The organism is Gammaproteobacteria bacterium (assembly GCA_041395445.1).
In the GTDB taxonomy this organism is placed as follows: domain Bacteria; phylum Pseudomonadota; class Gammaproteobacteria; order Xanthomonadales; family Marinicellaceae; genus NORP309.
On the sequence record JAWLAO010000002.1, the window covers coordinates 115,344 to 346,029 of the forward strand.

Sequence of the window (230,686 nt, forward strand, 5' to 3'; positions counted from 1 at the left end):
AGACATAAAACTCCGACAGCATTCAGAACCACTCCTCAATGGTTTATCAGCATGGATAAAAAATCCTTGCGTCAAAAAGCCTTAGAAGAAATCCGCAATGTCCGATGGGTGCCCGGCTGGGGTGAGCAAAGAATCTATTCCATGATTGAAAACCGTCCGGAATGGTGTATTTCTCGTCAAAGAACTTGGGGAGTTCCGATAACATTATTCACTCATAAAGAAACCGGAGAGCTGCATCCTGATACACTCAATATCATGGAAAAAGTGGCAAAACTGATGGAAAAATCAGGAATTGATGCTTGGTTTGATACCGACGCTCATGATTTAATTGATGATGCGGATGATTACGATAAAACCATGGATGTTCTTGATGTCTGGTTTGATTCCGGAGTGAGTCACTTTGCTGTTTTATCAGCTCGTGATAATTTGTCTGAACCGGCTGATTTGTATTTGGAAGGTTCAGACCAGCACCGTGGTTGGTTTCACTCCTCACTATTAACCGGAGTGGCTATAAATGAGCATTCTCCATATAGACAAGTTCTCACTCATGGCTATGTTGTGGATAAAGATGGTCGTAAAATGTCTAAATCGTTGGGTAATTTTATTTCGCTCAAACAGATTGTCGATAATTATGGTGCAGATATTTTACGTTTATGGTGTGCTTCTTCCGACTATACCAAAGAAATTAGTATATCCGATGAAATTATGAAGCGAGTTTCGGATGGCTATCGTCGAATCAGAAATACAGCCCGATTTTTAATGGGAAATCTACATGGATTTGATGAAAAAACGGATATGTTAGAAGTGAATGAATTAACTCTTTTAGATCAATGGGCAGTCAATCAGGCTGTGCAACTTCAGAAAGAAGTGATACAAGATTATGAGAATTATCAGTTCCATCAAATTTATCAAAAGGTTCATCATTTCTGTTCGCAGGAAATGGGGGCGTTTTATCTGGATGTGTTAAAAGATCGACTTTATACCGCGAAATCGGACTCAAAAGCTCGAAAATCAGCTCAAACTGCCATGCATCATATTTTGCAGGCAATGATTCGCTGGATTACGCCAATTATTACTTACACTGCTGATGAAATCTGGACATTGTTGGGTCACGAGAAAAGCGTGTTATTTGAACAGTGGTATGAACTTCCTGAGGTGAAATCAAGTTCACAATGGGATGATAACAATTGGCAGTTGATTCAACAAATTAAAGATGCAAACTCTAAACTCTTAGAACAAATGCGAACTAAAAGTGAAATCGGTTCATCGTTGGATGCTTCGGTTAAAATTTACCTGAAAGATGAAATGATGAGCAAACTTTCATCCATCAATAAAGAGTTGAGATTTGTTTTAATCACATCAGCAGCTGAATTTTTGCCTGAAGCTGAAAAAGCCGATTCAGCTGTAGAGTGCAAACTGGAAACCGGAGTAGTATATATTCTTGCAGAGACGGCTAATGGTGAAAAATGTATTCGTTGTTGGCATAAACGTGAAGATGTCGGAAGCCATTCAGAACACCCTGAGCTTTGTGGACGCTGCATTGAAAATATCGAAGGTGATGGCGAGCAAAGATATTATGTCTGATAATCATTTACAGAAATCAGGTTTGTGGTGGCTTGGTCTGAGCGCGATTGTTTTTGCTCTGGATCAATGGACAAAATCAATTGCTACACAATCTTTAAAATTATACGAAGCTGTAGTTGTAAATGATTATTTCAACTGGACCTTGATGCACAATAAAGGCATGGCATTCAGTTTGTTAGCCAATCAATCCGGCTGGCAACGCTGGGCGATTGGATTGATAGCTATTGTGATTGTTTGTATCTTGTTGGTTTGGCTGAAAAAAAACAAGATAAGTCAGAAACTACTCAATCTTGGTTTGGTAATGGTCATAGGTGGTGCGTTAGGTAATATTTATGATCGAATGGTTTTAGGTTATGTGATTGATTTTATAGAAGTTCATTATAATGATTATTTCTGGCCGTCATTTAATGTCGCCGATACCGCAATCAGTCTTGGTGCATTCTTTTTAATTCTCGATTTAATAATCAATAAAGACGATGAAAGTCAATCTGGCAAATCCTAGAGGTTTCTGTGCCGGTGTGGATCGTGCCATAGAAATTGTTAATCGAGCCATCGAATTATTTGGTGCTCCAATCTATGTCAAACACGAAGTGGTGCATAATCGTTTTGTAGTGAATAATCTTAAAGCGAAAGGGGCGATATTTGTTGAAGAATTAGACGAGATACCGGATGACAATATCGTGATATTTTCGGCTCATGGTGTTTCACAGCAAGTTCGTAGAACTGCGAAAAGACGTGGATTGCAGGTTTTTGATGCGACCTGCCCATTAGTAACGAAAGTCCACATGGAAGTTATACGCTATTGTAAAAATGGTTTCAATTTAATTCTCATCGGTCATGAAGGTCATCCGGAAGTGGAAGGAACAGTCGGACAATGGAACAAGGATTTAAGTTCAGGGGATGTTTTTATTGTGGAATCGGTTGAAGATGTCGAAAACTTGAAGCTCGATGAAACTCAAAAACTTGCCTATGTTTCTCAAACCACACTTTCACTAGATGATACGGCTGATGTTATTTTTGCCTTAAAAAACCGTTTTCCGCATATCCAAGGACCGAAACACGATGATATTTGCTATGCAACGCAAAACCGTCAGTTAGCAGTTAAAGAGTTAGCCAATGATTGTGATTTAGTTTTGGTTGTTGGTAGTGTCAACAGTTCAAACTCTAATCGTTTGCATGAACTGGCTGAAAGACAAGGAGTTAAAGCCTACTTAATTGATGATGCGCAATGCATAGATAAATCCTGGCTTGAAGGCGTTGAAACTATCGGTATTACCGCAGGAGCCTCAGCTCCTGAGAAACTGGTACAAGATGTGGTGGCTTTTTTAGTCAACAATAGCGAGAAAATAGTTATCAATGAACTACACGGTGAACCCGAAAACATGGAGTTTGCTTTACCAAAAGGGCTGAGATTAGATATTAAGAGCCATTAATTACCGCTCATCTGTTGTTATCGACCATTCGTCAATTCTCTTTGATTTCCAAATTGTTATTTACTTTTTGATATGCATAATCAAGAATATGTTTGTGTAACAAACTTATTTAAATATTATGAAATACAAATCAAATCATTCGTATCGGTATTGTAGAAAAAGATTTATCAGTAGCAAGAATAAAGGTTTTACTTTGTTTGAAATGGCGATTGCTCTTCTTATCGTCGGTATCTTATTGTCTTATGCAATTCCATCATATAGAGAATTTGGTTTGAGGCAAAAAGTTACTAATGAGGCTAATGAGTTGCTAGGCGACTTGATGTATGCCCGCGTGACAGCTGTCAAGGAAGGACAAAGTGTTTCAGTTGTGTCAACGAATGGAAACGATTGGTCGGATGGGTGGACAATAACTTTAATGGCAAATAATTTAGTATTGAGGCAGAAACAGTCTATAAGTAGATCTATTAATGTCGCAGGAGTCGGAGACTCTGTCGTGTTCAGTAGTTTAGGTTCCGCTTCAACGACAAATAATATAGTGGTATCTCATGCAGATGTTACTCAATCTGTGGCCTTAAATGTTGCTGCATCTGGAATGGTGGTTTCCCGTGAACTTTAATATGTATAATAGAAAAAGACAAAAAGGCTTTACATTGATTGAAGCTATGATTGCAGTAGTTGTGTTTTCATTTGGATTGCTGGGTGTGGCAGGAGTGATGACGGTTTCTATAAAGAACAATCATAATGGTTATATGCGTTCTCAAGCAGCATTTCTATCAACGTCTATGTTGGATATGATGAGACGCAACCAAATTCCTTTATGGTCAGATGGTTACAATGGAACGTATTCCGGCTATGAGAATATAACTTCTGATTGCAACTCGGTAGCTAATAAATGCGGACCTAATCAACTGGCTCAAAGAGATGTTAAGCAATGGTCGAATATGATTACTCAGCTTTTGCCAAACTCTTCTGGAACAATAAATTGTGCATCAACCGGAGCTCCGATATCTGCGATACCAGTTATGATACCCGACCCGGCAGAACCTTTACAACCCACTGAGCCAGGTTATCCTTCATTGCCCTTGATACCTTGTTATAATTGTGCAATTGAACCATTCAACGGATATTGTACGATTTCAGTTTCTTGGACTGAGTCCAATGAGAGATCTGCGAGTTCAATTCAAACTTATACATTGGTGGGTAAACCATGAGATTAACTAAATATCAAAGTAAAGGATTCTCAATCGTAGAGTTAATGATTGCGTTGACCGTTGGTCTCATTCTTATGGCGGGGTTGGTTACCGTATTTGATACAGTTTCGAATATGAATCGTATGCAAAATGGATTGGCTAGGTTGCAAGAGAATGGCAGGTTTGCAGTTACCTCTATAAAACAAAATCTTGAACAAGCAGGATATCAATATTGTATTGGTTCGTCCTTGAATGATACAAAAATTAATGACCCGGTTTATCCTCAACCATGGGTGGTTTATACATCAAGTTTGTCACCCGGTATGCCAACGCGATCTGATGTAAGTCAATCACCGGCACCCACTTCATTGACACCTTATTTAGTGGATACCGCATATTTTGTGCATGGGCATGAATGTGATGTTGCAGGTTGTAACCCAGCTTTGAACTCTTTGGGATCAAATACGTCTTTTGCGATTCCTGATATTGGAACCGGAGATGGAGACAGAATAGCAGATACTGATGTGCTTACGTTTCGTTATATTTCCGGCGAGGGACTTCCAGTAGAAAGAGTGAACACAAACTCTTCAACAGGTATTGTTACCATAACCTTCCCAAATGGAACTGTTATACCCTCAAATACAACTGCGACACCGAGAGTTGTTATTCCCAATTGTAAGGGTGCAGCAGCCGTTTTGGATGTTGTCAGCTATAATACTTCAGCAAATCCTCCAACAGCATCTGCACTGATACCTGCTGATCCAAATCGTGTAATTAACATCAATACCGATAGTTTGCCCAGGTTGTTTAATCTAAATGCTTCAACAAGCACTATCAGCTATTATGTTGCAAACGATGTGTTGGATGGAAGGGATATTCCAACATTGTATTCTGTTGAGAATGGTGTTGCAAATCCAATTGTACAGGGAGTTGATCGGTTCGATGTATTGTATGGGGTGAGAACGAGAGATGGTTCTGTTTTGGTTCTTGATGCAAATGGAGTTCAAAGTATGCCAACATCACAATGTGTTCCAACTAACAGAGTTGTAGGTATTGATTTAATAAATACAGCAGGCTGTGGTTGGCGTTCGGTAGTATCAATTGAAGTTCATCTATTGCTAAATACCATATATGATAGTAGTCGTAGTGCAACTGAGCAGTATGTTTATAGCATTGAAGGCACAGGGTTGCAAACCCCTCAACGTCTACTTCGGAGATTAATCACTACAGAATGCATCGTAGAGAATTTGTAACAACGGTTACGCTTAAGAATTATTAGATTATTATGAAAAATATAAACTTAAAAACAAGACAAAGTGGTGTTGCCTTAGTTGTAGGAATGATACTTCTACTCATTATTGCAATTATTGGAATTACTTCGATGAAGTCAGCTTTGTTGCAGGAAAAGATGGCAGCAGGCTTGAAGAATAGAGAGTTGGCTGATGCTGCGGCATTGAGTCAGTTGGTTGAGGCTGAAAAGTATATATACACGTTATATCAAACTTCAAATGCAGTTGATATCGGTGCAGGGAGTCTGTATATGGTTGCTCCTAGAACTGAATTTTCTGAACAATTTAGAACAACACGAAATTTGGATCCAACTGCGAGTATAGTTGGATTTAGTGGTATTAATGGCGAAAGTATAAACGACAAATTTGGAAATATTTTAGCTGAAGAACCACAATTTATTATTGAAGCGATTGATGATGTTGCGAATGAGGCTACCGGTACAACTCCTTACGGTACAACTGAAGGAGAGGCTGATGGAAATGCGGCTGGTGATGCATCAGGTGGAGGTTCCGGTCAAGAATCAAAACTTTTAACATATAGAATTATTAGTAAGGCTACCGATACAACCGGTCATATTTTTCAGCTTTTGAATCTGTTATGACGGTTAAAACAAGGTAAGGAGATTAAGATGAAAATCACGAAATCAAATATAAAAATCTGCTTGTTAGTAATAACTTTAGTATTATTAACTTTGCCGGCTCATTCGGCACCGTTGGAATTGACACATGAGCCTTTATTTTTGAATCAAAAAGTGCCACCGGCACTGGCTGTTACTTTTGATGATTCCGGTAGTATGTCATGGTCATATATGCCTGACTCTAGAAGTTTTTCAAAAGTAAGCATAGTTATGCTTCTCCTGATTATAATATGATTTATTATAATCCAAATATTAGATACAGGCCACCTGTCAAAGCGGATGGAACATCTATGCCTAACTCTGTTTTTAATAATGCTATGCGTGATGGTTATGCACCCAATGGGATGATTTCGAAAGTAGACTTGAGAAATTCTTATAGACCATTTTATAACTACTATCCTTATTATGCCAGCAATAATTATTCAATAAGCTATTCATCAGCTGGTCGATCCAGTACTTATAATAGAGCTTATTATTATAAATGGGTTGGTCCATCAGATGCCAGTCTTACTGATATGAGAAATGAGGACTCAAACTATCAGTTGGTTGAAATAAACGGTACTGCTGAAGAGCAAAATTTCGCAAACTGGTACTCTTATTATAATACTCGATCTAAATTAGCTAAGGCAGCTGTTAGTTTCGCGTTTGTTAACTTTGGTCCAGATTTTAAAATTGATTGGCAACAGTTGAATAACAATAAGTTTAACAGTAGTACGCCTCGCATGAAAACATTTGATGGTAATCACAGAGTGGATTTTTATGACTGGCTGTTTCATGTTCCTGGTTCTGGAAATACTCCATTGAGGCGAGCGACAAAGTATGCCGGAGAATTGTTTAGTGATAGTTATGGTGGTCAGAGTGTTTATTATGATGCCAACTATGGTGGAGAATTAACATGTCAACAAAACTTCCATATAGCAATTTCTGATGGCTCATGGAATTCTTATGAAGGGGTATCTGGGAATTATGATGATGGTTCGATTCAGGTTCCAGCCGAAGAAATAGGAGTACCTTACACTACGACTATTGCTAATAATTACTTATACAAAGACAATAATTCAAGCACCTTGGCTGATACAGCATTCTATTACTGGATTAAAGATTTAAAACCTGGGCTGGAAAATCATGTCCCTAGATTTATTGATGATTATACTGATAAGTATGGAAATAACGTTATAGTTTCTACCGGAGACAACTGGTGGGAAGAGGAGGAGCTGTTTTGGAATCCTCAAAATGATCCGGCAAATTGGCAACATATGGTAAACTTTAATATTGGTTTGGGAATTGAGGGTAGCTTTAATAGAGATACTGACTTATTAGGTATAAAATCGGGAGCTTTAAATTGGCCTAAAACCTATAATGATACATGTTTTAAGAGAGATTTGGCTGGGAATGAGGTATTTACAAGTTGTGCTAATCATGTTTGTTATGATGGGTTAGATACAAGTACTGCAGATATTGTTGATTGTGCAGGTGAAGAATTTCCTGTGGGAGATATTCAGCTATGTGTTAACACAAACTATAATACCCCTTTTAACTGTGAAGATCGAATCGTCAGAAGGGTAAATGAATCTCAAGCCCGTGTTGATGATGTATGGCACGCATCTCTTAATAGTAGGGGAGATTATTTTAGTGCAAGAAACCCTCAAGAATTATCTGAGGCACTTTACAAGGTTGTAGCAAACATTATTAAGAGAAAGGGACGAGCGAGTGCCGGTAGTGTATCTTCAAACATTATATCAAATGAGTCTTTAGCTTATAAGACCGGCTATGATACATCTGATTGGACTGGTTTTGTCATCGCTAACGAAATTAATGAAGATGGAACATTAGGAGATGTTAAGTGGGATGCTGCTTGCAAGTTGACCGGGGGAGAATGTCCTTCTATTCCGGGAAACCCAACTGTAACTCAGACAAGGGATCATGCATCAAGAAAAATTTTTACTTATGATAGGGAATCAAAGACTACACATCCTTTTCATACGGTGAATATGTCAACTAATGAAATAGATGCTATTTTAGATTCTGATTTTATGAGAGCACAAGAACCTCCTGTTACAGATAAGGAAGCTGCAGCGGACGGTATTATTCACTATGTCAGAGGAGATCGGTTGTATGAGCAACAAAATGGTGGTGAATATAGAAACAGACGTAATTTATTAGGAGATGTTATTAACTCTTCAGCGAAAATTATCCGTGGACCTGCTGAACCATATAATGATCAGTTTTGGTCTGCAGGGACTCCTGAGAGAAATGCTGCAGATGCGGGAAATGGTTATGTTAAATTTAAAGCAGATAATCAAAGTAGAAATAACGTTATATTAGTTGGAGCTAATGATGGTATGCTTCACGCATTTGATGCAGGGATTAATTCAAATAATGGAGGCGATGAACTTTGGGCTTATATACCTTCTGAATCACTTGATGGCATATCAGAATATGCAAATCCAAACTATAAACATACATCTTACGTCGATGCAGCTCCGTTTGTAAAAGATGTCTTTATCAATGGACAATGGAAAACAGTAGCCCTAGGAGGAATGAGACACGGTGGTAAACTGTTTTATGCACTAGATTTAGGTGAAAACCCTGAGGATGAACCAACTGTGTTATGGGAGTTTACAGATCAGGATGATAATGATTTAGGGTTTACTTATTCAGGTGGCATAGTGGGACGTATTGCTTACCCTAGTAGTAGTACCACTGTTGAAAGCAAATGGGTCGCATTTTTACCAAATGGGTATAACAGTAATAGTCATGAGTCTGCAATGTTTGTAGTTGACTTAGAAACAGGGTATGTTTTGCACAAATGGGAAACTGGGCTTGGCGACATTAATAACCCAAATGGTATGAGTTCTCCTGTTGCGGCGGATTATGTTGTTTATGACGAAACAGATACAACCAATACATTCTATGGGTCAGATCAAGGTATTGACTTTGTGTATGCAGGAGATCTGCACGGAAATGTTTATAAGTTTAATGTGAAAGATATATTTACCGGTAGTAATACAATGGAGATTTTATATAACGGCTCTCCTGACCGACCAATAACGTCTGCTCCGAGGATTTTTACACCGAGTGATGGTAGTGAAAATGTGATTGTTACATTTGGTACAGGTAAATATCTCGAATTGCCAGACAGAGGTGTTGCAGGCCTTCCCAAACAATATATGTTTGGATTAAAAGATTCTAAATTACCAATTACAACCCCTTATACGATTAACGACTCAAGAATAGTAGAGCAAACTATTAGTGAGAGCGCTGGTTATCGGGAAGTTTCAGACAACAATGTTGGCGTTGCAAATAGCTGGAAAATAAAACTGCCAGAAGATGGTGAGAGAATTGTGAATAGTTTTGGAAGGAATAATCAGTCTAAAATTTTAATTGCAGCATCTATTATTCCGAATGGAGATAATCCATGTTTACCTGGAGGAAAAAGTTGGATTATGATTTTGGATGCTAGAACAGGGTCAACTCCGGTATCAGGGCGTTTACTTAATAATGGTAATAGCGATGGAATACTGATAGCTGACATAGTAGTTGGAAATCCTGAAGTTCTGACTACACCCGGTGGAAATCAGTCATTCTTAATAATTGACGGTATAGATGATGATAATGCAATTCCACCTATTGTTTTGAACTCCGGTGAGAAATGGCGTAGAAGAAGCTGGCATAGAATTAATTTTTACTAGAGAGGTAAAGAAATGTTTATTAAAGAAGCAATACTATTGCTGTTAGTTTGTTCGGTCTCAATGGCACAAACTGATGGTTTTTATAGAACTGATAATTTCACCGCATGGAAAGTGGTAAAAGCAAATAAAAAGGAACAGTACCTTGAGCTTGTATCTGTAGATGACTTGGAACCTCGTTTTTTTAGCCCGATTTGTATGAAGGATAATAGGATGATTTTCAAATATGAATTATTAGGACATGATGATTCCTTTTACGATAAGGATGCCAAAGTTAAAGATATTGATTTCTTAAACAGGAGTATATACTCAAACGTAGTGTTTGCATTAAAAATTGATATCGAAGAGGGTAACGATTTTAATGGAAACCCTGAGGAAGAGTATAATAGAATTTGTAAAGAGAATAATTCACAAAGATTTACTACGGAATACCGTTCAAAACGAGGCATGGCATACCATGGAGTAATTAAATATGTAGGTGATTCCTCTATCCAACCTCAATATTAAGATAGTGCAAAATATGAAAAAGCATAATAAAGGTTTTACTTTGATTGAGTTAATGATTGTCGTTGTTATCATAGGTTTAATTATGGCTTATGCTATACCATCATATCAAAGACAGGTTATTGTCTCGAAACGTACAGAAGCACAGAATGCCATTATGCAGATCGCTGCTGCCGAAGAAAAACATAATGGTGTATGCAATGTATATACGACGACAATTGCCGGCTCAGGAAATGATTGTAATAGCTTGGGGCTGGGAGGGGCGCAGTTTATGACCTCCACTAATTATACATTCAGTGTTGCTGTGGATGCCGCTGTCGGATATACCATTAGTGGAGTGGCTAGAGCCGGTAGTACTCAGGTCAATGATAATTTTGGTGTGAACTGTACAACATTGCAACTCAATGCACTAGGACAAAAATTACCATTAGACTGCTGGCAATAAAGCTGGACATTATAAACTGAAAATTTTTATCTCCTCGCTCTAAGAGTGTGGTTTTAATTTTTTGATTCTGCACTCTTTTTTTCTTAGTTATCGACCTGAGTTTTTAAGCAACCTTTGCTTATCTCGTCCCCAGTCACGGTCTTTTTCAGTCATGCGTTTGTCGTGAACATTTTTACCTTTAGCTAATGAAATCTGCACTTTAATCTTTCCTGATTTCCAGTAAAGTTTGCGAGGAACAATCGTCAATCCTTTTTGTTCAACCGCTCCAATCAAACGAGCAATTTCCTTTTTGTGCAATAAAAGTTTTCTGGCACGCATGGGTTCTGCAACAATATGGGTTGAAGTGCTGGATAAAGGAGTGATTAGAGTTCCAACCAATTGTGCTTCATGATTGCGGATAAAGACATAAGACTCATTAAATTGAACCTTTCCCTGACGCAAACTTTTGACTTCCCAGCCTTGAAGTGAAATTCCGGCTTCTAAATCTTCCAGAAAAGTATATTCAAAACCGGCTTTTTTATTGACGGCGATGACATTGGACGGTGTTTGTTTTTTTTTCTTTCCCATGAGGAGAATTCTACAAAAATAACTAATAAATTGCACATCTATTGTGTAGAATAAAACACTTTCATCAAGCAGTTATCCTGCAAAATGCACACAGTAAACCGACAAGCAATCGTTCGACACAATGCTGAAAAAATGTTTCATCTGGTCAATGATATAATGTCCTATCCGCAATTTCTCAAGTGGTGCCATGACTCGCACTTGTTGGAGCATTCAGAAAATCATATGCTTGCCGGTATGACGGTGAGTCTTGCAGGGATTAAACAAAACTTCACCACACAGAATATTTTTTCTCGTGATGGTGACAATTTGAGGATTGATTTGAGTTTGTATAAAGGTCCGTTTGATAAACTTTCGGGCTATTGGTTTTTTACCCATTTGAATGATGAAGCCAGCAAAATTGAACTGCACATGGACTTTCATTTCAAATCCGGGTTTTTAAATTCGGCTTTTAAACGAGCCTTTGGTAAAATTGCACAACAACTCGTTTCAGACTTCGTAAATCAGGCAAATAAGGTGTATCTATGATCAATGTTGAGGTTGCTTATGCACTTCCAGAGAAACAGGAAATTGTTAAACTGCAAGTAAACAAGAAAACAACAATCGAACAAGCGATTAAGCAATCAGGGTTGCTTGAGGTGTATTCTGATATTGACTTGTTCTCTGAAGATTCTACAAATAAGGTTGGAATTTTCAGTCAAATTAAATCGCTGGATCAAATCGTTAATGACGGAGATCGTATTGAAATTTATCGTCCTTTAATCGCAGATCCGAAAGAAGTCAGAAAAAAACGAGCCGAACAACAAAGAGAACAAGGAATTGTAAAGTAACTTAAGATGCTGAAATTAATTCAGCATTAGGTTAGAATTCTATTAGAGCACCTTCACAAAAGAGTTTTTCAACAACTTCAAGGTCTATTTTATTCAGTTTGGATACCATTTCAGAAGAAATAGTTTGTTCATTACAAATCAGTTTAGCAAAATTTAAACTGCAATCAAATTCTATTCCATTAACGAATAATATTGCATTATCACCTTGAGCGAAATAGCAAGTTTTGCTGAATGGTGATGTTTTTAAATCCAATCGTTGGTTGAACTCTTCCTGTTCTTTGTATTCATTGAATTCATAAAAAAGACTTCTGTATTCGGTAAGGTATTTTCCAAACCAAGAGATTAAATTCATGTTTTCAAAAGATAAATTGTCCAATAGGATATTTTTCACAGCTGATAAATCGTCTTGAGTTATTTCCCCTTTTAAAGGTTGAGACTGAAATTGAGGCTCAACAAAACGATTATTATCTGACAAAGTTTGAGCCAAACTATCAACAAAGGAAACACTTAGTTCAGATGCTGATGGAGTTCTCATGCCGATGGAACAGGTTACACAATCATCTGAGCTGATGATTCCATAATGAGCGTATTCCGGTGGTAAATACAAAATATCTCCCGGGTTGAGATTGTATTCGGTGTCGTATTGAAAGTCGGACATAAGTTTCAGTGCTTGGTCAGGAAGTAAATCCGGATTTAGAATTTTGCTGTTTGAAAACTTCCAAAGTCTTTGTCCTTCAACCTGTAACAAAAACACATCATAATGATCGGTATGTGGTCCGACAGTTCCGCCAACAGAACCACAACTCAGCATAATGTCATCGAATATCCAGTTGCGGATAAAATCAAAATGTTGCAGAATTTTCCGGCTCAGTGGATGCCATTTGTCGATGTCGGAAACTAAAAGATTCCAGGTTTCATCCTCAAGTTCATTAAAGTCTTCATGCGAGAAAGGACCATATTCAACATCATAATTTGTTTCTGAGTTTTTGAATACAATTCTCGATTGAATATCATCATCACAACTCAGTTTAATCAGTTGTTGTTTGTCAGGAAAGCAGGAAACAAAATCACCAATATCAACTGCATTTTTAATCAATAAGGGCTTTTGATGCCAATAATCGCGTAGGAATTCTTCCTTGCTGACTGAGCAATCTCTAAATAAGTTCAGTTTGTTCAATGGCGTAACCCAAATATGTTGCAGGAGTGAGTTTTAACAATTCGTCTTTGGCTTCATCGGGAAGTGTCAATCCGGTAATAAATGCGTGAATGCTTTGTTGATTGACCTTTGTTCCACGAGTCAACTCTTTGAGTTTTTCATAAGCATTTTCAACTCCATAGCGACGCATCACTGTTTGAATTGGTTCTGCCAAAAGTTCCCAATTGTTATCTAAATCAGCTAACATGGCATCTGGATTGAGTTCCAGTTTACTCAGACCTTTGCTGAGCGAAGACCATGCAATCATGCAATGTCCAATGGCTGTTCCGATGGAACGAAGAACAGTTGAGTCTGTTAAGTCACGTTGAAAGCGCGAAATCGGTAATTTTTCAGCCAAATGTTGCATCAAAGCATTTGCCAATCCGAGGTTGCCTTCCGCATTTTCAAAATCAATCGGATTTACTTTATGCGGCATGGTTGATGAACCAACTTCGCCTTTGATGACTTTTTGTTTGAAATAATTGATTGAAATATATCCCCAAATATCTCTGCATAAATCAATCAATATCACATTGATACGAATCAGTGCGTGAAAATATTCAGCTATATAATCATGTGGTTCAATTTGTGTGGTGTACGGGTTGAAGCTCAGATGTAACTCTTCCACAAACTCCTGAGCCAACTTCATCCAATCCACATCAGGATAGGCTACACGATGAGCATTATAATTGCCAACGGCACCATTGATTTTTCCAAAAATATCAATGTTTTCCAATTGCAACAATTGTCTTTGCAAACGATAAACAACATTCGCCAACTCTTTACCCATAGTGGTTGGAGTTGCCGGTTGTCCATGAGTTCGTGACATCATTGGCTGTTGCGCATATTGCTGGGACATTGTTGATAAATCATCAGTCACTTGATAAAGCGTTGGTAATATCAACATGTCACGACCTTGAGATAGCATCAAAGCGTATGATAAATTATTAATATCCTCGGATGTGCAGGCAAAATGCGTGAATTCTGACGATTCTGCCAATTGACTGTTTTTAGCTAATTCTTCCTTGATGTAGTATTCAACCGCTTTGACATCGTGGTTGGTAATGCTTTCAATGGCTTTGACTCTTTCCGCCTGAGTTTCATCGAAGTGATCGTGAATGCTCAATAGCCAGTCAATATCATCGTTTGAAAATTCTTTTAATTCGGTGATATTTTCTTCATGCGATAGTTTGATTAACCATCTTAATTCAACGAAAAGTCTGTTTTTTATGAGTCCGTATTCGCTGAAAATTTCCTGAAGATTTTCAGTTTTGCTCTGATAGCGACCGTCAACCGGCGTCACTGCGGTGATTGTTGATTTAGCCATGATTTTATTTTTTTTCAGAAGTCGCAATTATACTTTAATTGCGCTGATTTTTGGAACATTATTCAAACTCCAGTGTTGAATCGCATGGTTCCAGAATTGTTCCAGCGTCTTTGGTTTTTCGATAAAAGGTTGCTGCTTTAAGTGATTATGGACAAACAACAATGTTTCAATAGGGTTTTCATTTTCAATGGTTTGAGCAAATGTTTGTTTGCTGAGTTTTTGTCCTTGGTTATTTACAAAAACAGGGATGTGAGAGTATTGAAGTTGAGGAAATCCTAATAATTCATTCAAATAAATTTGCCACGGTGTTGAGTCGAGTAAATCAATTCCACGAACAACATGTGTGACACCTTGATAAAAATCATCAACCACCACGGCGAGTTGATAAGAATAGAATCCTTCTTTGCGTTTTAGCACAACATCACCACAATCATTGAGTAAATGTTTGCAAATTTGTCCCTGAATCATATCTTCAAAACAAATGATTTCATCAGTTGCCTTTAGCTTGACACTAAATTCAATTTCAGGTTGTTTGGATTGAAACCGGCAGGGATGTTCTAATATTTCAACTCCTTTAAGTTCGGTTCTGGAACAGGAACAATTGTACACAGCAAATTTTTTTTCGAGGATTTCGAGTGCTTCTTGATAAGCACTCTGTCTATCATTTTGGCTCTGGAAAATGATGTTTTCGTCAAATTGAAAACCATACTTCTTTAAAGTTTTTATAATTGATAAACTGGCACCGGGTTGTTCGCGAGGCGGGTCTAAATCTTCAATTCTGACTAACCATTGTCCGTTGTTATGCATGGCGTCACAATAGCTCGCATAAGCCGCCATAATTGAACCTAAATGTAATGGACCGGTTGGTGAAGGAGCAAATCGTCCGATATATTCCGATGATTTGTCGGAACGAGGAATCATTAATTGTTTAAGATTCTTGAGTCATCACTTCGGAAGCCGGAGCGATGAAATTACCTTGAACAAAGTTAGTAGAATATTTCCACAAAATACTCATTGTTGCTGCATCTTGTACAAATTCGCAAATAACCAACTTGCTTTGTGCGTGAGCTAAATCAATGATTTCTTTGACTTTCTTCTGATTTTCATCATTGGATGCAAATTCGCTCATAAATGCTGAATCAATCTTGATGTAGTCCGTTGGATAGTGCTTGAGTAAAGTGAATGAATTTAATCCGGAACCGAATTTCTCAATGGCAAATTTGCAGTTAAGAGCACGAATGGCTTGAATCACCGGTTTCACAGTTTTAGAGTGAGTAATCAACTCACTTTCAGGTGTTTCAAAAATAATACGGCTTCCCGGAATTCCAGCAAGTTTTAATTCTTGAGCTAACCATTTAGGGAAAGAAGAATTCGATAATGTATCAGTGGACATTTTAACGAATAACGCCACTTTTTTACTGGATTCTTTGATAGACTTAATGGCATTGCGAATCACTTTTCGGTCGATATCTAGTATGAGTCCGTATTTTTTGGCGACAGGAATGAAGTCAGCGGGCATAATGATTTTATCATCGTCTTTTAATCGAACCAAAGCTTCATAGTGCTCTGTTTCTTCGCCTTGAAGGCTAATCACGGGTTGGTAATGCAATACGAATTTGTCTCCATGAACACCGTCAGTGATTAAATCAATCCACTTTTGGTTAGCTGTGCGAGCTTTTTTCTCTTCTTCAGCCGGATCGAATATTGCAACCTGAGCCCCACCATTTTCTCTAGCAACATCAATTTCCTGATGCAGAACTTTCATAATCTCAGAACCGGATTCTGTCTTTTCGATGATCTGTGTCACACCGATACTAATTGTACAAGCCAGTGTTCTTTCACCGGCACTGAACAAATGATCATTTATTTTTGAAACCAGATGCTTGGATATTTGCTCCGCTTCCTCGATTTGTCGATCCATAACTACTATGAAGACCGAATCGTCATAACGATAATAGCTGAATTTTTCTCCAACGACTTCTTTAATAAACGGCGCCATATCTGACATCAATAAATCCAAATTACCTTTGCCAAGTTCTTTTTCCAGATTCTTATCATCATCAATTTGAATAAACAATACTGAGTAGCCTTTGGACTTTCCGGAGCGAACACTATTTATTTTGGCAACAATGTCTTTGGTGAAGTAGTTTCGATTGAAGAAACCAGTGAGTAAATCTTTATTTTTGATATTTTGAAGTTCAAGTTCAGCTTCCTTATTAACTTTTGGAGGTCTCACTAGAAACTGTACACAAGGTTCACCATCAACTGTTGCCTTGTTGAGACTGACGACTGCTTTTAGTTCATCGCCTTTTTCGGTTTTTAAAACCATATTGATATCGCCGTCAGGAATTTTATCCGCAGCAATATCTTTTAATAGTTTCTTAGCATTGGCAACTTCGTCTTTGCCAACCAAATTTAAAAATGGTGTGACTTCGAGTTCCTCTGCATCTTCGTATTTGAAAAATTCCAGATAAGCATTATTGGCATAAACATGCATTCCATCATGAATATAAGCGATTGCATCTTTTGAACTGTCTAAAAGCGATGCGCAACGTCTCTCTGCATCATTCAGCTCGGCCTCAACTCGTCTCAGTTGCCGTCTTTTATTCAGGCTGTTAAATACATTAGTCACTTCTTTACAGAGTTGCTCAGGAATACTGTCAGTGCAGAAATATTTCATTCCGGCTTCATAGGCTTCGGAAATTGTATCGTTGTTGAGATTATCCAATAAAGCGATTAAAGGGATATCCTTTCCGACTTTTTTGACACAAGCATGAACGGTATCCATTGGCAGTTCGGTTTGCATGGACTGAATTAGGATAATGTCGATTTTTTTGGTGGAAAGCAACTCAAGTAACGAGTCTTCATCAATGCAACGGCTAGGGCGAACCGGAATTTGGGCGTTTCTGAGAATAGATAAAATTCGTTCGGCTTCTTCTTCCAATTTATGGACAATCAATAATCGAATGGTTTTATCTTGTGCCAACTGTTATCTCAGAAATATTTAAAGTAGGAATTTTATCAGAATTTTGAGGTTATGTGCATTAAATTATTGGAGTTTTATTCGATTTGCCGGCGATTTCCTGAACTAATTTGGGGACTAAATAGCCGGGTAATTGACTCATCATTTCTTTATAAATCAATTTAGCGTGATTATCTGATACTTGAAAATGGCTTGCACCGGAGACCTTGTCCAGTTGATGCAAATAATACGGTAGAACGCCTAAATCAAACAATTTATGCGAAAGTTCGCAAAGTGTTTCGGCATTGTCATTGATTTTTTTGAGTAGAACACTTTGATTGAGTAGGTGAGTATTTGTGTTTTTAATTCTTGAGAAAACTTCTCTGTGGCTTTCAGTCAGTTCGTTGGGGTGGTTTGAATGAATAACAATCACTTTATTTAATTCAATTTCATTCAACCAATTGAGAAAGTTGGTTGTGATTCTTTCCGGTGAAACTACCGGCATGCGAGTATGAATTCGTAAGGTTTTAATGTGTTTAAGATTGACTAATTGTTCGGTGAATTTCTGCAATACGGATGTAGAAAGCATCAACGGATCGCCACCACTGAGAATCACCTCATGGAGACTGGTTTCAGCAGAAATGTATTCGATAGCGTGCTTCCAGTTTTTTGCGCTGGCATTATTTTCAGTGTAAGGAAAATTTCTTCTAAAACAATAGCGGCAATTAATCGCACAAGCACCGGTTGCAATCAACAAAACACGTCCGTGATATTTATGAATCACTCCTTTAGTTTTGCGTGATTTTAAGTCTCCGACAGGGTCACTTTTGTAGTTTTCATCCTTTTGTGACTCCAGTTTATGCGGTAAGATTTGTAAGAGCAAAGGATCATTTTTATCGGCAAAGTTAATACTTTGTAAATAACTATGGGGAACTTGCAAACTAAACAATTTCTCACTCTCCTCGGCATAGTTTTCCAACTTAAATAGTTCGTTACTATCAAGTTGATTTCTGCATTGATGGCGCCAATTGCTATTGTTCATTCACGAAAGAATCAAAAAAGTGCTAGTATACAGGATTTAGGGTCATAACTGCATTGATAATCTTTATCTCAAGGTCGTCTGTATGGTATTATTCGCCGCAAATTTTATATTCGGAGCAAATATGGCAGTTTTAGGTATTAATGATTTCAAAACAGGGTTAAAAATTCTTATCAATGATGAGCCCTGGAACATCACTGAAGTTGATATGGTGAAGCCCGGTAAAGGACAAGCATTCACTCGTATTAAAGCTAAACACCTGCGTACGGGAAGAGTCGTTGAGAAAACCATTAAGTCAACAGATAAAGTGGAATCAGCCGAAGTTATGGAAACTGATTATCAGTATTTGTACACAGACGGCGAGTATTTTTATTTCATGCACCCTGAAACTTTTGAGCAAATTGAAGCGGATAAAAATGCCGTTGGCGATAACGATAAATGGTTAGTTGAAGAGTCACTTTGCACAATCACACTTTGGAATAACTCTCCTTATGTTGTCGTTCCGCCAAATTTTGTTGAGATGAAAATTGTTGAAACCGATCCCGGTTTGCGTGGTGATACTTCCGGCGGTGGTGGAAAACCTGCAAAACTGGAATACGGTGCAGTAGTCAATATTCCTTTGTTTGTTCAGGAAGGCGAAATCATTAAAGTTGATACTCGTAGTGGCGAATACGTTTCTCGTGTTAAAGAATAATCACTATCACTTTTAAAATAATGCCTCGAAATTGGGAATCCAAATGCTCGTTGCCAGTGCTAAAGCAACGGGCATTTTTAATGCGTCAAATTCGTGAATTTTTCCACGAAAAAAATGTATTGGAGGTTGAAACGCCCATTCTTTCATCAGCAGGAAACACTGAAATTAATATCGAGAGTTTTACCTCTGAATCTATCAATCAGGATTTTCCTAGAAGCTATCTGCGCACTTCTCCTGAATTTCCGTTAAAACGCTTGCTTTGCTCTGGCTCGGGAGATATTTTCGAGTTGGGGAAAGTTTTTCGTAAAGGCGAAACCAGCAAAACTCACAATGTTGAATTTACAATGCTGGAATGGTATCGGCTTGGGTTTAACTATTTGCAGTTGATTGAAGAAGTGAACGAATTGCTGATTTCTTTGATGCAAGATTTTGGTTTGTCAGAACCTCAAATTCAAAATTTGACGTTTAATCAATGTTTTGAAGATTATTTAGAGATTAACTTATCTGAAACCTCTACCACACAGCTCAATCAAATTTGTCAGCAGCATAATTATGATGGCAGTGAATTGAACCGGGATGAAGCTCTGGATTTTCTATTTTCAATGCAAATTCAACCTCGGTTTCCCAGAGGAAAGATTATCAATGTCACGCAGTTTCCTGCATCCCAGGCGGCTTTGTCGATGATAAACCCTGAAGACAATAGCACATCACTGCGCTTTGAGACTTATTTCAATGGTTACGAGTTGGCAAACGGTTATCAGGAATTAACCGATGCGGTTGAACAGAAAAAACGATTTGATCAAGATAATGTGAAGCGTAAAAAAGTTGGGTTAAACGAAATTGCAATTGATGAAAATCTGTTAACAGCTATGCAACACGGAATGTCGGATTGCTCCGGAGTAGCCCTAGGTGTTGATCGTTTGTCAATGTTGCTGTTGGATAGAAAACAAATTGATGAAGTTCTATCTTTCCATAGTAAAAACGCATAAAAAAAGCTCCGATAGCGGAGCTTTTTGAAATATTAATTTTAGAGACCTTTGCTCAATTCGTACGACATGAAAAACATGACTCTAAAACAGCATCTTTGCGTTATAAATCTTGCCAATAACGCGTTATTGACTGCAATTCAAGCCTTAATCTGCAATTTTATAGCCAGGTTTTATCAAAGCCATAGAATCGAGCAAAGGTCTCTTTTACGAATTATTTTTGGCTTGCAAAATAAGCCGCTAAATTGTCGATATCAGCATCAGTTAAACCTGCTACCATAGGTGACATTGATGGATCTTTTCTTTCGCCATCACGGAAAGCCTTGATTTGTTTTGCAAGATACATTTCTTGTTGTCCTGCAAGATTAGGCCACAAAGGGTTTACCGAATGACCTGTCGCGCCATGACATGCTGCACAAACGACAGATTTTGCTTTTCCGGCTTCTGCATCGCCAGCGAAAGAGTTTGAAACAGCTAATGTTCCAGTCAGAGCCAAGCCTAAAATTAATGCTTTTTTCATATCAATATCTCTTGTTAAATTAGAAAGCGCTAATATAGCACAATAAAACTGAATTGCAAATGAATCAAGCAAAGTTATAAAAAATTAGAACTCAGTGCCACCAACAGTTAATTCATCCACTTTTAGCGTTGGTTGACCGATTCCGACTGCCAATGATTGTCCGTCTTTACCACAAACACCCATGCCTTGATCGAATTCCAGATTGTTTCCCACCATTGAAACTTTGGTTAAAACAGTTGGGCCGTCACCAATTAAAGTTACACCTTTAACCGGTTTGGTGATTTTGCCGTTTTCAATTAAAAAAGCATCACTGGCTGAAAACACAAATTTACCGTTGGTAATATCAACTTGTCCGCCTCTGAAATTTTCTGCATAAATTCCTTTTTTAACCGAAGAAATGATTTCATCGTGTTCGTATTTACCGTTCTTCATGTATGTATTGGTCATTCTCGGAATCGGTAAATGAGCAAATGACTCACGACGACCATTTCCGGTCGATTTTGTCCCCATCAAACGAGCATTGAGTTTATCCTGCATATAGCCTTTGAGAATGCCATTCTCAATCAGAACGGTTTCTTGCGATGGCGTTCCTTCATCATCAATGTTGATAGACCCTCTGCGATTCGCAAGATTGCCAGAATCAACAATCGTGCATTGCTCACTAGCGACTTTCTTGCCGATTTTCCCTGAAAATGCAGAAGTGCCTTTGCGGTTGAAATCACCTTCCAGTCCATGCCCGATAGCTTCATGTAAAAGCACTCCCGGCCAACCCGGACCTAGAACAACCGGCATCACTCCGGCAGGAGCAGCAACCGCATCCAGATTGGTTAAAGCTGATTGAACCGCTTGATTAACAAATTGCTCATTGACGCTTTGTTTGAGTAACTCTTGCAAAGTCATTCTTCCGCCACCACCGGAAAAACCAACTTCCATTCGACCTTTGCCATCATTGGCAATCACCTGAACGCTCAACTTGACCAACGGACGAATATCCGCCGCAAAAGTACCATCTGTCGCAGCAACCAAAACATAATCTTGCGAAGCAGCCAAAGAACAAATCACCTTTGCAATACGAGGGTCCGCTTTACGAGCCAGAGTATCCATCTGATTCAACAGAGCAATAATCTCGCGATTATCCACAGCACTTAAAACATCATTCTGTGTGTAATAATTGGCATAACCTTTTGCTTGAACTTTTTGTGCACGATGCGATTGTGACGCAGCAGCAATTGAACGAGCCGTTTCGACAGCATCTGACAAACCGTCATTAGTTAAAATATCTGTATAGGCGAAGCCGGTTTTTTCTTGATGATTCACTCTGACACCGACACCCCGATCAATACTGTGAGTTCCGGTTTTGACTTTTTGATCTTCTAAAACCCAGCTTTCAATTCTGGAAGATTGAAAATACAAATCAGCAAAATCTCCACCGGTTGCCAAACAATTTGACAATGCAGTGTTAATTCTGTTTTCGTCCAAATCGCCCGAACTCCAAAGATGGTCTTTAACGCTCTCTAACATAATTGCCTGTAACTACAAATAAGCCCGATATTATCTTTGATTTACCACTGATAAACCATAAAATACCTGCAATTAATCCAGAATCAATTCATGAGAACCATAAACTGTATCAAATACGGAGAAAATCAACAAGGACTCGATTACGTCCCTTATCCGGGTGAACTCGGACAGAAAATCCACAACCAAGTATCATTAAAATTCTGGCAGGAATGGCTTCAATATCAAATCATGTTTATCAACGAAAACAGACTCTCTCCAATCAATCCAAGCGACAGAAAGAAAATTGAACAGCAAATGGAGAAATTCTTTTTTCAAGGTGGTGCAGACAAGATTGAAGGTTATCAACCGGAATAGAAATTATTTGGAAATAAAGTTTGACACTGTGTTTCAAGCTAAATATAATGCTCGCTCAATTTGGGTCAGCATCTGACCTCACCGAATGCCCAGTTAGCTCAGTCGGTAGAGCAGGGGATTGAAAATCCCCGTGTCCGTGGTTCGATTCCGCGACTGGGCACCATTTTCGGGTGATATCACTTCATAAATTGCACATCTTGAAATCAAAAAATCACTCACTTATTCCAACATAAGCTCGTATTTTTTAATTCCAACCTGTATCAATTTCTAAAGCAATTTAGACTCCAAAAACTTAAAAATAAACTCGCTTTTTATTGACTCGACCTTGAAAGTTTCTCAATATTATTGCGATAATGTTGCATAGTCATCTAATAAATACTGAAATGGCACGATTATCAAGATTGAATTTACCAAATATTACTCAATATATTATACAAAGAGGTAGTAATCGAAGGAAATTCACTTTGGCCTCATTCTTGATTCCATTGATTCCTGTCCTGATGTTTATCGGCGAAGTACATTCAGCTACCATAACGGTCGATGGCTCAGATGGCGCTGTTGCTATGGATGGCTTTTGTTCTATTTCTGAGGCAATACAGGCAGCTAATTCCGATTCAGCAGTCAATGAATGTGCAGCAGGCAGTGGCACAGATACCATCAACTTGAGTACAAATATTACTTTAACCGCTGCATTTGATGAAGATGCAACTTATGGCAGCACAGGAACCCCGGCTATCAGCAGCAGCCTCTTCATTAATGGTATGGGATTTTCTATAGAACGGCAGTCATCATTAATCTGTAATTATGATTTTAATAACGACGCCGATGAGTTTCGCCTTTTGCGCACCACTCCATCAGCCAACTTAATCATAAGTCACCTCACTTTAAAAAAAGGTTGTGCAGATGGCGGTCTTACTGACGGTAGTGGAGCCGGGATTCACAATCTGGGTCATTTATCGATTGAAACAACTGTTATTGCTCTCAACACATCTATTGCAAGAGGTGCTGGAATTTTTAACCTAGGAACCATAAGCACTATTAAAAACAGCACATTATTAACCAATTCAGCAGGCTATGCAGGAGGTGGAATTTATAATGAGGGAACCATAGGTACCATCCTCAATAGTACCATCTCAGATAATTATGTAGATGATGGTTCTGGTGGTGGAATATTAAATAACGGAACCGTTGCTGCCATTCAAAACAGCATCTTCTCGCTTAATGTTGCTAATGAAGGAGGAGGGATTTTAAATGCCGGAATCACAACAACCACGATTCAAAACACCACATTTTCAGGAAATTCTGCTGTAAATGGAGGCGGGATTTCTAATCATTCAACCATTGGTGCTATCGAAAACAGCACATTCTCAGGCAATTCAGCAACTTCTATAGGGAAAACCATTCGAAATATTGGTATCATTGAAAACCTCAGAAATTCTCTATTTCACAATAACACAACCTCAGGTGGTGCAAATGAGTGTGAAAATAATGGTAGTGCTATAATTACTAACAGCAATAACAATATATCTGATGATGCATTCAGCAACTGCCCTGGTGCTTCCACAACACTAACCAGTGCCACAGTAGGTTCACTGGCTGATAACGGCGGTCCAACCATGACTCATGCACTTTCAGCTGGTAGCGAAGCGATTGATGCTAGTGGCGTGGGTGCAACAACTACCGATCAACGCGGGTTTTCTGCGTTTAATGCACGAGATATGGGTGCTTTTGAATACTTAGGTATAGACAATGATCTGATTTTTGAAAATGGTTTTGAAGCTGTCACAATAAATATTATTGATTAATATTAATGACCAATGGGGTCTGACCATAAACTGACCCTAAAAAACAGTCACTTGGACCAAAAGGGTCAGAGTCAATTGATATAGAGACCGAATCAAAGGGGGCGAACTCAATTGATAAAAATAATTGAAAACGAGAATGGCTAATTTTATCTATCCTTTTCCAATATCAACTTTTCATTATCTATTGAAATGTTCATATTGATTATGAAGTTTGAGTTATTGCCTCAGGTTTTCAACACACCTATTCTTTACCCATTCATTGATACTCACATCTTCCGCCTTTGCAGCGAGTGCAATCATGTGGTGCAATTCCGGGTCAACACGAAGATTGAATTTACCTGAATAGGTTTTTTCCGGTTGAATACCTTTTTCCTGACAAACATCAAGAAATACTTTTAAAGAGGTCTCTGCTTCTTTTTTCAAGCTATCAATGTCTTTAGCGTAAAAATCAGCTCCACCGTTTAAACCGATAAACTCACCTCTGAACATATCAATTTCAGGGTCATAGCTTATGTGCGCTTTGTATTTGCCAATTTCTAAAATGTTATTCATATCAATACCCGTTATTCTCTAACCAGTTTCTAATTGAGGACGCAGCACCTTTATCTGTATCAGGACTTGGGTGCGGTCTGTGAAAGACTCTGACCTCATCAAACAAGTACACAGCAATCCTGGATCCTTCTCGTTCTGTTATCTCCGCTCCCAGTTCCAGAAATAAAGCCTCAATCCTTGACCACTTGATATTCCCACTCACTGGTCTGGATTTGATTAACTTTAAAGTCTTCCTGTATTAATAGTACCATATAATAGTACCGAATAAAGTTATTTCAATAGAATGATGTGAAGAAATTCACTTAGTGATTAAAAAATAGAAATCTATTTGATAATGACTTATTAGTGCAAAATTAATAAGATTTTACTAAATAGAGTCCTGAATAAACTCTAACACCGATTGCAGGAATTCAGAGTTAGAATCAGTTGAATTGATTTGTCCGGAGATGTCGCGGGTTTCGATTTCTTTGTTGGCAATGGGTTGATTGGTTGTTAAATCACGCAGTGTGAGGATAACGGTGATTCGGTCTTTGCCCCAAGTCATTTTAGAGATAACCTTAAATTTACTGCTTTTTTTGTAATCGGATATTAGCAATGAAAGTCGGTAAGGTTGTGAATAATTAACACATTCGTTTTGTATTTTGGCAAAATGCGAATTGATTGACTTATCTTTTCCAAGTTGCTTAACTAAATATTGACGAATGTCTTCAAGCAGTGTATCCGGAGCTTCATTATCTTTTTTTCTTATCTTATCGGAGTCTTGTTCTAAAACAGAGAGGTGAGCAATTTCGAGACATTTTCCTGTAATGATTGAGTTTTCATCATCTGTCTTAGCGCTCAAATCATTATTTTGGTCATTTGTTTGCTCATCAATTTGGGTCTTTGATGCATTTTTATCTTTTTCTCCAATATTATTTTCAGCAATAAATTCGGTTAATGGATCGATTTCCTTTTCAGAAGAGCTGTTGCGGGTGTAATTGTACGCCAATGTTGAAATAGTTATTATCGCAACGGCGAATATGGCCAATGAAATTTTCTTTTTTCGTTTCCCGATTTGTGTGGGTTGACTGATTTGTGTGAGCTGATAGCTGATTTTTGAAGTTTTTTCAGCGATTGGATTAATTCTGGAGCGATGTAAAATCGACTCAAGGTCGCTGTTTTTTTCAACTTTACCGAGTTCGTCCAGAATTTCCTGACAACTTTGACAACGATTCTCAGGATTTTTATCAATCATTTTCAGCAAAATAGCTGCTGTTTTGTCATCGACTTTAGGGTTGACTTCCTGAATGTTTGCGATATCAGATTCGACGATATCTTTGAGCAAACGGTAAGGTGTTGTGGTGTCAAAAGGAACATCACCGGCAAGCATTTGATAAAGAACAATGCCCAATGAATAAATATCCGAGCGTTTATCAACGATTTGTCCGGTGCAGATTTCCGGAGAAAGATATCCGGGTGTCCCTATGACTTCACCTGTTTGCGTGAGATTGCTATCAAAAGTTTTGGACTGAGCAATACCAAAGTCCATGAGTTTGAGAAAACCATTGTTGGAAATCAGAATGTTTCCGGGTTTGATATCTCTGTGTATCAGACCGGACTCATGAGCGGCTTGTAAGCCTTCACAGGCTTGATGCAAAATGTTTTTCGCATGTTCGACATCCAAGGCTCTGTTATCACGCAAGATTTGTGACAGTGATTGACCTTCTATGTATTCCATAGCGAAAAAAGGCAAACCATTCTCTTCACCAATAAAATGGACGTTGATCACATTTGGATGACTTACCGCTGCCATAGACTTGGCTTCGCGGAAAAATCGTTCTTTGATGTCATTGTCCGTAGCCAACTGTGGAGATAAAACTTTTATCGCAACAAAGCGGTGCAGGGCTTCTTCCCAGCATTTATAAACAATAGCCATTCCTCCTCTACCGAGTTCGGAGCGGACTTCGTAATGACCAAATTGTTCAGGTAACGCCATGCTGAGAATTCTATTTCAAATCGTGGGTTAATTCTATAATTCCTCTCCAAGAAAGTCGGAATAAGTTGATTGGTTTAATGCTGGAGAGCGATTGATAATTAATTACAAAGCCATTTATATCATCAGAATAAGATGTCTGATTAAATATAAAAAAAAACCCGCATTGGAGCGGGTTTTTGTTGTTTTTGCAAAGAATATAAATTATTTGATTTTGTATTCTTTGTAAATCACATGCTTACGAACAACCGGATCGTATTTCATGAACTCCAATTTGTCCGGAGTCGTGTTTTTTTTTTTTTTTTTTTTTTTAAAATTAACCCATTTTATTACCCGCAAAATTTCGGATGCTCGGCTGTTGATACTAATTTAATTTTGTCACGCATAACTTACACCTTTAAACCATTTTTACGCAAATCAGCAAGAACTGCATCAATGCCTTTTTTATCAATAATACGCATACCTTTTGATGATAAACGCAGTTTAACCCAACGGTTTTCACTTTCAACCCAAAACTTGTGTTCGTGCAAGTTTGGCAAGAAGCGACGTCTTGTTCTTCTTAATGAGTGAGAAACATTGTTACCCGTGATTGGTTTTTTTCCTGTTACTTGACATACTCTTGACATGATTATGCTCCCTTTTTCTTGCTTGTTAGTTTTTCTTTAATTCTAGCAGCACGTCCTTCCAATCCACGTAGATAGTATAGTTTAGCACGTCTAACGTCACCACGTCTGACAACATTAATACTTTCAATTAATGGACTATAAGTTTGGAATACACGCTCAACTCCTTCACCGTAAGAAATTTTACGAACGGTAAATGCAGAATTCAAGCCTCTGTTTTTCTTAGCAATAACCACGCCTTCAAAAGCCTGAACACGTTCTCTTTTGCCTTCGATAACTTTAACACCAACAATCACGGTGTCACCCGGGCCGAACGAAGGGATTTCTTTGCCCATTTGTTCAGCTTCTAGCTGTTTAATAATATCACTCATTGCGATTTCCTGATTTTCTTGATGGTTATCGTTTCTGCGATAATCATTCAAGGTTAAACATCTCAGAACGTACATTCTACAAACTTGTTTTCACAAGCGATTAATCAGAGGTTCTGCCATTTTAAATTATTTGAACTTAAGTTCATTTTTATTCTGATTCACCATCCAGTAAATCAGGTCTTTTAGTCTTTGTTACAGAAATTGACCGTTGCTGTCTCCACTTTTCAATTTCTGCATGGTTACCGGATAATAATACTTCCGGAACTCCTTCTTGTTTCAATTCATCCGATCGCGTGTACTGCGGAGTTCCTAACAGGTTGTTCATGAAAGAATCAGTCTTTGCAGATTCTTCATCTCCCAACACTTCGGGAATCTGTCTGCTAACAGCATCAATAATGACCGCCGCCGCCAACTCGCCTCCGCTGATAACATAATCCCCAATAGAGATTTCATCATCAATAAATTCATCCAAAAATCTTTGGTCTATCCCTTCGTACCTTCCGCATAACAAAACAATGTGTTGTTGTTGTGCCATTTGGTTAATGGAATCTTGTTTGAGTTGTTTTCCGTGGGGTGAAAGATAACTCAATTTAATTGATCCATCCTGTTTTCGCAGATGTCTGACGGTTTCTGCCAGTGGGTCATACATCATAACCATGCCGGCTCCGCCTCCAAAAGGTCGATCATCGACTCTTTGGTGTTTATCTTTACTGAAGTCTCTTGGATTAAGTACTTGCAGTTCGATAATGTCTTTTTCCAGAGCTTTTCCAATCACTCCGTATGACATAACATCCTTGACCATTTGCGGGAAGATTGTGATGACAGTGAATTTTATTTTTGCCACTTTTAATCATCCTCGTGCCAGTCCACCAGCATAGTTTTATTTTCTAAATCCACATTCAAAACTGTCTCTGGAATCAGAAAAGGAATCAATCGTTCTCTATTTCCTTTTACTATCAGAACATCATTAACGCCGGTTTCCATCAAGTTGACAATTTCTCCGAATGAAATGCCATTTGTGTTACTGACGTCTAATCCTATTAAATCATTCCAATAGTATTCATCGTTTTTTAGTTTTGGAAGTTGCTGCTCTGTAATCTCGATTTTTTGCCCAATAAACATTTGAGCTTCTTCGATACTGTCAACATCTTTCAACTTGGCAACAATGTTCTTACCATGTTTTTTTGATTGAACCGATTTGAATAAAGTTCCATCAATCAGCCAATCTTTGTAGGTGCATATATTTTCCCTCGGATTGCTATAGGAAAAAACTTTCACCCAACCTTTTATACCAAAACAGCCCGATATTTTTCCAATTAATATCCGGCCGTTATCAGTCATTTTTTTTACAGATTAATTAAGCAGCAGCTTTTTTTGCTTCTTTAATTAAATCTCTTACACGATCAGTCACTTGAGCTCCTTTAGCAACCCAGCTATCAACCTTAGCCAAGTCCAATCTAAGTCTTTCTTCCTGACCACGTGCAACAGGATTGAAAAATCCAACTTTTTCCAAGTTACGTCCATCACGAGGAGAACGCTTGTCAGCAGCTACTATGTAATAGAAAGGTGCTCTTTTTGCACCGTGTCTTGATAATCTTATTGTTACCATGTTTTCCTCTAAATTTATTTATTTACAGACCAGAAAATATTAGTCCGCTTCAACGAGCCGGCGATTTTAACTTATTGATAGGCTTGGAAACAAGTTTAAGATTGTTTTTTTCTTCAAAAAAGGAGTTTTTTGATGTAGTTCGGCGTGTACTGTGTCTTTTTACCAGCCGCCTCCACCGCCTCCGCCTCCGCCGCCACCGGAAAATCCACCGCCACTAAAGCCGCCACCTGAACTGGATGGCGGCGTGGATGCGGCAACAGCTGCACTCGCCAATCCGGAGCCTATTGAGCTGGCTGTTGTTGAAAAATTCGAATGTGAGAAATTATCACCAATATACCATGAGGGGTGATAGGTTGTTGGCTCTTTACCTTGAACTTTCATAGCGGTATTAAATTGCTCCGACCATTTGTTTTCTACACCCAAGGCAAGAGCATAAGGCAGGTATTTTTCAAAAAGTTCCGGTGTCATTTCCGGTGGATGCATAATTTCCAGTCGATCTTGCTCCGCCGTTTGCAAATACATTTTAAACCCTTCAATTTTATCGAGTAGTTTTCTACCAAAAACTGTTGGAGCCTGAATCAAATAATAAAAAACACCATTGCAGACAACAACAAATAGTATAATCGCCAAATAAGCCACAAAAATATTATCCCTTTGTGAATAAGAAGCAAATCCCAGAATAATTGCAGGAATAATAACAGCTAAAACTTTTTGATAAGTTTTATTGCTTAGCAAAACAAAAGCCGCTGAAGCAAATGTAACAACTATGGGGAATATTAAGAATGGCAAGGCTTGTGAGGAAAAGTTAAAAAAGTGCATCCAGTTTAAAAGAATGACCACAGCGCCAATCGCAACACCGAATAACCATGACTTGACATTATCTTTGTAACATTTATTTTTGAATTCTCCGGTGACGGTCAAAGAAAGCATATTGTCTGCAGTTTTGACTTTGCTGTTGTATTTTTTACCAATTTTGATACTGTTACTGCTTCTGAACAGATAATGATAAATTTTGCTTTCACCTTTAGACATTGTCGAATCAGTAATTGAGTTTGACTTTGTCAACAAGTACTCTTTTTTTGAAAGTTGTTCAATGGTTATGAATTTTTTCACAGCCAGATTCATAATAGCTACTGAAAAGCCCTTTGTGTCGTGATGTTTTTCCCAAACAAATCGCATAGCAGCCGGTGAAATATCATCAGGAGGTGCAAAAATCGGATAAATAGGTCCTTTTGGCGGGTCTATGCCAACTTCATTCCAAGTTTTTAAATAGTAGATAGGATATAACAATAACAATAATATTGAGAACATCCATAAAACATTATTTTTAATGAAATGCCATGTTTTGTTTTTGGGATTTGTGATTAATCCTTTTTTCCAGGTCGCTTGAATGGTTAACCCCTGATGTTTATTGAGGCGTTTTGTTGTTTCAAAGCGGATATGTGTTGGAAATATTTTTGCCGTGTAGTTTTGCTCGGTGCTTCCTTGATATCCCGTCCAACCTTCATATTTCTGAATACTAATGTCATTATCAGTTGGTAAATAAACATCGGCACTTGCAGAATAAATCGGAAACTGCCAGTTGTTGCCAGTGACATTCCAGTAAATGCCATCGTTATCCTCCAAATCAACAACCTGTTGTTCTGAAACATACTCAATTTGGTAGGTGTGGATTCCTCGACTCACATAACTGTCTTTAGAACCCAGATAAATGCGGATGCCATTCGTCAGGTTTTCGGTGTGATAATCAACAGTTCTATTATCCAGCTTGGTGCTGATAATATGAATATCCGAATTTCTGTGAGAAAAAAATACTCCAAAATAAATTGTCGGAGCATTTCTGTATATTCCATGACGAATTTGTTGATTTTCAACGTTAACGGTTATGGTTTCAGTAACATGTATATCGCCGTCGTCCAGAACATTGATGCGGGAGTGAAAATTTTGAATATACTCTTCAGCATGAATGTTCATGCTGAAAAGCACAATAATAGAGAGAATAATTCTAATCAAAGTCAACTTTTGGAACTTCTCTGGCTTTGTCATTATCATCCAGTTCAAAAAATTCGGCTTCGTTAAATCCGAACCTTTGCGCGATTAACATCGCCGGAAAAGATTGAATCAGTGTGTTGTATTCACGAACCGCTCCGTTAAAGTAACGTCTGGCATATTGGATTTCGGTTTCAATGTCAGATAACTGCTTTTGCAAATCACGGAAGTTAGCATCGGCTTTCAATTCCGGATAGGCTTCAACCTGAACCATTAAACCGCTTAAAGCTTTGCCAAGAAGTTGTTCCCGGTTGGCAGAGGGTTCTCCATGAGTTGATGAAATATTGCGAAGTTTGGTGACTGACTCCATTACTTCTTTTTCATGAGAAGCGTATTTCTTCACGACATTGACTAGGTTTGGAATAAGGTTATGTCTCCGTTTAAGCTGAACACCAATTCCGCTCCAGCCATCCTCGACATGGTTGCGCCGTTTGACCATTTTGTTGTAGAGAGAAATCAACCAGATTCCCACAACAGCACAGCCTATCAGCAACACCCAAAACAACATTGTTAGTCTCATTGTTTGATCTCAATTTTTAACAGTATTAGTGTATCACACTCAGAATTATTGCCATAGAAAAAACCATAATTACCGGAATTACCAGCGATACCATGGCGATATCTTTGTAGGATTGCTTGTGTGAAAGTCCGCAAATTGTCAGAAGTGTAATCACTGCTCCGTTATGCGGCAGACTGTCAAAACCACCGGATGCCATAGATGCTAAACGATGCATCCACTCTAAGGGAATTCCAGCAGTTTGAGCCATTTGATTGTAAGTTTCTCCCAATGCACTGAGAGCAATGGTTAATCCGCCCGATGCCGAACCGGTAATACCTGCTAAAACATTGATGGCAACTACTTCTGAAATCATCGGATTACCCGGAGCAATGTTGATAACGGCTTCCTTAACAATGGCGAATGCTGCCAAAGCTGCGATGGTAGCACCGTAGCCAACTTCCGAACCGGTATTAAATGTTGGCAATAATGAACCAAGTGTTCCGTCGGTCAGTGTTTTATTTAGGTTCTTGAATTTTTTAAAAAATAAAGCAATCACAACCAGATTGGCAGCTAATAGGGAGATAATCATTGCCCAAATGCTTGAAACCTTATTGAGCGGAACTGAACCAAATTTTGAATCAGATAAATATTCCACATTCCATGACGGAATTAAATATTTTGTGAACAGGTAATTGGATAAAATGACTACGACTATCGGAAGTATGGCTAAATAAAAAATCGGTAAACTTTTTTCGGAATGAATTTCCGGTTCATTGGTGTGATTCTCTCCATAGCCTTTGGCTTTATCTTTGTTGATTCGATAATTGACCCACAAGACTCCCAAAATCATGATAATTGCTCCTGAGATGATTCCAACCACTGGAGCGGCATAAATATCAGTTCCGAAAAAAGACGAGGGGATAATGTTATGAATTTGATTGGTTCCCGGCAAACAAGTCATGGTAAAAGTGAAAGCTCCTAATGCAATGGTTGCCGGAATGTATTTTTTCGGTAAATTGGCTTCTTTAAACAAAGCAGCAGCCAAAGGATAAACCGCAAAAGCAACTACAAAAGCCGAAATACCACCGTAAGTCAATAAACCACATGAAAGCACAATTGCCAAAGCCGAACGTTTCTCACCAACTGCCTTTATGATGCTACGAGCTATGGATTTGGCAGAGCCAGAATCTTGCATGAGCTTGCCAAATAATGCTCCAAGCAAAAAGATAGGGAAATATTTTGCGATAAAACCAACAGCCTTCACCATGAAAACTTGAGTGTAATATCCCATGATGTGCGAGGATTCTCCCGAAAATACCACCGCAAACATCGCGAGAAGAGGTGCTAAAATAATAACGGAAACACCTCGATAGGCAAAATACATTAATAAAACCAGTGAGACAACTATCGCTGTGACACCCATAGATTTTCCCCTGAAAAATTCAATTGCAGAGGATTATACGATATTTGAAGGGTTAGTTTGAAATAAAAATTATATGCTGAAATCTACAGACGTTTAAACCTCTTATTTATAAGTATCTTTTTTTTTACATTATCCTGCTATAATCAATGTTAAATTTCTAATAAAGGGGAGAAATAATGAAAGAGAATCAAGTTGATGTGCCTTTGGTTGGTTCTGATAAAAATTTAGCTGAGTTGACAATAAAGGCATTGGTACTCGGAGCTTTGTTGTCAATGGTTTTAGCTGCTGCCAATGCTTATATTGGATTGTTGGTTGGTTTAACTGTATCGGCTTCAATTCCGGCAGCCGCTGTTTCGATGGGAGTGTTGAGATTATTTAAAAGGTCAACAATTCTTGAAAATAATATGGTGCAAACTTCCGCATCAGCCGGTGAGTCACTTGTTGCCGGTATTATTTTCACCATACCGGCACTGGTCATGATGAAAGCATGGTCAGGTTATGATTATGGTCCAATGGTGGCTATTGCTATTATTGGCGGTGTTTTAGGAGTGGCATTTACTATTCCATTAAGAAAAGCACTCATTGTTGATGCCAAGTTGATGTTTCCAGAGGGAGTGGCAACAGCCGAAGTGTTAAAAACCGGTGGTATTGAAACAGATAAGTCTCATAAAAGCCATTCAGAAAATGCAACATCCGGATTGGCAACTCTTATGAAAGGAGCGTTGATTGGAGGAGTTGTCAAAATATTGGAATCCGGTGTGGGTTTGTTGTCTGCCGGAGTAGCGACTGTTAAACCTCTTTTTGCAGGCAAGCTCCTGTTTATGGGTAATATCACTCTTAGCCCGTCATTGTTGGGTGTTGGTTATATCGTTGGTTTAAATATTGCTTTCCTTATTTTTCTGGGTGGAGCTATCGGTACTTTGCTTGGCGTACCTCTCAATTGGGCATTTAATTCCGATGCAATCATGCTGGCAACCGGAATTGACTCAACAAAATCTTTGAGCGACTTAACGTCCGGTGAGTGGGGTCAGATTGCTAATCAGTCGTGGCAGAATTGCCGCAGAATTGGTGTAGGAGCCATGATGATTGGTGGTTTGTGGTCATTGATTAGTTTGGCTAAACCATTGTGGCAAGGGATTAAATCGAGTATTTCAGCGTATAAATCCAGCTCTGATCATCAAGGTTCAATTCCAAGAACTGAGTTTGATACGCCAATTCATTTTGTTGGTATTGTAATTTTAATTGCAATAGTGCCTGTTTTTCTGGTTTTCAAAAATGCTTTGGGCGATTATCCTAATGCCAATATGATTTCAGTGATTATGACTGTTTTGATGCTTGTTTTTGGCTTTGTCTTTTCTTCTGTTGCCGGATATATGGCAGGTTTGGTTGGTTCTTCGAACAATCCGATTTCAGGAGTGACGATTGCAACAGTTATTGTCTCTGCCTTGATTTTATTGCAGTTAATGGGGAATGAGGGATTAGCTGCAACATTGGGTCCGATTGCTGTTATTTTCCTTGCTGGCTTGATTTGTTCGGCAGCCGCTATTGCCGGTGATAACATGCAAGATTTGAAGTGCGGACATGTCTTGGGTGCGACGCCCTGGAGACAACAAGTGTTTCAGGTTGTTGGTGTAGCTGCTGCGGCTTTGGTCATTCCTTTTGTTTTGAACATTCTTGATCAGGGCTATGGAATTGGGAGAGTATCTCCACTAAATTCTGATGCTACACCATTGGCTGCACCGCAGGCTGGTCTCATGCAGGCATTGGCAAGTGGAATCTTTGGTGCGGGAATCGAATGGAACTTTATATATATGGGTTTTGCATTAGCTGTCGTTTTGATTGTGCTGGATAAGATTCAAGAAAAAAGAGGTTCAGATTTTCGTTTTCCTGTTTTAGCGGTTGCCGTTGGCGTTTATTTGCCTCTGGGATTGTCCGTTTTGATATTTGTTGGCGGTATTCTGGCTCATATTCTTAATAAAAAATCCAAATCTAAATCCAAACACAATTCCACAGGTCTGTTATTGGCTTCGGGTTTGATTACTGGTGAGGCATTGATGGGTGTGCTCGTTGCTGTTGCTGCGGTGAGTTTTCAGGGGATGGTTCCTATGATGGGGTCATTTGCTGCTGCCGGTTGGCTCGGTGTGCTTGTCACACTAGCGGTTATTTATTATGTTTACAATAAAGTTAGAAAGAATTAATTAACTTTTTTATCCCGAAAAGAAGCACCGCTTTGAGCGGTGTTTTTTTTTGAAAAAAATTTGACCCGGTTTTGTATGTTATTTCGATGGTGTGAATAAGTCATAATTTTATTGAGGACTATTATGAAATTTAAAAACATAAAAACTAACAACAAACTCCTAATCGCCATTGGTTTGCTCGTTCCAATCAGCGTTTTAGCGGATTATCAAATCAGAAAGTTTTCTGTTAATAGTGCATCAGGTTCGAGTTACTCAACACGATTTGATGTCTCCGGCAGTGTCGCTCAGGTCGATGATAGCAGTATTTTAACAGGAGGAAATTTTCAAATAAATGGTGCCGGTTTCTGGCATCAAAATAACGATTTAATTTTTAAGAATGATTTGGAGTAGGGGTTAAAAGATGAAAAAAATTATTTATATATTGATGATGGTTTGTGTGACAGCAAATGCAGTTGAAGTTGGCAGTGGTTTTAGTTATCAAGGTGAGTTGTTGGATAATGGTTCGCCGGCAAATGATGACTATGACTTTTTGTTCAGAGCTTATGATGCCAGTGAAGGTGGTACTGCCGGAGCTGTTGAACCGACAGTTGATCAGGTATCTGTAACCAACGGGTTGTTTTATATAGAGTCAATTGATTTTGGAGATATGCATTTTACCGGTGAAGCGGTGTGGCTGGAAATTAATGTCAGAAAGACATCTGAAGGAGGTGCTTATACAACGCTTACTACCAGACAAAGAATCAGTGCGGTTCCTTATTCTGTGCAAGCAGAATTTGCCGTAGACGCACTATCTGCGGCAAATGCAGATAATGCCACGAATGCAAATAATGCAACAAATGCTACAAACGCACAAAATGCTGTTGTAGCTCAATCATTAGCTGCGGGAGCTGCGAACTCAGGAGACTATCTGAAATTCAATGGTGTAAACTGGGTTCCTGAAGCCTTATCAATCACACCTTCGCCTTGGAGCGAGAATGGTAATGATGTCTATATTACCGGCAAAGATATAGGAATTGGCACTGCTTCACCATCTGTTCCACTCCATGTAGATTCCAACAATGGTTTCGAACTGGCGCGATTTGATGGCGGCAACCAAATGTTTAATACTTTTTATGAAAATGGCGTTTATCGGGGATATATCGGAAGTTATCAGGATGGAACAATTCCCGGGACTTCATCTAATGATTTTGAAGTGGGTACAGGTTCCAGTTCAACAGGTTCGATGCATGTTGTGACAAAAGCCACTCCCAGAATAACGGTTAAAGATGATGGGAAAGTTGGAATTGGGCAAACATTGCCATCAGCTCGCTTACAGGTTGACGGCGCAAACGGAGAAACAGCAATGCAAGTCAGATCAAATGGAAATACAAGTTTTTCAGTTGAGTCAGACGGTTCAGTGAATTCCATAGCAGATTTTTATGCTTATCAGGATGCAAATGTTACGGGAAATATTACCGTATATCAGGAAATTAACGCCAAGGGAGATACCAGACAGGACTATGGTAACAACGGTATGATTAAATTTTTGGTAAAAGCACGTTGTCGTACGGATAATAACGGAAATCCAAATCCGATATGGCAGATTATCAGCCAATACAATGCAACGAATACAGCTGGGACAGTAACGATTACAGATTCGACAGAAGGATATCATTGCCAGTTAAGTTTTCCGGTAAATGTCAAAGATCGTTATTGGACTGTGAGTCTGGACGATCCGTGGGGTGTAAGAAGTGTTAGTTGTGGAAGTGATCCAGACCCGCTAAAAACAAACATTCTGCATTGTTCTGCTTATACGAATTTTGAAGACTTATCAGCAGAAATAACTGATTTCAGAATAAATGTGATTGTGTATTAAGTTTACACAATGGTGTGGTGAGAAAGCTCTGATATAAAATCTTTTATCAGAACTTTCTATCTAGCTCTGAAGAGTATTTGGTTGGTTACGAAATCTTTAAATAGCTTTGCTACTGCCGGAAGGTGATAGGATTTTCGATTGACAATATACCATTCCTTAATAAGCGGAAAATGCTCGACATCCAATTGGACTAAAGATTGGTTTTTCAGGTTTTCTCTAACAGTATGAATTGAAACCACGCCCAGCCCAAGCCCGGCTTCAACACAAAGTTTAATCGACTCATTATTATTGATAGTCATATATTCCTTTAAGTCCAAACCATGTGAGTTGAGCAGATTTTTAAAAGCCATTCGTGTTCCTGAGCCTTTTTCGCGGATAACGAAAGTCTCTTTGCTGAGTTCTTTGAGTTTGATATTTCTCTTTTGAGCCAGAGTATGATTTTTAGGGGCAATGACAATCAAAGGGTTCTCCTTAATGACATGGAATTCTAAATCCTGATCTAGAGGTGGTTTGCCCATCAGTACAATGTCGGTTGATGAGTTTTTTAAGTTGTTGAGCAAGGTGTCTCGGTTGGTGACTTCAAGCCGAATGGTGATTTTTGGATATTTGGTCTTGAATTTTTTTATGGTTTGAACAGCAAAGTGGCTTAAGGTACTGGCAACTGAAATGTTGAGAGTCCCACGCTTTAAACCTTTGAACTCTTGCATCAGTTCTGAGGCTTCCAATAAATCATTTTTAATTTTTATACAATATTTTAAGAACTCCTCTCCCGCTTGTGTTAGGGTAATTTTTTTGCCGGTGTGGTGTAAAAGCGGAATATCCACCATGTCTTCTAATTGTTTGATTTGCATCGAGACCGCTGGTTGTGTTAAAAATAGTTTTTGGGCGGCTTTAGTGATACTGAGATGTTTTGCAACTTCGATAAAAATATTGATTTGTCGGAGAGTTATATTCATAAAAATATCTTATGTTGTTTATAAAATAACGTTACTTTTATTTATTATATGTTTCATTTACACTATGTGCAACTAAAAAATTTCTATAAATAACTGAGGTATTCACTATGGATCAATCAAATCGTTATGCTGATTTATCTTTGAAAGAAGAAGACTTAATCAAAGGGCAAAATCATATTCTGGTCGCTTATAAAATGCGCCCGGTCGATGGTTACGGTTATCTTGAGGTTGCGGCACACATTGCTGCTGAATCATCAACCGGAACCAATGTTGCTGTTTCTACAACTGATGACTTCACCAAAGGTGTGGATGCTTTGGTTTATGAGATTGATGAAGTTGAAGGATTGATGAAAGTTGCTTACCCATTTGATCTGTTCGACAGAAATGTGACAGATGGGAAGGCGATGGTGGTTTCTTTTTTAACATTGGCAATTGGCAACAACCAAGGTATGGGTGATGTTAAGTATCTGAAAATGCTGGATTTCTGGGTTCCTGAAACAAAATTGCATTTGTATGATGGGCCTTCTGTTGATATATCAAATTTATGGAGACTCTTGGGTCGTCCGCGTGAAAATGGCGGATATATTGCAGGTACAATTATTAAGCCAAAACTGGGTTTGCGTCCTGAACCCTTTGCAGAAGCTGCTTATCAATTCTGGTTGGGTGGTGATTTTATTAAAAATGATGAGCCTCAGGGCAATCAGGTTTTTTGTCCGATGAAAAAAGTGATGCCTCTGGTTGCTGATGCTATGAAAAGAGCGATGGATGATACCGGTGAGGCGAAGTTGTTTTCAGCCAATATTACAGCGGATGACTATCATGAAATGATACACCGAGCGGATTATATTCTGGAAACTTTTGGTGAGAATGCTCCTTATGTTGCTTTGTTGGTTGATGGTTATGTTGGTGGACCGGGAATGGTGACAACTGCCAGAAGACAATATCCATCTCAATATTTGCATTATCATCGAGCCGGTCATGGTGCTGTAACATCACCTTCCTCAAACAGAGGTTATACTGCATTTGTACTGGCCAAACTATCTCGTTTAATGGGAGCATCCGGTATTCATGTCGGCACCATGGGCTTTGGTAAATTGGAAGGTGAAAATGATGATAAAATCATTGCTTACATGATTGAAAGAGATGAGTGTCAAGGTCCGTTTTTTTATCAGAAATGGAATGGCATGAAGCCAACGACTCCAATTATTTCCGGTGGAATGAACGCATTGAGATTGCCTGGCTTCTTTGAGAATCTGGGACACGGTAACTTAATTAACACTTCCGGTGGTGGTTCTTACGGACATATTGACTCTCCGGCTGCCGGAGCAACTTCACTCCGTCAGGCGTATGAATGCTGGAAGCAAGGTGCTGATCCGATTGAATTCGCTAAAGAGCATAAAGAATTTGCACGCGCCTTTGAGTCTTTCCCTCATGATGCGGATAAATTGTATCCGGGTTGGAGAGAAAAACTCGGTGTTCATAAATAACAAAAATAAATATCAACAACTCCCGGTCATCCTGCCGGGAGTTTGCTTTGGGGGAAATAGTGGATATCTCACAATATAAAATCAATCAAGAACCCTATTATAAACAAGTCAATAAAGAAGTTGATTTGTATGAAGCGGCTTATGGTGTCAAACTTCCTGTGATGCTGAAAGGTCCTACCGGATGCGGAAAGTCGCGCTTTGTGGAGTATATGGCATGGAAATTGGACAAACCAATTATTACAGTTTCTTGTAATGAAGACATCACCGCATCTGATTTGGTTGGTCGTTATTTGCTTGATGCTAACGGCACCAAATGGGTTGACGGTCCATTAACAATGGCTGCCCGATATGGAGCGATTTGCTATCTCGATGAGATTGTCGAAGCTCGTCAAGATACAATGGTTGTGATTCATGCTTTAACCGATCACCGCAGAGAGCTTTCTTTGGATAAAAAAGGCGAACTTGTTAAAGCACATCCGGATTTTCAACTGGTGATTTCCTACAATCCGGGTTATCAGTCTTTGATGAAAGATTTAAAACAATCGACTAAACAACGATTTTGTGCAATGGACTTTGATTACGCTGATGAACAAACCGAGGTTGAAATCGTGATGAAAGAAGGTCAGGTTAAGCAGTCAACGGCAGAAAAGCTCGTACAAATTGCACAAGCAGCCAGAAATTTAAAAGGTCACGGTTTGGAAGAGGGGATTTCAACTCGTCTGATGGTTTATGCGGCGAAGCTGATTGAACAGGGAATTGAACCACATGAAGCTGCAAAAATGTCAATGGTTAGACCAATTACCGATGATGCGGATATCAGAGAAACATTGGATAATGCCATTGATATGATATTTGGCTGAAAAAATTATGAGCCCTGAAGATTTCTCAGAATACAGGCAAAAATTCACTTGTAAATTTCCACAAGCGATTGATTTTTTTGACGAAAATATCGAAAAAATTACAACAAGATTGACCCAAGAGCAAATTGAACAATATTTCCAAGCAGCTAATTTTTTGTGTTCTTTAGGGCAGGGAGTTGAACCTGTTCTAGCGTTTTTGAAATACTCGCCTGATTTGATTGAAAAGTTGGGAGTGGATGTCGCTCAAATACTAAAGGATTTTGGTTATAAACTGGCAAGAAGTCCTGATAAGAATGCTTTAGTTCCATTTTTTGAAGCGATGCAAAAAATCTCTTCACATTTGCAAAAACCGGATGATTTGCAAGAAATCATCGGAATTATGGAAAATTTCATAGAGTCAACACGAACTGTCATTCATGCTCATCAACTGATTCACTCCAGCGAAGGTTTGATTCCGCTATTGAAAAATTTGGCTGAAATCATGTCCAAACTGGATATCGAAGGTCTGAAAAATTTTATTGAATACGGAACCAGAAATTATCGGGATACGCCTGAACAATTAGTGGAATATTTCAGTTTAAAATCACATGATGCCAAAAGCATTATTCTCAGAGAGAGAAAGGGTACAACTTTCCGGTCTGTGGAAAATAAATTGTATTTGTTTTTGCATAGTCATTGGAATAGCGAATTTGCATTATCAGCTTTTAGTACCGGAATTCATTCAATTATTAATCCTGAACCGTATTTGGATGAAGAAATGATGGCATTACCTGATGTGTATGATGATACGAGAGGCGAGAATGGTGAATTAATCAGCGGAATTATGCAGTATTATGCAACCTTATCTCACTTGGCTGCCCATAGCCTTTGGTCTGAGAAATTAATGGCAGATAACTATGCGCCGCAACTTAGATTGTTTGTTTCTGTATTTGAAGATGCCAGAGTTGATACGTTGGCAATCAGGAAGTTTCCGGGATTGAAAAAAATCTTTCTCGCATTGCATCCTTTCCCTGAAAAAAATGCTTGTGATGATTTAAAAGTTTCGACTTTAAGATTCAAAGCCGCTCGATTATCCCGTGCATTGCTGGATAATGACTTTAATCCGGAAGATGAATTGATGAGTGAATTTCGTAATCAGTTCAAAGCATTATTATCTGATAACAAACAATCATCAACTGCGGAAATGTCAAAACTGGCAACTGATTACTTCGTCAAATCACGATTGAAATCCGATAGTTTACCTGATGTCTATTTTGAAAATACCAAAGTCCATTATCGGGATGATAACCGCCATATTTGGTATCACTATGAAGAGTATGACGAAGCAGATGAAGTTCCGGCTAATGAATATAAAAACGATTCTGAAATTTTGGATAACGATAGCTTGCCACCTCGATATTATCACGAGTGGGATTATGTGTCTGAAAGTTATCGACCGGACTGGAATACCGTTTACGAGCGACTTCATCCATCAGGTGATTCTTCGGTTGTCGAAAGTTTGATGACTAAACATAGTGATTTGGCAAAGAGACTTAAACGATTGATTGAAATCATGCGACCACAGAACAAAACACGAATTCGCTTTCAGGAAGACGGTGAGGAGTTGGATTTGGATATAGCATTGAGGTCTTTTATAGATTTGAAATCAGGTCAAATTCCTGATTTGAGAATAAACAATAGCTATAAACCATTTAACAGAAGTATCGCTGTGATGCTGTTAGTCGATTGCTCGGAATCATTGAATGATACAAATCAGGAAACCGGGCAAATTCTTCTGGAATTATCCCAGGAAGCACTGGCAATTACTGCCTGGACAATGGATCAACTTGGAGATAATTTTGCAATCGCAGGATTTAGCTCAAACACTCGAAATGAAGTCAGATATCAACACATTAAAGGATTCTCAGAGAATTATGATGAGGTGGTGAAAGCCAGAATCTCATGCATGGAAGCCGGATATTCAACCCGTATGGGAGCTGCAATGCGACATGCGGCTCATTATTTAAAGAATCAACAAGCAGAAAAAAAACTACTGTTGGTTTTAACTGATGGTGAGCCTGCCGATGTTGATGCTAAAAATCCGCAGACATTGATTAAAGACGCCAAGAAAACTGTTGAAGAATTGAGAAATGATGGAATTTACTCTTATTGCATAACTCTTGATAAAAGAGCTGATGACTATGTTCATGAAATTTTTGAAAATCATTTTACAGTGATTGATAAGGTTGAGAAACTTCCGGAGACATTGCCTCGTGTCTTTTTAGAACTGACAAGTTAAGGTTTTTTGTAGGAGATTTTCAAAGCAATGGGCTAATTGGCTGTATCAAATGATGATTTTAATTGTTTGTAGTTGAATTTGTTTCTGAGCTTGGTAAAATCAATCACAGGTAGAGTTGGTTTTTTGTGACGTATTTTATAATTTTATGAATAAAATTCGTTTCTTCACAATTTTTAGCTATAAAAAATAAATATCATTTTCCCCGAGATGAGATAAAAGTTATGAGAATTGTATTATTAGTTTTAAGTGTTTTCTTTTTTAGTAGTGTTTTTTCACAAGACAATGACAAGCCGTCTTGGTATCAACAGGTTCCGGAAAAAAATGATGCGCCTGATATGGATATTGATAGTGATATGGACATGGATCTTGATTTAGATTTGGGAATTGAAAGAAACAATATGACCAATCAAGACGAAGAAAACAAGAAGCAACAAGAGGCTGAACAAAGGCGTTTGGCTGAAGAGGCGGAAAAAGAAAGGTTGGCAAAAGAAGCTGAAGAAAAACGCCTTGCAGATGAGGCTGAACAAAAAAGACTAGCGGAAGAGGCCGAAAAACAAAGATTGGCTCAAGAAGCCGAAGAAAAAAGAATTGCTGAAGAAGCTGCCCGCCAGGCAGAACTTGAGAAAATAGCGGAAGAAAAAAGGCGTGCCGAGGAGCAAGCGGAAGAAGATGTGACTGATTCAGACCCTGAAATCACAGCTGAACCCGAAATACAGGCAACTGCAGATTATTCATGGCAAAAAATCAAAAATGTATTACCAAGATATCCATCCCGTGCTGTCAGATCTCAAATCGAAGGATGGGTTGATGTTTCACTCACAATCAATGCTGATGGCGATGTTATTAGTACTGAATCTGTAGGAACCTTACGAAACCAGAAAATATTCATAAAGTCTGCGTTAGATGCGGTCAACCAGTGGAAATTTGAACCGCCCAGGAATTACGGTATCACAGATACATTAACTACAGAAGTAAGAATTGTATTTGAATTGTAACTGACTCTATCAGCTTAAGTTAGGCTGTGTTAGAATCTTGAATTAACAGTAAATTTTACTAGCGATATGAGATACTACGCAGCTTCCATTCAAACAGATTTTCCTGCTCCAAAGAGTCGAAAAGAAATTCCTCAGCGAGTTCGTTCAATGTGTATGATGATTGAACAAACACTGCTGGGTTATGAGCCATTTTTTGATGTTCGTCTGTTCGTTCTACCTGAGTTTGGTCATCAAGTACCAATTTATCAAACGGCTAAAGAGCTTCATAAGGAACTGGCTGTTGAATTGCCCAACGAATACACTGATTCTTATCACAAACTCTGTAAAAAATACGGAATTTATATTCAAACAGCCAGTTTTCTGGAGAAAGACAAAAAGTATCCCGGGCATGTTTTTAACACCACGTTACTTATTGGACCGCAAGGTATTTTGTCCAAATATCGCAAGATTAATCCGTGGATTCCTTGGGAAGTTCACACATCGCCGGCCGATTTACCGGATTATGATTTGCCGTTATTTCCTGTTGTAGAAACTGAGATTGGAAACCTGGGAGTTGCAATCTGTTACGACTGGCTTTTTCCGGAATGCATTCGGCAAATTACAGCCAATGGTGCTGATGTCATCAATCGGGTTTCAGCTTACATGGATCCTTGGGGAGCGGAATCTCCGATGGAATGGTGGACCTTGGTTAATCGCACTCGTGCGTTGGAAAACATGGTTTATGTGGTTGCTGCCAATCAAGGAGCTCAATTTGCCAATTATCCGCCATTCAGTTGGCCCGGTGGCTCTATGATTGTTGATTTTGATGGCAGAATCTTAGCAAGTACCGGTTCTAATTCGGGAGAGAAAATAGTAGTTGCACCGATTGATATCGGCGCATTGCGAGAGGAACGCAAAAGGCGAAAAGGCCACGACATGCAGTCACACTTTAGAAAAAATGCTTATAATTACCAAAATGAAATCGGCTTTAACCCGATTGCGAAAATCCCGACTATCGAATCATTAAACAAACGAATTCAAAATGCTAAAAAGAACTCATAGTTTTTTCCAAATAATTTTAATCGGGTTATTGTTGGGGTTGGCAGGTTGCTCATCGGACAATCAGGAAACAACAATCTCAGCAGCGCCCACAGAAAAGTTTCAGCCATCAGACTCACAAATCAGCCTGAACAATCAGGGAGTTGGTGAAATGGGTTATTTTGACTATGATAAAGCCAGTCAAACTTTTCAAGAACTGGTGAATTCAGCTCCCGATTGGGATTTGGCAAAACAAAATCTCGCAATCGCTTTGTTAAACAGACAAAAAACCGGTGATGAAGAAAAATCCATAGAAATTTCACAACAACTGATTGCAGAAAACCCGGATAATATTGTCGCACACTACATAGTAGGAATTCTTAAATTCAATCAGGGTGATTGCGAAACGACCTTACAAAGTTTGCAGATTGTCGTTCAAAAAGATTCTCAGGACGCTTATGCGCTTTATTTTATGGGGCAATGTTATTTGCAAAATGCTGATTCACAAACGGCGTTGGACTATTATCAAAAGGCGATTTCGGCGAACTCTTACCTCAGAAGTGCTTATTATGGTGCTTTTATGGCTTCGCAAAGATTGGAACAGACAGAACAAGCAACCGAATATTTGGAAGCCTATAAAAAGTTAGATAACAATCCCAAAGCTGTTTTGGCAGAAATCAAATACACTCGCATGGGTACAAAGGCAAATGCACAACCTTATCCCGATGATAATGGAAAAAAATCTGAACTCTCTGAATTTATCCCACCATTCTTTTTAGAAAAAAACGAACTGAATATCGACTCATCAAAAACGATTCAAACCTTTGGTTTAGTGAATCTCAACCGAGATGCCAAAACTCAGTTGTATGTGGTTTCGGATAACACTCTTAAAATTTATGACGATTTCATAACTAATCCCAAAGAATTAGCGACTTTGACAACTAATCTTCAGACAAATGCTGAAAATTTGGCTTGGGGTGATATCAACAACGATAATAAAATTGATTTTTATGCAACCGGATTAACGGATCAGTTATATCTACAAACTGACTCCGGCTTTGAGAAAGTTGATATGAATGGTGCTAAAATGCCGGATTTGCAGTCAAAAGCGGTGAGATTCATTGATGCTGATCATGATGGTGATTTGGATATTTTATTGCTCAATACCGAGGGTCGATTTGAAATATGGAATAACAATCTCAACGGTACTTATACGGCTTTATCAAGCCAAACCAATTTAGCAAATGATTCGGGTTATCTACAAATTTATGCTCATGATATAGATAATGACCGGGATACTGATATTGTTTTGCTGGCAGAGAATAATATATCCATACTTTTAAATGACAGAATGTGGGATTACCAATATATTGAGTCTGAGATATTTTCAAACTCACTCAAAGGACTCACTTTTGCTGATAATGATGTTGATGGAGTCTTGGAAATATCTGTTTCGGGTGAAGCGGGTAAAACTTATGTTTTACAATTTGATCAGAGAAAAATTAAAAGAACCGGTGAATTTGATACGAAACTCAAGTCGCAAATGATTTTGTCTGCTGATGTGAACGGTAATTCACAAAAAGAATTTTTGCTGGCAGATAATCAATCCATCAATATAATCAATCAAGCAGGAAAAACCATTGAACAAATCTCGGTTGATAATATTTCCGACTTCAAAATTTTTAACACTATCAACGGGGCTGATATTATTGCTTTAACTAACAATCAGTTATGGCATGTTCCTGCCAGCAAAAATCGAGGAAAATTTATGTTACTCAATTTTTCCGGCAAAGAAGATCAGGCTAATTCGGTTCGTTCCAATTATTCAGGTATCGGGACTTCATTCACGCTCAGAAGTGGTTCGTTTTATGCTGCTGGAGATGTTTTTTTTAATCAAAGCGGAACGAGTCAGGATTATCAACCGATTTCGATCGCCGGCGGAATGAAACCAACCATTGATTATCTGGATATGGAATGGTCGGATGGTGTTTATCAGTCTGAAATTGGGCTTGAAGTCGGAAAATTTCATGCCATTACCGAAACTCAAAGACAATTATCAAGTTGCCCGGTTATATTTGTAAAGAACAAAGGGAAGTATGAGTTTGTCAGTGATGTTTTAGGGGTTGGAGGAATAGGTTTTGCACTTGGCAGGCATGAATACGGTGAACCAAGACCTTGGGAGAATTATTTGTTGAATGACGGACAAATCAGTTCTGAAAACGGTTATTTCAAAATTCAATTTACCGAACCAATGGAAGAGTCGGCGTATCTGGATTCCATGAAACTTGAAGTGATAGATGTTCCTGAAAGTTATTCGGTAGTTTTGGATGAAAGAATGGTTATCTCAGAACCCAAAGCAAGCGGAGTTCCTTTGTTTTACAACGATTTGATACGTCCAAAACGAGCCTTTAACAAACATGGAGAGGAAATAACATCAAGTATTCATTCAACTGATAAGGTTGCTGCTGAAATTATTAACGATGATCATCGCTTTTTAGGTTTGGTGGATGAACAAATAGTAACATTGGAATTTCCAGAAGAATTGTTTGGAGACTATCATTTGCTGATGAGTGGTTGGGTGGAATATGGTTATTCACAAACGATGTTTGCTGCGTGGCAAGCCGGAAAAGTGGCACAAGCTCCGACAATTGAGTATTTCCATGATGGTCAATGGAAAACAATCCTTTCACAATTCGGCTATCCGGCAGGAATGCCAAGGGTTGCTTCAGTTCCTTTGAATATTCCTGAGAAAACTAACAAAATTAGAATCCGAACAAACATGGAAATCTATTTTGATGAGTTGGCAGTGTTTCAATCAAAACAAGCAAATGATGTTGTTTCTCACAAACTTTGGCTTACAGATGCTCGATTGTTTCAGTTAGGTTATCCGAAACGTACTGATAATGAACAACGTGTTCCAAGTTATGACATGAATAATGTGCAACCGTTTTGGGACACTCGATATATGAAAGGAGCATACACTCGTTTGGGAGATGTTAGCGAATTGGTTCAGAACAAAGACAATGCTTTGGCGATTATAGGAGCCGGAGAAAGTATTGAACTGAGCTTTAAAGATGACTTGCCTGAATTGCAGGAAGGTTTTAAGCGATATTTTCTATTAAAATTTCACGGTTGGGCGAAAGATATGGATATTTTAACTCATAACGGTGAAACTCTTGAACCGATACCAAGTTCCGGAAATGTTTCAGCAAAATCCAAAAAATTGAATCAAAAATACAATACAAGATATCAATCAGGGCGTTAAATATGAATCAACCAGTAAAAAGAAGAGCCAGACCGGCAGTCGGTCCCAAATTAAAAATTTTATTGAAAATATTATTTGTTGCATTTGCAATACTGGTAATCAATTCAATTTATCTTTCATTAATTACATTGACAGAATGGTTGAGTGGCAGAATTTTGCAAGACCAGATTTATTTATACATGTTTTTGTTGCATCTGGTTTTGGGTTTGCTGATTGTGATACCGGTCATTGTCTATGGCTGGATTCACATCAACAACACCTTTGATCGCCCTAATAGAAGAGCGGTTAAGGCAGGATACGCACTTTTTGTTTTTGCCATTATTTTGTTGATTACCGGATTATTACTTACACGAGGACTACCGTTTTTTGAAGTTAAAAACATACAGGTAAGAAAAATCTTATACTGGCTGCATGCGATTGTTCCTTTATTAGTCATTTGGCTGTTTATCATGCATCGGTTGGCAGGTCGTAGTATTTCGTGGAAACCAGTCAAATTAACATTTGCTTTAACGATAATTATTTTTATCGGATTTTATTTTTTACAAAAAAATACTTTTTTCCCGAAGGAAATTGAACATCAGGAAATGAATCCCTTGTTTGCACCTTCATTTGCACAAACATCTGATAATCAGCTAATTCCACCAAATCACCTCGATAACAATCAATACTGTAAAGATTGTCATGCTGATGTTCACGAAGGCTGGATGAACAGCGTGCATAAAGTTTCCAGTTTCAATAATCCGTCTTATTCTTTTGCAGTAAATAAAACCAGAGAGTTTTTGCAAAATCGTGATGGCAATAATAAAGCATCGCGACTTTGTGCCGTTTGCCATGATCCAGTGATTCTTTTCAGTGGTGAATTTGATAAGGATAAGGATTTTACCGGGACTGATATAGGAAATTCAGGCATCACCTGCACAACCTGCCATGCAATATCTGATATTAACTCTATTAAAGGAAATGGAGCATATACCTTAACAATCCCGGAGCAATATCCTTTTACTTATTCTGAAGAACCTTTTTTGAAATGGGTTAACGCGACTTTAATCAAAGCAAAGCCTGATTTCCATAAAGTTTCCTATTTGAAGCCCTTACATAAAACTCCGGAATTTTGCAGTGTTTGTCATAAAGTTGGACTCATTGAGGAATTGAATGGTTATAAATGGTTGCGAGGACAGAATCATTATGATTCCTACTTTTTATCAGGGGTTTCCGGTCATTCGGTCACTAGCTTCTATTATCCGAAAAAAGCCGTTGAAAATTGTTCTCAATGCCATATGCCTTTACAACCATCCGAAGATTTTGGAGCGATTACTGAGTCATTTAATGGAAATTCCTATGTTCATAGTCATTACTTTGAAGCAGCAAATTCGGCGATTCGATACCTGAATCAATTAAAACCCGATGCAAATAATGCAATGTTAACAGATGCCTTATCTGTGGACATATTTGGTGTGAGGAATGATGGTGAATTGAATGGAGACCTGATTGCTCCTCTGAACGAAAAGCTGAATCTTCAATCAGGTAAAAAATACCTTTTGGAAACTGTGGTCAGAACTTTGAAGCTCGGACATCCATTCACTCAGGGAACTGCGGATTCCAATCAAATTTGGGTGGAGCTGAATGTTTTTAAAGGAGATGAGTTGATTGCATCAAGTGGAGGAATTGATAAACAGGGGAAAGTGGATGACTGGTCATATTTTATCAATGCTTATGTTTTGGACAGAAACGGAAATCGTGTTGACAGACGCAATGCAGAGGATATTTTCACGATGCTATACAATCATCAGATACCACCCGGAGCAGCCACAGTCATCCATTATGGAGTGGATTTTCCGGTAGAATTCGAGGGAGATTTTACAATCGAAGCCAAAGTTTTTTATCGAAAATTTGATACAACATATTATCGGTACTTCACAGGTGACCAGGATAAATTTAATGATTTGCCAATAGTGATGTTAGCTCATGACATACAGGAAATATCATTATCCCCCGAAACAGATGATTCTCAACAAGTTTCACAAGATGAAAAATGGCAAAGATGGAACGATTATGGTATTGGCTTGTTTCGTTCGGGCGCTTTAAAACAGGCAGAACAGGCATTTTCAATGGTTGCTCAACAGAGAGGAGCAGAAGGCTGGGTTAATTTAACTCGTACATACCTGCAACAGGGCTTATTAGATAAAGCACAAGATGCTTTGAATAAAGCCGCTGAATATGATGAATTTCGATACAAATGGCAATTGTCTTATTTTGCAGGGTTAATCAATTTACAAAATGGTTTTCTCGAAAAAGCGATGGAAAATTTTGAAGCGGTTTATCGTTCTGAGTTTAAAGAAGCAGTTGAATCCGGATTTGATTTTTCCAAAGAGTACAATTTTTTAGTCCTTTATGCTCAAACAGCATTTCAAAACAGCAAATTGTTCGAAGGTGAGAAACAACAAAATTTGATGCAAAAGTCGCTGAAATTGTATAAGGAAGCCCTTGAACTCAATCCCGAATTGGCAAATGCTCATTTTGGTTTGTATCAATTATATTCAGCAATGGGCGAAACGGACAATTTGACTCTTGCAGACAAACATAAAAAGCTCCATGAAAAATATAAAACTGATGATAATGCTCATGATGTAGCGATAGTAAAAGCGCGTGCTGCAAACAAGGCTGCCGACCATGCTGCAGAAAACATTGCAGTCTACCAACTCAAACAACCAGTTGACTTTAGTTCTGTAAGAGATTTTATCAGCCAAAATAATATTTCAGAACAATAACAAACCGGAGAGTCCAATGGCGCAGAAACTAAATAAAAAACAAGGAAATGATCAGATAATAGCGGACTTCTTTAAGAAATCAATCTGGTTTGTATTGATAATTACGATGATTATTATTGCCATCGTTTACTTTTACCAATCCAGAGAAAACACCTTAGAAATAGTAGAAAAGGAATATCAACCGCCGGAAAAGTTAAAAATAGAAATTTCACCACCGGAAATTTTATTTTCAGAAGAAACCGAAAAAAGAGGGATAAACTTCAGTCAACAAAATGGAGCAACCGGAGAAAGGTTATTGCCTGAAACGATGGGTTCGGGAGTAGCTTTTATTGATTTTGATAATGATAACGATGAAGATTTAATTTTTGTGAATAGCACTTCTTGGGTATGGGATTCTCCACAAAGTACTTCGACGCAGGAGGTTTATGAAAATGATGGCTCCGGAAACTTCAAAAATGTAACTATCGAAAAAGGATTGGATGATGTGTTTTATGGCACAGGAATTGCGGTGGGTGATGTAAATAATGACGGCTATGATGATTTGGTAATTACTGCAGTAGGAGAAAATAGACTTTACATCAATAACGCTGGAAATAATTTTACGCGTGATAAGACTGTGTTGGATTGTACAGCAGATGCCTGGAGTACCAGTGCCGGATTTTTCGATTATGACAATGATGGTGATTTGGATTTAATGATTCTGAATTATGTTCAATGGTCGAAAGAACTGGATTTGGCAGCAGATTACCGAATTGATGGAATTGGTCGTGCTTATGGGCCACCTGCCAATTTCCCCGGAACTCATAGTTGTTTGTTTGAAAATGTTGATGGGCAATTAGTTGATGTCACTGAAAAATCGGGGATTATTGTCAGAAATCCGGCAATGAACTCTTTGGAGGGGAAATCTTTGGCATTGACCTTTACGGATATAAATTCCGATGGTTTTGAAGATGTAATCGTTGCCAACGACACGACCCGAAATTTTGTTTTTGTGAATCAAGGCAATAAAACATTTAAAGAGCAAGGTGTTGAATTTGGACTGGCTTATGATGCCGGTGGTAAAGCAACCGGAGCGATGGGACTAGATGTTGCTAATTATAAAAACGATGCGGATGTCGCTGTTGCTGTTGGGAATTTCGCCAATGAAATGACTTCATTTTATGTCAATCGTGCCAGTTTGGGATTTTTTACAGATGAGTCGGTCATTACAGGAGTTGGTCCGCAAAGTCGTTTGGCATTGACTTTCGGTTTGTTCTTTTTCGATTACGATTTAGACGGTAGGCAAGATTTTTTCCAAACCAATGGACATGTTGAAAATGAAATTAATAAAGTACAAAGTGCCCAACACTATGCGCAAAAAAGTCAGCTTTTTTGGAACTGTGGTGATGACTGTGAGCGAACTTATATTGCTGTTGAGAATGCAGGAGATTTAAACTCACTGGATTTGGTTGGTCGTGCAGCTGCCTATGGGGATGTTGATAATGATGGGGATTTGGATATTGTCATCACTCAAGTTGCAGATTCTGCAAAATTATTTATCAATCAATCTGAGAAAAGAAATTGGATTGGCATCAAACTTTCATCACAAACTCAATCACCTATTGGAGCGACTATCGAAGTTCATGCTTCCTCAAATATTCAGAAGTTTAAGTATTCTCAAACGAAAAGTTACCTTTCACAAACGCAAAAAGGAATTATTGCAGGGTTAGGTGATGACAAACTTGAGAAAATTGTGATAAGTTATAGGGATGGGGTTAAATCAATAACTGATTTTAAAATAAATAATTGGAATTTAATTTCTCTTGAGTAAGAAAGAGTTATTTCTGTACTTTATAAACAATCTGCTGATTGCTGCGACTTTCTTTTGTTTGAGTATTGCAGTCGAACCATTAATAGTTCCTCCCACATTTATAACACCTGTTTGGCCGGTTGCGGGATTCGCCGTTTGTGTTGTATTATTGTGGGGCTATCGTTATTTGCCGGCAATAGCACTGGGAGAGCTGTTGATTTGTTTCAGATATTATCATGTTACTGAAACAATGGGATATATGGAGCTATCTCTCCTTTACATTTTATTGATTCTGATTACATTATTTAGAAGTGCTGCCGGTGCCTTTCTCGTTCATCGTTTTTTGGGTAAAACCAATAAATACCTTACATACCAGTCTGTTTTAAAACTGTATCTTCTTGCTGGTGTAATTCCGACATTTCTTTCTTCATTTCTTTTTGTTCAGGTTTTACTTTTTGCAGGATATTTAGAAATCAATTATTGGGTATTTGAGTATTTAAGCTGGTGGTTTGCTGATAGTGTGGGTGTATTTATAAGTTTGCCGGTTTTATTAACTTTATTTGCTCTTCCCAGAGAGGATTGGAAGCCTCGTATCTTAAAGGTTATTTTACCCTTGATTGTAACGACTTTCTTGATGATATTTATTTCCATCAGCTTCAAAAATTTTGAACAGGTTCGGCTGATTAATAATTTGGAGAAAAACACGGATTTAGTTTTTAATGAAACCCTAAAGAAGTTTGCAGACAGCCAAACAATGGATAATTGGGTTCCTAAAGGACAGGTCGCAGCAGAATTTAATGAATTGATTAAAAACTATACCGATGTTGTTGTGCTTGCAAATAGCTTGAAAAATATTAATTTTACCATTGAGTTTAATGATAATGGAAAATATCAGCAACTTTATAAATCTAAAATAAAGGCCAATGAAAACTCGATCTGGAAAGTTTCCAAGTCATATAACTACGCCGGAAATGATTGGAAATTGACGGGAATTGCCACGCCAGGTTATCTTGGTGAAAATGCTTTCTTCATAATATGGTGGCTAATGGCGACCGGCTTCCTGTTTATTTCAATTTTGGGAGCCACATTACTGGTTATCACAGGAAATGATATCCGTAGTCGAAATTTAGTCAAAACCAGAACTGAGGAAATTCAAAAACTGAATGAATTCCTGCGCGAAAGCGAGAGTAGGTATAAAAAACTGATTGAGGTACAGCCGGTTATATTTTGGAAGCATATACGAGGAGAACCGGTACTTGATTTTGTCAGTAGTGAAGGGAGTACCTTGTTAGGATATTCACGAAGCGAGCTGGTGAGTCTGGATATACTGTGGAATAAAATCATTCATCCAGAAGATAAGGTACGAGTTCTCACTGAATATCATGGCAACGTATCCTCAGGAAAAAGGTTTACCTTGAAATACAGAGCTGTGACTAAAAATGGAGACGTTTTATGGTTTCAAGATTATATTTCCACTCGTATTGTTGATGGTAAAACAGAGGTTGTTGGTCTGAAAATAGACATCACATCCGACCAAAAAAGAGATCAGGAAATCGAGAAACTGGCTTACTTTGATGTTTTGACACAGTTACCAAACCGGATTAAATTCACCGATTCATTAACACAATCGTTGGAAGAGTCAGTTAGAGAAAACACTAATGGTGCGATTCTGTACATTGATATTGACCGTTTTAAATTTTTTAATGATTCAATGGGTCAGTATTTTGGCGATCGTCTGTTGGTGAAAATTTCTGAAAGAATTCAGGAAAAACTATGTAGTGAATGTATTATTTCTCGTGTTTCAGGTGATGAGTTTGCTATTTTAATTTCTCAAAAACATGAGGATATCGGTGAAATAAAGAAAGAGTGTTTACAGGTTTCGCAACTCATTCACGACTCTTTCAAAAAGCCGGTTGTGGTTAAAGGGCATAGTTTTTTTATTTCTTTAAGTATAGGGATTTGTATCTTTCCGAATCATACGGATAATGTCGAAAAAATAATTCAGTATGCCGGAATCGCTATGTATCACGCTAAATTACAAGGGAAAAACCAGGTTTGCATATTTGAAAAAAATATGTTGAGAGAAGTTAATGAAAAACTGGATATAGAAAAATCTCTCAAACTGGCATTAATGGAGGAGCAAATGGAGGTGTATTACCAGCCTATTTTTAATGATGAAAAGGAAGTCATTAAACTGGAATCATTAATCCGTTGGAATCATCCCAAAAGAGGATTGCTGTTGCCTTCTGTTTTTATATCTGTGGCTGAGCAAACCGGGATGATTGTGGAACTAACCGAGTGGATTATTGATGCCGTGTTTAAACAGATAAAAACCTGGCAATCTTCTGACTTAACAACACTTCCGGTTTCAATAAATATTAGTCTTTTCCAATTTAAATATTCCGGTTTATTGGAAATGTTAGAGAGATATGCCGAAAAACACCAAATTGATCCACAAGTTGTCACTCTGGAAATCACTGAATCCATAGGCGTGGAAGATTTTGATTTTACTCTTGAAAAACTTCTAAGAATCAAAAAGTTAGGATTTAAATTAGCAATAGATGATTTCGGAACCGGTTATTCCTCACTTAATTATCTGACGCAAATGCCAATTGATACTTTGAAACTGGATATGAGTTTTGTGGAAAACATCGGAGTTGTGACTACGGCTGATACATTAGTCGAAATTATTTTACTGATGGCACGCAAGCTCGGTTTTGAAGTTATTGTTGAGGGAATTGAAAACCGAACCCAGTTTGAATTATTAAAAAAACTCGGTTGCAAAGAATTTCAGGGTTTTTTAGTCAGTGAAGCATTGAACGTTAGTGAAATAGAGAAAAGATATTTAAACATTTGAACATAAAACAATAACTCTCAAGTTCATAACAATTTCAAACTAGCTAACTCCAAGACTCACAAAATAATAAAACTACTAAAAAAGGCTAAATAATTCCCCTTTGAGATGTTTCAGTCACATTTCTCATATAAAATCAGTCGCATGAAAATTTTAAAATTCGCTCTGTTTATTATTTTACTTATGCCATTGATATATTTGGTTTATTTATATCAAATTCAGGATTTAACTGCTGACCCAATCGAATATATTTTGCATTACACCGGAATTTGGACCATACGGGTATTATTACTTTCATTGGCATTGACACCCTTAAGAAACCTATTTAAGCAGGTCTTCTTTTTAAGAGTTCGCCGAATGGTTGGGCTATTTGTTTTCTTCTATGCAACTTTGCATTTATTGGTCTATCTGGGTTTGGATCTGGGTTTTCGTTTTGGACATTTGTGGGAAGATATTGTGAAAAGACCTTATATTACCGTTGGCTTTTTAGCATGGCTATTATTAGTCCCAATGGCAATCACTTCGACTAATGGAATGTTAAGACGTTTGGGTAAAAAATGGAAAACGCTTCATAAAAGCATTTATCTGATTGCGATTCTGGCATGTTTACACTTTATTTGGCTGGTAAAAGCAGACTTGGTTGAGCCATTAATTTATTCCGGTTTGTTTTTTGCATTGTTGTTTTATCGACTTATTAAATACTCAAAATCATGACACGATTAACCAGAGATATCAGACGCAAGCAATCCAAAGTTTTGTTGAAAATGGCGAAAGCGATTTCAGAAGCAGGAGCTCCGGCTCACCGTTTGGAAAGCTCAATGGAAGTTTTGCTGGAAAAATTTCAGATGGAAGGCAATTTTTTTGCCATGCCAACTGCATTATTTGCAACTCTTGGAGATGAAGAAGTCCAACGAACTTACATGGTTCGAACAACTCCCAAGGATGTCGACTTAGAAAAACTCAGTGAGTTGAATCATGTTATTGAGCGACTACACAATGATGAAATTGATATTGTCGATGCCTACGAGGAAATTAACACGATATCAAAGAAAAAACCTCGTTACAACACGACGATGATTGCATTCGCAATTGGCATGGCATCAGCCAGTTTGGCAGGGTTGTTTCAAGGAAGCTGGATGGATGTTCTGGTTGCATTTCTTATGGGATTAATGACGGCAACTATAGTTCTTTTCAGTACCAAACATAAACATTTGGCGTTGTTATACACGCCAATAGCGGCAACAGCTGTTGGTTTGACCTCAATGACAATCAGTCATTATTATCAAACCATCGATCATTTTATTGTTTCACTTTCAGGCTTGATTATACTTGTTCCGGGATTGGGAATTACCATCGCTATTAGAGAATTATCCACAGGACATTTAGTTTCCGGAAGTGCCCGAATGGCTGGTGCGGTAACGACTTTTCTATTGCTATCATTTGGTTTGGCATTAGGTTTTATGATTGTAATCAAAGTTTTCGGTTCGGTTGAAGTTCATAAACTCGAATCCGTCCCCAATTGGTTTGTCTATCTCTCAATAATTATCATCAGTTTAGCGTTTACGATTTTATTCAATGCAAAGTATGTGGATTTCATCTGGATATTATTAACAGCAACCATAGCAATTATGGGCTCACGCTATGCCGGATATTGGCTCGAGTCACCTTTTTCATCATTTGTCGCGGTACTTTGTGTTTCCATTGCAGGAAACATATTTTCCCTGATTAGCAAAAAACCGGCATCAATTATGCATATACCGGGTGTGATGCTATTAGTCCCGGGAAGTATTGGTTTCAAATCACTGGAAGCTATGCTTGATAATCAAACCATCGACGGCATCCAAACAGCGTTTTCCGCACTTTTAATTGCCGTTGCATTGGCGATTGGTTTGATAGCAGGGAATTTGTTTGTACCAATTAGAAGAGCGTTATAAATTTTATAGATATTTTGTAAGTTGAAGATATAGCGATTATCTAAAATTTTATTTGTTCAGTTTCGGTTCAGTTACATAAAATTAAGATAGCTTTAAGAGCTGTTATTTTGACTTTGGGAGAATTGATATGAGATTATCTAATTTCATTTTTTTGACTGTATTTTTTATTTTTTCTGTATCCGTTGATGGAAATGTATTGAAGTCAACAGAACCTGACTATGTTATTACAAAAGAGCAAATCCTGAAAAGCGGTTATAACGGCTTAGGAGAAGCTCTGAATGAAATGGTGATTGCGAACGGGGATTCCAGGAATCGTTTTACTAACGGTGGTGATGGTTCGGTGACTGTCACTTTTAACAACTTGGGTTTCGGTGGTGATTTATTAGTGTTGCTTAATGGCAGCAGGCTAAAAAAAACTGTATATGGTACATTTGATTTTACCAATATTCCAATATCAATTATTGAGCGTGTCGAAATACATTTGGTGAATAACAAAGGGCAGTTTGTAACCGGTGGAGCAACTGGAGTAATCAATATTATTACTGAAAATTCATTGAATGGCTTGAGTATAGATACCTATTACGGCCTGTCTGAAAGAGGTGATGCAGAAAGTCAGAATTACAGTATCAATTATGGAAATGAGTCAGAAAAGGGAAGAGTGAATATCATTTCTGAATTTTCTAATAGTAAGCCTATTTTTGCTCGAGATAGAAAAATATCAGCTTTGCCTGTTTACGGAACAGGTGTAAATTTGGGCAGTATAATCACCCCTCAAGGAAGCTTTCAATTTGTAGATCCCATCACAGGTGAGTATTATAGTTCAGTTACAACATTAACAGGAACGAATGGATTTAACGAACCCAATGATCCTGATTTGATACCGTTTACTAGAGAACTTAGATACAATTATGCACCTGAGAATTATTTATTAACACCACAAGAAAAATACTCCCTCTATTTGAATGGAAATTACGAGCTTTCAAATGATTTGTCTTTCAGTGCTGAATTGCTGTTTAACCGAAGGAAATCAGAGCAAATGTTGGCACCTGATCCAATGTCTATTTACAATTATTATTCTCCTGTGATTGTTATTGGGAGTTCGAATCCGTATAACCCTTATTATGGTCAGGATTTCCGTTTGTATTCAATAAATAGAAGAATAGTAGAACTCGGAAATCGGTTTGAAAATCAAGAGTCTGATACATTTTTCTATAAAGCAGGATTGCAAGGACAATCGGAACTCGGGAAAGGATGGAAATGGAAGGCCAATATAACTTTTAATAAAAACAATGAAACAGAAAACCTCAGTGGATTAGTCGATACTGAACGGGTATTAACAGCTTTGGGAAACAATTGTACGGGAGACTGTGTTCCTCTCAATCTATTTGGAGGTTCGGGAACAATCACTCAGGAAATGCTGGATTATATTGCTTATGAAGGGTTGAGTGAAACTGATACTAAAGTAACATCATTTCAATTTCATGCTTCATCAACTCTGGCAGAACTTTCTTCTGGAAGTTTGGATTTGGAAATGGGTTATGAGTATAGAAAGCACAGCGGATATTACAGGCCGGATGCAGCTCTCATTAATGGAAATATTTCGAGTCGGCTTAATCCATATTATTTATTTGATGGTTCATATCATGTGAGTGAAATTTATGCTGACTTTGATGTTCCCTTGAGTAAAAAACTGGATTTATACACTTCTGCGAAACTGAGTAAATATGATTTTACCAATGTTGAATTATCAGGAGGCGTTCATTTCCGTTACAAGCCTTTAAACTCGCTGACATTTGACCTTGGTTATGCAAGAGTGAATAACGAACCAAAGTTGTATGAATTATTTATGCAGGAGTCCTTCATTGGCTTAATTAGCTATTATTTACCTGTTAATGAAGACTATTATCTCTCCACAAGAGGTAATGATGATTTGTCTTTGGAGAAATTTGACAACTTTAGTCTAAATATCAATTACAGACCACAATGGTCTGAAGGCCTTGAAATGGATTTTTTATTATTAAAACAATCATCTGATAATTTAGTTACACTCGAGTCGCTAAATTATTTGAGATCATCTTGCAGGTATTCAGGAGAACCTCTTTATTGTGATCGGTTTACTCCGATTGATCAATATACGTATGAAGCCGTAACTACATTTGTAAACGGAATCCGCTCATTCGATGTATTCAATATTGGTTACAATCTGAAATATAAAGTTTCTACAGATTCAGCTGAATATATATTTGCATTGAATAATTTATATATCAAAAATAACGAAATAAAAAGAGATTTAGGTGCAAATAGAGAGCATGTAATCAATTCAATTACATTAGCTGATTCATTAGGCGATTATGATGTGGAAAGAGAGATACCCAGATTAAAAACAAATTTTACAATTGATATGAAAATCAAAGATTTTTCTATAAATTATCAAGCCCGATATATTTCCGGTTTTGAAGAAGAATGTGATTCCAATTACCTAGCTATAGTACCAACCAACAATCCTAATGCACCTGGTGGAGTTGTACCGGAAGATTTTCAATGGTGTACATATGCTTCCAGCATCAATAGCAGTAATAACCGAAGACATGTCGGAGGCACAACATTCCACGATCTCAATTTTGAATACGACTGGAAACAATATGATTCAAAAATCATGCTTGGTATTGAAAATGTCTTTGATAAAACACCGCCTTTATCATCAACAGCCGATGCCAACAGTTATCTGACTCATATTTACAACGGAACAGGCCGATATTACTGGCTGAGGTTTTCTAAAGATTTCTAAACAATTAAACTCTAATCCAACGATTCAATATACTCACTCATTGTATATTGACCGTTGGATTGTTTGATAAGCCAGCGAGCCACATTGAGAGCCCCTTGTGCAAAGATTTTTGGGTTTTTAGCTGAGTGCTCGATCGTTATTTGTTCTGAGTCATTGTCTAATTCGATTTTATGGATTCCTGCGATTTCAGCTTCACGTTTACAAAAAATGTTAATATCTTCTAACTGATAGTGGTTTTCAGTTTCTTTTTTGATAATACCATGAGGTTTGATGCTTCTTGCAAGAGTGATTGCCGTTCCCGATGGCATATCTTTTTTATGAATATGGTGTATTTCGGTAATTTCAGCATTCGTCTCAACCAGCTTTGTGTAGCGAGTCAGCATTTGTTGAATTAAGTTGATAGAAATTGAAAAATTGGATGCCCACAGGATTGGGATGTATACTGCGGCTTTTTCAATATCTTTAAAGTGTTTTTTGGTTAAACCGGTTGTTCCTGTGACCAGAGGAGTTTTTGTTTCAATACAATGAGTAAGGACTGTTTCAAAGGCATCAGGGGTGGAAAAATCAATCCAAATATCTGATTTTTCGCAAGTTGTGTTAAATTTATCATTGGCATATTCAGATTTTTCAGAAACAAACCCGCAACTGAGCTCCAAATCTGAACTTTGCTCAATCAATTCACACAGTATTTTGCCAATCCGACCGCTGGCTCCGGCAATTCCGACTTGAATTTTCATTAAGATTTCAACTTATCCATAAAACTTTTCACGCTGTCGAACCAACCTTTTTCTTTAGGGTTATGTTTGTTTCCACCTTTTTGGATGGATTCGGACAGTTGCTTAATGAGCTTTTTCTGATGATTGGTAAGGTTTACCGGTGTTTCAACGTCCACTTTGCAGAACAAATCTCCGGTGCGATGTGAGCGAACTGATTTCACGCCTTTGCCTTTGATTTTAAACATTTTTCCTGACTGGGTTTCGGCTGGGATTTTCAGTTTAACTTCACCATCCAGAGTTGGAATATTTAAATCACCGCCAAGAACTGCGGTGGCAAAATCAATTGGCATGGCTGTGTATAAATCATCGTTGTCACGTTGAAAGATATCATGAGGATTAACATGAATATCAACGTATAAATCTCCGGGAACTCCGCCGGCAGGTGCTGCTTCACCTTCACCGGATAATCGGATTCTGTCACCATTATCGACTCCAGCAGGGATTTTGACGTTGAGAGTTTTGGTTTCTTTCTGGCGACCTTCACCATGACATTTTTTACAAGGATTCTCAATCATTTGACCTTGCCCTTTACAGGTCGGACAGGTTTGCTGAACTGAAAAAATACCTTGTTGCATACGAACTTGTCCGTGACCATCACAGGTTGTGCAAGTTTTTTTCTTGCCGTCTTTAGAACCTGTTCCATGACAGGTATCACAAGATGTCAATGTCGGAATTTTAATTTCCTTATTTACACCTGCAACTGCTTCTTCCAAATCCACTGTTACTTCAAACTGAACATCTCTTCCGCGCTGTTGACGTTGTCTGCGTCCGCTGCCACCGAAAATATCACCAAAGATATCACCAAAAATATCTCCAACATCAGCGCCATGAAAGCCACCGCCACCGGCTCCCTGATTGACTCCATCAGGACCAAATTGGTCGTATCGAGCTCTTTTATGATCGTCTTTTAAGGTGTCATACGCACGATTGACTTCCTTGAACTTGTCATGAGCTTCGGGGTCGGAATTTCGGTCAGGATGATACTTCATCGCTTTGCGTTTGAAGGCTTTTTTCAATTCCACTTTGGTTACGGTTTTTGTAACGCCCAATACTTCGTAATAATCTCTGTGTGACATTTTTAGCTAAACTCTTTTTTCGCTATTATTTCTAGTTATATTGAAATATAAAAGCCCTTGGTCGAAACAAAGTGCTTTATTGATAGTCAACTTTTTATGAAAAAGTTATCATTTCTTGTCGTCAACTTCTTCAAATTCAGCATCTACAACATCATCGTCTTCTGCATTATTGGTAGGAGCTTCACTTTGTGCACCGGCCTGTTGTGCTGCAGCTTGTGCTTTTTGCATGACCGGTGATAATGCTTGTTGCAAAGCTTCACTCGCTTGTTCGATAGCTGCTTTGTCATCCTGTTTCATTGCATCTTCCACTTTAGTGATTGCAGTTTCAACAGAAGCTCTTTCAGCGTCGCTAATCGCATCTTTGTTATCGTTTAACATAGTTTTTGCTGAGTGAACCATCGCATCAGCGGCATTTCTGGCTTTAACGAGCTCGTGGAATTTTTTATCTTCCTCAGCGTGCATCTCAGCATCTTTAACCATTTGGTCGATTTCTTCATCCGATAAACCGGAACCGGCTTTGATTTCGATGCGTTGCTCTTTACCTGTTGCCTTATCTTTGGCAGAAACATTCAAGATTCCGTTGGAATCAATATCGAATTCCACTTCAATTTGTGGCATTCCGCGCGGAGCAGGGCTGATGCCTGATAAATCAAAACGACCCAGAGATTTATTGGCAGATGCGATTTCACGCTCACCTTGTAAAACATGAACAGTCACCGCGGATTGATTGTCTTCAGCCGTTGAGAAAACTTGCGATGCCTTAGTTGGAATCGTTGTGTTTTTATCAATCAGCTTAGTCATCACACCACCCATAGTTTCGATACCCAATGATAATGGAGTTACGTCTAACAATAACACATCTTTCACATCACCGGAAAGAACACCAGCTTGAATCGCAGCTCCCATAGCAACGGCTTCATCCGGATTAACATCTTTACGAGGCTCTTTGCCAAAATAGTCAGCAACAACCTTTTGCACTTTCGGCATACGGGTTTGTCCACCTACCAAAATCACATCGCTGACTTCTGAAACGCTGATTCCGGAATCTTTCAGAGCTGTTTTACATGGCTCAATTGTGCGTTGAATCAAATCATCAACCAAAGATTCCAGTTTTGAACGAGTCATTTTCATGTTCAAGTGTTTAGGACCGGAAGCATCGGCTGTGATGTATGGTAAATTGATTTCTGTTTGTTCCGCAGAAGACAATTCGATTTTTGCATTTTCAGCAGCTTCCTTCAGGCGTTGTAAAGCCATAGGATCGTTTTTAAGATTAACTCCCTGGTCTTTTCTGAATTCTTCAACAATGTAATCAATGATGCGTTTGTCAAAGTCTTCACCACCTAGGAATGTATCACCATTGGTTGCTAATACCTCAAATTGTTGCTCACCGTCGATATCAGCAATTTCAATGATGGAAACGTCAAATGTTCCGCCACCTAAGTCATAAACAGCAATGGTTTTGTCGCCACCTTTTTTGTCCAAGCCATAAGCTAACGCTGCCGCTGTTGGCTCATTGATGATACGTTTGACTTCAAGACCGGCAATTTTACCTGCATCTTTGGTCGCTTGTCTTTGTGAATCATTAAAGTAAGCAGGAACAGTTACAACAGCTCCGGTTACTTTTTCGCCGAGATAATCCTCAGCAGTTTTCTTCATTTTCATCAGGATACGAGCTGAGACTTCTTGCGGAGCCAATTTTTTACCTTTGACTTCCACCCAAGCATCACCGTTATCCGCTGCAATGATTTTATAAGGAACTAAATCCTTATCTTTGGCAACAACATCCTCACTGAATTTACGACCAATCAGACGTTTAATTGCAAATAATGTATTTTCAGGGTTTGTTACAGCCTGACGTTTAGCAGGTTTACCAACCAGGATTTCACTTTCATCGGCATAGGCTACGATTGAAGGAGTGGTTCTGTCACCTTCAGAGTTCTCGATAACCTTTACACTATTGCCTTCCATGACGGCAACACAGGAGTTGGTAGTACCTAAGTCTATTCCTATAATTTTTGACATTTTCTGGACCTCTACAATAAGTTTTTTAAGTTCAACAAGCCCTTGAGTGTGCTTGTTTTTCTAAGATGGTACTAATGTGTGGTTGCTGATTTTTTTTTCAACCCTAAATTTGATTTGAATTCTGAAAAAAGCAGGAATTATTAACAAAACCGAATGAAATAATAAATAAATCATAATAGCAAAAATATTAGAATTTGCTAAAATACCCGAAGTTAAAAATTTGAGAATACTATGAGCGAAGTGAAACATCATAAATTGATTATTATTGGTTCCGGTCCGGCAGGTTATACGGCAGCAATTTATGCAGCAAGGGCAAACCTGAATCCGGTTGTAATTACCGGAATCGAGCAGGGCGGACAGTTAATGACGACGACAGAAGTGGAAAATTGGCCGGGCGACCCTGATGATATGCAAGGACCTGAATTGATGGCTCGTATGTTGAAACATGCTGAAAAATTTAACACTCAAATGATATTTGATTACATCAATTCTGTGGAATTACAACAAAAACCTTTTATTTTGAAAGGGGATTCTGCAACCTATAGTTGTGATGCCTTGATTATTGCAACCGGAGCGAGTGCCAAGTATTTGGGACTGGAATCCGAAGAAGCGTTCAAAGGCAAAGGTGTTTCTGCTTGTGCCACTTGCGATGGTTTTTTCTATCGTGATAAGCCTGTAGCGGTTATCGGTGGTGGAAATACCGCTGTTGAAGAGGCTCTGTATCTTTCAAATATTGCCTCAAAAGTTTATCTTGTGCATCGTAGGGATGAACTTCGTTCCGAAAAAATTCTGATTGATAGAATTAAAGAAAAAGCAGCCAACGGCAATATAGAATTTGTCTGGAACAATAATCTGGATGAGGTTGTTGGTGACAAGATGGGCGTTACTGGCATTAATGTGAAAGACAAAAACAGCGGTGAAATCAGACACATTGAAGTGGATGGAGTTTTCGTTGCCATAGGACACAGCCCAAACACCAAGATTTTTGAAGGACAACTGGAAATGAATCATGGTTACCTCAAAGTTCAAAGCGGACAAAACGGCAATGCCACACAGACCTCTGTAGAAGGTGTTTATGCCGCCGGTGATGTTTCGGATCATATTTATCGTCAGGCTATTACTTCAGCAGGGACGGGGTGTATGGCGGCGCTCGATGCCGAACGATTTTTAGATTCATTATGAACAATCTGCTCACACCATAACTGCAGTATTATAGTGCTCAGATGGTCACATATTAACCATATGCTCACATCTTGCGCGCTATAATACCTTGTTCTGATGTAATCATATTACCCCTAATGAACTAAAATATTTAGACGCATTATAAGTGTTAATTTTAATTTCCATAGCGGCGTTATAGTTGTACTCGAATGGTCACATATTTGAACATATGCTCACATTCTGTGCTAAAAACGCCTTGCCAGAGAGCAAAAGTACACTAATTGTTTAAGATTTCCTATACTCCAACAAATCCCCGGGTTGACATTCCAAGACTTCACATATTAATTCCAGAGTACTGAATCTGATCGCTTTGGCTTTGCCTGTTTTTAAAATTGAGAGGTTCGATAAAGTGATTCCCACTTTTTCGGACAACTCATTCAATGACATTTTTCGTTTTGCCATCATCACATCGAGGTTAATAATAACTGGCATGGTTATATGGTATATTGGTTTTCAGTTTGAATTTCAACACCTCTTTTGAACACCTGAGCCAATACATAAACCAGAGCTGACCACAATAGATAAGATCCATCGAGGTATTCAGCGCTTATTCCTATGGCGTTTTCCAGAGCTTTTAAGTAAGCATTGTGTAAGATAGACAATGCCCAAATAACCAAGATGGAAAAGCAAATTTTCTCCATTAAGCGGACAGTTGAATTATTAAATGGATTTGTTAAATTGAAACCTTTCAACAAATCAGTCATCAATAAAGCAACATAAGCTTGAGCAATAATCAAAACAACTTTATTGAATACAATGAAAGAATAGTGGATTGAGCTGTAGGCTTTATACATGGATAGGTCTAAGTCGAAATACATTTTCTCTGCTGCTATGTCGTTAAACCAACTGATTATATATGTGGTTAGAATAGCACCTGCCTTGATGAGTAATGCAATAAATACAAACCAAGCTAAAAAATGCATAATACTGAGAATTGTTTGTGTTTTCATTTTGTTTCTCTTAAAAATTGCTGATTATAGATATAAATTTATTGAAAAACAATAAATAAAATATGAAAAACAGAAATAATTTTTGGTAAAAAAATAATAGAGAATAACAAATAACACAAATTGGGATGGAATAAACTTAGCGGTAACAAACATGCACGCTTTTACAAATACTGAGAAATTCCTTCAATAAACTTCTTCTCATTGAACAATTCAGCTCGGCCTTCGCATGCTTTTTGCATTTTTATGGCGGTATTGATGTCGAGTTTATTGACACAGTCAATCAGGCTCTCAACAATATTTTCTTCATCAATGTAAAGCCCGTTTTCACCGTTAACGATGGTTTCGGTAGGTCCGCCGATTCCGCTGCAAATGACGGGTTTGCCGGCTGCCATGGATTCGACCGGAGATATACCAAAGTCTTCATCTTCAGGAATGTAGATTGTTGCAATCGAGTTAGCAATGATGCGTTTGAGCTTATTGTCCGAAATGGGTCCGGTGAAGCGAATATTACTATAACCTTTTGCCAGTTGTCTGAGTTTATTTTCTTCAGCTCCGCTGGAACATATAACCAGTTTTTTCTTTGGCATTTGTTTGAATGCTTCAATGATTTTATCTATGCGTTTCAGACTGTCCAATCTTCCTGTTGACAGGTAATAATCCTGAGGTGTGGAAAAATAAAACTTTTCGGTATCGCATGGAGGATGCACAACAATTGAGTCTTTGTTGAGATATTTTTGAATGCGTTGTTGTACAAATTTAGAATTGGCAAAAATCACATCCATCTGGTTCACTGCTTGTTCATATCTTGGTTTTAACCATTTTATGAGCAAATTCAAAGCGATTCTATGAGATAACGGAAACTGCTTTTGATAATAATCGAATTTGTCATATATAAATCGTGGCGGAGTGTGACAATAAAATAAATTCTTTCCGTTTGGGTGATTCTTCACCGCTAAAGGGGCGGTGACACCACTATAAATCGCATTTTGATAATTTTTTAAAAATTGTGTTTTGTTCTGAAACAAACGTGCCAGAAAGATGGAACGAATTCCGGGTAAGTTATTGTTAAGGTTTAAGTTATATTGAATCAAGTCAGGATGGAGTATATCCAGGGGAAAGCTGTTGTTGGAATGTTTGCCGTAACATAAGTCAGCCTGAATCGCATTGGTCAAAGTAATGACAAGCCTCTCTCCACCTCCTTTAATATCAAACATATCGTGCAGGACGATAGATTTTTGATTGATTTGAGTTGGAGCTGGATTTTTCAATTAATTAACCGTCCTCGAAGCACAAGTTTGCAGTTTAGCGGTGCATTGTATAAAATTATGACTCGTTGTCAAATCTGTAAAATATGAATTCGTTAATAGTTATTCCTGCTTTCAATGAAGAAACCAGTATTGGTGCGGTTATTGAACAGTTAAAACAGGATGGATTCAACGATATTCTTGTGGTTAATGATTGCTCGACCGATACAACAGCTCAAATTGTTAATCGTCTTGGAGCCGGACTGATTACTTTGCCGATTCAGCTTGGAGCATGGGGCGCGACTCAAACCGGAATTAAATACGCTTTAAGAAATGGTTATGATAGTGTGATAACAATGGACGCCGATGGTCAACACATGAGCGAAGGAATTAACAGGTTGATAGATACCCTTCAATCGGATCAATCCAATGTGGTTATTGGCACATATACCAAAAGATTGAGTAAGGCAAAACGAATTGCCTGGAGATTTTTTAAACTTCTGACAAATCTTAAAATTGAAGATTTAACCTCCGGTTATAGAATTTATGACCGAAAAGCAATGAAAGTTCTGTCTTCATCAGCAGCGACGATTTTGGATTATCAGGATGTTGGCGTTCTGTTATTGTTGCATAAGTCGGGAATGGTGATTACTGAAGTTGAAGTTCCCATGACTGAACGAAAGAACGGAAAATCCAAAATATTTTATTCATGGTGGATGGTTTTCAGATACATGATACAAACTACAATGCTTTGCATTGCCAAAACAGGCACGGTTCGATTGAGAAGCCTGAGAAAATAATATGAATTTCACAACTGCAAATATTACAACACTGATTATTGGTGCAGCATTGGCTTTGACTATATTTTATATGGTTAGAAAAAATCATCTGCACGGTCCTTTTGCAATCTGGTGGTTGAGTGTAGCCAGTCTTGCGATGATTCTTGCAATTTTCCCATCTATTGTAGATCGAGTTGCACAATTTGCAGGAATAAATTATCCACCAACTTTATTGCTGGTGTTAGCGGTATCCATTATTTTGCTAAAAATGCTCGGACTGGATTTACAAAGAACCATGCAGGAAAAGAAGATTCGTCGCCTTACACAAAAAATTGCTATTCTTGAAAAAGCTCTGAAAGATAAAAAATTAATCGACAAGGATTCATGAAAATTCTGCACATTGGTAAATACTATCCGCCTTTTCACGGAGGAATGGAAGTTTACCTGAGGGATTTGGCAGAACAACAAGCGAAAAGTCATGATGTAACCGTTCTGGCTCATAATCATCAATTTTCGAAACTGTTTTCAAATACAACTGAAGAAACTATTAATTCAGTTAAGGTGATGCGTAATAAAACACTCAAACCAATTCTTTTCGCTCCAATCATGTTTGGTATGAAAAGAACCGTTGAAAATATTATTGAGCAACATCAAATTGATGCGATACATATTTCCTGGCCGAACCCTTCGGCATTATTTTTGTTATTGAGCCGAAAAGCAAAATCAATTCCGTGGGTGATTCAATGGCAGTCAGATATGGTTACAGCAAAATCTTCAATTTTATTGAAACTGGCTTATTTCTTTTTTAAGCCATTAGAGAAAATGTTGCTTAAACAGTCTAGTAAAGTGATTGCAAGCACGCAGGAATATTTTAATTATTCGTCGGCATTAAAAAAATTCCCCGAAAAATGTGTTTTCATACCTCTAGGGCTTAAATTGAATCTACCAGAAATCAAGCAGGCTCATCTGAACTGGGCAAATACCCTTTGGGCTAATGCAAGTTATAAAATCTATCATATTGGTCGTTTAACCTTTTATAAAAACCAAAAGTTATTATTGGAAGCTGCTAAACTTCTTCCCGAGGCTAAATTTATCATCACAGGAAGCGGACAACTAGAAAAAAAGTTGCAAAAAATTATTAAAGAAAACAACTTATCAAATGTCGAATTAACAGGGAATTTAAGTAATCAACAGCTCAATGCTTTGTTGAAAACTTGTGATGCTTTCTGCCTGCCATCCAATGACCGTGCGGAATCCTACGGAATGGTTTTGCTTGAAGCACTTGCTATGAATAAAAGAATTCTGGTGAGCGATTTGCCCGGATCAGGTATGAAATGGATTGCTTCTCAAACTGAATTGGGCGAAACCTTTGATTGTAATAATGCCAATGATTTGGTAGAGAAAATTAAGGGTTCGTCTGTCAATGTTGAGTTGGACAGAGATAAATTTCACAAAACTTTCAGTATCGAAAGCTGTGCTAAAGAAATTGATGAAGTTTATCTGGAATTGTTCAAAAACTAAGTCTGTTCCCTTTTTAGAAATGAAAAAAGAAGGTGTTGCATTCAAATTTACTCTTCTTGTTGTTTTTTATGATATTCTTCATCATAGGGAAATTTGACATGTCCAAGCCGGATTAAAAATACTGCTAGAGCTAATACTAATAAAGTGACCCCAACTCCTAGCATCTCCCATGAATGAACTTCATTTGAACCTAGTATAATATGCCGAGCAAGTGCAACAATAGCTATGTAAACCGGAAAACGAACCGGCAACATATTTTTCTCGTAGTATATGCCAACCATTGTAATCACCTCTAAATAAATAAATAGCAGAAGCAAATCACCTAGTTGTACTTTACCTTGTTTATAAATAACATAGACTTCCTGTCCAATTGCTATTACTGTTGCGATAGCAACAATTAATAAACCACAAACTTCAATTATTGTTAAAAATTTTTTAAAAGGGTGACTGTCTTTAACTCGCATAATGTAATGTTTCATAAGTTATTTAATGTTTATTTTGGTGTCCACAACTCTATCTTAACACCGGCAGGGTCTATAAACCAGCCAAAAACGCCGTACTCTTCATCAACAACATCGTCAATGACTTCTGCTCCACCTTGTTTGACTTGTTCCAAGGCTTGTTTGACATCATCGACGATTAGATTAATCATAAATCCACGGTTTGATGGTTTGAGATAGTCGGTATCCGCTTTAAAAGGACTCCAAACACCATAGGCTTTTTCAGGAAGCTCCGTTGGGTTAAATGTTGTGCAGCCGTATTCATCCAGATTGAAACCAAGGTATTTGTTATACCATTGTTTGAGTTCTTCCGGGTTTTCACATTTAAAGAAAACACCACCAATACCTCGAACCTTAATCATTATTTCACCTCAATTTTTGCGAACTTTCTCTTACCAACCTGAAAAACAGCCTGAGTTCCGGATTGAATTTGTTGTTTGGAATCAGTAACTTTTTCACCGTTTATACTCACAGCATTTTGTTTAATCATACGCATTGCATCGGATGTACTGGCACATAATCCAGCCTCTTTCAATAACAGTGGTAAGCCAATTTCACCATTCTCTGCTGTAATTTCTAATTCAGGAATATCGTCAGGAATAGCTCCTTTTTGGAATTGATTTTTAAAGGCTTGCAATGCCTCCTGAGCGGATTGATTGCCATGAAATCGTTCAACAATTTCAACACCGAGAATAAACTTAATATCTCTTGGATTTCTTCCGTCCTGCATTTCCTGCTTCATTTTCTCAATTTCAGCATTGGATTTAAAGCTCAGTAAATCAAAATAACGCCACATCAGTTCGTCAGAAATTGACATGATTTTACCGAACATATCACTTGGTGCGTCTTCAATACCGATATAATTCCCCAGAGACTTGGACATTTTTTGCACGCCATCCAATCCCTCAAGCAATGGCATAGTTATCACAACTTGTTGCTCTTGTCCGAACTGAGATTGCAAACTTCTGCCCATCAACAGATTAAAGGTTTGGTCTGTGCCACCTAATTCCACATCCGCTTTCATGGCAACAGAGTCATAGCCCTGAACTCACGGATACATAAATTCATGAATTGCAATGGGCTGTTGGCTGCCGAATCTTTTAGAAAAATCATCACGTTCCAGCATTCTGGCGACGGTATAACGTGATGCCAAGTCAATCATTCCGGCAGAGCCCAGTTTGGTCATCCATTCAGAATTAAAAGCGACTTTGGTTTTTTCTTTATCAAGGATTTTAAAGATTTGTTCTTTATACGTTTGTGCGTTTTCGTTGACTTCTTCTCTGGTGAGAATTTTGCGAGTGACGTTTTTACCCGTTGGGTCGCCAATCATTCCGGTGAAATCACCTATCAAAAATGTCACATCATGTCCCAATTGTTGAAATTGAGCCATTTTGTTGATTAAAACTGTATGTCCTAAATGCAGGTCAGGAGCTGTTGGATCAAATCCAGCTTTAACGTGTAAAGGTTTGCCTTTTTTTAATTTTTTTTCCAGTTCTTCGAGTTTGATGACGTCTTCGGTACCACGAGTTAACAAATCCAGAGAGTCTTGTAGTGACATTTGTTTTCCTTTCTTTGAAAAAATAAAGTGAGGTATTTTACCTGAATTTCCCGCTTAATAACAATCTAGCTCAATAATTCATTGACGAATTATCCCAACTGCTATATCTTTAACAACGATTCAAAGAAAAAGCGTGCAAGTATTTGAAAAAGAAACATAAGCAGGCAGTTTTTATCGACAGAAACCGCAAAAGTCTCGGTCTTACCAATTCAGTAAATTCATTCGCAAACCAGGCTTTCAAGAAAATCAGTAGTGTTAAAAAAGCTCCGATTATCACAATTTTGGTTTTTGGAAGTTTGTTAGTTTTATTTGCTTTCAGCATTGATTCAACGGATAAAATCAGCAGACATAAAGAGTTCAAACTCGATATTCCCAGCAATCCTTTGATAAGTTTGACAGATCAAACTCTTGTTGACGAGATCAAATGGAAAAATATTGAGGTTCAAAAAGGACAATCTTTATCCAATATTTTTGATAGTTTAAATCTCAGTCAGTCGTTATTGTACAAAATCATCCATTTTGATAAATCGACCAAACATTTAACAAAAATATATCCCGGAGCGGTTATTAGCTTTGATATTTCCGATCAGGGTGAATTTAAAAAGCTGAAATACAATATCTCTGAGCAACAAGAGTTAATTGTGAGCCTTGAAGATAGTGAAATTTCGACGTCAACAATCGAACACGATGTTGAAATTCAGGTGCAAACATCCAATGGCGTGATTACCAATTCGTTATTTAATGCTGGCAAAAATGCCGGATTGACCGATTCAATGGTCATGAAACTGGCGAATATATTTGCTTGGGATATTGATTTTGTACTGGATATCAGGGAAGGCGATAGTTTTAGTTTGATCTATGAAAAAATTTATCAAGATGGTGAGTTTTTGAGAGATGGCAAAATCATTGCAGCATCATTTAGCAATCAGGGTGATGTTTATAAAGCGGTTGCTTTTGATGATGGCGAAGGTTATAGCTATTACAACCCAGAAGGCCGGAATATGAAGAAAGCCTTCTTGCGAGCACCTTTAAACTTTTCATATATCAGCTCTAATTTCAACCCGAAACGCTTTCATCCGGTTCAAAAAAGAGTAAAACCGCATCGAGGAATTGATTATGCAGCTCCGGTTGGAACACCGGTATATGCAGCCGGTGATGGTTCGGTTATTCGTTCTTCTTATGATAAATTCAATGGCAACCATGTGTTTATCCAACATCCGAATGGCATAACGACAAAATATTTACATTTTACAAAGCGAAATGTCAAACAAGGTCAGAGAGTCAAGCAAGGTCAGGTAATTGGAACAGTCGGAGCAACCGGCTTGGTCAGTGGTGCTCATTTGCATTATGAATTTGTACTCAACGGCGTTCACCGAAATCCGAGAACTGTTGAATTACCCAAAGCCAGCCCGTTGGCGAAAAATAAAATGCCTGAATATCTGAAATTTGCGACTCCTTTATTTTCGCAACTTGAAAGTCTGGATGTGGGTCAGATTGCTCTACAGGATAAAAAAGCCACAAAAAAAGAATCTTGAAATATTTCATCGGTTTACTTTCCGGAACAAGCGTTGACAGTATTGATGCTGCTTTAGTTGGTATTGGTGAAAACAAAATCCAGCTTGTTGAAACTCACAGCCATGATTTTTCGAGTGGTTTGCGACATCAATTACAACAACTGATAAAAAATCAGTCAATAACACTTGTGGAACTTTCTCAAATTGATTCACAACTGGCTCATGAATTTTCTGATGCAGTGATTCACTTACTAAAAAAAACTCAATTTGAAGCGAAACAAATTACTGCAATTGGTTCACATGGACAGACTATTTTTCATGAGCCGAATGGTGAATACAAAAACACGATTCAAATTGGCTCACCTCATCAGATTGCGGCTCGTTGCGGAATTGATGTTGTCAGTAACTTCCGAAATTTGGATATGGCTTATAAAGGGCAGGGCGCACCTTTAGCTCCGGTGATTCATCAGAAATTATTTCATAGTGAGACAAAGAATTATGCCATTTTAAATTTAGGCGGTATTGCCAATATTAGTTTTATTGGTAAGAATTATCCGCAACCCTCAGGTTATGATACCGGTCCTGCAAATTGCTTGCTGGATGAATGGATTTTAAAAAACAAGGGTGAAAAATATGATGCCAATGGACAGTGGGCACAAACCGGCGAACTTGATAAAAATCTTTTAAATCAATTGATTGGTGATAGATACTTTAATTTGCAAGCTCCTAAAAGCACCGGGCGTGAATATTTTAATTTAACCTGGTTATCCGGTTTTGAGAACTCCTTATGGAAATGTCCGGCAGCAAATGTTCAGAATACTTTGACACATTTGTCAGCTTTGTCAATCAGTAATGAAATCAAAAAAAGCCGTTTTCCTGTCGATGAGGTTGTAGTTATGGGCGGCGGAAGCAAAAACAAATTTCTATTGGAATTGTTAGGTATGTATAGTCAGTTACCGGTTCATTTGTCTGAAGATTTCGGTTTTGATGGTGATTGGATTGAGTCCATACTATTTGCCTATCTTGCCTATCTCCGCGTCAATCAAATCAAACTCGATTTATCTGCTATTACCGGAAGTCAAAATAGGATTCTATATGGCGATTTGATTCGTTGTTGAAATGCCTGAAATAATCCATTCGAAAATAAATTTTCACGCTCTGGCTCAATCTTTACACGATTGGTACTTACTCAAAAAAAGACAACTTCCGTGGCGAGATAATCGTTCAGCTTACCGAATTTGGATTTCAGAAATTATGCTGCAGCAAACCACGGTTCAGGCAGTGATTCCCTATTTTGAAAGATTCATCAAACAATTTCCAGATTTACAAACCTTGGCGAATAGTGATATTGAGGAAGTTTTGCAACTATGGAGTGGACTGGGATATTATTCTCGAGCCAGAAATTTACACAAAGCAGCGCAGTTGTTTGTTGAAAATGGTGGTATTCCAGACTCATATCAAGAACTCCTCAAGTATCCCGGTTTGGGAGACTATACTTCCAGAGCGATTTCATCCATTGCTTTCGATGAAAAAGTCGGTGTGCTTGATGGAAATGTCATACGGATTCTAACGAGATTGTTGAATTACAAGCAAAAATGGTGGAAGACCGAACACAAAAAATACCTGCAAGGTATTGCAGATAGTCTTAATCAGTTTGAATTTCCAAGCTCTGAGGTCAATCAGGCATTGATGGAACTAGGCGCGATGGTTTGTTTGCCACAATCACCACTTTGTAATCAATGTCCTTGGTCAGATAACTGCTTGGCACAAAGTCAAAAATCAATAAGTGAAGTTCCACTCAAACGGAAAAAAACTCCAAGCCAAATTTGGTACTGGCAACCAGAAATTTACTCTCGGAAGAATCAAGTTTTACTTGAGAAAAATACCAAATTGCCATTCCTTAAGAACCAGTGGCTGCTTCCCGGAAAATGTTCCAAACATGAAGAAAAACCGAAAGATTACACTTTTAAGCACTTCATTACTCGTTACAGTATTTATGTGAAACCCAAACAGTATCATGGCATCGAAGCTTTGCAGTTAAATAGCAATCAGCAATGGTTTGATATTGATTCAATAAAAAAAGTAAGTCCTAGTTCATTATTACAAAAGTGTTTAACTACTCATAAAAACATTGAGCAGAAAAACTAAATATCATTTTTGAATGAAATATAGTTAATAATATCAGATTAATGCTTTATTCAAATTATTAAGATTGTTTGAAACAGGTTATAATACGGTTAGAATTTGTAAAATGTTGATGCTAAAATCAATTTAACTTTATTGGGGAATTTAATTATGAAAAACAAGTTTATATCATTTATGTTGCTGTTGGCTTCTAATAATATATTTGCAAATCCAACAGCTCAGGAAATTGAAGATGAAATAACGGGCTTTTCATCAGAGCCGCAAACAACTCCAACACCGGACAGCAACAGTCGTTTGATTGCAATGGGAACTCTCGTCGATTCTGGTTTATTGCTTATTCCTGAATCCACAAATGATAGGGTTATGGCTTTTGATCCTATGACCGGAAATTTACTGGATGCGGATTTTATTCCATCAGATCCAACAAACTTGTCAACACCAATCCATGCCATTATTTCTTCAGATAGACAATCATTTCTTGTTTCAGATCAAATTGATGATGCAGTGCAGCAATACGATTTAAACGGAAGTTATATGGGGATTTTTGCCCCAGCTGGAGGTGTTGATAATAGTATTTTGGATAATGTGAGAGGAATTGCATTGGATTCGTCAGGAAATCTGCTTGTAACTGTTGGTGGAGGAGCAAATGATGATTCAGTTGCTCAATTCGATACATCTGGAAATTATACTGGTAATTTTGTTGCTAATGCATCTGGTGGTTTGGACTCACCTTTTGACATTTACTTGAGAACCAACTCTCAAGCATTAGTTGGAGGAATAACTAGTGATGCTCTCCACAGTTATGACATAAGTGGGAATTATTTGTCTGATTTTAGTCCTATAAATACTTTTCCTGAGCAGATATTTGAAACCAATTCAGGTAACATTCTGGTTGCAAATTTTTCAGGCACAGAAGAAGGAGTAGTAGAATATGATTCGGCAGGAAATCAAATTGGAATCTATGACCCCGCGAGTTTGGGTGGTTACCGAGGAGTTTATGAGTTACCGAATGGCAATATATTAACAACCAATGGATCAGGAGTTCATGAGATCGACAGGCTTGGGAATGTCGTTGAAACCAAAATATCCGGTGTTAGTGCTCGATTTATTGAATATGTTCCACCAGCTCCTGTGGCTGCACCTATACCTGTACCGATGTTATCTTTAAACACATTAATAATGCTTATTTTGGGAGTTGTTGGTATTGTTATTATAAGAAAATCAGTTAAATTCAATTAACGACCTCGTGATTGTACAACACTGAAAATCATTCGTTATAATAGGTTTCTTTAAAGGCAACAGACAGCGTTGCCTTTTTTTTGAATGAAATAAACACAGTAACTTAAGAAATCATGGCTAAAGATTATTTGTTTCACAACCGCAATTCCCCAATCTTGTTTTCAATTCCGCATGATGGCGATGTGATTCCGGATGAAATTGCAAAAAACATGAATGACTCTGCTTTAAAAACTCCTGACAGGGATTTTTATGTGTCTCAAATATTCAATTTTGCCAAGGATTTTGATATTAGTTTGTTGAAAACCAATATTTCCCGTTTTGTGATTGATTTGAACCGCCCGCCGGATAATGCTTCGTTATATCCCGGACAATCCGTTACTGAACTTTGCCCAACCACATTGTTTGATGAAAGTCCAATTTATAAAGCGGAGAAACCTGATGAATCAGAAATTGAGCGAAGAATTAAAACTTACTGGAAACCTTATCATCAGATTATCAAAGACAAGCTGGAAGTGATAAAACAGCAACATGGGTTTGCTATTTTAATCGACTGTCATAGTATTAAATCGGAAGTTCCACGATTTTTTGAGGGAAGGCTGACTGATATTAACATCGGCACCAATAGCGGGAAAAGTTGTGGAGATGAAATTATTCAGCGTTTTATGTCAGTTTTAGAAGCTCAGAATCGTTATTCGCATGTTTTGAATGGTCGTTTTAAAGGTGGTTATATCACACGGCATTACGGAAAACCTGAAGAAAACATTCATGCCATTCAAATTGAATTGTCACAAATCAATTATTTGGATGAAAAACATAATCGCTATGACTATGAAAAGGCTGAAAAATTGAAAACCGTATTGATCAGAGCGATTAACAGTTTATGCTAACTTTCAATAATATAACCTTATCGCGCGGTAAGAAGGAACTATTCAGTGATGTTAGCTTTATCGTCAATCCGAAATCAAAAGTCGGTCTTACCGGTGCAAACGGATGTGGAAAAACCAGTTTAATCAAACTGATACTTGGTGAATTACACGCTGATTCCGGTGAATTTTCAGTCTCTGATAAACTCCTCATTGCTCATGTCGCGCAAGAAATTTCCAATTCCAATCGTTCTGCAATTGAATATGTTATGGACGGCGATAATGAGTTCAGGGAGATTGAGGAACAGATTCAACAAGCTCAGGATTGTAATGATTCTAATAAGTTGGCAGTATTGTATGATTCTATGCAACAAATTGACGGTTACACCGCTAACTCCAGAGCGGCAAAATTGTTAAATGGTTTGGGTTTTTCAACATCAGATGAGCAAAAACCGGTCAATTCATTCTCCGGTGGCTGGAGAATGCGTCTGAACTTGGCACAGGCATTGATGTGCCGGTCGGATATTTTGTTGCTTGATGAGCCAACCAATCACCTGGACTTAGAGGCAATAATTTGGCTTGAAGAGTGGCTGAAACATTATGCAGGAATTATTCTGCTGATTTCTCATGACAGGGATTTTCTCAATGCTGTGTGTTCGCAAATTATTAACATTGAACATGGAAAAGCGACTCTTTATCAGGGAAATTATGACTCATTTGAAAGAATTCGAGCTGAAAAAATGAGTCTGCAACAAGCAATGTTTGAAAGCCAACAAAAGCAAATTAAACACATGCAATCTTATATCGACCGCTTCCGCTACAAAGCCAGTAAAGCGAAACAGGCTCAAAGTCGAGTTAAAGCACTCGAAAAGATGGAATTGATTTCAGCGGCACAGATTGATTCGCCATTCAATTTCAATTTTTCCAATGAAGGGTTTATTCCTCAGCAATTGTTAAAAATCACTGATGCATCAACAGGTTATGCTAAAAAAGAAATTTTAAAAAATATTAATTTGTTAATTCAAAAAGGAGAAAAGATTGGTTTGCTTGGCTTTAACGGAGCGGGAAAATCGACTTTAATCAAACTGATTGCCAAAGAAATAAATATTTTCAATGGTGAAATTGATTATGCCAAAGAATTGCGAATTGGTTATTTTGCACAGCATCAATTGGATCAATTGCACTTCGATTTGAGTCCGATTGAACATTTAAAATTGATTGATAAAAACATTTCAGAACAACAGGCAAGAAACTATTTGGGTGGATTTGCATTTCACAATGACATGGCAACGGATAATGTTCAGCACTTTTCAGGCGGAGAAAAAGCGCGATTAGTGTTGGCTTTATTGGTTTACCAAAAACCAAACTTGCTTTTACTGGATGAACCGACGAACCATTTAGACATACGGATGCGACATGCGATTAGTGTTGCTCTCCAAAGTTATGAAGGTGCGATGATTCTGGTTTCTCATGATAGGTATTTATTATCAACGGTGACAGATAAATTGTTATTAGTTGCGAATGGAGAAGTCCAAACTTTTGACGGTGATTTACAGGACTATTATCGCTGGGCCAATGACACCCGAAAAAATGCTGTTCAAACTGAAGAGGATGTTGAAGGGGAAGTTTATTCTCAAAATAATAAAAAACTACAGAGGCAGCAAGCTGCTGAATTGAGAGAATTACAGAAACCGTTGAGACAGAAACTTCGGAAAATAGAAACAGAATTGGAAAAATTACAAAAGCAAGAGCATCAAAACAATGAAAAACTCATGGATGAAAGTCTCTATGAGCCTCAAAATTCAGCAAAGTTAAAAGAAATTACTATCACTCAGAGCGAGGTTAAGAAACGAATTGTGGAGTTGGAATCTTCATGGTTAGAAATTTCTGAACAATTGGAATAGCTCATTTATTATTTTAATAAAAATTGATAAAACTCAAATAGTTATCAAATAATTGTGATATGATTTAGTGATGAAAAAGCATAAATACTTAGTCGAACCAACATTTCTGCGTAAATCGGACTATTCCTATGTCAATTACAATGGGAGTGATTTAGACTCTATTCTTTCCTTCTCGATAGGTCGAAATAATGGAGATTTAATTTTGCATCAGCAAAGGATTGAGGTTTATGCTCGTGATAATAATCCTGAGCTTTTATTTGGTGCGATTGTTGATTTATTTATTGCCCTGGGTGACAAAGGATTGGATTATAAAAAACGTATCTTGGACAGTTACGGTCATTTATTACCATCAAATAAGACTATGACGTTAACTCGATCTATGAACAGTGTGTTGAAAGATTCAACAGTTATTAAAGATTTGAAAGGCTCATTTCTTAGTTTAGGACTCGTGGGTGCGTTATTGTCATCGGCTCATTTGTCAGAGATTAAATAAAGTGACTAGGTTGAATAGTCGAAAAAATTTGAGGAACAGGTTTTAATTTATGGAATCTAAAAAATATTTAATGCCCACACCCGGCGGTTCATATTATTTCGTTCAGGATAGTGAAAAAACGGAATATAGAGATGTTATCAGACGTTTAGTTAACCATTCTTCTAGTCCCGAACTTTCAGAAACCAACTTACTGGAGATTTTTAATGTGAAAAGTTCTGAGAGTTTGCAAGATAAACTCAAAGAGTTTGAAGGTTTGAAATTAATTCAGGTTGTTGATAATCAATTCCAAGTACCGGTAGGAAATATCGAAGAGGATTTGGTGAATATTATCAAGTTTTTCTCAAAAAACGGAAAGTCTCTACTGTCTGATTCACAAGGTTTTTGTGTGGCAAATAATGGTTTTCCATCTGAAATGAGCGATGAAATTTCTGTTTTGTCGGCTGACATTGCGATGATGCATAAACGCCGTGCACTAGGCATAAATAGCCGTCTGGGGTTGAATTCACAAGCATGGTCAATTGTTGATGCGTCCGGAAACAGTCGTTTGGGTTTCTGGCCTTTGAATATTGAAGATGAAGTTTTTGTACTTGCCGTTGAAGGTGTTCCATCTTTTAATCGCCCTGAATTTGTTGAGTTGGTTTGGATGCTGTATTTGCGATACGGTAAGTAGTATATTTGATGAATCAATAAAAAAACCGAAATCAAAGGATTCCGGTTTTTTTATTACTTTTTTTTATTGAACTTTAGGTAATTAAGGTATCCATTAGGTCAATCATAAATTCGGCATCATCTTGAGATTGTTGTTCCCACTTGTTAAAGCCTAATGATTGCAATGTGCTTTTGCCTTTTTCGCTACTATGCATTTCAGCTAGTAATTCGCGCATATCATCAACTTCCAAATCAGAGTTTTCAAAAAAACTCGGACCAATCAAAAAGTTATGTCTTATGACTGAAATTTGACTGGTTACGATTGGTCTCAATTGGCTTCGCAGAAATTTTGACATATCTTCATAGCCTTCTTTGAGGAAAAAACCGGCATCTTCTTTACCATTGATTAGGTTTTTAGCAACCATGACATAGTTTTGATATTCGGTGACATTAATATTCGCGGGATTCAAGTCAGCGGGTTCCAGCATAATCATACCGATGGTACTGACTTCTGGATCACTTGCTGTGGCAATATTGCAGTTCTCTTTCAAGTCTTCGACTTTGTGATAGCTCGATTCACTATTGACGCAAATAATTGCTTCATCTGATTTATTCACCGGGGCGGCTATCGCAGTAAAGCCTTTATCCCGAATCAACATGGAGGCATCGTAGGGATTAGCATAAATTAAATCAATTTTCCCGGCTTTAATATCCTCTCTTTGTCTTTCAAAAGAATCGTAAAGCTCGAGATGAATAGACTCATTTGTTTGCTTTTGCAACCAAGTGTTGAAAATATACCAACCTGCAATATGATCCGGTGAAAAGTCCGGGCTGACGGTCATTGTGAATTTCATTGTTTCTCCTCCGCCAGTAACTTTTTATATAGTTCTGTGCATTCGTTAATCTTGGTTCTTGAGGGTTTTCTTCTCACTGATGCAAAACCAACTAATTTACCATCCCGAATATTGGGTACGACTACCGCATAAACCCAATAGTATTTGCCATCTTTTCGGAGGTTTTTTACATATCCACTCCATTTCGTTTGCGTGTTTATTGTATCCCACAAACCTTGAAATGCGACTGCCGGCATATCTGGATGTCTGAGTATGTAATGAGGAGCTCCAATCAATTCATCTTCGTTAAAACCGGACATTTCGATAAAGGCCTGGTTACAATGAGTAATAATTCCTTTGGTATCAGTTCTTGATACAATCAGTTTTCCCTCAGGAAAAGGAACTTCCTCATCAACTATTTCACGTTCGGCATTGGTATTGTCATAATATTTCAGTTGTACTTTACTCATGACTAACGCCTCCTAAATCATATCTGATATTTTCTTGGCAGCTCTTTTTACATCCAGAAAAATCAATCCCAGTTTAGCATTACTTTTTGCCATTACTGTTAGTACGGCATCTTCTCCGGCTTTCACCATCAACACATAACCATTATCACCTTTAATCAGTACTTGATCGAGTATTCCTCTCTCCAACTCTTGTGCTGTTCTGTCACCTAATGATAACATTGCAGCACTCATAGCACCAACACGGTCTTCATCAATGCTTGTTGGTAGTTGAGATGCAATAATCAGACCATCAGTTGAAATGATAGCAGAGGCTTCGAGGTCTGTTGAAGAGCTGTTGAGCTCAATTAATATATCGTTGAGCTTTTCTATTCTCATAATTTTCTCCTTATAAAACTGTTGGTGGTTTTGCAATATTCCAGAATGCACAAACCAGTATCGCGTATTCTAATTGATTTCTTGCAAACACTGCTTGATATCAATCAAGGATTCTTAAAGTAATTATAGTAAACTCTGCCAGAAAATACTGATTTTTAAAGGATAATTATATGTTAACCATTAATATTCTTTAAAAACAAGGAGTTCTCCGCATAATGCTGATGAGCCGGTGTTTCATCAAGAACCATTTCAGTCACTTTGTTGAGCATGAAACGAACTTCATCTTTTTGTCTCGTATCAACTTTCACTGTTAGAATCTCATCGTTACATTTGTGTCTGATTTCCTTGGATAATTGAGCCATGTTGTGCTCTTTGATATCGTAATGTGTAAAAGCAACCACTTTCATAGCATCCCGATTTCCGGATTGATCGATGATTTCACGATAATGTAAAAATTCGGCATAAGGAGCGACTGACGATAAATCAACCAAAATGACATAAATATTAGCCTTGTCAACAGTTTGATTTTGAACAAAATCATAGCGTTTTTGTCCGGGTGTACCATAAACTCTCAGTTTGGCTTTTGGTGTATTGTATTCACCAAAGTCAATTCCAATTGTTGTGTTTTGCTTTAATAGTCCAACAGTATCCGTCGCTTTGACTTCACTGGTAAGGATGTTATTATCGCAAGCAGAGCTGATGGCTGTTGTTTTTCCTGAACCCGGACGACCCAGAAACACGACTTTGAGTGTTTTCAATGCATCAGGGTTTCTCAATTCCATAATTTTTGTAGCAACATTTTGGCTTCTTGCAGGTGTCTTTTTAATTGTTTGAGAGGCTGAAGATTTGATTTCCTTTATGCTGTGCATAAATTTTGAAAAAGCATTCTTTAAGCTAAAGCCCATTTTGAAGTTGACACCTTTGCTATCCTTAAGTACCTTTGACTCTGAGATTGCGTTTAAAACTCCTAGAATTTTGGAGCTGTTTATTGGGTAACTGATTCTGTAAGTTAAAATTTCGCCTCCAATTCTTTCAATCAAATCGCTTGGATTCTTGCTAAGAATAACTTTGGCTTTAGTTCTATCATCAATATCTGCATTCGCTTCCTCATTCTCCCGAAGAAATATGACATCAGATTGATTATTGATACGATTGACAGACCAGTTGTCTTGCAGTCTTGATTTTAATAAATGACAATATGACGCTATAACGCCAACCAGGCTTTCATCCAGTTGAAGTAGAGATAGTGTTTTGTTAGCTTTTGACACGACATCACCCCCAGTAAAATTCGTGTGAACCAAAAAATTGGCTTGTAAATATTCTTAAGTGGTATATATTTCTAATCTAAATGATTTTCATTAAGTTTATTGTATGTAACAAACAAGTTTTATTCAAAGAACTTGATATGGTTCACATAATAATTGTTTTAATCATCAGGAAACTGAGATGAAATTCACATTTATTTAACTATGTAACGAAATTTGTCACAATTTGTAACAATTAGGCTCTTGACTTTTGATAAAGTTCAAATTTCCCTACAAATTCAATTTGTTCATCTGTCTGAATGTACTTGTGATTGATAGAACGAATCTTCTCTATGGCTTTAATTGCAGAGATTTTGTTAAGAAATATTAAGTTACATGCCAGCATAATTCCGGTTCTGCCCATTCCGGCTTTACAGTGATAAATAACGCTCTTTCCTTCGTCGAAATATTTTTGCATAAGTGATAGAAACTCAAAGGTTTTATCAATTTCTGGAACTCCCATATCTTTGATAGGGAAGTGAACCCCTTCAATCTGAAACTTTCCTAATTCATGCGGATCAATCGGCTTTTGTTGCAGGCTGACAAGGCAGTCAACCCCCAGTTGTTGCATAATTTTTAAATCATCTTCAAGTTCAGTCATTAAGCCGGGTTTTTGCATGCCTCCGAGTTGATTGGGTAATATCCAGTAAAACTCACAAATACTCGAAAATCGGCGCAATATGCTCAGTTGGTTTTCTTTTTTTACAATATCGTTCAGAGGGTTCGAGTACCATGCACTTCCACTTTGCAGAAATTCTTTTCCAAGTTCTGTTTGGGGTTGTTTAAAAAATTGATTCGTTTCAGTATGTTCATGCAACACTCCGCCACTTACTAAGGCAATGGAGTCACTGATTTCTTTTGCCTCTTCTTTGTTATGAGTGATTAAAAGCACGGTTGTGATTTCTTTGAGTTTTTTGATAACTCCGATAATAATTTCTTCATCCTTGAGCGATGTATTTGCCAGAACCTCATCAAGTAACAATAATTTGGGTTTGCTCGCAACCGCTTTGGCAATCAATAGCATTTTGTGTATTCCCATGCTTTGTTTAATTGCCGGCTTATCAAGTATATCCTCAAACAATTCCCAGATTCCAAGTCGTTGGAAAACTTCACGGGCGAAGTTTTTTTGTGCAGCGTCACTTTCAAGTTTAAGAAACTCTAAATCATCAGTGAAGTTTTCCAGAACTGTGCCGGTAAATAATCGAGCTTTTTGAAGCACATGACCGATTTGCTTTTCTGATAAGGATTTGTCAAGTCGTTCTCCTTCAAGATAAAACTTGCCTTTCTCCCAGTAAGATAGAGAAGGTGATTCCCTTAGTATCGCATTGATTAAAGAGCTTTTGCCGGTACCTGAAGGACCAAGAAGAGCCGTAACGCTGTTGTGTGTGAGATTGAGTTCATCAATCCTTAACATTTCTTCGTTTCCGTAGCCCAATTGAAGGTTTTTGATTTTTAGAAGAGTATCCATTCTGTGGATTATAATTAAAAAAAATGAACAAACTACTCTTTTTTTAGTGAAGTGTTCGACAATATTGACTTTAAGTTGAATTTTTCAACAATAATCACACTCAAAGTCAATAATTACTTAACCTTACAAGGTTTTTCAAGTATCATGCGTCCTCAAATTATTCGGCGGGCATTTTTCAGCTCCGCCAAACTCATAAAAATTAACAGAATGAACGATTATGACAGACTTATCTAAATACAGGAATATAGGAATTTTCGCTCACGTGGATGCCGGTAAAACGACTACAACTGAGCGTATTTTGGCATTAACAGGAAAAATCCACCAAACAGGCGAGACTCATGATGGCTCAGCAACAACTGACTTCATGGATCAAGAACGTGAACGTGGGATCACAATTCAATCGGCAGCAACAAGTTGTATGTGGAATGACCATCGTTTGAATATTATTGACACTCCGGGTCACGTTGACTTTACTGTGGAAGTTTATCGTTCATTGAAAGTACTTGACGGTGGTGTTGGTGTATTCTGTGGTTCCGGTGGTGTTGAGCCTCAATCAGAAACCAACTGGCGTTATGCAAATGATTCAGAAGTCTCTCGTATCATTTTCGTTAACAAACTGGATCGTATCGGTGCCGATTTCTATCGTGTAGTTGATCAGGTAGAGAATGTTCTTGGTGCTCATCCTTTGGTTATGGTACTTCCAATTGGAATAGAAGACGAGTTTGTGGGTGTTGTTGACCTGTTAACTCGCAAAGCATGGTATTGGGAAGATTCAGGTTCTTTGAATTATGTAATCAAGGATGTACCTGCTGATATGGCTGATAAAGTTGAAGAATATCGTGAAAAATTGATTGAAACAGCTTTGGAACAAGATGATGAAGCTTTGGAATCCTATCTTGAAGGTGAAGAGCCTAGCATGGAAAAAATCAAAGAGTGTATCCGTAAAGGTACAGGTACAATGGATTTCTTCCCGACTTATTGTGGTTCTGCTTTTAAAGATAAAGGTGTTCAGTTGGTACTGGACGCGGTTGTTGACTATTTGCCTGATCCTACAGAAGTTAAACCTCAACCTGAAGTTGACCTCGAAGGTAATGAAACCGGTAAATTTGCAATCGTTGATCCTGATAAACCATTAAGAGCATTGGCGTTCAAAATCATGGAAGACCGTTTCGGTGCATTGACATTTATCCGTATTTACTCAGGTAGAATGGAAAAAGGTATGCAAGTTCTTAATACATTCACAGGTAAAACTGAAAGAATCGGACGTATCGTGGAAATGCATGCTGATGAAAGGATAGAACTTGAAGCAGCTCAAGCTGGTGATATTGTTGCAGTTTTAGGTATGAAAAACGTACAGACAGGTCACACGCTTTGTGATCCTAAAGATGCGGCGACACTAGAACCAATGGTATTCCCTGATCCGGTTATCTCTATGGCAGTTAGTCCTAAAGACAAAGCAGCTTCTGAAAAATTATCAGTTGCAATCGGTAAAATGATTAAAGAAGACCCATCTTTCCAAGTTGAAACGGACGAAGATTCCGGTGAAACAATTCTGAAAGGAATGGGTGAGTTGCACTTGGATATTAAGATTGATATCTTAAAACGTACTTATGGCGTTGACGTTCAAGTGGGAGCTCCTCAGGTGGCCTATCGTGAAGCGATTACTCAGCCGATTGAAGATTCTTATACTCATAAGAAACAATCTGGTGGTGCGGGTCAATTTGGTAAAATTGATTACCGTATTGAGCCGGGCGAATTGGGTTCAGGTTATGTATTTGAATCTGTTGTGGTTGGTGGTAATGTTCCTAAAGAGTATTTTCCAGCGATTGAACATGGTTTTAAATCACTGATGTCTGAAGGTGTATTGGCGGGCTACCCTTGTACTGATTTGAAATTCACATTGATGGATGGAGCTTATCACGCGGTTGACTCGTCTTCAATGGCGTTTGAAGCGGCAGCAAAAGGTGCATATCGTCAATCTATGCCAAAAGCGGCTCCACAATTGATGGAACCAATTATGGCTGTGGATGTATTTACGCCGGACGATCACGTTGGTGATGTGATTGGTGATTTGAATCGTCGTCGCGGTATGATTAAATCTCAAGAACCTTCAACAACAGCTGTAAGAATTAAAGCGGATGTTCCATTATCAGAAATGTTTGGATACATTGGCACATTGAGAACTATGACTTCAGGTCGTGGACAATTCTCAATGGAGTTTTCTCATTATAACTCTTGTCCTGCGAATGTTGCGGAAGCAGTTATTGCAGCAGCGAAGGCGAGAAAAGAAGCTAAGAATAAGTAAATTCATTAAATTAGTTGTCAATAAAAGGCGTTAGCGAAAGTTAACGCCTTTTTTATTGCAAATAAGTTAGATAAAATATTGATTATGTTTTCTAAGTTACAAAAATTTTCAGAACAGCTGAACACCAACCGATTGTTTGAAACTTTCGTCATTGCTGTCATTATTTTCTCGGCCTTGGTTGTGGGTATGAAAACCTATGACATTCCTTCGAGTTTGTTTGGAATTGTTGAAATATTGGATTGGACAATTACCATTATATTTCTTTTTGAAATCATCATCCGCTTCATTGCAGAACCAAATAAATCTCAATTTTTCAAGAATGGCTGGAATATTTTTGACACTCTAATAGTTGTTATTAGTTTGATTCCTGCAGAAAGTACCGACATGGCATTTCTAGGACGCTTGATTCGAATTTTCAGAGTTTTAAGAATGGTTTCCATGATTCCTGAGCTACGAATTCTGGTGAATTCATTAGTGAAAGCCTTGCCACAATTGGGCTATGTCATGTTGTTGATGTTTATAATTTTTAACATATATGCAGCAATGGGTAGCACCTTCTTCAGACATATTAACTCTGAACTATGGGGAGATATTCTTATAAGTATGTTGACTCTCTTCCGTGTGATGACTTTTGAGGGTTGGACAGAAGTTATGTATGAAACTATGCAGGTATATGGGTTGAGTTGGATTTATTATCTGTCTTTTATATTCTTTACAGCTTTTGCTTTTTTGAATATGATTATCGGAGTTGTCGTTAATGTTTTGGAAGAAGAGCGTGAAAAAAATAAGGCAGATAAGGCGAAAAGAAGAGGGAAGCGCTACACTTGAAAGTTTATCCAAACAGTTGATAGAAATTCAAAAACAATTGTCAGAATTAAAAAATGAAAAAAGATTCCAGAGTTGGCTAAACAAGCAGTCTTAAGACTAGCAACAATTGATGACACAGATGCAATTCGCAAAGTGCATTATGATGCTTTTGCAGAGAGTGAACAACAACTAGTTGCTAAACTGGCTACAGATTTACTCGATGTCGTAACTAACAAAGACTCATTAACAATTGTCGCAGAACATGAAAATCAAATAGTTGCGCACATTGCATTGAGTCCAGTTAGCATAGAAGGGAGAGAAAATTGGCAAGGTTATATTTTAGCTCCGCTTGGTGTCTTGCCTGAATATCAGAAAAGTGGTTTAGGCTCTGAATTAATTGAAAAAGGCTTATCTATTTTAAAAGAAACTAAAGCAGAGATTATTTTTGTATATGGTGACCCCAAATATTACGGAAGATTCGGATTCAATACCGAAGATGCTGAAAAATTTAGTGCTCCTTTGATTTGGAATATCCTTTCGGATGGCAGGCAATGCCTTTAACTCAGACTGAGACTGAAAAACAACCTGTTAAAATCACATGTGTTCCTGCTTTGATGAATCCTGAGTTGTGGTAATTCTTATTAAAAAAGGGCTCCGGATTTTTCCCGAAGCCCTGAGAAGTTGTAGTTTATTTGGCTTGTAACCGAATCGCTCCATCCAAACGAATTACAGAGCCATTCAGATAGGTATTTTCAACGATATGTTTCATTGTGTCGGCAAATTCTGCCGGATTTCCTAAGCGTGAAGGAAAGGTACGGCCGCTCCCAATGCAGCTTTAACATCTTCCGGCATACCTGCTACCATCGGTGTCATAAATACTCCGGGTGCAATTGTCATCACACGAACACCAATGCGGGTGAATTCTCTTGCCATTGGTAAAGTCATACCGACGATTCCGGCTTTGGATGCAGAATAAGCCGCCTGTCCGATTTGACCTTCATAAGCAGCAATCGAAGCTGTATTTATCAAAACACCTCTTTGTCCATCAGCATCAGCTTCATTATTTTGCATAATGTTTGCGGCAGTTTTGCATATATTAAAACTTCCTATGAGGTTAATATTTATTGCTTTGGCAAAATAGTCGCTAGCCATAGGTGCTTCACGTCCTAATACTCTTCCGGCTGATAAAACACCGGCACAATTAATTGCGACATTAAGTCCACCCATGTTTTCATTAGCAGTTTGGCAAGCATTAATGACGCTTTCTTCATTGCTCACATCGGTTTTTACAAAAAATGCTCGTGAACCGAGTTCTCCAAGGACTTCTTTGGCAGCATCTTCGTTAATATCCAGCAATGTAGCACTTCCCCCTTCGGAAATAATTTTTCTGGCGCAGGCCAGTCCGAGTCCGGAAACACCGCCGGTGATAATTGCTTTAACACTATTGATTTTCATAATTTACCTTTATCTTAAATATATTTGTCTAAATTAATTCTTTGCATGATATAGCACAGACAATCTTGTCTGATTGCTGAAATTTTTTGAGTAATCATTGATGGGATAAACTTGGTTTTGGAAACAATCTTGTTTTGCTTAACTTCAAAGTAGGTATCAGTTACATCGTTTCCATTTTCATCGGTGACGATGAATGGCATGCATTCTTGCTCTTCCAGTTTTGAGCAGAGATGTCCAAACGCCTCTCCTGAATTGATTTCGTGGAAATTCAAGACATCCAAGTCTTTTGTGAGCATAAAAGCATGGTCGTGTTGTTCATAGCTGATGTCGATTTCGGGTTTAACTTTGACTGTTGCAACAATTTTATAAACCTTTTGGTGTTCCAGAATTCCCGGAACGTGAGATAAGTTGGTTTGTTCCATGAGTAATTCCAAAAAAGTATGGGTTTGTTCAGTTCCGTCTGATGCTCCTGACAAACCACACTCAACAGTTACAGACGGACAAAATGGAGCAAAAGCTCCTGACTGAATTCCATAAGGACTGGTGAAATAAATCATTGTGTCAGAGAATAATGAAGCTAAATTGATGAAATCTTTGTTTAAAACATTGATGCCCGAATAGTGAGGATTTCTGCCCGAATTATTATGGATATCCACACTGGCAAACGGATTCAGTTCTTTCATGATTTCAGTAATCTCCTGCATTGTTTTTGCAACAGGATATTCTTGCTTGAAGAAGGTATTTGGCCAGGATCGATTAAAGTCCGGTTGATTGTCCAATGATCTTACGTTATGTCTGGCTGCTTGTACATTTCCAAATAAAATACTAATCGAACGATGTAAGCCTTGTTTGTGGTTATTCAAATAATCCCGTAAGGCATCCCAGCCGGTATGTTCATCTCCATGTTGCAGGATTGATATAAAAACCGGTCTCTTGATTTTACCTTCCAAATGAACCAATGTATGATTATCAATTTTTTTGTAAAGTTGATCAGCATTCAGCTTTAACAAGCCTTCAGGCAAACTATCAAGTTGTCTTATCATAAATATTGAACTTTCCGGAGTTGAAATATTCTAAAATTCCGCAATGAGGGTGCGGGGTGTAATTTCTTGATTTTTGAATCAAAATTTAGTAAAAATAGCGACCCAATATTCTAACATAAAAGTTGTTTGTAATTAAAAATATATTTTGAGGGAAACATGATTGAATGTAAAAATCTAAGTAAAAGATTCAACCAGTTTGTTGCAGTGGATGATTTGTCATTTGTTGCAAACAAGGGTGAAGTTCTCGGTTTTCTTGGTCCAAATGGTGCCGGAAAATCAACAACCATGAAGATGATTACCGGTTTTTTACAACCGACTTCCGGAAGTGTGAAAGTTTGTGGTATTGACCTGTTTGAAAATCCAATTGCTGTTAAGCAAAAGATTGGTTATTTACCTGAAGGAGCTCCCAGCTATGATGAGATGAAAGTTTGTGACTTCATCAGATTTATAGCAAGAATGCGGGGAATCGACAAAAGTCAAATCAACACCAAAGTGGATGAAGTTGTTGATCGAATCAATCTGGCAAAAGTCTATTATCAACGTATCGAAACACTTTCAAAAGGGTTTAAACGCCGAGTGGGTTTGGCACAGGCAATTATTCATAATCCGGAAGTGTTGATTCTGGATGAACCAACAGATGGTCTGGACCCGAATCAAAAACATGATGTTCGCGAGTTAATAACATCAATGGCAAAAGATAAGACTATAATTATTTCAACACATATTCTCGAAGAAGTTCACGCGGTTTGTGATCGGGCTGTGATTATTGCTGATGGTCAAATTGTTGCCGATAACACGCCGGGTGAGTTGGAAAACATGTCACGATTCCATAATGCGGTTACATTTGATGCCAATATAGATTTTTCTTTATTGGACGAAATTAAAAATCTGAGCTGTGTTAGAGATGTTGAATTTGACAGCAAAAAAAGCAAGACAACAGTATTTCCGGCTCAGGGAATTTACATTTTTGATGAAATTAGTGACTTTTTGAAACAGCACAACATTTCTGTGACTCGTCTTACAATGGAAGCGGGAAGATTGGATGAAGTGTTCAGAAGCATTACTTTAGAAAATAAGGAGGTGGCATAATGAGTCCTATGAACGCAGTTATCAGACGTGAATTGCAAGGTTATTTTTCAACCCCGATTGCTTATGTTTTTATTGTTATCTTCTTAATCCTCAGTGGTGTGTTTGCATTTTATCTCGGAGGCTTATACGAGCGGAATCAGGCTGATTTAGCTCCGTTTTTCGGGTTTCATCCCTGGTTGTATTTATTTCTTGTACCTGCTGTGTCAATGCGGATATGGTCTGAGGAACGTCGAAGTGGCAACATTGAGTTGTTAATGACATTACCGGTTTCACAGAAAGATCTGGTGCTTGGAAAGTTCTTCTCATCGTGGATATTTGTTGGAATTGCCTTATTTTTGACATTTCCAATCTGGATATCAATTAACTATCTGGGTGAGCCGGATAATGGCATGATATTTGCCAGTTATATCGGTAGTTTTCTTCTGGCAGGGGCTTTTCTTGCCATTGGTTCGTGCATTTCGGTTGCCAGTAAGAATCAGGTGATCGCATTTATTCTGACGGCGGTGATATGTTTTGTATTTTTGCTCGCCGGGTTGCCATTAGTGTTGGATTTCTTCTCATCATGGATGCCTCAATTCATGGTTGATACCATTGCCTCCACCAGTTTTCTCAGTCACTTTGGCAGTATCAATAAAGGAGTGTTGGATTTAGGTGATTTGGTTTATTTCGTTATGGTCATTAGTCTATGGCTTTATGCGACATCAGTATTGTTAGACATTAAGAAAGCGGATTAAGGAGGAAAACATGAAATCTAATGCAACAAAATTATTGATACTTTTGGCAATTTTTATGCTGGGTTCAATTATTATCAGCCAGTCGGGAATATTTTCCAGAACCCGACTCGATTTAACCGAAAACAAACTGTTTACTTTAAATGATGGAACCAAAAACATTCTCCAGAACATTGAAGAAAATGTTCATCTGAAACTTTATTTTTCTGATGAAGCAACTCATAGCATTCCGCCGCTGAGAACTTATAAAAATACAGTTATGGATTTACTGAATGAAATGCAACGCTATGCGGATTCAAAATTACAAGTTTCCTTAATCGATCCGAAAATATTTTCACCGGAAGAAGATGAAGCCTCGCAGTATGGTTTACAAGCACTGCCCGTTGGCGATGGCGGTGAAAATGTGTTTTTTGGCTTGGTCGGCGAAAATACTTTGGATTCTGTTGAAGTGATTCCTTTTTTACAACCGGATCGAGAGTCTTATTTGGAGTACGATATTGCACAATTGATAAATAATCTCAATAACCCTGAGAAGAAAACAATTGGTATTATGAGCTCAATAAATGTTCAGGCGAAGTTTGATCAGCAAACCGGTGAAAGAGTCGAAGCACAGGTTTTTGCCACACAGTTGGAAAAGGATTACGAAGTCAAAAATATTGAGATTACTGCTGAAGTTATTGATAGTGATATTGATGTATTGATGCTGATTCATCCTAAAACTTTGAGTGATAAAACATTATTTGCCATCGATCAATTTGTAATGAAAGGTGGAAGATTATTGTTATTTGTTGACCCGCATTCTCAAGCTGAAGATGTTCCGCAGGATCCACAAAATCCTATGGCTGCTTATCAGGCTGATAGAAGTTCCAGTCTTGATAAATTGTTGAATGCATGGAATGTCAAATTCGATCCGAAGAAAGTGATATTGGATGATAAATTTGCGCTCAATATTCAAACCAGCCAAGGCGGGCGACCCACCAGACACCTTGCATATTTAGCGTTGGAGGGTGAATCTTTTAATACTGAAGATATTGTTACTCGCGAACTGAGTACAGTTAATATTGCTGCTTCGGGGTATTTTGAAGGAGAAAACTTACAAGCCATTTTAAGCAGTTCAAAATTGGCTTCTACAACGGATACTGATAAACTCAAGTTTTTGTTTGATCCTTCAACATTATTTCAGAATTATCAACCGGATGACAAAAACTATATTTTGGCAGCCAGACTCAGCGGTGAAATTAAAACGGCTTTCCCGGATGGAATCGAGGGTGTGAGTAAGGAATCGGTAGTTCAAACCTCAGAAACTCCTAAAGTGGTGCTTTTTGCAGATACTGACTTTTTATTTGATCAGATGTGGGTGAGAAGTCAGAATTTCTTTGGCCGCAAAGTTTTTTCTGCGTTTGCGGATAATGGCAACATGATAATTAATTTATTTGACAACATGGCGGGTAGTCCTGATTTGATAAACATTCGGGGAAGAAAGAACTCTGCCCGACCTTTTACCAAAGTGATGGAAATTCAAAAGGCATCAGATAAAAAATTCAGAGAGCAGGAAAATGTGTTGAAACAAAGACTGCGTGAAACTGAAGAAAAGCTCACTCAAATTCAACGTGAAAAAGGACAGCAGAATCGTTTGATTCTCAGTAAAGAACAGGAAGAAGAATTGAGGAAGTTTCAGGATGAAAAACTGGAAGTCCGTAAAAAGCTTCGTGAGGTTAGACGTAACTTGGATAAAGATATCAAAGACTTGGGTAGTAATTTGAAAATTATCAACATTGGCTTGATGCCATTGCTAGTGAGTTTGTTTGGAATTTATGTTTTATGGTTACGCCCTAGAAAAAAAGGAGGTCACTATGAAAAATAACGCACTATTGGTTGGAATTTTATTGGTTTTGGCAGTTGGCAGTTATTTTGTATTATCGGATAAGGGAACTGATAATGATACTACCCGGTTGTTAGTTCCTGAACTGCAAGATCAAATCAACGAAATTAACGGAGTTGTTATCAGTAAAAATGATAAACAGGTTAGTTTGTCAAAAAAAGATGGAAACTGGGTAGTTGCTGAGCAACAGGGCTTTATTGCTGATGCCAATAATGTGGCAAACCTGCTTTTGGAACTTCGCAAGATGACGTTGAAGCAAAAGAAAACATCTAATCCTGAAAACTATCACCGTTTACAACTGGATGAAAGTGGCGTGCAAGCAGCTACAAATGTTGTTCTAAAAGTTGATGATATACAATTGGTGGAAATTGCGATTGGGAAAAAGTCACAAACAGGAAGAGGAACTTATGTCAGATTAAATTCCGATGAGCAAACATGGTTAGCGAGTGGTTCACCAAATATCAAGTTGGAAAGCAAGGATTGGATTGTGACAACCATTCTGGATATTGACAGCAGTTTAATAAAATCGGTGAGTTACAAATCAGAGGATTCAGATTTTAAATTAAGTAAATCATCACCTGATGAAGAAAGTTTTACTTTAGAAAATACTCCCGATGATAAACAAATTAAATCTTCAGCGAATTTAAGTGATTATGCAAATGGTTTGCAAAAATTCAGTATCAGCAAAGTGATTGATAAAACAGAATTTGTGAAATCAGACTTGAGTGTTCAATTTGAAGAGTTTTCCGGAACATATTACACTCTGGAAATGGCTAAAGTTGATGAAGATTATCTTTTGAATCTGAGTCTGGCAAATGCAGAGTCTATTCCTGAATTTGTCAAAAAACTGCAAAACTGGACTTATGTCATTCCTTCCTATAAGTTTGATGCTTTGAATAAAAAAATTGATGACTTGCTGGAAGATAAAACCGAAGTCGGTGCAGATGACAATGCAGAAAGCTAGTTTATCGAAAATTTCATTTATTATTGCCGCTGTCTATGGAATGACGGCGGTCATTTTGGCTGCAATGGGTAGTCATTTTTTCAATATCGAAAGAGGTTCCGCTCAGTACTTGTTATTCAACAATGCGGTTATATTTCAGATTTTGCATGCAATTTTATTATTGTGGCTCAGCACATTTAAAGAACCAACTTTTTGGATTCGCTCTGCAATTGTCAGTCTGTTGACAGGTATTTTGCTATTTTGTGGTGGTTTGTTCATTTTGGTGATTATCGGTAAAACGGCTATATCGTGGGTTACTCCAATTGGTGGAAGTTTGTTGATTTTGGCATGGTTAAATTTAAGTATTGTGGGCTTTAAAAACTTTTTTGAACAAAACTAATGAGGTATATTCATAACTAAAAACGGTGATAATGTAGCTTAAATTGGCTATCTTTTTCTATAAAAATCAATCTGTAGTATGACTAGAGATTCAATTTTCATAAAAAAAACCTAGCTCAATTTACTTCTCCATCTCATCCGCCCTTAGTTATGAATATGCCTCAAATAGCTTTTGTAATTTCTTCCCAGAGGTTGCTTTATCAGACAATAAAAGTGACAATAACGGGTTTTGAAAACCTATTAAATCCTGATATGTTCGATTATAAAACTCTCGCAGTTAAAGGAGTGCAAAAACTCAGTCCGTATATTCCCGGAAAACCGATTTCCGAACTGGAAAGGGAAATGGGAATCTCCAACATCATCAAACTGGCTTCCAATGAAAACCCTTTGGGTTCCAGCCCGAAAGCTATTGAAGCTATGCAAAAAGTGATTACGGAAATTGAACTCTATCCGGATGGTAACGGTTTTGAATTGAAAAAAGCCTTATCAGCCAAGCATAATATTTCAATAGATGGTATCACTTTGGGAAATGGCTCTAATGATGTTTTGGTGTTATTAGCAGAGGCTTTTCTTACGCCCGAACTGAATGCGGTGTATTCACAATATTGTTTTGCCGTTTATCCGTTAGCAATTCAGGCTGTTGGCGCCACTCATAAACAAATTCCGGCAAAAAGCTGGGATAGCGATTCGCCGTTAGGACATGATTTGGAGGCAATGTTTGATGCCATTGATGAAAACACACGACTGGTTTTTATTGCGAATCCGAATAATCCAACCGGCAATCATTTATCAGAATCCGAGTTGAAAAACTTTATTGCTAAAGTTCCTGAAAATGTGATAGTTGTGGTTGATGAAGCCTATCTGGAATATTCTTCAGATGATGAAATAGTTGACGCCAGTCTTTGGCTTTCGGAGTTTAACAATTTAGTCGTTACCCGAACATTTTCCAAAGCTTACGGATTAGCCGGTTTGCGTGTGGGTTATGCCTTGAGCAATCCGGATATTGCTAATGTTTTAAACCGCATTCGTGAGCCGTTTAATGTCAATTCTTTAGCTTTAGCTGCGGCACAAGCCGCGATTGATGATAAGGATTTCTTGCAAAAATCACTGGTTGAAAACCGTGAAGGCATGCAAATACTGCAACAAACTTGTGAAAAACTGGATTTGCGTTTTGTTCCGTCAAAAGGAAATTTCTTGCTTGTTGATTTTGCCCAAGAATCCTCAGGAATTTATATGGAATTGCTTAAACGAGGAATTATCACTCGCCCGGTCGGAAATTATGGATTGCCTAATTATCTGCGCATCACCATTGGCACCCAAGCGCAAATGCAAAGGCTTGATAAAGCCATGGAAGAAGTTTGTGGCTGAAATTAAAAATACACTGATTTCAACTCCGCAAAAGAAGTTGGAATTAAATTGTGATGTCGTTGTACCGGGTGATAAATCCATATCTCACCGTTCTATGATTTTAGGTGGATTGGCTGAAGGTGTGACCGAAGTGAGTGGTTTTCTGGAATCAGCTGATTGCCTATCCACCATGCGAGCGATGCAAAGCATGGGTGTGAAAATTGTCAAAAAAGATGATAAATATTTTGTTCATGGAATCGGGAAAAATGGTTTAAAACCACCAAACTCCGGCAAAATTGATTGTGGCAATTCAGGAACAGGAATGCGTTTGCTTTCAGGTGTTTTAGCCGCACAAAATTTTGAAAGTGAAATATTAGGTGACAAATCATTAAATTCACGTCCAATGGGACGAATTATAAAACCCTTGGAAATGATGGGAGCAAAAATTGAACCTGATGAAAATGAAACCGCCCCATTGAAATTTTCACCGATTGAAAAGCTTAAAGCTATCAATTATCAATCGCCGATTGCCAGCGCTCAGGTGAAATCCTGTATTTTACTTGCCGGTCTTTATGCCGATGGTGAAACAGTGGTTTCAGAACCCAAATTATCCCGAGATCATACCGAAAATATGTTGCAAGGATTTGGTTGCAAGTTGAGTGTGGATAAGCAAAATCTAACTGTCAAAATGCAAGGTGGACAAACACTCAAAGCCACTAAAGTTGTTGTTCCGGCAGATATTTCATCCGCGGCGTTTTTTATGGTTTTGGTATGCTTGTCGGAAAATTCGCAACTCACTTTTAAAAATCTATGTGTAAACCCCAGTCGTTCGGGTGTGATTGATATTCTTAAACGAATGGGTGCCGATATTTCTATCGTGAATGAAACAGTGCAGGCAGGCGAATCCATTGCCGATGTGGTCGTCAAATCATCACAACTTCATGGTATCGAAATTCCGCATGAATACATCGCTTCAGCAATTGATGAGTTTCCGATTCTGTTTATTGCAGCTGCTCTGGCAAAAGGCGAAACCAAACTCACCGGAGCGATTGAATTACGTAAAAAATAAAGCGACCGCATCACTGTTATGGCGGATGGTTTAAAAACATTGGGTTGTGATTGTCAAGAACTGGAAGACGGAATCATCATTCAAGGCGGAAACTTATCTGGTGGTACTGTTGACTCAGAAGACGACCATCGTTGTGCCATGAGCTTTTTAATCGCCGGACAATTTGCAGAAGGAAATATCACAGTAAAGAATTGCGAAAACATTATGACATCTTTTCCGAATTTTTTGGAAATTTGTCATAGCCTCAATTTAGAGATAAGATAGTAATTTAATTCTCAGACTCAAAATATTTGCACTATTTAATAGTGCTCAATGTACAAACAATACTATTGAAAGTTGAAAATTTCTTTTGTAATATATACGAAAATAACAAATCCATTAAAATATTAAATTGGGATGTGGTACTGAGGGCCTAAGTTAGTAGGTTTGTTATTACTATTTTTCAAATTATATCACTATTAATGAAACTTGACCATTACACTTTTGGCACGCCATAATTCTTTTTTCAGCCTTTGGATTTCTTGTTGCTCAGCTGTCATTGCTTGAGTTCCTTGGGGTGTTTTTCCGTGAATTTCATCAATATATTGCTTTTTCCAGCGACTGACCGCTGTTTGACCAGCACCTGATATATCCATGACTTGCTTGTAGGTATAACCTTCTTCAACCATCAATTTGGCATAATCACGACGCTGCTCAACCGTAAATGATAATCTTTGTTTCTTTGACATTATCTAACCTCTGTTTTCAGTATTATATAGGCTAAAAATGTGTCCGAGTTTATTAGACCACTACAACATCAATAAAGTTATTATTGAAGTACCACAAGTGATATTTTGTAATGAGTTTGAATAATCGTGGTCTATTTGAAAAGCAAGGAAGCTCTTATTTATTCTGCAGGTTGACATAAGTCATATATTTGCAGATAATGCACATATAACAAATATATGTGAGGTTATCTATATGGCACAGTTGCATTTTTATCTTCCTGATGCTTTGGCAGAAAAATTGAAGAAAAAAGCCGAAGAGTCACATTTATCTGTTTCAAAATATATTGCTGAACTTGCTAGAAAGGAGTTGGAAAACAAATGGCCTGAGGGGTATTTTGAACTTTTTGGGGCTTGGGAGGGTGAAAAATTGAAAAGACCTAAGCAGTTGTCCTTTGAAAACAGAGAGTTGTTCGACTGATGTATTTACTTGATACGAATGTGTGTATTCATTTATTGAATCATAGTCACTCATCAATTCATGATAAGTTTATGCAACAATCTCCTTCTGAACTGGCACTATGTAGTGTTGTGAAAGCAGAACTGATTTTTGGGGCCAGAAACAGTTCTAAAGTGGAGTCAAATTTAAAATTATTGAAAAGTTTTTTTAAACCCTTAATCAGTCTTCCCTTTGATGATAAAGCAGCAGAAGAATACGGTATTATCCGAGCAGATTTAACTCGACAGGGTAAGATTATTGGTCCTAATGATTTAATGATTGCATCCATTGCAAAAGCTTTTGATACTACATTAGTTACGAATAATACGAAAGAATTCTCAAGAATTTCAAATTTAAGAATTGAGGATTGGCAAGAGCAATGAACGCAAAAAACATACCAGTCATAACCGTCGATGGCCCTTCCGGAGTAGGAAAGGGCACTTTGGCGTCTTTATTATCCAATTATCTGGGCTGGCATTTGCTGGATAGTGGTGCGATTTATCGAGCGATTGCTTTAAAGGCTCTTAAAACTGAAACAGATCCAATAGATGTTGAAACGCTTGTCAAGTTGGCCGGAGAACTGGATTTATCGTTTCAATCTATCCCGGGCGAACCTGCTTCAGTATTTCTGGATGGTAAAAATGTCAGCAATGAATTAAGAACAGAAACATGTGGTGCTATGGCATCCCAAATTGCTCCAATTGCTGAAGTCAGAGCCGCTTTATTACAACGTCAGAAAGATTTCAGACAAGCTCCCGGTCTGGTTGCTGATGGACGCGATATGGGCACTGTTGTCTTCCATGATGCACCAATTAAGTTCTTTTGACCGCAAGTGCCGAAGAAAGGGCGAAAAGACGCTACAAACAGTTGAAAAACAAAGGGGTTGATGCTAATATCCGCGCTCTTGAAAATGAGATAGCGGCCAGGGATGAAAGGGACAGCAACAGAAAAGTCTCTCCACTAGTGCCGGCAGAGGATGCAATTATCATTGATACAAGTGATATGAGCATTAATGAAGTTTTTCAGTATTGCCTGAAAATTATCAAAAAAACATCTGAATAATCTCTCAAAGAATTTAAAGTTTAAGTCGTCATCGGCAATGAGCAAATCACAGTCAGATGATGTTTACTAACGAGTATTGTGCAAAAACAATACAGAAACCCGATAAGACATTAAATATGAAATTTGTCTTATCATTGAAAGAGCTAATATATGAGCGAAAATTTTGAACAGCTGCTTGAGTCAGACCTGACTACAAAAAACTTACTTCCCGGAACTATCATCAAAGGTAAAGTCATTGACATTGAAAATGGCTATGCAGTTATTGATGCGGGTTTGAAATCTGAAGGTGTTATTTCACTGGACGAATTCAGAAACGATGATGATGAAGTTGATGTTGAAGTGGGTGCTGAAGTTGAAGTAGCACTTGAAAAATACGAAAACGGCTATGGACAAACCATTCTTTCTCGTGAAAAAGCCAAACGTATGTTGGTATGGGAGCATTTACAAGTTGCTCACGACAATGCAGACATCGTTTTAGGTAAAATTACAGGTAAAGTTCGCGGTGGTTTTACCGTTGATATGAACGGTGTAAGAGCCTTCTTACCGGGTTCATTGGTTGATGTCCGTCCTGTCAGAGATCCTGGTTACCTCGAAGGTAAAGACTTGGAATTCAAAGTTATCAAACTGGATAAACGTCGTAACAATGTCGTTGTTTCACGTCGTGCAGTTGTTGAAACTGAATACTCAGAAGACAGAGATAAATTGCTGGAAACTCTGGTTGACGGAGCAATTGTTAAAGGGATTGTTAAAAATCTTACTGATTACGGTGCGTTCCTTGATTTGGGTGGAATTGACGGTCTGTTGCATATCACTGATATGTCTTGGAAGCGTTTCAATCATCCTTCGGAAGTTGTTGAAATCGGGCAAGAGCTTGAAGTTCGTGTTCTTAAATTCGACAAAGATAAAAACCGTGTTTCATTAGGTCTGAAACAATTGGGTGAAGATCCTTGGAAAGATATCGCACGCAGATTGCCTGTTGGTTCACGCATGTTTGGACGTGTGACTAATATCACCGATTACGGTTGTTTTGTTGAGATTGAAGATGGAATCGAAGGTTTGGTTCACGTTTCAGAAATTGACTGGACAAACAAAAACATCAATCCGGCGAAAGTGGTTCAACCTGGTGATGAAGTTGAAGTTGCTATTCTGGATATCGAAGAAGACAAACGTCGTATCTCATTGGGCATGAAACAATGTAAACCAAATCCTTGGGATGCGTTTGCAAGTGGTCATGAAAAAGGTGATGTTGTTTCCGGTAAAATCAAATCAATCACTGATTTTGGTATTTTCATCGGTCTTGAAGGCGGAATTGATGGTTTGGTTCATTTGTCTGACATTTCATGGAATGAAGCTGATGATGTTGCGATTCGTAAATACAAAAAAGGCGATACTGTAGAAGCCATGTTATTGGTAGTTGACTCAGAGCGTGAGCGTATTTCATTGGGCATCAAACAAATGGAACAAGATCCTTTCGGTTCTTATGTTGCAAGTCATCCTAAAGGCAGCCTTGTTAAAGGTGTTGTTAAGGAAGTGACAGACAAAGCAGCTGTTGTTGAACTGGAAGAAGGTGTTCTGGGACAAATTAAAGCAGCTGATGTTTCTAAAGACAGAGTTACTGATGTTTCAGAAATCCTGAAAGAAGGCGATGTAATTGAAGCTAAGTTTGTCGGAATGGACAGACGTAAGAAAGTTTTGACCCTTTCAATCAAAGCCAAAGAAGCTGATGAAATGAGTCAAGTTCTTAAGGATTATAAGGACGCAAGTTCAGGCACTACAAGCCTGGGTGACTTGTTAAAAGAAAAAATGGATCAATAATTGAGATAGATATTACACAAGGTAATTGATATCTGATAAAATTGTGAGCAAGAAAGCACCTATTTTTATTTAGGTGCTTTTCTTTTTGTTTTATGTGTTTATAATAAGTAAGCTATGAAGAGTATAACCAGATCCGAACTCATTAACATTCTTTGTGATAAATTTGCCGACTCCGGTCTTTTGAAGTCGGATGTGACTTTGTCCGTAAAAGAATTGGTCAATACCATGAGTTCAGCGATTGCATCCGGTGATCGTATCGAAATAAGAGGGTTTGGAAGTTTTACTCTAAGAGAAAGAAAACCACGCATGGGTCGCAATCCGAAAACCGGTGAATCCGTCGCTTTGGGTATTAAGTATGCACCTCATTTCAAACCAGGGAAAGATTTAAAAGAAAGAGTCATGGATTCTATTCAAAATAAGAAGTAATTTTATACTTCTTTTGAAAAAATTATATCTCCTTTGCATAAATTCACAGCTTGTGCTTTGAAAGTTTCGATTTCTTCACACAAAATTCTTAGGTGCAATTCAGCTCCGTTATTATTGTAATTTTCACGAACAATTTCAGCATCGAAATTTCTGACCAAATTATAAATGCTCTGTGTTAATGCAAAAGGTACTGATAAAGAAAATCCTGAATAATGCTTTATTGGTTCAAAAGCCGCCTGTTGCAAACAACGACTCACCACTCCTCCGTAAGCTCGCATTAAACCTCCGGTTCCCAGTTTGATTCCACCATAGTGCCGAATCACCAAAGCAACTGTATTATCAAACTCCTGACCGGTAATCGCATTGAGAATAGGTTTTCCGGCTGTTCCTGATGGTTCACCGTCATCATTGAAGCGATATTCCTGCCCGATTTGATACGCCCAGCAGTTATGAGTTGCAGTCAAATTAGAATGTTGTTGCAGAAAACCCTGAGCCTGTTGTACGGATGCAACCGGGGACACGATTGCAATAAACGTGCTTTTCTTAATAATTTCCTCTAATGTTTCAGTTTGTAATAGCTGTTTCAACGACTTTCCTTATTTTTTGAATGATAAGTTGTTATGACCGTCGATTGGATTCGCCCTTTATCAACGATAGATTCAATAACATCGCCAACACTGACATCATCAGTTGATTTGATAATACTTTTACTATCAGCTTTTAATGTGATGGAATAACCTCTCGAAAGTGTTGATAACGGGCTGAGGTTGTCTAAAGCATGGGAAAGATTCGCAATTTTGTTATGGTTATTATCCAGCTTTTGTTGCATGGCATTAGCGATTCTTTTTTCAGCTAAATTCATTGAGACTTTATTCTCGCCAATGGCAAAGTCGTGTTTTTTTAGTTTCAATAAAACGTGGTTGAGTTTTCGGTCTCTTTCATCATTTTGGTTATTAAATAGAGATTTCAACTTATCAAAACGATTTTGCAACTCTTTTTTCTCTGTCAAGATTCTGACTTTGGGGTGCGATTTTTGTAGTTTATGAAAGTTGATGTCTAATTGTTGAGAATAGTTGTTGAGATGGATTTGCATGTTTCTTTGCAGAACTTTGATATTGTTTTCCAGTCGGTTTTTCAGGTTTTCCATATCCGGTGTCAACAATTCAGCAGCGGCACTCGGAGTGATTGCTGAAACATCTGCGACCAAATCAGAAATTGACGTGTCTCTTTCATGCCCAATGGCAGATACACAAGGCGTGCTCAAATTAAATAGGGTTTGAGCAATAGAAACATCGTTGAAAGTCCATAAGTCCTCCTGAGAGCCACCACCGCGAGTGAGTAATATCACATCATGCGAGCCGATGTCCGCCATCAATAAAGCATCAATGATTTCTCCCACTGCATTATCGCCCTGAACCGAAGCATGATATATTTTAACTTCAAGCAAAGGGTTTCGACGTTTTATCACATTCAAAACATCCCGAACAGCAGCCGATGACTGAGAAGCCACAATTCCTATAGAATTGATAACTGATGGTATTTTTTTCTTTTTGGAAGGGTCAAAATAACCCATGGATTCCAGTTTGATTTTTAACTCGGCAAATGCTTTTGCCATATCGCCAATTCCGGAAGATTCGATGCGTTTGACGATAATTTGATAGTTCCCTGTTTTTTCAAAAAGTGAAACCTGCCCGTAGACCAGCAAGTTATCACCGTTTTTGACTCTTTGGTTAGCAAAGTTGGCATTCTTGAAAAAAGCACAACTCACAGAGGCGTTTTCGTCTTTCAGAGAAAAATAAATATGTAAATTCTGATTGCTATTGGCATTACTGACCTCTCCTCGAATCCATACCGAACCCAGCTCGCTTTCGAGTAATTGTCTGGAAATATGATTCAAACCGGCAGGTGTGAGTGCATTTTCGGGAGTTTTTCCTGAATTTATTGGCATCTATTTTTTATTCCTGTGATTGGTTATGGTAGAATGCGCCGAATTTTTTATAAATTCAACCTTCGGAGTTTGTATCATGCGTATTATCTCAGATGCTCTTACCTTTGATGATGTTTTGCTCGTTCCTGCCTACTCCAATATCTTACCCAAAGATGTTGACTTGTCCACCCGATTGACTGAAAAAATCCGGTTAAATATTCCTCTGATTTCAGCGGCGATGGATACAGTGACGGAATCCAGATTGGCAATTACCATGGCTCAATTAGGTGGTATTGGTGTGATTCATAAAAACCTCAGTATTGAAGAACAAGCCAAAGAAGTCAGTATTGTCAAAAAATTTGAAACCGGCGTGATTAAAAATCCAATCACCGTTACTCCCGATACCAGCATTCGTGATGTTTTGGAAATTACTAGAAAGCACCGTATTTCGGGCGTTCCTGTTGTTGATGAAAGCGGATTGGTCGGAATTGTAACCAGCAGAGATATGCGTTTTGAAAGAGTACTGGAAGATCCGGTTTACAATATTATGACTCGTAAGGATAATCTGGTAACAGTTAAAGAAGGAGCGGAAACCGAAGAAGTCAAGCAACTGTTTCATAAACATCGAATCGAAAAGGTTTTAGTTGTTGATGATGATTTTCAACTCAAAGGCTTGATTACCGTAAAAGACATGCAGAAATCAAAAGAGCATCCTTTGGCAGTTAAAGACGAGGATGAACAATTGGTTGTTGCCGCAGCCGTCGGTGCCGGTGGAGATACCGAAGAGCGCTGTTCAGCATTAGTGGCAGCCGGTGTGGATGTCTTAGTGGTTGATACGGCTCACGGTCATTCTCAAGGTGTGATTGATCGGGTTAGGTGGGTTAGAAACAATTTCAAAGATGTCCAAATTGTTGCCGGAAACATCACCACCGGAGAAGCAGCCCTTGCATTAGTAGAAGCCGGAGCCGATTGTGTGAAAGTTGGTGTTGGTCCCGGATCAATTTGTACCACACGAATCGTTGCTGGAGTCGGAGTTCCACAAATTACAGCTATTGATAATGTCGCTCAGGCTTTAAAAGCCAAAAATATTCCATTAATTGCTGATGGTGGAATCCGCTATTCAGGCGATGTTGCTAAAGCCATAGCAGCGGGTGCGAGTGTGATTATGGCCGGTGGATTATTTGCCGGAACAGAAGAATCACCCGGTGAAGTTGAATTATACCAAGGCAGGAGTTACAAAGCCTATCGTGGTATGGGTTCACTCGGAGCAATGGACAAAGGCTCAAAAGATCGCTATTTCCAGGACGAAGTGAGTGCGGAAAAATTGGTTCCCGAAGGAATCGAAGGGCGAGTGGCTTATAAAGGAGCATTGGCACCTGTAGTCCACCAGTTGATGGGTGGTTTGCGTGCTTCCATGGGATACGTTGGTTGTAAATCCATTGAAGAGATGAAAGAAAAACCACAAATGGTTAAGATAACCAATGCGGGGATGACGGAGAGTCATGTTCATGATGTGAACATCACAAAAGAAGCACCCAATTACAGAACCCGCACTTAATTATTGGTCTATTGGTTTATAAATGCTCAATTACAGCGTTGAAAAATAATCGTTTATTCAATATAAACTCATATTTTTCGCCTTGTCCTTGAACATTTCTAATTCCAATATACTCAATAATCCAAATTTTTAAAATCCCCTCTAGAGAGGGGATTTAGGGGTGTGTTGGTTAATATAGAGTATACTAGTCAAAATATTTTATAAACTTCCACTAATAATAGGAGACTAAAAATGTCTAATTTTAAAGTTATGTTTTTATGCCTGATACTATTTTCAAGTTGTGGTTATGCAGGAAAACCCAAATACAAGAAACTTCCCTTTGATCAAAGAGCAATGTATGGAGGTATTAACAGACAAGAGATGCCTGAACTAAAAATTGCAGATAAACAATTTATTGAAAATGTTTCCAATACTTTTAATGGAGATTTGAAAATGGCTGCACAATATTTTGTTGAAGTTGGCTTTGAGTATTACTACAAAGATGATTTGCCAAATGCAATGAGAAGATTTAACCAAGCTTGGTTACTAGATGCAGAAAATCCTGAAGTTTATTGGGGGTTTATGGCGGCACTTGCTGATGCAGAATATTTTTGTGAAGCAAAAAAAATGTCTGATATAGCGATATCTAAAGGGTTGTCGAAAAATGGTTTCTTCGCAGATGCTGGAAAGATATATACGGGTTGTGCTTTGACAAATAAGAAACTATCAAGAAAAGTTAAGAAACAATACTTGACGGAATCTGAGGAATTGTTTCAAAAAGCATATCAGCAAGATGAAGATAAAGGTTATGCACTAACATTTTGGGCGAGTTCAAGATTCGCTCAAAAAGATTATAAAGGTGCATGGGATAAAGTAAAACAACAAAGAAAAGTTGGGGGAACTGCTCCAACTGAAAAGTTTTTAAAAAAATTAAAGAAAAAGATGAAAGAACCTAAGTAGTGAAGCTCTGTGTTACTTGAAAATGATTAACACACCCCTGAATCCCCTCTCAAGAGGGGACTTTAGGTTCTCGTCTTCGCTGGAATGAAGAGGTGAAATATATAAAAACAACCTTCATGAACTTCATGTTCTTCATGGTAAAACAAAAATTATGAACATAAAAAGCAGCAAAATTTTAATTATTGATTTCGGTTCACAGTTCACTCAGTTGATTGCGCGAAGAGTGCGGGAAGCAGGTGTTTATTGTGAGGTTTGGGCTTGGGATGTGGATGCTGAATTGATTCGGGAGTTTAATCCGAAGGCGATTATTTTATCCGGCGGACCGGAATCTGTGCACATGGAAAATGCGTCGAAAATCAATCCTGTTGTTTTTGAACTGAATCTGCCGGTATTGGGAATTTGCTATGGTATGCAAGCGATTACGGATTATTTTGGTGGCGATGTTGTGCCATCGGATGAGAAGGAGTTCGGTTATGCGCAGGTTAATGTAACCGATAGTTCGCGATTGTTATCTGGTATTTTTGATGAAAAAGAGCATCACCTGGATGTGTGGATGAGTCATGGCGATAAAGTCAGCATCATGCCAGAAGGTTTTGTAAAAACTTCGCAAACTTCGACAGCTCCGGTGACTTCTTTTGAGCATAAAGAATTACCAATTTTTGGAATTCAATTTCATGCAGAAGTAGAACACACCAAACAAGGTCGTAAGATATTTGATCGCTTTCTTTTTGATATCAGTGGCTGTGATAAATTATGGAAAACCGACAATATTATCGAGGAACACGTCGCTAATATCCGCAAACAGGTGGGGAATGACAAAGTTCTCTTGGGGTTGTCCGGTGGTGTGGATTCTTCGGTGGTCGCAGCTTTATTGCATCAGGCGATTGGAGATAATCTGGTGTGCGTGTTTGTTGATACCGGATTATTACGCTACAAGGAAGGTGATCAGGTCATGCAAACGATGGCGGATGGAATGGATATCAATGTGGTGCGTGTGAATGCTCAACAAAGATACTACGATGCGCTTGCGGGTGTGAATGATCCGGAACAAAAGCGTAAAATTATCGGAAATTTATTTATCGAAATCTTCGAAGAAGAGGCCCGCAAACTTGAAGATGTTAAATGGTTGGCACAAGGTACGATTTATCCCGATGTGATTGAATCGGCGGCTTCAGCAACCGGAAAATCTCATGTGATTAAATCGCATCACAATGTCGGTGGTTTGCCTGATGATATGGAATTAAAACTAGTTGAACCACTTCGAGATTTATTCAAAGATGAAGTTCGTAAAATGGGCGTGGCACTTGGTTTGCCCAAAGCGATGGTTTATCGTCATCCGTTCCCCGGTCCGGGTTTGGGAGTCCGAATTCTAGGCGAAGTGAAACAGGAATATGCCGAGATTCTCGCACGAGCAGACCATATTTTTATCAGCGAATTAATCAATTGGGATTTATACGATAAAACTTCTCAGGCTTTTGCGGTGTTTTTGCCGGTGAAATCGGTGGGTGTGGTCGGCGATGCAAGGCGTTATGAGTATGTGATTGCTCTTCGAGCCGTTGAAACGATTGATTTTATGACGGCAAAATGGGCTGAATTGCCATATGCGTTTTTGGAGTTGGTTTCTCGTCGAATTATCAATGAAATTGATAAGGTTTCGCGTGTGGTTTATGATATTTCGTCCAAACCACCGGCGACGATTGAGTGGGAGTGATTTTTCAGCCTATTTCCATGAACAAACAGGCATAACTAAGACGAGTACACAGTTAACTTTTGTTCCATATTTAGTTTTGAATTGTTTAGCTGGCATAACTTTTTCCATAAATCGCTCGATCGATCCTTTGGCACCATTTGAATAGAATTCTATTTCGACTCTGGGCTTATCTACATCTTCGTCAATGATTTTTACCACTTCATTCCATTTGGGCTGCTCGATGACCGGATAAATGTAATCGTAAGGATTAGTTGTTTGGACACTAAAATCTTCTCCCAAATCATATACTTTAGGAATGTTTTCTATTGAATTCAGTATTTGCCCACTGGATGGTAAGGGCTGAATTATTTCTTCTTTTTGAGTAACCTTTTTCTCGACTGGTTTTGTTGTTTTTACTTTCGGGATTTGAATTTTTTCAGGTCGGATAACAGTTTGAGTTTTTTTCTTTTCAACAATTTGAGATTGAGTCTGTTTTATTGGTTCCTGTTCTTGAGGAATAATTTCTTTTTTTTCTTCAATCACTTTTGCTTTTGTTAATTTCAGATGTATGGCTTCAGGCTCATCATTAAATTGAGTGAGAGTGATTGGAATGGATAAAATTAAAGCTGTGAATATTGTAGCAATCAACAAAGAAACGCCATGACGATAATTGAATCGATCATGTCGTTCCCAATAATTGTTGATAGTCAGTGACTGCATTTCAAAGAAATGATAAAAATGGCTATTGTATGTATCAGCCGTTAATATTGAGTTAATAACAGAATTTAGATGACTAAATTAGCTGGAATAAAATTAAATTGATTTTCAAATTCTTTCGTATTTGACCATGAAAAACCCAATGAAATTAATTGGTTATTGTGATAAATGAATGGCGTGTTTTGTTTCAACCATACAGGAATCATGTTTTCTTGAAACAGGTTTTTAACCGATTTTGTGATGTTTTGGTTGAAAGGCTTAATTTTTTGACCGAGCTGATTGAATTTAATCGCGAACTTCTCAGTCTTTTCCCCTAGGTACTGTAATTTTCCACAACCGTTTGGCAACTCGAAAACTGTGTCAGTTTGCCATTCATAAGTTTGTTGACTATCAATAGTTTGATAATTTTGAATACAGAAAATTTCACCTCTGAATCGAATCAATTGGTAATATTTGTTGCGAAAATGTGGATTCTTGTCGTTTGCTGCATTGGCAAAATCACTGACAATCTGTTGTATGGTTGACTTGTCAGGTAAAGGGACATTTTTTTGACTTAGCCATTGATAGAACAGAGTGCTTTGGTATTTTTCATCCGTGTTATTTAAGGTTTCCAATTTGAGCGAAGTCGTATTTGAAGAACTGAGTTCATTGAGCCAATCGTAGGTTGTTTTAAGATTTTTGCCACTTTGAGAAATTTTCTCAATCGCATCAGGAAACTGTTTGAGTATTTCCGGGAATACGTGATTGCGCAAAAAATTCCGGCGATAGTTATTGTTGAGGTTAGAATCATCCTCTATCCAATTGATGTTATTTTTAACTAAATAGTCTCTAAGTTTTTGCGGTGAGATATTTAACAATGGTCTATATAATTTTCCTTTGGCAAAATCCGTATATGGCTCCATTCCGGAAAGTCCTTTGAGCCCTGAACCTCGAAATAGTTTGAGTAAAATGGTTTCGGCTTGATCCTGAGCATGATGAGCGGTCAGGAGAATTTGGTTCTCTTTGAGATGTTTTCTGAAAAAATTATATCGGGCGATTCGACATGAATTTTCACTTTTATCCGGTAATTGCGCTTGTTCGATAATCAGTTCAATTCCAAGTTGTTCACAGGTTTTTCGGCAATGATTTTCCCATGATTTAGCATTGGGGTTAATGTTGTGATTGATGTGGATTGCTGTGATATTTTCGAGTTTGGAAAACAGATGAAGAAGTGCGGCTGAGTCAGCACCGCCGCTGTAGGCAATCAGGCAACCTGAGTTTGGAGGCAGGTTGCCTGTGATATTATTAATGTTCAGAGTCGTTGAACACACCATAACTCATAAGTCTTGCATAACGTCTTTCGAGAAGTTCGTTGATGTCTGTGTTTTGCAGTTTTTCCAGTTCATTCTCGATTTGGTCGCCCATGGATTCGGCAACTTTTTCAATGTCTTTGTGAGCTGAACCAAGTGGTTCTTCGATGATTTTATCAATCAGCTTGAGTTTTTTTAATTTCTTGGAGGTGATGGATAATGCCTCAGCGGCTTCACTGGCTTTCTCCGCACTTCTCCATAGAATCGAAGCACAACCTTCGGGTGATATGACCGAATAAGTGCTGTATTCCAGCATCATTGTACAGTCACCCACACCAATTGCCAAAGCTCCTCCGGAACCACCTTCACCGATAACCGTTGAAATGATTGGTACTTTCAAATCAGACATGACTGATAAGTTTCTGGCAATCGCATCATTTTGTCCGCGTTCCTCGGCACTAATTCCCGGATGAGCACCCGGTGTGTCGATAAAGGTTAAAATCGGAATACCAAATCGTTCCGCCATTCTCATTAAGCGTAATGCTTTACGATAACCTTCCGGACGAGGCATGCCGAAGTTTCGGCGGATTTTTTCTTTGGTTGAACGTCCTTTTTGATGACCGATAACCATCACCGGTTTTCCTCTGAACTCTGCCAAACCACCAATAATCGCCGGATCATCGGCAAAAGCTCTGTCACCATGCAATTCATCAAAAGTTGTCATCAATAATTTGATGTAGTCTTTGGTATAAGGTCTTTTCGGGTGGCGAGCTAATTGTGAAATCTGCCAATCAGACAGGTTGGAAAAAATTTGTTCGGTTTTGTGTTTGAGTTTTTCTTCCAGACGATGAATTTCATCATCAATGTTCATGGCATTGTCGTCGCTGACATTTCTCAGTTCAGAAATTTTCGCTTCTAATTCAGCCAGTGGTTGTTCAAAATCAAGATAATCGTTATTCATTCAATCCTGTGTAAAAAAACTTGAAAGGCTGTCATTTTACGCAAAATAGTATAACTCTACCAGTTAAATGCACGATTTATGAGTATAATGTTCGGCTGTTTCATGGTACAAAAATATATGCTGATAACACTTTCACCATCTAAAGGGCAGGATTTTGAGCTTGCTGCTCCGACGAATACTTTTACAATTCCACAGCAACTAAAAGACAGCGAAAAACTGATAAAGCAGCTGAGAAAACTATCAGTTGAGGAAATCAAAAAATTGATGTCTTTGAGTGATAATCTGGCGGAACTGAATTTCCAACGCTATAAAGATTTTGGTCTCCCTTTTAATCAACAAAATGCCAAACAGGCGATTTTTGCCTTCAAAGGCGATGTTTATTCGGGTATTAATACTAGCAGCATGACTCAACAGGATTTTGAATATGCTCAGAGCCATGTGCGGATTTTATCAGGGTTGTATGGATATTTGCGCCCTTTGGATTTGATTCAACCGTATCGTTTGGAAATGAAAACCAAGCTGGAAAACTCCAAAGGTGCAGACTTGTATCAATTTTGGGGAGAAAGTATTACCAATTTTCTGAATGATGAATTTAAAACTCATTCGCAAAAAGTATTGGTCAATTTGGCTTCTAACGAATATTGGAAGTCGGTTCAACCCAAGAAAATTAATGCAAAAGTCATCAATGTGGCATTTAAGGAAATCAAAGATGGAAAAGCTCGAATTATTGCAATTTTTGCTAAAAAAGCGCGGGGCATGATGACAGATTTCATTGTTAGAAATCGTGTGGAAACCGTTGATGGATTAAAAGATTTTAACTACGAGAATTACAAATTTGATGCATCGGCATCCAATGAAAATTCTTTTGTTTTCACACGTCCACAACCAAAACCGGTTAAAAATTAGTATGATTGAATTTATTAAAAACATGCCAAAAGTTGAGCTTCACATGCATGTGGAAGGTTCGATGGATGCTGAAATTCTGTGGAGTTTGGCACATAAAAATAATTACAAACTGAAATACAACTCCGTTGAAGAATTGGTGAAAGCTTATAAATTCAACAACTTAACTGAATTTATTGAAATGTACATGTTAGGCACCCGTGTGATAAAGTCGGAACAGGATTTATACGATGTTTGTATGAATTACTTCCATAGTTGTGTCGAACAGAATATCAGCCATACTGAGGTGCATTGTGATATTCGTACTTATGTGGATTATGGTTATTCGGCTGAATTTGTCATTAATGCCCTGCATGGTGCATTTGTCGATGCAAAACGCAACTTTGGAATCACTGGTGGATTTATGCCGTGTTTTATCCGGCATCTGGGTAATGAAGTGGCAAAGAAAGATCTGGAGTTGCTGTTGCCTCATAAAGATAAGATTCTTGCTATAGGTTTATCTGCAGTCGAAGTGGGATATCCTGCATCATTATTCAAAGACACATTTAAAAAAGTTCATGATGCAGGAATTCATGTAATCGCTCACGCAGGCGAAGAAGGGCCTCCCGAATACATCTGGTCCGCCATCAATGACATTCATGTGCAGCGCATTGATCATGGTGTTCGATGTCTGGAAGACGACAAACTGGTCGATTATCTGGTTGAAACACAAATACCTCTGACTGTTTGTCCATGTTCTAATGTGGCGCTGAAAGTTTTTGATTCCTTAGCTCAACACACTTTACCAACCATGCTGGCAAAAGGTCTGAATGTTTGTATCAATTCCGACGACCCAGCTCATTTTGCCGCAAATTTAACTGAGAATATGATTGGAATTGCTGAAAACACCACTATCGGCAAACTGGAACTCATCCAAATGGCAAAGAATGCTATCAATGGTAGCTTTGCTGATGAAGCCCGAAAAGTTGAGTTACAAACAGAGCTTGAGAACTATGTTAAAAATCATTAAAAGCCCCATCTTCCAAATTGTAATCGTTATGATTGCTATGGCGTTATTTGACCCAGGAAAAGCTGGATACAAAATCAAGGAATTTAGTTTGCTCAAAACCTCCGGGTTTCTTGCTTTGAGTTTGTTGTTGCTTTGGCTTTTGCTGTCTTATTTATTCAATTTTCAGAAAATCTCAGACCTTAAACACTTACAGATGAAAGATAAGGTCTTTGTCTACCTGATGATAGTCTCGTTTTCCTTGATTACACTTTTTATGACATTTACTGCTAGTGTCAGAATTTTCATTAGTTAATAGAGACTGAAGTTTTCAGGGTTATCATCGAGGAATTTTACTAAGAAATATTCATTAACGGTAAATTCATGACTTTCTGCCCATTCTATTCATTGCTTTGACGTGCCTATAATACCCGCCAATGGTAATAAAATTGGGGAATAGCCATGAATTTAACAAAAGCCAGTCTGAATAATCCGGCAGCACTTGCTGTAGCTATTGCTTTAATTTCGCTTTTTGGATACCTTTCCATTAAAGATAGACCCATTCAGCTTTTACCCAATTTATCACAGCCCCAGATTTCAATTTTCAATAATTGGAGAACCGCAGCCCCGGCTGAAATGGAATCCAATATTGTTGAGCCACAGGAAACCATTTTAAGACGAACTCCTGGTTTGAAGGAAATTACCAGTAATATTAACCGTGGATTTGCCAATATCACTCTGACATTTGAGCAAGATACTGACATGGATGCGGCTTTGATAAATGTAATCAATAATTTGAATCAGGCACCACCTTTACCGGTCGATGCCGGTGAACCGTTTGTCGCAGTTGGTGGTCAGGGACAGCCAAATGTGGCTTCATTACAAATATATCCGCATCCGGACAATCTCAATCCGGATTATTCAGCTGAAAAATATGAAACAGTTCTTAATGATATTGTTGAAGCTCGCTTAGCAAGAATTCCGGGAGTGAGTCGTGTCAATATGCAGTCACGCAGACCTTATGAGGTCAGAATCAACTTTGACCCTTTTCAGGCTGCAGCTTTGGGAGTTCCGGTTTCGAGTGTTGCTCAAGCAATTTCAAGCACTTCAGATGTATCTGCCGGCGTTGCCAATGTTGGTCGCAGGCAATATACAGTTCGGTTTTTAGGAAAGTATAAAATTGAAGAATTAGGAAATCTGATAGTGAGTTGGGTGGATGGTCGACCGATTCACCTCAATGAAATTGCAACCGTTGAAAAAATCCCGGCTGATATTGTCGGAGTGAATAAAAGGAATGGTTATTCATCCTATTACATCACATTGCAGGGCGGTAATGACTCCAATACCATTGAAATTCTTGATGAGTTGAATGTCGCGATTAAAGAACTGAATGAAGGAGACTTAAACGACGTCAAATTAACACTAGAATTAAGCTATGATTCATCTGTTTATATCCGCAGAGCTATTGATCTGGTTAAGAATAATCTCGGTTTGGGGGTTGTATTGTCGTTAGCAACTTTATGGTTGTTTTTACGTGATCGCAGATCAACTCTGATTATTGCAACCAGTATTCCAATCTCGTTATTTGTTTCCTTCATTACATTGAAATTATTTGATATTTCCCTGAATGTCATTTCTTTGGCGGGTCTGGCATTTTCTGTCGGTTTGATTCTGGATGCTGCTATTATTGTGCAGGAAAATATTGTTCGATATCGACAGCAAGGACTTTCAAGGTTTGATGCGGTACTTAAAGGAAGCAATCAAGTTAAGGGAGCCTTGTTTGCTTCAACGATGACAACCATTGCTATTTTTCTGCCAATTCTATTTCTTGATGGTATGGAAGGGCAGATGTTTTCTGATTTGGCAATTACCCTATCGGTGAGTGTGCTTGCATCTTTCATAGCTGCAATTACTATAATTCCTGTAGCCAGTAGAAAGTGGATGCAGGATTTTGAATACAAAGATCCATTTGCTTCAATGTGGGAAAACATAACCAATTTTGTTATGAAGCTTACTGATTCGACAAACAGAAGATTGTTTTGGAGTGCCGGATTATTGTCATTAACAATAGGTCTTTCACTCTGGCTTATGCCGAAAGCTGATTTTTTACCGCCTGCTAAGGCTGATGCGGTGCAGACATTTTTTAATACGCCTCCTGGGATGACTGCTGAGATTTTTGATCATGAAATCGCCAAAGAAATTATTGAAAGACTCAAACCCCATATGGAGCATAAAAAAGAACCATACATCAAAGGTTATAATTTGTCTTTTTTCGGAGCAGGTTCAATACTTTATCTTTACCCGCTCAATCCCGAAGACACTGAGACTTTTGTATCCATGTTGAGGAACGGATTTCTTGCCGGCATTCCCGATACTCAGGTTTTTCCAAGCCGGGCCTCTCTTTTGGGCGTTGGAAATAATGGAGGACGTTCAATCAATGTTAATCTGCAAGGTCCGGATGTTTCTGCTTTGTTAAATGTTGCCAGACAAAGCATGGGAATTCTGCAAAAAGAGCTTCCCGGAGCTGTGGTTCGGCCTTTAAGTGGTTTGTCATTATCAGAACCGGAACTTCAAATCATTCCTAACGAACGATTTATTAGTGAAGCCGGGCTTAATCTAAGAGATGTGGCTAACGCTATCAGAGCTTTTACCGGGGGCATGTTTGTTGGGGAATATTTTGATGGTAATAACCGTTATAACATGATTTTACGTTCCTCCACTTGGTCCAATCCTGATCAACTCGCAGCACTACCCGTTTCCACACCTTTAGCCGGAGCTCAAACAATTGGCTCACTGGCAACAATTAAACGAACTGTCGGACCAACGCAATTACAACGCATCGATGGACAGAAAACAGTGAGTCTTCAAGTTTTGCCTGTAGATACGATGACAGTCGAAGAGGCACTTGATGTATTACAAAAGCAAGTGACGCCTCAGGTCAAACAACTCCTGCCGGATGGCGCTTCGGTACAGTACAAAGGCAGTGCTGACAGATTGGAATCGGCTTTGGGAGATATGCTGAAAAACTTTATACTTGCTGTCATTATTCTTTTCTTAATTATGGGAGCAATTTTTAAATCACTAAAAGACAGCATGCTTGTGATTACGGTGATGCCTTTAGCGCTTGCAGGTGGAATTGTTGCTTTAAAAATTCTGAATATGATTTCATATCAATCATTGGATATGTTAACAATGATTGGTTTCATTATCTTGTTAGGACTCGTTGTCAATAACGCAATATTGTTGGTGAGTCAGACTCGGGACGCAGAATCCGAAGGACTCTCCCGTTCAGATGCGGTCAAACAAGCAGTCTTGTTGAGATCAAGGCCGGTCTATATGAGCACTTTAACAAGTATTGTCGGCATGTTGCCATTGCTGTTAATTCCCGGAGTCGGTTCAGATATTTATCGTGGATTAGCAACAGTCATAATAGGAGGTATGATCTTTAGTATGTTTTTTACATTGCTGTTAATGCCCAGTTTACTCAGAATGGGCGAACAAGGAGATGTTTTCTATAGTCTGACTAAAAAATTTAAGAAAAGAATCAAATCGTCCTCACCTCAATTAGAAAATGCGGAGAACCAATTATGAAACGCATCGTTATATTTTTCCTTATAGTGTCATTCAGGTTATTTGCTCAACCTGTAGATACGGTTCCTGCGATGCCGGTTGAAACTGACTTAGTCAAAGAGACTGAAGTTATACCAACAATGCCGATGACCGGAAATGTATTTAGTATCAATGAATTACAGTTGACAGCTTCGATTTCGGGGCAGTTGGAATTTGTTTCTGAGCCCGGAACAATTGTAAAAGCTGGCGATGTGATTGCACGAATGGACACAAATACTCTTGATTTACAACTTCAGGAACAAAAAGCGCTAATAACACGAGCAGAAGTTCAGCTGAAGTATTTGCAGACAAATTTACAGAGACAAAAGAATTTGATAAAAGCCAAAACTGTTTCAGAAAGTTCTGTTGAACAAATTGAATCACAGAAAGATGTAGCAGCCAGTGACTTGGCAGTGGCAAAACTCCGAGTCGAACAGATTGAAGAACAAATTTCAAAATCGCGAATCCATGCAAAATACAATGGAGTTATCACACAAAGACTTCATCGTGAAGGTGAAACAGTTGCTGCCGGAACAGTCATTGGTAATCTTGTTGACACAGATCATTTGGAAATAAGAGTGCAGTTGCCTTTACGATACACTTCATTTATTAAAACTGGTCAAGAACTTGATATCTTTGCATTAGGACTTTCTCAAAAAGCTAGAGTTAAATCCTTGCTTCCGGGCTCAAATAATCGCAATCAGTCTTATGAACTCAGACTGGATGTTGAGGAAATAAGTAACCTTAAAATAGGACAGTTAGTCAGTGTCGCTGTTCCGATTCAAATGCCCAAAGTATCAATGGTCATTCATCAGGATGCATTGGTTCTGCGTGAAGAGGGAACATTTGTTTATCGTGTTAATAGCGAAAATAAAGTTGAAAAAGTAGTGGTTAATACAAGTACCAATCTTGGTCATCTGGTCGCAATTAGTGGAGAACTAAAAACAGGTGATAAAGTTGTTATTCGTGGAGCGGAAACACTACGCGAAGGAGTAGAGGTAACAATTAATAAACAGAGTTAGATGGTATGATTTTAAGAGTGATTTTTCATTTAACCCACTTTAATCACTTCATCAATACTTGTCGTGTATGCTGGTGATTTGATTTCAGACTTCATTTGCCATTGTTTGCCGAATCCTTCCCTGGCACTGATGAGTGTGCCTTTGCCAAATCGATTGTTGATTTGATCCAGTACGTCCATCACATGGTGGCCGGTGTAGCTTTTGGGTGAAAACATGTCTTTCTGCATGAAGCGGGCATCAGAAATTTCGTTGAGAACAATGCCTGCTTTTTTGTAGTTGTAACCTTTTTTGAATATTCTTTGTAATCCTCGCATCGCCGCCTCCAAAAACTGTGATGTGTCATCTGAAGGATAAGGCAGTCGAACAGTAATGCTTTTGCCGTATCGTTGCTGAGGATTCTGATAGAAACTGGTTCGGATAACGATGGTGATATTTCGTGCCTGAGATTTCTGTTCTCGTAAAGTAACGCAGGCTCGGGCAGTATGATAAGCGATGGCTTGTTTCAATAAATCTATTTCAGTGATATGCTCACCGAATGATCGGCTACAAATAATTTGCTGCTTGTTTTTCGGCTCGGCATCGAAATCAATACAGCTGATTCCTCGTAATTCCATAATGGTTTTTTCAAGCACAACTGAAAAGCGTTTCCGCATGGTTTTTAAATCACTATCACGCAATTGTAAAGCAGTAAAAATACCTATCATATTCAGCTGTTGAGTCAATTGTCTGCCAACGCCCCAAACTTCGTTTACCGGTAGTTGGTGAAGAGCTTTTTGGATACGGTCTTCCTCATCCAGTTTTAACACGCCATTGTAGCCTTTGTATTTCTTGGCATAATGGTTGGCAACTTTTGCCAGTGTTTTGGAAGGGGCAATTCCAACACAAACAGGCAATCCCAGCCATTGCAAAATTTGTTTTCGGAGGTTTTGGCAATGATTGGTTAAGTCCAAATGTTCAAAACCATGAAAACGAATAAAACTTTCGTCAATACTGTAATTTTCAATCTGGTCGGAATAACACGAAATAATACTATCCACTCTCTGTGACATATCACCGTATAAAGCGTAGTTCGATGATAATGTAATTACGCCATGTTTATTTACTAAATTCCTGATTTCAAAAAGAGGTTGACCCATTTTTATTCCCAGACGTTTAGCTTCATTTGAACGAGCCACAGCACAACCGTCATTATTGCTGAGCACAATAACAGGACGGTTGTGTAAAGCAGGATTAAAAACCCGTTCACAACTGACGTAGAAATTATTGACATCACATAGAGCAATCATATAGAAATTATAGTTTATTATTTTCTCAAAATTTGCGAACTAATCCGGTAACAACTCCCCAAATGATTAATTCTGTTTCCCCATTGAGAACGATTACTTTATAGTCTTTATTCTCAGGAATCAAACGAATTCCATCCTTGGTGGACAAACGCTTGATGGTGAACTCATTATCAATAGCAGCAATCACAATATGCCCATCTTTGGCAGAAATGGAACGATCAATCACTACTAAATCTCCGGGATAGATGCCAGCATCTATCATTGAATCACCTTCAACTTTGGCAAAAAAAGCAGACTCATGATTGTGAATCAGATAGTTGTTTAAGTCAATTGTGTCGCCAAGATAATCTTCAGCCGGTGATGGAAACCCAGCCGGTACTTTTGTTGAATAAAGTGGTAATTCTATGGTGGAATTTCCCGGTTTGATGATTGTAACTTTGGACATTATTATTAATTTATTTAACAAAGTGTAATTATATACCGACATAAAATAATTGTATAATCTGTATAAACATAGTGTGTGATAGATAAAGATATACTTAATCTATGATTCGTATCTTCCTATTATGCTGATTACCAATAACTCATAATTTACATTGTATTTAATCCTCTAAAAGCATAGAATGGTTAGCCGAAATTCAATGTGAGTTTCTCACAAATCATTCAATTCAAAAAAGAGGATAAATTATGAATCTCGAACTCGTTCCTATGATTCTTGGGGCTGGTGGATTAGTCGCTGCGTTGCTAATTTTTGCCATGCTTCTGAAAATGCCGTCGGGTAGCGGCAAAGTTAAAGAAATTGCCGATGCCATTCACGAAGGTGCGATGGTTTTTATGAAGCGTGAATACACCATATTGTTCGGCTTTATTATCGTTTTGTTAATCGCCTTGTACTTTGGTTTTGGTTCTTGGCATACTCCTTTGGCATTTATGGTTGGTGCTGTTTGTTCGGGAATTGCCGGATATTTCGGTATGTTTTCTGCAACCAAGGCTAATGTCAGAACAACTGTAGCGGCTAATGAAAAAGGTTCAGCCTCAGCGTTGTCAGTGGCTTTTTATGGTGGTTCAATCATGGGCTTGACTGTTGCTTCTATGGGATTACTTGGATTGGGGTTCTTATACTATTTATTCGGTAGTGATCCGCATCATGTCCATGCCATTCATGGTTTCGGGATGGGCGCTTCAACTGTTGCATTGTTCTCGCGTGTTGGTGGTGGTATTTTTACAAAATCTGCAGACGTGGGTGCTGACCTTGTTGGTAAAGTGGAAGCCGGTATCCCAGAAGATGATCCAAGAAATCCGGGTGTGATTGCTGACAACGTTGGTGATAATGTTGGTGATGTTGCTGGTATGGGTTCAGATATTTTTGAATCTTATTGTGGTGCGATGATTGCGTGTATCGCGATTGCTTCTGCTATGGCAGTTGGTACTGTTGATTTAATGGGTGGTTCAAAAAGTAATTTGATGTTTTTACCCTTAGGTCTGGCGAGTGTGGGTTTGATTTGTTCAATTCTTGGTATTTTTATTGTCAAAATCTTTTCTAACAAAGCGGCTGATGTTGCTTTAAGAATGGGCACAATTGGTGCTGCTGTTTTATTCGTAATGGCTGCTTATGTGGTAATGTCTAAACTGGGAATTGGCACAAACGTTTGGCTGTGTGTGGTTGCCGGTGCTGTTGGTGGAATCATCATTGGTTTGGTGACTGAGTATTATACCGGTGGGAGTCCAATCAGAAAGCTGGCTAAAAGCGGTGAAACCGGACCTGCAACGGTTATGATCTCGGGTCTGGCAATTGGTATGGAATCAGTTGTGATTCCGGTATTAACCTTGGCAGGTATCATTTTGATTACTTCGACTTTATTGCCAGAAGGTGCAGGAATCTACGGTGTTGGTATTGGTGCTGTTGGTATGTTGGCAACAGTCGGAATTACTATGGCAATTGATGCTTATGGTCCGGTTGCTGATAATGCGGGTGGAATTGCAGAAATGGCAGGTTTAGGTGAAGAAACTCGTAAAATCACTGATGGACTGGATGAAGTTGGAAACACAACTGCTGCAATCGGTAAAGGGTTTGCAATCGGTGCAGCCGGTCTGGCGGCATTGGCAATCATTGCAGCATTTATCGAAACGATTTCAGCAAAAGTTTCCGGTTTCTCACTTGATATCGGAAATCCAAAAGTACTGATGGGTATGTTTATTGGTGGTATATTCCCATTTATTGTCAGTGCGATTACAATGCGTGCGGTTGGCGATGCAGCATTTGATTTGATTAAAGAAATTCGTCGTCAATTTAAAGAAATTCCCGGTTTGATGGAAGGAACTGCACAACCGGATAATAAAACTTGTGTGGATATTGCCACAAAAGCAGCCTTAAGAAGAATGATGACACCGGGCTTATTGGCTGTATTGGCTCCTGTTGTTGTAGGATTTGTGCTTGGAGCGGCAGCTCTAGGCGGAATGTTGGGTGGTGCTTTAGTGAGCTGTGTGTTATTAGCATTGACGATGGCAAATGCCGGCGGTGCATGGGATAACGCTAAGAAATACGTTGAAAAGGGTAACTTCGGCGGTAAAGGAACAGATGTTCATGCGGCTGTTGTTGTCGGTGACACAGTTGGTGACCCGTTCAAAGATACTTCAGGCCCTGCAATGAATATTTTGATTAACGTGATGGCAATTGTCAGTTTGGTGATTGCTCCATTATTGGCGAAAATTCCTAATGGTTTGCTTGGTTAATTAGATTTATTTCATTTAAAAACCGGTATGGGTTTCATGCCGGTTTTTTTATGTTTAAAAATTTGAAACTTACTGAATCAACCCCATATTACGATAAAATTAATTTGAGGATAAACAATGACGCTTAAAGCTACAATCCATACGAATAAAGGAGATATTAATCTCAATTTAACAGAAAAAGAAACCCCTGTAACCGTTGCCAATTTTGTAAACTTAGCTCAAAAAGGATTTTATAACGACGTTACATTTCACCGTGTGATTCAAAACTTTATGATTCAAGGCGGATGTCCGCTAGGAACAGGAACCGGTGGTCCCGGTTATCGTTTTGAAGATGAGTTCACACCATCACTTAAACACGATAAAGCAGGTGTATTGTCTATGGCTAATGCCGGGCCGGGAACCAATGGTTCACAGTTTTTCATCACTCATGAGCCGACACCTTGGCTAGATGGAAAACACTCAGTTTTTGGAGCTGTTGTCAGTCAGGCTGATCAAGATGTTGTAAATTCAATCGTTGGTAATGACCAAATCAAATCTATTACGATTGAAGGCGATACAACTGAATTATTCGAATCTCAAGCAGGTCGCATCGCTGAATGGAATAAACATTTGTAGAATTAAACGCTTATAAAAAAAGGCTTCGGAAAGCTTCGAAGCCTTTTTTAGTTTTGGCAATTCTTTGTATCAATAGAAGAACATACGGATACCTGCTTGAGCAGTCCAGCCATACTCTTCAAATTGAGCATTTCGAGAAGGATTTCCATAATAAGTGTAGCGAGGTTCATTATTTAGATTAATTCCCTCAAGATAGAACTGGATACGATCGCTGTATAAATATTTCGCTGATACGTCAAATTGCAGATGATCATCAACATAAATATCAAATTCAGGATCATCTAATTCGGTCGCTTCTGTAAAATAAGCATCTCTGTATGTCCAGGCGGCTCTTAAACTCCATGGTCCTTTTTCATATCCAACAGCAAAGTTAGCGACATTGTCTGATTGACGCGGGAGTGGAATCTTATCAGTTCTGAAAGCTAGTTTTGCTGATGAATCAACATAAGTATAATTTGCAGAAATCAAGAAACCATCGAAAGGATCAGGTAAAAATGATAGTTGTTGTACATAATTTAGTTCTATACCAAGTAAGTCAGCAGACTCTCCGTTCAATGGTTGAATAGCTTCATCAAAATCAGTGTATTCACCCGTACCGGATACATCAGCGAGAACGACAAAATTATCAATATCCTTATAGAAAACACCGGCAGAAAACACTCCGATATTACCAGGGTAGTATTCTATTCCGAAATCAAAGTTATTAGAGGTCATTGGTTCTAGATATGGGTTGCCAATTTCAGCCTTTCTTTCAATCACACCATCATCCTCTTCAATTTCAATGAGTTCAACCGGAGCTGAGTGTTTAAAATTGGGGCGAACTAAAGATCTGGATGCCGCAGCTCTGACTATCAACTTATCACTAACTTCATGAGTGATATTTATGCTCGGAAGAACTTCACTATAGTCGTTTGATACATTTATTGGAGTAATTGTAATCTCTTGTTCTGAAATATTAGATAATGTGACTCTTTGACCAACGGCGTCAAAATTAGTTTTTTCAAGTCTGACACCACCAACAACTCTGGTATTTCCGAACTCAGATTTTGCCATAAGATAAGCAGCTGTCACATCTTCATCAATGATGTAATCAGTACTAGCGGACTCAATAAATGTTGTATCTGTATCTTCATCGAAACTACTGCGATTATTCAATGCAAAATTCCTGAATGCAGACTCGTTGATTGTTGGCCCAAAGTTACTGACAAAATGGTCAATCGGGCTTCCTAAAAAATCTGCAATGGTATAATCAGCACCAAATCCGTCATAAACTGTCAGATTAACATCATTAAATTTTTCACGATTTCTTTGTTTCAAACCAAACTTAATATATCCAGAGCTATTGTTCCACAACATATTTTTCTTAAAGTCTAGCTGAAAACTAGTTTCTTTATCTTCAGTTAAATTATCGCTAATTTCAATTTCATCCAGTTCATAATTAGCAGCATCGACAGCTCCGGCAGGTACGCTAATGATTTGAGTCATTCCTCCCGGGATATTAAGACTAAAATCATCTACTTTATCCTTGAAGGTGGCATCAATTCTTCCTGGCTCTTCTTCTTGTGCTTTTGAATATCCAATTGAGTAATCAATATCCCATTCATCTCCTTCAAATTCACCGCCAAAAACTACCGATGTGATTGTTTGAGTTTCTAATCTTGATTTAAGCTCTCTGTCTGTTTTTAATCTGTCAAAATTATAAGAATTTCCTGAGTGACTCAATATGTCACTGTCTTCCCACTTAAATTCGTTTTTGTAACGTCGTTCCTTATCTTCAAAATCACTATACAAGGTTCGTAAAAAAATGAGATGTTCCGGTGAGTTTTGATAATCCAGATTCACTGCAACGCCCAATCTTTCACGATTGATTGTATAATCTCTTGTTTCAGACTCTAGTGGCAATACAGCCTCACTGCCATCCGGTAAATCAAAACGATCCCAACCGCCATCTGTTTCCATGTTGTCTGAACCAAACTCACGATCAAACCAGCTTGCTGAAATTGCTAGAGCTAAATTTTCCTGACCTTCACCAACTGAAAATAAGTTGGTATAGTTTGAAGATATTTTCGGACTCGTTTTGCCCACAAGATTATTGTGACTTCCTTGCACTCTGAGGTTGAATGTCTGACCGCCACGATCAAAACCACTCAATGATTTTACATCAATACTTCCTCCCATTGCATCCCCGTCTTTATCAGCACGAGCTGATTTACTGACAGATATCTCTTCAATTAAATCTGAAGGAATCACATCCATTGCAACTTGTCTTTGATCCGCTTCAGCAGATGGAACAGAAATACCATTGATTGCAATTGAGTTGAAATTGGGGTCCATCCCTCTAACAACGATAAAACGACCTTCACCTTGATCTCTTGTGATTGAAACACCTGCAACACGTTGAAGTGCTTCAGTAACATTTTGATCGGGTAATTGACCAATTGCATCTGCTGAAAGTACACTCATAGTATGGTCAGCATTTTTTTGTTTATTTAAAGAAGACGCTTGTGTTGCTGTTTGTCCGATAACTAACTGGTTTTCCAAGTTAGTAACATCCTCTCCAATTGTAATGACAATATCATTTTTGTCAGAGCCAACAATAACTTTTTCAATTTTTGGTTCTGAACCCAAATACTCAACTTTCAATGTGTATGTGCCATTGTCGAGACTTTTAAAGTTAAAGCGCCCTTTATTGTCTGTAACTTGAGATTGCTGATTTTCAACAATTGTGACTTTAGCCCCTTCAAAATAGACCGATTGATTTGTATTTGCTACTTTTCCAACTAGCTCAGCTGCTGAGATTTGACTGGTTAATGGTAATAAAGCTAACCATAATTTATTTCTTTTCATAATGCTCTACTCATAATTAAACAAGCAAAGTTTATGAATCGTTTATTACAACTCAGTTAAAAAATAAGAACGTAGAATTTTCACTCATGTAATAATTTTTGGATTGTATTGAGTCATATTTGTGTAACATATATCATATAAATTGTACTCAAGTTAAAAATTTATTGTGTGATGAAAAAGCTAGTAATGTTGTTTGTAGTTATATCCTTATTTGGTTGTGGAGTTCAAAAAAGTCAGATGGTTAGGATTGAAGCTAAAGTTGAAACTGAGTCGGTAGTAAGCTCCGGAGATGCCGCAGACGACCCTGCCATCTGGATACATTCTACTGACCATGAGCAAAGTTTAATATTGGGCAGCAATAAGAAGTTAGGTATTTATAGTTATGATTTACATGGAAATGTTAAGCAGTTTCTTCCTCTTGGAAGAGTGAATAATATTGATATTAGACAAAGTGTTCCGGTAAATGGTGAGGTAATAGATATTGTTTCAGGAACGAACCGGAGTACAAATCGAGTTGAAGTTTTACAAATAGATGATGGAATAATGAAACCTCTTAATTTGGATATTCCATCTTCAAAACTTTCTGAAGTATATGGTTTTTGTATGGGCTTTATAAATAATCAGCACTTAGTCTTTCTTGCGGTTGGTTTAGATGAAGATGCTGAATTATATGAGTTAAAAAATAACAAGAAAGAATCTTACCTTGAAATCACCAGAACATTACCAATTGAAACCAAGTCAGAAGGTTGTGTAATTGATGACGATAGTGGTGAAATTTTTGTTGGTGAAGAAGAGGTTGGAATTTGGAGATTTAATTATTTTGATGAAAATGTCAAAGATAAAGTGATTTCTATAGAGAGTAAAAATTTAAAAGCTGACATTGAGGGTCTAGCATTATTTAATGCAAATGAAAAAAAATATTTGATTGCATCATCGCAAGGTAGTAATACATATCCGGTTTTTGATCGTAAGGACTATTCTTTTGTTAAAACCTTTCAGGTAGTTGCAGGAAAAGAGATTGACGGAACGACTGAAACTGACGGTATTGAGTTTTCAACAGAGTTAAAGTCTAAAGAATTTCCATTGGGAGTATTTATTGTTCAAGATGATAAGAACACTAATCCAAGAGGAAATCAGAATTTTAAATTGATTTCTGCTGAAGAAATTATTAATGAACTATAAGGGTTCTCAGCTTTAATCTCTTAAAAGCTCATTAATAGATGTCTTGGAGCGAGTTTGTTCATCCACTGTTTTGACAATCACAGCACAACTCAGCGAGTGCGAACCATCTTTGGCAGGTAAACTGCCTGGCACTACAACTGAACCCGGAGGAACATAGCCATAGCTGATTTCTCCGGTTTCCCGATTATAAATTTTAGTGCTTTGTGAAATGAAAACTCCCATGGATAGCACGCATCCTTTACCGATTCTCACACCTTCAACCACTTCCGAGCGAGCACCGATAAAACAGTTGTCTTCTATAATGGTTGGAGATGCTTGCAGAGGCTCTAGCACACCACCAATTCCTACACCGCCGGAGAGATGGACATTTTTTCCAATTTGAGCACAACTTCCAACAGTTGCCCAAGTATCAACCATAGTTCCATCATCCACATAAGCCCCGATATTGACATAACTCGGCATAACAACGACATTCTTCCCCAGAAACGCACCTCTGCGAACCGTTGCTGGTGGAACAATACGAGCTCCGGTTTTTTTGAAATCGGCTTCAGTTGCATTAAAAAAGCGGCACGGAACTTTGTCATAAAAATTGTGCGTTGTCCCTTCCATAACGTAGTTGTCATGGATTGAAAAATACAAAAGAACTGCTTTTTTGAGCCATTCATTGACATGCCATTCACCATTTTCTAATGGTTCAGCGACTCGAAATTCGCCAGACTCTAATGCTGACATGACTGCTCCGACAGAGTCTTCACAATACGCTGCTAAATCATTTTTACTGAGTTCTTTACGGTTCTGCCATGCTTGTTCAATGGTATTTTGTAATTCTGTCATAGTTCTTTAATCAATGTTGTTTGTAGTGTTTTTAATAGTTCTTCGTTTAAGGCTTTGTGATTAAAACTCAACCAATAAGTGGATTCAGCACGAACTCCAACTTTTACAATTTTTGCGGCTTTAATCGAAATTTCCAGTGATTTCAGTATCTTGGCAATTAATGGTAATAATCCGTGTTTGTCTCGACAGATAACCTCTATCAAACTTCTGTTGTTATTATCTGAAGAGTGAATAATCACTTTCGGTTTAATTTTGAAGACTTTTTCCCTGCTTGGAGTGAATTTGTTAATAGCCACTTCCTGAAATTTTTTCACAGAAAGGTATGATTTGAGTTCATTTGTCATTCTTTGAGTATTTTCAGCAGAGTCATGTTTTTCATCAATAATACATTGAACTGTATTCAATGCCATATTATCAGAAGTGATATTAATGTCGGCATCAACGACAGTAAAATTATATTTTTCTAAAACTGAAACCATCAAATAATACAACCCTGTGAAATCCTCGCAATAAACCAGAAATTCAACGCTACCTTTTTGATTGGGAAGCTGAGTGACTATTGGTAAATTTTTCTGAGATGTAATTTGATGAATTGTCAGAAGTTTTTCGATATTGAATTTTTGATAGAACTCCAATGGAAAAGTTTGAAATTGTCTGTCTATCGTCGATACATCAATATTGTTTTTTAACAATTCTTGTCTAAGTGAATTCCTAACCGCATCAGTACTTTGTTGCGAATGATCTTCTGTTAAATATTTCTGAGACTTATAAAACAATTCGTAAATTAATGTTTGTTTGAATTCGTTTAGAAGTTTTGGATCAGTTGCAGAAATATCAGCTAATGTGAGCAAATATAAGGAACGAAGTTTTAACAAGTCACCAACTTGTTCAGAAAACTTACTAATGACATCCGGGTCGCTCAAATCTCTTTTTTGGGCCGTTTCACTCATAATCAGGTGATATTTGACCAGCCAAACGACCAGTTCGGTATTTTCTTCATTGATATTGTGATTTTGACAAAATTCCGCAACATCAATTGCTCCTAGATCAGCATGCCTTCCTTGACGGCCTTTGGCAATATCATGAAACATGGCTGCTATGTAAAGTAAATAGGGATTTGGAATTTGTTTAAAAATTTCATAAGTGTTTTTAGCCGGGTTGTCTGCATTTCTAAAGTTATACAAATTCCTTACGGCAAACAAACTGTGTTGATCAACGGTATAAATATGAAATAAATCAAACTGCATGCGTCCGACGATTCGACCAAAAACCGGCAAATAACGAGCCAAAATTCCCAGACGATTCATTTGGGTTAATACAACATCAACCCTATCATCTTGTTGTAAAATCTGCAGAAACTGCTCTCTGATTTGAAGGTTGTTGCAAAACTCATCATTAACTTGCTTGATGTTGTGTCGCATTGCCCTCAGCGTTCCGGCACGGATTCCCTGAATATCCGTGTGCTTCTGGAGCAGAAGAAATAGTTCAAACCAAACTGTTGGAGTGTTACGAAATAAATCCGTATCATTTATCTCAATGAAACTGTTGACACTCTTAAACCTTTCATTCAAATGTCTGATTTCATGGTTTTGTTTTTTTCGCAAAATCTTTTCATCAAATAATTGCAACAGCAATGAATTCAGGCGTTCCAGTTGCATGGCATTGCGATAGTAAATTTGCATGAATTGCTCAACTGCGGGATTTTTTTCTCCCTCGTCATTAAAACCAAATACTTTTGCGAGTTTGAGTTGATGATCAAATAAAATTCGATCCTCCTTGCGTTTGGCAATAATATGCAAGGCAAAGCGGACTTTCCAGAGAAAGTTCTGGCCTTTTTGCAGTCGGATAAACTCGTGTTCACTGAGAAAATCATAATCGACCAATTCGTGTAAAGATTCAGCTTGATAAAAGCGTTGCACCACCCATGAAATCATCTGAATATCACGCAATCCACCGGGACCTTCTTTCAGGTTCGGTTCGACATTGTAAGCGGTTTCGCTGAATTTATGATGTCTTTGTTTTTGCTCTTCGAGTTTGGCAACAAAAAAATCTTTGCCTTTCCAAATCTTTTTGGTAGATACGGATTTTCTCATCTTATTGAATAACTTTTTATTGCCTTTGATGAGTCTGGATTCCATCAGGTTTGTTGCTATTGTGATATCGCTTTGCGCATATTCAAAGCATTGCTTGACTGTCCGAACCGATGAACCAACATCTAATCCTAAGTCCCAAAGTGATTGGATAAAACCTCTTAATTTATTTTTATAACTTTTTGATTTTTTTGGAATTATAATTAGTAAGTCAACATCAGAGTAGGGGTGAAGTTCGCCTCTGCCAAACCCACCAACAGCAACCAGAGCGAGTTTTTTTTTGAAACCAAGGCTATTCCAGATTTGTAAAACTAACTGCTCAACGTACCAGGCACGAGTTTTTACCAGTTTGGCAACCTGAGACTGATCCTTGAGAAAATCATTTGTCAGGTTTTCATCCGCTTTTTTCAGTAGTTTTTTATAAACCTCCAGCGAAATTTTCTGAGATTTCTGAAGTTCAAGAACATCCAGATAATTTTCAGCATTCAGCGGAGGAGCAATCCGGGACATTCTCTAATAATCAAACTGATATTTGTCAGAAACTGTCAATACTTCGACACCTGTTTCGGTGACGACCATTGTGTGTTCCCATTGAGCGGATAAACTTCTGTCCTTGGTAACAACGGTCCAGCCGTCATTGAGCAATCTGGAGTGACGTTTGCCAAGATTAATCATGGGTTCAATCGTGAAAGTCATGCCTTTTTTGAGTGTGACTCCGGTTCCTTTCATACCATAATGCAAGACTTGTGGAGCTTCATGAAATGTATTGCCAATTCCATGTCCGCAATATTCTCGCACAACGCTAAATCCATGTTTGTGAGCATGTTCAGCAATCGCATAACCGATATCACCCAACTTAATACCAGGCGCCACCATACGAATACCAATTTCCATGCATTGTTTTGTCACATCAATGAGTTTTTGTGCACGCCCTGAAACTTTTCCAACGACAAACATGCGCGAGGTATCTCCATACCATCCATCTTTGATGACCGTAACATCAATGTTCACGATATCACCATTTTTTAATTTTTTATCGGCAGGGATGCCATGACAAATGACTTGGTTGATTGATGTGCAAATTGATTTGGGAAATCCATTGTAGTTTAATGGAGCAGGTATCGCACCCTGAACATTGACAATGTAATCATGACAGATTTTATCAAGCTCTTCGGTTGTAACACCGGCGACAACGTGAGGCTCAATCATATCGAGAACTTCAGCTGCCAAACGTCCGGCAACCCGCATTTTTTGAATTTCTTCTTCGGTTTTTATTGAAATTGGCTCCATTAATACAATTTGGAATTTGAAAAAACGCTATTGTAGCCTAATTTTCAAAAAAAATATGAAAAACACTATGAAACAGTTATTATTGATTTCTTTGTTGCTATTGGTTCTATCACACTATGATTAAATCTTTATTAGTTTTGATACTCATAATTATCTCTAATCAAGCGGGTTCGGTGAAAATTATTGGATTAGAAGATGACGGAAAAACTCCATTGCAGAAGTTTTTAGATAATCAGCTGATTTCCGGTGTTTATGATGTCCATAATCCCATATATTGTTCACAAAAAGCCAAGAAACAATACTTGCCAGAAATTTTGCCATTAGATACTGTTCTCAAAGTAATGAAAAATGGTAATCAAGTGACGGTAAAAGGTAATATGGATATATTGGTCTCAATTATCAAAAGAGCGTTAGAAATTCTCAATAATAACAATGACTTAATGACTTATAAAAAACACGTTTGTGTCGGTTTTTTCAATGATGAGAAAGCTATCAATGGCAATGCATATTCGCATGGTCATGGGTACATGATTTTTGATTTCAAATTGATTCAATATTTGTACAATTTGCCGGATGAAATGCGAAGCTCGTGGGTGTTTGACTATCTGGCTTTGCATGAGTTTGCTCATCAGTTGCAATATTGGAATGCTGATGAAGAGATTTTGAATGTAGTCAAAAACAAGCAAAGCTCCAAAAACTCTGAACTGGCAGCAGATTGCGTATCTGCCGCACTATTAACAAACATGAACATTGGATTGCCACCGGATCTTTTTGATGTGAGTGCCGTGGGAATTACCGGCGGAGCTTATGCTCTTGGTGATTTTTTATATGAATCACCGGATCATCACGGCACGCCCGAAGAACGGAAAAAAGCGGCTCAGTTTGGTATTAACATGATAATTGATAATATGGATGCAATCAAATCCGGGATCTTGAAACATACAAGTGGTTCTATTCTTAAAAGTTGCAACACTTTTGTGAAGCTGACACTTAATTAATATTCAGGAGTTTGACATGGAATTGTCGGAGTTGTTAAATCTGTTAAACACTCAATTTTTAAACCAATACCGAACTAAAATCATTGGTGGTTTTACCGAGCCTTTTTATAAAACTTTTACTGATGATGAGTTTGCAGAAATTCAATTTTCCCACGATTATATTCGCAGTGCTTTGCATGAACTGGCTCACTGGTGTGTGGCAGGTAAAGAGCGGCGAAAACTCGATGATTTTGGCTATTGGTATGCACCGGATGGGCGTACTCAAGATCAACAAAATAAATTCTTCAAAGTCGAAGTCAAACCGCAAGCCATCGAATGGGCTTTTTCAATTCTCTGTGATGTTAAGTTCGAGCCAAGCATGGATAATCTCAATAATGCGACAGAAGGAGCGGAACAGTTTACTCTTGATGTGAAGAATCAACTTGAAGATTATATACAGAATGGTTTTAGTAAGCGTGTTAGTGAGATTTTGAGGTTATTAGCTAATGAACAGGGTATTGGAGATATTTATGATTATATCGTAAATATTTTGGGTTATTCCGAGTGAGTGGAACGATCGGAGAATTCTGAAAACTGTCTAAGGAACACAGAGTTCACAGAGAAAACACGGAGTTGCACAGAGTTTTTTTTTATTATCCGTCATACCTGCGCAGGCAGGTATCTCACTAATTTCAGTCTCGCTCCAATGCTCTGAGACTGTGAAATAACATATAGAAAAATCATCGTAAATATGGATTGTTCTCATTTTTCTATATTGTACTAAATTTATGATTAACTACTTTATATTTTCTTACTAGCTATAAATTTAGCTTTGCTTGTCATTATCTTCAATAACTGACTTTTTACTCAGGTGAATATGGCCTTTTAAAGGTCTTACATCAATCTTATCATTTTTCTAAATATATCAATACCCAGTATATTTAATACTCGCTTAAAATTGTAAGTAAACATGATTAATGCATTTTCACCAGATACCTTTTCAATGCCCCGAACAAGATAATGATCCCAACCGAGCATTCGTTTTATTGTTCCAAATGGATGCTCTACAATGGAACCTCTTTTCTTAATAATTTCTTTTGATTCCTCTAAGGCCATATTTTCCCTATGTTTTTCAACCACAGCTTCATATTCCCATCTATAAATCACTTTATAAGACGCCTTAGATGACAAGCATTTTTCTCGTAATGGACATCCATTACAATCCGGGTTTGTCGTTGCATATTTATAGTATAGTTTTTCATTTTTAGTTTGTTTCGATATTGTTTTTTTGAGGCTCTTATTGTTTGGACATACATAACAGTCATTTTGTGAATCATATTTAAAGGCGTCTCTTGTATATTTACCTTTGTTTTTTTGACCTTGAGTTTTATTGCCTTCAGGTATTGATATTTTGATGTTGTCATCCACACACTTCTTGATCTCTTTGGCACTAAAGTATCTACATCACCGACTATGTCTAATTCCTGAACTTCAAGATTCTCTTTGCTTTGAACTGACATATTGTGAAGTTGTTCTAAGTCATTACCACTTGAGGAAACATCAGTGGCTACTATTAATTTGAATTTTTCATCTACTGTTATTTGTGTATTGTAAGCCACAAGGTTATGAGCAGGCTTTTTCATTAGTGATGCATCCGGGTCTGTGAGGTTATGTTGCTTTTTTTAGTTTCTCAAGAAGCGCTAAATCATCTAACAGCTTTTGTTGTCTGGCTTTCAGTTTTTCTATATCCCTGGGTAATTTATCTGCCAGGTTTGATGGTTGCTTTTCTTTATCCGAACTATCTAAAGTTTTTAAATAGGTTTCAATTTTCTCATCTATAATTACCAAGTCTTTTTCAATTGTCTTCTTCATTAGTAATTTGTTTTTTGAGGCATTGGCTTTTAAAATGCTCCATCAACAGCTTTTAGACCATCTCCAATCAAACTCAGGTTCTTACATAACAGAACAAAGTGTCTAAATGTCTTTCTTAGTGCTTTGGGATTGTTTTTCTAAAGTCTGATATTGTATGGTAAGTTGGTGTTAATCCCTGAAGTAAGCCACATGAGTTCAATGTTGCGTTTGCACTCTCGCTCTAACATTCGGCTACTTCTGATTTTATTCAAATATCCATAAAGATATATTTTCATTAATAGTTTGGGACTGTAAGATTTTTGACCGTCAGACCGGTTGCTTTTCCTTGTATCTTGAAAGCCTAGCTTATCAAAATCCAGTTGTGTAATGTAATCATCAATCGCTCTTACACTATTGTCAGAGTCTATATATTCATCCAGACTGGGAGGGAAGATTAATTGTTGATGACGATTCTTTCCTGATTTATAAAATGATGACATTTGTAAAAATTTGTATTATTAGCACATATGATTGTAACATGTTTTGTTGTAATTCTAATATGAGTTATTTCACAGTCTCAGAGCGTGGGAACGAGGGAAAAGTATTGACTGGTTTAGTTTTAACCATGAAGCACAAGGTAGGTTTTAATGTTTGTAAATAGTTGAATTGAATTTACACAACCTGGAACAAATTACTCTATCATCATGAATAAGTAAAAAAATACATCGTCATCTCGACTAAGCGTAGCGCATGGAGAGATCTAATAAATTTATGCTATCATTGAAATCATGGAAGAGTATTATGTTTATATCATCAGTAATCAAAGCAACACGGTCCTATATATTGGCATTACAAATAACCTGAAACGGCGAATTTACGAATATAAAGAGGAACTCGTTGATGGTTTTTCTAAAAAATACAGGCCTGAGAAGTTAGTTTACTTTGAGCAATTGGTTGATATCGAAAATGCTATCTTAAGGGAAAAACAATTAAAGAAATGGAATCGAAAAAAAAAGAACCTTTTGGTTAATAAATTGAATTCTGAGTGGCGAGACTTATACTATGAAATATTGGATTAAGTGTGGTATGAGATTTCTCCACTCACTTCGTTCGGTCGAAATGACGAGATATGTTTGAGTATACCAAAAATGATAGTAGGTTTACTTTTCTAACCTTGTAAAGACTTCAAAATTATAGCAATATAAAAGCTGGCTTTTACAATCTGTTTCTCAGATACTTTTCGGGCTTGTTGGTCGTAGATATTTGAGATATAAATTTTGCCCGAAGTGTTATTTTGCTCTTCATATTTACGAAGAAGGTCTAAAAGTACAGGTGTGTAAACATATTTTATTGCTATTTGGTGGGATTGTTTGGCTTGTTTTGGAAAAGTACTTTCATTTGATGCTAGTTTAAAATCACTATAATTTTCTAAAAGTTTTTTTGCTTTTAAATCAATCACTTTGAAAGATGTGGTTTCGTTGAGTCTGGAGTCCCAGAACCAGTGCAGGTTTTCAATCTGACCTTGTCCTTTGATTTTGATTGAATTGCCACCACGATCGCCTTCGGCAAATAATTGAGTTGAAAACAATGCGGTACTGTGAAGAGGCTGGTGCAGGTCGCCAATCAGATGTAAAACCCAACAGAGGGCGACAGCTTTTTCCTGTTTATCAACGGTTTGATTTTTGAGAATAGCAATATTTGTCTCTAACGCCTGTAAGATATTGAAAGTGTGATTCGGTTTACCATTACCGTGTTCATCAAGGTTGACAAAGTCAGTATTTACCGACTCATTCAAAAATAACGGATAGTTGATATAGTGCCATGTGGAATGGTGATATTTGTCTTTATCAGATTGATGAAATCCTCGAGCCATATCCGGCCAGGTTGCTGCCTGGCGAAAAATCCATTCATTGTAGTTGTCGGGATTGAATTTAACAAATTGAGGGATGTTGTTCTTAAAATCCTTAATAAAACGAGGATGATGTTTCAGAATGTCAACCCAATAATTTCTATCTTGTTCGGAGAGCAGCTCCCAGGTTATGGCTGAACTTAACTGATGTCCGGCAGCATTCCATGCTTGAGTGTTGCTGCTAAAAGATATAACAGCAAGAAAAATAAAATTTAAAACATATTTTCTTGCTGTCATCATTTTTAAACTCCTTGTTTGGCAAGGAGTTCTTCGTAAGTGCCACGGTGGTCGATGTATTGACCTTCCTGTAACTCAAGAACTCTGGTTGCAATGGAGGACACGAATTGACGGTCGTGAGAAACAAAAATTAATGTTCCTTCGTAGTTTTCCAAAGCCAGATTCAACGATTCAATGGATTCCATGTCCAAGTGGTTGGTTGGTTCGTCCATGAACAGAATATTTGGTTTTTGTAACATGATTTTACCAAACATCATGCGACCTTTCTCACCACCGGAAAGCACATTGAGTTTTTTCTTGGAGTCTTCTTTTGAAAACAATAAACGTCCCATAACGCTACGAACCGCTTGTTCATCATCTTCCGGCTTTTTCCACTGCATCATCCAGTCAAAAGCATTGATGTTTTCTTTGAACTCAGCCATGTTATCTTGTTTGAAATAGGCAATATTCGCATGTTCAGGCCATTTGATGGAACCTGAATCTGCTTGAATGGTTTCAGTCAGGCAGTTCAACAAAGTTGTTTTACCAATACCGTTAGCACCAATGACTGCCAGTTTTTCACCAACTTCCAAAGTGATGCTTAAATCTTTGAATAATGTTTTATCATCAAAAGATTTGCTCAAGTCTTTGGCACTCAAGGCATTTTTTATTAATGCTTTTTCCTGCTCAATAATAATATATGGATTCACCCTTGATGATGGTTTGATATGATGCAATTGAATTTTATCCAATTGCTTTTGACGCGAGGTTGCTTGTCTGGCTTTTGAAGCATTTGCCGAAAATCGGCTGATGAAGTGTTTAAGTTCCTTCATTTGCTCTTTCATCTTGGCATTTTCAGCGTGTAAACGTTCTTTGGATTGAGTCGCAGCAATCATGTATTCATCATAATTACCAGGGAATTGGCGTAATTCACCATAATCCAGATCCAGCATGTGTGTACAGACAGAGTTAAGAAAATGTCTGTCATGCGAAATGATTATCATTGTTGATTTTCTGGAATTTAAAGTATTCTCCAACCAACGAATGGTATTGATATCGAGGTTATTGGTTGGTTCGTCCAATAATAGAAAATCAGGATTAGAAAAAAGTACCTGAGCCAGCAATACACGCAGTTTCCAGCCCGGAGCCACTTCTGACATCAGTCCATAATGTTGCTCTTCGGGAATTTCCAAACCCATCAATAATTCTCCGGCACGAGCTTCTGCTGAATATCCGTCCATTTCGGCAAATTCTGTTTCCAGATTGGCAACTTTGATGCCATCTTCTTCTGTCATTTCAGGGAGAGCATAAATGCGGTCACGTTCTTCTTTAACGCGCCATAATTCCTTATCACCCATGATAACAGTGTCTATGACTGAAAACTCTTCAAAAGCGTATTGATCTTGTCCTAAAACACCAATTTTATCGTGTTCATCATAACTGACCGAACCATTTGTTGGTTGTAATTCTTTGGTGAGAATTTTCATGAAAGTCGATTTTCCGCAACCGTTTGCACCAATAAGTCCATAGCGGTTACCGTTACCAAATTTCATGGAAATATTATCAAATAACGGTTTTGAACCGAATTGAATACCTACATTTGCTGATACTATCATGACAAGTCCGAAAGAGTGATTTTAAAAAACCCGCGATTATACCTTTTACACGGAATAAATTAAACTGAAACCATTGGTTTCAGCCGTAACAAAAGCTATCTTTATAATTATTTGAACTTTTTATTTAGACTTTCCCTGATTGGCGACAGCTGCGGCTGCTTTTGCAATTTTATCCTGATCACCCAGATAGTAGTTTCTGATTGGTTTTAAATCGTCGTCCAACTCGTAAACTAATGGCACTCCTGTTGGAATATTAAGTTTCAAAATATCTTCATCAGAAACTTTATCCAAGTATTTAACCAACGCTCTCAGTGAGTTGCCATGAGCAGCAATGATGAGTTTCTTACCACTTTTTAAGTCAGGTACGATTCTTTTTTTCCAAAATGGAATCACTCTCTTATAGGTGTCTTTTAAGCATTCACCCAAAGGAATTTGTGATTTTTTCAGTTCTTTGTATTTCCGTTCAAAAGCACAATTTCTTTCATCGTCCCAATCCAGCTGAGGAGGGCGAGTGGCATAGCTTCTGCGCCAGATAAGAACCTGTTCATCACCGTATTTTTCGGCAGTTTCTGCTTTGTTTAAACCTTGTAAAGCTCCGTAATGTCTTTCGTTGAGTTTCCATGAACGCTTCACCGGAATCCACATTTGATCCAGTTCTTGCAGGGAAATCCAAAGTGTGCGAATGGCTCTTTTGAGTACAGATGTGTATGCTTTATCGAATTCAAATCCTTCCTGTTTCAATATTTGACCGGCACTCAATGCTTGTTTGATACCGGTTTCGGTTAAATCCACATCGGTCCATCCGGTAAATCGATTTGCCAGATTCCATTCACTTTCACCATGTCTCAAAAGTACTAATTTTATCATTGCAGAGTATCCAGTTTTTTGAAAAAACGAATTATAACAGTTGAACTGATATTCGGGGGGAAATTTCCCTGATTAAATTAGAAATACAATGAGGTTTAAGTTCATAAAGCCGGGCTAAAGTAAGTTTGTAAGATTGGAGTTTTTGTGACAAAAAAATGTTATTCAAAATAACTAAGGAGTATAATTTGGCACCATTATAATTTTTAAAACAGGTTGTTCTTATGTTTGGACTTTCTACAACGGCGCATAAAAAGCACATTCAGGCAGTTAGAAGGAATTTGACAAAAATTGCCAGTCCTGAATTATTGCCGGTATGTAAAAAAACATGCGAGTTATTCTTTGGCGGAATGTCAGTTTCAGAAATTGAAATGCATTCTGATAGTCATTGGACTGAAATTATCAATGATTTTGTTAATTCGATTAAAAAATACAATCAGCAAAGCGGTTATGTCAGGGTTTTTAACCCAAGTAAAGAAAAAGACGGCTTTGACAATAATAATACAGTCATTCAAATCATTTGTCCTGACATGCCGTTTATTGTCGACTCTGTGGTTTTGGCTTTGGCAAAAAATGGATTGGCAATGCAATTGATGACGCATCCTGTGGCAAATGTTAGCAGATCGAAATCCGGAGTTTTGAAGTCAGCCGGTGAATCCGGAGATGATTTCAAGGAATCATGGACGCATATCGAAATCAGTCGCATTGTTGATATTGAAAAAATCTCTGAAATTCAAACGGCTTTAGAACTGGTTATTAACAAAGTGACTGTTTGTGTTCAGGACTGGAAGTCCATGCTTGGAAAAGTCGAAGAAGCAAAGAATGATTTAGTGGTTAAAGACTCAAAGTCTGTACATGGTAAACAATTGAAATTCATTGATTGGTTGCTGGATGATAATTTTACCTTTTTGGGTTATCAGTATTATCAAATTCAAAATAACAATTCAGAGTCTCCCATTGTTGCCAATCGTGATTCAGCGCTAGGTTTATACCGTTCGGAAGCTTATTTAAAAGATGTTGATTTCCTGATTGATAAGGATTATCAAATTCAACGTCAATCGGATTTAATGATTATCACTAAACTGAATGCCAGACCTCGTGTTCATCGTGAAGGCACATTGGATTATGTGGGTGTGGTTGTAATCAATGACGAAGGGAACGTGATTGCGGAGCATAGGTTTGTTGGTTTATACACTTCAGCGGCAATCAACACACGTCCTTGGGATATTCCTTATATCAACGATAAAGTGAAAGGCGTGACCAAACGCTTTAAATTTGGTGAGGCGAGTCATACGGGTAAACACATCGTACATTTGATGGAAACACTGCCGCGTGATGAAATTATGCAATCAAGCAGTGATGAACTTTATGCAACGATTTATTCGATTCTGACAATTCTGGAAAGACAAACAGCGAATGTGACATTCAGGCAGGATAAATTTAAACGCTATTATGCCTTTTTGGTTCATATTCCCAGAGATAAGTTTAATACTGAAGTTCGCCAAATGATTCAGGCTATTCTTGTTGAAGAGGTTTCCGGTTCTAATATTGAATTCCAAGTCAAAATTGAAGAATCCAATCTGACAAGACTCTATCTCACTGTTTACACTAATCATAATTTTGATATTAGTGCCAGTGAGTTAGAGAGAAAAATTTCTGCCGAACTCAAATCATGGCAAGAACGATTGCAGGAAATTTTACTGAAAAAACATGGTAATGAAAGAGGTTATTTTCTGGCGCAAAAATATGCCGGTTGTTTTCCAATGGCATACATGGATGATGTTTCACCAAAAATGGCAGCTTATGATGTCGAATATGCAGCGAAACTATTAGACAATGCCGGTTTGGAACTGAGTCTTTATCGACCTAAAGATGTTAGCAGTAAACTATTCAGGTTTAAAATATTCCGTTGTCAGAATACCATTCCTCTCAGTGATGTCTTACCAATTTTAGAAAACTTTGGCTTGCATGTTGTCAGAGAAAGACCTTATAAAGTCAAACTGGCAAATGGTAACTGTTTCTGGATTCAGGATTTTGATTTGGCATTATCGCATGGTGCGGAACTGGAATTGAAACTGGTTAAAGAGCGCTTTAAACAAGCATTTAAGGAAATTGTTAATGGCGTGGTTGAAAATGATTCGTTCAATAAACTTTTAATTTTAGGTGGTTTGACCTCCAGACAGATTGTTGTCTTGAGAGCCATCAGTAAATATCTTAAACAAACCAACTTATCATTTTCGCAATCCTATATTCAAAAAGCCTTGGTTTCACAAGCGCATATATCGCGTTGGTTGCTCGAACTGTTCACAGTGCGTTTTGATGTTTCTTTTGAAGATATACCAACCAAAGAGCATAAAAATTACTTAACTGACTTCAAAGAGAAATTTGATAATCAACTTAATCACCTGGGTGTTAAACTCAATGAGTTTCAGGAGAATGCGGTTTCACAATATTTTACCAGTGCTTCATTCAATCGTAAAAGACAAGAAAAGAAAGTGATTGCTGTTGTCAGAGCCTTGCTAGATACAGTAAGTTCACAAGATGAAGATACAATTATCCGCTCTTTCTGCGAAGTTATTCTGGCAATATTGAGAACCAATTTTTATCAAAATGATGTGAGAGGCAATCACAAATCTTATGTGAGCTTCAAATTAAACTCATCCAAAGTTCCACAAATGCCGAAACCGGTTCCTTTCAGAGAGATTTTTGCTTATTCTCCAAGATTTGAAGCCATTCACTTGCGTAAAGGTGAGGTTGCTCGTGGCGGATTGAGATGGTCGGATCGTTATGAAGATTTCAGAACTGAGGTTCTGGGTTTGATGAAAGCGCAAAATGTTAAGAACTCTATCATTGTGCCGGTTGGTTCAAAAGGCGGGTTTGTTGTGAAACAAATGCCTAAAGGAGGACGTGAAGAGGTTCTGGCTGAAGGAATTGAGTGTTATAAAAACTTTATCCGTAGTATGTTGGATATAACCGATAATATTGTTTCCGGAAAAGTAGTTAACCCTGAAAATGTCATCAGATATGATCATGATGATCCTTATCTGGTTGTGGCTGCTGACAAAGGAACAGCAAAATTTTCTGATATCGCCAATGGAATTTCGGCTGATTATGGTTTCTGGCTTGGTGATGCTTTTGCTTCCGGTGGTTCTGTAGGTTATGACCATAAAGCCATGGGTATTACTGCAAAAGGCGCCTGGGAATCAGTTAAACGTCATTTCAGAGAATTGAACATGGACTGTCAGAGTGAAGATTTCAGCGTTGTGGGAATTGGTGATTTGATGGGAGATGTTTTCGGTAATGGAATGTTATTGTCGAAACATATTTGTCTGAAAGCAGCATTCAACCACATGCATATTTTTCTTGACCCCAATCCGGATGCGGCGACATCTTGGGTTGAAAGAAATCGGATGTTTAATTTACCGCGTTCGACCTGGGATGATTATGATAAATCCTTGATTTCTAAAGGTGGTGGAGTTTATTCGCGTTTTGATAAATCAATTCATTTGACGCCTGAAGTTAAAAAGTGGCTTGGTTTGAGTGTTGACGAGATGTCACCGCAAGAGCTGATTAAAACACTGTTGAAAGCACCTGTTGACTTGCTTTGGAATGGTGGAATCGGAACTTATGTGAAATCCAGTGAAGAATCCCATTCAGATGTTGGTGATAGCTCTAACAATGCATTAAGGGTTGACGGAAAGGATTTGAGATGTAAAGTCGTCGGTGAAGGCGGAAATCTGGGCTTTACCCAGCTTGGTCGTATTCAATTCGCAGAGCGTGGCGGAAAAATCAATACCGACTTTATTGATAACTCAGCCGGCGTGGATTGTTCCGATCACGAAGTGAATATCAAGATTTTGATTCAATCACTCCTTGAAGATGGAAAAATTGACGCGAAAGGACGAGTGAAATTACTGGAATCCATGACGGACAGCGTTTCGCAATTGGTATTGAGAAACAATTATTCGCAAACTCAAACATTGAGTATGATGGAGCATCAAAGTGTTGAAAGACTGGGTGCAAAAGCTCATCTGATTAAAGTTTTGGAAAAACGGGGTTTGTTGGATCGTGAGATTGAGTTTTTACCTTCAGGAAAACAACTCAAGCAGAGACAAGCAGAAGGAAAAGGTCTGACTCGACCTGAATTATCAGTGCTTATGAGTTATTCTAAACTGGCGTTGTTTGAAGACTTACTCAAGTCTGATGCTATAGATGACCCTTGGTTTTCATCGGTATTGATTGAATATTTCCCTGCAAAACTACACAAAACTGATGAGAAGTATCTGCTCGGACATCGTTTACATCGTGAAATTGTTGGAACGATTCTTACCAGTAAAATTATCGACCGCATGGGTGCCACATTTGTCCAACGAATTCATGAAGATACAGGTGCAGAAATTGGTGCGATTGCCAAAGCGTATGTTATTGCTGTTGAATTGTTCAATGTCGAAAATATCTGGAGTCAGATTGAAAGTCTCGACTTAGCCGTCAATTACAAGAAACAGTTAGAAGGTTTTGTTCATCTGTGGAGCAACTTGAGACAAGTTGTGCGTTGGATTTTGAATAAATTTGGACAGAATATCAATATTTCAGAAGTGCTTGGACAATTACAAAAAGATGTTAAGAAGTTCATTGATGGTATTGATAAACACCTGCCGCCTAAAGATTTAACTGATTTGAAAAGAGCAGAATCTCAATGGGAGCGTGCGAATTATCCTCAATCCTTATCAGAATCATTGGCTAAAGTTAAATATTATGTTGCGGCACTTGATGTGGTAGAAATTGCCAATAATACTTCGACTCAGGTTAAAAAAGCTGCTGAAATATTCTTCTCTTTAGGTGAGAAATTGAATCTAATTTGGTTACAGCAAATGGTTGATAAACTGGAAGTGAGTAGTTCATGGCATGTTCATGCACGCGGTGTTTTACGCGATGAATTGTTTGAGCATCATAATATTTTAACTCAGACTATTATTGAAAAGTATGGAACAGCTAAATCAAAACAAGTCGTTGATGAATGGATTAATGATAACAAACAACAAGTTCTGCATGTTCGTAAAATGATGCAACAAATGCGCAGTGAAAAAGTTTCGGATTATGCAACAGTGATGGTTGCGGTACGAAGCATTAATTCACTGGTTTCTTAATACAGGAATTAAACTCCCGAAAGTATACGAAATATTTTCGGGAGTTTTTTTATGAACAATTGATTTAATTATTGTTTCTTAGGTTTTTGCCAGCCGTCTATGGTCTTTTGTCTGGCTCTTGATAAAGTCAGTTTACCACTTTCCGCATTTTTTGTCAGAGTTGTACCTGCTCCGATTGTAGCCCCTTTTCCGACAGTCACAGGTGCTACCAACTGAGTGTCAGAACCGATAAAAACATCGTCTTCAATAATCGTTTTAAATTTATTAACACCGTCATAATTGCATGTGATAGTACCGGCTCCGATATTAACATTATCACCAATTTCACTATCACCCAGATAAGTTAAATGGCTGGCTTTCGAGTTGTAACCGATAGTCGTTTTTTTAGTTTCCACAAAGTTCCCGACTTTGGCTTTTTCGCCAATAACAGTCCCGGGACGCAAACGGGCAAACGGACCAATATCACAATCTCCTTTGGTGATAACATTTTCAAGCATTGAATGAGGGGCTATCCGAGTGTTTTTACCCAGTTTACAGTTTTTGATAATTGAATAAGCACCAATGCTGACGTTATCAGCGATTTCGTTATCTCCTTCAAATATCACGCCGGTATCAATTTCAATATCTTGTCCGCAAGTGAGCTGACCTCGAATCTCAACAGTTTTTGGATGCGGCATAGACACACCGGAAAGCATCAGATGTTTGCGATATTTTGTTTGTAAAATAGTTTCACATTCAGACAGTTGCACACGGTCATTGATGCCTTTAATGCTTCGGTTGTCGCGCACGGTTACCGCAGAAAAGGGTTGGTTGTTTTTAAAACCAAGCCCAATAACGTCGGTGAGATAATATTCACCTTGAGCATTGTTATTGTCAATTTGTTGTATCCAACTTTGTAAGTTCTCTGATTCAGCCAGAATAATCCCCGAGTTGATTTCGGATATCTGTTTCTGTTGCTGACTAGCATCTTTTTCCTCAACAATAGCTTCAATTTGATTCTCTGAATTTTTAATAATTCGCCCATAACCAAAAGGATTTTGCATCTCAGCAGAGAGAACCGCTTGTTTGTATTGTGTGAGCTTTTGTAAATCATCAAATTCAATCAATGGAGCATCACCGACTAAAATTAAAACCGAAGAGTTTTTGTCAAGATGGGCGGCTGCTAACTGTACGGCATGACCTGTTCCTTGAGGGTTGTTTTGTTCAACCCAAACAACATTTTCATGCTCTAAATATTTTTTTAATTGTTCACCCTGGTGTCCATAAACCATGATGATTTTATTCGGATTTAATAATTTTGCGGTGTCCAAAACATGATCAATAATGGCTTTTCCTGCTAAAGGATGAAGAACTTTTAATTTTTCTGACTTCATTCGGGTTCCTTTTCCCGCTGCCAGAATGATAATGTTGAGATTGTTGTTAGCCATGCACAATTTTAATAGCAAAAATGGCATTGTACATCATGTGATTGAAAATCTCTTTTAATTTACATTTTTAACTGATTGCTTTGACTAAAATCGGGGATGGTCTAAAATGACGATTCAACTTTTCGCAAAGCGTTATTTTCAAATTGTTTTACTACTTTTTTAAAAGAGAAATCAGAGATAAATATTTAGGCAATTTAACCGGAATTGCCTGGGTCTTTATTCAGCCGATTATCACTTTGCTGATATATTGGTTCGTTTTCGATAAGATATTTCAAGCGAGATTCTCAAAAGATCAACAGGATGTCGGATTTATTGTTTATCTGGCGGTTGGTTTTTGGCCGTGGATGGCATTTTCCGAGTCATTAATCCGTTCTATCACTGCGGTGTCAGACAAGTCTGACTTGATTGGTAAGATAAAAATTAATCTTAAAATCCCGGTGATTGCTTCAATCTCAGCAGTTTTTTGCCTGAATATGATCGGTTATCTGGTGGTTTTAGTGAGTTTGGCGATTTTTAATGAAAACTTTGATTATGTCTCAATCCCATTGCTGATATTGCCAATTGCACAAATGTATTTGTTAGCAATCGCTTTGGGTTTAATGTTTTCTGCATTCAATGTTTTTATAAAGGATACTCAGCAATTTATTACTACAATCATTACCTTGTGGTTCTTTTTAACACCGATTATTTATTCTGAGTCGATTTTACCTGACAGATTTAAACAGATTATTCAATTTAACCCTTTATACACGCCAATCACATTTATCCATCGTGCGGTTATTACCCATGAAAGTTTACCTTGGTTGAAACTTTCGATTCTATATTTGGTTACTTTTTTGTTGCTATATTTAGCGGTTAAAATGTTTGATAAATTAGCAGATCATTTTGCTGATTTTCATTGATAGGAAATTAACTAACTTCCATCAAAAATAACTAAAGTGTGATTTTCGCCTTTAAGTTCTTCATCAATGATTTGGCTGATTTTTTGCCAATTTCCACCGGCTAATCCGGCTCCGATTTGCGGATAGGCGATTTTTTTGCCATGAAATTGAAGTTTGATTTGATTGAATATTTTTCTTAAAGATTTATATTCAACCAAATCATCTTTTCCTGACCAATGAAACTGGGTATAAGCATTGATAACTAAAAGTTTTGAATGATTGTCGATTGTGATTGCAGCTTGAGAAAATGTTCCCAACTTATTTTTATCGCCTATAGGAGTTTTTAAATCAGCATCCCATGCTTGTGGAAAAGCTTGCTTAATTGACTTCGCAATCCCGGCATCCATTGCGCAAAAGCAATTACACCCATGAATGATAAGGTCAAACTCGCCTTGCAGTGCTAAAGTGATTAGATTGCCGTTAATGACCTTCAAAGTTTACCATTTGCAAACGACTTTTCCGCATTGACCGGATTGCATTAAATCGAAGCCGGTTTGAAAATCATCAATATTAATCACATGGGTAAGAACCTTGGATAAGTCAAAACCGGTTCGAAGCATTTGTGTCATTTTATACCAGGTTTCATACATTTTACGTCCGTATATCCCATGAACTTTCAACCCTTTGAAAATAATTTCATCCCAATCAATCTGAGTGGAACGAGGCAGAATCCCAAGCAATGCAATTTTACCACCGTGATACATGGATTTGAGCAAATCATTGTACGCATGCGGGTTGCCCGACATTTCTAATGCAACATCAAACCCGGTGATGTTCATTTCTTTCATGACATCGGCGAGTCGTTCTTGAGTGACGTTAATGGTGCGATCGGCACCAATTTTTTTGGCTAAATCCAAACGATAGTTATTGATGTCAGTAATAACGACATTGCGGGCTCCTACGTGTTTACAAATTCCGGCAGCAATTATGCCGATAGGACCGGCACCGGTAATCAGAACATCTTCACCAATGACATCAAATTCAAGAGCACAATGTGCTGCGTTACCATAGGGATCGAAGAATGCTGCTAATTCAGAAGAAATATCTTTATGAACCGGCCAAAGATTCTTGGCAGGAACGGAAATGAACTCTGCAAATGCACCATCCCGATTGACACCAATACCAACAGTATTCGGGCACAAATGCGGAGTTCCGGCACGACAATTGCGGCAAACACCACAGGTGATATGACCTTCGGCACTGACTCTTTGTCCAATTTCATAGCCTTGAACTTCACTTCCCAGTTCTACAATATTTCCGACAAATTCGTGACCAATGGTCATAGCTGGTTTGATTGTTTTTTGAGACCATTCATCCCAATTGTAGATATGTAAATCAGTTCCGCAAATGGCGGTCATTTCGACTTTTATCAGAACATCGTTATGTCCGACAAACGGCATTGGAACATCTTCCATCCAAATTCCTTGTTTTGGATGCTTTTTTACGAGTGCTTTCATCTGTGTTATTTTATTCTCTCAAATCTTTACGAAGAATTTTTCCGACATTTGATTTAGGTAACTCATCGCGGAATTCAACGTGTTTTGGTACTTTATAGCCTGTTAGATTTTCACGGCAATGGGAAATGACATCATCGACTGAAATTTCTGTACTGGCGACGACAAATAATTTTACCACTTCTCCTGATTTTTCATCGGCAATTCCAATCGCTGCACATTCAACAATGTGAGGGTGTAAACAAGCGGCATCTTCTATTTCGTTCGGATAAACATTAAATCCTGAAACCAGAATCATGTCTTTTTTCCGATCGACAATTTTGAAATATCCTTCCTCATTCATGACTGCAATATCGCCGGTTTTCAGCCAGCCGTTTTCATCAATGGTTTCAGCAGTCGCTTCAGGGCAATTCAGATAACCTTTCATAACCTGAGGTCCACGAATGCAAAGTTCACCGGATTCTCCAACAGGTAATGAGTTGCCATCATCATCTCTGATGTCACATTCAGTTGATGAAATTGGAAGTCCTATCATTCCGTTAAAGTCTTTCAAATTTGCCGGGTTCATACAAGCTGCAGGACAGGTTTCTGTTAAACCATAGGCTTCGATAAGAGTGACGCCGGTGGTTTTTTTCCAACGTGTTGCTGTATCTTTTTGTACAGCCATACCTCCGCCCAGTGCAAATCGAAATCGACTGAAATCCAAATCTTTAAATCCGCGAGTGTTCAATAATCCATTGAATAAAGTATTCACTCCGGTTAAAGCAGTAAATTTATGATTGGCTAATTCCTTTACAAATCCCGGCATATCGCGCGGGTTTGTAATTAATATATTTTTAGCTCCATATTGCGCAAATAACAGGCAATTCGCATTGAGAGCAAAAATGTGATAAAGTGGCAAAGCTGTGATGACAATTTCTTCGCCTTCTTTGAGACTGCCTTGATTCCATGCTTTGACTTGCTCCACGTTATAAACCATATTGCTGTTAGTCAGCATTGCACCTTTGGAAACTCCGGTCGTACCGCCGGTATATTGCAAAAATGCCAAATCATCCAAATTGGTTTTCACAGGCGTGAAGTTGAGAGTTGAGCCCTTTGAAACTGCTTGATTGAATGTAATGGTTTTATTCAAAGTAAATGGCGGAACCATTTTTTTGACTTTTTTAACCATGAAGTTCATGATTTTTCCTTTAAAACCCAATAAGTCACCTAGTTGAGTTGTGATCACTTCTTTCACAGGTGTTTCATCAATTACCTCTTGTAAGGTATGGGCAAAATTTTCCATTACGATGATTGCTTTTGCCGAAGAGTCATTGAGTTGGTGCTTTAACTCTCTGGCTGTATATAAAGGATTCGTATTTGTCACAACCATTCCTGCACGCAAAATTGCCAAAACGGCTACCGGGTATTGCATGACATTTGGCATCATGATTGAAACAGCAGTGCCTTTTTCAAGTTTTGATTGTAAATAGGCAGCCAGGTTTTGGCTCATGTCATCGAGTTGTTTGTAAGTTATTCTCTTACCAAAATTGACATAAGCCGTTCGGTCTGCATGTTTTTTGCAGGCGTCCTCAAGCATTTCTGCCACTGAGTTATAAGGCACACTTTCAATAAATTCCGGCACTCCGGGCGGATAGGATTTCAACCATGGTTTTGCTATGTCCAATTTTCTTCTCCCAATTTTTTATATATATTTTGCCGAATTATTCTAAAGCAATTCCTTGCATTTGAAAATTAAAATTTCATTTTAGTTATGAACTCATGCTAAACTTAGTAATTGAGAAATACACTGGTTTGTTCGTTAAATAATGATTGATACTACTGTTGTTGTGAGTTCTCCTGAACCACACACTATGGCTGTTTTATTGCTGACATTGTTGGCGTTAATACTGTTTACCAGAGAAAATATTCCTTTACAAACCTCTAGTTTGTTTATTTTATGTGCTTTGATTCTCGGCTTTGAACTGTTCCCTTATCAGTTGCCTGATGGAAGTATTTTTAGTACCAAAGAATTTTTTGCAGGCTTTGGAAACTCGGCTTTGATTGCGGTTTCTGCGCTTATGGTTGCGGGTCAGGCGCTCGTTCGTACCGGTGCGATGGAGCCAATTGGTCGAATGCTTGCCAAATTATGGAGGATAAGTCCGTCATTTAGTTTGCTTTTGACTTTGCTTACAGGTGCGATTCTCAGTGCTTTTGTCAACAATACACCGATTGTGGTCTTGTTACTTCCAATTTTGGTCAATGTCGCCCTCCGCACAGGACGCTCTCCTTCCGGTACATTATTACCGATGGGGCTGGCGACATTGCTTGGAGGAATGGCAACAACAATAGGAACTTCAACAAACCTTTTAGTTGTTAAGGTTGCTGAGGATTTGGGTGTTCCTGAGTTTGGAATGTTTGATTTTATCATGCCCGTAACAATTACCAGTGTTGTAGCTATTTTGTATTTATGGCTATTGGTTCCGAGAATGGTTCCCGACCGCTCACCACCATTACAAGACACTTCACCCCGAGTTTTTACTGCTGAAATAGAAATCAAAGAGGGTGGATTTGCTGATGGAGCCACGCTTGCCAATATTCGTGAAAAAGCCGGTGGTGAAATCAATATTGAAAGAATTATTCGTTCCGGAAGTTTATCCATTGCGACATTGCCGGATGTTATTGTCAAAGCTAACGACCGATTGGTGGTAAAAGATACATCTGATAATTTGAGGGAATATGAGCTCGAACTTGGTGGTAAATTATTTGCCGGGAAAGATGAGGTTGATGAAGAACATCCCTTAAGTGCCGGAGATCAGAGTATTGCCGAAGTTGTAGTTACCCGAGGCTCTACTCTCGACCGAGTCAGAATTGCAGATGCTCGTTTGAACTTTAAATATGGGCTGACTTTATTAGCCGTTCACTCACATGGTAAAACCAAACAAGCACGCTCTAAGGGTGTGGAGGACACCATTTTGATGCCGGGTGATGTATTGTTGGTTCAGGCAACTCAAAAAGCAATTCGTGAGGTCAAAGCTACCGGCGAACTTCTGGTGCTAGATGGTGGTGAAGAATTGCCACATACCTCAAAAGCACCTATCGCATTAACTGTGATGGGATTAATTGTTGGATTGGCAGCATTTGGCGTTTTGCCTATTGTTGTCAGTTCTGTTGTGGGATGTTTGGTGCTTATTATCACCGGATGTCTAAGATGGAAAGATGCCACAGCAGCATTGAGTGCGCAGGTGATTTTTATCATTGTTGCTTCTCTGGCATTGGGTGTCGCATTGATACAAACCGGTGGAGCTGACTATTTGGCAAGCCTGTTTGTTGCCAGTACTTCGGGTTTCTCTCCGGGTGTTGTATTGGCAATCTTAATTTTTTCTATGGCAGTCATGACAAATGTTGTCTCCAATAATGCTGCTGCTGTTATTGGGACACCAATCGCGGTCAGTATTGCTCAAACTCTGGGAATGCCTGTGGAACCATTTGTTTTAGGAGTTTTATTTGGGGCTAATATGAGTTATGCTACTCCTATGGCTTATCAAACAAATTTGTTGGTGATGAATGCCGGAGGTTATAAATTTTCTGATTTTGTTAAAGTAGGTGTTCCATTGGTAATCATCAATTGGTTAATGTTGTCCGGTTTGCTGACGTGGGTATATAAATTGTATTAAAGAGGGTAGGGTCTTATGGGTGAAATGAACATCTCAACTGAGCATTCCAAAAAGCATAATCGCAGATTTATGCGTGCTTTGCTGAATGATTTGACTGCACTTGAAATGATGATTGATCAAGGAATGATTGAATCAGGAATCACCCGAATCGGAGCCGAGCAGGAAATGGTTCTGGTTGATAGAAACTATTCGCCAGCATGTAAATCCGTAGAAATTCTCAAAGACATCACTGATCCTCGTTTCACTTATGAAATTGGCAAATTTAACATGGAGGCCAATTTAACTCCTAATGAATTAAAGGGGAATTGTTTCAGAGAACTCGAAAAAGAAATCAACGAGGTGATGCTGATAGCTCGAACAGCGGCATCAAAACACGGGGCTCAGATAGTATTAACCGGAATTTTGCCAACGATTCGACAATTGGATTTGACACTTGACAATATGGTTCCAATTGATCGTTATTTTGAGTTGAACGAAACATTAAAAAATCTCAAAGGTACAAATTTTCGTTTAAATATCAGAGGGATAGATGAATTATCTGTTACTCATGATAGTTTTATGCTGGAAGCATTAAACACCAGTTTTCAGGTACACATGCAAGTCAGCAGTGATGATTTTGTTCACAAGTACAATATTGCTCAGGCGATTACTGCTCCTGTGATGTCCACCTCAGTCAACTCAGGCCTCATTCATCATTATCGTTTATGGCATGAATCTAGAATTGCAGTTTTCCAAAACTCAGTAGATACGCGCTCAGATACTTTGCAACAAAGGGGAATGTTGCCGAGAGTGCATTTTGGGCGTGAATGGGTCAATACCGTGACTGATATTTTCAGGGAAGATGTATCTCGTTTTCCTGTGGTGTTAACCGCTGATTTTGATGAAGATCCGGTCGGCATGCTGGAAAAAGGCATCACACCAAAACTTCGGGCTTTGATGCTGCACAACGGAACCGTTTATCGTTGGAACAGACCTTGCTATGGTGTTGTTGATAATGTTCCCCATCTTCGTATTGAAAACCGTGTGTTACCATCCGGTCCAAGCGTTATTGATGAAGTTGCCAATGCGGCGTTTTTCACCGGATTGATGGTGGGGATGTCGAATAAATACGAAGATATTACCAAAGTTTTGAGGTTTTCAGATGTTGCCAACAACTTCTTAAATTCTTGTAGAATTGGTTTGGAAGCTAAATTTCACTGGTTAGATCATAAAGTGATTACCGCTTCGGATTTAATTCTTGATGAATTGCTTCCAATCGCTGAAGACGGTTTATTGCAAGAAGGTTTAGATCAGCAGGATATTGATCGTTATCTAGGTGTGATTGAAGAACGCACAAAGTCAAAAATGACCGGAGCCAAATGGGCCATTAAATCAATTACCGAAATGGATCCCGCTATTTTAGCGGATGAAAAAGTAAGATTTATTACTTCAGAAATGATAGTTAATCAAAAAACAGACGAACCGGTTCATAAGTGGGAACTTGCCAGAGCGACTCAAGAACTGGATTGGCGTGCCACTTTTATGCGATTGGGGCAGTTTATGACAGAGGAATTATTTACAGTTCGTCCTGATGATTTACTGGATTTAGCAGCCAGTATTATGGACTGGAAACATGTTCGCCATGTTCCTGTTGAAGATGATGAGGGACAAATTATCGGCTTGATTTCTCACAGAGCCATTCTCCGAGAGGTTGCCAGAGGGCGCTCTAACTCAAGTGAACCGGCGGCAGTTAAAGATGTAATGAAACAAAATCCAATCACCGCACCACCCGGAATGCTCACGGTGGATGCGATTCGTTTAATGCGGGAAAACAAACTCGGATGTTTGCCGGTTGTCGATAAAAATAAACTGGTTGGAATCGTCACAGACCATGATTTAATCAATGTCGCCGGAAAATTGCTTGAGCAATATCTGGATGACTTCAATAAAGATCAAGAATAACTAATAAGGACATAGTAGGGTTTACATGTTTGATAAATTAAAGCAAAAGCTGGAAGCCAAAATTCGCGAAATGCAACAAGCGCAGATTGCGCGAATGGATTTAAGTCGTTTTAACGACCCAATGACAGAGAAAGTTGAATGGATTCCGATGAAATCCGGTGGTGCTAATTTTAAAACCAATATTCTGAAACAAAAGTCTCCGAGCCAATATGCATTCCAACTTTCCAAAGGGGGAATTTTGTTTACCGGATTGTTTGGCGTTATAGGGACAGGAGTTTCAATTGGTGGTCTGATTGCTTTGCTTTCAGGCGAAGTTGTTGCACTGTTTTTTCTTTTTGTCGGTTTGATTTTTACAGTAGCCTCGTTCTTTTTATACCGAACAATGGGAACGCCTATCTATTTTGATTCATCAATGGGACTGATTTGGAAAGGCAAAAATCAACCCAAACTAGCCGGAAATCAGCAAGATAAACAGAGAGTTATTTACTTTAACGAAGTTCATGCAATTCAAATTATTTCTGAAAGGGTTCGATCCAAAAATGGTTCATACAGTAGTTATGAAATCAATTTAGTATTGGAAGATAGCAGTCGTTTTCATCTGGTTGATCACGGGAACTATGCCCAAATTCAAACTGATGCAGAAATACTCTCTGGGATTTTAGGAAAACCAATCTGGGATGTGAGTTAGAGTGTTAAGTAGTTTCGTTTCCACACATATTGGACAAAGAAAAATTAATGAGGATTCATACCTCGTAGATGAGCAATTGGGGCTGTATGTGGTTGCAGATGGAGTCGGAGGACTTGATAAGGGAGAAGTGGCATCCCGGTTAGCCTGCGAAGTGATCCACGATAGTGTTAAATCAGGAAATTCTTTGAAAAATTCCCTAATGGCAGCCCATAATTTTTTAATTACCGAAAAGAAATACAATCGTAGTAAACAAGGCATGGCAACAACTGTTGCAGCTGTAAAGTTTACCGGAAATCAATACGAAGTTGCCTGGGTCGGAGACACTCGGGTTTATCTTTGGGATGAAAATATCAAATTATTGACCAAAGACGATTCTTATGTCGAATTGCTAATCGAAAGCGGTCATTTATCTTTGCAAGAGGTTGAAACACATCCAGACAGACATATTATTTCTCAAGCATTGGGTATCGAGCGTAAGAAAATAGAGGTTCATTGCAACCACGGAACACTTGAAAAGAACCAGATGTTATTGATTTGTTCAGATGGTTTGTATGATATGGTTCCGGAAGAAACAATCTTCTCAAAAATCAAGCGAACCAAAGATTTGCAAAAATTAACTGAAAACCTGGTTCAATCGGCTGTTAATAATGATGGAAAGGATAACATCACCTTGATTACTATTTTGAGCCATGAAAACTCTGAAAATAGTGATAGTGTGACTCAACCCAATGTTGTTCGTCATTTGAACAATGTGACAGGTCACATGCAGAATGAAGAAGTTCTGACAGAACTAATGAACGAATTGAGTAACGAAGATACACAGAAACCCAAAAAAGATAAGTTTGCCGGTGTCACAGTGTCTGACCCACAGCTAATCAACCAAACTAAATATCATGATCTTTCTGAGAAAGACATGGAGTTGTTAGAAACCTTATCCAAGCAAGCAAAAAAGGAAAATAGTCCGACGAAGTCAGGAAATCATATCATTGCAGTTGTAATTGTCTCAGCAATTGCATTGGTCAGTTTGCTACTTTTCCGATAGCAATGACATGCATCTTTGTTGTGCTTGTTTCGCCATTTTGAATTTTTCGCCAATCATTTCAGTATCTTCCGTTTTTATGGTTTCAGACAATTCTTCAAGTTTTGAATCAAGTTCATTTGCAGCACAAGTTCGGCAAGAGCCTCTGAGTTTATGGATAATATCGGAACTTTCCTTGAAGTTTTCAGAATATATTGATGATTCCAACAGTTTGAATTTTTCAGGAAGTTCAGCGAGAAACATTTCAATTAGTTTTTCTAAAATCGATTCGTCATTGTAGCAAAACTTCATCGCTTGCTGACGATTGAAAACATTAATCTCAGAATCCATTAAGACATGACTACAATATTTTTCCACACAATCTTTAAGTTGCTGTGGTGAAATTGGTTTTAACAGAAAATCTGAGAAAACAGGTGCTTGCGTTTCTTGACTAACTTCTGCTGATGTTGAAACAATTGGTGTATTTTTATGATTTTGAAGTGTTTTTATTTCTTTGGCAGCAACATCTCCACTCATGGTCGGCATCCGAATATCCATAAGAATTAAGTCAAAATTTTCTGAAGTTGCTAGTTCAATCGCAGAAGCGGCATTTTCAGCAATAAAAACATCGCAATCAATTTTTTTTAGAGCCATGGAAAAATACTGACGGTTGATTTGATTGTCATCCACGACTAAAACTCGAGGGCTTTTTTTCATAAGTAATTACCTTTCCCTGTAAATTAATATACAATTTGAATAGATTGTACCGATATATATTTTAAAATTCAAGCATGCCGTTCTTAGCCAAAATCACCACTATTTTACTGATGCTAATATCTGTCAGTCCTAGCTCATTGGCGAAAGATTGGCAATTTCGTAATTTGAGTGTGATAAATACAGCAGGCGAAAATCTATTAATCTCTGCGGATGCAATCTATATTCCAAGCCTTGATGATGAAGTTAAAAACATTTCTTATAAATGTAAAAATAATAATCAGGTTTATCCTGTACATCAATGCACTGACGGAAGTATTGAGTTGGAGTTTCAGGAGAATATTCTAAAGTTTAATATAAATTCTGAGCTGGATTTTCTAAGAAATCATTATGTTTTTGATTTAAGCAATCAAGATAATACTTTGCTATTTCATTATGACTCCAAACTTGAAAGTATTTTAGGCATTGAAATGAAAAATATCTCAGCTGAGAATCTTTTTAAGTCATTACCAACTTCATTAATGCCGGATGAGTTCAAATCTATTTCAGCAAATATTTCATCTCAATTGGAGTTGGATTTTTCAAATAACATTCAATTAAATGGGCAGTATCAATTTGAGGGTTTTTCCTGGGAATCCGAAGATGGCAACAATGTCTTAGCTGATTGTTCATTGGTTGGTCAGGCAAATATTCAGATTAATAATAACAAAATTGTCATTGGTTCAGATACGGACTTACTCGATGGTGAGGCCTTATTTGGTGATGTTTATCTGGCTTTTGCCAAGCAAGGTATTCAAATGTCGAATCAAATTACCTTCGGTTCGTCTTTGAATATCGATGATTTTCAATCAAATATCACAATTCCGGATGCTGTTTCACTCGGTTTTCACTCTACGGATTTTACATTTAATAATTTTGAAATTGATTATAAAATCAAAAAATTAGAGAAATTTTATAATGTATTTCTTAAGTCTTATATGGAGATTTTGGGTGTTAAAAGTTTGCGAATCGAAGGTCAGTCCAATGGCAGAGTTGAGTTTATGAATGGGCAGCCTGAAAGTTTCCATGCGGAAATTATTGAAACATACATTGCAATGGAGAGGAAAAAAGTCGAGGGAAATAATCTGAATGGCACACTCCATTGGCAAAGAAATAACCCAAGTCACAGGTCCATACTCCGTTGGGATGATTTACTTCTTGCAGGAATGCCGATAAAAACTTCTGAAATTGGATTTGTGGCAAATGATGAAAATATCATTCTTGATGAGAATACGGTGATTCCTGTTTTTGACGGAAATATTGTCATCAATAGGTTGAAGCTGGAAAAAATATTTAACCCTTTAATTAGCATTGATTTTGATGGTGAAGTTGAGCCAATTTCATTGGAATTAATTACTGAAAAAATGGGTTGGCCAATTATGAAAGGTTCAATTTCAGGAAATATTCCCGGTTTAAAGAAAGTTGAAAACACCATTACATTTGATGGTTTGCTGGAACTTCAAGCATTTGATGGAGAAATTACCGTTGCGAATTTATCAATGGAGCGTTTATTTGGAATCGCTCCGGTGATTGCCGCTGATGTTAATTTTAAAGACTTGAACTTACAGCAAATTACCAGCACATTCGATTTTGGTGAAATCACAGGGCTTGTTAAAGGTTATGTTAATGGTTTGCGTATTACCAACTGGAAGCCGGATCGGCTTGAGGCTTATGTTGAGTCCGTCGAGTCAAAGAAAATCAAACAGACGATTTCACAAAGAGCGATTGATAATATTTCCAGTATTGGCGGCATTCAAGGTGCTGTTTCGAGGAGTTTTTTACGATTCTTTGATAGTTTTAAATACAAAAGATTGGGAATAGGGTGTAAACTTCGGAATTCGATTTGTGAAATGACCGGATTAAAAAAATCCAAAACTGATGATAATCGTTACTATCTGATTGAAGGAAGCGGAATTCCTGCAATCAATATTTTAGGTTTCCGAAAGTTTATCGACTGGGAGGTCTTCCTTGACCGCCTGTTGAAAGCGAATTACTGAATCGAGTAATTTTTAATTAAAAGATGATTGATTCCGGAGTAGTTTTTTATATTTACGAGCAAGAGTGATAATGATTAGACTTTATAATTGTTTGAGAGATAACTAATGAAATGGACACCAACAAAACTCAAATGGGCATTAAGGATTTTTTCACCTTATTGGGGAGCAGGCATTAAAGTTGAGGCAATAAGTAAAGACTGGAAATATGCCCGGGTGAGTTTATCGCTGAAACGATTGAACCGAAATGCTTTTGGCACACATTTTGGCGGAAGTTTATTTGCCATGACCGATCCTTTTTATGTGCTTTTACTCAGTAATATTTTAGGCCGGGATTATTATGTTTGGGATAAACATGCTTGCATTGACTTTGTCAAACCCGGCCATGGAAAGGTGACGGCCGAGTTTCACATTAATGATTCTGTGATTGAAGGTATTCTCGAAAACACAAAAAATGGTGATAAATATCTTCCACAATTCAAAGTTGAAGTGAAAGATGAAGACAACGAAGTTGTCGCTCAAGTTGAAAAGATTATTTATATTCGCAAGAAACCCAAAAAGAAATAACCATTATCCATTTTTGATGGATTACTCTGAGTCAGAATATTTTTAACTCGAATTAAAGTTTCAAATAATAAATATCATTCAAATGGCGTAGTTTTTCTTGGTAATCCATACCGTAACCAAAAATATATAAATCTTCAACTTCAAAGCCTGAATAATCCACTTTGTAATCGGCGTAACCACGATTGTGATTTTTACTGACAAGAACAACGGACTTAACAGATTTTGCTTTTTGTTTTTCACACCATTCGTGAACAGCCATTAATGTATAACCTTCATCAAAAATATCATCAATCAGCAAAACATGTTTGTCTTCCAGATTAATTTCGCATTGATGTTTCCAAATGAGTTGACCACCCGTGGTTTCAGTTCCGTAACGGCTTACCTGAACATAGTCCATCTCCATGTTTAAATCGAGCTTTTTGGCAAGGTCGGTGGCAAAAATCATTCCGCCGTTCATAACAGTCAGATAGACAACTTCTTTTCCGTCATAATCATTGTTGAGTTGTTCGGCGAGTTCACTGATAGATTGCTGAATTTGTTCGTGTTTAACCAATAATTCGCTATTCTCAGGTAATAATTTTTGTTGATTCATTTTAATTCTCTTTGCTGTTACTTTTTGCGGGCGATATTCAAACCCTCAGTCGTTTTATGGAACTGAATATCCGGAAATCTTTCTTCGGTTAATTGTAAATTAACATAAGTTGGAGCGATATAAACCAAATTTCCATGAGCATCTTCGGCTAAATTTGCGACTGCCTTGTTTTTAAAAGCTGTCAATTGTTTGTTGTCATTACAACTAATCCATCTTGCTGTTGCGACGCTGATATTTTCAAACACAGCTTCAACATTGTATTCATGTAATAGTCGATAGGCAACCACTTCAAATTGGAGGACACCGATAGCACCTAATATCAAGTCGTTAGTCATCATTGGTTTGAAAAACTGCGTTGCACCTTCCTCCGATAACTGTGCTAAACCTTTTTGTAAGGCTTTGAGTTTTAGAGGATCTTTTAAACGAGCCCTACGGAACAGCTCCGGTGCAAAACTGGGAATACCTGTAAATTGCAAATCTTCACCCATAGTGAAAGTATCACCGATGCTAATTGTTCCATGATTATGAATACCGATAATATCTCCGGTGTATGCGTGTTCCAAATGTTCTCTTTGTTCTGCCAGAAAGGTGAGTGCGTTAGGAATTTTAACGTCTTTTTGTGTGCGGACTTGTTTAAGTTTCATTCCTTGAGTAAATGTTCCTGAACAGATACGCATAAAGGCAATCCGATCTCTGTGTTTAGGGTCCATGTTAGCCTGTATCTTAAAAACAAATCCGCTGAATTTATCTTCATCCGGTTGTACAGTTCGGGTTTCAGTTTCCCGCGGTTGCGGAGCGGGTGCATGCTCTGAAAAAGCATCCAAAAGGGGTTCAACTCCGAAGTTGTTAATCGCTGAACCAAAGAATACCGGTGTCATTTCTCCTTTTAAATAAGCATCAATATCAAATTCGTGACTTGCACCTTTGACCAGTTCAATTTCTTCCCGTAAATCTTCGGCATCACCGCCTAAGGCTTCATCCAATTGCGGATTATCTAGACCTTTAATGATTTCAGCTTGTTGTTTTTCGTAATTTTTACCGGATTCGTATAACAAAATTTCATCATTAATAAAATGATAAACACCCTTGAGCCTTTTACCCATGCCAATAGGCCATGTAATCGGCGCACACTGAATTTTTAATATATCCTCAACTTCATCCATCAATTCGATAGGGTCACGACCTTCTCGGTCGAGTTTGTTGATAAATGTGAAAATTGGAGTCGTGCGTAAGCGACAAACTTCCATCAGTTTAATGGTTCTTTCCTCAACACCTTTAGCACAATCTATCACCATTAAAGCTGAATCCACAGCTGTAAGTGTTCTGTAGGTATCTTCTGAAAAGTCAGCGTGTCCCGGAGTATCCAGCAGATTGATGGTTTTGCCTTTATATGGAAACTGCATGATTGAAGAGGTTACGGAAATTCCACGTTCCTGCTCCATTTCCATCCAGTCCGAGGTAGCTGCTTTGGATGTCTTGCTGGATTTAACGGCACCGGCGACATTAATGGCTCCACCAAATAATAATATCTTCTCGGTAATGGTCGTTTTACCGGCATCGGGATGTGAAATAATAGCAAAAGTGCGTCTTTTTTGCATTTCAGACATATTAAAAATTTGACGGCTATTAAAATAAGCCGCGTACTTTATCATGAAAATGTCAGGATTGCGAATGACTGATTTGAAATTAACAATTATTATGTTACATTGTCGGGCTTAAGTGTGTATATTATTAATCAATGAAAAAACTGCTCGTATTCGTATTATTTTATAGTTGTGTTCAAGCAAATCCGAATCTTCCGGAGTTGGAAAAATATCTGAAAAATCTAAATTCGGCGAAAGGTACGGTTACTGATTTTACGCCTCATGGGACTCAGCCATTCGGATATCCGAATGGTTTAACTACTTTTCAAGTTGACTCAGCTGAAAGTTGTGCAGAATGTCATGGCGTACATTTGAGTACTCCAGAAGATGTAAATTATTCACCTTCGGCAACCTGGTGGGGTTCAATGATGGCAAATTCAACCCGCGATCCGTTGTTTTGGGCGGCGGTTGATATTGCCAATCAGGATGTTCCGGGAGTTGGAGATTTTTGTATTCGTTGTCATTCCCCGATGGGGTTTTATAATGGTAATACCAAAAATGGTTTAGGCAGTATGGATTATGCCAATGGATGTGAATTAAGCGGAACAGTAAATCAAAACCGCGATCTGGAGAATAATGATTATCAAGGTGTCAATTGCCATTTCTGCCACCGAATAGACCCTCAAGGACCAAATGGCGAGGATTTATTAGTAAAAAATTCCAATATTTGGTTGAATGATAGTAACTGCGATAATCCTGATAGTCCTAGCTTTGGTCCATGTCGAAAAGGACCATATAATCCTCCTTTAATTGCTGTTCATCCATGGAAATATTCGCAATTTTTGAGGGGGGGTGAGTTTTGTGGTACTTGTCATAATGTCTCCTCACCTGAAATTTCGGTCGGTGGGAGTTTGTCTTATGCTAAGACATTAATTGATGAGGCGGGAGTCGATACCGGTTTGGCAATGCCGGTTGAAAGAACTTATGCAGAATGGAAATCCAGTTTATTCTCTGATTTAATATACACTGACGGTTTTGGCGGAGATACGATTAGTACCTACCCCAACTTGGTTCAGGGGCAAAATTGCCAAGATTGTCACATGCCAAATTCTTCACACCCTGGAACAAGAGCTAGTTGGTATACAAGCCAAGGAAGTCGTGTTGATAATCTAAAAATTCATGAGTTTGCCGGAGGCAACAGTTGGATGCCTCAGGTATTAAAGGATACTTATGGAGCAGACTTGAACTTTCCTGACTTAAATGTTGACAGAGAAGCCGCTTTTGACCGAACAACAGATGCGGCGTTAAATATGCTGCAAAATAAAAGTGCGCTCATAGAAACAAATTTGGTTTCTCAAGCTCCAAATCAAGCAACAATTAATGTTAAAGTTACAAATCTCACGGGGCATAAATTGCCAACCGGCTATCCCGAAGGTCGCAGAATGTGGCTCAATGTCAAAGTGACTGATAATGTAGGGACAGATATTTATGAAAGCGGTGCTTATGATGAAGTAACTGCTGTTTTGACACAAGATGCTGATATAAAAATTTATGAAACCAAACCCGGAATCTGGAATAGTCAGTCAAATACTTGTGTGACTGATAATGCCGGTGAAGAGCTTTTTCACTTCGTGTTGAATAATTGTGTTGCCAAAGATACAAGAATACCACCGCTTGGGTTCAGAGGAGGAAGTGATGTAGAAATTAGACCGGTTGGAATTACATATCCGACAACACCGGGTGATTCTTCCACATTAGTTAATTATGATGTTACCGGTTATACATTTACGATTCCCGGAGGAGCGGTTTATCCTTTAACTGTTGAAGCTACATTAAAATACCAAACAACCAGTAAGGAATACATTGATTTTCTTGACAGCAATAGTACAACACCTTCTGAAAATACTTTGTGTAACAGATCCCAAACAACCGGACCTGCCAATCAAAGCCGAGGAGCGTTTATGAAAACCCTTTGGGAAAACAATGGTAAATCAGCTCCGGTAGATATGGTAACCAGTCAACTTGAAATTATTTCGGAATAATTATGAATAATATACTATTTTGCTTAACATTTTTTACTTCAGTCGCAATATCTGCTGAGGATTTTAGAGTCACATATCCGGCTGATTTACCCAACGAGGCTATTGAAATTTCTCATAATGAGAATGGTGAAATACTACGAGTTACAGTCAATCGTTGGACGGACAGGGTAAAAACCGATGAAGGAATGGCATACAGAACATTTGAACAAGGCTATGACTATGCGAAAAAGCAAGGTTTCATTTATACATTTGATGATAATGATAACAAAATAGGTGAGGCTTGGAGTGCTGATATTGATGGCATGGTAACGCGTGAAGAGCTGATGGTGGCATTTGATTTGTTCAAGAATAATGAGACTGTTAAGAATCATTTTGCAGAGACAGATATGCAAATTATTTTACACGGAGGTTTTAATTTTCAGGATGATTCGGAGTGCAGTGCCGGAAATCGTTGTGTACATGTGTTCGCATCGACAGATAAAGTTGCAATTTTGGCACATTCAATAGTAAGATTGTCAGATTCAACTGTGGTTTATCCGGACTTTGATATGGATAAAGAGGCTTGGGTAAATGGTAAAAAAAGAGGTGTGAAATAAATGAAGAAAATTATGGGGGTAACTTTATTGTTTATCAGTGGTCAGATTATGGCTCAATCACCGGCTTGTACTGGGCCAGGAGAAAACAAGGTGAGTTGGCCGACGAATAATCCGGTCTGGGAGATGTGCTATCTCAAACCATCGGATTCTTCTGCTGCTCAAGGCTCAAGTCTAGAAATTCGAGATGTTCATTACAATGGGCATTTAGTCATGGAAAAATCGCATATTCCAATGTTATTTGCTAAATACAACTCATCAACTTGTTACAGGGATTGGAAAAACACCAATTCGGATTTTTTAAAAGCAGATCAGGAAGAGAATCCAACCCGACCCGCTTTTACAACTTGCGATGTTTCAACCAGTCAAACACTCCCGGTTTATAATTGTCCGTTTAAGGATGTTAATGACCCGAATTATCCAAATGGAGCTAATATTGGTAGTGCTGCCGATTGTTTCCAAGGCGTTCAGGTTGAAAAATATTCCGATCATATGGTTTTAACAACCAATCACTCTGCGGCATGGTATAAATATTCATCACGTTATACTTTTTATCTAGATGGCAGAATACAACCACGATTTGGATTTGGAAACAGCGATGGAACAAATGATGGAATTACACATTGGCATCATGCGTACTGGCGTGTTAATTTTGATATTGATGGTCCGGAAAATGATGAAGTGTATATCAATGATACAGTGCAAAACACGGAATTTTTTGATTTTAGAGTTCAAAGACCTACTCAAACATGGAGTGTGATTGATAGCGTTTCAGGTAGAGGTTATCGCATAGAACCAACTGCTGAAGACTATCTGGTTGGAACAGATCCTAGTGGAGCCGGCTTTCATAATGTTGATGTGATGGTGACAAAATACAAAATCGTACCAGGATTAGGAATACCGGAATATTCTGATACACCGGGTTTTAACAATATAGGGAACTGTGGCATGGATGAAAGCGCATTGGTCAATGGTGAAGCATTGGCCGGAGAAGATGTGGTTTTCTGGTATAGAACAGCAGTGAATGATATTGCCAATTTGAGTTTGAATTGTAAATCAGGTGGTCCTGTTTATTATCCAATAGGCGACTGGGCTAGAGATTTAATCTTTGAAAATGGATTTGAAACTCCATAAAAAACTCATTCAATTGGTTTGAATAACTCTTGCCAGTTGGCATCATTGAGAATTTGCGAAATATTGCCCTTTTGATCGAAGATACTTTGAGAAAGGGCATTTTTTTGTTTCTGTAAATTGTGAATTTTTTCTTCAACTGTTCCCTTGCTAATGAGTTTATAGACAAACACATTATTCTTTTGTCCAATTCGATGACTTCGGTCGCTTGCCTGAGATTCAGCTGCGGGATTCCACCAGGGATCAAAATGAATAACGGTATCTGCACGAGTTAAATTAATACCGGCTCCACCGGCTTTGAGACTAATCAGAAAAACATCTGTGTTTCCTTTTTGAAATTCTTCAATCAATTGTCCGCGTTTGTTCGACGGAGTAGAGCCAGTCAAGGTTAACGATGAAATCTTGAGTTCATCAAGGAAATCTTTAATGATTCTTAGCATTTTGGTAAAAGATGAGAACAGCAGAATTTTCCTGCCTTCTTCAATCATATTCGGCAATACAGTTTCCAGCCATCTTAGTTTTGCAGATTCATTGGTTATATTGTCAATATTTAACAACTTTGGGTGACAACAAATTTGGCGAAGACGGAGCAGGGCATTGCTAATCAAGAGCTTATTGGAATTATTTGACTGATTTACAGCTTTCCTTATCGCATCAGACATACTCAATCTGACGGATTCATAAAGATTGGTTTGCTCTTCAAGCAACGAAATCATTTGGATAATTTCAGTCTTCGCAGGAAGCTCTTTGGCAACTTGTTGTTTTGTTCTTCGTAACATGAAAACTTCCACACGTTTTCTTAAGTCAGCTTGTCTGTCAGTATCACTTTGCTTTTCGATAGGGATTTTATAAATAGTTTCAAACTGTTTTAACGACCCTAAAAAACCGGGCATCAAGAAATTAAACAAGGACCAAAGTTCGCCCAGGTGATTTTCGATGGGTGTTCCTGTCAGACACAATCGGTGGTCAGATGAAATCGCAGAAACCGCTTTTGCAATTTGTGTTTTTGAGTTCTTGATGGTTTGTGCTTCATCAAGGATTAAATAATAAAAATTGTATTCTTTTAGCTTTTTGACATCGCGGTTAAACGTTCCGTAACTTGTGATGACAATGTCATACTGTTCGATGTTCTTGAGAAATTTATGACGATTTGTTCCCGAAAGAGTGATTGTGTTGAGTTGAGGTGTGAACTTATTGATTTCATCCTGCCAGTTGCTCAACAAACTAGTCGGAACTATTATCAAGCATGGTTTTTTTAATCGTTTATGATTTTTTTCATGTAGCAAATGAGCTAATACCTGAATGGTTTTTCCCAAGCCCATATCATCTGCAAGAATTCCACCCAATTCATTTTCTCGCAAAAATTGTAACCATGAAATTCCATTCAGTTGATAATGTCTTAAACTAGCCTTCAGATTTTCCGGAGGATTAATATCCTGCAACTGATTGATTTTTGAAAGGTTTTCTGATTTCGAGGAAAAATCAAACTCATCAGACCATTGAAGTGGTGTTTCTGAATTTTGTTCCAGACTTTTTTGAACTTGGCTTAAACGAATGATTTGATTCGAGGAAAACTGTAAACGATTATTTTTATTGAGTGATTTTTCGTCATAAAGCTCAGTTAAGGTCGATAAAATTTGTCTCACAGCATGGTGTTGAATACCAATATTTGTGCCATCCTCCAGTTTAATGCTTAAATCGCTGTGATCATTTATATCAAACTTACCTGTTTTTATCGCTTTTACCAAAAACGGCAAGATATTGACTTGTTGGCCATCAATCATAACCCCTAGCTCCAAGTCAAACCAGTTGCTTTGTTTATCTTGTGAAGTGACGTTGGCATACCAATTATTTGCTTTGACCTGCTTCAATTTAAAGCTCTTGTGAATTTCAATCTGCCAACCTTCATGTTTTAAAGCAACCAGTAAAAGAACAAATTCTCTGAAATCCACATCAAGATAACGGTCATTAATATGAAATTCCTTCAATAAAATGAGCTCAAAATGGGCATACATTGAATCGAGTTTCTCTATTTGCCTTAAATGTCGAGCCATCATTTCAAGGAGATTGACATCAGCATGAATTTTTCCATCAGATAAATCTTGAAAAGAAAATTCCTTTTGATTTTGCAAAAATGTCACTTTAGCAATGTTTGTTTCGTGATGTAGATTTGTGAGAAGGTTGTGATGAATTTCGACCGTTTGTATTGACAACTTTGGAATAATTTCTTTTTTAGTATCAATGATTTGGCTGGTTCTTTGAGTTTGCTGATTTTGTTGGAATTGGAAAACAGTATTTTGATAGATGGCAATATAAAATTGATTCGAAATTTTCAACATTTCTTTGCTGACTTGTTCAGTCTCTTCAAAATTCAAAGGCGGTCGATAACAGTTTTTCCAGAAACAACGACCGGATTGGAATATATTCTGCAATAAATCATTATTTCTCAATTGAGTTAAATCAAATAAAGGTTGTATTTGCGGAAATTGTTTATTGAGTTGTTTGAGAATCACTTGATCGGTTAATGTGATAAACTTTGCTAAAGGTTTTTTGTCAGCTACCGAACTATCAAGCGATGATTTTTTGATGTACTTATCTTCTTTGGTTAAATAGGCTTTGTGCAGAGATAAGGTGAATGTTTCTTCATTTTCATCACAATCCAAAACATAAATCATTCGATGCCGAGCCATGTTGGGATAAGGATCATGGTGTTGCTTTCCAATCCAGTTAAGCAGAGTTTGTTGAATGTTGCGATTGGCTTGTAATTGTCCGGTAAAAGGTGGAATTTTATCCAAACGGGCTTTGGAATCCAATAATAAAGCACAAATATGCACACATGGTTTGGGGTTTTTACAGTTACAGTTCCCGATGGGGACATCCAGCCGAATATCCAGCGGCCATGTAATTGAGACACTAAATATATTGACTTGGTCAGAAATTTCCGCACTTATCAGCTCGATAGCTTGCTTGTGTTGTCTATTCTGCAAATGATTCTGTAAAAGCAAACGGAATGCTGAAAATACCGTTTCTTCCGAGAAGTAACGACTGATTAAATCCTTTGGACCTTTAAAGCTCAGCGGTATTTGCAGCATTGATGTTTTCTAAACACAAAGGATTAATTAGAACATTTTTTTGTCAATATTTCCATTCCCTTAGATTCTTTCCATACTATAATGCACACATGAAACCTGATTTAATAATCGAGTCATTAAATTACTCATTGAGGAAAATTAAAATCCTCAATGATATTAATTTACATCTTCAAGGAGCTCAGGCAGTTTGTCTTTTAGGACCAAATGGAGCAGGGAAGTCGACTTTATTGAAAGTTTGCGCGGCGATGCTTTATGCACAAAATGGTTCTGTCGAATTTAACGGAATCACTCCTGAAAAGAACAGAAATCATTATTTATCGCATATTGGCTATATGCCGGAAACGGCTTTTATTGCACCGGAATTAACAGTTTTAGAGCAATTGAAGTTAATGGCAAATATCAGACAAGTTGCTGATTTATCTCAGTCAGTTAATGAAGTTTTACAATTATGTCAGTTAAAATCAGTTTTGAATAAACGCTGCCAGCATTTGTCGCTTGGTTATCGCCAGCGATTGAATCTGGCTCAAGCAATTATCAGTCGTCCTCAACTGATTATCATGGATGAACCGTTAAATGGTCTTGATCCGCATTCAATGGTTAAATTTCGAAATATTATCAATGAGTTAAAGAAAAATTGTTTGGTTTTGGTCTCCACACATTATTTGGCAGAAGCACAACTTATCAGCGACAGAGTGATTATTTTGCAAGAAGGAAAAATACTGGATAATCTGGATATGAATGCAGAGAAAACAATCAACTTGGAGCAACTATATATGCAACACACCAAAGATTTGGAGTTTGCAGAATGAGTTTGTATCAACTGGAATTGCGACATTTTTTTCGTTCGCCATTGATTTGGTTAATTCTATCTATTTCAGCATTTATCAGTGCCTGGATTTTTCTGATGGCAATCGAGCTTTTTTCTTTGATTCAGGTAAAATTTGCCGGCATGAGTGATGCTCCTACAGTTGTTCAAGGTGTGGTTTTTCCCGTTATTTCCTCGCAGGCAAAAATTTCAATGATTATAGTCGCTATCATTTCAGGATTGAGTTTTGCCCGATTGCAACAACATAACGGCTGGTTTTTGATTTTTTCAATTGCCAAAACCGAATGGAATCTGACTTTGCAAAAATATCTGGCTGGAATTGTGATTGTTTTTTTGTTTTTGTTACCAGCTTTTATTGCAATGTTTGCTTTAATCATTCTTGTCGATTTACAGATGAAACTGGTCATAACAGCTCTATTGGGTTTGATTCTATTTGTATGCTGGTTGTCCGCTTTGGGCGTAATGATTTCAACTTGGGTGAATAATTCCGGTTTTGCAATTTTGTTAAATATTTTGGTATTTTTCGGATTATGGGGAATGTCATTATCGGTTTTGGATGCATCCTGGGGAAAAAATTGGTTGCAGTCATTTTCGCCAAATTATCATTTGCAAAATTTTATGAGTGTAGTTTTACCGTATTCCTCAATCATGTATTTTCTTTCCGGTATCGTGATTTTTTTATTTGCAGCTTCGATAAGAATTAATCACCGTCGGTATTTGCTGAATTGATGAATACGCAAATTACAAAAAAATATTCTTTGTTGGTTGTTCTGATGATAGTTTTGTCAGTTCTATTTATTTATCTGGAAAAAAGCAGTCAGCAGTTTTCAGTTGTATTGGATGACAGTCATGCTTTGAATCAACAAACCATTAAAATTTTGCAAACACTCAAAGGTGAAAAAGCGATACAAATTGATATCTATACCGATAAATCATCAGCTTTAGCTGATAAGATAAGTGATTTTTTTAAGCGATTTCAAAGAGTTAATTCGGAAATTAGTTATCAGTTCATCAATCCGACAGAAAACCCCGATCAAGTCAGATTGAATGCCGTTTCCATGCAAGGGGAAATGGTTTTATCTTTGAAAAATTCAGAGAATAAAAAGTCAGTAAATATCACTGAACTCTCTGAAAGTGCAGTGATCAATTCGATTCTGCATTTATTGAATCCATCCAATCAATGGATTGTTTTTGCTGAAGGTTTTGGAATGTCGAAAATTGATGATGAAACTCCATCCGGCTTATCGAACTTGTTGATATACCTGAAAAAAACTGGGTTGCAAGTCGCTCGAATGCCTTTGAATCCGGATGTGCAATTGCCTGAGCAGGTGAAGTTGATTATTTTTCCCGCACCAACCGATACACTAAGTGATGAAATGACTGGATGGATATTGTCACAAATGAAGACAGGTGTGAGTATTTGGTGGTTGACAGATACTTTTGTAGAAAACCAGGATAATTTAGAACTCGCTTTTGATATTTTAAGTGGTGAAGAAATCCTAAATGATGACAAACCGTATTCAGATGTCGTCAGCCAATTTGGAAAACACCCGATAACTGAAAACTTCAATCAACCTGTATATTTGGCAGGTATTCGTGAAATTATGTCTGAGCAATGGAACAATTTGCTTCAGACCGAAAAAGGAAAGTTCTTGTTTCTAGCACGACAGTATGATGGCTCGCGGGCTGTTATTAGCGGTGATGTAGATTTTATTAGTAACCAATTGATCAATGTAGCTGCAAATAAAGCGATGATATTACGAATCATAGATTGGCTCACCGACAATGATAACCGCTTAAATTTACCAATCACAGTGAACAATGACACCCAGCTTTATCTCACCCAAACTCAACTATTGGCATTGAGTATTTTGCTGATGATTGTTATTCCATTAGTATTTTTATCAATCGCTTTCAAACAATGGAGAAAATCTCGTGTATGAGGTTAACTCCGATGAATTCTGGATGTCAAAAGCCATCGAACAAGCGTTAAAAGCTGAAAGTATTGGTGAAGTTCCGGTCGGTGCGGTTATTGTAAAAAATAACGACTTGATTGCAACTGGCTACAATCAAGTCATTACCCTGAATGATAGTTCCGCACACGCAGAAGTGATGGCATTGCGAAATGCCGGTTCAAACATTGGTAATTATCGGCTTGTTGATACCACTATGTACGTGACCTTAGAACCTTGTATGATGTGTGCCGGAGCAATGGTTCATGCTCGTATTTCAAGGTTGGTATTTGGAGCCTTTGATCAAAAAACCGGCGTCATTAACTCACGAGATGATTGTTTCGATAAACCGTATCACAATCACAGAGTTGAGTATCAAGGCGGAGTTTTACAGGATGAATGTTCGCAATTGTTGAAGGAGTTTTTTAAACAGCGGAGGAGTTTAAAATTATAAAATTTTTATGTTGGATTTTTCCAACAATTCTCTCTTTGTTACTTTGTTGGGTGGCAGCAAAGTAACATTAAGAATTATTCCCTCTCCTCGAATAAACCAAAGCACCAATCCCGAGTAAGAAATAAATCGTTAAGATATATTGGAATTGTTCTCTGTTTTCGGTGAATTCAAAGTAAATAATCAGCAATCCGGCGATAACAAGTCCTAGCATTGCAGTAATTGTTAAAATTAATGACGAACCTGTTTCGTGGCGTTTTTTGAAGTTGGTATAAGCCATGATGGCGGAGACGATGATAAAAGTGATGCTACCGAATTCAAGGATGATTTGCAGTCCGCCGGTTGCCAGTAATAGGAATGCCAAAGCACTCATGGTGATAATGGCTTTGTAGGGAATGTATGTTTTTATTTTTTGCCCCAGCGGTTTGGGAAAATATCCGTCGTTGGCAATCACAGCCATAAGACGCGAGGCTCCAAACAGAGTTCCGCTGATAGCACTCGATGTCGCCAGTAAAGCTCCAAATATCACAATAAATTGTCCGAATTTACCTAAATAAGTCGCTGCACCCGCCGCTAGTGCGTACTCTTTATCGCTGATGATGATTTCTTTGGGAATGGTCGCCAGAGTGGAAATCGCTAGGGCTACATAAAGAATTGTTGCTATGAATATTGCCGAATAAATGGCTCGCGGGATGTTTTTCTGCGGGTTTTCCATTTCGTTATAGGCGTGAATCACCAATTGAAATCCCTCATATGCGACGAAGGTGATTGAAGAAACGATAAGAATTTGTATTAATGTCGTTTGACTTTCAAATATGGGTACGAGGTTGTGAAAATCTCCTTTTCCTGCAAGCAAGCCGGAGATAAATAACAAAATCACAATTTTGGTATAAACGAGTAAGTCTTCCAGCTTTCCCATACCTTTGACGCTGACGAGATTGATGATTGCGAAAAAAGATATGATGGCAGCGGCAATTATTTTTTGCCAGATTTCTGTATGGAAGAATTCAATCTGACTGCAAAAATAGGATGAGAACGTGAAAGCATAAAGTGCTAAAGTGCTGATATATCCAAAGACAATCAGCCAGCCAATGATAGAAGCTGCCAGAGTGTTTTTGGGGAAAGATTTCTTGAAAAATGAATAGGTTGCACCCTCATCTTGATAAAGTAAAGCCAGTTTGACATAGGAATAGGCAGCTAATAATGCCAAAAGTCCGCCAATCAAAATGGCGATTGGTGTGGCATTGCCGATATTTTCAGTGGCTATTCCCAGAATTGAAAAGATACCGCCACCGACCATTCCGCCCAGAGCGATGGCAATCAATTCGCCTAATCCTAAATCTTTTTTTCTGACTCTGGTGAGCTTGGTCATGGCAAAGTTCGTTTTTAAAAAATTATGGCAGTTTATTTAAAGTAGATTTTGCCAGATTGGTCCAGTATCTTTCTTTCTTTTGGTAAAATTTGGGTGCCAGTTTACTGCGTTGTATGGAATCTTGAAGGACTTGCTTGGCTTTTTCTATTTGATTCTTTTCGATAAGTAAAAGTGCATAACGCACACGACCTTCTTCTCCGGGATAATTGTCTGAAACAACGGCGTATTCTTCGAGTGCTTTATCGTGATTTTTTAACATTTCGTGGTTTCGGGCATAGAGCAAATGTCCGTCTGGTGAGGTGAAATTAGGATTCATTTCAATCAAATCATCCAATGTTTGCAGAGAGTTTTGGAATTGCTCTTTGCCAAAAAAAGCAAAAGCCAGTTTAAGCATGATATTCGGATCACCTTCACCCACGCCTTTGAGGCAGGACTGGTAAAGTTCGATGGCATCATCGAACATTTTCGCTTCATAGCATTCGTCAGCTAATTTGAGTTTGTTTTCCAGAGTGTTGGCAATTTGCAGTTGTTCTTTTCTTTTGCGGAGTTCACGTTGTGGATCAATGGCTTTAATCAAACTGTTGGTGGCATTGTGAACGGTTCTGGATTGTTGCAATTCAGGGAGAATTTGTGTGAAAACATAAATTGCCGAGCCGATGACCGGAATAAACATGATGATATAAATCCAGTACATTTCTCTTTGAGTTTTAACCACATGAATGGCGAGAGCGACTTGTATAATGAGTGCTAAACCAATTGCCGGCATGATTTTCTCTTTTGAATATTAATCTTGCAGTATAATTCCTCTCATCAGGAAGTCAATAAATTCACATATCAAGGCTTAGCTTGCAATGAATGGTCACTCCATTGATAAAAGCTATAACGCAGAGATGAGAATTTAGTGGCTTCCCTAATTTATTGATATATTGATGAAAGGTTTAAGTTTATTCACCTTTATACTGTGTTATCAGTATTCGACTTAGAATGACTAAACCATCATTCTAATGTCTTGTCGGAATAAATAAAATTAAACTGATGGAGGATATAATACTGCAAGGTTAATATCGTTATTCCTGTTCCACCCAACCGGACTCACCATCGGTCCAGTGTTCATTTTTCCAGATGGGAACTCTGGATTTGACTTCGTCAAGTATGTATCGACATGCTTTGAAGGCGGCATCACGGTGTGCGGCGGAAACGCCAACCCAAACAGCCATATCACCGATAGCCAATGTTCCGATTCGGTGAGTGCAGAGAGCTTTTTTGATGGAAAATTTTTCAAAAGCCTCTTGGATAATTTGATTACCTTCTTTTTCAGCTAATTTTGTGTAGGCCTCATAAGCGAGTTTTAATACCGATTTGCCTTGATTGTGATTTCTCACCCAGCCTTCAAAACAGACAAATCCACCGCATTCGTCATCCAGAGCTTGCTTTTTTAATTCGCTATCGTTGATTGGATTCTCGCTGAGACGAAACACTTCAACCTCCTGAAGCCGGTGGCAAAAAGGCGATTTCATCACCATCTTCAATCGCTGTTGACCAATCGCAGAATTCATCATTTATGGCAACTTTAATACTGGGTTTGAAAGGTTCTGATGAAGCGAATTTTAGCAATTCGATATATAGCTCTTCAATATTATTGCTTTCGGTTTCTAAATCCAGATGATTATTTTCCCAAATTTCTTTGAGCTTTCCAAAAAACAAAACTTTTATATTTTTCATAAGGTTATATCTGATTTTCCACCGGTTTTCTTAATCAGTTTAGTTTCAGTAATGACCATATCATGTGACAATGCCTTACACATATCATAAATGGTTAATGCCGCAACGCTGGCACCGGTCAGTGCTTCCATTTCCACACCGGTTTTATGATGCAATGAAACCTCACAAGTGATTTCTGCATTTCCATCGCTGTTAGTGATGATGTTGATTTTACATTTTTCGATAGCTAGTGAGTGACAAAAAGGAATCAATTCATGAGTTTTCTTGGCAGCCATCACTCCGGCAATAATTGCGGTGTGATACACCGGTCCTTTCTTTGTTACTAATTCATCGCCTTGGAAATATCTTTTGATTTCATTAGGGAAAATAACGGTGCAGGTTGCAATTGCAGTACGCTTAGTAACGCTTTTATCACTGACATCAACCATTGTCGGGTTGTTATTTTTGTCGATGTGGCTTAAATCTGTCATTCTATCCCCCGATTACATACATTTCGATTTTATCTTTGCCTGTTTCAATTTGGTGTCTGAGTTCGCTGTAACGATCATCTCTGGCTTGCCAGATTTCAGCTATCTTTTGAGAAAGTAAATCCGCATGATTGGTTCTTAAGTATTTTCTGAGGTCATGTGATTGATGAGAAAATAAGCAAGTATAAAGTTTTCCGTCAGCGGAAATACGGGCTCGGGAACAGTCCTGACAAAACGGCTTGGAAATTGAAGTGATAAAGCCTATTTCTCCTTCAAAATCCTTGTATTTATAACGACTGGCGACTTCACCTTTATAGTTAGGGTTGAGTGGCTCAATTTTCCATTGTGATTCAATAATCTGAATGATTTCTTTAAAACTGAGGACATCATTTAACTGCCAGTCATTTTGTTTCCCACATCCGCCTCTCGATAAAACGTACCACAACATTGGTGTTTTGATATTTTTCAAAAGCGGAATGATTTGGTTTTCATTCACTCCGGCGAATCACACAATTCCAGTTTTACACTTTTAAGAGAGGAGTTTCGTGCCGCTTCGATCGCATTGAGAACAATATCCAGTTGACCTTTTTCGCCGGACATTTGGTGATAAAGTTGCGGGTCTAAGCTATCAATGCTGATATTGACTCGATCCAATCCGGCTTTTATCAAATCCGGTAATTGTTTCTCCAGCAGTAAACCATTGGTGGTTAAGGCAATATCCTCAATGGATTTGATTTCTTTAATTTTGGAAATTAGTTGATCGAGATTTTTGCGTAATAAGGGCTCTCCGCCAGTGATGCGGATTTTATTGACGCCATAGTTCGCAAATACCGCGACAATCTTTTCGATTTCATCAAAACTCAAACGTTCATCAGGTTTTAAAAATTGGTAATTATCATCAAATTTTTCTTTTGGCATACAATAAGGACAACGGTAATTGCAAGTATCCATCACCGAAATTCTTAAATCCCGTATGGGTCGATTGAGTTTATCAACTAACATTGAGCGCAGAAAAATAGGATTGTTTGAGGGACTTCCACTTTTTATGGTTTTCAGTTTGATGGCTCTCGTCAGTCAGTTTATCTATTGACCTCTTTAAACGCTTAAGATTCGCTTTTTGCCATGATTTTTTTGGATTTTTAATGCTGCAATTATCAAAATCAATGAGATAAATTTTGTTGGTTTCGTTCTCAATCAGTATATTATGAGCATTCAAATCAGCATGATAAACATTTTTTTGGTGAAACAATGCAATGGTTTTTCCAATGGAATTCCAAATTTCAATATTGCTATCGGTATTTAGCAATTGTGAAAATACCTGCGTATTTGGGATGTATTCAATCAAAATATTTGCCTGATAAAACAAGCCTTTTTTACAGGATTGAGCCGCAACCGGTTGTGGAGTAGGCAGTTCCAGTTGCTGAAGTTTTTGCAATAAGCGAAACTCTTTGAAACTTCGGGTTTTATCCAAAGATGACCAAAAATACTTATCTTTATTGAATTTGGCAGGCACACCACCTCGATAATAATGCCTGAGCATCATTTTTGTATTTCCTGATTTCACCATCCAGGCTGATCCACGTCCGCTGCTCGCTCCTAACAACCGACCGTTGTTGAGCCAGAATTTATCATCAAACCATTCGGCTGTGACGTCATCTTTCAGCTCATCTTTGGCAATAATCCAGCAAGTCCCGGATTTTTTTACAAGGCTTTCTGACATACAATTCAGATAAGAAATAAAGCAGACAAGGATAACATATTTTGGAAAAATTTGATAAATCTATGCTAATATACATGGCTTTTTTAACACTCGGGATTGAATAATTTATGGGTCACTCAAAGGTCATAATTGCTATTGTTGTCACTATTGTGGTGGTGAAATTAATTGCTGTTCATCTGTATTTGCGCACAAAAATCAATCAATCCGATTCCCAAAAAGACCAATCTTCAAAGGATGATTAACTCCATTTGCATTCTGCGTTTATCTGCCATCGGTGATGTGACACATGCTTTACCGGTGATTGCCACTCTGCAAAATCGCTTCCCTAACGCCAAAATCACCTGGATTATCGGCAAAATAGAATATAAATTGATGAAAGGGTTGAAAGGTGTTGAGTTTGTATTATTCGATAAATCCAAAGGCTCAAAAGGCTATAAAGAAGTTAAAGAGCAACTGAAAGATACCACTTTTGATGTTTTGCTACAAATGCAATACTCTTTTCGTGCCAATCGTTTGGCATGGAAAATTAAAGCCAAACAACGCGTTGGGTTTGATAAAAAACGCTCCAGAGAATTTCACAGTTACAAATTGACACACCGAATTGCCGCTGTAGAAAAACAGCACGTCCTTGATAGTTTTATGGAGTTCACCAAAGTTTTAGGTGTGAAAGAAAAAGAATTTATCTATCAATGGAATATTGAAACCGAAGCGGATGATCAGAAATTTGTTAATCAATACATTCAGAAAGATAGAAAAAATGTAATTATCAGTCCTTGTTCCAGTAAAAAAACTCGGAACTGGTCTGTAGAAAACTATGCAAAAATTGCTGATTATTTGGTCGAAAAATATCAGGCTCATGTGATAATTTGCGGAAGCCCTTCTCCCTATGAGATTGAAATTGCAGGGGAAATTGAAGAGTTATGCAAACATCCGGTGACCAATATCGCCGGAAAAGACACCTTGAAACAATTGTATTTAATGATGAAGTCGGCTGATTTAGTGATTTCTCCAGATTCCGGTCCGATGCACATTGCCAATGCCGCCCGAACACCAGTGATTGGATTGCATATAGCGACTATATCAAAAAGAAGCGGAGCCTATAATTATCCGAATCTTGCAATCGATGTGTTTGATCAAGCCGCTGGTTTGGTTGGAAAAAATCCTGAAAAAATCCGTTGGGGCGGACAAGTTGTCCACCCTGAGGCAATGAATCTCATCACTCAGGAAATGGTGAGAGAAAAGATTGATTTGGTTCTGGGTGTATAGACCGCATCCCGTCATTCCGTACTAGCGTTAGCGTGATACGGAATCTCAGTGGGAATCGTGGTAACTTTTGTATCGCAAAGAAGACGCAAAGGTACGAGAAGTTTTTATTAGACATTTCGAGCGAGTAAATTCATAATTTTCCGTCATTTCTGTAAAATCATAATATTACTCTTGAATATCTAATTATAATGTATATACTTGAATATACATAAAAACAGTAAATCAATATGCTTACAAAAATCCAGAAATGGGGAAATAGCCAGGGAATCAGAATTCCGAAAATTATCCTTGAAAGCTCTCTGATTGAGCTTGGTGAAGAGGTGGATATTTCTATTGAGAATGGAAGGATTGTTTTAACCCCAACAAAAAGGATTCATGGCCGGTTTGCGATTGCTGATCTGGTTGCTGAAATGCCAAAAGAATACAACATATCTGAAGAAGATTGGGGTGAATCTGAAGGAAAGGAAGAATGGTAAATTACATTCCTGAAAAAGGTGATTTTGTAGTTCTGAACTTTAATCCTCAATCCGGTCATGAACAAAAAGGGAAAAGACCTGCATTGGTTATCAGTAATCAGCATTTTAATCAAGCTACCGGATTAGCTGTTGTCTGCCCATTAACCAATACAAACAGAAGAATTCCATTTCATTTAGATGTATCGCAAACGACTACACTTACGGGTTTTATCATGGTTGAACAAATGAAATCCGTGGATTACAGAGCCAGAAGAGCTAAATTTATCGAAAAAGCTGATAAATATCTACTTAATGATGTCTTGAGTATTGTGGATGCTTGTATTTATCAGTAGCAATGATTTACTAGTATGACGCATTGTGAATTATGGCTTTATTTGTAATTTAATTTCAGTAACGCAAAGTTCGCCAAGAAAACGCAAAGAATAAATCGAACTGTCATTCTGAGGAACGAAGTTACGAAGAATCTTAAGATATTGAAAATTACGCCAATTTCAGGAGATTCTTTGTTTTTGGCTTAGGATGACAGCATATATTACGATGGATTATAAAAATATCAAAAGAATGTTGGGCTTCATTGCATTCAGTGCAAGCCTACGTGCTAGTTCGACTAATCAGATGTCATTGGATTAGTTGTTCTTACCAGAGGTTGTTTTGGTTTTAGATTCAATGGCTTTAATTATTTTATCCAGTTTTTTTCCATCTTCTTCTAATTTGGCTATTCTTTTTTCTACTTCGGCTATTTCTTTTTCTACTTCGGCTATTTCTTTTTCTCCTTCGGCATTTTCTTTTCTAATAATATCCATACTACAACCCGATTCCAGCTTTGCTTGTTCTTTTGTTGTTTCTCCTTTTTTTACCATTGTTCTGCCATCAATCACACCATTATGATTGAAATCACATTGAGCCAAAAGCTCTGGATTTTCCGGAGTTTCGGCTTGTGACATTGAAGAAAAACAAATAAAAAATAAACAGATTGAGAGTAAATACTGAGGAGTTTTGTACATTATAACTGAATTTAGATGATCTAACGAGTTTTAAATTTTAAATGCCATGTATCGTTATGTCAAAGATTTTTATATCTTTCACATTAGCTCAGGATGACAGATTTTTTAATAATTCTCGTAGATACTGTCTTAAAGTTCGACAAGACCGAAAAAGTAATCAACAAGTCCGTTTATCTTGCTTTGGGCGTTAATATGGAAGGTCATAAGGAGCTTTAGGCATGTGGCTTGCTGAAACTGAAGGTGCCAAATCCTGGCTGGGAGTCCTCACAGAATTGCAAAACAGAGGCGTTAAAGATATTCTCATTGCTTGTGTTGATGGATTAAAAGGTTTCCCGAAGCCATTGAGACTGTTTATCCTGATACACAAATCCAGCTGTGTATCGTGCACATGGTGCGCAACTCCATCAAGTATGTTCCATACAAGGATTACAAGGCAGTTACAGCTGATTTGAAGAGCATTTATAAATCCATCACAGAAGATGAAGCTTTGCTTGCATTGGATGAATTCTGTTCCAGTTGGGACGGTAAATATCCACAGATTGGCAAATCATGGAGAGCAAACTGAACAATCTCAAACACCTTTTGACTACCCTGAAGATATTAGAAAAGTCATTTACACCACTAAATGCGATAGAATCACTCAATAGTGTTATCAGAAAGGTGATTAAAAAGCGTAAGATATTCCCTACTGACGATTCTGCCAAAAAGGCGATATTTTTGGTTGTAAAGAGGCCTCCGCAAATGGACTATGCCCATTCGCAACTGGAAGCCTGCTTTGAATCGTTTTGTGATAGAATTGAAAATCGCTTAGGTGATTATTTATGAGCGCAGATACACAGAATTGTTTACAGGCTCTAGCAATGATTTACTAGTATGACGCATTGTGAATTATGGCTTTATTTGTAATTTAATTTCAGTAACGCAAAGTTCGCCAAGAAAACGCAAAGAATAAATCGAACTGTCATCTTGAGGAACGAAGTTACGAAGAATCTTAAGATATTGAAAATTACGCCAATTTCAGGAGATTCTTTGTTTTTGGCTTAGGATGACAGCATATATTACGATGGATTATAAAAATATCAAAAGAATGTTGGGCTTCATTGCATTCAGTGCAAGCCTACGTGCTAGTTCTGACTAATCAGATGTCATTGGATTAGTTGTTCTTACCAGAGGTTGTTTTGGTTTTAGATTCAATGGCTTTAATTATTTTATCCAGTTTTTTTCCATCTTCTTCTAATTTGGCTATTCTTTTTTCTACTTCGGCTATTTCTTTTTCTACTTCGGCTATTTCTTTTTCTCTCCTTCGGCATTTTCTTTTCTAATAATATCCATACTACAACCCGATTCCAGCTTTGTTGTTCTTTGTTGTTTCTCCTTTTTTACCATTGTTCTGCCATCAATCACACCATTATGATTGAAATCACATTGAGCCAAAAAGCTCTGGATTTTCCGAGTTTCGGCTTGTGACATTGAAGAAAACAAATAAAAAATAAACAGATTGAGAGTAAATACTCGAGGAGTTTTTTTGTACATTATAACTGAATTTAGATGATCTAATGAGTTTTAAATTTTAAATGCCATGTATCGTTATGTCAAAGATTTTTATATCTTTCACATTAGCTCAGGATGACAGATTTTTTAATAATTCTCGTAGATACTGTCTTAAAGTTCAAGCATTACCCGTGGTGCATTTAGGCAATTTTACTTTTTAAATTGTTAATATTACGATTTTCAGAGTGGTTGATAAATTGAATTACAGTTAAAGCCGTTAACTTTGAAAGTATTCCCGATTTGAACCCATCAAATGTTTTTGCATAATTCCTGCGAATCATAAATTGGTCGCAAAGCTGAGAAAACAAAGTCTCAATTCGTTTCCTGTTCTTGAAAGTATCCAATGCATCTTTCTGAAGTTAAACTGATTTTTACGCATAGGAACCTCCAGCCTAATTTCCCTCGTTTCAAATAAATCAAGTTGAATGCTATGACTCAGGCAACTTTATCACCAATTAAATAACAACTTTAAGCTGTTCTTTAACATCATTCAGATAATGGATGTCGTGGACATTAGCCGGTGTCAAATCAAATCCTTTGAAAACACCGGCAGAAGAGCATACTGAATGAAGTTTGTATCCATAGAAGCTCATTTTTGAGATGCACAATACCCATGATTGGGTGATGAGTTCATATCCTCTTTGCAGATTGTTGACCTAGCGGCACGGCTCATTTTGCAGACCTCCAAGGGCATACTGTCGATGACAAAGTGCTTGTCATCGCCAATCATTGCCTCTGCCATTTTCTTCCTAACTTGTTCAATATAAAGGAATAATCCACGCTTTCTTCTGTTATATACGGTTCTTTCAATTTTATCCAGAAGGTACTGAGGCAGTTTGTTAAACAAGTCTCTTTCGGAGTCAATCTCTTAGGTATTCTGATGTAATATTGATTGCAATTAACTCAATATCGCTTAGTTTTGGAGTTCTGTTTGATTTAAAAGTTCTTTTGGGGGTTCACTTTAGTGCAATGTATTTAATATTTTGGTATAACTAGATTCTAAGTTACTCATTTTGTAGTGTATTTTGGATGTTGAGAATCCTAAATATACACGGCTTTTGCTAATGAGTAACTTACTTTTTTAGCTTTTTGCTAAATGCACCACGGGTAAGCATTATATCAAATTATTTGTCAGCTACAGAACAACCATGGGGCTCTGCTCCAAACCCCGAAGTATTTATAAAACAAAAGCAAGTTATGTTACAATGTTTATGTGGTACAGGCAGAAGTGCCAATGACTATAGAACGGAAGCAAGGGCAAACTATTTTAGTTTGCCTTGCATTTTTTATAATTTGGATTAAATGCAGTTTCCGATTTCAAAACTCCATAAGAAAGAACTAGCAGCTTCCTCATTACAGCACAAATTGCTACTTTCTTGGGTTTACCTTTGTTTATCAATTTGTCATAAAAGTTGATAAGAATTGGATTGTATTTCGAAGCAACTATAGCTGGCATGTATAAAGATTTACGTAGTCGTTTATGACCCATTTTTGATAATCTAGAGACCTTCAGACTAGTACCAGAGTTTTCAATAAAAGGGTTGATACCTGCATAACTGGTTACTTGCCCAGATGTCGCAAATAAAGAAATATCACCAAGATATGCCAATATTGACCAAGCTGTTATTTCTCCAATTCCATCAATTGTAATCAATAGTTTTACCTGTTTTTTTAGAATCAAATCTTGATTGACACATTCTTTTATTGAGTTTTTAATGACCTTTATTTGTTTTTCAAAGTGCTTTATTGTTTGCTTTATGAATTTAACGGAGACTTTATCTAGGGTTGATTCTAAATGATTAACTTCTTGTATTTTAAGTAAATTTACTTGTTCTAATCGAGTAACTAGAGCTTGTAGTCTTTGAAAGTACTTGCTTTTTAGTGTATAAAGATAATTCTCAATTCCACCTTCATTTTGAAGGTTTTTACAGTATTGTGCAATACATAATGAATCAGCTTTATCTGTTTTGTTTCGATTCATTTTCATTCGTGCATAGTTCTTTATTTTGTAAGGGTTGGAAACAATAGTCTTGTATTTTTTCTTAACTAAAAAAGAAGCCAAGTGTGCGCCATAAACTCCTGTTGCTTCCATACAAATATAATTTTCTGTTTTAAATGATTTTATCCATTTATGAAAAAGAAAAAAACCTTGTGAGTTATTTTTAAATTTCTTATGACTTGATTTATTATCAAGTAAAGCAGTTACATCAAATGTTAATTTAGAAATATCAATACCAAAATAAATCATAATTTATCCCTCAGTGAGCTATAATATTGCTGGTGATTGAATAATTAACTGCCATACATTCTTGTAACTATTCGTGCTATAGCCGCTAGCTATGCACAAGATACCGTTCGTATTTATGGTGGTTAATGTAAGGGGTAGGTGTTAATCTACATAACAGATTCTCAATGATCTAAGGTTGGCGACAACATCTTTACCCCTTTATTCAATTGCCATTGAATAGTGTAACCCAATTGCTTGTTATTACACACATTTGAATGATACAAGGTTGGCGCTGAATGCAATGAAGCCCAACATTTCGGTAAATGTATTGGGTCTTGTAAATTCAACCTGAGTTTTTTAGATTCTTCGGCTCGTTTCACTCGCTCAGAAAGACAGCATTATTTTATAATCTCTGTGTCGCTCCGTGTCTCCTCTGTGAAACTCTGTGTTCCTTACACAATAAACCTTTGCTTTACACAACTACTTCTGCAATTTATTCTTTACAGCTACCAAAATCGCCAAAACAAAAAAAGCTCCCGGTGGCAATATGGCTATCAGAAATCCTTTATATTCCCCAATGAGTTTTAAGTTGATGACACGACCAAATTCACCAAAAAGTAAATTGGCTTGCGAGAATAGGCTGCCTTGACCGATGATTTCCCTGATAGCACCGATGATGAATAAGACCAATGCAAACCCCAAAGCGGTGAAGAATCCATCTTTCATCGATAACCACAGACCATTTTTCGAGGCAAAACTTTCGGCACGGGCGATGATGATGCAGTTGGTTACAATCAATGGAATAAATATCCCAAGTATCAGATAAAGTTCGTGAAAATAGGCATTCATAAACATTTCCAACGCGGTCACTACGCTGGCAATAATTAACACAAATAGAGAAATTCGTATCTCTTTTTTGGTGATTGGTTTGATGATGGAAACCAATGAGTTCGTGACTGTCAGGGTAAATATGGTTGCAATTCCCAAACCTAAGGCGTTAATTGCAGAGTTGGAAACAGCCAAAAGAGGGCATAAACCTAAAAGCTGGACGAGAGCAGCGTTGTTGTCAATTAAACGCTCTTTGATAAATCCGCTCATGATGATTTCTCCTGATTAATACTTGAAACATCCATGTTTTGAAATTTTGCTTTGTGCGTTTGGTAATAATCCAATGCCTGTTTGATTGCTTTCACAATGGCTCTGGGTGTGATGGTTGCGCCGGTAATTTGATCGAATTCACCACCATCTCTTTTGACATTCCATCGTTTTGGTTGAGGGTTGCTTAGTGATTTTTGCGGAAATTGTTTGAGCCAGTCACTTCTCGTAGCGATAACCAAATCCCCAAGACCGGGAGTTTCGTGTTGTTCAATGATTTTAACTGTAGTAATTTCACCATTCGCTTTGATTCCAACCATGATATCTATATCACCGGAATAACCATCTCTGGCTGTTACAGGAATGGCAACAACTGAAAGTTGGTTGTTTTGCAGTCCCAGATAAACAGTTTGAGGTTTTCTGTGACCTAATAATTCGGGTTCATAAATTTCAATAACCGACTCAACTAAATTGTTATCATGCAGTTGAATTGGGATTAAATCTTCCAGACTTTTTAATAATAATTCGGTCTTTTGTTGTTCAATTCTATCATGTGTCAGATTTTCGCTGAGCATTAAAAGTCCTGCTGTCAGCATTGTAACCAGACTGAGAATGAGTGGAATTTTGATAAAATTTGACATTATTTCTGACCGTAGGCTTTTGGAATGGTTAACCGGTCAATCAATGGTGCGGATAAATTCATCAACAACACACCGAATGCGACGCCGTCAGGGAAATTTCCGAATTCACGAATCAGAACAGTCATTACTGCCACACCGATGGCGAAAATAATTTGGCCTTTAGGGCTGGAACATCCTGAAGTTGGGTCGGTTGCAATAAAAAATGCACCCAACATCAATCCACCGGTGAATAAATGCTGAAGAGGGCTGATATAACCATCCGGATTGTAGAGATAAAAAGACAGAGCAAACAAAACAGTCGCAATAATAATTGTTGTCGGTACACGCCAGCTGATGATATTTTTCAGTATCAAAAACACACCACCAAGTATGTACAATGACGATATCCATTCCCAAGCCAAGCCACCAAGTTTTCCAAACTCAGGTTGTGCTGAAATTTCAGTCATTGTCAGTTCCTGACGCAAACCGTTTTTAATACTGTCAAGCGGAGTTGCCTGAGTTAATGTATCAAACTCAACATTTGCAGGAAAACTTTGAGTAAAAACAGCGGATAACACTTCAGAAAAGCTCATGTCATATAAAGCGATTGAATGAGGAGCCAGCCACATTGACATGGATTGTGGGAATGAAATTAAAACGACCGCAAAACCTACCATTGCCGGGTTGAAAATATTTTGTCCCAAGCCGCCGTATAAATGTTTGGCAACAACAATCGCAAAAAACATCGCTATTAAACTAATCCACCACGGAGCCAGAGGAGAAATACACAAAGCAAATAATATTCCGGTGACAACTGCTGATAAGTCAGAAATAAAGAGCCCGACAGGTTTTTTAAGTAGCTTCAGACTGATAATTTCAAACAAAAGTGCGAAGAATACACTCAAAGTTATTTGTAAAACGATACCAAATCCAAAGAAATAGACATAAGCAATTATGGCGGGAATCAATGCAAGAAGAACATGCAACATCACATTTCTCACACTGTTTTTCGTATGAATATGTGGTGCATGAGTTGTGGCTTTAGGATTATTCATCACCTTTTTCCTTTTGTTGTTTTGCCAGTTTTGCTCTTTCCACACTCGCCTGAATTTCCATTTTTATCTTTTCAGGATCTCGTGCAGTGGTGCTTCGGGTTCGTTTGCGTTTGTTCATGCGTTCTTGTTTGAGTTGTTCCAGTCTGGCTTCACGATTTTCGTGTCTGAGTTTGGCAGCATCGGATTTGTTCTTTTTGTAATCCAGATATTTCAATTCAGCTTTAGCGTATTGATAATATTGCACTAAATTGATTTGACTCGGGCAAACCCACGAGCAAGCTCCGCATTCGATACAATCAAAAAGATGATGTTCACGGGCTTTTTCCAGATTTCCGCCATTGATGTACCAATGCAATTGCTGAGGTAATAGTTCAGCCGGGCAAACACTGACACATTCTCCGCAACGGATGCACGGCATCGTTGGAGATTGTGGTTTTGGTTTTTTCGACATCACCAAAATGCAGTTTGTGGTTTTTTCAATTCCTGCACTGAGTTCCGTAACTGAATAACCCATCATTGGTCCGCCGATGATGACCTCATCACTGTCTTGGATATTACAATTCACTGCTTGGAGAATATGGTTTATCGGTGTGCCGATAGGAATTATAAAATTTTGTGGTTTAGAAATCCTGTCACCGGCAACAGTTACAATTCTTTGAACTAATGGCTTCGATTCGTTGCAATAGTCGGCAAGTGCTTTGATTGTGCCGATATTTTGCACGATAATACCTAAATTAAGTGGCAAACCTCCGGATGGAACGTCTTTTCCCGTAAGGACTCTAATCAGCTGTTTTTCACCTCCGGTTGGATAAATGGTTGGAACTTTTACAGCCGATACCGAAGATAGTTTTCTTTGAGTAATAATTTCATTGAGCTTGGGCTCGATTTTTCCGGTTTGATCTTCAATGGCGATGATGGCTCGTTTGGCGTTTGAGGCTTTCATCATTAAATCAATTCCATCAAACAGTTGTTCAGGAAATGAAAGCATTAGTTGAGCATCACAACTGATATATGGTTCACATTCAGCTCCATTAACGATGAGTGTATGGATTTGATTGTTTTCGTTATATTTCAGATGTGTTGGAAATCCGGCTCCACCCATACCCAATAATCCGGCTTGACGAATTTGTGTAATAATTTCAGAGGGTGTTAATGATTTATTATTTTCGATATCTATAGATTGCAACCATTCTTCTTTACCATCAGTAGTAATTTCAATAACAGGGTTGAGTTTTGCTGTTGGGTTTGCCGAGATTCTTTCAGAAATATCAGTCACCACTCCGGAACCGGATGCATGAACATAAACACCACTCTTGTTCTGAGGCTCTGCAATAATTTGTCCTTTTTTGACAACTTCACCAATATTTACAACTGGTATGGCGTAATTTCCTTTGCCAACTTCCAGAGAAATATATAATTTTTTTGCAAGTGGTAATTCGGACAATCCATTTGTCAACGAATCGGATTTGTGGTGCTCCAGTACAACGCCACCATGAAATTGATACAATGTTTGAGTTTGTCCTACCATTGTTGTGATTCCGCTATAGTGGCAAAAAGTTTGGGTTTTTCAAGTCGTGAAATATATTGAGGTAACGGCATTGGAATCTGAATAATGCAATCAACGGGACATACAGGAATGCACAAATCACAACCGGTACAGGCATCTGTAATGACCGTGTGCATTTGTTTGGCAGCTCCGACAATGGCATCAACAGGACACGCTTGAATGCATTTTGTACAGCCAATACAGTCTTTCTCTACGATTTCGACAATCATATCAACCGGGTCTTCACTACCATTTTCCGGGTTTAATTCTAAAACCTCCACATCCAGTAAAGCAGCCAGCTTTTTGATGCCTTCTTCACCGCCGGGTGGGCATTGATTGATTGGAGCTTCTCCTCCGGCAATTGCTGTTGCATAGGGTTTGCAACCAGGATAACCACACTGACCGCATTGAGTTTGTGGCAAAATGGCGTTGATTTGTTCAACAATCGGATTGCCTTCGACCTTGAATTTTTTCGAAACCCACATGACAAGAATACCGAAAAATAACGATATGACTGAAATGATTAATAAACTGATGAGAGAGTCCATTTATCTCACCATTCCTCCAAACCCCATAAATGCTAAAGACATTATTCCGGCAGTTATCAAAGCAATCGGTGTCCCTTTGAAGGATTCAGGCACATTTGCCATTTCCAGTCGCTCACGAATTGCAGAAAATAGCACTAACACTAAAGTAAAACCGATAGAGGCACTCAAACCAAAAACAGCAGACTCAATTAGATTGTTTTGTTGCTGAATATTGAGTAAAGCGACGCCGAGAACGGCACAGTTGGTTGTGATTAAAGGTAAAAATATTCCCAAGACCTGATAAAGCAAAGGTGATGTCTTATGCAAAATAAGTTCAGTAACTTGAACAGTTACAGCAATAACGAGAATAAAACTGAGAGTTTTGAGGTATTCAATTTCAAGCGGAATTAACAAATAAGTATGGATAAAATAACTGACAATAGACGATAAAGTCAGTACAAAAGTTGTTGCCAATCCCATACCCAAAGCGGATTCATATTTATTGGAGACTCCCATAAACGGGCATAATCCCAAAAACTTCACCAAAACAAAGTTGTTGATAAAAACCGCACTAATAAATATGAAAAATAACTCCGACATAAATTGATAACTGAATAATTGACCGCATATTTTAACGGTTCTTCAAAGAAGAAAGTATAATATTTGTCAAACTAGTGAGATTTTTTTATGCAGAGATATGGTGAGTTGGATGCTTCTTACAAAGCTGCCGGTGAAGAGCAGGGCATTCGTAAATTGGTTGATGAGTTTTATCAGCAGATGGAAACTTTGGAGCGAGGACAGCACATTCGTTCCATGCACACAGAATCTTTGGAAGTGATTAAGGACAAATTATCTTTGTTTTTAATGGCATGGTTGGGAGGCCCGAAAATCTATCGCCAGAAATATGGTGGTATATCGATCCCGATGGCACACAAACATCTGGTTGTGACAGAACAGGAAAGAGATGATTGGTTGTATTGCATGCAAGTAGCTTTGAAAAAACAAGACTATGCCGAAGATTTCAAAGAATATCTAATCAAACAATTATCAGTTCCTGCGGAAAGAATTAGGCAGGTTTCGAGGGATATATGATTAATTAATCCCTTTTTTATGCCATACGGATCAAGTAGAACTCACTTATTTAGGTTATATTTTGAAAAATTATTGTTTAATAATGAAATAGTAGAAAAAATGTGATTTAATTTACAATTTGACAATAGGTATTAGGTATGAAAAAAAATAAAAATTTAACTTCTTTGCTATCTATGGTGTTGGCTATATTTTTTAGTTTTAGTGCAATTGCTACAGATGCAAATAATACTTCCGAGTTATTATCACCTTCTAATAAACCACAGCCGGTTATTTTAGGGACAAATAATTTGCCGACAATATTTGCAGCAAATAACGGTGGCGATCCTGGTGGTGGCATCTATTTTGATCTTGAAAACGTAGGTAGTGAAGCAATCGTAATTAACAGTTGGGATGTTAATACAGAGGATCAGACAACTGTTAATGTATGGACAAGGCCAGGTACTTATGCTGGGTTTGAAACTACTACTACCGGTTGGACTTTACTCGGAACCGATAGCACTGTAGTGGCTCAAGGTGTTGACACACCAACGTCAGTTGCTGTTGGTGGTCTTATCATTCAACCTGGTGAAGTTTATGGTATTGCTATGGAAGGAGATGGTTCATGGATTTATACAAATGGTGATGGTACTAATCAGGTTTATATCATGGTGTTTTAGAATTAAGAGCCGGTAGTGCGAATAATATCGCATTTAATTCTGGTGTCTTCAGCCCAGAGTATGGAATGGTGTTGTTTACTATGGTCCTGCAGGTCCACCACCTGTTATTCCAAGTTTAAGTTTCTGGGGTTTGATGTTATTGGTATTAACGTTAATCGCTTTTTCTTATTCAAGATTTTATAGAAATAACTAATCAGGTTTGACATAAAAGAATAAAAAAGCCCGAGGTTTAATAAATAACCTCAGGCTTTTTTATTTTTTACGATATTTGTTGTGAGAAATTCAATAATTAGTTTTTTCACTTCTTTATGAAACAACATTCTGAAATGATTGGTGTTTACTGATGTATGTTTATCAATCCAATCAGCTTGGGTTTCAACAAGAGCAACAGTGCCATCGTTGGGTTCGGGAAGCTTTGTTACCAATTTGGCTATGCCAATGCCATTAGATGTTCCTGCAATCATGCAGGAATTTCGGAAAATTTCAGGATTCACAACGCCATTTTCAAGCGGTTCTTGAGCGTGTTTCAGCATCCAGCGACTCCACCTTTTTTTTGACATTGCTTTTGCAGCCTGAGAACCATTGATTGGAGATCCTAGCATCACCAGTTTTCCTTGTTTACGAATGTTTGGCATTGTTCTCATTGAAAGAATACCACCCATTGAGTGAACAACCAGATGTACTGTTTTCTCTGAAACTGAATTCACAAAGGATTGTAATTTCAACATGTTAAAACTAAATGGTCGGGTGCTGGTTTTCCATCCAAAACGATAAACTTTGTATCCTTGGTCTTCTAACGAACGTGCAATCGAAAAGAATGTCCAGCGACTCATCCAAAGTCCATGAACCAAAACGACAGCTTGTTGTTCGGTATTTATCACTTAACTGCGTTATTCTTCCTCAACTTCGGGATATATTGCTTGCACATGAACTTCTTCAAGTTGATTAGCAGGGATTTCCGAAGGTGCAGATGTTAAGCTACAGCTCGCTGATGATGTTTTTGGAAATGCAATGACATCACGAATCGATTCAACTCCGCACATCAAAGCCGCCATTCGATCCAACCCCAATGCAATACCCCCATGTGGAGGGCAACCATAATTTAACGCTTCCAACAGGAATCCGAATTTAATCTCTGCGTCCTCTTTAGAAATTCCAAGTAAATCAAAAACGGCTGATTGAATATCTTGATTATGAATACGAATTGAACCGCCACCAAGCTCAACCCCATTCATGACGACGTCATAACCTTTGGAAATAGCTTTTCCGGGGTTATCTCTGAGAGTTTGTTCATCACAAATTGGAGCCGTGAAAGGATGATGCAAAGCATCCCAGCGTTTTTCATCAGAATTGTACTCAAACATTGGAAAATCAACGACCCAAAGCGGTTGCCAACCCTCTTTGACTAATCCCAAGTCTTTGCCAACTTTTAGTCTTAATTCACCCATATATTGGGAAACCGTGCTGTAATCACCGGCGCCGAAAAACAGAATATCACCGTTTTCAGCTTGAGTTTTCTGTAAAATAGCATCAATGGCATCATCATCGAGAAACTTTACAATCGGAGATTGTAAGCCATCACGACCTTTTTCTTTCTCATTGACTTTAATCCAGGCTAAACCTTTAGCACCAAAACGGCGAACATAAGGGTCATAATCGTCTATTTGTTTACGACTCATTTGAGTTCCACCTTGTGGAATTTTCAACACACAAACACGACCGTTTTCATCATTTGCCGGACTGGAAAAGACTTTGAACTCCACATGTTTGACAGTTTCTGCGACATCAACTAATTGTAAGTCTATTCGTAAATCCGGTTTGTCTGAGCCATATAAATTCATCGCATCGGCATAAGTCATGCGAGGAAAAGGATTTGGTAAATCAACATCCAGAACATTTTTATAAGCGTCACGAACCATATTTTCAGCTAAATCTTGAACATCTCTTTGGTCAACAAATGCCATTTCGATATCAAGCTGCGTGAATTCCGGTTGACGATCCGCACGCAAATCTTCATCACGGAAGCAACGAGCGATTTGATAATATCTGTCCATTCCTGACATCATCAATAACTGTTTAAACAATTGCGGAGATTGTGGCAAAGCATAAAATTTAGCTTGCTGAACACGCGAAGGAACTAAAAAGTCGCGCGCTCCTTCAGGAGTTGCTTTGGTGAGGATAGGGGTTTCAATATCAAGAAAGTCCTTACTATCGAGATAATTTCTCAAACTTCGTGTCAGTTTGTTACGCAAACGGATATTTTTTTGCATTTGCGGACGACGCATATCCAAGTAGCGATATTTCAGTCGAATCGCTTCACCAACTTCTTCATCCAACATGAATGGTAATGGTTTGGATTTGTTTAATACTTCGTATTTATCAACCACAACCTCAATTTTGCCTGATTTGAGGTTTGGATTTTCCTGTCCTTCCGGACGATTACGAACCTGACCTTTAACGTGTAAACAATATTCATAACGAGCATCTTCAGCAATTTTGAAAGCTTCGGCATTATCCGGCTCGACAACGACCTGTAAGATTCCGCTATGATCGCGTAAATCGATAAAAATCACACCACCATGATCACGGCGTTTATCGACCCAACCACAAACTTCAACTTGTTGATTTAACTTTTCTTCTGTTACATTTCCACACAGATCGCTTCGCATTGATATTTCCACATTGTTAAAACTAAACGAACCGGCAATTTTACCTTTTCCAGATTTTTTTGATAGTTTTTGCTGTTAAATTGTTTAATTAAAGGTGAATTTTTAAAGAAAAAGACAATCGTACTAAAATAGTAAGCCTATTGGTGTTTTATAAACAAAAATGCCCGCAGAGGTTTGCAGGCATTTTGTAACTATGAGTCTGGTATTTTTACTTAAATTTCGCAATGAAGTCCAGTTGCAAACGGTCGTAATCCGTTTGTGTTGGTTTGCTTTGTCCGATTTCAGAGTCGATGTATGTCAGTCCTAAAGAAATATTTTTCATCAGACCATAACCGGCTTTTAGCAGATAACCGCGTGAATCAGTGTTACCGCCAGCAAAGTCGGAATCGTTAAAAGTGCCAATTAAAGCATCCGCTTCAGTATCTAAGTAGGCAAGTCCCATATCCCATGAACCGGCATCGCTAACTTTACCGAGTTTAAAACCTAAAGTGTAGGCAGTATCTAAATCATCAGCTGCGGTATTTTTGTAGTAATTTCCATAAACGGAGAATGGTAATCCGGAAATCTTGGTTTTCAACTCAGCAAATAATTCAGCTGTATTGAAATCATTCGCTAATCGACCATTTGCATCCAGAGTGTTGCCTTTGGCATTGCCGTCATATAGCGGAGTTTCGCCTTTAATATTTTGATAATCGTAGTATCCAACACCGGCATTGAAGTCAACTGAGTCTGATAAATCATGTGAGAAAACCAATTGCCCGCCAAACATTAACGTGTCATCTGTTGAACTTCTTTCTTCAACAGCCATTCCAACCAATGTTGCGTTCACTAAACCTTCAGTGTAATTTAAAGCGAAACCTTCAGGATTCAAGTCGCTATCCCAAAGGATTGGATTTTTTCCTGGGATATAGAATGGATTTTTCATCTTACCACCTGATAATTTCAGGCTATCAGAGAATTTATAATTGAAATAAGCTAAATCCAGACGTAAATCCTTAGTGGAGAACCCTCCATCCAATGACTGATTGGTTGAAACCGGATCATCGCCACCACTTGCCATTCCCAATGTAAAGTCAAGGTTATCATTGACTTGCATATTCATGTTAGCTCTCAGTCTGATACGATTTCTTTGACGGATTTCCCGACCTTTTTGATCGATATACTCGTATCTGTCTCTAATATCGGCACTGAATTTGACTCTGTCAGCCCACGATGATTTGCTATCTTTCTTTTCAACTTTCGCAACTTCCGGTGCTTCGGGTTTTGGAAGTGTATTTTCAGCTGTTTTTGCTTCCAGTTGTTCGATTTTTTCTGTCAATAATTTAACTTGTTGCTTTAACAATTCGAGTTCAGCGGCAGTATCGCTGGCATAGCCTTGTTGACTTAAAACAGCCAAAATTGAGGCAAGTAATATTTTATTTTTCATGATGATGTTGATGTGCTTCTTGGAAAGTTGGAATTTTAATTGAGGAATATGACATTTCTGTTACACAAATGAAATAATGCAATAAAAATGAAATACAAATGTCAGCTAAATTTAACAAATTTCATGAGATGTTAATATTCTGTCTGTTGATTAAATATTTCCTCAATAATTTTTCCGCGAAACATAGGCTTAGATTTATATTGATATAGAATACGCATCTATGCAAAAAAACTCCTTTGGTAAAGAATTAGCATTTGGTATTGTTTTTATTTTGATTGCAATACTAAGCGGTTTGACAACGTCCTATTGGATGCTGTCTTTTTTTCTGTGGTCAGTTGTTTATATTCTGTGGAAATGGGTTGAGTTTTATTATTTTTACAAGTGGTACATGAATGGTGCTAAACTTGGAAAAGCTCCTTTATCCAGTGGAATCTGGGAAGATTTATCGACACAAGTCATCAAGAATAGAAAACACAATAAAAAAGTTATCAGTGATAATAAGCATTTGCTTCATCGGTTTAATGTGACAGCACAAGCATTGCCTTATGCGACAATACTGGTTAACAACCAATTGGAAATAACCTGGTGCAATCATCAGGCGCAAAAACTGTTAGGAATTTTTCCACACAAAGATTATGGTTCTCGTTTGGACAATATTATCAGAGCTCCCGAGTTTGTAAACATGCTTCACTCCGAGAGTGATAGTGAGGAAATCAAACTGGACAATCCATTGGATGATAGCAAAAAAGTTCATCTCAAACGAATTAAGCTTTCGGGAGATAGCTTTTTGATTGTCGGCAGAGATATCAGTGAGCAGGAATCCTTGCGAAAATCGCGTAAAGCCTTTGTCGATAATGCATCGCATGAGTTGAGAACACCTTTAACGGTTATCACCGGATATCTGGAAATGTTATTGGGAGCAGATGATATTGCCAAACATTGGAAAGCCGGAATCAATAATGCCAAGTCTCAGGCGGATCGGATGGAGAGAATCATTTCTGATATGCTCAAACTCTCCAGCATGGAGCATGAGCGTTATCTGGAACGGAGTGATGAAGTTATAAATATGCCGGAATTATTGAATACTGTATTTAACGATATAAAAAACAGTTCCGGGGCTGAGCAATACGAACTGTTGGCAGAGATTGATTCTGAGCTGGATATATTTGGTGATGAAGAAGAAATTGTGGGCTTGGTTTCCAACTTGCTCAAAAATGCAATCAATCATAATCCCAAAGGCACTCAAATTCGTCTGACTTGGTTAGCGCAAAAGGATAGAGCATTGTTATCAGTCTGTGACAATGGTCGTGGAATTGATGAAAAACACATACCGCATCTAACCGAGCGATTTTATCGAATTGATAACTCCAAAGATAAAAATTTCAACTCAACAGGTCTGGGATTAGCAATTGTTAAACAAATTTGCCAAAACCACGAAGCCGAATTAAATATTCAAAGCAAGCTCAACGAGGGAACTTGCTTTAAAGTGGAGTTTCCGCAAATTCGAATTTGTTGAGACCTCTGTTTAAAAAATATCGTAATCAATACTGATACTGAAAGTTCTACCCTTGGTGAATTTTCTGGTCACTTCATCACCTTGTAAGAAAATCACTTCATCATCCAATAAATTCGTTGCTTTGATTTTAAATTTGAAACGGTCAAAAAGCTTTTTGGAAATCACTAAATCAAGTTGATTGAAAGGTTGTTCATAAATATCCGGTCTTCCGCTGGTACCTGCTTCTGAAATTCTTTCTCCAAAGATGTTATAAAGCAAAGACACACTTAAATCTTTATCAAGATTGTCATAACCAAGTTGCAAATTACCGACATAAGGCGACTGACCTTGTAATGGTCTGGAATTGTTGGTTTGACCGCCGGGACGATCGGTTCCAAGAACAATTTCTGATTCGATATAAGCGTAATTTCCGCTAATGTAAATATCTGACCAGAAATCATGCTCAGAAAAACGATTCATAAATGATAATGTTTTATAAACTTCCAGTTCAACACCATAGTTTTCCGCTGATTCGGCATTATCAAAACTGATGATTCTTGATGAACCGGGCAAAATTATCATTTCAATGGGATTGAAAAATTGTTTGTAAAACAAACTGACTGAAACAAATTCGGATTCTGAAAAGTATTTATCCCAACGCAAATCATAGTGTTTGATAGAGCCTGCCAATAAATCCGGATTACCAATCACATTTCTATCCAAAACCGGGTCTTTAAACTGTGCAGGAGATAATTCTTTAAAATCGGGTCGGGTGGCCGTTTCAGAATAATTAAGTCTTAATTGATTGTCTGCCGGAAGAAATAACGCGGAAGAAAACGCCGGATAGTAGGACTTATCCTCAAGTGATGCAGTGACTGGATTTTGATCCGGGTCGAATAATTTAAACGTAGTTACCGATTGATTAACATTTTCATGCCTCATTCCCAATGATATGTTTAATAATTCTTTGTATGAATAATCGACGCCCAGATATTTGGCTTTGGTATCCAGATTGGCAAAGTAGTTATCAGTTGCTCGTGTGACCTCTTGCAGTTGATAACCGTTTGGTGCGATAAATTCTGGCGATAAAATACTTTCCAAATCCAGACTGCGATCAATTTGATTGACTAATGAACCAACGTCTTCAAAAACAAAGCGGCGAATATCAGAGTTTCTGTCTTTATAAACCCAGTTTTGACCAAATTTTAAAGCGATGTCGTGATTATCTTTAATTGAAAATGGTAAAGTGAGGTCATAACGGATATTTCTGCTTAAATCTTCCAATTCTCTCCAAACTCTAGAATTACTGTCATTGCGGGTTGAAAAGATGAAATCGCCTTCTTCTCGACGATCATAACGATAGATTCGGTTATCCGGTTCATCAAATTTTGCTTGAGAATCAGTAAACTGCCAATCGAACTTCAAATTACTGATTTCAGGAAAAACATGTTCTCCAAAATACTGTGAAGAACTCAGTTCACGCTCTGTCCAGCGGATTTCGTAAATGCGTCTGGAGTTCCCTAAATCTTCGTTGTAGCCCTCGGCAATTTCAGCAAAATCACTGCTATTTCTTAAAACCATATAATTTGCAGAGACCTTGTTGTTTTCAGAAAACTCGATTCCTGAAGTTAGAAAAGCACTTAAATCAACTCCCCTGCGAGTGGTTTGTGATAATTCTTCACTATCAAGAACCAAAGTATCACCCGAAGAAACAATAAAATCACGTCGCAATTCCGAACGGGTTTGGTAAGAAGATCCATAATCTAACGCCGAAGAAAATCCAAGAACCACACCGGATTCGAGGTCTTTTCTCATACCTCCGGCAAGGCTAAATCCGCTGTTTGGGTCAATCTTTTCATTGTGGAGGTTGTAGTTGTTTGATAATGACTCGCCGATTTGCTCCAGAATTTCGGGTTCATAACCTCCTGGTACAAAAGGATTGCTAGGTCTTAATTCCGTTCCTCCGGCAATGGCATCATAAAGAAGTTGAGGAATATCTCTGCTACCGTCATCTCTTCCTAGCCAATCATTGCTACCACCGTCATAGGTAAGCCCGTCCTTGCCGGTTGTTTGGGTGTTGTGACCGTATGATAGTCCCAAATTTAAAAAATTCTCTTCGGGAATGCTGATCGTTTTAAGAGTTACCGTTCCACCGCCAAACTCTGCCGGTAAAGATGCAGAATAGCCTTTTTGGACTTCGATACTTCTTATAATTCCTGTTGGGAATAAATCCAGAGGCACAACTCTTCGAGTCGGATCGGGACTTGGAAGATTAGCGCCATTCAGTAATGTGCTTGAATATCTTTCTCCTAAACCTCGAACATAGATAAACTTACCATCGACCAAGGTTAAACCGGTGACCCGTTTCAATGCTCCGGCAGCGTCCGAATCACCGGATTTGGAGATTTGTTCCATACTCAGATAGTTGGCAACCGAGTTGTTTTGTTTTCTCTCTTCAAGCACAGAAGCTAATGAACCCTCGATAAAAGGAGCAATCACAACAAACTCAGGAAGTTCGGTTCCGCTGGGTGTGAGTTCAATGACTAAATCGGTTAATCCGCCTTCGGAAATTTCAATGTTGGGTTTCAGCGTGCTGTTGAATTTCGCATGAAGCACACTGAGGTTGTATTTTCCGCTTAATAATTCGGTGCTAAAGAAACCTTTTTCATCGGTGACTAGGTTACCTGAAATTCCGCTGATGTAGATTCGGGCATTAGCAATTGGTTTTTGGTTTTCGGCTGAAATAATTTGACCACTGAGTTTGGTCATAATACCTGTGGATTCATCGGTGCTTTGCACAAAAGTTGTATCCGCTTGATTGTCAGATTGTTTGGAAGATTCCATACTGATATCAGCAGATTCTTTTTCTTTGATATCAACCAGCAATTGAACGATTTCACCGGCTGAAACTTCAAGAGTGTGTTGATAGATTTCATCTTCTTCACTTTTGAAAGTCCAAGTGTGACTTCCGGGTTTTAATTGTATTTTTGTGTTACCAAAATTGTCTGTTGTGCCGATGATTTTGTCATTCTCGACAATATTAATTAAATAAAGCGGGTCACCTTTAAAAAATACGAATACAGAAATACTGGCGTCTTTGTTATCAGAGCCAAATGCTGTTGAAGTTTGTATCAAGGCGAAAGACAGAGCCAATAATACGATTTTTAATTGTTTAATCATTTTTTTACAATGTTAATCTGATGATTTCGTTAGCAAGTCCACGGTTGCGGACGGCAGTTATCAATGAATTTTCTTAGTTCCACAACTTTTGAAAGAATATCGCTACTGGTAATTTGTGATAGATAGTCTTCTGTTTTTGTATAATTTCCGATATTGAAAAAAGAATAGGCAAGCGCATATTTAATGTTGTCATCAGCTATGGTTCGTGTCCTTAGTAAATCTTCTTCCATGGCGGCAGCCTGTTCAAAGTTCTCCATTTGAATTAGGATTGAAAGTCTTTGTTTGAGTTTTTCTGTTTGATTTTCAATCAAGCTGTTTAAACTTAAAGCCAGAAAAACATTTCCTGAACGACGATACAATTCTGCCGCTTCTTTTGTCAGTTCGCTGTTTGTGAATGAGGCTTCATGAATAATTCTGGCGGCTGATAAATACTTTTCTTCGTTGATATAAACCGCTGCTAACGATTTGTTAATATCCAGACTGTGAGGATATTGCAATCGGGCTTTTTCAAGAAATTCCAAGGCGTTTTCGTTATCACCAGTGGATTTGATAGCGTTTCCTATAGCAATAAAGTCTTCAGGCTTTCCTTTAAATTGATTCAGGTAACTTTGCCCAAGTTCCATAGCTTCTTTGTTGTATCCAAGTTCGATGTAATAAAAAACTTTGCGGCGTGGAAAACTACCATCTTGGGGAAATATTTTTTCAGCTTGTTCCAAAACAGCGATAGCATTGATTGAGTCTTGTAAATTCCAATAACTTTGTGATTTCATGTGATAAATCGAAGGAATTTTGGCGATATCTGTTCCGGCAGAGTCCAAAGCATTGATTGCTAACTGGTAATCCTCTGTTGAGTAAGCAGCTTGTGCCAGATAAACATCCATGACTGCTTCAACTTTGCCGAGCTGTTTGGCTTTTTGGATAAACTCGATGGTTTGTTGATGGTTGTTTCTTTTGACGTTGAGTAAAGCTGAAATCACATAAAATCGTTGCAAGTCCAGTTCTTCATCTTCGAGGTTTACTTGTGATAATGCTACTTCAGCTCGATCCAGATTATCATCTTTAATCATCAGTGAAGCGAGTTCCAGATAGTTGACATCGTCGGACTCTTTGCAATCGGTATTCAATGTAATTACCAGCATTAATGACATAATAAAAAAGCGAATTTTCATAATTAGCTCAAATCGAATCTGATTTTTTGTTTAACCCAGGTTTTTACCGGCAATCCTTTATACTGAGCAGGTTCAAATTTCCATGCTTGAATGGATTGAGAGGCCGCTTCATCAAAAACTCCCTCAGGAGTGGATTCAATAATTTTGACTTGTTCAATTTCACCGGTAATTCCAATGAGCAATGAGAACAGAACATAACCTTGAATACCACGAGCGCGAGCCCGAACAGGGTACATTGCCGGTTGTTGAAATACTGCCCTTGGCGTAGAATCAACGGTGTCATCGGTCATCACTAAACCATTTCCTGAACCTAATAAATCATTTTCCAAATCATTCAAATCCGTCATTGAAAATTCCGGAAGACCTAAATCAACACCGCTCAGTTGACTATTGAGACCCAACAATGGTGTTGGTGGTCTGGATTTGGATTTCTTTGGTTTTGGCTTTGGTTTGGGTCGTTGGACGATATTTTGAGTCTCCTGTTTATTCCTCTTAAACTTGATTTCAGAGCCGGATTTAGCGTTGACATCGTTGAGATTATCAGATGTGTTGTTGATTAAAATTAACACGCTGAGAACCATTGAAGTTCCCAGAATCATGGATACCAACCCGCTAAAAAAACGGAAGATCTTATCCTTTCTTTTCATCAGTCGGCACCGACTTCTTTAGATGTGGCAACACCAACATCAGCTGCACCGGCAAGCCTTGCCTGATCGACAACTTCAACCAGTTTGCCGGATGGAACATTCTCATCGGTAACAACTAGCACGGATTTTTGAGTTTTACTTTTCAACATATCTCTCAAACGGGATTGAATCACCCACATTCTGACATTTTCGCCATCAATGTAAGTATTGCCTGAGTTATCAATGTAAAGTCTGACGGCCTTGGTTGAAGCTGTATTCGATGACGAAGCAGACGGTCTGTCCAAATCCAGTTTCATATCTTTGACGAAAGTGGTACTAACCATAAAAAATATCAGCAGGATAAATACCATATCAATCAAAGGTGAAATATTTAAGTCCTGAACGGTTTCTTTGCTTTCTCTGTATCTCATGTTTGTTCTCTTTAATTGTCTCTTTTCATCACGATTTCATCTTCTCCGGGAATTGGAGAACACAGCAAATCTTTAAGTTGTGCCATTTCTATTTCGATGTTTTTTTGCTTTTTGTTTAGAATTCCGCTGACAATCAATCCGGGAATAGAAACTGCCAACCCCATCTGTGTGGTAATTAATGCTTGTGAAATTCCGCCGGCGATACCACCGGATTGTGAAAATAATGACATATCACCTAGGGACTCAAATGTTTCAATCATGCCGGAAACCGTTCCGAGCAATCCCAATAAAGGAGCTACAATGACTATCGTTGAAATGATGGTTTTGTATTTCTGAATTTCTCTTTCTTCCTCGGAAAAAGCATCATCCAGATAGCGTCTGAGATTATCAACATTTTTGTTTCTGAGTTTCATGCCTTTGTGCAGCACACGAACCATCACTCCGTTGTGAGTTGGCATTTTTCCTTTTAAAAAGCGATAAACAAGTGTGCGAGGACTCTTCAGCGTCCCTGTCTTCAGTGCTGCCATGCGATAGCCTAAAGTCCACCATAGAATAACAGTTCCAATGATGAGCGGTGGCATCACAAATCCACCATCTGTGAAATAATCAATGAGCTGTTGGAGTGTATTTATCATTAGCCAATGATTTTCTTATAAACATTAATTACTCTTAAAGATGCTTTTTCCATATCATCTTTAATTCTTTCTGCCCAACCGGACAATACATTTCCGAATAGAAGTGCCGGTATTGCGACCGCCAGTCCGATTTCTGTGGTGATTAAGGCGATTGAAATACCACTGGAAAGCAATTTAGGATCGCCGGTTCCAAACTCAGTAATGATATCAAAAGTCGATATCATGCCGGTAACTGTTCCTAAAAGTCCTAAAAGTGGAGAAACTGTTGCAATTACCATGATTAACGAACCAAAACGATTCAATTGTCCTGATTCATGCAAAATGCTTTCTGAAACAATATCTTCAATATGTTCACGGTCACGAGTGATATTTCTCAATACTGCATAGAGAACTCTGGAGCTGGAACTTTTTTTCGATTTGGCGACTTTAATCGCTGCACTCATATCTTCATTCTCGATATGGTTGACAATTTTATTCAGTATTTTTTCTGTGCTTGATGAAGCTTTCTTCAAGAACCAAAATCTCATGATGATAAGCAATGCCGCAATCACGCCCAAAACAAAAATAATCCAAGCGATAATTCCGCCGGAATCAACAACACCTTTGATGGTTTTGCTTTGCTTTTCTTCTATAGGCTTGAGACTGGATTCATACAGGAATATTGGCAATGAATCCAATGTATTAGAATTCAAAATATTTTTGACTGAATCATTATCTTTGGAATTCCAGATTTTGAAATTATTCTCCCCCGCAGGTGCTAAAACTCCAGAGCCTTTTGGTGAGATGCCATACGACGCAATATTACCGACTTTGAGAATTTGACCCTGAACCTCTGTTCCATCCTGTAAAAAGAAACTGCCTTGCTGTTTGGTAGTTTTAGAACTGTTGGATAGAATTCCTTTTGCAAAATCGACCAAATGAGTAATTTGTTCAATTTCAGTTTGCTCCTCAAAGGTTTCCGGCAATTTTAGCTTGTACTCTGAGAGCGTCGATTGAGCCTGAGTGATAGTGGCATTGATTAATTCATTATTATCAGTTGCTGATTCAGAATTTCGTTGCATGGAAAAAATATCATCTTCCAGTTGATTGCTTTGTTGTTCCAATGAAAGCAAAAGGTTTTCCATTCGACTAATTTCGCGGTTAATATCCGATTCTTCTTTTTTTGCTTGAGATTTGTACTCGGAAATCCTTGTTTGCAGATTTTTAACCTGAGTCGTTAGGAATGCATACTCCTTTTTGTAAGCATTTTGAATGTCTTCTTCAACTTTTTGATTATCAACTGGTGGAATTTCTGTTTGTTCAGTATTTTCGGTTTGTGAAAATACGGTTTCAATATTTAACAAAAGTAACAGAATAAAAAATATGTGCTTATGTTTCATTATGATTACTCCTGTATCGTCAACTCAAGTGGCAAAGTGAAATAGCCTTGTCTGATTTGTTTCTTTAATGATTCAAACAAATTGGAAACTTGTTGAATTTCTGCATTATCAGTCAGAAGGTAGTGTTTCCAATGATTGTTTTCTCTTTTAACTGAACCGTATTTGTCATCTCTGGTTTTGAAATACATCATGACTGTTCCCAGTTTGGCAACATCAACAAGTAAATTTTCACCATCGAGCTCAATGGTTTGTGAATAAATGGCATTTTCTTTCGTCAATCTGATTTCATCCTCAACAAAAGCCCAAATTTGATTAATCGCATTTTGTGATGTCATCTTACTTGAGTTTAGATTTCTACGGATTTCAGCCAGAACACTTTTTCTCTCTTCCTGCTTGAAAGGGATGCCTGTTTCGACAGATTGTTCCAAACTAGCTATGATTTCTTCAACTTGTGGAATGAGTTCTTGTGAATTGGTACCGAGATTTTTAATTTTCTCTTGCAGATTAGTGATTTCAATTTCTGATTGTTGAATCTGAAGCTCTTTACGATCAATGTTCGCACTAATCTCTGTTTTGCGAGTGTTCAAGTACGACATTGAATTCTGATGTTCGGCTTTCAGGATTTTCAACTCTGATTGCAAGTCTTCAACTTGACCGCGAAGACTAATCAGATTTTTTGCCAGTTTTTCATCTGTTTGCGAATTTGCGCTTTGGCAAAAAAAACAAACAAGAATCATAAATACGAGTGAGTTGGTTTTCATTTCTGTTAAATTTGTAAAAAAGCCAGCAAAGTCTAATGCTGCAATGTGACAGTTTTATTACATTATATTGCGATATTGTTATTTAATTTTTTTGAAATAAAAGTCACAAAAAATTCATTTTTCTGTAACTGAATTGAAATACATCGAATCTATCATGGCGGCTTTCTTGGAATTAAATTGAGGTAATATAAATGATTAAGAAAATTAAATCCGTAGTGTTGGGTGGCGCATTTTTAGCGACCGGCATTGCAAGTGCAATTACGGTAGATGAGAATTTTGAAGGATTTTGGTATCAATCCGATATTTCAGCAGGTCGAGGATGGGCATTTGACTATATTCCTCTTGGACCAGAAAAAGGATTAATGTTCGTTGCTGGTTATGTGTATGATGATATGGGAAATCCATTTTGGGTTGTGGGATCAGATGAAGTTTTGGATGGTGAATCTATTTTAGAAATTGATTTATTAACTGTAACAGGTGGTAACTTTGATTCTTCATCAAGCAGAACGAATCATCCCTTTGGATCTATGACTGTTGATGTTGAAAGTTGTCAATCTATGGCAGTTTCAATTAGTGGAATAGATAGTGAGTTGGTATCAACATCAGAGGCCTCTTTCACATTAACTCCTCAAGATGCTATCGCAGGAACTCAACGTGATGCAGCAGTTTGCCCTTATCAGCAAAAATTCACAAGTTGTCCTGATTTTGCAACGGCATCCACTCAACCCAAAACTTGTATAGTTTCTGGTACTTTAGCCGGAGATGTGACATTTAGTAATGATACCAACTGGGTTCTTCAAGGTGGTGTTTTTGTGGGTGTAGATGGTGGTACGACTGCTAATTTAACCATCGAGCCAGGCACTCGTGTATTGGGTGTAACAGGTAATGACTTCCTAGCAGTTCAACGTGGGTCAAAAATATTTGCTGAAGGCACAGCTAAAGCTCCAATCGTATTCACAGGTCCTTTTAATGCCAGTGATGCATCAGCAGGAGCCGGTAACTGGGGTGGTTTGGTAATTAATGGAAAAGCTCCAATCAATATTTGTGATGAAGCAGTTCCATTTGCTCAATGTGAAGATGTTGGCGAAGGAAGCTCAGGAAACTTTGGCGGTGATAAGCCACATGATTCAAGTGGTGTGTTGAAGTATGTACGTGTACAATTTGGTGGATTCAGAATTAATGACGAAGACGAATTGAACGGTATCGCTTTCCAAGCTGTTGGTGATGGAACGGTTGTTGATTATGTTCAGGTTCATGCGAATGAAGATGACGGTATCGAGTTTTTTGGTGGTACTGTAAATGCTAAACATATCGTTTTAACAGGTATTAAAGATGATTCATTAGACTGGACTCATGGCTGGGATGGTAAGGTGCAATATTTGCTGGCAAAACAAGATCCGGATGCTGCAAATGATAAAGAAAGAGGAATTGAAGCTGATAACTATGAAGAAAACAATGACGCATCTCCTCGCTCACAACCTATGATTGCAAATGCGACATTTATTGGTGCTCCTTCTGATAACAAAACAACTACAGGTATGGTTTTGAGACGTGGTACCGGTGCCAACTTTACAAACGTGATTGTTACAGGTTTTGAAAAATGTCTGGATATTGATTCGGATGCGACTTTTGCTGCTGCCGGAACTCCTGATAATTTGACTGGAACATTAACTATGGAAAATACTGTTATTAGTTGTGATGTTAACTTTGAAGAAGAAGATGGTGATGCATTCACTAATCAAGCATTCTTCGAAGCTCAACCGGGCAACATGGTTGCGAATCCAGCATTAGATAATATTTATCCAACATCTTCAACTCCTACAGGGTTGACGATGGATCCTGAAGTATGGGGAGCTTTCTTTGATAAAGTTAACTATGTTGGTGCTTTCGGTTCTAAAGCAACAGCATGGACGAATGGCTGGACTGAATTTTTGGATTAATCCGAAAATAATAATAACAAGTTAAGTTTAAGCTGATTTAATCCACGTAGATGATTCTGCGGGGATTTTTTTATTTTCTGTATTAAAAATTCAATCCAATCCATTTATCTTATAAAATACTTCGATGATTGAATTTATACTTAATAACAAAATAATTAAAACTGATGTGAATAAATCTATAACGCTGGTGGATTTTATTCGCGATAATAAAGTTCTGAAAGGAACTAAAATTGTTTGTAGAGAGGGAGATTGTGCGGCTTGCTCGGTTCTGGTTGGAGAGTTAGATATTTCTGAGAATTTTGTTAAATATCATACAATTACGTCATGCATATCACCTCTTGCCAATGCTCATGGAAAGCATATTGTTACGATTGAGGGGTTGAATCAAAACCAAAAATTAACTCCTGTACAAAGTTCAATTAAAAATCAAAATGCCACTCAATGTGGTTTTTGCACTCCGGGATTTGTAATAGCCATGACGAATTATTGTCTTAACCCAAGTTTGAATTCAGAAGAACAAATGCTGGATTGTATCGGTGGTAATATCTGTCGTTGCACCGGATATGTTTCATTGGTTAAAGCGGCAAAGGATATTGTTTCACAAACTCAAAACAAAGGAAAAAAATATAAATTACAGGAGCTCATTTCAGAAGGTTTTATCCCTGAATACTTTGCAGATACGGCTTCGAAATTAGCAAAAATCGAACCGAAAATACCAAATAACCACTCCTCGTATATCATTGCCGGCGGAACGGATTTATATGTGCAAAAAGCGGATGAACTCCAAATTAAAAACCAAGCAAGGTTTACCCATTCAGAATCCAAAAGTTCAGTCAAAATACAAAATGGTAAGTGTATTCTTTCCGCAAATGCGACGGTTTCGGATTTGTTTAATCATACCGAATTGAATCTTTCAATTCCGAATTTGAAAGATTATTTGAGACTGGTTTCTTCAGAGCCAATTAGAAACATGGCAACAATTGCCGGAAACTTTGTCAATGCATCACCAATTGCAGATATGAGTATCTTTTGTCTAGCTTTGGATGTGGAGTTGATATTGCAAGGTTTGAAAGAGTCAAGAATAATAGCGCTGAAAGATTTTTTTCAAGATTACAAAAAAACAGCTCTGCAAAATGACGAACATATCTCGCAAATTGCATTTAACATTCCAAAGAAAAGTGCATATTTCAATTTTGAAAAAGTCTCAAAACGCCGAAATCTGGACATTGCAACAGTCAATAGTGCAATTTATTTGAAAATGGAAAATGACACGGTTTTAAAAGCCAATATCGCTATTGGTGGTGTGGCTCCGATTCCTAAGTATTTAAAAAAATGCAGTGAATTTTTAATCAATAAAGAAATCAATCTCAGCACTCTCAACCAACTTCTGGAAATTTTAAATCAGGAAATATCGCCGATTTCTGACGTTCGCGGAACTGCTGATTATAAAAAATTACTTGCGAATCAGATTGTTAAACAGCACTTTTTAAAACTTTTCCCAAGCTCAATTCAATTTGAGGATGTGATATGAAAAACATTGATTCCAACGGTCATGTCAGAGGCGAATCTCTGTTTATTGATGACATTATCACGAAATCCAATACTTTACATGCGGCTGTTTTAAGTAGCAATGTTGCTCATGCCAATCAACTGAAAATTGACATATCAGAAGCACTTACATTTCCCGGGGTTGAAGCAGTGATTTTGGCAAAAGATATTCCGGGAGAGAATCAAATTGGCGGAATTATTTTGGATGAACCATTGCTGGCTGAAGATGAAATTCACTTTCAGGGACAACCTTTGGCAATCGTTGTCGCTGAATCCAACTTTATAGCCAGACAGGCCAGAAAATTGATTAAAGTTACTTGTAATCAATTACCGGTCATCACAACAGCCAAGCAAGCAAAACAGCAAGGGAAATTTATAAATCCGCCTCGAAGTTTTGGAATGGGTGATGTTGATAAGGCATTTGCAGAATGTGATTATGTTTTTGAAGACGAAGCCTTTAGCAATGGACAAGAGCATCTTTATCTGGAAACTCAGGGAGCTTATGCGGAAAGAATGGAAAACGGCTGCATTAAACTCATGTCATCCACTCAAGGTCCAACTGTGGTACAAAGAATTGCAGCACGAGTGCTTGGTGTGCCGATGAACAAAATTGAAGTTGATGTCACCCGTTTAGGAGGAGGTTTTGGTGGTAAAGAAGATCAGGCAACTCCATGGGCCTGCATGGCTGCATTAGCAACTCATCTCACTCAAAAGCCGGTTAAACTGATTCTGGACAGGCATGATGATTTAAAAATGACGGGCAAGCGCCATCCTTATGAAAGCTCGTTCAAAATCGGATTGGAAAAAAACTTGAAAATCAAAGCCTTTGCAGTTGAGTTTTTACAAAACTCGGGTGCTGCTGCGGATTTATCTCCGGCGATTGCTGAAAGAACATTATTTCACGCAACCAATAGTTATTTCATTCCTAATGTAAAAACGGTGGTTCATAGTTGCAAAACCAACTTGCCGCCGAATACCGCATTTCGCGGATTTGGTGGACCACAAGGAAAATTTGTTATCGAATCTGCCATCGCAAAAGCAGCAGAGCAATTGGAGATTCCGGCATGGAAAATCCAGAAAGCGAATTTATTGCAGGAAAACGATGAGTTCTATTACGGACAAATTGCCGAGAATGTTGAAGCTCAAAACTGCTGGAATCAATTTGATAAAACATTCAATATCAATGAGTTTCAAAAAGAAATTGATTCGTTTAATGACACAAATAAACAATTCAAAAAAGGCATGGCATTGATGCCAATTTGCTTTGGAATCTCTTTCACCAATACACCGATGAATCATGCCAGAGCATTGGTACATATTTATCAGGATGGCAGTGTCGGTATCAGCACCGGAGCAGTGGAAATGGGGCAGGGTGTTAATACCAAAATGCTACAAATTGCCGCACAGACTTTTTCCATACCGGAGCAATTGATAAAACTGGAAACCACCAATACCACTCGAGTGGCAAATACTTCACCTTCAGCAGCCAGTGCGACTGCTGATTTGAATGGAAAAGCCTTGCTCAAGGCTTGTAAAGCACTGGTAGAACGATTGAAATATGTTGTCGCAGAGGAGTTTGCCGTTGGTGTTGACTTGATTGATATTAACAATAGCAAAGTTTTTATTCAGCAAAAAGAAACGGACTGGGATTGGAAAAAACTGGTGTTTCAGGCTTTCTGGAAACGAGTGTGCTTAACCGAAAATGCACACTATGCAACTCCGAAAATTCAATTCGACAAAACCAAAGAAAAAGGCCATCCCTTTGCTTATCACGTTTACGGACTCGCTGCAATCACTACAACTGTCGATTGTTTGCTAGGTACTTATGAAATTGACAGCGTAAAAATTGTTCATGATTTCGGAATAAGCATGAATCCGGGAGTGGATATGGGTCAGGTTGAAGGGGCTTTAGCTCAGGGTATCGGCTGGATGACGATGGAAGAAATCGCCTACAATAATGAAGGCAGGTTACTTTCCAATGCATTATCGACTTACAAAATTCCGGATATTTTCTCCATAGCCAAAGACATTCAAATTGAATCTCTGAAAACCGAAGGCAACGAAATGGCAATACTGAAGTCCAAAGCCGTAGGTGAACCTCCATTGATGTACGGAATCGGAGCCTATTTTGCAATCAACAATGCCATTAAAGCCTTTAATTCACAATATCAAAGCCAATTCCATGCTCCAATGACACCAGAGAAAGTGTTAATGAGGTTGTATGGTGAATAAACTTCAATAACTTCATGCTCTTCATGGTTTTTAGAACCAGAAAGCGAAGATTGAAATAAGCCTAACTTTCCCAATAAGCAGGAATAAACAGCAGGAAGATAGTAAATATCTCCAAACGTCCGAATATCATCACTAAAGACAACACCCACTTGCTGCCATCTTGTAAACTCGCATAGTTAGAACCGGCATCTCCCAATGCAGGTCCAAGATTAGCCATTGCTGAAAATGTTGCTGACACAGATGTAGTTAAGTCCTCTCCAAAGGATAAAAGAAGAAGTATAAAAATCATAAGTAAGAATATTAATTGGAAAAAGAATGCTGATACAGAGTCTAATACTCGGTAATTCACAATTTTTCCGTCAAGTTTGATAATGAACTTCCCATGTGGGTGGATCAGGCGATATAACTCTCGCAAACTTAATTTATAGATCAAAATGACTCGAATCATTTTGATTCCGCCCGAAGTCGATCCTGCACATGCTCCTATTGTTCCCAAAATAATAAAATAAAATGGCACCATCAACGGTAGCATACTTATATCCTCAGTTCCAAATCCTGTTGTAGTTATTGTCGATACGATGTTAAATGCTGAGTGTCTTATCGTTTCGTACAGTGTTGGATGAGATTCAGTAATTAACAAAACTATAGAAATGAAAACCAAGGAAAACATTATGACTCCAAAATAGGTTTTTATTTCTGTATCATGGAGGTAAACTTTCATAGATGCTGATCTCCAAGCTGTGAAATGGGAAGCAAAGTTAATTCCTCCCACCAGCATGAATATCATACTTATGAGTTCGATCAATGAGTTGTTGAAATACCCAATAGAAGCATCATGAGTCGACATTCCTCCTGTAGCTAATGTTGAGAAAGAGTGACCGACAGCATCAAATAAATTCATTCCCGCCATATAATAGGCCAGAGCACACATAATCGTGAAACCAAGATATAGATACCATAATGTTTTGGCAGTCTCGGCAATTCTGGGGGTGAGTTTCTGGTCTTTCATCGGACCGGGAGTTTCTGCCTTGAACATCTGCATTCCGCCGATTCGTAACATAGGCAGAATGGCGATTGCCAAAACGATGATTCCCATACCACCGAGCCATTGCATCAATTGGCGATAAAACAAAATAGAGTGGGGCAAACCATCCAGTTGAGTGATAATGGTTGCTCCTGTGGTTGTCAACGCTGAAACGGACTCAAAAACCGAGTCAGCTAAGGACAACTCCATGGAGGTTGCCAGATACAGAGGAATAGCGCCACTAACACCAAGAATAAACCAGGACAAGCCGACAACAATAAACCCACTGCGGATTTTTAATTCGGAACGTGACTTGCGAAAGATGATGAGTAATAAAGAACCACTGGTGAAAAGAAATAGAAAACCATGAAAAAACGGTCTCACATCTCCATCACCGTAAATCATACCAATGAGTGCCGGCGGAATCATTATCAAACTGGAAATAACCAACAAAAGACCAATGATGCGAACAATAGTCTTTCCAAGGTGAGATGAACTCCGGTTATCTGTAGTGTTTTGGATTCTCATGGAGTATGATTATATCCGATTCTTAAAGTTTCAATAACCAATATTGATAATAATCCGACAAAAGCAGAATTATGTTTAATCACAATTTATCTTTAAACCTCAGAGTCGTTTTAGCAATTTTGTCAGGATTTTCGGTTGTTCCGATCGCCTATTTGGAAAAATACAACTCGGCAGTTATTTATGGTGTTTCATTGGTCAATAGCTTGATTGGTGGAGTTTTTGCACTGTTGGTTATGATGCCATATTTGAAAAGGTTTAATGCTCTAAAGGTACTGCTATTAATTGCATCCAGCATTTTTATCTACACTTTGGTGTCTGAGCTCGCAATCAAGCGATATGATGTTTTCTTTACAGATATCAGTCATCGAACATCTATTATTTTATCAGGAGGATTAGGAGCGATTCTGACATTGCTTGCAGTACAGTTCATCATTCCAATCAGATTCAAAAAACAAGCCTATTGGATGGTGATTGTCACCGGAGCTTTTGGAGGCTTTATTTTTTCCTATTCAATTGATTCCAATTTGGTTGTTATTAACTCTATTGGTTATATCGTTTGGCAAGTGTTGGTTTGTATGACTCTTTATTACACCAAAGAAAATAAAGAGCCATAATATTGTTTTGAAATTCTTATTGGTCTTTTATAAATCTCAATCCATAAAACCCCGATAAAAACAGTATCAATATTAACAATACCAAATTGAAATTTGAAGTCGCATCAATTGTTGGAGGTGCTCCTAAAACTTCAAAACCTATGGTTTCTACGAAATATTTATCGTAGTCAGCTAGGTTGGGAGGAAACTGGTCTTCAAAAGTTACAATATAATAATTAAGACTATAATTTCCCTCAAGGAGTGGGCTTAATATGCCCCTTGAAACATAAACAGGAGGAGGTGGATCTATACATATGCTAGATCTATCTCTTCTAACTACTAGATCAATTGACTGACCATTAGTCCATTCAGGCAATCCAATTTTTGTTGGTTTCGATGTAAATGGCGATGCCACTGAGGATATTTTTTTTTGATTTTCAAAAAATAAATATCTATTAAATCTTAACTTATGTAATATCAATAATAAGTTGATCAATTATGAAAGGAGTTTAGGTATGGGGGCTGCTGTAAAGTACATTGTTTTTATTTCATTGTTTTTGGTTTTTATTTCATCTCTAGCTGAGAATTTAACTTTACCAGATTCCACTTATCCAAATACCATTCAAGCAAGACAAGCCGGAGAGCAAGCAAAACTACTTCCTGCACCCTATGTCAGAAGAGGTACTGGATCAAATAACAGCCTGAAATATGGTCAATTTGTTTCTGTCGATGGCAATCGTGCATTGGTTGGTGCACTGGGTTTGGGTCTTGAGTCAAGAGGTAAAGGTGCAGCCTATGTCTATGATTGGGTCAATCAGGAATGGCAACTGACTGCCATTCTACAATCTGATGACATCACCAATGAGGACTTCTTTGGTGGCGAAGTGCTGTTATCAGGAAATCTGGCTTTTGTGAATATGACCGGTGGCACTACAGATCTACCCGGTGCTGTTTATGTTTTTGAATTTGATGGCCAAAACTGGACTCAAAAACAAAAAATCATGGCTCAAGGTGTGGTCAATTCAGATAACTTCGGTGGCAGTTTGAGCGAGTCAGGTGGTCAACTGATGATCGGCGCCTGGGGAACCGACAGCTTGAAAGGTTCAGTTTTTGTTTTTGAATACAATGGTTCTGAATGGCAAGAGACGCAAGAATTAACAGCCAATGATGGGGTAGCGGACGATTGGTTTGGTTATTCGGTCAGTGTTTCCGGTAATTTTGCATTGGTGGGAGCCATCAGAGATGACGGTCAGTCGGGAGCTGCTTATGTTTTTGAATATGATGGGAGCAGTTGGACTCAAACCGATAAATTGACAGCCAGTGATATGGCACTCAATGATTGGTTCGGCTTCACAGTCAATTTGTCGGGTAACCGGGCAGTAATTGGTGCCTCTAACGACGACAGTGGTCGTGGTTCAGCTTATGTGTTTGAATTTAATGGAATAGATTGGATTGAAACCCGCAAATTAATTGCAGACGATGGTCAAAGCAGTGACCGGTTTGGCGTGTCCGTGGATCAGTTCGGGGATTTTGTCTTGATTGGAGCTCCAGGATACGCTATAGACAGTACACTTGGTGGGGTTTACCTGTTTGAATATAACGGCAGTGATTGGAATCAAACATTAACGTTTACAAATTCTACGGGGAATTTAGGCAATGAATTTGGAAATTCGGTCAGTTTTAACGCTGATCATGTCTTTATCAGTACCTTAACCGGGGTTATTCAAAATGGAGTGACAGGCGGTGTTGTGGTATTTAATCACGGTACCGGTAGCTGGGTGGAACAAACACGTCTTCTGCCTGATCCGGGGGTTCATGATTATGATAATTTTGCACAATCACTGAGCATATCCGGAAACCGGGCATTGATAGGCGCACCGGGTAATGATGACAATGGATACAACACCGGCGCTGCTTACCTGTATGATTACGATGGTCAAAACTGGTATCAAACTACACAACTGACGGCAACCTTGGGCGCTGATTATGCGGCGTTTGGTTTTGCAGTGAGTCTGTCAGGAGATCGTGCACTCATAGGGGCTCCATACGATACAGAAAATGGCCTAGACACAGGTGCTGTCTATGTTTTTGATTTTGATGGGAGCCACTGGAATCAAACAGCCAAATTAATTGCCAGTGATGGTGCCACGAGCGACGCTTTTGGTTATGCTGTTAGCCTGCAAGGAAATCGTGCTGTTATTGGTGCTTATCTCGATGATGATAACGGTGATGGTTCCGGGTCCGTTTATGTCTTTGATTTTGATGGAAGTCAATGGACGGAGGCACCAAAAATAACAGCGAGCGATGGTGCAATGGGTGATTGGTTTGGACAATCTGTCAGTTTGCATGGTGACAGGATATTAATTGGTGCTTATCAGGATGATACCAGTGCTGCGAATGCGGGTTCTGCCTATGTTTTTGAATGGAATGGAAGTATCTGGTCCGAAACTGAAAAACTGGAGGCCAATGATGCGGAGTCTGATGACTTTTTTGGGTATTCGGTCAGTCTGTCTGGAGATCGGGCGCTCATTGGTGCTTATCAGGAAGATGATAATGGTTCACAGTCCGGAGCTGCTTATGTGTTTGATTACGACAATAACAATAGCTTATGGTCGCAACCCATAAAACTTTCTGCTGATGATGGAGGAGCTAATAATTATTTTGGAGCTTCAGTCAATGTACTGGGTAATCGTGCCATGATTGGTGCGCCCGGAGGTGATACAGGTTCATCTTATGTGTTTGCATTTGACGGTATGAACTGGTCACAATCAGAAAAGTTAACCGCCAGTGATGGCACACCCAATGACTTTTTTGGATTTTCCTTAAGTCAAACAACAGAACACACACTAGTGGGCGCAAAACTCGATGATGAATTAGGAGCCTCCTCAGGTTCTGCTTATGTTTATCTGAACAATGATATTATTTTCGCTGATGGATTTGAATAAGAATAATTTTGTTTAAACTTACATTTCAAATATCAATGGCCAGTTTTTACCGGTAATCCATGTTTTACCGGTCTGGATGTCGTGAGCAATTCCGTTAAGAACGCCGGGTTTTTCGATATTTTTTTCTTTTAATAAATTGGGTAGCGAGAATCTTTGTGTAACAGAACCTGTTTCAGGGTCAATGACAACAATATAATCGGTTTGAAAAACATTTGCCCAAATCTTTCCGTCTATCCATTCCAGTTCGTTCAGTGAATAAACCGGAGTATTGCCAAGTTTAACTTCTATTCCTTTGACGGATTTAAAAGTTTCCGGATTGATAAATTGAAGAATATTTGAGCCATTGGACATGATTAAATATTCGCCATCGGTGGTTAAGCCCCAGCCCTGACCAAAATACTTATGAGATTTAATTATTTTCAGTGTCTCTTTGTCAATTTCAAATGCGGCTTGAGATTTCCAAGTCAGCATGAATAATTTACCATTAAGTTCGGTTAACCCTTCAACAAAATATTTATCATTTATCTTAGTTTCATTAATAACCTCTCCGCTTTGCAAATTCCAGTTAATAACCCGAGATTGTCCGTAACCGCCACAAGACTCCCAAACAATATTATTTTGAACAATTAGACCCTGAGTAAAACAAGTGCTATCATGATTCAAAGACTTTCTCTCGATTTTATTTTGAGCATATATGTGAGTACTCAAAAGAAATAGTAGAGAAGATAAATAGATTTTTTTATGAATGGAGATAATCATATCAATATTTTAAATAAAAACAGGTTAATTGTAATTCATGCTTTTTGAAGTTTATATGAATAGCTTGTCCTATTATAGATTTTAATGTCGTTTATAATGACAAATCATAAACATAAAACTGCTATGAATAATAACACTAAACTTTTAATTGTATTGATTTTGTTTTTCACTACTTCAATTCAAGCTCAACCCCAAACAATCTGGCACGACCTAACCAATAACACTCAGTTGGTACTGACTCCAAATGGCCAATTTAGTTTTACAAGTTCTATGGGTGTGTTGCAGGGGACTTATTCTATGCAAAATAATCTGTTGATGATGCAGGACACTTCAGGCAATTATTATCAGTATTCAGTTCAAACTTATACTGACAATGTGTTGGTGTTGATGGATCAGTATGAAATAGTTTATAGCTACACAAGTAACTCAAATCAAACTGCAAACACAACGTCTTTAAATAGTCATTCCAATAATTATCCCTGGAATAATCCTGCATTCAGTATTGTCTTGAGCCAAAATTCGGGTTTGCAACTTCAGGAAAGAGATTTGCGAATTTATGTGGAGCTTTTACAGTTATTGATAGGGCAAAAAGTTAATGAGTCTGATGTTGATGCGATGAGAGTTGATTTTGTGAACGAATTTAATGCCAATCCACAAAACTCTTATCAAGAAGTCAGACAAGTTGAAACTGCAATGACTCAGGTTTTTTCATTAAACAATATTGAAGCTGTGGCAATGGTTCGTGAACAATTAACCGCTGAGTTTCATAAATTGATTCAGCAAAAACCGGAAATGAACAATTATCACTTTGTGAAAACACTGAATCGCTATGTTCAGGTATTGAATATTGATTACAACACCAATTTGAGTTTAAGCAATCAGGATGTGGAGGCTTATATCAACTACTTACAGTTTCAGGCGATGCTGACAGGTCAAGATTATCAATTAAGTCAACAAGACAGAATGACATTGCAGGTAAAATTGACCAGTGAATTCAACTCATATTCGGCACAACAAAAACAAACTTTGGCTTTTGCCAGCTTTATCTGGAATATTGTGGTAACTCAATGGGCATCTCTGAATGCAGTGCAACAACAGCAATATGTGGTTCAAATTCAATCGCAAATGTATGGTCAAAATTACAGCAATGTGAATTCACAAACCACCCAGAATTATTGGAATCAGGTCAATCAGTACAATTCTAACAACAGCGGATATGATATTGCATCGGTTGAAAACCGTTACCGTCAGGAAGCGGCAGCAAAAGGAATGTCTCTCAGTCAGTATTTGGATTATAAACAAAGGGATATGGCTGTGAACAACCAGATTTTCACCTCTATCCAGAATTCCATGACAGAAAATCACGCCACCATGCTTAATGTGATAAACAATATGGGTGGCAGCGATGACTACTACTATGTTGACTACTCAGGATATTGATTGTGCCAATTGCTTATGTTTTCCTTTGGATTTACGAAAATCAACAGCAACCACTTTATATTCAGGACATTTGGCATCGGCATCATGTTCATCTGAGGTGATATTGTTCACCATAATTTCCGGGAAATGAAAAGTCGTGCTCAAAATTCCCGGCTTAACTTCATCACTAATTTGAGCTTTAATATCTATTTTCCCACGAGCAGAAGAAACACAGACCAAATCACCATCATTAATTGATTTGGTTTGTGCATCTTTAGGATTGATAAGGATTACATCCTCAGTCAGTAATTCTACATTTTTGGTTCTGCGTGTCATGGCTCCGCAATTGTAATGTTGCAATTTACGATTGGTGGTGAGAATGTAGGGAAATTCTTTTTGGTGTTGAATGATTTCATTGCTTTCATGAAAATCGTGAAATTCAAAATGCCCTAAACCTCGTTTGAATTCAGTTTCATGAATTAAAGGACTTTGCTTACCTGATGAATCAACCGGCCATTGCATTCCGTTTTTACCAAGTTTATCCCACGAAATTCCGGCAAAGAAAGGCACAATTTTTGAAATTTCATCCAATATCCAATCGGGATGATAATCTTCCTGCTTCATTCCCATACGATTCATGATGTCGATAATGATTTGCCCATCGGGTTTCGTTCCTGCCAATGGTTGAACCGCTTGATGAACCGCCTGAACCCGTCTTTCGCCGTTGGTGAATGTACCGTTCTTTTCGAGAAATGAACTCGCCGGAAGAACAACATCCGCCAATTTGCAGGTTTCGGTCATGAATAGTTCCTGAACAATCAATAAGTCCAAATTTTTCAATGCCTTGATGACTTTTTGAGAATTGGGATCGGTTTGAACCACATCTTCGCCAATAATCCACATGGATTTTAATTTGCCCAAAATAGCGGCATCAAACATTTCAGGAATTTTATAACCGCTCTCAATGGGTGTTTGCACGCCATAATGTTGAGAATAAACTTGCTGAATATCAGCATCATACGCTGATAAATATCCGGCTCCCTGATGAGGTTGAGCACCCATATCGGCTGCTCCTTGCACGTTGTTTTGTCCACGCAGTGGATTAACACCAACTCCTTTTCGACCGATATTGCCAGTGATCATTGCCAGTTCTGCAATTTGCATCACTGCTTTTGTACCTTGCGAATGTTCGGTGACACCCAAACCGTGAAAACTCATAGCATTCGCAGCAGAAGCATAGGCAATCGCGGCTTTTTGAACCAGGTTTTTGTCAACCCCGCAAATTTTTTCCAGCTCCTCAATATCCAGTTGCATGACCGAATCTTTAAACTCTTTAAATCCTTCGGTGCGGGTTTCTACAAAGTTCTGATTGACTAAATCGTTTTTAATGATGTAATAAAACATCATATTCAAAACAGCAACATTCGTTCCCGGTCTTGGTGCGAGATGATAGGTTGCGTATGAAGCCAGTTCGGTCTTTCTGGGATCAATCACAATCGTTGTGCCTGATTTCATCGCAAATTGTTTGAGTTTGGCACCTGTCACTGGATGAGATTCTGTTGGATTGGCTCCTATGACTAAAATACAATCGGTGTGTTTGATATCTTCAATAGAGTTGGTCGCTGCGCCTGTTCCAAATGTGTTTTGCATTCCAAGCGCAGTGGGAGAATGGCAAACTCTGGCACAGCAATCAATGTTGTTGTTACCAACTACAGTTCGCATGAACTTTTGCATTAGGTAGTTTTCTTCATTGGTGCAACGAGCGGAACTGATTCCGGCAATGCTGTTTTTACCAAATTCTGAAATCAAATTTGTGAGTTTTTCTTGAATGAAATCATAAGCCTCATCCCATGAGCATTCAATCAACTCATTGTCTTTACGAATCATCGGAGATTGCAATCTCTCGGGATGATTATAAAAACCGAAAGCATAACGTCCTTTGAGGCAGGTGTGTCCTTGATTGACTTCTGCATCGGTTGATGCCTGGATGCCAAGAATTTGGTTATCCTTTGTAGCTACTTCCAAATTGCAACCAACACCGCAATAGGTGCAGATAGTTCGTGTTTTTTCAGTCGATTGAACTGATTTTGACATAAAAACATCGGATATTGCCGAGGTTGGGCAAGCTTGAGCACAAGCACCACAACTCACGCAATCGGAGTCCATAAATGACACATCATCGCTTTTAATAATGCGATTATCAAAACCACGACCGGACATATTCAGGACAAATTGTCCCTGAATTTCATCACAGGCACGAACGCAGCGATAACAATTGATGCATTTGGACAAATCTGAAGTCATGTAAGGATGCGATAAATCTTTTTGAAAATGCCGGTGATTATCACCTTGTGGATAACGGACTTCGGTGATGCCAACACTGGCTGCAACGGATTGCAATTCGCAATTATTATTCACTTCACAGGTTAGGCATTCCAACGGATGATCGGTGAGAACCAACTCGATAATATTCTTTCTCAGTTTATTGATATTCGCGCTATGGGTATAAATGTACATACCTTCGCTAACCGGCGTGTGACACGATGCCATAGTTTTTCGAGTTCCATCTTTGGAAAGAGCAACTTCCACACTACAAACACGACAAGAACCAAAGGATTCCAATTGAGGAAGGTCGCATAATGTTGGAACTTGGATAAGATTTCGTTTGGCAAACTGTAAAACAGTTTCACCATCAATAATTTGGCAAGATTTATCATTCAGATAAGCAATCATAACTTTGGAATAATCACAAACTTGTTATCATTGTAATCTTTTTTGAACTTCTAATCTGCAATTTTTAGAAATAATCTTAGATTTGCTTGGTGGGATTGGCAGATAATTTACAGGAATTTTGAAGGGAAGGGCAAAAGTGGGACTGGTGTTAAAGAGGTTAAGCTAGTTTTTGAATTTCATCATCAGCCATGTTTTTTAATTTTGACTCCAAAACATCAAGTTTTTCAACGATTGTTTTCGATACTAAATCAAGTTGTTTGAATTTTCTTTTGGCTTCTAATTTATTTTGTTCATCAACTTTTGAAGCCTTTCCAACCAATTTGCTAAATAAAGAGTGTTTTTTCTCATTAAACAAAAGAGCAAAAATTTGCATGTAAAGTGTGTGAAGTTGTGAGTGTGGATCCTCGATCTCTTTAAACTCTCTCAAACCGGATAAGGCCTGACCATCACCATAATACCAAGAACCAAATTCACAGTCGGTATAATTGATTGGAACTTGGTCTTTTTCAATAGGGATACCCTCAATTAAAGCTGAAGCATAGCTAACCCAGCGTTTGTGGGACTGCTTCGCTTTTCTTAGTTTTTGAATAATTTCTTGCAACTTATATCTCCATAGATTTAAAAGTCGCAATCATATATTCATTCACCATGAAAAAATGTGATGATGGTTTATGTTTAACAATTATTTACTTTTTGCTAAGGATAACCAGGTTTCAACAACGGTATCCGGGTTTAACGACACACTTTCAATACCATGTTCCATCAACCATTGTGCCAAATCCGGATGGTCCGACGGTCCTTGACCACAGATTCCAATATATTTGCCACGTTTGCGGCAGGTTGTAATCGCCATTGCCAAAAGTTTCTTGACTGCTTCATTGCGTTCATCGAACAAGTCGGCAACCAATCCAGAATCTCTGTCCAAACCGAGAGTAAGTTGGGTTAAATCATTCGAGCCTATCGAGAAGCCGTCAAAAATATCCAGAAATTCATCAGCAAGAAGAGCATTTGACGGTAACTCACACATCATGATGATTTTTAAACCATTTTCGCCTTGGGTGAGACCGAACTTACTCATGATTTCGATGACTTTTTTACCTTCTTCCAAAGTTCTCACGAATGGAACCATCGCCCAAATATTGGTTAATCCCATTTCATCACGAATGTATTTCAGAGCTTTACATTCCAATTCAAAACAAGGTTGGAATGACGGGTCGATATAACGGGAAGCTCCTCTAAAACCAATCATCGGATTTTCTTCGTGTGGTTCGTATTGTTTACCGCCAATCAAATTTGCATATTCGTTGGATTTAAAATCAGACAAGCGCACAATCACTGTTTCCGGTGCAAATGCCGCTCCTAAAGTTGCAATGCCTTCCGCTAGTCGTTTGATGTAATACTCAACCGGTGAGCCGTAGGCTTTTATCATCGGGTCAACAATCTTTTTAATGTCAGCGGATTGGTTTTCGTAATTCAGCAAGACTTTGGGATGAATTCCAATCATGCGATTAATGATGAATTCCAATCGAGCCAGTCCAATTCCTTTGTGTGGTAAAGAAGCAAAATCAAATGCGCGATCGGGATTTCCGACATTCATCATAATTTTTAACGGTGCTTCGGGCATATTGTCCAGATTGGTTGTTGAGATGTTGTATTCGATAATTTCATCATAAACAAAACCGGTGTCACCTTCAGCACAGGAGACCGTCACTTCGCTACCATTGGCAATGGATGAGGTGGCATTTCCACAACCAACAATCGCCGGAATTCCCAACTCACGGGCAATAATCGCTGCGTGGCAAGTTCTTCCACCACGATTGGTGACAATCGCTGAGGCTCTTTTCATGATTGGTTCCCAATCCGGATCGGTCATATCGGTGACCAAAACATCACCTGATTTGACTTCATCAATTTGACTGATGCAGTTAATCACTTTCGCAATTCCCGAGCCAATTTTCTGTCCGATACTGCGACCTTCGCAAATCACATTGCCTTGGCGGGAAATGTTATATCTTTCAATGGTTTGAGAATGTTTCTCCTGACTTTTTACGGTTTCAGGACGTGCCTGAACAATATAGAGTTTGCCGGTAATTCCATCTTTTGCCCATTCAATATCCATTGGTCGTTTGTAATGGTTTTCGATGGTAACCGCTTGTTTTGCCAATTCAGCAATTTCATCATCGTTGATGGAAAATACCAAACTACGGTCTTTTTCAACATTTTGAGTAATGACTCCGGTTTCTCCATAAACCATTTCAATGTGTTTAGTGCCTAAATTCCGACGCAAAATGGACGGTTTGTTGTTTTTAATGTTGGGTTTGTAAACATAAAATTCATCTGGATTAACAGCTCCTTGCACCACCATTTCACCTAAACCGTAGGATGAAGTGATGAAAACCACATCTTCAAAACCCGATTCGGTATCAATTGAAAACATCACGCCGCTGGCAGCTTTATCACTGCGAACCATTTGCTGAATTCCGGCAGAAAGATACACATCATGATGATCAAAACCTTGATGCACACGATAAGAAATGGCACGGTCGTTATAAAGTGATGCGAAAACTTCATGAACTTTTTTCAAAACATCATCAATGCCTTTGACATTCAGAAAGGTTTCCTGCTGACCTGCAAAAGAGGCGTCGGGTAAATCTTCAGCTGTTGCAGAGGAGCGAACGGCGACAGAAGCCTCAGCACCGATTTCTTTTTCAAGATTTTCATAAGCGCTGCGAATATCTTGCTCCAGTTTTGGTTGGAAAGGAGTTTCCAAAACCCAAGTTCTGATTTCATGGCCGGCTTGTGCCAATGCTTTTACATCATCTACATCTAGTTGTTGCAATCGCTGATTGATTTTATCATCCAGACCGGTTTGTGCCAGAAAATCAATAAACGCCTGAGATGTTGTGGCAAATCCACCCGGAACACTCACACCTAATTCAGATAAATGTGTTATCATCTCGCCCAATGAAGCATTTTTGCCACCGACTTTGGCGAGGTCATTCATTCCCAGTTGGTTTAGTTTTAAGATGTATTCTGACATGAGCTCAATCTGCAAAGGTTTGAAAAACGGCATTTTAACATTATGTAACCTGATATCAGGCGGAATTAGAATATTTTATGAAAAAATGTACAATCTTTTATGTCTCTGACGGCACAGCAATTACAGCTGAAACTGTCGGTAATTCGTTGGTTTCACAATTCGATGATGTTGAATTCACCAAAATTCGCATTCCTTTTGTCGATACGGTGGAAAAAGCCCAGGCTGCGGCCCAAAAAATTAAAGATGCTTATGTCGATTGTCAACCGTTGGTGATTAACACGGTTGTTGATATTGAATTACGCAGAATTATTCATTCCGGTGGCGGACTTAAACTCGACCCTTTCAATCGTTTGCTGAGAACGATTGAGGACACTCTGGGAATCAAACGCTCACCGGTAGTAGGGAAGGCCCATGGAGTTGTTGATTCCGAATCCTATAACCGCAGAATTGATGCAACCAACTTTGCTTTGGTTCACGATGATGGAATCAGCACATCTTACGATGAAGCAGATATTATTTTGCTCGGTGTCAGCCGATCAGGAAAAACCCCGACTTGTTTGTATCTGGCTTTGCAATATGGTGTCAAAGCAGCCAATTATCCACTAACTGAGGAAGATTTAGATAAGATGAAAATCCCGGATAGTGTTTTAAAACATCGCGACAAAGTCTATGGCTTGACTATTGACCCTTATCGATTGTCACAAATTCGTTCCGAAAGACGAGCAGGAACCCGATATTCCAATTTACGTCAGTGTCAGAGAGAAGTCAGCGATGCTGAAGCCTTATTTTTAAGAAATGGCGTTGATTTTCTCAGTACCACCGATACCTCCATTGAAGAAATTTCAGGAAAAGTATTGCTTGCTCTCAACATCCATAATAGACTGCACTAATGATAACCAACTCGGTCAAGAACAAAATACGAAAGTCGGAAATTGTTAATCCAAAGTGTTTAACACTCCGTCACGAAAATAATTTTGTGATGTTGCAACTGCTTTTACCCTGCCGTTTTAAAATGGGTGAGAAATACATAAGTATGGTAAATAACAGACCTAAACTGGTGATGAAAATCATCAATTGTTACAAATACACCACGGAAATCATTATGAATTATGAATTTGATTCTCAAAGTAGCGAAGAGATCAATATCAAAATTTATCATGATGCTCAACTTGCTGAAATTGTTTATTGCACGGACGTGCAAAAATTTATCCGTTTGCTGGGACCAAAAGTTTGTCCGCAAATTCATAAAAAGACCCGAACCACTCTCAACACATTTCTGCAAAAGTGGCTTAATTTCTTGCTTGCGAAAGGATATTCCAGTCATTCATGGCAGTTGATTTCGTAAAATCAGAATAATACGATATAAATTATCTAATGGATAAATCATCTCTGATTAGTTAAAATAGGATTTTTATTTTTTTAAATCAATGAGAGTCATGCTCTCCTAACACAAGAGGAAAAAACATGAGTGTATTAGTAGGAAAAAAAGCTCCTAATCTTAAAGGTGCAGCCGTTTTAGGAACCGGTGAAATTGTTGACGATTACAATTTCAAAAAAGCAACCAAAGACAAAATTAAAGTGGTTTTTTTCTATCCATTAGACTTCACTTTCGTATGTCCATCAGAATTGATTGCATTTGATCACAGATTACATGAATTTGAAAAACGCGGTGTAGAAGTGGTTGGTGTTTCCATTGACTCGCAATTCACTCACAACGCCTGGAGAAATACTCCAATCAACAAAGGTGGAATCGGTCCAGTAAAATACACATTATTTGCAGATGTAACGCACCAGGCGTGTAAAGCCTATGATGTGGAAACTCCTGACGGAGCCGTTGCCTTCCGCGGGTCATTTTTGATAGATCAGGACAATGTGGTTCGTCACCAAGTTGTTAATGACTTGCCATTAGGACGTAATATTGATGAAATGCTGAGAATGGTTGATGCATTGAAATTCAATCAGGAACATGGTGAAGTATGCCCGGCAGGCTGGAAAGACGGTGACAAAGGAATGAATGCATCTCCTGACGGAGTTGCTGATTACCTCGCTCACGAAGCAGATAAGCTATAATTGAATAAAACCATTCAATTTAACCTCAAAACCCGGTACTTCACCGGGTTTTTTTATGGTTCAAATTTTGTCATTGGTTTTTCGAAACTATTTTCTTGCTAAATGTTAGGAATGTTTCTATGATGAAACTTTACAATTTGTCCGATGATTATGGAAACAATAAAGAAAGGCTTTTTGCTCGGGGTTGGCCTGTTAATCCCATTATTAATAGTTGAATATTTATCTGCTGAATACTCATTTCACAAAATGAACCAAATGACTGCTGACTCACTTGAAGCATTCAAGAAGGAATTTGATAGCGATGAAGATTTGTATGATGAAATTGAATTAGGTGCTGAAGAAGACCATTCAAATTTTGAGTATGAGTTTAACAAGTCCTATGTGAAAGATATCGAAATTCTGGGCTATAATTCAATAATGCAAAAAAACCAGTTGCTCATCCGAGGTCAGATTAAAAATAATGCGGAAAAAGAAATTTCAAGCATAGAAATTGAAGCAGAACTGTTTGATGAAGCAGGAAATTTTGTATTTGAATGCACTGAATACTTATCTGAAAGCATAGTCACAAACGCAGTTGAAAACTTTCTTATCAAATGCGGATGCAGCGAAAACAGCGTTCCTGAATACAACAAAATTGAAGTCAGTATTGCCAGAGCTTCGGCTTATTGATTTTTGATAGAATTTCATTGCTTTAATCAATTTGAGAAATTTAAAAAGAGTTAACTATATGAAAGTAATATTCCTCTTTGGAACTTCCATACTATTAGTAACTCTTTCCTATCTATTTATGAAGTTTGGATTGAAACTCAATCCAAACTACCAACTTATTGTCTATTGGGGAATATTACCCATAATCTACGCAATTTTTGCAAGGAAATTTATTCTCAAAAATGAGAAAGTGCAGCATGGGTGGTTGCCATTTACAGCTATACAGTTTGCTTTTATGTTCCTAATTAATGTCAAACTGCCAAATATTCTTGTTCATGGAGTACCTTTTCTGTTTGTCGTACCATTTATTGTAGGGGCGGTTTTTATTAATTATTTTCTAAAACCGAAACCAAATCAACAAGATTGAACAGTAAAATTTGTCGTATTGACGGAGAGAATAAAATGATAAATCTGAAGAATAAATTTGTATATATGATGATATTGTTGGTTATTATTCCAAAAGCATATTGTGAATTTGACGAGTATAAAAGCGGAGAGAATGAAAATAATGCTATTGAAATATCTGTAGAACATTTCTTTCTTTTGAACCAAAGTGATTTCTATGCTGCAATAAAGTTTGGTAAAAGAATTAATAATGGAGAAGGTGGTTATGAATACACATGCTATTGGAAAGATAAATCGATAGAAAAATGGAATGAAGACAACACGCATGTCACATTAGGGCGTGTGTATGAAGATTACGATAGAGTTCAAGTATCTGATGATGTATACAGAATAACGAATAACAGAGGTCAGACCTTTATCCATTGCAACAATATCAGCGTGGAATGGTCGTTTGAAAAGTGGGTATATCTTGTCAATCCAAGGGGTAAAGTGAATATCTCTTTAACCAATGAAAAAGAATTAGAAAATATTGATTTTTTTAGTCCCCTTTTAGATTGGAAGTGAGCAAATTATTGCATTGAAGACATGACCATTTATTTCAAACCCGAAGCTCAAAGAATATCTTCTGTTGAACAAATCAAAATTCTTGAAATCAAAGATGGGTATATGAAACTGAAGTTCGAAAATGGTGATGAAGTTGAATACTATAATCCGGAATCTGTAGATTAATTTAGTTATGTGCTTGAATCTAAGGTCTTTTTATTTTCTTTTAATATTTGTTTCTGTGTTGTTAGGGTGTAGTAACATAACAAATAATAAACAAACGAAAAATTGTTTTTCAATGGAAAAGTCGGAAGCTATAGCTTTCTCTGTAATAAAAAATAAGAAAGGAAATCAAGTCGAGTTTGAGCTAAGCAGGATTGATAATTTAGTGAATGAATATCAAATTTCATATACAGGAGTAAATGAGTTTAATAGACCTGGATTTTTTTGGACTGTTAGTGTTGATAAATTAACCTGTAAGACTAGGTTTTATCATGGCAAATAAACAAAATGATTCTAGATATCTTCAATTGATTAAAATAATAATAGTTTCTTTATTGAGTATTTACATTACATTTGGATGTGCTTCTAAAAACATTAAAACGGCTAGTAAAGGAGCTTGTGAAGTTGAAAAACAAGCCCGATTACAATTTCCATTGGTTATTCATGAAAACTTGGGTGATTTAGTTGAGTTTCATGAATATGGGATGGTCGATTACTTAGATGAATATATGTTCCTTTTTGAAGGAATTAATAATTATAAGCATGAAGACTTTCATTGGGCAGTCAGAGTAAATAAAGAAACTTGTGAAGCATCGTTTCTGCCAAACAAACATGTTAAAGGCCACTTGAAAGATATCTTTATCTATCCAGATTCGGTTAGAAATGTAATTGAGAATACACCAAGCAATATTAATCAAGCTAAAGCCAATTCTGAAAAAACACAGAAAACAAATAAAACACATTTTTACCGGAATGAAATAGAGTCTTTAGCTAAAGAGATTTTCAGAACAGAAACTGGAAAGACAAAGGAGGTTGATGCCTTTTGTTTCAAAGACAGACGAATAAACGAACCACATGCAACCTGGATTTGTTCTATCACCGAACAGGGAGAGACGACTCCTGATGGCAAATATCGACCACTGCCAATTGACACGGGGAATTGGTTGTTATTATTTGATTTTATTAAAGGAACTTATGAGTTGAGGTCACTGTAAATGAATCCTAAAACATTCCAAAAAATTAATCGATTCTTAATCATGGTACTTATACATTTCTACAGTTCAGCGATTCTGTTTATATATTCCTATGAAAAAACTGGGTTCGGCGAATTCAGCAGATTTATGGGGAAAATATTATTTCTTCCGTACATAGATGAAATTGACACTTCAAATTTATATTTGTTGTTTGTTCTGAATTCCTTTTTGTGGTGTTTGATCCTGGTAGGATTGGTGAAACTTTTGAAGTTGGCAATATCAGGGAGAAACATTGAAATAGATTACACAAATCACTGATATGATATTGAGTTTTTTTCGAATTTGGGTTTAGGAGGAATTTATGGAAATAATCAAGAATAGATTTTATTTCTTATTAATCTGGCTGCCATTCGCGATTATTATTTATTTTTTTGAAGTAAATAATTATAAGTGGCTTGAGGTGATTTTCAGCATCATTTTATATTTGATTTTGTGTTACAGGCTTCATATATTGAGGTTTAACAAATGGCTTTTATCGCTATATATATCTATTTTTTTAGTTTCTGTACTGTCATTTCTCATCGGGAAATTCACTGACTTTAAAGATATTTCTTTAAGTACAAGTTCTATTGCTATGAATATTACATTAGTGCTTTTTATCATTGCAGTAATGTTATATATGTTTGTTTTGACCTTATACTCGATTTTAAAGGAATACAAAGATCAAAAATAGAGTTTTATTTTTGGAGATTTGACACTTATTAAAATAGGGAAACAATTGATGACATGCACATGTTATTAGAACCTTGTGCAGAGTTTACACATTTAAGAATAAAGTCTGGGAAGAAAACCATAGAAAACAGCTCGAGTAAAAAACATGAGAAATTTCAAAATTAACAAACCCTATTTTCGATTTACATTTATAGATGAGAATTATGAACTTCCTGAAATTCTGACTTATGTATATTTAGGGCAGAATCTGGATAGTGGTGATGAAAGGTTATGGTATTTTCAGGATGTTCAATCTTATGCAAATGGAGTTATATATCAAGGAAATAATGAACTGTTAAACAGAGATAAGAAAACTGATATCCTTCCCGAATTATTGGTATTAGAAGAAAAGCAGTTGAATACATTTTGTGCAATAGATGAGCTGATAACCAAATTGTCAAATTTCAAATTAGGTATCAAGCTCGATCAATGGGGTAAATATGATAATAAAAAATGACAAAAACATTTCTCCGGTTGGGTGGTATATCGGTAGTTATTTAATCCGGTTCATTGAGTTGGATGAAGAGGGTAATGATGACTTGGAAAAACGCTTTTTATCATGGGAAAACACTGTGATTGTGAAGGCTGAATCCATGGGTGAGGCATTTGCTAAAATTGAAACACTGGCAAAAGAAAATGAAGAACCTTACCTTGGCGGTCCAGAAGGAGTTCCTGTTCAATGGGTTTATGAAGGAATCACTGAATTATTGCCAATATACGAAGAACTCACTGATGGATCAGAAGTGATGTGGGGAGAACACCATCCCAGAAAGCTCAAAAGACTTCGGTCAATGGCTCATCGTTCGGTTGATTTTTTCAAGCAATGAAGATATGAACTTACAAAAATACAAATTTATAAACTGGGTATTACTTCTGTTTGTTGTGATTTTAACATCAGGTTGCTTTAAATGGACTCGATATGCCGGTGATGGAACTTTTGTCGACAATGGACTCTTGTCATACGCAAATAGATATATGGTTGAGCTTGGAGAAATAGATATTTCCAGGGTTGGCATAAATAACTACACATTAAAAGGCCTGCCTCGTGCAACACTTATTGTCTATTTGCAAATTACCGAGGACAAACAAAATTCCTGGGGAGAAAAAAAGAATTATCCTGCAATTGTCAGGGTAAAATTACAAAACAGTAAAGGGCAATATCTGATTCAGGAAGAATCCAGTCTGAATCAGTGGACAAGAAGCTATAGTGCTCTTGACAACTTTTCTCATTTATACATCAGAGGAGACTCAGACAGTTCTGGTAGTTATTTTGACTCTGAAAAGAAAGATGTTTATAAACTTTCAGTGGAAATTTTATCCTCATCATTTAACAGACCGACATCCGTTCTGCTTGTTGGGTGGACGAGGTGAATTGCTCTGATGTCTTCGATTAGAGAAAAAATGAATACTCTGAACCTGATTAATGAATTTAAAAAAACTTTCCCAATGGAAAATCCACCATCTATTTTATCGGACTCCATTCAGCTTGATAAGTATGAAAGGAGGGAACTGGATTTACTTGCAGGGAAAACATGGATAGAGATTGACTGTGAATTTCTGCAAGTAAGCTATGATATTATTTTTCATCTGAGTCCTGATGCTTTTCATTACTATTTGCCTGGCATTTGTTGTGCCGGATTGAGAGAGGACAATAAAGATCTGCTTGTTTTTCATTCAATTATTACTATGCTGGACAGATCTCCGGTTCCTGAATATTGGGATGATTTTTTTTAAAAAGGTGGTTATTGTTCACAACTCAGCAAATTTCAGTATTAAAAAACTGGCTTTTATGGCTTTCGGAAAGTAATATTTATGACGAAATATCAATTAATCGTTCGATAGAGACTTTGACTTTAATAAATGAAACTGATGCAAGCAATTAAATTAAAAACACATTCTGACTTCTGTTTTAACGATTGTCCTATTCATGGTTTATTTTTTGAACATGAAAATTATGCTACTAATATGCTGATTGAGATTGATATTGTTAGATCATATGATGATGAAAATCTACCAATAACTCCGTCGGTCTTAAGGTTTACGGACATTTCAAATCTGGAAATAGACTTAAACAGAGGCTCAGAAGGTAAAGATTATGGGATGCTGAGTCCAATTTATATTGATAGCTTATTTATTCAGGAAATCAAAAACAAGAGACCTCAATACACCATAGACCTCGTTAATGATGGGAAAATAATATGTTCTGCTAAGGCGGCAGAATTATTTTATCCCGATGATTTTATTGTGTCTCAAGATGGAAATGAATATTTATATTCCCATGAACGGAATGAGATAATGAAAAAAGTTAGAAATATTGCATTCACTGGTAAAATGGATTCAGTATGATAGCAACCAGCATTGTTCTAAATCAGAAGAAACCGTATTATCTGATAACAATTTTTTAAATACTGAGGTAAGAAGTCTTTGGAAAAGGTATTAAATATTCTATTGCTTGTAATCTCATATTTGATAACGGTTTATCTGGTCTTTCAAATGGAAATTTCAATATTTATCGTGTGGATAATAAGTCCTGTTATTTTAGCAACAATATTCAGAATAAAGTATCCATATTATTCATCTTCATCACTCATTGTATTTTTGCTTTTTACAACTTTCTATATATTCGACCAAAATCCACACTCTACAGCGGCTCTAATTTTTGTTTTCTTGCCAATTTACTCATTAGTCTTTGGTTTGTTGATAGAGTATTTAAACAAGTTGTTCAATACACCATCTGACTAATCAGAGTTTACTTCTTGAAGTGCTCCACTTCAACATCGGTATAAATTCCGCCTCGAACCATAAATTCAATGCGTACTTTCATCCAGCGAGGATTGGTGGCTTTGACTAAATCATCAAGGATTTCATTGGTGACGGCTTCGTGGAAAGCTCCGACATCACGGAATGACCATACATATAGTTTTAAAGATTTCAATTCAACACAAAGTTCATCAGGTGTGTAGTCCAGATAAATGGTGGCGAAATCCGGTTGTCCGGTTTTTGGGCAAAGACATGTGAATTCAGGGATTCGGATAGAAATTTTGTAGTCTCTGCCTTTTTGTGGGTTAACAAATGTTTCTAATTCTTTGCTTGGTGATGTACTCATGGCATAATGTACCGTTTTTAAAAAACGTGCACCTTAAACAATTAACAAAGGAATAGCAAGCCTCTATGCGA

The 230,686-nt window shown here is 37.9% G+C and carries 205 protein-coding genes, 1 tRNA gene and 7 pseudogenes (2 of these 213 only partly in view); 115 read left to right on the forward strand and 98 right to left on the reverse strand.

Annotated features, from left to right (window positions below; all coding sequences use genetic code 11):
• From ileS to R3F25_03910, 10 genes are all read left to right on the forward strand, one after another.
• A protein-coding gene (ileS, locus tag R3F25_03865) for an isoleucine--tRNA ligase (protein ID MEZ5495953.1) crosses the window boundary here: on the forward strand, positions 1-1,584 show its 3' portion. It extends 1,230 nt beyond the left edge of the window; only the last 1,584 of its 2,814 coding nucleotides appear in the window; its start codon lies beyond the left edge, outside the window; it ends in the stop codon at positions 1,582-1,584.
• Complete coding sequence (gene lspA, locus R3F25_03870) at positions 1,577-2,086, forward strand: signal peptidase II (GenBank protein MEZ5495954.1); 510 nt, start codon at positions 1,577-1,579, stop codon at positions 2,084-2,086. Before ileS ends, lspA begins: the two co-directional genes overlap by 8 nt.
• Complete coding sequence (gene ispH, locus R3F25_03875) at positions 2,061-3,017, forward strand: 4-hydroxy-3-methylbut-2-enyl diphosphate reductase (protein ID MEZ5495955.1); 957 nt, start codon at positions 2,061-2,063, stop codon at positions 3,015-3,017. Before lspA ends, ispH begins: the two co-directional genes overlap by 26 nt.
• A 271-nt stretch (positions 3,018-3,288) precedes the next feature.
• Entirely contained in the window at positions 3,289-3,633 is a 345-nt protein-coding gene (locus tag R3F25_03880; protein MEZ5495956.1) for a GspH/FimT family protein, read from the forward strand.
• A 1-nt stretch (position 3,634) separates the two neighbouring features.
• On the forward strand, positions 3,635-4,228 hold the full coding sequence (gene pilV, locus R3F25_03885) for a type IV pilus modification protein PilV (GenBank protein ID MEZ5495957.1): 594 nt from the start codon (positions 3,635-3,637) through the stop codon (positions 4,226-4,228).
• Positions 4,225-5,460 (forward strand): PilW family protein, encoded by a 1,236-nt coding sequence (locus R3F25_03890; GenBank protein ID MEZ5495958.1) that lies wholly within the window; start codon positions 4,225-4,227, stop codon positions 5,458-5,460. The genes pilV and R3F25_03890 overlap by 4 nt, the downstream gene beginning before the upstream one ends.
• A 32-nt stretch (positions 5,461-5,492) precedes the next feature.
• Positions 5,493-6,098 carry a PilX N-terminal domain-containing pilus assembly protein gene (locus R3F25_03895; GenBank protein MEZ5495959.1) on the forward strand — a complete coding sequence of 202 codons (606 nt, stop codon included), beginning with the start codon at positions 5,493-5,495 and terminating at the stop codon, positions 6,096-6,098.
• 266 nt (positions 6,099-6,364) lie between these two features.
• A complete protein-coding gene (locus R3F25_03900; GenBank protein ID MEZ5495960.1) occupies positions 6,365-9,826 on the forward strand; it encodes a PilC/PilY family type IV pilus protein in 3,462 nt (1,153 codons plus the stop codon).
• 12 nt (positions 9,827-9,838) lie between these two features.
• Complete coding sequence (locus tag R3F25_03905) at positions 9,839-10,330, forward strand: hypothetical protein (GenBank protein MEZ5495961.1); 492 nt, start codon at positions 9,839-9,841, stop codon at positions 10,328-10,330.
• Between the two features lie 13 nt (positions 10,331-10,343).
• Entirely contained in the window at positions 10,344-10,772 is a 429-nt protein-coding gene (locus tag R3F25_03910) for a type IV pilin protein (GenBank protein ID MEZ5495962.1), read from the forward strand.
• 87 nt (positions 10,773-10,859) lie between these two features.
• Here R3F25_03910 and smpB read toward each other — a convergent pair whose 3' ends face one another.
• Positions 10,860-11,339, reverse strand: a complete 480-nt coding sequence (gene smpB, locus R3F25_03915) for an SsrA-binding protein SmpB (GenBank protein ID MEZ5495963.1) — start codon at positions 11,337-11,339, stop codon at positions 10,860-10,862.
• An 84-nt stretch (positions 11,340-11,423) separates the two neighbouring features.
• Between smpB and R3F25_03920 the strand changes: the two genes are divergently transcribed.
• Positions 11,424-11,864 (forward strand): SRPBCC family protein, encoded by a 441-nt coding sequence (locus R3F25_03920; protein MEZ5495964.1) that lies wholly within the window; start codon positions 11,424-11,426, stop codon positions 11,862-11,864.
• A complete protein-coding gene (locus tag R3F25_03925; protein ID MEZ5495965.1) occupies positions 11,861-12,166 on the forward strand; it encodes an RnfH family protein in 306 nt (101 codons plus the stop codon). Before R3F25_03920 ends, R3F25_03925 begins: the two co-directional genes overlap by 4 nt.
• Positions 12,167-12,197: 31 nt before the next feature.
• Here R3F25_03925 and R3F25_03930 read toward each other — a convergent pair whose 3' ends face one another.
• Genes R3F25_03930 through epmB form a run of 5 tightly spaced genes read right to left on the reverse strand, consistent with a single transcriptional unit; the run spans position 12,198 to position 18,692 of the window.
• Positions 12,198-13,343, reverse strand: coding sequence for a cupin domain-containing protein (locus R3F25_03930; protein ID MEZ5495966.1), 1,146 nt, complete (start codon positions 13,341-13,343; stop codon positions 12,198-12,200).
• Complete coding sequence (purB, locus tag R3F25_03935; protein ID MEZ5495967.1) at positions 13,321-14,688, reverse strand: adenylosuccinate lyase; 1,368 nt, start codon at positions 14,686-14,688, stop codon at positions 13,321-13,323. The genes R3F25_03930 and purB overlap by 23 nt, the downstream gene beginning before the upstream one ends.
• A 27-nt stretch (positions 14,689-14,715) precedes the next feature.
• On the reverse strand, positions 14,716-15,609 hold the full coding sequence (gluQRS, locus tag R3F25_03940) for a tRNA glutamyl-Q(34) synthetase GluQRS (GenBank protein ID MEZ5495968.1): 894 nt from the start codon (positions 15,607-15,609) through the stop codon (positions 14,716-14,718).
• 7 nt (positions 15,610-15,616) lie between these two features.
• The gene (locus R3F25_03945; protein ID MEZ5495969.1) at positions 15,617-17,674 is read right to left on the reverse strand and encodes an EAL domain-containing protein; all 2,058 of its coding nucleotides are present in this window, start codon (positions 17,672-17,674) and stop codon (positions 15,617-15,619) included.
• Between the two features lie 58 nt (positions 17,675-17,732).
• Entirely contained in the window at positions 17,733-18,692 is a 960-nt protein-coding gene (gene epmB, locus R3F25_03950; protein ID MEZ5495970.1) for an EF-P beta-lysylation protein EpmB, read from the reverse strand.
• A 121-nt stretch (positions 18,693-18,813) separates the two neighbouring features.
• Between epmB and efp the strand changes: the two genes are divergently transcribed.
• Both efp and epmA read left to right on the forward strand, forming a co-directional pair.
• Positions 18,814-19,383 carry an elongation factor P gene (gene efp, locus R3F25_03955; GenBank protein ID MEZ5495971.1) on the forward strand — a complete coding sequence of 190 codons (570 nt, stop codon included), beginning with the start codon at positions 18,814-18,816 and terminating at the stop codon, positions 19,381-19,383.
• Positions 19,384-19,403: 20 nt separating this feature from the next.
• Positions 19,404-20,372: an EF-P lysine aminoacylase EpmA gene (gene epmA / locus R3F25_03960; protein ID MEZ5495972.1), complete on the forward strand. Its 969-nt coding sequence runs from the start codon at positions 19,404-19,406 to the stop codon at positions 20,370-20,372.
• A gap of 211 nt (positions 20,373-20,583) precedes the next feature.
• On the opposite strand, the gene R3F25_03965 is transcribed toward epmA, so the two are convergent.
• A complete protein-coding gene (locus tag R3F25_03965; protein MEZ5495973.1) occupies positions 20,584-20,889 on the reverse strand; it encodes a cytochrome c in 306 nt (101 codons plus the stop codon).
• Between the two features lie 84 nt (positions 20,890-20,973).
• Positions 20,974-22,410: a metalloprotease TldD gene (tldD, locus tag R3F25_03970; GenBank protein ID MEZ5495974.1), complete on the reverse strand. Its 1,437-nt coding sequence runs from the start codon at positions 22,408-22,410 to the stop codon at positions 20,974-20,976.
• Between the two features lie 90 nt (positions 22,411-22,500).
• Between tldD and R3F25_03975 the strand changes: the two genes are divergently transcribed.
• From R3F25_03975 to R3F25_03985, 3 genes are all read left to right on the forward strand, one after another.
• Entirely contained in the window at positions 22,501-22,764 is a 264-nt protein-coding gene (locus R3F25_03975; GenBank protein ID MEZ5495975.1) for an oxidative damage protection protein, read from the forward strand.
• Positions 22,765-22,851: 87 nt separating this feature from the next.
• Positions 22,852-22,927, forward strand: a tRNA-Phe gene (locus tag R3F25_03980).
• A gap of 220 nt (positions 22,928-23,147) precedes the next feature.
• The gene (locus R3F25_03985) at positions 23,148-24,569 is read left to right on the forward strand and encodes a choice-of-anchor Q domain-containing protein (protein MEZ5495976.1); all 1,422 of its coding nucleotides are present in this window, start codon (positions 23,148-23,150) and stop codon (positions 24,567-24,569) included.
• A gap of 216 nt (positions 24,570-24,785) precedes the next feature.
• On the opposite strand, the gene R3F25_03990 is transcribed toward R3F25_03985, so the two are convergent.
• The 12 genes and pseudogenes from R3F25_03990 to R3F25_04045 all read right to left on the reverse strand — a co-directional run bounded on the left by R3F25_03990 (position 24,786) and on the right by R3F25_04045 (position 33,667).
• Positions 24,786-25,121, reverse strand: coding sequence for a type II toxin-antitoxin system HicB family antitoxin (locus R3F25_03990; GenBank protein MEZ5495977.1), 336 nt, complete (start codon positions 25,119-25,121; stop codon positions 24,786-24,788).
• Position 25,122: 1 nt separating this feature from the next.
• A complete protein-coding gene (locus R3F25_03995; GenBank protein ID MEZ5495978.1) occupies positions 25,123-25,338 on the reverse strand; it encodes a type II toxin-antitoxin system HicA family toxin in 216 nt (71 codons plus the stop codon).
• Positions 25,339-25,488: 150 nt separating this feature from the next.
• Positions 25,489-27,096, reverse strand: coding sequence for a serine/threonine-protein kinase (locus R3F25_04000; GenBank protein MEZ5495979.1), 1,608 nt, complete (start codon positions 27,094-27,096; stop codon positions 25,489-25,491).
• A gap of 201 nt (positions 27,097-27,297) precedes the next feature.
• Positions 27,298-27,393, reverse strand: a pseudogene (gene rpmG, locus R3F25_04005) (50S ribosomal protein L33).
• Between the two features lie 89 nt (positions 27,394-27,482).
• Positions 27,483-27,719: a 50S ribosomal protein L28 gene (rpmB, locus tag R3F25_04010; protein MEZ5495980.1), complete on the reverse strand. Its 237-nt coding sequence runs from the start codon at positions 27,717-27,719 to the stop codon at positions 27,483-27,485.
• 2 nt (positions 27,720-27,721) lie between these two features.
• The gene (rplS, locus tag R3F25_04015; GenBank protein MEZ5495981.1) at positions 27,722-28,087 is read right to left on the reverse strand and encodes a 50S ribosomal protein L19; all 366 of its coding nucleotides are present in this window, start codon (positions 28,085-28,087) and stop codon (positions 27,722-27,724) included.
• Between the two features lie 148 nt (positions 28,088-28,235).
• Positions 28,236-28,931, reverse strand: coding sequence for a tRNA (guanosine(37)-N1)-methyltransferase TrmD (gene trmD, locus R3F25_04020; protein ID MEZ5495982.1), 696 nt, complete (start codon positions 28,929-28,931; stop codon positions 28,236-28,238).
• Between the two features lie 2 nt (positions 28,932-28,933).
• Positions 28,934-29,428, reverse strand: a complete 495-nt coding sequence (rimM, locus tag R3F25_04025) for a ribosome maturation factor RimM (protein MEZ5495983.1) — start codon at positions 29,426-29,428, stop codon at positions 28,934-28,936.
• A 16-nt stretch (positions 29,429-29,444) separates the two neighbouring features.
• Positions 29,445-29,696 (reverse strand): 30S ribosomal protein S16, encoded by a 252-nt coding sequence (rpsP, locus tag R3F25_04030; protein MEZ5495984.1) that lies wholly within the window; start codon positions 29,694-29,696, stop codon positions 29,445-29,447.
• A gap of 159 nt (positions 29,697-29,855) precedes the next feature.
• A complete protein-coding gene (locus tag R3F25_04035; GenBank protein MEZ5495985.1) occupies positions 29,856-31,742 on the reverse strand; it encodes a DUF2207 domain-containing protein in 1,887 nt (628 codons plus the stop codon).
• A complete protein-coding gene (locus R3F25_04040) occupies positions 31,702-32,265 on the reverse strand; it encodes a LemA family protein (protein ID MEZ5495986.1) in 564 nt (187 codons plus the stop codon). Before R3F25_04040 ends, R3F25_04035 begins: the two co-directional genes overlap by 41 nt.
• Positions 32,266-32,290: 25 nt before the next feature.
• A complete protein-coding gene (locus tag R3F25_04045) occupies positions 32,291-33,667 on the reverse strand; it encodes a GntP family permease (protein ID MEZ5495987.1) in 1,377 nt (458 codons plus the stop codon).
• A 176-nt stretch (positions 33,668-33,843) separates the two neighbouring features.
• On the opposite strand from R3F25_04045, the gene R3F25_04050 reads away from it, so the two are divergent.
• The 3 genes from R3F25_04050 (at position 33,844) to R3F25_04060 (ending at position 37,720) form a co-directional block, all read left to right on the forward strand.
• Positions 33,844-35,865 carry an oligopeptide transporter, OPT family gene (locus tag R3F25_04050; protein MEZ5495988.1) on the forward strand — a complete coding sequence of 674 codons (2,022 nt, stop codon included), beginning with the start codon at positions 33,844-33,846 and terminating at the stop codon, positions 35,863-35,865.
• A 123-nt stretch (positions 35,866-35,988) separates the two neighbouring features.
• A complete protein-coding gene (locus R3F25_04055) occupies positions 35,989-36,255 on the forward strand; it encodes a hypothetical protein (GenBank protein MEZ5495989.1) in 267 nt (88 codons plus the stop codon).
• 10 nt (positions 36,256-36,265) lie between these two features.
• Complete coding sequence (locus tag R3F25_04060; GenBank protein MEZ5495990.1) at positions 36,266-37,720, forward strand: hypothetical protein; 1,455 nt, start codon at positions 36,266-36,268, stop codon at positions 37,718-37,720.
• Positions 37,721-37,776: 56 nt separating this feature from the next.
• On the opposite strand, the gene R3F25_04065 is transcribed toward R3F25_04060, so the two are convergent.
• Entirely contained in the window at positions 37,777-38,676 is a 900-nt protein-coding gene (locus tag R3F25_04065; protein MEZ5495991.1) for a LysR family transcriptional regulator, read from the reverse strand.
• A gap of 107 nt (positions 38,677-38,783) precedes the next feature.
• Between R3F25_04065 and R3F25_04070 the strand changes: the two genes are divergently transcribed.
• The 12 genes from R3F25_04070 (at position 38,784) to R3F25_04125 (ending at position 60,711) form a co-directional block, all read left to right on the forward strand.
• Complete coding sequence (locus tag R3F25_04070; GenBank protein ID MEZ5495992.1) at positions 38,784-40,163, forward strand: ribulose-bisphosphate carboxylase; 1,380 nt, start codon at positions 38,784-38,786, stop codon at positions 40,161-40,163.
• A 56-nt stretch (positions 40,164-40,219) separates the two neighbouring features.
• Complete coding sequence (locus R3F25_04075) at positions 40,220-41,023, forward strand: CbbQ/NirQ/NorQ/GpvN family protein (GenBank protein ID MEZ5495993.1); 804 nt, start codon at positions 40,220-40,222, stop codon at positions 41,021-41,023.
• Positions 41,024-41,030: 7 nt separating this feature from the next.
• Positions 41,031-43,301 carry a VWA domain-containing protein gene (locus R3F25_04080; GenBank protein MEZ5495994.1) on the forward strand — a complete coding sequence of 757 codons (2,271 nt, stop codon included), beginning with the start codon at positions 41,031-41,033 and terminating at the stop codon, positions 43,299-43,301.
• A gap of 221 nt (positions 43,302-43,522) precedes the next feature.
• Complete coding sequence (locus tag R3F25_04085; protein MEZ5495995.1) at positions 43,523-44,296, forward strand: TonB family protein; 774 nt, start codon at positions 43,523-43,525, stop codon at positions 44,294-44,296.
• 66 nt (positions 44,297-44,362) lie between these two features.
• Positions 44,363-45,337, forward strand: a complete 975-nt coding sequence (locus R3F25_04090; protein ID MEZ5495996.1) for a nitrilase-related carbon-nitrogen hydrolase — start codon at positions 44,363-44,365, stop codon at positions 45,335-45,337.
• Positions 45,318-48,578, forward strand: a complete 3,261-nt coding sequence (locus tag R3F25_04095; protein ID MEZ5495997.1) for an FG-GAP-like repeat-containing protein — start codon at positions 45,318-45,320, stop codon at positions 48,576-48,578. The genes R3F25_04090 and R3F25_04095 overlap by 20 nt, the downstream gene beginning before the upstream one ends.
• A gap of 2 nt (positions 48,579-48,580) precedes the next feature.
• Positions 48,581-51,346 (forward strand): multiheme c-type cytochrome, encoded by a 2,766-nt coding sequence (locus R3F25_04100; protein MEZ5495998.1) that lies wholly within the window; start codon positions 48,581-48,583, stop codon positions 51,344-51,346.
• A 16-nt stretch (positions 51,347-51,362) separates the two neighbouring features.
• On the forward strand, positions 51,363-53,156 hold the full coding sequence (locus R3F25_04105) for a VCBS repeat-containing protein (protein ID MEZ5495999.1): 1,794 nt from the start codon (positions 51,363-51,365) through the stop codon (positions 53,154-53,156).
• The gene (locus R3F25_04110) at positions 53,149-55,992 is read left to right on the forward strand and encodes an EAL domain-containing protein (protein MEZ5496000.1); all 2,844 of its coding nucleotides are present in this window, start codon (positions 53,149-53,151) and stop codon (positions 55,990-55,992) included. The genes R3F25_04105 and R3F25_04110 overlap by 8 nt, the downstream gene beginning before the upstream one ends.
• A gap of 141 nt (positions 55,993-56,133) precedes the next feature.
• On the forward strand, positions 56,134-56,703 hold the full coding sequence (locus R3F25_04115) for a protein-methionine-sulfoxide reductase heme-binding subunit MsrQ (GenBank protein MEZ5496001.1): 570 nt from the start codon (positions 56,134-56,136) through the stop codon (positions 56,701-56,703).
• Entirely contained in the window at positions 56,700-57,923 is a 1,224-nt protein-coding gene (locus R3F25_04120) for a threonine/serine exporter family protein (GenBank protein MEZ5496002.1), read from the forward strand. Before R3F25_04115 ends, R3F25_04120 begins: the two co-directional genes overlap by 4 nt.
• A gap of 127 nt (positions 57,924-58,050) precedes the next feature.
• Positions 58,051-60,711: a TonB-dependent receptor plug domain-containing protein gene (locus R3F25_04125; protein MEZ5496003.1), complete on the forward strand. Its 2,661-nt coding sequence runs from the start codon at positions 58,051-58,053 to the stop codon at positions 60,709-60,711.
• Positions 60,712-60,722: 11 nt separating this feature from the next.
• On the opposite strand, the gene dapB is transcribed toward R3F25_04125, so the two are convergent.
• From dapB to dnaK, 3 genes are all read right to left on the reverse strand, one after another.
• Positions 60,723-61,448, reverse strand: coding sequence for a 4-hydroxy-tetrahydrodipicolinate reductase (gene dapB, locus R3F25_04130; protein ID MEZ5496004.1), 726 nt, complete (start codon positions 61,446-61,448; stop codon positions 60,723-60,725).
• Complete coding sequence (gene dnaJ / locus R3F25_04135; GenBank protein MEZ5496005.1) at positions 61,448-62,563, reverse strand: molecular chaperone DnaJ; 1,116 nt, start codon at positions 62,561-62,563, stop codon at positions 61,448-61,450. Before dnaJ ends, dapB begins: the two co-directional genes overlap by 1 nt.
• A gap of 108 nt (positions 62,564-62,671) precedes the next feature.
• Complete coding sequence (gene dnaK, locus R3F25_04140; GenBank protein ID MEZ5496006.1) at positions 62,672-64,585, reverse strand: molecular chaperone DnaK; 1,914 nt, start codon at positions 64,583-64,585, stop codon at positions 62,672-62,674.
• 231 nt (positions 64,586-64,816) lie between these two features.
• Between dnaK and trxB the strand changes: the two genes are divergently transcribed.
• The gene (gene trxB / locus R3F25_04145; GenBank protein MEZ5496007.1) at positions 64,817-65,767 is read left to right on the forward strand and encodes a thioredoxin-disulfide reductase; all 951 of its coding nucleotides are present in this window, start codon (positions 64,817-64,819) and stop codon (positions 65,765-65,767) included.
• Between the two features lie 264 nt (positions 65,768-66,031).
• Here trxB and R3F25_04150 read toward each other — a convergent pair whose 3' ends face one another.
• From R3F25_04150 to R3F25_04160, 3 genes are all read right to left on the reverse strand, one after another.
• Entirely contained in the window at positions 66,032-66,238 is a 207-nt protein-coding gene (locus tag R3F25_04150) for a helix-turn-helix transcriptional regulator (GenBank protein MEZ5496008.1), read from the reverse strand.
• A 2-nt stretch (positions 66,239-66,240) separates the two neighbouring features.
• The gene (locus R3F25_04155) at positions 66,241-66,756 is read right to left on the reverse strand and encodes a DUF2975 domain-containing protein (protein MEZ5496009.1); all 516 of its coding nucleotides are present in this window, start codon (positions 66,754-66,756) and stop codon (positions 66,241-66,243) included.
• Between the two features lie 161 nt (positions 66,757-66,917).
• Entirely contained in the window at positions 66,918-68,024 is a 1,107-nt protein-coding gene (locus R3F25_04160; protein ID MEZ5496010.1) for a glycosyltransferase, read from the reverse strand.
• Between the two features lie 83 nt (positions 68,025-68,107).
• Here R3F25_04160 and R3F25_04165 point away from each other — a divergent pair, with 83 nt between their 5' ends.
• Genes R3F25_04165 through R3F25_04175 form a run of 3 tightly spaced genes read left to right on the forward strand, consistent with a single transcriptional unit; the run spans position 68,108 to position 70,300 of the window.
• The gene (locus R3F25_04165) at positions 68,108-68,800 is read left to right on the forward strand and encodes a glycosyltransferase family 2 protein (protein MEZ5496011.1); all 693 of its coding nucleotides are present in this window, start codon (positions 68,108-68,110) and stop codon (positions 68,798-68,800) included.
• A gap of 1 nt (position 68,801) precedes the next feature.
• Entirely contained in the window at positions 68,802-69,167 is a 366-nt protein-coding gene (locus R3F25_04170; GenBank protein MEZ5496012.1) for a DUF2304 domain-containing protein, read from the forward strand.
• Positions 69,164-70,300: a glycosyltransferase gene (locus R3F25_04175; protein MEZ5496013.1), complete on the forward strand. Its 1,137-nt coding sequence runs from the start codon at positions 69,164-69,166 to the stop codon at positions 70,298-70,300. Before R3F25_04170 ends, R3F25_04175 begins: the two co-directional genes overlap by 4 nt.
• Before the next feature lie 47 nt (positions 70,301-70,347).
• On the opposite strand, the gene R3F25_04180 is transcribed toward R3F25_04175, so the two are convergent.
• From R3F25_04180 to tyrS, 3 genes and pseudogenes are all read right to left on the reverse strand, one after another.
• Positions 70,348-70,779: a phosphate-starvation-inducible PsiE family protein gene (locus tag R3F25_04180; GenBank protein ID MEZ5496014.1), complete on the reverse strand. Its 432-nt coding sequence runs from the start codon at positions 70,777-70,779 to the stop codon at positions 70,348-70,350.
• A gap of 14 nt (positions 70,780-70,793) precedes the next feature.
• Positions 70,794-71,162, reverse strand: a complete 369-nt coding sequence (locus tag R3F25_04185) for a VOC family protein (protein ID MEZ5496015.1) — start codon at positions 71,160-71,162, stop codon at positions 70,794-70,796.
• Positions 71,162-72,358, reverse strand: a pseudogene (gene tyrS, locus R3F25_04190) (tyrosine--tRNA ligase). The gene R3F25_04185 and the pseudogene tyrS overlap by 1 nt, the downstream one beginning before the upstream one ends.
• A 143-nt stretch (positions 72,359-72,501) precedes the next feature.
• On the opposite strand from tyrS, the gene R3F25_04195 reads away from it, so the two are divergent.
• The 8 genes from R3F25_04195 (at position 72,502) to R3F25_04230 (ending at position 81,186) form a co-directional block, all read left to right on the forward strand.
• Positions 72,502-73,893 (forward strand): peptidoglycan DD-metalloendopeptidase family protein, encoded by a 1,392-nt coding sequence (locus tag R3F25_04195; GenBank protein ID MEZ5496016.1) that lies wholly within the window; start codon positions 72,502-72,504, stop codon positions 73,891-73,893.
• Entirely contained in the window at positions 73,890-74,990 is a 1,101-nt protein-coding gene (locus R3F25_04200; GenBank protein ID MEZ5496017.1) for an anhydro-N-acetylmuramic acid kinase, read from the forward strand. The genes R3F25_04195 and R3F25_04200 overlap by 4 nt, the downstream gene beginning before the upstream one ends.
• Before the next feature lies 1 nt (position 74,991).
• Positions 74,992-76,020, forward strand: coding sequence for an A/G-specific adenine glycosylase (locus tag R3F25_04205; protein MEZ5496018.1), 1,029 nt, complete (start codon positions 74,992-74,994; stop codon positions 76,018-76,020).
• Positions 76,021-76,167: 147 nt separating this feature from the next.
• On the forward strand, positions 76,168-77,256 hold the full coding sequence (locus tag R3F25_04210) for a hypothetical protein (protein ID MEZ5496019.1): 1,089 nt from the start codon (positions 76,168-76,170) through the stop codon (positions 77,254-77,256).
• A 113-nt stretch (positions 77,257-77,369) separates the two neighbouring features.
• Positions 77,370-78,143, forward strand: a complete 774-nt coding sequence (gene hutG / locus R3F25_04215; GenBank protein MEZ5496020.1) for an N-formylglutamate deformylase — start codon at positions 77,370-77,372, stop codon at positions 78,141-78,143.
• On the forward strand, positions 78,137-80,023 hold the full coding sequence (locus R3F25_04220) for an ATP-binding cassette domain-containing protein (GenBank protein MEZ5496021.1): 1,887 nt from the start codon (positions 78,137-78,139) through the stop codon (positions 80,021-80,023). Before hutG ends, R3F25_04220 begins: the two co-directional genes overlap by 7 nt.
• A gap of 70 nt (positions 80,024-80,093) precedes the next feature.
• The gene (locus tag R3F25_04225; protein ID MEZ5496022.1) at positions 80,094-80,516 is read left to right on the forward strand and encodes a hypothetical protein; all 423 of its coding nucleotides are present in this window, start codon (positions 80,094-80,096) and stop codon (positions 80,514-80,516) included.
• Between the two features lie 49 nt (positions 80,517-80,565).
• Positions 80,566-81,186, forward strand: coding sequence for a hypothetical protein (locus R3F25_04230; GenBank protein MEZ5496023.1), 621 nt, complete (start codon positions 80,566-80,568; stop codon positions 81,184-81,186).
• A gap of 73 nt (positions 81,187-81,259) precedes the next feature.
• Here the strand turns inward: R3F25_04230 and R3F25_04235 are convergent, their stop codons facing one another.
• The 5 genes from R3F25_04235 to R3F25_04255 all read right to left on the reverse strand — a co-directional run bounded on the left by R3F25_04235 (position 81,260) and on the right by R3F25_04255 (position 85,614).
• A complete protein-coding gene (locus R3F25_04235) occupies positions 81,260-82,018 on the reverse strand; it encodes a phosphate/phosphite/phosphonate ABC transporter substrate-binding protein (GenBank protein ID MEZ5496024.1) in 759 nt (252 codons plus the stop codon).
• Entirely contained in the window at positions 82,015-82,467 is a 453-nt protein-coding gene (locus R3F25_04240) for a PAS domain-containing protein (GenBank protein MEZ5496025.1), read from the reverse strand. The genes R3F25_04235 and R3F25_04240 overlap by 4 nt, the downstream gene beginning before the upstream one ends.
• Positions 82,468-82,479: 12 nt before the next feature.
• Complete coding sequence (locus R3F25_04245; protein ID MEZ5496026.1) at positions 82,480-82,842, reverse strand: roadblock/LC7 domain-containing protein; 363 nt, start codon at positions 82,840-82,842, stop codon at positions 82,480-82,482.
• Positions 82,843-83,015: 173 nt separating this feature from the next.
• A complete protein-coding gene (locus R3F25_04250; GenBank protein ID MEZ5496027.1) occupies positions 83,016-84,110 on the reverse strand; it encodes a hypothetical protein in 1,095 nt (364 codons plus the stop codon).
• Positions 84,111-84,342: 232 nt separating this feature from the next.
• Positions 84,343-85,614: an ATP-binding cassette domain-containing protein gene (locus R3F25_04255; protein ID MEZ5496028.1), complete on the reverse strand. Its 1,272-nt coding sequence runs from the start codon at positions 85,612-85,614 to the stop codon at positions 84,343-84,345.
• Positions 85,615-85,831: 217 nt separating this feature from the next.
• On the opposite strand from R3F25_04255, the gene fusA reads away from it, so the two are divergent.
• The 3 genes from fusA to R3F25_04270 all read left to right on the forward strand — a co-directional run bounded on the left by fusA (position 85,832) and on the right by R3F25_04270 (position 89,287).
• The gene (gene fusA / locus R3F25_04260) at positions 85,832-87,919 is read left to right on the forward strand and encodes an elongation factor G (GenBank protein MEZ5496029.1); all 2,088 of its coding nucleotides are present in this window, start codon (positions 85,832-85,834) and stop codon (positions 87,917-87,919) included.
• An 84-nt stretch (positions 87,920-88,003) separates the two neighbouring features.
• Positions 88,004-88,747: an ion transporter gene (locus tag R3F25_04265; protein MEZ5496030.1), complete on the forward strand. Its 744-nt coding sequence runs from the start codon at positions 88,004-88,006 to the stop codon at positions 88,745-88,747.
• 72 nt (positions 88,748-88,819) lie between these two features.
• Complete coding sequence (locus R3F25_04270; GenBank protein MEZ5496031.1) at positions 88,820-89,287, forward strand: N-acetyltransferase; 468 nt, start codon at positions 88,820-88,822, stop codon at positions 89,285-89,287.
• A 127-nt stretch (positions 89,288-89,414) separates the two neighbouring features.
• Here the strand turns inward: R3F25_04270 and R3F25_04275 are convergent.
• Both R3F25_04275 and R3F25_04280 read right to left on the reverse strand, forming a co-directional pair.
• Positions 89,415-90,181: pseudogene (locus R3F25_04275) on the reverse strand (SDR family NAD(P)-dependent oxidoreductase).
• 14 nt (positions 90,182-90,195) lie between these two features.
• On the reverse strand, positions 90,196-91,224 hold the full coding sequence (locus R3F25_04280; GenBank protein ID MEZ5496032.1) for a M14 family metallopeptidase: 1,029 nt from the start codon (positions 91,222-91,224) through the stop codon (positions 90,196-90,198).
• Positions 91,225-91,380: 156 nt separating this feature from the next.
• On the opposite strand from R3F25_04280, the gene R3F25_04285 reads away from it, so the two are divergent.
• The 7 genes and pseudogenes from R3F25_04285 to aroA all read left to right on the forward strand — a co-directional run bounded on the left by R3F25_04285 (position 91,381) and on the right by aroA (position 98,948).
• Positions 91,381-92,313: an ABC transporter ATP-binding protein gene (locus R3F25_04285; GenBank protein ID MEZ5496033.1), complete on the forward strand. Its 933-nt coding sequence runs from the start codon at positions 91,381-91,383 to the stop codon at positions 92,311-92,313.
• Positions 92,313-93,047, forward strand: coding sequence for an ABC transporter permease (locus tag R3F25_04290; protein MEZ5496034.1), 735 nt, complete (start codon positions 92,313-92,315; stop codon positions 93,045-93,047). Before R3F25_04285 ends, R3F25_04290 begins: the two co-directional genes overlap by 1 nt.
• Positions 93,048-93,057: 10 nt before the next feature.
• On the forward strand, positions 93,058-94,908 hold the full coding sequence (locus R3F25_04295; protein MEZ5496035.1) for a Gldg family protein: 1,851 nt from the start codon (positions 93,058-93,060) through the stop codon (positions 94,906-94,908).
• Entirely contained in the window at positions 94,898-95,890 is a 993-nt protein-coding gene (locus R3F25_04300; protein ID MEZ5496036.1) for a DUF4340 domain-containing protein, read from the forward strand. The genes R3F25_04295 and R3F25_04300 overlap by 11 nt, the downstream gene beginning before the upstream one ends.
• Complete coding sequence (locus tag R3F25_04305; protein ID MEZ5496037.1) at positions 95,877-96,269, forward strand: DUF423 domain-containing protein; 393 nt, start codon at positions 95,877-95,879, stop codon at positions 96,267-96,269. The genes R3F25_04300 and R3F25_04305 overlap by 14 nt, the downstream gene beginning before the upstream one ends.
• 251 nt (positions 96,270-96,520) lie before the next feature.
• Positions 96,521-97,636: a histidinol-phosphate transaminase gene (gene hisC, locus R3F25_04310; GenBank protein MEZ5496038.1), complete on the forward strand. Its 1,116-nt coding sequence runs from the start codon at positions 96,521-96,523 to the stop codon at positions 97,634-97,636.
• Positions 97,548-98,948 (forward strand): annotated as a pseudogene (aroA, locus tag R3F25_04315) (3-phosphoshikimate 1-carboxyvinyltransferase). Before hisC ends, aroA begins: the two are co-directional and overlap by 89 nt.
• A gap of 194 nt (positions 98,949-99,142) precedes the next feature.
• On the opposite strand, the gene R3F25_04320 reads toward aroA, so the two are convergent.
• Entirely contained in the window at positions 99,143-99,412 is a 270-nt protein-coding gene (locus R3F25_04320) for a transposase (GenBank protein MEZ5496039.1), read from the reverse strand.
• Positions 99,413-99,644: 232 nt separating this feature from the next.
• On the opposite strand from R3F25_04320, the gene R3F25_04325 reads away from it, so the two are divergent.
• The 5 genes and pseudogenes from R3F25_04325 (at position 99,645) to R3F25_04345 (ending at position 103,190) form a co-directional block, all read left to right on the forward strand.
• Entirely contained in the window at positions 99,645-99,869 is a 225-nt protein-coding gene (locus R3F25_04325) for a ribbon-helix-helix protein, CopG family (protein ID MEZ5496040.1), read from the forward strand.
• Positions 99,869-100,270 carry a type II toxin-antitoxin system VapC family toxin gene (locus R3F25_04330; GenBank protein MEZ5496041.1) on the forward strand — a complete coding sequence of 134 codons (402 nt, stop codon included), beginning with the start codon at positions 99,869-99,871 and terminating at the stop codon, positions 100,268-100,270. The genes R3F25_04325 and R3F25_04330 overlap by 1 nt, the downstream gene beginning before the upstream one ends.
• Positions 100,267-100,949, forward strand: a pseudogene (cmk, locus tag R3F25_04335) ((d)CMP kinase). Before R3F25_04330 ends, cmk begins: the two are co-directional and overlap by 4 nt.
• 150 nt (positions 100,950-101,099) lie before the next feature.
• Positions 101,100-102,764: a 30S ribosomal protein S1 gene (gene rpsA / locus R3F25_04340; protein ID MEZ5496042.1), complete on the forward strand. Its 1,665-nt coding sequence runs from the start codon at positions 101,100-101,102 to the stop codon at positions 102,762-102,764.
• Between the two features lie 123 nt (positions 102,765-102,887).
• Positions 102,888-103,190, forward strand: a complete 303-nt coding sequence (locus R3F25_04345; GenBank protein MEZ5496043.1) for an integration host factor subunit beta — start codon at positions 102,888-102,890, stop codon at positions 103,188-103,190.
• A gap of 2 nt (positions 103,191-103,192) precedes the next feature.
• Here the strand turns inward: R3F25_04345 and R3F25_04350 are convergent, their stop codons facing one another.
• Both R3F25_04350 and xseA read right to left on the reverse strand, forming a co-directional pair.
• Positions 103,193-103,777 carry a YigZ family protein gene (locus R3F25_04350; GenBank protein MEZ5496044.1) on the reverse strand — a complete coding sequence of 195 codons (585 nt, stop codon included), beginning with the start codon at positions 103,775-103,777 and terminating at the stop codon, positions 103,193-103,195.
• On the reverse strand, positions 103,774-105,138 hold the full coding sequence (gene xseA / locus R3F25_04355; protein MEZ5496045.1) for an exodeoxyribonuclease VII large subunit: 1,365 nt from the start codon (positions 105,136-105,138) through the stop codon (positions 103,774-103,776). Before xseA ends, R3F25_04350 begins: the two co-directional genes overlap by 4 nt.
• A 76-nt stretch (positions 105,139-105,214) precedes the next feature.
• Between xseA and guaB the strand changes: the two genes are divergently transcribed.
• From guaB to guaA, 3 genes are all read left to right on the forward strand, one after another.
• A complete protein-coding gene (guaB, locus tag R3F25_04360) occupies positions 105,215-106,675 on the forward strand; it encodes an IMP dehydrogenase (GenBank protein ID MEZ5496046.1) in 1,461 nt (486 codons plus the stop codon).
• Between the two features lie 231 nt (positions 106,676-106,906).
• Complete coding sequence (locus tag R3F25_04365; GenBank protein ID MEZ5496047.1) at positions 106,907-107,614, forward strand: hypothetical protein; 708 nt, start codon at positions 106,907-106,909, stop codon at positions 107,612-107,614.
• 151 nt (positions 107,615-107,765) lie between these two features.
• Complete coding sequence (gene guaA, locus R3F25_04370; protein MEZ5496048.1) at positions 107,766-109,325, forward strand: glutamine-hydrolyzing GMP synthase; 1,560 nt, start codon at positions 107,766-107,768, stop codon at positions 109,323-109,325.
• Between the two features lie 9 nt (positions 109,326-109,334).
• Here the strand turns inward: guaA and R3F25_04375 are convergent, their stop codons facing one another.
• The 3 genes from R3F25_04375 to R3F25_04385 form a co-directional block, all read right to left on the reverse strand.
• Entirely contained in the window at positions 109,335-110,024 is a 690-nt protein-coding gene (locus R3F25_04375) for a hypothetical protein (GenBank protein ID MEZ5496049.1), read from the reverse strand.
• A 65-nt stretch (positions 110,025-110,089) separates the two neighbouring features.
• Positions 110,090-111,334, reverse strand: a complete 1,245-nt coding sequence (gene tilS, locus R3F25_04380; GenBank protein MEZ5496050.1) for a tRNA lysidine(34) synthetase TilS — start codon at positions 111,332-111,334, stop codon at positions 110,090-110,092.
• Complete coding sequence (locus R3F25_04385; protein MEZ5496051.1) at positions 111,306-112,271, reverse strand: acetyl-CoA carboxylase carboxyltransferase subunit alpha; 966 nt, start codon at positions 112,269-112,271, stop codon at positions 111,306-111,308. Before R3F25_04385 ends, tilS begins: the two co-directional genes overlap by 29 nt.
• Before the next feature lie 117 nt (positions 112,272-112,388).
• Between R3F25_04385 and yaaA the strand changes: the two genes are divergently transcribed.
• The 4 genes from yaaA (at position 112,389) to R3F25_04405 (ending at position 118,790) form a co-directional block, all read left to right on the forward strand.
• A complete protein-coding gene (yaaA, locus tag R3F25_04390) occupies positions 112,389-113,177 on the forward strand; it encodes a peroxide stress protein YaaA (protein MEZ5496052.1) in 789 nt (262 codons plus the stop codon).
• A gap of 1 nt (position 113,178) precedes the next feature.
• Positions 113,179-114,183: an adenosine deaminase gene (add, locus tag R3F25_04395; GenBank protein ID MEZ5496053.1), complete on the forward strand. Its 1,005-nt coding sequence runs from the start codon at positions 113,179-113,181 to the stop codon at positions 114,181-114,183.
• A gap of 438 nt (positions 114,184-114,621) precedes the next feature.
• Entirely contained in the window at positions 114,622-117,750 is a 3,129-nt protein-coding gene (locus tag R3F25_04400) for an efflux RND transporter permease subunit (protein MEZ5496054.1), read from the forward strand.
• On the forward strand, positions 117,747-118,790 hold the full coding sequence (locus R3F25_04405) for an efflux RND transporter periplasmic adaptor subunit (protein ID MEZ5496055.1): 1,044 nt from the start codon (positions 117,747-117,749) through the stop codon (positions 118,788-118,790). Before R3F25_04400 ends, R3F25_04405 begins: the two co-directional genes overlap by 4 nt.
• Before the next feature lie 29 nt (positions 118,791-118,819).
• On the opposite strand, the gene R3F25_04410 is transcribed toward R3F25_04405, so the two are convergent.
• A complete protein-coding gene (locus R3F25_04410) occupies positions 118,820-120,076 on the reverse strand; it encodes a Y-family DNA polymerase (GenBank protein MEZ5496056.1) in 1,257 nt (418 codons plus the stop codon).
• A gap of 25 nt (positions 120,077-120,101) precedes the next feature.
• Positions 120,102-120,563, reverse strand: coding sequence for a translesion error-prone DNA polymerase V autoproteolytic subunit (umuD, locus tag R3F25_04415; protein ID MEZ5496057.1), 462 nt, complete (start codon positions 120,561-120,563; stop codon positions 120,102-120,104).
• A 200-nt stretch (positions 120,564-120,763) separates the two neighbouring features.
• On the opposite strand from umuD, the gene R3F25_04420 reads away from it, so the two are divergent.
• Positions 120,764-122,809, forward strand: a complete 2,046-nt coding sequence (locus R3F25_04420) for a sodium-translocating pyrophosphatase (GenBank protein MEZ5496058.1) — start codon at positions 120,764-120,766, stop codon at positions 122,807-122,809.
• 117 nt (positions 122,810-122,926) lie between these two features.
• A complete protein-coding gene (locus tag R3F25_04425; protein MEZ5496059.1) occupies positions 122,927-123,424 on the forward strand; it encodes a peptidylprolyl isomerase in 498 nt (165 codons plus the stop codon).
• Between the two features lie 69 nt (positions 123,425-123,493).
• Here R3F25_04425 and R3F25_04430 read toward each other — a convergent pair whose 3' ends face one another.
• On the reverse strand, positions 123,494-126,271 hold the full coding sequence (locus R3F25_04430; GenBank protein ID MEZ5496060.1) for a TonB-dependent receptor: 2,778 nt from the start codon (positions 126,269-126,271) through the stop codon (positions 123,494-123,496).
• A 171-nt stretch (positions 126,272-126,442) separates the two neighbouring features.
• Between R3F25_04430 and R3F25_04435 the strand changes: the two genes are divergently transcribed.
• Complete coding sequence (locus tag R3F25_04435; protein MEZ5496061.1) at positions 126,443-127,453, forward strand: phytase; 1,011 nt, start codon at positions 126,443-126,445, stop codon at positions 127,451-127,453.
• Between the two features lie 12 nt (positions 127,454-127,465).
• Here the strand turns inward: R3F25_04435 and dapD are convergent, their stop codons facing one another.
• Genes dapD through map form a run of 3 tightly spaced genes read right to left on the reverse strand, consistent with a single transcriptional unit; the run spans position 127,466 to position 131,667 of the window.
• Positions 127,466-128,287, reverse strand: a complete 822-nt coding sequence (dapD, locus tag R3F25_04440; GenBank protein ID MEZ5496062.1) for a 2,3,4,5-tetrahydropyridine-2,6-dicarboxylate N-succinyltransferase — start codon at positions 128,285-128,287, stop codon at positions 127,466-127,468.
• Complete coding sequence (gene glnD / locus R3F25_04445; protein MEZ5496063.1) at positions 128,284-130,887, reverse strand: [protein-PII] uridylyltransferase; 2,604 nt, start codon at positions 130,885-130,887, stop codon at positions 128,284-128,286. The genes dapD and glnD overlap by 4 nt, the downstream gene beginning before the upstream one ends.
• Positions 130,888-130,890: 3 nt before the next feature.
• A complete protein-coding gene (gene map / locus R3F25_04450) occupies positions 130,891-131,667 on the reverse strand; it encodes a type I methionyl aminopeptidase (GenBank protein ID MEZ5496064.1) in 777 nt (258 codons plus the stop codon).
• Between the two features lie 116 nt (positions 131,668-131,783).
• Here map and R3F25_04455 point away from each other — a divergent pair, with 116 nt between their 5' ends.
• Positions 131,784-132,665, forward strand: a complete 882-nt coding sequence (locus tag R3F25_04455; GenBank protein MEZ5496065.1) for a hypothetical protein — start codon at positions 131,784-131,786, stop codon at positions 132,663-132,665.
• 16 nt (positions 132,666-132,681) lie between these two features.
• Positions 132,682-133,212 carry an elongation factor P hydroxylase gene (locus R3F25_04460; GenBank protein ID MEZ5496066.1) on the forward strand — a complete coding sequence of 177 codons (531 nt, stop codon included), beginning with the start codon at positions 132,682-132,684 and terminating at the stop codon, positions 133,210-133,212.
• A 326-nt stretch (positions 133,213-133,538) separates the two neighbouring features.
• Here the strand turns inward: R3F25_04460 and R3F25_04465 are convergent, their stop codons facing one another.
• The 3 genes from R3F25_04465 to R3F25_04475 form a co-directional block, all read right to left on the reverse strand.
• Positions 133,539-134,072 carry a transposase gene (locus tag R3F25_04465; protein ID MEZ5496067.1) on the reverse strand — a complete coding sequence of 178 codons (534 nt, stop codon included), beginning with the start codon at positions 134,070-134,072 and terminating at the stop codon, positions 133,539-133,541.
• 240 nt (positions 134,073-134,312) lie between these two features.
• On the reverse strand, positions 134,313-134,516 hold the full coding sequence (locus R3F25_04470) for a hypothetical protein (protein MEZ5496068.1): 204 nt from the start codon (positions 134,514-134,516) through the stop codon (positions 134,313-134,315).
• Positions 134,517-134,653: 137 nt separating this feature from the next.
• Entirely contained in the window at positions 134,654-134,995 is a 342-nt protein-coding gene (locus R3F25_04475; protein MEZ5496069.1) for a transposase, read from the reverse strand.
• A gap of 288 nt (positions 134,996-135,283) precedes the next feature.
• Between R3F25_04475 and R3F25_04480 the strand changes: the two genes are divergently transcribed.
• Entirely contained in the window at positions 135,284-135,574 is a 291-nt protein-coding gene (locus R3F25_04480; protein MEZ5496070.1) for a GIY-YIG nuclease family protein, read from the forward strand.
• Between the two features lie 89 nt (positions 135,575-135,663).
• Here R3F25_04480 and R3F25_04485 read toward each other — a convergent pair whose 3' ends face one another.
• The 3 genes from R3F25_04485 to gpmA all read right to left on the reverse strand — a co-directional run bounded on the left by R3F25_04485 (position 135,664) and on the right by gpmA (position 139,103).
• The gene (locus R3F25_04485; GenBank protein ID MEZ5496071.1) at positions 135,664-136,644 is read right to left on the reverse strand and encodes a S1/P1 nuclease; all 981 of its coding nucleotides are present in this window, start codon (positions 136,642-136,644) and stop codon (positions 135,664-135,666) included.
• 2 nt (positions 136,645-136,646) lie between these two features.
• Complete coding sequence (locus R3F25_04490; GenBank protein MEZ5496072.1) at positions 136,647-138,236, reverse strand: ABC-F family ATPase; 1,590 nt, start codon at positions 138,234-138,236, stop codon at positions 136,647-136,649.
• Positions 138,237-138,356: 120 nt separating this feature from the next.
• Positions 138,357-139,103 carry a 2,3-diphosphoglycerate-dependent phosphoglycerate mutase gene (gene gpmA / locus R3F25_04495; GenBank protein ID MEZ5496073.1) on the reverse strand — a complete coding sequence of 249 codons (747 nt, stop codon included), beginning with the start codon at positions 139,101-139,103 and terminating at the stop codon, positions 138,357-138,359.
• Between the two features lie 221 nt (positions 139,104-139,324).
• On the opposite strand from gpmA, the gene R3F25_04500 reads away from it, so the two are divergent.
• Positions 139,325-144,247 (forward strand): NAD-glutamate dehydrogenase, encoded by a 4,923-nt coding sequence (locus tag R3F25_04500; protein MEZ5496074.1) that lies wholly within the window; start codon positions 139,325-139,327, stop codon positions 144,245-144,247.
• Positions 144,248-144,315: 68 nt separating this feature from the next.
• On the opposite strand, the gene glmU is transcribed toward R3F25_04500, so the two are convergent.
• A complete protein-coding gene (gene glmU / locus R3F25_04505) occupies positions 144,316-145,674 on the reverse strand; it encodes a bifunctional UDP-N-acetylglucosamine diphosphorylase/glucosamine-1-phosphate N-acetyltransferase GlmU (GenBank protein MEZ5496075.1) in 1,359 nt (452 codons plus the stop codon).
• A gap of 143 nt (positions 145,675-145,817) precedes the next feature.
• On the opposite strand from glmU, the gene R3F25_04510 reads away from it, so the two are divergent.
• The gene (locus R3F25_04510) at positions 145,818-146,576 is read left to right on the forward strand and encodes an ABC transporter permease (protein MEZ5496076.1); all 759 of its coding nucleotides are present in this window, start codon (positions 145,818-145,820) and stop codon (positions 146,574-146,576) included.
• An 11-nt stretch (positions 146,577-146,587) separates the two neighbouring features.
• Here the strand turns inward: R3F25_04510 and R3F25_04515 are convergent, their stop codons facing one another.
• Genes R3F25_04515 through R3F25_04525 form a run of 3 tightly spaced genes read right to left on the reverse strand, consistent with a single transcriptional unit; the run spans position 146,588 to position 149,735 of the window.
• Positions 146,588-147,049: a macro domain-containing protein gene (locus tag R3F25_04515; GenBank protein MEZ5496077.1), complete on the reverse strand. Its 462-nt coding sequence runs from the start codon at positions 147,047-147,049 to the stop codon at positions 146,588-146,590.
• Positions 147,050-147,052: 3 nt separating this feature from the next.
• Positions 147,053-148,072, reverse strand: coding sequence for an L-threonine 3-dehydrogenase (gene tdh, locus R3F25_04520; GenBank protein MEZ5496078.1), 1,020 nt, complete (start codon positions 148,070-148,072; stop codon positions 147,053-147,055).
• A 10-nt stretch (positions 148,073-148,082) separates the two neighbouring features.
• Positions 148,083-149,735, reverse strand: coding sequence for an AMP-binding protein (locus tag R3F25_04525; protein MEZ5496079.1), 1,653 nt, complete (start codon positions 149,733-149,735; stop codon positions 148,083-148,085).
• Positions 149,736-149,877: 142 nt separating this feature from the next.
• Here R3F25_04525 and R3F25_04530 point away from each other — a divergent pair, with 142 nt between their 5' ends.
• Genes R3F25_04530 through R3F25_04545 form a run of 4 tightly spaced genes read left to right on the forward strand, consistent with a single transcriptional unit; the run spans position 149,878 to position 155,396 of the window.
• Entirely contained in the window at positions 149,878-151,725 is a 1,848-nt protein-coding gene (locus R3F25_04530) for an SLC13 family permease (GenBank protein ID MEZ5496080.1), read from the forward strand.
• A 24-nt stretch (positions 151,726-151,749) separates the two neighbouring features.
• Entirely contained in the window at positions 151,750-153,666 is a 1,917-nt protein-coding gene (locus R3F25_04535) for a CBS domain-containing protein (GenBank protein MEZ5496081.1), read from the forward strand.
• A 25-nt stretch (positions 153,667-153,691) separates the two neighbouring features.
• Positions 153,692-154,354 (forward strand): hypothetical protein, encoded by a 663-nt coding sequence (locus tag R3F25_04540; GenBank protein ID MEZ5496082.1) that lies wholly within the window; start codon positions 153,692-153,694, stop codon positions 154,352-154,354.
• A 1-nt stretch (position 154,355) separates the two neighbouring features.
• Entirely contained in the window at positions 154,356-155,396 is a 1,041-nt protein-coding gene (locus R3F25_04545) for a PP2C family serine/threonine-protein phosphatase (GenBank protein MEZ5496083.1), read from the forward strand.
• Here R3F25_04545 and R3F25_04550 read toward each other — a convergent pair.
• Positions 155,382-156,089, reverse strand: a complete 708-nt coding sequence (locus tag R3F25_04550; protein MEZ5496084.1) for a response regulator — start codon at positions 156,087-156,089, stop codon at positions 155,382-155,384. The two genes, R3F25_04545 and R3F25_04550, sit on opposite strands and share 15 nt — an antisense overlap.
• Before the next feature lie 74 nt (positions 156,090-156,163).
• Between R3F25_04550 and R3F25_04555 the strand changes: the two genes are divergently transcribed.
• Positions 156,164-158,122, forward strand: a complete 1,959-nt coding sequence (locus tag R3F25_04555) for a hypothetical protein (protein MEZ5496085.1) — start codon at positions 156,164-156,166, stop codon at positions 158,120-158,122.
• 105 nt (positions 158,123-158,227) lie between these two features.
• Positions 158,228-158,686 carry a DUF4442 domain-containing protein gene (locus R3F25_04560; GenBank protein ID MEZ5496086.1) on the forward strand — a complete coding sequence of 153 codons (459 nt, stop codon included), beginning with the start codon at positions 158,228-158,230 and terminating at the stop codon, positions 158,684-158,686.
• Between the two features lie 52 nt (positions 158,687-158,738).
• Here the strand turns inward: R3F25_04560 and R3F25_04565 are convergent, their stop codons facing one another.
• Both R3F25_04565 and R3F25_04570 read right to left on the reverse strand, forming a co-directional pair.
• Positions 158,739-159,278: a hypoxanthine-guanine phosphoribosyltransferase gene (locus R3F25_04565; GenBank protein ID MEZ5496087.1), complete on the reverse strand. Its 540-nt coding sequence runs from the start codon at positions 159,276-159,278 to the stop codon at positions 158,739-158,741.
• A 17-nt stretch (positions 159,279-159,295) separates the two neighbouring features.
• On the reverse strand, positions 159,296-160,885 hold the full coding sequence (locus R3F25_04570; protein ID MEZ5496088.1) for a peptide chain release factor 3: 1,590 nt from the start codon (positions 160,883-160,885) through the stop codon (positions 159,296-159,298).
• 131 nt (positions 160,886-161,016) lie between these two features.
• On the opposite strand from R3F25_04570, the gene R3F25_04575 reads away from it, so the two are divergent.
• Genes R3F25_04575 through R3F25_04585 form a run of 3 tightly spaced genes read left to right on the forward strand, consistent with a single transcriptional unit; the run spans position 161,017 to position 164,630 of the window.
• On the forward strand, positions 161,017-162,903 hold the full coding sequence (locus tag R3F25_04575) for a hypothetical protein (protein ID MEZ5496089.1): 1,887 nt from the start codon (positions 161,017-161,019) through the stop codon (positions 162,901-162,903).
• Positions 162,904-162,905: 2 nt separating this feature from the next.
• Positions 162,906-163,499: a hypothetical protein gene (locus R3F25_04580; GenBank protein ID MEZ5496090.1), complete on the forward strand. Its 594-nt coding sequence runs from the start codon at positions 162,906-162,908 to the stop codon at positions 163,497-163,499.
• A complete protein-coding gene (locus R3F25_04585; GenBank protein ID MEZ5496091.1) occupies positions 163,500-164,630 on the forward strand; it encodes a hypothetical protein in 1,131 nt (376 codons plus the stop codon).
• A gap of 5 nt (positions 164,631-164,635) precedes the next feature.
• Here R3F25_04585 and R3F25_04590 read toward each other — a convergent pair whose 3' ends face one another.
• The gene (locus tag R3F25_04590) at positions 164,636-167,719 is read right to left on the reverse strand and encodes a DEAD/DEAH box helicase (GenBank protein ID MEZ5496092.1); all 3,084 of its coding nucleotides are present in this window, start codon (positions 167,717-167,719) and stop codon (positions 164,636-164,638) included.
• Between the two features lie 89 nt (positions 167,720-167,808).
• Between R3F25_04590 and R3F25_04595 the strand changes: the two genes are divergently transcribed.
• Genes R3F25_04595 through tadA form a run of 4 tightly spaced genes read left to right on the forward strand, consistent with a single transcriptional unit; the run spans position 167,809 to position 170,951 of the window.
• Positions 167,809-168,528, forward strand: coding sequence for an ABC transporter ATP-binding protein (locus R3F25_04595; GenBank protein MEZ5496093.1), 720 nt, complete (start codon positions 167,809-167,811; stop codon positions 168,526-168,528).
• Positions 168,525-169,274 carry a hypothetical protein gene (locus tag R3F25_04600; GenBank protein MEZ5496094.1) on the forward strand — a complete coding sequence of 250 codons (750 nt, stop codon included), beginning with the start codon at positions 168,525-168,527 and terminating at the stop codon, positions 169,272-169,274. The genes R3F25_04595 and R3F25_04600 overlap by 4 nt, the downstream gene beginning before the upstream one ends.
• Complete coding sequence (locus R3F25_04605; GenBank protein ID MEZ5496095.1) at positions 169,274-170,488, forward strand: Gldg family protein; 1,215 nt, start codon at positions 169,274-169,276, stop codon at positions 170,486-170,488. Before R3F25_04600 ends, R3F25_04605 begins: the two co-directional genes overlap by 1 nt.
• Complete coding sequence (tadA, locus tag R3F25_04610; protein ID MEZ5496096.1) at positions 170,481-170,951, forward strand: tRNA adenosine(34) deaminase TadA; 471 nt, start codon at positions 170,481-170,483, stop codon at positions 170,949-170,951. Before R3F25_04605 ends, tadA begins: the two co-directional genes overlap by 8 nt.
• A gap of 67 nt (positions 170,952-171,018) precedes the next feature.
• Here tadA and R3F25_04615 read toward each other — a convergent pair whose 3' ends face one another.
• The 8 genes from R3F25_04615 to R3F25_04650 all read right to left on the reverse strand — a co-directional run bounded on the left by R3F25_04615 (position 171,019) and on the right by R3F25_04650 (position 176,229).
• Positions 171,019-172,320: an APC family permease gene (locus R3F25_04615; protein MEZ5496097.1), complete on the reverse strand. Its 1,302-nt coding sequence runs from the start codon at positions 172,318-172,320 to the stop codon at positions 171,019-171,021.
• A 22-nt stretch (positions 172,321-172,342) separates the two neighbouring features.
• Positions 172,343-173,086, reverse strand: coding sequence for a tetratricopeptide repeat protein (locus R3F25_04620; protein MEZ5496098.1), 744 nt, complete (start codon positions 173,084-173,086; stop codon positions 172,343-172,345).
• Positions 173,087-173,387: 301 nt separating this feature from the next.
• Positions 173,388-173,837, reverse strand: a complete 450-nt coding sequence (locus R3F25_04625) for a molybdenum cofactor biosynthesis protein MoaE (protein MEZ5496099.1) — start codon at positions 173,835-173,837, stop codon at positions 173,388-173,390.
• Positions 173,800-174,042 carry a MoaD/ThiS family protein gene (locus tag R3F25_04630; GenBank protein MEZ5496100.1) on the reverse strand — a complete coding sequence of 81 codons (243 nt, stop codon included), beginning with the start codon at positions 174,040-174,042 and terminating at the stop codon, positions 173,800-173,802. Before R3F25_04630 ends, R3F25_04625 begins: the two co-directional genes overlap by 38 nt.
• A complete protein-coding gene (gene moaC / locus R3F25_04635) occupies positions 174,039-174,512 on the reverse strand; it encodes a cyclic pyranopterin monophosphate synthase MoaC (protein MEZ5496101.1) in 474 nt (157 codons plus the stop codon). The genes R3F25_04630 and moaC overlap by 4 nt, the downstream gene beginning before the upstream one ends.
• Position 174,513: 1 nt before the next feature.
• Positions 174,514-175,005, reverse strand: a complete 492-nt coding sequence (locus R3F25_04640) for a hypothetical protein (GenBank protein ID MEZ5496102.1) — start codon at positions 175,003-175,005, stop codon at positions 174,514-174,516.
• The gene (locus tag R3F25_04645; protein ID MEZ5496103.1) at positions 175,002-175,511 is read right to left on the reverse strand and encodes a radical SAM protein; all 510 of its coding nucleotides are present in this window, start codon (positions 175,509-175,511) and stop codon (positions 175,002-175,004) included. Before R3F25_04645 ends, R3F25_04640 begins: the two co-directional genes overlap by 4 nt.
• The gene (locus tag R3F25_04650) at positions 175,501-176,229 is read right to left on the reverse strand and encodes a 3-deoxy-D-manno-octulosonic acid kinase (GenBank protein ID MEZ5496104.1); all 729 of its coding nucleotides are present in this window, start codon (positions 176,227-176,229) and stop codon (positions 175,501-175,503) included. Before R3F25_04650 ends, R3F25_04645 begins: the two co-directional genes overlap by 11 nt.
• Positions 176,230-176,336: 107 nt before the next feature.
• On the opposite strand from R3F25_04650, the gene R3F25_04655 reads away from it, so the two are divergent.
• The 4 genes from R3F25_04655 to R3F25_04670 all read left to right on the forward strand — a co-directional run bounded on the left by R3F25_04655 (position 176,337) and on the right by R3F25_04670 (position 178,303).
• On the forward strand, positions 176,337-176,471 hold the full coding sequence (locus tag R3F25_04655; GenBank protein ID MEZ5496105.1) for a hypothetical protein: 135 nt from the start codon (positions 176,337-176,339) through the stop codon (positions 176,469-176,471).
• Positions 176,464-177,495, forward strand: a complete 1,032-nt coding sequence (locus tag R3F25_04660; GenBank protein ID MEZ5496106.1) for a glycosyltransferase family 9 protein — start codon at positions 176,464-176,466, stop codon at positions 177,493-177,495. The genes R3F25_04655 and R3F25_04660 overlap by 8 nt, the downstream gene beginning before the upstream one ends.
• 227 nt (positions 177,496-177,722) lie before the next feature.
• A complete protein-coding gene (locus R3F25_04665; protein MEZ5496107.1) occupies positions 177,723-177,971 on the forward strand; it encodes an AbrB/MazE/SpoVT family DNA-binding domain-containing protein in 249 nt (82 codons plus the stop codon).
• A complete protein-coding gene (locus R3F25_04670) occupies positions 177,965-178,303 on the forward strand; it encodes a type II toxin-antitoxin system PemK/MazF family toxin (GenBank protein MEZ5496108.1) in 339 nt (112 codons plus the stop codon). The genes R3F25_04665 and R3F25_04670 overlap by 7 nt, the downstream gene beginning before the upstream one ends.
• A gap of 294 nt (positions 178,304-178,597) precedes the next feature.
• On the opposite strand, the gene R3F25_04675 is transcribed toward R3F25_04670, so the two are convergent.
• Positions 178,598-178,915 (reverse strand): hypothetical protein, encoded by a 318-nt coding sequence (locus tag R3F25_04675; protein ID MEZ5496109.1) that lies wholly within the window; start codon positions 178,913-178,915, stop codon positions 178,598-178,600.
• A gap of 207 nt (positions 178,916-179,122) precedes the next feature.
• Between R3F25_04675 and R3F25_04680 the strand changes: the two are divergent.
• A pseudogene (locus R3F25_04680) lies at positions 179,123-179,800 on the forward strand (IS256 family transposase).
• A 459-nt stretch (positions 179,801-180,259) separates the two neighbouring features.
• Here R3F25_04680 and R3F25_04685 read toward each other — a convergent pair.
• From R3F25_04685 to rsxA, 9 genes and pseudogenes are all read right to left on the reverse strand, one after another.
• Positions 180,260-180,508 (reverse strand): hypothetical protein, encoded by a 249-nt coding sequence (locus tag R3F25_04685; GenBank protein MEZ5496110.1) that lies wholly within the window; start codon positions 180,506-180,508, stop codon positions 180,260-180,262.
• Between the two features lie 158 nt (positions 180,509-180,666).
• Positions 180,667-181,538: pseudogene (locus R3F25_04690) on the reverse strand (IS982 family transposase).
• A 255-nt stretch (positions 181,539-181,793) separates the two neighbouring features.
• Complete coding sequence (locus R3F25_04695; GenBank protein MEZ5496111.1) at positions 181,794-182,774, reverse strand: IS110 family transposase; 981 nt, start codon at positions 182,772-182,774, stop codon at positions 181,794-181,796.
• Positions 182,775-183,233: 459 nt separating this feature from the next.
• Positions 183,234-183,851, reverse strand: coding sequence for an electron transport complex subunit E (locus R3F25_04700; protein MEZ5496112.1), 618 nt, complete (start codon positions 183,849-183,851; stop codon positions 183,234-183,236).
• Entirely contained in the window at positions 183,848-184,489 is a 642-nt protein-coding gene (gene rsxG / locus R3F25_04705) for an electron transport complex subunit RsxG (GenBank protein ID MEZ5496113.1), read from the reverse strand. The genes R3F25_04700 and rsxG overlap by 4 nt, the downstream gene beginning before the upstream one ends.
• Entirely contained in the window at positions 184,489-185,523 is a 1,035-nt protein-coding gene (locus R3F25_04710; protein ID MEZ5496114.1) for an RnfABCDGE type electron transport complex subunit D, read from the reverse strand. Before R3F25_04710 ends, rsxG begins: the two co-directional genes overlap by 1 nt.
• Positions 185,516-187,051: an electron transport complex subunit RsxC gene (gene rsxC / locus R3F25_04715; protein MEZ5496115.1), complete on the reverse strand. Its 1,536-nt coding sequence runs from the start codon at positions 187,049-187,051 to the stop codon at positions 185,516-185,518. The genes R3F25_04710 and rsxC overlap by 8 nt, the downstream gene beginning before the upstream one ends.
• Positions 187,045-187,617, reverse strand: a complete 573-nt coding sequence (gene rsxB, locus R3F25_04720) for an electron transport complex subunit RsxB (protein ID MEZ5496116.1) — start codon at positions 187,615-187,617, stop codon at positions 187,045-187,047. The genes rsxC and rsxB overlap by 7 nt, the downstream gene beginning before the upstream one ends.
• Positions 187,618-188,196, reverse strand: a complete 579-nt coding sequence (gene rsxA, locus R3F25_04725) for an electron transport complex subunit RsxA (protein ID MEZ5496117.1) — start codon at positions 188,194-188,196, stop codon at positions 187,618-187,620. It lies immediately after the preceding gene.
• 87 nt (positions 188,197-188,283) lie between these two features.
• Between rsxA and R3F25_04730 the strand changes: the two genes are divergently transcribed.
• Positions 188,284-188,688 carry a group II truncated hemoglobin gene (locus tag R3F25_04730; GenBank protein ID MEZ5496118.1) on the forward strand — a complete coding sequence of 135 codons (405 nt, stop codon included), beginning with the start codon at positions 188,284-188,286 and terminating at the stop codon, positions 188,686-188,688.
• Between the two features lie 137 nt (positions 188,689-188,825).
• Positions 188,826-189,344 (forward strand): hypothetical protein, encoded by a 519-nt coding sequence (locus tag R3F25_04735; protein MEZ5496119.1) that lies wholly within the window; start codon positions 188,826-188,828, stop codon positions 189,342-189,344.
• A gap of 242 nt (positions 189,345-189,586) precedes the next feature.
• Here R3F25_04735 and R3F25_04740 read toward each other — a convergent pair whose 3' ends face one another.
• The 3 genes from R3F25_04740 to R3F25_04750 all read right to left on the reverse strand — a co-directional run bounded on the left by R3F25_04740 (position 189,587) and on the right by R3F25_04750 (position 193,439).
• On the reverse strand, positions 189,587-190,225 hold the full coding sequence (locus R3F25_04740) for an alpha/beta hydrolase (protein ID MEZ5496120.1): 639 nt from the start codon (positions 190,223-190,225) through the stop codon (positions 189,587-189,589).
• 9 nt (positions 190,226-190,234) lie between these two features.
• Positions 190,235-192,013, reverse strand: coding sequence for an aspartate--tRNA ligase (gene aspS / locus R3F25_04745; GenBank protein MEZ5496121.1), 1,779 nt, complete (start codon positions 192,011-192,013; stop codon positions 190,235-190,237).
• 208 nt (positions 192,014-192,221) lie between these two features.
• Positions 192,222-193,439, reverse strand: a complete 1,218-nt coding sequence (locus tag R3F25_04750) for a putative porin (GenBank protein MEZ5496122.1) — start codon at positions 193,437-193,439, stop codon at positions 192,222-192,224.
• 220 nt (positions 193,440-193,659) lie between these two features.
• On the opposite strand from R3F25_04750, the gene phoR reads away from it, so the two are divergent.
• Positions 193,660-194,955: a phosphate regulon sensor histidine kinase PhoR gene (phoR, locus tag R3F25_04755; protein MEZ5496123.1), complete on the forward strand. Its 1,296-nt coding sequence runs from the start codon at positions 193,660-193,662 to the stop codon at positions 194,953-194,955.
• A gap of 9 nt (positions 194,956-194,964) precedes the next feature.
• On the opposite strand, the gene R3F25_04760 is transcribed toward phoR, so the two are convergent.
• From R3F25_04760 to R3F25_04790, 7 genes are read right to left on the reverse strand one after another with little or no spacing between them, the layout of a single operon-like run.
• Positions 194,965-198,114 (reverse strand): carboxypeptidase regulatory-like domain-containing protein, encoded by a 3,150-nt coding sequence (locus R3F25_04760; protein MEZ5496124.1) that lies wholly within the window; start codon positions 198,112-198,114, stop codon positions 194,965-194,967.
• A gap of 29 nt (positions 198,115-198,143) precedes the next feature.
• On the reverse strand, positions 198,144-199,283 hold the full coding sequence (locus R3F25_04765; GenBank protein MEZ5496125.1) for a hypothetical protein: 1,140 nt from the start codon (positions 199,281-199,283) through the stop codon (positions 198,144-198,146).
• A gap of 2 nt (positions 199,284-199,285) precedes the next feature.
• A complete protein-coding gene (locus R3F25_04770; protein MEZ5496126.1) occupies positions 199,286-199,930 on the reverse strand; it encodes an energy transducer TonB in 645 nt (214 codons plus the stop codon).
• Entirely contained in the window at positions 199,930-200,340 is a 411-nt protein-coding gene (locus tag R3F25_04775; GenBank protein ID MEZ5496127.1) for a biopolymer transporter ExbD, read from the reverse strand. Before R3F25_04775 ends, R3F25_04770 begins: the two co-directional genes overlap by 1 nt.
• An 11-nt stretch (positions 200,341-200,351) precedes the next feature.
• Entirely contained in the window at positions 200,352-200,975 is a 624-nt protein-coding gene (locus R3F25_04780) for a MotA/TolQ/ExbB proton channel family protein (GenBank protein ID MEZ5496128.1), read from the reverse strand.
• Entirely contained in the window at positions 200,975-202,354 is a 1,380-nt protein-coding gene (locus R3F25_04785) for a MotA/TolQ/ExbB proton channel family protein (GenBank protein MEZ5496129.1), read from the reverse strand. The genes R3F25_04780 and R3F25_04785 overlap by 1 nt, the downstream gene beginning before the upstream one ends.
• A 5-nt stretch (positions 202,355-202,359) precedes the next feature.
• Complete coding sequence (locus R3F25_04790; GenBank protein MEZ5496130.1) at positions 202,360-203,115, reverse strand: DUF3450 family protein; 756 nt, start codon at positions 203,113-203,115, stop codon at positions 202,360-202,362.
• Between the two features lie 191 nt (positions 203,116-203,306).
• Here R3F25_04790 and R3F25_04795 point away from each other — a divergent pair, with 191 nt between their 5' ends.
• The 3 genes from R3F25_04795 (at position 203,307) to R3F25_04805 (ending at position 208,835) form a co-directional block, all read left to right on the forward strand.
• Entirely contained in the window at positions 203,307-205,055 is a 1,749-nt protein-coding gene (locus R3F25_04795) for a hypothetical protein (protein ID MEZ5496131.1), read from the forward strand.
• Positions 205,056-205,179: 124 nt separating this feature from the next.
• A complete protein-coding gene (locus tag R3F25_04800; GenBank protein ID MEZ5496132.1) occupies positions 205,180-206,586 on the forward strand; it encodes an FAD binding domain-containing protein in 1,407 nt (468 codons plus the stop codon).
• Positions 206,583-208,835 carry a molybdopterin cofactor-binding domain-containing protein gene (locus tag R3F25_04805; GenBank protein ID MEZ5496133.1) on the forward strand — a complete coding sequence of 751 codons (2,253 nt, stop codon included), beginning with the start codon at positions 206,583-206,585 and terminating at the stop codon, positions 208,833-208,835. The genes R3F25_04800 and R3F25_04805 overlap by 4 nt, the downstream gene beginning before the upstream one ends.
• Positions 208,836-208,896: 61 nt before the next feature.
• Here the strand turns inward: R3F25_04805 and R3F25_04810 are convergent, their stop codons facing one another.
• Complete coding sequence (locus R3F25_04810; protein ID MEZ5496134.1) at positions 208,897-210,387, reverse strand: TrkH family potassium uptake protein; 1,491 nt, start codon at positions 210,385-210,387, stop codon at positions 208,897-208,899.
• A gap of 71 nt (positions 210,388-210,458) precedes the next feature.
• Between R3F25_04810 and R3F25_04815 the strand changes: the two genes are divergently transcribed.
• Positions 210,459-211,001: a hypothetical protein gene (locus tag R3F25_04815; protein MEZ5496135.1), complete on the forward strand. Its 543-nt coding sequence runs from the start codon at positions 210,459-210,461 to the stop codon at positions 210,999-211,001.
• 16 nt (positions 211,002-211,017) lie between these two features.
• On the opposite strand, the gene R3F25_04820 is transcribed toward R3F25_04815, so the two are convergent.
• Positions 211,018-211,461 (reverse strand): hypothetical protein, encoded by a 444-nt coding sequence (locus tag R3F25_04820; GenBank protein MEZ5496136.1) that lies wholly within the window; start codon positions 211,459-211,461, stop codon positions 211,018-211,020.
• A gap of 34 nt (positions 211,462-211,495) precedes the next feature.
• On the opposite strand from R3F25_04820, the gene R3F25_04825 reads away from it, so the two are divergent.
• Positions 211,496-213,925 carry a hypothetical protein gene (locus R3F25_04825; protein MEZ5496137.1) on the forward strand — a complete coding sequence of 810 codons (2,430 nt, stop codon included), beginning with the start codon at positions 211,496-211,498 and terminating at the stop codon, positions 213,923-213,925.
• Positions 213,926-213,943: 18 nt separating this feature from the next.
• Here the strand turns inward: R3F25_04825 and R3F25_04830 are convergent, their stop codons facing one another.
• Positions 213,944-214,588 carry a glutaminyl-peptide cyclotransferase gene (locus tag R3F25_04830; GenBank protein MEZ5496138.1) on the reverse strand — a complete coding sequence of 215 codons (645 nt, stop codon included), beginning with the start codon at positions 214,586-214,588 and terminating at the stop codon, positions 213,944-213,946.
• 219 nt (positions 214,589-214,807) lie between these two features.
• On the opposite strand from R3F25_04830, the gene R3F25_04835 reads away from it, so the two are divergent.
• Positions 214,808-216,124, forward strand: coding sequence for a hypothetical protein (locus tag R3F25_04835; GenBank protein ID MEZ5496139.1), 1,317 nt, complete (start codon positions 214,808-214,810; stop codon positions 216,122-216,124).
• Here the strand turns inward: R3F25_04835 and fdhF are convergent.
• The 3 genes from fdhF to ppsA form a co-directional block, all read right to left on the reverse strand.
• A complete protein-coding gene (gene fdhF, locus R3F25_04840) occupies positions 216,113-218,836 on the reverse strand; it encodes a formate dehydrogenase subunit alpha (GenBank protein MEZ5496140.1) in 2,724 nt (907 codons plus the stop codon). The two genes, R3F25_04835 and fdhF, sit on opposite strands and share 12 nt — an antisense overlap.
• A 157-nt stretch (positions 218,837-218,993) precedes the next feature.
• Entirely contained in the window at positions 218,994-219,437 is a 444-nt protein-coding gene (locus R3F25_04845; protein ID MEZ5496141.1) for a CZB domain-containing protein, read from the reverse strand.
• Positions 219,438-219,518: 81 nt separating this feature from the next.
• Positions 219,519-221,876, reverse strand: coding sequence for a phosphoenolpyruvate synthase (gene ppsA, locus R3F25_04850; GenBank protein MEZ5496142.1), 2,358 nt, complete (start codon positions 221,874-221,876; stop codon positions 219,519-219,521).
• A 77-nt stretch (positions 221,877-221,953) separates the two neighbouring features.
• Here ppsA and R3F25_04855 point away from each other — a divergent pair, with 77 nt between their 5' ends.
• The 13 genes from R3F25_04855 (at position 221,954) to R3F25_04915 (ending at position 229,855) form a co-directional block, all read left to right on the forward strand.
• Positions 221,954-222,766, forward strand: a complete 813-nt coding sequence (locus R3F25_04855) for a pyruvate, water dikinase regulatory protein (protein MEZ5496143.1) — start codon at positions 221,954-221,956, stop codon at positions 222,764-222,766.
• Positions 222,767-222,855: 89 nt separating this feature from the next.
• Positions 222,856-223,221 (forward strand): DUF1249 domain-containing protein, encoded by a 366-nt coding sequence (locus R3F25_04860; GenBank protein MEZ5496144.1) that lies wholly within the window; start codon positions 222,856-222,858, stop codon positions 223,219-223,221.
• Positions 223,222-223,340: 119 nt separating this feature from the next.
• On the forward strand, positions 223,341-223,946 hold the full coding sequence (locus tag R3F25_04865) for a peroxiredoxin C (GenBank protein ID MEZ5496145.1): 606 nt from the start codon (positions 223,341-223,343) through the stop codon (positions 223,944-223,946).
• A gap of 150 nt (positions 223,947-224,096) precedes the next feature.
• The gene (locus R3F25_04870) at positions 224,097-224,615 is read left to right on the forward strand and encodes an FxLYD domain-containing protein (protein MEZ5496146.1); all 519 of its coding nucleotides are present in this window, start codon (positions 224,097-224,099) and stop codon (positions 224,613-224,615) included.
• A 58-nt stretch (positions 224,616-224,673) separates the two neighbouring features.
• A complete protein-coding gene (locus tag R3F25_04875; protein ID MEZ5496147.1) occupies positions 224,674-225,021 on the forward strand; it encodes a hypothetical protein in 348 nt (115 codons plus the stop codon).
• Between the two features lie 35 nt (positions 225,022-225,056).
• Positions 225,057-225,563 (forward strand): hypothetical protein, encoded by a 507-nt coding sequence (locus R3F25_04880; GenBank protein MEZ5496148.1) that lies wholly within the window; start codon positions 225,057-225,059, stop codon positions 225,561-225,563.
• Positions 225,564-225,584: 21 nt separating this feature from the next.
• Positions 225,585-225,728 carry a hypothetical protein gene (locus R3F25_04885; GenBank protein ID MEZ5496149.1) on the forward strand — a complete coding sequence of 48 codons (144 nt, stop codon included), beginning with the start codon at positions 225,585-225,587 and terminating at the stop codon, positions 225,726-225,728.
• Positions 225,729-226,036: 308 nt separating this feature from the next.
• Positions 226,037-226,759, forward strand: a complete 723-nt coding sequence (locus R3F25_04890) for a hypothetical protein (protein ID MEZ5496150.1) — start codon at positions 226,037-226,039, stop codon at positions 226,757-226,759.
• An 856-nt stretch (positions 226,760-227,615) separates the two neighbouring features.
• On the forward strand, positions 227,616-227,966 hold the full coding sequence (locus tag R3F25_04895) for a hypothetical protein (GenBank protein ID MEZ5496151.1): 351 nt from the start codon (positions 227,616-227,618) through the stop codon (positions 227,964-227,966).
• Positions 227,950-228,336, forward strand: coding sequence for a DUF4288 domain-containing protein (locus tag R3F25_04900; GenBank protein MEZ5496152.1), 387 nt, complete (start codon positions 227,950-227,952; stop codon positions 228,334-228,336). The genes R3F25_04895 and R3F25_04900 overlap by 17 nt, the downstream gene beginning before the upstream one ends.
• A 4-nt stretch (positions 228,337-228,340) precedes the next feature.
• The gene (locus R3F25_04905; GenBank protein ID MEZ5496153.1) at positions 228,341-228,880 is read left to right on the forward strand and encodes a hypothetical protein; all 540 of its coding nucleotides are present in this window, start codon (positions 228,341-228,343) and stop codon (positions 228,878-228,880) included.
• Positions 228,881-228,910: 30 nt separating this feature from the next.
• Positions 228,911-229,243 (forward strand): hypothetical protein, encoded by a 333-nt coding sequence (locus tag R3F25_04910; protein MEZ5496154.1) that lies wholly within the window; start codon positions 228,911-228,913, stop codon positions 229,241-229,243.
• Positions 229,244-229,369: 126 nt separating this feature from the next.
• Positions 229,370-229,855 (forward strand): hypothetical protein, encoded by a 486-nt coding sequence (locus tag R3F25_04915; protein ID MEZ5496155.1) that lies wholly within the window; start codon positions 229,370-229,372, stop codon positions 229,853-229,855.
• Between the two features lie 403 nt (positions 229,856-230,258).
• Here R3F25_04915 and queF read toward each other — a convergent pair whose 3' ends face one another.
• The gene (queF, locus tag R3F25_04920; GenBank protein MEZ5496156.1) at positions 230,259-230,615 is read right to left on the reverse strand and encodes a preQ(1) synthase; all 357 of its coding nucleotides are present in this window, start codon (positions 230,613-230,615) and stop codon (positions 230,259-230,261) included.
• Positions 230,616-230,680: 65 nt separating this feature from the next.
• On the opposite strand from queF, the gene smc reads away from it, so the two are divergent.
• Positions 230,681-230,686, forward strand: the start of a protein-coding gene (smc, locus tag R3F25_04925; protein ID MEZ5496157.1) for a chromosome segregation protein SMC. The gene runs 3,492 nt beyond the window's last position; the window shows 6 of its 3,498 coding nt (coding positions 1-6); it begins with the start codon at positions 230,681-230,683; its stop codon lies off the right edge, out of view.

Coding starts and splice junctions, on each gene's coding strand:
- lspA (MEZ5495954.1), top strand. CDS start 1,577: ATGTCTGATAATCATTTACAGAAATCAGGTTTGTGGTGGCTTGGTCTG.
- ispH (MEZ5495955.1), top strand. CDS start 2,061: ATGAAAGTCAATCTGGCAAATCCTAGAGGTTTCTGTGCCGGTGTGGAT.
- pilV (MEZ5495957.1), top strand. CDS start 3,635: ATGTATAATAGAAAAAGACAAAAAGGCTTTACATTGATTGAAGCTATG.
- R3F25_03890 (MEZ5495958.1), top strand. CDS start 4,225: ATGAGATTAACTAAATATCAAAGTAAAGGATTCTCAATCGTAGAGTTA.
- R3F25_03895 (MEZ5495959.1), top strand. CDS start 5,493: ATGAAAAATATAAACTTAAAAACAAGACAAAGTGGTGTTGCCTTAGTT.
- R3F25_03900 (MEZ5495960.1), top strand. CDS start 6,365: ATGATTTATTATAATCCAAATATTAGATACAGGCCACCTGTCAAAGCG.
- R3F25_03905 (MEZ5495961.1), top strand. CDS start 9,839: ATGTTTATTAAAGAAGCAATACTATTGCTGTTAGTTTGTTCGGTCTCA.
- R3F25_03910 (MEZ5495962.1), top strand. CDS start 10,344: ATGAAAAAGCATAATAAAGGTTTTACTTTGATTGAGTTAATGATTGTC.
- smpB (MEZ5495963.1), bottom strand. CDS start 11,339: ATGGGAAAGAAAAAAAAACAAACACCGTCCAATGTCATCGCCGTCAAT.
- R3F25_03920 (MEZ5495964.1), top strand. CDS start 11,424: ATGCACACAGTAAACCGACAAGCAATCGTTCGACACAATGCTGAAAAA.
- R3F25_03925 (MEZ5495965.1), top strand. CDS start 11,861: ATGATCAATGTTGAGGTTGCTTATGCACTTCCAGAGAAACAGGAAATT.
- purB (MEZ5495967.1), bottom strand. CDS start 14,688: ATGGCTAAATCAACAATCACCGCAGTGACGCCGGTTGACGGTCGCTAT.
- gluQRS (MEZ5495968.1), bottom strand. CDS start 15,609: ATGATTCCTCGTTCCGACAAATCATCGGAATATATCGGACGATTTGCT.
- epmB (MEZ5495970.1), bottom strand. CDS start 18,692: ATGAACAATAGCAATTGGCGCCATCAATGCAGAAATCAACTTGATAGT.
- efp (MEZ5495971.1), top strand. CDS start 18,814: ATGGCAGTTTTAGGTATTAATGATTTCAAAACAGGGTTAAAAATTCTT.
- epmA (MEZ5495972.1), top strand. CDS start 19,404: ATGCCTCGAAATTGGGAATCCAAATGCTCGTTGCCAGTGCTAAAGCAA.
- R3F25_03965 (MEZ5495973.1), bottom strand. CDS start 20,889: ATGAAAAAAGCATTAATTTTAGGCTTGGCTCTGACTGGAACATTAGCT.
- tldD (MEZ5495974.1), bottom strand. CDS start 22,410: ATGTTAGAGAGCGTTAAAGACCATCTTTGGAGTTCGGGCGATTTGGAC.
- R3F25_03975 (MEZ5495975.1), top strand. CDS start 22,501: ATGAGAACCATAAACTGTATCAAATACGGAGAAAATCAACAAGGACTC.
- R3F25_03985 (MEZ5495976.1), top strand. CDS start 23,148: ATGGCACGATTATCAAGATTGAATTTACCAAATATTACTCAATATATT.
- R3F25_03990 (MEZ5495977.1), bottom strand. CDS start 25,121: ATGAATAACATTTTAGAAATTGGCAAATACAAAGCGCACATAAGCTAT.
- R3F25_04000 (MEZ5495979.1), bottom strand. CDS start 27,096: ATGGCGTTACCTGAACAATTTGGTCATTACGAAGTCCGCTCCGAACTC.
- rpmB (MEZ5495980.1), bottom strand. CDS start 27,719: ATGTCAAGAGTATGTCAAGTAACAGGAAAAAAACCAATCACGGGTAAC.
- rplS (MEZ5495981.1), bottom strand. CDS start 28,087: ATGAGTGATATTATTAAACAGCTAGAAGCTGAACAAATGGGCAAAGAA.
- rimM (MEZ5495983.1), bottom strand. CDS start 29,428: ATGACTGATAACGGCCGGATATTAATTGGAAAAATATCGGGCTGTTTT.
- rpsP (MEZ5495984.1), bottom strand. CDS start 29,696: ATGGTAACAATAAGATTATCAAGACACGGTGCAAAAAGAGCACCTTTC.
- R3F25_04035 (MEZ5495985.1), bottom strand. CDS start 31,742: ATGACAAAGCCAGAGAAGTTCCAAAAGTTGACTTTGATTAGAATTATT.
- R3F25_04040 (MEZ5495986.1), bottom strand. CDS start 32,265: ATGAGACTAACAATGTTGTTTTGGGTGTTGCTGATAGGCTGTGCTGTT.
- R3F25_04045 (MEZ5495987.1), bottom strand. CDS start 33,667: ATGGGTGTCACAGCGATAGTTGTCTCACTGGTTTTATTAATGTATTTT.
- R3F25_04050 (MEZ5495988.1), top strand. CDS start 33,844: ATGAAAGAGAATCAAGTTGATGTGCCTTTGGTTGGTTCTGATAAAAAT.
- R3F25_04055 (MEZ5495989.1), top strand. CDS start 35,989: ATGAAATTTAAAAACATAAAAACTAACAACAAACTCCTAATCGCCATT.
- R3F25_04060 (MEZ5495990.1), top strand. CDS start 36,266: ATGAAAAAAATTATTTATATATTGATGATGGTTTGTGTGACAGCAAAT.
- R3F25_04065 (MEZ5495991.1), bottom strand. CDS start 38,676: ATGAATATAACTCTCCGACAAATCAATATTTTTATCGAAGTTGCAAAA.
- R3F25_04070 (MEZ5495992.1), top strand. CDS start 38,784: ATGGATCAATCAAATCGTTATGCTGATTTATCTTTGAAAGAAGAAGAC.
- R3F25_04080 (MEZ5495994.1), top strand. CDS start 41,031: ATGAGCCCTGAAGATTTCTCAGAATACAGGCAAAAATTCACTTGTAAA.
- R3F25_04085 (MEZ5495995.1), top strand. CDS start 43,523: ATGAGAATTGTATTATTAGTTTTAAGTGTTTTCTTTTTTAGTAGTGTT.
- R3F25_04090 (MEZ5495996.1), top strand. CDS start 44,363: ATGAGATACTACGCAGCTTCCATTCAAACAGATTTTCCTGCTCCAAAG.
- R3F25_04095 (MEZ5495997.1), top strand. CDS start 45,318: ATGCTAAAAAGAACTCATAGTTTTTTCCAAATAATTTTAATCGGGTTA.
- R3F25_04100 (MEZ5495998.1), top strand. CDS start 48,581: ATGAATCAACCAGTAAAAAGAAGAGCCAGACCGGCAGTCGGTCCCAAA.
- R3F25_04105 (MEZ5495999.1), top strand. CDS start 51,363: ATGGCGCAGAAACTAAATAAAAAACAAGGAAATGATCAGATAATAGCG.
- R3F25_04115 (MEZ5496001.1), top strand. CDS start 56,134: ATGAAAATTTTAAAATTCGCTCTGTTTATTATTTTACTTATGCCATTG.
- R3F25_04120 (MEZ5496002.1), top strand. CDS start 56,700: ATGACACGATTAACCAGAGATATCAGACGCAAGCAATCCAAAGTTTTG.
- R3F25_04125 (MEZ5496003.1), top strand. CDS start 58,051: ATGAGATTATCTAATTTCATTTTTTTGACTGTATTTTTTATTTTTTCT.
- dapB (MEZ5496004.1), bottom strand. CDS start 61,448: ATGAAAATTCAAGTCGGAATTGCCGGAGCCAGCGGTCGGATTGGCAAA.
- dnaJ (MEZ5496005.1), bottom strand. CDS start 62,563: ATGTCACACAGAGATTATTACGAAGTATTGGGCGTTACAAAAACCGTA.
- dnaK (MEZ5496006.1), bottom strand. CDS start 64,585: ATGTCAAAAATTATAGGAATAGACTTAGGTACTACCAACTCCTGTGTT.
- trxB (MEZ5496007.1), top strand. CDS start 64,817: ATGAGCGAAGTGAAACATCATAAATTGATTATTATTGGTTCCGGTCCG.
- R3F25_04150 (MEZ5496008.1), bottom strand. CDS start 66,238: ATGCCAGTTATTATTAACCTCGATGTGATGATGGCAAAACGAAAAATG.
- R3F25_04155 (MEZ5496009.1), bottom strand. CDS start 66,756: ATGAAAACACAAACAATTCTCAGTATTATGCATTTTTTAGCTTGGTTT.
- R3F25_04165 (MEZ5496011.1), top strand. CDS start 68,108: ATGAATTCGTTAATAGTTATTCCTGCTTTCAATGAAGAAACCAGTATT.
- R3F25_04170 (MEZ5496012.1), top strand. CDS start 68,802: ATGAATTTCACAACTGCAAATATTACAACACTGATTATTGGTGCAGCA.
- R3F25_04175 (MEZ5496013.1), top strand. CDS start 69,164: ATGAAAATTCTGCACATTGGTAAATACTATCCGCCTTTTCACGGAGGA.
- R3F25_04180 (MEZ5496014.1), bottom strand. CDS start 70,779: ATGAAACATTACATTATGCGAGTTAAAGACAGTCACCCTTTTAAAAAA.
- R3F25_04185 (MEZ5496015.1), bottom strand. CDS start 71,162: ATGATTAAGGTTCGAGGTATTGGTGGTGTTTTCTTTAAATGTGAAAAC.
- R3F25_04205 (MEZ5496018.1), top strand. CDS start 74,992: ATGCCTGAAATAATCCATTCGAAAATAAATTTTCACGCTCTGGCTCAA.
- R3F25_04210 (MEZ5496019.1), top strand. CDS start 76,168: ATGAAAAACAAGTTTATATCATTTATGTTGCTGTTGGCTTCTAATAAT.
- hutG (MEZ5496020.1), top strand. CDS start 77,370: ATGGCTAAAGATTATTTGTTTCACAACCGCAATTCCCCAATCTTGTTT.
- R3F25_04220 (MEZ5496021.1), top strand. CDS start 78,137: ATGCTAACTTTCAATAATATAACCTTATCGCGCGGTAAGAAGGAACTA.
- R3F25_04225 (MEZ5496022.1), top strand. CDS start 80,094: ATGAAAAAGCATAAATACTTAGTCGAACCAACATTTCTGCGTAAATCG.
- R3F25_04230 (MEZ5496023.1), top strand. CDS start 80,566: ATGGAATCTAAAAAATATTTAATGCCCACACCCGGCGGTTCATATTAT.
- R3F25_04235 (MEZ5496024.1), bottom strand. CDS start 82,018: ATGAAATTCACAATGACCGTCAGCCCGGACTTTTCACCGGATCATATT.
- R3F25_04240 (MEZ5496025.1), bottom strand. CDS start 82,467: ATGAGTAAAGTACAACTGAAATATTATGACAATACCAATGCCGAACGT.
- R3F25_04245 (MEZ5496026.1), bottom strand. CDS start 82,842: ATGAGAATAGAAAAGCTCAACGATATATTAATTGAGCTCAACAGCTCT.
- R3F25_04255 (MEZ5496028.1), bottom strand. CDS start 85,614: ATGGATACTCTTCTAAAAATCAAAAACCTTCAATTGGGCTACGGAAAC.
- fusA (MEZ5496029.1), top strand. CDS start 85,832: ATGACAGACTTATCTAAATACAGGAATATAGGAATTTTCGCTCACGTG.
- R3F25_04265 (MEZ5496030.1), top strand. CDS start 88,004: ATGTTTTCTAAGTTACAAAAATTTTCAGAACAGCTGAACACCAACCGA.
- R3F25_04280 (MEZ5496032.1), bottom strand. CDS start 91,224: ATGATAAGACAACTTGATAGTTTGCCTGAAGGCTTGTTAAAGCTGAAT.
- R3F25_04285 (MEZ5496033.1), top strand. CDS start 91,381: ATGATTGAATGTAAAAATCTAAGTAAAAGATTCAACCAGTTTGTTGCA.
- R3F25_04290 (MEZ5496034.1), top strand. CDS start 92,313: ATGAGTCCTATGAACGCAGTTATCAGACGTGAATTGCAAGGTTATTTT.
- R3F25_04295 (MEZ5496035.1), top strand. CDS start 93,058: ATGAAATCTAATGCAACAAAATTATTGATACTTTTGGCAATTTTTATG.
- R3F25_04300 (MEZ5496036.1), top strand. CDS start 94,898: ATGAAAAATAACGCACTATTGGTTGGAATTTTATTGGTTTTGGCAGTT.
- R3F25_04305 (MEZ5496037.1), top strand. CDS start 95,877: ATGCAGAAAGCTAGTTTATCGAAAATTTCATTTATTATTGCCGCTGTC.
- hisC (MEZ5496038.1), top strand. CDS start 96,521: ATGTTCGATTATAAAACTCTCGCAGTTAAAGGAGTGCAAAAACTCAGT.
- R3F25_04320 (MEZ5496039.1), bottom strand. CDS start 99,412: ATGTCAAAGAAACAAAGATTATCATTTACGGTTGAGCAGCGTCGTGAT.
- R3F25_04325 (MEZ5496040.1), top strand. CDS start 99,645: ATGGCACAGTTGCATTTTTATCTTCCTGATGCTTTGGCAGAAAAATTG.
- R3F25_04330 (MEZ5496041.1), top strand. CDS start 99,869: ATGTATTTACTTGATACGAATGTGTGTATTCATTTATTGAATCATAGT.
- rpsA (MEZ5496042.1), top strand. CDS start 101,100: ATGAGCGAAAATTTTGAACAGCTGCTTGAGTCAGACCTGACTACAAAA.
- xseA (MEZ5496045.1), bottom strand. CDS start 105,138: ATGCCAATAAATTCAGGAAAAACTCCCGAAAATGCACTCACACCTGCC.
- guaB (MEZ5496046.1), top strand. CDS start 105,215: ATGCGTATTATCTCAGATGCTCTTACCTTTGATGATGTTTTGCTCGTT.
- R3F25_04365 (MEZ5496047.1), top strand. CDS start 106,907: ATGTCTAATTTTAAAGTTATGTTTTTATGCCTGATACTATTTTCAAGT.
- guaA (MEZ5496048.1), top strand. CDS start 107,766: ATGAACATAAAAAGCAGCAAAATTTTAATTATTGATTTCGGTTCACAG.
- R3F25_04375 (MEZ5496049.1), bottom strand. CDS start 110,024: ATGCAGTCACTGACTATCAACAATTATTGGGAACGACATGATCGATTC.
- tilS (MEZ5496050.1), bottom strand. CDS start 111,334: ATGGTGTGTTCAACGACTCTGAACATTAATAATATCACAGGCAACCTG.
- R3F25_04385 (MEZ5496051.1), bottom strand. CDS start 112,271: ATGAATAACGATTATCTTGATTTTGAACAACCACTGGCTGAATTAGAA.
- yaaA (MEZ5496052.1), top strand. CDS start 112,389: ATGCTGATAACACTTTCACCATCTAAAGGGCAGGATTTTGAGCTTGCT.
- add (MEZ5496053.1), top strand. CDS start 113,179: ATGATTGAATTTATTAAAAACATGCCAAAAGTTGAGCTTCACATGCAT.
- R3F25_04400 (MEZ5496054.1), top strand. CDS start 114,622: ATGAATTTAACAAAAGCCAGTCTGAATAATCCGGCAGCACTTGCTGTA.
- R3F25_04405 (MEZ5496055.1), top strand. CDS start 117,747: ATGAAACGCATCGTTATATTTTTCCTTATAGTGTCATTCAGGTTATTT.
- R3F25_04410 (MEZ5496056.1), bottom strand. CDS start 120,076: ATGATTGCTCTATGTGATGTCAATAATTTCTACGTCAGTTGTGAACGG.
- umuD (MEZ5496057.1), bottom strand. CDS start 120,563: ATGTCGGTATATAATTACACTTTGTTAAATAAATTAATAATAATGTCC.
- R3F25_04420 (MEZ5496058.1), top strand. CDS start 120,764: ATGAATCTCGAACTCGTTCCTATGATTCTTGGGGCTGGTGGATTAGTC.
- R3F25_04425 (MEZ5496059.1), top strand. CDS start 122,927: ATGACGCTTAAAGCTACAATCCATACGAATAAAGGAGATATTAATCTC.
- R3F25_04430 (MEZ5496060.1), bottom strand. CDS start 126,271: ATGAAAAGAAATAAATTATGGTTAGCTTTATTACCATTAACCAGTCAA.
- R3F25_04435 (MEZ5496061.1), top strand. CDS start 126,443: ATGAAAAAGCTAGTAATGTTGTTTGTAGTTATATCCTTATTTGGTTGT.
- dapD (MEZ5496062.1), bottom strand. CDS start 128,287: ATGACAGAATTACAAAATACCATTGAACAAGCATGGCAGAACCGTAAA.
- glnD (MEZ5496063.1), bottom strand. CDS start 130,887: ATGTCCCGGATTGCTCCTCCGCTGAATGCTGAAAATTATCTGGATGTT.
- map (MEZ5496064.1), bottom strand. CDS start 131,667: ATGGAGCCAATTTCAATAAAAACCGAAGAAGAAATTCAAAAAATGCGG.
- R3F25_04455 (MEZ5496065.1), top strand. CDS start 131,784: ATGATTAAATCTTTATTAGTTTTGATACTCATAATTATCTCTAATCAA.
- R3F25_04460 (MEZ5496066.1), top strand. CDS start 132,682: ATGGAATTGTCGGAGTTGTTAAATCTGTTAAACACTCAATTTTTAAAC.
- R3F25_04470 (MEZ5496068.1), bottom strand. CDS start 134,516: ATGAAGAAGACAATTGAAAAAGACTTGGTAATTATAGATGAGAAAATT.
- R3F25_04475 (MEZ5496069.1), bottom strand. CDS start 134,995: ATGTCATCATTTTATAAATCAGGAAAGAATCGTCATCAACAATTAATC.
- R3F25_04480 (MEZ5496070.1), top strand. CDS start 135,284: ATGGAAGAGTATTATGTTTATATCATCAGTAATCAAAGCAACACGGTC.
- R3F25_04485 (MEZ5496071.1), bottom strand. CDS start 136,644: ATGATGACAGCAAGAAAATATGTTTTAAATTTTATTTTTCTTGCTGTT.
- R3F25_04490 (MEZ5496072.1), bottom strand. CDS start 138,236: ATGATAGTATCAGCAAATGTAGGTATTCAATTCGGTTCAAAACCGTTA.
- gpmA (MEZ5496073.1), bottom strand. CDS start 139,103: ATGATAAAATTAGTACTTTTGAGACATGGTGAAAGTGAATGGAATCTG.
- R3F25_04500 (MEZ5496074.1), top strand. CDS start 139,325: ATGTTTGGACTTTCTACAACGGCGCATAAAAAGCACATTCAGGCAGTT.
- glmU (MEZ5496075.1), bottom strand. CDS start 145,674: ATGGCTAACAACAATCTCAACATTATCATTCTGGCAGCGGGAAAAGGA.
- tdh (MEZ5496078.1), bottom strand. CDS start 148,072: ATGAAAGCACTCGTAAAAAAGCATCCAAAACAAGGAATTTGGATGGAA.
- R3F25_04530 (MEZ5496080.1), top strand. CDS start 149,878: ATGATTGATACTACTGTTGTTGTGAGTTCTCCTGAACCACACACTATG.
- R3F25_04535 (MEZ5496081.1), top strand. CDS start 151,750: ATGAACATCTCAACTGAGCATTCCAAAAAGCATAATCGCAGATTTATG.
- R3F25_04540 (MEZ5496082.1), top strand. CDS start 153,692: ATGTTTGATAAATTAAAGCAAAAGCTGGAAGCCAAAATTCGCGAAATG.
- R3F25_04550 (MEZ5496084.1), bottom strand. CDS start 156,089: ATGAAAAAAAGCCCTCGAGTTTTAGTCGTGGATGACAATCAAATCAAC.
- R3F25_04555 (MEZ5496085.1), top strand. CDS start 156,164: ATGCCGTTCTTAGCCAAAATCACCACTATTTTACTGATGCTAATATCT.
- R3F25_04560 (MEZ5496086.1), top strand. CDS start 158,228: ATGAAATGGACACCAACAAAACTCAAATGGGCATTAAGGATTTTTTCA.
- R3F25_04565 (MEZ5496087.1), bottom strand. CDS start 159,278: ATGAATCAACAAAAATTATTACCTGAGAATAGCGAATTATTGGTTAAA.
- R3F25_04570 (MEZ5496088.1), bottom strand. CDS start 160,885: ATGTCTGAAATGCAAAAAAGACGCACTTTTGCTATTATTTCACATCCC.
- R3F25_04575 (MEZ5496089.1), top strand. CDS start 161,017: ATGAAAAAACTGCTCGTATTCGTATTATTTTATAGTTGTGTTCAAGCA.
- R3F25_04580 (MEZ5496090.1), top strand. CDS start 162,906: ATGAATAATATACTATTTTGCTTAACATTTTTTACTTCAGTCGCAATA.
- R3F25_04585 (MEZ5496091.1), top strand. CDS start 163,500: ATGAAGAAAATTATGGGGGTAACTTTATTGTTTATCAGTGGTCAGATT.
- R3F25_04590 (MEZ5496092.1), bottom strand. CDS start 167,719: ATGCTGCAAATACCGCTGAGCTTTAAAGGTCCAAAGGATTTAATCAGT.
- R3F25_04595 (MEZ5496093.1), top strand. CDS start 167,809: ATGAAACCTGATTTAATAATCGAGTCATTAAATTACTCATTGAGGAAA.
- R3F25_04600 (MEZ5496094.1), top strand. CDS start 168,525: ATGAGTTTGTATCAACTGGAATTGCGACATTTTTTTCGTTCGCCATTG.
- R3F25_04605 (MEZ5496095.1), top strand. CDS start 169,274: ATGAATACGCAAATTACAAAAAAATATTCTTTGTTGGTTGTTCTGATG.
- R3F25_04615 (MEZ5496097.1), bottom strand. CDS start 172,320: ATGACCAAGCTCACCAGAGTCAGAAAAAAAGATTTAGGATTAGGCGAA.
- R3F25_04620 (MEZ5496098.1), bottom strand. CDS start 173,086: ATGCCGGCAATTGGTTTAGCACTCATTATACAAGTCGCTCTCGCCATT.
- R3F25_04625 (MEZ5496099.1), bottom strand. CDS start 173,837: ATGAAATCGCCTTTTTGCCACCGGCTTCAGGAGGTTGAAGTGTTTCGT.
- R3F25_04630 (MEZ5496100.1), bottom strand. CDS start 174,042: ATGAAAAATATAAAAGTTTTGTTTTTTGGAAAGCTCAAAGAAATTTGG.
- moaC (MEZ5496101.1), bottom strand. CDS start 174,512: ATGACAGATTTAAGCCACATCGACAAAAATAACAACCCGACAATGGTT.
- R3F25_04645 (MEZ5496103.1), bottom strand. CDS start 175,511: ATGTTAGTTGATAAACTCAATCGACCCATACGGGATTTAAGAATTTCG.
- R3F25_04650 (MEZ5496104.1), bottom strand. CDS start 176,229: ATGTCAGAAAGCCTTGTAAAAAAATCCGGGACTTGCTGGATTATTGCC.
- R3F25_04655 (MEZ5496105.1), top strand. CDS start 176,337: ATGGGTCACTCAAAGGTCATAATTGCTATTGTTGTCACTATTGTGGTG.
- R3F25_04660 (MEZ5496106.1), top strand. CDS start 176,464: ATGATTAACTCCATTTGCATTCTGCGTTTATCTGCCATCGGTGATGTG.
- R3F25_04665 (MEZ5496107.1), top strand. CDS start 177,723: ATGCTTACAAAAATCCAGAAATGGGGAAATAGCCAGGGAATCAGAATT.
- R3F25_04670 (MEZ5496108.1), top strand. CDS start 177,965: ATGGTAAATTACATTCCTGAAAAAGGTGATTTTGTAGTTCTGAACTTT.
- R3F25_04675 (MEZ5496109.1), bottom strand. CDS start 178,915: ATGTCACAAGCCGAAACTCCGGAAAATCCAGAGCTTTTGGCTCAATGT.
- R3F25_04685 (MEZ5496110.1), bottom strand. CDS start 180,508: ATGTACAAAAAAACTCCTCGAGTATTTACTCTCAATCTGTTTATTTTT.
- R3F25_04695 (MEZ5496111.1), bottom strand. CDS start 182,774: ATGATTTATTTTGGTATTGATATTTCTAAATTAACATTTGATGTAACT.
- R3F25_04700 (MEZ5496112.1), bottom strand. CDS start 183,851: ATGAGCGGATTTATCAAAGAGCGTTTAATTGACAACAACGCTGCTCTC.
- rsxG (MEZ5496113.1), bottom strand. CDS start 184,489: ATGTCAAATTTTATCAAAATTCCACTCATTCTCAGTCTGGTTACAATG.
- R3F25_04710 (MEZ5496114.1), bottom strand. CDS start 185,523: ATGAATAATCCTAAAGCCACAACTCATGCACCACATATTCATACGAAA.
- rsxC (MEZ5496115.1), bottom strand. CDS start 187,051: ATGGTAGGACAAACTCAAACATTGTATCAATTTCATGGTGGCGTTGTA.
- rsxB (MEZ5496116.1), bottom strand. CDS start 187,617: ATGGACTCTCTCATCAGTTTATTAATCATTTCAGTCATATCGTTATTT.
- rsxA (MEZ5496117.1), bottom strand. CDS start 188,196: ATGTCGGAGTTATTTTTCATATTTATTAGTGCGGTTTTTATCAACAAC.
- R3F25_04730 (MEZ5496118.1), top strand. CDS start 188,284: ATGCAGAGATATGGTGAGTTGGATGCTTCTTACAAAGCTGCCGGTGAA.
- R3F25_04735 (MEZ5496119.1), top strand. CDS start 188,826: ATGAAAAAAAATAAAAATTTAACTTCTTTGCTATCTATGGTGTTGGCT.
- aspS (MEZ5496121.1), bottom strand. CDS start 192,013: ATGCGAAGCGATCTGTGTGGAAATGTAACAGAAGAAAAGTTAAATCAA.
- R3F25_04750 (MEZ5496122.1), bottom strand. CDS start 193,439: ATGAAAAATAAAATATTACTTGCCTCAATTTTGGCTGTTTTAAGTCAA.
- phoR (MEZ5496123.1), top strand. CDS start 193,660: ATGCAAAAAAACTCCTTTGGTAAAGAATTAGCATTTGGTATTGTTTTT.
- R3F25_04760 (MEZ5496124.1), bottom strand. CDS start 198,114: ATGATTAAACAATTAAAAATCGTATTATTGGCTCTGTCTTTCGCCTTG.
- R3F25_04765 (MEZ5496125.1), bottom strand. CDS start 199,283: ATGAAAATTCGCTTTTTTATTATGTCATTAATGCTGGTAATTACATTG.
- R3F25_04770 (MEZ5496126.1), bottom strand. CDS start 199,930: ATGAAAAGAAAGGATAAGATCTTCCGTTTTTTTAGCGGGTTGGTATCC.
- R3F25_04775 (MEZ5496127.1), bottom strand. CDS start 200,340: ATGAGATACAGAGAAAGCAAAGAAACCGTTCAGGACTTAAATATTTCA.
- R3F25_04780 (MEZ5496128.1), bottom strand. CDS start 200,975: ATGATAAATACACTCCAACAGCTCATTGATTATTTCACAGATGGTGGA.
- R3F25_04785 (MEZ5496129.1), bottom strand. CDS start 202,354: ATGAAACATAAGCACATATTTTTTATTCTGTTACTTTTGTTAAATATT.
- R3F25_04790 (MEZ5496130.1), bottom strand. CDS start 203,115: ATGAAAACCAACTCACTCGTATTTATGATTCTTGTTTGTTTTTTTTGC.
- R3F25_04795 (MEZ5496131.1), top strand. CDS start 203,307: ATGATTAAGAAAATTAAATCCGTAGTGTTGGGTGGCGCATTTTTAGCG.
- R3F25_04800 (MEZ5496132.1), top strand. CDS start 205,180: ATGATTGAATTTATACTTAATAACAAAATAATTAAAACTGATGTGAAT.
- R3F25_04805 (MEZ5496133.1), top strand. CDS start 206,583: ATGAAAAACATTGATTCCAACGGTCATGTCAGAGGCGAATCTCTGTTT.
- R3F25_04810 (MEZ5496134.1), bottom strand. CDS start 210,387: ATGAGAATCCAAAACACTACAGATAACCGGAGTTCATCTCACCTTGGA.
- R3F25_04815 (MEZ5496135.1), top strand. CDS start 210,459: ATGTTTAATCACAATTTATCTTTAAACCTCAGAGTCGTTTTAGCAATT.
- R3F25_04825 (MEZ5496137.1), top strand. CDS start 211,496: ATGGGGGCTGCTGTAAAGTACATTGTTTTTATTTCATTGTTTTTGGTT.
- R3F25_04835 (MEZ5496139.1), top strand. CDS start 214,808: ATGAATAATAACACTAAACTTTTAATTGTATTGATTTTGTTTTTCACT.
- fdhF (MEZ5496140.1), bottom strand. CDS start 218,836: ATGATTGCTTATCTGAATGATAAATCTTGCCAAATTATTGATGGTGAA.
- ppsA (MEZ5496142.1), bottom strand. CDS start 221,876: ATGTCAGAATACATCTTAAAACTAAACCAACTGGGAATGAATGACCTC.
- R3F25_04855 (MEZ5496143.1), top strand. CDS start 221,954: ATGAAAAAATGTACAATCTTTTATGTCTCTGACGGCACAGCAATTACA.
- R3F25_04860 (MEZ5496144.1), top strand. CDS start 222,856: ATGTTGCAACTGCTTTTACCCTGCCGTTTTAAAATGGGTGAGAAATAC.
- R3F25_04865 (MEZ5496145.1), top strand. CDS start 223,341: ATGAGTGTATTAGTAGGAAAAAAAGCTCCTAATCTTAAAGGTGCAGCC.
- R3F25_04870 (MEZ5496146.1), top strand. CDS start 224,097: ATGGAAACAATAAAGAAAGGCTTTTTGCTCGGGGTTGGCCTGTTAATC.
- R3F25_04875 (MEZ5496147.1), top strand. CDS start 224,674: ATGAAAGTAATATTCCTCTTTGGAACTTCCATACTATTAGTAACTCTT.
- R3F25_04880 (MEZ5496148.1), top strand. CDS start 225,057: ATGATAAATCTGAAGAATAAATTTGTATATATGATGATATTGTTGGTT.
- R3F25_04885 (MEZ5496149.1), top strand. CDS start 225,585: ATGACCATTTATTTCAAACCCGAAGCTCAAAGAATATCTTCTGTTGAA.
- R3F25_04890 (MEZ5496150.1), top strand. CDS start 226,037: ATGGCAAATAAACAAAATGATTCTAGATATCTTCAATTGATTAAAATA.
- R3F25_04895 (MEZ5496151.1), top strand. CDS start 227,616: ATGAGAAATTTCAAAATTAACAAACCCTATTTTCGATTTACATTTATA.
- R3F25_04900 (MEZ5496152.1), top strand. CDS start 227,950: ATGATAATAAAAAATGACAAAAACATTTCTCCGGTTGGGTGGTATATC.
- R3F25_04905 (MEZ5496153.1), top strand. CDS start 228,341: ATGAACTTACAAAAATACAAATTTATAAACTGGGTATTACTTCTGTTT.
- R3F25_04910 (MEZ5496154.1), top strand. CDS start 228,911: ATGAATACTCTGAACCTGATTAATGAATTTAAAAAAACTTTCCCAATG.
- R3F25_04915 (MEZ5496155.1), top strand. CDS start 229,370: ATGAAACTGATGCAAGCAATTAAATTAAAAACACATTCTGACTTCTGT.
- queF (MEZ5496156.1), bottom strand. CDS start 230,615: ATGAGTACATCACCAAGCAAAGAATTAGAAACATTTGTTAACCCACAA.